The sequence below is a fragment of the Mycobacterium sp. DL440 genome, from assembly GCF_011745145.1.
In the GTDB taxonomy this organism is placed as follows: domain Bacteria; phylum Actinomycetota; class Actinomycetes; order Mycobacteriales; family Mycobacteriaceae; genus Mycobacterium.
In genome coordinates, this window is record NZ_CP050191.1 from 4,785,433 (window position 1) to 5,006,224 (window position 220,792).

A 220,792-nucleotide genomic window follows, 5' to 3' on the forward strand; every position below is an offset into this window, starting at 1 on the left:
GAGGCTGACCATCTCCTCTTCTGCGGCAGCTTAGGTGGTGAATAGGAGACAGGGCGGAGGCGGCGGCGGGGGCGGGGGCGGTACCGGCCTGGCCGCCTCCGGCGGCAGTGGCGGGATCGGCACCAGCGGTTCCGGTCGTTCAGGCGCCGAACGCTCAGGCGCGGCGGGCTCCGGCTTGCGCGGCTCGTCGAGGTCGAACCGTTCGGCGAATTCCCTGGACCCGATCGAGCTGTGCATCTGCCACGGCGGCGGGGCCAGCCTCCGGACCGGTGCAGCGGCCGGCGGCTCGGGCTCGGGCTCGGGTTCAGGCTCCGGAGCCGGAGCCGGAGCCGGCTTCGCAAAAGCATCGGTCACGTCGTCCGCGGGCGACGTGGCGGTATGGATCTGCCGGGCCGATCGTTGCGCCGCAATCTGTTCCAGCAACGCGGCAGCCCGGGCCTCCACCTCGTCCAATTCCCCAGGAGCCATGTCGTCGAGCGAGGTGGCCTCGCCGATCGGCCGATTCTCGTCCGGCATCTTTCCCCTAACTCACCTGGTCCGTCGCCGGGCAGCAGCCATCGCTACCGCCGCCACCATCAACGCAAGACACGCCGCGGTGACGGTGAAGACGATCCTGCGGGCCCGCACATTACCCGGGTCAGGTTGCGGTGGCCCGCTGATCGGTGAAGAGGCAGTGACATCGCGACCGTCGGCCGCAGGTGGGAGCTGGTAGGTCAGTGCCGCGACTGGGTCCACGACTCCATAACCCGTGGCCTGATTGGGTCCATTCCCGGGGGTACGGGCGGTGCGTTCGACGAGATCCTTGACCTCGCCGGCGGTCAGACCGGGATACCGCGACCGGATCAGCGCCACCACACCCGAGACGAACGGCGCCGCGAAGCTCGTGCCGTTCAGCGGAGCGAGCCCCTGCTGGCCGAGCTGGGCGTTGCTCAATCCGGGGCCGCCCGGGTCCAGCGAGGTGACCCGCTCACCGGGGGCGGCCACCGCCACCCACGGCCCGTGCAGACTGAAATCAGCCGGGGTGGCCGATGTGGTCACGGCTCCGACCGTCAGGACGTAGTCGGCGAACCAGGCCGGGCTGGCGATGGTGCTGACGCTGTTCCAGCCGTTGTGCAGCGGCTGGTTCGGATCGTTCATGTTGTTCTGCGCGTTGCACATGCTCTGGCTGTTGAAATTGCCGGCCGCAGCCACCACCACGACATTGCGTTCGTAGGCGAAGCGCACCGCGCGCCCGAGTTCGCGGTCGTCCAACCCGGCCGAAACGGGCGCGCAGGCCACCTCGGACAGGTTGATCACCGTGGCACCGAGATCCACCGCCCGGGTGATCGCGAGCGCCAGGGTGTGCGTGTTGCCATAGCCGATCGATGTGGCATTGGGATCGTCGTTCTGGCTGCTGCTCGTGCCGGCGACGCTGTAGGCGCCGCTGTTCTGGCGGATGGACAGGATCGAGGCCTCCGGGGCGACCCCGGCGAAACTGTCATTGTCGGCGGGCGTCGCGGCGATGATCCCGGCGACCAGGGTGCCGTGTGCATCGCAGTCGACCAGGCCGTCGCTGCTCGACACATAGTCGCCGCCGGGCTCGAGCGCGGGAAGCCGCGGATGACGGTTGACGCCCGTGTCGATCACCGCCACCTTCTGTCCGGCGCCGCGGGAAAAGCGCCAGGCCCTGCGGTATTCGAGCATCGCTTCGGCGCTGGTCTGTTTACTGAAGTCGGTGCCCGGCAGCACGCCGGTGGGGATACCGCAGATCGCCTTCAGTTCGGTGGGCTGTGCCGGTGCGACGGGCCCGCTCGGCGGCGGACCGGGTTCGACGACGGGCGGTGTCACGGCACCGGCCGTAGGTGCCCCGAAGCCGGCCAACACCACCGTCAGAACGACGGTCACGACCGCCGCGCACCGTCGGGTGCTCACTACCGGCCCAGCCGTTCGTACAGTCCGAGCGGCCACAGTGCCAGCGGTATCACCGCTGCCACCGCAAGATATTCGAGATACACCGCGGCCGAGCGCAGCCGTCGTCGGTCACGGACAGCGCCCCAGCCCGCACCGCCAACCGCCAGCGCGGCGAGCACGACGACCCCGGTGAGCTGCAACGGCCACACCCCGGTCTGGGCCTGCACGCAGATGATCAGCACGAGCCCCAGGGCGGGCACCGCAAGCGCAACACGCTCGGGCCAGGTGGCCGCCCGGTGCGCGTGCAATGCCAACACCGAGGCGCAGATCAGAGCGAAAGCGAATGCCGCCCAACCTGTCTCGACCCGCATCAGCGCGGTCGCGGCGATCAGCGCCACCGCAGCCGCACCGGTCAACAGGCCCGAGCGGGTCAGCACCGCCGAATGCACCCTGGCCCAGACCTGCTCGGCGCTGGGCATCGGGGTGCCGGGTTCAACCGCGGCGGCGGACGCAGCGAAGGGATCGTCCCCGCGCGATGTCTCGACCGACGCCACCGGGTACTGGTCGAGCCGTGCCGTCAGTCTCGGCACGGCCAGACACCCGAACAGCGCAACCACCGCGGCGACGGTGGCCACCACCACGACGGGCGCGCCCAACGCGCGGCCCGCAAACGCCACCGTCCCGAAGCCCAGCACGACCGCCGCCGTGACGTACGACCAGTGGCCCGCACCGATCACGCGGTAACAGATCGCGGTGAGCCCCAACAACACTGCGCATCCGCAGGCCAGGCCGATCGCCCCGCGCGGCGCGGCCAGTACCCAGCCCGCTGCCGTGCCGATGGCGATCACCGGCGGCCCCACCGCTGCGGCAATGTCGGCCCGGGCCAGCGTCCGGCGCACGAGTGCGCCGCCGGAGACCAACGCCGCCATCGTCAGTGCCGCCGCGCCCAGGACCACCGACCGGTGCGCCGACAACGCGGGCGCCAGCAGGAGCGCCACCCATACCGCCGAGCACAGCCACAACCCGGCGAAGGCCATCGTCCGCGCCGCGGTGGCACCCCAGGCCGCGTATGAGGCTCGGTTCAGCCGGGCGGCGGCGTCCACCACATCGTCGTACAGAGTGGGTGGGGACAACGCCTGGCGGGCCGAGAGATGCAGCAGCTCACCGTTTTCCACACCAGCAGCGCGCAGGGTCCGATCCGGCTCCAGCGCACCAGTCCCGCGGGCACGGCTGAGCACCCAGAACGTCCGTCGCTCGTCGCGGTCGGCCAGGTCGTCGTTGCGTTCGGCGTCGCGGGACTTGATCAACCGGGCCAACTCCGGCAGGAACGCCGCCACCGGGACATCGGCAGGTAGCGCGACATCGAGTTGGGTGCGGCCGCCCACCACGGACACCCGGATCGCCTCGGGCGCCGCGGACACCACGTGCACCTCGCGAAGCTCCTCGACCCCGGTCACAGGTCGGGCATCCGGGACAGTTGGACCACGCCGCTACGGGTGGTCCGGGAAACCAGCATGCCGCGGCCGGGAGGCATCGTGGAGGCCTTGTATCCGCCGAACAGTCCGCCCTCGTCTCTGCTGCCGCTCATCACCAAACCGTTGCAGGACAGGTCTTTCAGACGCCCGATGATCGGATCCATCATCGCCCGGCCGGCACCACCGCTGCGCCGGGCGACCACGACGCGCAGACCGATGTCACGGGCCTGCGGCAAATACTCCACCAGCGGCCCGAGCGGATGGCTCAGCGATCCGCCGGGGATCAGGTCGTAGTCGTCGATCATCACGAACAGATCCGGCCCTGACCACCAGGAGCGTTCCTTGAGCTGCTGCTGGGTGATGTCGTCGGGTGGCAGGCGCTCTTTGAGCGCACCGGCCAGTGCTGTCATCAGATCGTTGCAGGACTGCGGGGCCGTGGCATAGCCGCCGAGGTATTCGTCGGGGACGACGCCCAGCATCGAGCGGCGGAAGTCGACCAGGATGATCTTGGCCTCCACCGGGCCGGCGTTCTCCATCACGCCCGCCGCGATGTTGCGCAGCAGGCCGGTCTTCCCGCATTCGGTGTCGGCAAAGGCCACCAGGTGTGGCTGGGAATCGAAATCCAGCACGACGGGGGCCAGTTCTTCTTCGTTGATACCGATCGCAATTCGGGCCTTGCTCAGCTGCCCGGTATCGCGGGCCACCCGGACGACGTCGTCGCGGTTCACGTCATGCGGCAGCATCCGCACCTTCGGTGCCTCGCGATCCTGGTAGTGCGCGCGCACCACCTCGACGGCGCCGGACACCCCGGCGGGCAGATCCTCCACCCCCGAACTGGAGTCGAGTCGGGGCAACCCGATCAGGATGTGCAGCCGCTCGGAGTTGATACCGCGTCCGGGCCGCCCGATCGGCACCAGCTCAGCGGAGCGCCGCGCCACCTCGCTGTCGATCGGGTCGCCCAGACGGAGCTCGACGCGGGTGCCGAGCATGTCCTTGACCGCGGGCCGGATCTCCATCCAGCGTGACGCCGTGATGGCCAGGTGCACGCCGTACGACAGGCCCTGGATGGCCAGCGATTGGATCACCGGGTCGAGCGTCTCGAAGTCGCTCTTGATCGACGCCCAACCGTCGACGACCAGCACCACGTCGCCGAAGTTGTCCTGACTCACCTCGCCTTTGGCCTTGCGCTGACGGAAATCCCGCATGGATTCGATACCGAGTTCACGGAACAGTTGCTCGCGGGACCGCAGCACCCCGGCCACCTCGGCGACGGTGCGCCGAATCGCGTCGGCATCCATCCGGCCGGCCACCCCGCCGACGTGCGGCAGCTTGGCCAGGCTGGTCAGGGTGCCGCCGCCGAAGTCCAGGCAGTAGAACTGCAACTGCTCGGGAGTATGGGTGGCGGCGGCGGACAGGATGAGTGTGCGCAGTGCGGTGGACTTGCCTGACTGCGGCCCGCCGACCACGGCGACATTGCCCTGGGCCCCGGACAGGTCCACCATGAGCAGGTCGCGGCGCTGATCGTAGGGTCGGTCCACCACGCCCATCGGCATCCACAACCGGCCGTTGACGTTCGCCGGTGCCGACCAATCCGATTCCGGCAGCAGCTCGTTCACCGCGGGGCTGTCGTCGAGCGGCGGCAGCCACACCTCGTGGGCGGGCCTGCCGTGGCCGCGCAACCGGCTGACCACCATGTCGAGCAACGTGGTTTTCGTCGGCCCGGAACTGGCTCGCTCCGGCTCGGTCTCCGGCACTTCGTGCGGCATCGGCACCCTCGCGGGTAGCACGTCCTTCTTGACCGGCGTCGCGGTGAACAGCTTCGGTGCCAGCGCACCCAACTGGGTCACCCGCCCGGTGCGGGCCGATATCCGCGGCTTGACGTAGTCGCCCGAGACGTAGCACGCGTTGAACCGGATAGGTTCGGATGCATCGCATTTCAGGAAGGCCGAACCCGGCACGCTGGGTAGGTGATACGCGTCGGGGACGCCGAGCACGCTGCGCGATTCACCGGCCGAGAACGTCTTGAGACCGATCCGGTAGGACAGGTGCGAGTCCAGGCCGCGCAGCTTGCCCTCCTCCAGGCGCTGCGAGGCCAGCAACAGGTGCATGTGCAGGGACCGGCCCAGCCGGCCGATCATCACGAACAGTTCGGCGAAATCCGGCTTCTGGGACAGCAGCTCGGAGAACTCGTCGACGACGATGAACAGTGCGGGCAGTGGTTCGAGGTCGGCACCCGCCGCCCGAGCGCGCTCGTATTCGGTGACGTTCGGGAAGTTTCCGGCGGAGCGCAGCAGTTCCTGGCGGCGGTTCATCTCGCCGGCCAGGGCATCGCGCATGCGGTCCACCATGGTCAGTTCGTCTTCGAGGTTGGTGATGATGGCCGCGATGTGGGCGATCCCGTCCAGGCCGAGGAACGTCGCCCCGCCCTTGAAGTCGACCAGCACCAGGTTGAGCTGCTCGGGCGAGTGCGACGTGATCATCGAAAGCACCAGGGTGCGAAGAAATTCCGACTTTCCCGATCCGGTGGCGCCGATACACAGCCCATGCGGGCCCATCCCGCCCTCGGCGGCCTCTTTGATGTCGAGTTCGATGGGCTGACCGTTCGGGGTAATACCGATCGGCACCCGCAGCCGTTCGCGCGGGGACCGCTGCCGCCACACCTGTTCAGGCACGATCCCGGCGGCGTCGGGAATCTTCAGAAGCGACATCAGGCCGGGGTCGACCGCCCGCGAATCAGCTTCCAGGCTGACGATGTGCGCGGCGTTGGCCGGGCGGTAGCGCCCGATCCGCCGGGCAGTGGTCTCGGCTTCGGGGATCGTGATCGTGTCCGGGGTGGCGAACCGTTCGACGCCCACTGCGGTGCGCGCGGCCACGTCATCACCCTCGACAACCAGCTGCAAGCTGCGGCGGGCCGAGGCACCGGCGCGCAGTCCGTTGAGGTCGAGCAGCGTCACGCTGTCCAACCCGGCATCGGTGACCAACTGCTCGTCGCCGGTGACGAACCCGTCGTCGAGCACCACCACGAGTTGTTTGAGCCCCTGGGTGGGTTGCGCGTTACGGGTGAACCGGCCGCGTTCGGCCAGCTCCGCCGACAGCGCGGTCTCCATCAGCTCCAGCGTGGGGAACAGCAGCCGCATCGAACCCATGCCGTCGCGGGTCGACGCATGCTGCGCGTGCGGCAGCCATTTGACCCAGCTCCAGTTCTCACCGTCCGGGTTTGCCGTGACGATCGCCACCTGGACATGGTCGGGCCCGTGAAAGGCACACAGTTCCAACACCATCGAGCGCACCAACTGCTGCGCGAGCTTGCGCTCCCCTTCGAAGGTGATGGTGGGAAACGCCCGGAGCGACACCGCGGTCGGCAACGCGTGCACCACTGAATGGGTCTTGACGAACCGGCGCAGTGCCACCGTCGACACCGGTTCCAGGTCCTCTGGCGGGCCGGTCTCGGGTGCCATCAACCGCGTCGCGAGCCGGTGCGTCCCGATACCGACCCGGATGTGGCAGTAATCCGCATCGCTGGGCCGCCGCTCCCACATCCGCCGGGTGCCCACCACATCGGTCAGCGCACGCGGATCGGGATGACTCCACTCCAGCGCCGTACGTTGTTCGGCCCCGGTGGTATCGGCCTCCTCGCGAAGATTCGCCAGATAACTGAAGTAGTCCTTGCGTTCCTCGTTGAGCTCGGCTGCGGCTTTGCCATTTCCCTTCCCGCCGCCCATGAACATGCCGACCATCGACATGATCATCATCATCGGGAAGAGCAGGAACATCGGGCTTCTGGCCATGTCCCGGCCGCCGACCGTGATCATCAGCGCGATCATGCCGATGACGGCCACCAGCATCACGAACGGCATGAGGCGCATCATCAGGTTGCCCGGGATGGCCCGTGGAACCTCGGGCGGTGGGGCCAGGCTGACCTCGCCACCGGGCATCCTCGGCGGCGCCACCCGAAGTCGGCGGACGAATCCCTGCGTACTCAACCTGCCCTCCCCGGAAGCTACGGAGCCGGATGCTGGGTATTGTTCGTGTCGAGCAATCCCATTGCGCAGGAGGCCGACTGGATTGTGACCCTACTTGAGTCAGAGCTCGAACCCGAAGCAGAACCCGAACTCAGCCGGCTGACCCTGGTAGTCGGCGAGCTGAACATCGACGTCGGGCTGCCTGCACACGTCAGCATCGCCCAGTACATTCCCGACGTCATCGATATCGCGAATGAACAGATCTCCGCGAATGACGCGGTCATCGAGTTCGACGCCGCCGACGGGCAGTGGACGCTGGCCCCACTGGACGGTGCACCGATCGCCCCGCACCTGTCACTCGGCGAGGCAGGGATCCACGACGGCGACCTGTTGATGATCTGCGCGGCCAACCAGCCCGTCAGTCCACTGCTGTTCGACGACGTCGACGACACCCAGGACGTCGAGCAGGGGACCGTACGTCGCTGGTTCGCCGGCCACGCGTCCACGTTGGCCGGCTTCGGTGTCACCGCGGCCGCCGCCGTCACGCTGGCTTCGGTGGTGCCGCATTGGGCGGGCCGACCCGCGGTGCCGGCGGCGGTGCTGGCCCTCGGCGTGATGGGGATGCTGCTGGCCTGCCTGGTCGCGCACCGGTCGACGGTCACCGCGGCACCGGCCTGGACCACCGCGGTGTCGGTGCCGCTGGTGTTCGCGGGCGCGCTGTTCGTGGTGCCCGACGGTTCCGGCGCCACCTCCCTGCCGATGGCGTTCGCCCTCACCGCGTTCGGTGCCCTGCTGGTGCTCCTGATTTCAGGAACCGGATCCGCCGTGTACACCGCGATCATCGCGGCGTGCGTTTTCGGAGGCGTCAGTTCCGCCGCAATGTTGCTGTGGCAGCCACCCATCCGCACGGTGGGTGCTTTGCTCGCGACCGTGGCCGTTATCGTCGTCTACCTCGCCCCGCGGGTGACGATCGGCTTGTCGAAACTGCCGATCCCCCGCGTTCCGACGGCAGGCGAACCGCTCGACGACATCGAGACCCAGGGCGGCCCCACCGTCGAGGGCGTCAACGCGATCGGCAAGCAGATCATCCCCACCGAGGAGGATCTGATCAGCCGGGTGCGGCGGGCCAACCAGCACCTCACCGGAATTCTGGTCGCCGCGGCGCTGGCCGCCGTGCTGGGCTGCTATCTGGCGGTGGATGTTGGCAATGGATTCTACTGGCAGGGAACAGTTTTCGCCATCATGGTGGCGACAGTGTTGTGTCTGCGCGGCCGCGGCCACCATGACCTGGTGCAGTCGGCGACGCTCATCGGCAGCGGGCTCACGATCGCCGTGGCCGTGGTCCTCAAGACCGCGGTGAACGTCGAAGGGTGGCAGGTCCGCGCGGTCGTCGTGCTGCTCGCGCTGATGGTGCTGATCCTGGCGTGCGGGCTGGCCGCACCGTTGCGTGAGTTCTCCCCGGTGATGCGGCGTCAGGTCGAGATACTCGAATACATCGCTGTCGGATCACTTTTCCCACTGTGCTTCTGGATCATCCGGGTCTATGCATTCTTCCGCGAGATGCGGATCTAACGGGCAGACACCTTCGTGCTGTCCGGGTCGGCGGCCATGCCGTCGTGCGCGACAAGCGCCGCCTCCTGAGAGAGTTCCGGTCCTGGCGGTAACAGCGATACCACCGGCCACGGCGCCCACTGCGGGGCATTGGCGGGGCCGTCGGGAACCTTGACTCCGCCGACGCCGAGCGCCTCGGCCGTCGGCAAATCCTTGATGTGATAACGCACTCCGGTGTCGGAGACGTAAAACAGCTGTCCCGTCGAGCGGCTGTCCGGGTCGTTGCCGGTGGCCTGCACGTACTCCCCGGCCCCCGGGGTCAGATACACCGAGTCCACCGCGGGCCCGGTGCCGTCGGCACTGGCCAGCCGAACCGTCTGCGCTCCCTCCGCGGTGGGCAGCCGGTGCCCGACCAGCAGCCGCACCTCGGCCCGCGCGTCGGTGTTGGACCGCTGCCAGCCCATGCATGCCACCCGGTCGGGATTGGGCGACACGATCCGTGGGGACACCAGCGGGTAGTGGTCGATCGGCAATCGGTGCACGGTCGGCACCTCGGCCAGCGTCGCCGGGGCGATCTCGGCGGCCTGACCGGTGGCCACCTCGCCGGACGCGCCGTACCGGATGATGTCGGCCGTGGCCTGCGAAACCGGCTGCAGACCTTCGCGCAACACGACGTAGAGCTGTTCGCCGCGGGAGTCGACGGACTTGACGATGGCGCCGACGGGATGGTCGGGCCCGAGCGGGCCTGGCTCCCCCGAGCCCTGGATCTGCACCGGGGTGATCGGATCGACCAGGGGGAAGGTGTTGAGCAGCGACAACGACATCGGCCGGGTAGCGGCCCCTTGGAGGTGAAGCCCGTTGACCAGCACCGGATCTGACATGTCGATCGGGGATCGCACGCCGCGGTAGACCAGGTAAGTGGTGCCGCCGGTCTCGGTGAGGATCGCCTCGGCGGGATCTACCTGGCGGATTGCGTCATCGAGCACGGGATCGTTGGCCAGCACGGTGGTCTGCAGGCTGGGGGTGCCGGTGGTCTCCGTGACGGCCGGGCTCAGCAGGTTGTCGCAGACGGTCCACGACGACCTCGCCATGTCGTCGCCGTGGTTGATGCTCGTGGGCGCACCGACGATGCCGACCATCGGGCCGCGCGGTACGGCGTCGAGAAACTTGTCGTCGACCTGCTTGGGGCTGTCGTTCTTGCCGACGATCAGGCGGGCCGATGCCAGATTGAGCACGGGATGGATCTGGTCGCCGATCCGTACGTACGGTGCTCCGCTGGATTTGCTCAGCACGATCTGCGCATCGCCGAGACCGGGTGCGGGTTTGAAGAACGCCATCACGGCAGCCGCCCCGGTGATCAGGACAGCGATCACGGCCCCCACGATCAGTGCCCTGGTCTGGCCCCGCATCGGGTCGTGGATCATCCGTGAATCGCCCCGGATGAGTGCGTGCTCGAGCCGGCGGAGCAGGAAACGGTAGCCGTTCACCTGGGCGCGAGTGGTAACTTGCGCTGGCATGCGTAGGGTATAGCACGTCCGCACCACCTCGACATGACAACCGAGGGGCTATTTGAAATGCGATGCGTCCATTGGCTTTCGCAGCAAAGCTGACCGCCGCCGGCGATACCGGTCCGCAGCGGGTCGTCCCCCTGGTCGACCTGATCGCCCTGCAAATACTCGTCGTCGCCGGCATCGTCGTCGCGCTGGGGTTGCACCGGCCCGGTTGGCAGGGCGCGGTCGCGGGCCTGGTGATCGCATTGCTGCTCGTCGCCCCGGTAGCCAGGGGCATGACAGCGCCTCGGGCGCTCGCGGTACGCGGGAAGTTTCTGCGCAATCGACGACGGCGCACAGGTAAGCGCACCGGTAAGACTGAGCCCGGTTCCCTGCCTGCCGACCCGTTCGACGTACCGACGCCCGACGGTCTTCAGATCGGATTCCGTTGGAATGGCGCGACTTTGCTGTCGCTGCTCAAGATCGACGAAAACCCCAGGGCTCTGACGGTTTTGGAGCCGGGGGTCACCGTTTCCGGCGAGATGGTGCCGGTGCAGGCCCTGCTGGACTGCCTGCGCCAGTTCGACATCACGCTGGAGTCCATCGACATCATCAGCCAGGGCGCCCGCTCGGCCGGCCACACCGATGTCGCCGCGGTATATGACTCCGTGCTGGGGCCGCTGCCCGCGATCGCGCAGCGCACCGTATGGATTGCCGTGCGGTTCAACCCGTCACGATGCGCGGAGGCGGTCCGGCGCCGTGGTGGCGACCGCGACGGCATCCTGCGTGCCGCCACCACCGCGACCCGCCGCGTCGCCAATCGCCTGGCCGAAGCGGGTCTGCAGCCCCAGTTTCTGTCCGCGAGTGGCATCGCGGCGGCGACCAATCAACTCAGCGACGGGGTCAGTCTCGCCACCGTCGAGGAAACCTGGGAGGACTGCCGCGAAGGCCAGTTTCGCCTGTCCAGCTTCGCCGTACAACCGGACATGCTGACCACGGCCGGCCTCGGGTTGTTGTGGACCGTGCCCAGCTACTCCACCACGGTGTGTCTGTCGCTGCGCGAGGCCCCCGATCACGGCACCGAACAGGACCTGGTCCAGGTGCGCGGGCTGGTCCGCTTCGACAGTGACGTGCGCGTCCCCACCCAGCTGCGTGGTCTCACGCCACTACACGGCCAGCAGTTCTCGGCGCTGGCCGCCACCCTGCCGATTCCCGCTGTTCCCGGGGCGGGGCAGATCGAGCACTGGGCGTCGGGCCTTCGTGCCGACGCGCTGAGTGAGCTGGCGCTGCCTGCCTCGGGCTGCGGTCAGGTGATCGGCGCAGACCAGGAGGGCCGTGCGGTGGCGCTGCCGCTGTTCGGTCCGCAGATCAGCCGGGTGGAGATCGTGGGCACCCTGCACCTGGCCCAACAGGTGGTGCTGCGCTCGCTGGCGCTGGGCGCCCGGGTGCTGGTCCACAGCCGGCGTCCGGCCTTCTGGCGCGACATGGTCGAGGTGGTCGGGCGCCATGACCTGCTGTGGGTGACCGACTTCAACCGGCGCGCCATCCAGGCCGGTTCGGAGCGCAACTACACCGTCGAGGTGTTCGACGGTGTACCAGAGCAGTCGGTGCGGATCGGGGTCACCGCCATGGTCGTCGCCCCACCGAACACCCGGCCATCCGATCAGGCCGACGTTGTCCTCGATCTGATCTCGCTGGATCACGACACCGTCAAGGTCAGCACCCAGGCCGGCTCGGCGGTGGTCACGATGGTCGCCACCGACGACGAGATGCGTTATCTGAGAGCATCCTCGAACAGCATCGACTGATGTGAAGGAGTGATCGTGGTCAATCCGCTTCACCGCAACCTGTCCATCCTGGTGGTGGTGCTGGGTTTGGCCGGCTACGGCGTGAGCTTCGGACCGGCGACCGCCGGTGGCGGCAACGACTGGCACGTCCGGTTCGCCGTCCTGGCCGGCCTGACCGCCGCCATCGGACTGCTGCCCAAGCAGACTGGCCGCCCATGGCTCACCGCCGTCCTGGCCGCCGCGGGTTTCCTCGACGCGCTTTCCAGCGTCATGACCTCCTCCGGCTGGGTACTGACCACGATCGTGATACTCAACGGATTGCAGGTGGCGGCGGCCGCCGCAGTCCTGTGGCTGACACCGGAGCCCGCGGCTGCCACTGCCACCGGCGGGTACGAGGCCTATCTCGACTACTACAACCAGGCCGTGCAGCAGTACTACCAACAAAGCGCAGTGGCACAACCAGATTCGATGCAGCGCAGCGCCTACGGGCAGGCCTATGGCCAGGCTTACGGCCAGTCCCAGGCGCCGGCTGCCGGCGCGGGCACCGCGCGAGTGACACCGCAGGCACCCCAGTACGGCGATTACGCCGATCTGCTTTCACCGCAACAGGATTACGGTCGCACCGCGGCCGCGGCGCCGGCTCAGCCCACAGGGTACGTCGCCCCGCCGGGGCGCGCCGGGGCCGGACCGGCCCAGTCGCCCGTCCCGCATGTGCCGCAGCGCGCCGACGAATCAGCGCGGCCGGGTCAACCGATGTAGCAGCCACGCGAAGGGCACCGTGACCACCAACGTCACGATCCACAACACGGTCGCCGAACCGGTGTAGACGTTCCAGCCCAACACGAACTCCATGACCAGGTCCATGGCGACCACATGCAGCAGGAAGATCTCGTAGGAGATCTCACCGAGGGCGACCATCGGCCGGCTGCCCATCACTCGCGCGTAGAGTCCGTCGCCGTCCAGCGCGAGCGGCGCCACCACGAGTGCCGCGATCAGCGCGTAGAACATCGTCTTGGCCACGTCCTCGCCCAGACCGAGCGTGAGCGCCGTGGTGGTACCAGCGATCGGGGTCGAGACCACCAGGTAACAGGCCAACGCCAGTGGCAACGCCGCCATCGCGTAACAACGCACGCCCATCGTCGCCAGTACCGCCAGCATCATCCCCCCGACGAACCAGACCAGGTAGTGCGGCAGCCAGGCCCCGCCGCCGACCGGCAGCCAACCGGTGTTGTGCAGCAGCACCAGCCAGAGTGGGCTGATCGCGGCCAGGCCGGCCAACCCGACCAACAACAGCACCGGACGAAAATGTCTGCGGCACAACACCACCAGCAACAGATAGGCAATCAGCGGCAACACCGCGTAGAACGCAACCTCGACCGCCAGGCTCCACATCTGGCTCAATCCCTGGTGCAGGTAGGCAGTGAAGTAGTTGTCGCTGTAGATCTGGGTCAGCGTCAGATTGCGCAACAGGCCGGTCCAGGTGTGTCCCGGATTCGGTTGCACGGGCCGGAGTTCGTAGATGCCGTAGACGAGCAGGACGGTGACGACGTAGGCGGGCATGATGCGGCGGAACCGATTTCGCGCATAGCGCCGGGTACTCGGCGCATCGGCCGCTCCGGCGGCGGCCAGCACCCAGGGACGGAACAGCAACAACCCCGAGAGCACGAAGAAGATCGCCACGCCGATCTCGAGGCGTGCGCTCATCAGGCCCAGGTATCCCTGCGAGAGCAGGCCGGTGCCATACGCCGCGTGGGTTCCCATGACGGTCAGCGCAGCCACCGCACGCACCCCGGTGAGCGCGGCGATGCGATCCGCGTGCGAGACCTGCTCGAGCCCGCCCTGATCGTCCTCCACCCCTGACGTCATTTGGCCATTCTGCTGCGCGCACCGCCATTCGCGTTGTTGCATCGCGGTGTGGGTGAAGAGGTCAGGAACACCGAGTTCAGCCGTGCGCATCGGCAGGAGTACCGGCGCAAGGTGCAGCTGTGCCTGGACGTGTTCGAGACCATGCTGTCGCAGTCGAGTTTCGAGTTCGAGCGTCCGCTCACCGGCATGGAGATCGAATGCAACCTCGTCGACAACGAATACCAGCCCGCGATGACCAACCAGGAGGTGCTCGCCTCCATCGCCGATCCGGCCTACCAGACCGAATTGGGTGCCTACAACATCGAATTCAATGTCCCACCACGCCCGCTGCCCGGCCGGGCCGCGCTGGATCTGGAGGACGAGGTGCGGCTCAGCCTCAATGCCGCGGAGATCAAGGCCAACGAGGACGGTGCACACATCGTGATGGTGGGCATCCTGCCGACGCTGATGCCCGAGCACCTGTCGGGCCCGTGGATGAGCGAGTCGACGCGGTATCAGGCGCTCAACGACTCGATCTTCACCGCCCGCGGCGAGGACATGCCCATCGACATCTCCGGGCCGGAACGGCTCAGCCTGCAATCGGCGTCCATCGCACCGGAGTCCGCGTGCACCAGCATGCAGCTGCACCTGCAGGTGTCCCCCGCCGACTTCGCCCGCAACTGGAACGCCGCCCAGGTGCTGGCCGGGCCACAGCTCGCAGTGGGCGCCAACTCGCCGTATTTCTTCGGCCATCAACTGTGGGCCGAAACCCGCATCGAGCTGTTCACCCAGTCCACCGACACCCGTCCCGATGAGCTCAAGGTTCAGGGCGTGCGGCCCCGGGTCTGGTTCGGCGAGCGGTGGATCACCTCGATCTTCGACCTGTTCGAAGAGAACGTGCGGTACTTCCCGTCCCTGCTGCCCGAGTTGTCCGATGAGGACCCGGTGGCCGAACTCGCGGCGGGCCGGGCGCCGCAACTGGCCGAGCTGCGGCTGCACAACGGGACCATCTACCGGTGGAACCGTCCGGTCTATGACGTGGTCGACGGTGTCCCTCACTTGCGCGTCGAGAACCGCGTACTGCCCGCCGGCCCGAGCGTCGTGGACATGCTGGCCAACGCGGCGTTCTACTACGGCCTGCTGCGGACGCTGTCGGAGGAGGACCGGCCGTTGTGGACCAAGATGAGTTTCGCCGCCGCCCACCACAACTTCGTCGAGGGTGCCCAGCACGGTCTCGACGCCCGGCTGTACTGGCCCGGTCTGGGCGAGGTGACACCGGACGAGTTGGTGCTGCGCAGGCTGCTGCCGATGGCGCACGACGGGTTGCGCCGCTGGGGTGTGGCCGGGGAGGTGTGCGACCGCTATCTGGGGGTGATCGAAGGCCGGGCAAAGACTGGCCGGACCGGGTCGACCTGGCAGGTCGCGACCGTGCAGGACCTTCAGTCGCGGGGATTGACCAGGCCCGAGGCGCTGGCCGAGATGCTGCGGCGATATGTGCAGCTGATGCACAGCAACGAGCCCGTCCATACCTGGGATTGAGACGCGTACGTTGGAGGAATGACATCTGAGCAGGTCTTGGACTGGGATGGCGCGTACAAGGGAGAAGCAGGTTTCGAGGGTCAGCCGCCGTGGAATATCGGCGAGCCACAGCCCGAGCTTGCGGCGCTGCACCGGGACGGGAAGTTCGAGAGCAATGTCCTCGACGCAGGCTGCGGGCATGCCGAGTTGTCACTGGCACTCGCGTCCGACGGCTACACCGTCGTCGGGCTGGATCTGAGCCCGACAGCGATCGCCGCAGCCAACAATGCCGCGCAGGTGCGCGGGCTGTCGACCGCCAGCTTCGCCCAGGCCGACATCACCTCGTTCACGGGCTACGACGGCCGCTTCAATACTGTTGTGGATTCGACCCTGTTCCACTCCCTGCCGGTCGAGGGCCGTGACGGATACCTGCAGTCGATTCGCCGGGCCTCCGCGCCGGGTGCGCACTACTACGTGCTGGTATTCGCCAAGGGCGCGTTCCCCGCCGAGTTGGAGACCAAGCCCAACGAGGTGTCCGAAGACGAGTTGCGGGCGGCAGTGTCGAAGTATTGGGAGGTCGACGACATCCGGCCGGCCTTCATCCATGCCAATGCCATGGCAATGCCCGCCGATGTTCCGTTCGAGCTGCCGAAGCACGATCTCGACGACAAGGGCCGGATCAAGTTCCCCGCGTTCCTGCTGACTGCGCACAAGGCCTGAGGTCACCGTTCAGAGCGGTGAAGAAGATGCTCCTGCCGCCTCCAACCTCACGGCCGTAGGCGTCAAAATGAGCCGGACTGCCCGCACTATGAGTAGAGTCCCGACGCATTGCCCGATAGGCGCAGACCGCGGAGGACTTACTCATGAGTTTGTGGCGCAAGTTTGTTCTGTATGGGGCTGCTGTCGCAGCCTTAGCGTTGGTTGAACCCGCCGTCGCCTTTGCGGACGACTACATCGATTTCGGAACTAATCAGTCGGCATGCAAGAGTGCGGCCAAACAGGCAAATGCATCTGGCAACCGTGGTTCATATTGCTACGAAACTGGGCCTGGCCACTACACGCTGCACTTCGCGAACTAAGCGGATATACGGCAACCAACTGACCGTTGCTTGCGTTGTCGCACTGCGCAATTCAGCCTTGTTTGACGTCTCAGGCCTAACAGTCAGTCTGGGTTCCCCCACCCGTCTAGAACGGCGGGTCGTCCGGGTCGGGCGGCTGAGGTGGGGGCGGTTCCCAATCCGGGGGTAGCTCTTCGGGTTCGAAAGGGTCGTTGATCCACGTGCAGTAGGAGCTGGTGCTGGGTTCGTTACCCTTGAACAGTTTGAGGGTGGCCCGCATCCGGTTCCGGTTGCGGCGCCGGTCAAGTTCTTTACGCCGGGCTGATTGGGTGTAGCCGTAGGCCTCGTTGACCGGACGCAATCGCCGGTTCTTGGCCCGGGCCTGCTCGACACGCGCGGCCCGACTGAGCTTCGGCGGCCGCGCCGGGGCAGGCTGTGCACACGGGGTCGGGGCGAAGCTATTGAACAGGTCCGCTCCACCCGGGGTGGTGCAATAGGTCTTGCCGCTCGGCGATGTCCACACGACGGTGCCATCCGGGCACTGCTCATCTCGCCAACCGCCAAATGTCTTGAGCCGGTGGTGAAAACGGCACAGACATTTCAAGTTGGCCGGGACAGTCAGCCCGCCGTGGGTCGGATCGTTGTGGTCAAACGGCACCGTATGGTCGATGTCGCAGTCCTCGGCCGGATGCTCACATCCGGGGAAGCGACACGTCAGGTCGCGGCATCGGACCCACCGCTGCACCGACACGGTCGGCTGATAGCGCAGTGTGGAGGCAACATCCACCTCCGGTTCGATCACCAACCGCAACGTGGCTTCGGCGGCCAGTTCACGGACCTGCTCGGCATCGACGACCCCGTAGCCGCAGACGTAGCCTGGCGTCCTACCGCCTCCCGTCACCGTGTCGCGCTCGGCGATCACATTGACCACTACTGCAGCCGATTCATTTTGCGAGGGTGATGATTTGACCGGGCAATCGGCACGGCCACACTCACACGAAAGTCCGCGACACTCGGACAGAGCCTCCACCGCATCCGAGCGCAGCTGCTGCTTGGTGCGTGGATCGTGCCGACATACCTCGGCCGCCAATTCCGAGAGCCGCGTGTCGAAGGCCAGGCCTACTCGCGTGCTGACGACGCCATCGATCTTGGCGGTGCCATCACCGCGTGGGCTCACCTTGATCCAGCGACGGTTGGCTGCGTGCTCTCGTTGACGGATCGCCGCAGGATCGAGTTCACGCACCAACTTGTCGACCGTGGTGGTGATGCGGCCATCTGACCAGCACTGCCACCCAGCGATGCGCCCGGCCAGGTTCTCGTCAATCTGGACCACTATCGAGTCGGTCACGAACTCCGTGCGGCTGATTACCACTTCGACCGTGCGCCAGTCAGTTTTCCCTTCCGCCAAGAGCGCTGCCAACCGTGGCAGGCGATCCCGCAACGCCTCGGCCTGGGACACCACGCGGCTGGCGATGCCTGGAGACAGGTTCAACACCGCGCTGACTTCGGCGCTGGTGCGGGCGAATCCGGTGATGATCATGTAATTCGGGTCGACATCCTCGACATTGAGCTCGGCAGTCCGCTGCGCCAACAAGTCCGCCACCGCAGCCATCCGCGTCGCCATCAACCTCGCTGCAGCGCGGGCGGTGTCAGCGAGCTCGTCCACGAGCCGGGCCGGCGCCGCCGGATCGAACTCGTTGTCGAACATGCGTTCGAGTCTGCCACATGGGGGCGACATGCGCAGGAAAAACAACCTTAGGCAAATGGTCAGTAATTGTCGCCCGGGTCATCTACAGTCTGCCGCTAGAGCTACCAGGGGGTAAACATGGCGTTTTCCGACGGTCTTGCCGCAATCGCAAAGAAGATCCGCGATATGCGGGCATCGGTGCTGACCGAGGAAGCGACAAAGAACGCCTTCATCATGCCGTTCATTTCGAACGTGCTCGGCTACGACGTGTTCGACCCTTCTGAAGTCGTCCCCGAGTTCATTGCCGACGTCGGAGTCAAGAAGGGCGAGAAGGTTGACTACGCGATCTTCAAGGACGGGCAAGTCCAGATCCTCATCGAGTGCAAGAAGATCGGCGACCCGCTAGACCTGCGTTACGCGTCCCAACTGTTCCGCTACTTCGCGGTCACGTCAGCGCGTATCGCAATCCTGACCAACGGGCAGCAGTACCACGTCTACACCGACGGTGACATGCCAAATCGCATGGACGAGAAACCATTTCTGATCTTTGACCTACTTGACATCGATCGAACACTGGTTCCCGAAATTCAGAAGTTCTCAAAGGAATCATTCGACATCGAGTCCGTAGTCAATGCCGCCGAGGAACTCAAGTACATCGGGGGCATCCGCCGGATCATCGCCTCCGAGGTAAAGAATCCCTCCGAGGAGTGGGTGCGGTTCTTCGTGAACCGCATCTACGACGGCCGCACTACACAAAAGATTGTCGATCAGTTCAGGCCGCTTGTCGCAAAAGCGTTGAGTCAGTATGTAGGTGACCAGGTCAATAGCCGTCTGAAAACGGCGCTCGGCGACGATGCGCCAGACCCCAACCGTTCGACAGAGATCACACCGACGGATACTCCCGCGCAGCCTCCAATCGGGCAGGCGGCAATCTCTGACACGGCAGCGGTCACAGTCGACGGGGTGACTGATCCTGGGGTAATGACGACAGACGAAGAACTCGACGGGTTCAATATCGTCCGGGCGATCGCGGTGTCCGAAGTCGCGCCCGAACGCGTCTATTACCGAGACAGCAAGTCCTACTTCGCAATTCTTCTCGATGACAACAATCGCAAGCCGATCATTCGGCTGAACCTAAATGGGAAGAGCGTCAAGTTTGTGACGACATTCGAACAAGGTAAGGACGCTGGCGTACGGCGCGACATTACATCGGTAGTGGACATCTATAAGGTCGCTACCAACGAGATCCGGCAGACCATCCAGAGCTACGAAAACAACGGCGCCGTTGGCGACCTGGACACACGGCCAGTGGAGCAGCAGTCAGTGCCGTAGCCGGTTTCGAGCGACCGGTGTCAGGTCCCGTCGAACGCTGCAACCGGGCGGTTCAGCACCCGCCTCCGCCGCAACCTCCACCCCCGCCACAACCGGCACCGCAGCTCGATCCGCCGTCGCCGCCGCTGGTGCCGTCGAATCCGGAACTGGAACCGATCGCCCAGAGTCCCAGCGCGGCGGCGGTGCCACCAGCTGTGGTGCGCCGGAGATGTGAAGCATTGCGCCGGTAGGACGCCTGGGAATTGCCGGAACGCTTCCGTCGAGCTCTCCCAGACCAGCAGAGACACAATGGCGAACGTGAAAATCACCACCGCGGGAACCACCACGACAACGACCGTATTCATGGCGTCAGGCTACGGGTCGAACAAGCGGATATGCAGCGCGAATACAGTAAGAAATATGCGTCGCCGGCTCAACAATCCCTTAGACCGGGCAACGACTGCGGTGGCGGCGCTCGAGCTGCCGGATGCGGTGTTCAAGACCTGCCCGTGGCAGCCTCGGGAACTCATCGAGACCGGCTTGCGCCAGTGGTTGCGGCGTTGCGCACCGGCACTGCGGGATCGGCAGGTGATCGGCATGCCCTCGCGTGCGGTCGACGAGGCGTGGCACGGCCTGATCCTTTGCACGGCACGGTATTCGGCATTCTGCGACGCCGCGTACGGAAAGTTTCTGCATCACCATCCCGACGGTGCGGAGTCCCCGGGGACTACTGATTGCACAGAAGGGCAACTACGCAGGACCGTCATCGCGTGGTCACTGGTCTCCGGCCCCGGCCTCGGCCTCGGCCTCGGCGAGCGTTGTGTCCTATGGGATCTCGACAAACAGGTGGGCATCGATGAGCCGTGGGGGATCGCCGCGGAACGGGTGGCTAGCATCCAGGCCGCCGTCACGACCTGGCCTGGCTAAGGCGCGTCCCGCAGCACTGAGGCGAACTGCTCCAGATCCTCGACAGTCGTATCGACATGCGGCGAGATCCGCAGCACCGGCTTGGTCATCTCGAACGGTGCCCGCGCCAGTTCGCATGCGGTGGTGACGATTCCGCGCTCGGCGATGAGCCACGCCCGCACCGCGGTCGGGTCCGCACCGTCGGTAGGTTCGAGCGTGGTGATCGCGGTCGGCTCGTCAACGGCTTCCACCACCCGCCATCCGGGCACCCCGGCCAACACCTGCCGCGCGGTACGGCCCACCTCGACGAGCCGGCCTCGGACGAGTTCCGGTCCGGCAGCCAAATGTTCTCCCAGAGCAACCGAGTAGCCGATGCGGGTCGCGGCATTGTGCTCGCCGTGTTCGAAGCTCTGCAGCACCGTCACCGGCACATCCCACGACGCCGGCGGGAAACGTCGCTGCAGCCGCGCAACCAGTTCAGGTTGCACCGCAAGGAATCCGACTCCGCGCGGGCCTGCCAGCCATTTGCGTGACGACGAGTAGATTGCGTCCGCGCCGACGTTGCAGTCCAGGTGCCCGAATGCCTGCGCGGCGTCCACCACGATCGGAACGCCCGCCGCGCGGCACACCGCGACCAGCTCGGCCAGGGGCTGGGCCACCCCGCGGTGACTGGCCAGCGCCGTGAGGTGCACCAGTGCCGGTGCATCGGCCGCCAGTACGTGAGCGGCTTCGTCGACGATCACCCGGCCGTTCCCGTCGACCGGCAAGGCGCGCACCTGAAAACCGTTGGCGGCCATGATCGCCAGGTTCGGTCCGTATTCTCCGGGAGGACAGGCCACGGTGCGGTCCCCAGGCCAGCTGCCCAGCAGCAGATCCAGCGAGTGGTTGGAGCCCGACGTGTAGACCACGTCCCCCGCATCGAGTCCGGCCAACGCCGCGATCGCCGCTCGGCCCGCCGCGAGCACCGGCGCGGCCGCCTCGGCCGCGACGTAACCGCCGACCTCGGCCTCATGGCGGGCGTGGGCGGCGACGGCATCCATCACTGCGAGGCTCTGCCGCGAGCACGCACCGCTGTCGAGGTGCAGCCCGGCGACCTTGGGGCGGGCGTCGGCCCATTGCTGGGCGAGGCTCATTTCACCGCCAGAGACAGGCCGAAGTCACCGGCTTCATCGGTCCACCAATGGGTCTGCCGTAGACCGGCTTTCGCGAGCTCGCCGGCCACCCCGTCGGCCCGAAACTTGCAGGACACCTCGGTCAGCATCTCCTCACCGGCGCCGAAGGCGACGTCAAGATCCAAGTCCGCGATCCTCACCTGCTGTGGCTCATCCGCCCGCAGCCACATCTCGATGCGTTCCTCGTCGGCATTCCACTTCGCCACATGCTCGAAGGCGTCGAGGTCGAAATCGGCGTCGAGCTCGCGGTTCACCACCGACAACACATTGCGGTTGAACGCCGCGGTGACACCGGCGGCGTCGTCGTAAGCGCGGACCAAGCGGTCGGTGTCCTTGACCAGGTCGGTGCCCAACAGCACGCTGTCGCCGGGTTGCAGGGTATCGGCCAGCGAGGCCAGGAACTCCGTGCGCGGACCGGGCGTGAGATTGCCGATCGTCGAGCCGAGGAAGGCCACCAGGCGACGACCCACCGCCGGAATCTTGCCCAGGTGCTCCTCGAAATCACCACATACCGCGTCGATTTCGATGCCCGGATACTCCTGGCCGATCGCATCGCCCGCGGCACGCAGCACACCGGCGTCGACGTCGAACGGGATGAACCGGCGCAACTGCCCGCCGTCACGCATGGCGTCGAGCAGCATCCTGGTCTTCTCCGACGTGCCGCTGCCCAACTCGACGAGCGTGTCAGCCCCGGCGGCCGCGACGATTTCCGGGGAGCGGTCACGCAGGATCTGTGCCTCGGTCCGAGTCGGGTAGTACTCCGGTAACCGGGTGATCTGGTCGAACAGGTCACTGCCCACCGAATCGTAGAACCACTTGGGCGGCAGCATCTTCGGCGACTGGGCCAGCCCCTCGCGCACATCACGGCGCAGCGCGGTGGCCGCCGAGTCGGCGACCAGATAGTTGGACAGGCTGAGCGTCATACCGAACCTTTCAGTGGGGTGAGCTCGACATACGAGTCAGAGACGTGCACCAGATGGCGGTCCGGGATGTCGGACCAGCCGGGATCGTCGTCGTAGGGTTCGCTGGCGAGCACGACGCCATCCGGCAGTCGCAACATCGACAAGGTATCCCCCCAGGTCGTGGCGACAATACGAGACCCATTGGCGGCCAGGATGTTCAGTCGGGCATTGGGATCCCGCGCGCCGACTTCGGCAATCGTCTGCCCCAGCGCATCCAAGCCCCGGGCGAAGATCAACGCCGCCAGCACCGCACTGTCCACCGTGGATTCAGCCTCCCCGGTCACCGGCAGCACCGCACGGTCCACCACCCCGTTGTGCGACAGCAGCCACTGCCCGTCGGTGAACGGCGCCGAGGCCGAGGGTTCGATCGGCATGCCGATGGTCGCAGAGCGTACGACCGCGACCACGCACCTGCTGCTCAACGCCGGCGCGACCGACGCGAACGAGGCATCACCCCACAGTGGCTTGTCGCTACGCCACCGGCGGGGTACGCCGTCATCGAAAAATCCTGCACCCCAACCATCGGCGTTCATCAAACCGTGTTTCTGGCGACGCGGCGCATACGACTGCACCAGCAGGCCCTGCGGCGGATCCAACACCAGCGAGGCCACCGATCGCGGTGCGCCGAGCCACCCGATGTGCCGGCACATCAGCTGATTCCTCTTCGCGCAAGCGGCTCATCACCGACGTCCCAGGCCAGGCGCACGCCGGAGAAGATCTGGCGCCGGATCGGATGGTCCCAGTTACGGAAACTCGGCCGCAGGATGTCGGCGGAGACTGCCCACGAGCCGCCTCGCAGGATCCGGTAGTCACCGTCGAAGAAGGGCTCGGTGTAGCGGTCGTACACCATCGGGGTGAAGCCGGGCCACGGCCGCAGCGGGGACGTGGTCCATTCCCAGACGTCGCCCAGCATCTGCTCGACGCCATAGGCCGACGCACCGGCCGGGTAGGCACCCACCGGTGCGGGTCGACGCGCCTCGCCCCCGAGGTTGGCCAGCGCCGCGATGGGTTCGGAAGTGCCCCAAGGGTATCGGCGTCGGGCCAGGGCGGCGGGATCCCAAGCGCAGGCCTTCTCCCACTCGATCTCGGTGGGCAGCCGGGCCCCCGCCCAGGCCGCGTAAGCCTCGGCTTCGAAGAAGCTGACATGTTGGACCGGTTCATCGGCCGGGATGGTCTCGACGTGGCCGAACCTGGTGCGGGTGCCGTCCGACCCCCAGAACTGGGGCGCCGCCAGACCCGCCTCCTGGCGATGCGCCCAGCCGCGCGAAGACCACCATCGCGGCTGCTGATAGCCGCCGTCGTCGATGAACTCGCGCCATTCGGCATTGGTGACCGGCACCCGGCCGATATAGAAGCTGGGTATGGCCACTTCATTCGCCGGACGCTCGTTGTCCAGCGAATGCGGTTCGGTCAGTTCGTCGACGCCGAGCACGAACGGCCCGCCCGGGATCAGCACCGAGGACCCGGCCACACCGGGGCGACCGGTGGGCAATGCGGTGCCGGTGTCGAGCAGCGGCGGCCCCGACCGCAGGTTCAGTGCCTGCAACATCGTCTCGTCGTGTTGGTTCTCGTGGCTGATCACCAAACCGAAGTTGAACCCGAGGTCATCGGTGTCAAGGGCGTCGAGGGCATCGAGCGCGCGCGATCGCACCGTCGCGCAATAGGTTCGCGCGTCTGTGGGCGGTAGCAACGGCAGTTCGATGCGACTGGCCCGCGAGTGCACGAAGGCATCGTAGAGCCGGTCCACCTCGGGATCGAGCAGTCCCGGGCGGTCCGGGTTACCGCTGCGCAGCAGCCACAGCTCCTCCTGCTGGCCAATATGGGCGAGATCCCAGACCAGTGGGCTCATCAACGGGCTGTACTGGCGGTGCAGTTCAGCATCGTCGAAGTCGACCAGACGCAGGGTACGTTCCCGCGCCCTGGTGAGCTGTTGCGCCAGCATCTCGCGTGTGGTCAAAGCTCGCCCTTCACCAGTTGGCTCATCGCAGAAGCGATTCCATGGCTCACCACCTGGTCGGCGAAATCGTCGGCCGGACAGCGTCCCTCCTGGACCGAACGCGCCAACCGCCCCATCGATTCCGTCAGCTCCGCCGGCGCTCGCTCCGCCGCCGCCGACACGCACGCGACCGCCGAGTCCCGCAACCGTCGATCGATCAACCCGATCCGGGCCGCCCGATCCCATGCCGTGGCCACCGGGGCCGTCGCCTCTGTGGCGATCGCGGCGGCCTCGGGATCGTCGAGGAGCGTGGTCAGCATGAACACCACGGCGGGCCACAAGGCATCCGGCACGCTGTCGAGATAGCGGATCTCCAGCCAGCGCCGCGGCCGCACAGGCGGGAACAGCGTCGTCAGATGGTATTCGAGATCGGCCTCGGTGGGACGTCGGCCGCCGAGTACGGCGCGCCCGTCAGCCCAGTCGGCGAAGGGGACCCAGTTGGTCACGGGAACCGCGCGGCCCTCGTCGGGAGCGTTCACCAGCATCACCGGCGCCCGCAGCGCATAACGCGCCCAGTCGCTGGCCGGATCGTCGCCATCGGCACCGAGAATCGGCCCGCAGCGCGCGGAATCCAACTGACTCCACACCCGCTGCCGTGAGGACTTCCACCCGGTGAACTGGCCGCCGAGCATCGGCGAATTCGCGGTGATGGCGATCATCGTCGGACCGAGGGCGTGGGCCAGCCGAACCCGCTGGGCCCAGCCGTCACGTGGGCCGGCGTCGAGGTTGACCTGAATCGAGGCGGTGGATGTCATCATCGCCGCACCCGGCTCTGCCGACCCGCTCACCGCGAAGAACTGCTCCATCGCCTGATAGCGGGGGCCCGGATTCACCCGTCGGGTGGGCCGCACCGGATCGGTGCCGAGCAGCACCAGGCCCAGACCCCTCCGTCCGAACTCCGCACGCAGCACAGCCCGGTCAGCCAGCAGTGCGGCGATCGCAGCTGATGGTCCAGCGGTCGGCGGACCGGACAGCTCGACCGCGCCCCCGGGCTCGACGGTGATCCGGCTGCCGCCGGGCAATGCGGGCACCGAGGCGATCACCTCGGAGAGCTCATCCCAGCCCGGGCGCCGCAGCGGATCTTCGACGTCGAAGCAGTGCGCCTCGATCTCCAGGCCCACCTGCCCGACCGGACCGTCATCCAGGCAATGGGCTTCGATGAAATCGGCTGCCTCTTCGGCGCTGGTGAACTCGACGGGAGTCAGCCGAGGCGCATCAGTACTGACGGGTACTGCCATCGCAACCACCTCCCGGTCGTCACCGGTGTCAGACCGCCCGGTTGTGTTCCATCATCCAGATAGGACTGACATCTTCTACTGCCCGAGCGTGTTCTGCATGGCGCCGGCAAGCACGTTGACCGCAGGGCCGGCGTTGCCGGACTGGCACACCTTGGCTTGTAGCAGCACGTTTTCCCGTTTGCGGGTGGTGTTGAAACAGCGACGGTCGGTTCCGGCCTCCTGCTTCACCCAGTCTGCGTCGGTGGCGCTCGCCGGGCCGCCGGTGAACGTCCACACCTGGGTGACGAAGTTGTCCAGGTGCATCGCGGTGGTCTGGCCCGAGCAGCCGTTGGTGCGGTCCACTACCCGATGGAACGCGCGGTCGGCGGCCTCCGGGGTGGCGAACACCCCGATGGCCTGCTTGACGTAGTGACTCTGGTCGTCAGCCGCCGTCTGGGTCGCGGCGCCATTGAACGAGGCGAGATCCGGGTCGTTGTACACCTCGGGCAGGCCGATGTCCGCCCAGTTGTTACACACCGGATTCTCGACCGAGAAACCTTGGAAGGGGCTGGTGAACTCGGACGCCCACGTCATCGGGGCACCGATGATGTTGCCCACCGAACCTTTGGGCATAACGGCATACGAGACGACACCAGGATCCGAGGGGCGCGCACCAGCAGGTGCAGCCAATGCCAGCGCGAGACCGGCCAGCCCGAAACCGACAGTCAGGGCACGCATGGCCTCGATCATGCCAGTTAGTGAACCGTGCGCGTGCAATAGGTTCGGGCCGGCGACGGGTAGGGCCAGGCGTAGTGCCCGGTTTCGGCTGGGCAGGCCGAGCCGTCCCGCACGTCGAGACGCTGGGTCACCTGGACCATCACACCCGGGCCGCGCTCGGAGCGCACCGCGCAATCGGCCAACGCCACCATCCCGGCGGGCATGCCCAGTTCGTAGCAATGGTTGGCGACCAGGTTGGGAACCAGGCACAGCCGGGCAGTCGATGGATCCGCGAGGTCCGGAGGCAGGTGCTGATACTCGGCGCTCGGGCAGGCCCCGGTGCCGTCGGCGACGGCCCCGACGGTGTAGCTGGGGTCGACGTCGCAGGACACTTTGCCGGCCCGGGTCACCTCTGGGGCAGCCGGCGTGGCGGCCGGGACACTCACACAATCGCCGACCGCGAAAACCATGGCCGCGCCGCGCTCGGGGTCCGCGCCCGCACTGCATCCGGCCGCCACCGCCAGCACCGGCACTGCGAGCAGTGCGGCCACCAGCAGCCGATTGCGGGTCATGGTTAGCGAGAATCTCACGATTCCCAGTCATCTACCCAGTGCTTGGCCGAAAACCAAGGCGCCCCGGCCACCAAGGGGTAGTGGCCGGGGCGTCCGTTGGGCTGCAGAGTGGTCTTATGCGGTGACGGTGGCCTTCTGGCAATCGGCACAGATGCCCCAGAACACGACCTCGGCCTCGTCGACGGCGAAACCGGCCAGGTCAGAGGGTTCCAGGCAGGGGGTCTCCCCCACAGCGCAATCGACATCGGCGACCACACCGCACACCCGGCAGACCAGGTGATGGTGGTTGTCGCCGGCGCGGGTCTCGTAGCGCGCCGAGGAACCGGCCGGTTCGATCCGACGGACCAGGCCGGCGTTGACGCAGGCCCGCAGGACGTCGTAGACCGCCTGGGTCGACACCGAACCGAGGTTCTCGCGGGCCAGACCGGCCACATCGTCTGCAGTCGAATGCGGATGGTCGGCCAGCGCCTGGAGAACCGCGACCCGCGGTGCAGTGACGCGCAGCCCGGCGGCCCGCAACAGGGCCTTGGGGTCGTGTTCATGCACCGTGGTCACGGCTCCAGTATGCGCGCTCTTTGGAGTCAGTCCAAAAGAGGGGGCTGTGATTATGGTCGCGCGGGCGGTGCCGGTGTCGGCGGGGTCTCAGGGCGCTGGGAGCCGCTGCCCGGACCACCGGAGCCGCCGGGACCACCGGGACCGAATCCACCGGGGCCTCCCGGACCCCACGGCGGCATCATGCCGTGCCGCGGGCCCATCTGTCCCGGACCACCAGGTCCGCCATGGTGGAACGACATCATCCCGCCGCGGTCATGGCCGCCGCGGTGGTGATGGCCATCGCCGCCGCCGGAATGCGCACCGAGACAGAAGCCGGTGCCGAAGACCACGGCGACGATGAAAACGCTGCCGGCGGCAATGCCGACCCACGCGAGCACCTGCATCAGCCGGCTCGGCTTGTTCTCGGCGGGCGGGGGTGCCACGGGCTGTGCTGCCGGTGCAGCCACGGGCTCCGTCGCAGGATCATGGTCGGGGGGTGTTTCAGTCATGACACGAGCATGCGAGCGCTGCTGAGGTGCAGATCAAGAATTGGCTATGAATCAGCTGTGAAAGGCCCGGGAGCGGCCGGGTTTTCTATGTTTGGCGCGCAGTTCCTGCACCAGGGCTGCTCGCAGACGCTCAACCACAGCCCTGCGGTAGAAATCGGCGCAATAGGGCGACGTGTAATCGGCGCGTGGACAGGCCCGCAGAGACTACTGCTCCCAGGGCTTGAACGGGTTCACCGCGTACTGGATAACGCGGTACGGGGTGCCGCCGCGGGCCATGGTGTTCCACTGGCTGATGAAAACCCTGACCTGATCGAGCGTGGATCCCGGTGAGATGTATCCGCCGTAGGGCTGAGCCAACTGGTTGATCTCCGGTGGCGGCAACGAGTCGACCGGGTCCGGCCAGGCACTGGCGAACACCACCGTGGTCACGGGTGCGGCGCCCAGACCGGTGGGGTCATAGGCGACCCGCATCTCCATGTTTCCGTTGGTGGCGTTGAAGTACGACAGCACCGGCTTGCCGTCGATCTGCCGGATGCTCATCTCCCCCACCCGGTCGGAGAACAACGCGGTCGGAGGCTTGCCCCAACCACCGGTGCTCGACCAGCCCTGCCAGCCGGCCCGGTCGGTGAAGGTCTTCGGATTGGCCCGGTACAGGAACGGCGGGCTGCTGCGATCGAAATTGTTGGCCAGGATGTACACCCACCCGCTCGGTGAGTCCGGCGTCGGGACCGGGTCGTAGTAACCCGTGATCTGCGACTGGGCGCCACCCTGGTACTTGGCGTCGCGCACCGAACCCGGCACGGTCGGCCAATTCGGCTGGGCCGCATCGGCCTTCACCAGCCGCGAGCTGTAGGGCTTGAGGTTGTAGGTGGTGGTCACCATCATGTAGTTCTCGCGGTTGATGGAGATCACGCCGGCGGGCAACTGAGACGAACCGGGCGGCGCGGCGTCGGCCAACAGCGGTTTGTCGACTCCGGTGACACCCCGATAGCGCACGCCGGCCGCATTCTCGATCGAATCAGCATCGACATGCAGCGCTACCGGCGAGTGCCAGCCGCCGAAGCCGACGGCCTGTCCCGCGAAGCTGTCACCGCAGACCTGGAGCACCCGACTGGGGAACTCCATGAACTCACACAGGTCCGTCGCGCCGATGCCGTAATCACGGGTGGGGGTACCGGTTCCGGCGCTCGGTCCGATGCGCAGCACCTGGCCGGGGGCCAGTGGAGGTACCACCGGATCACCGAAACCGAAGCCCGGGTTCGCACCCGCTGCCGGTATCGCCGAAATGGCATTCCAGCAGAGAAAGATCGAGAGAACGCCTGCTGGAATGCGGTTTCGGCGCAAGGCGTTAGAGCTCGGCGGCCAGCAGCTCGGCGATTTGAATAGTGTTCAGCGCCGCACCTTTTCGCAGGTTGTCGCCGGATACGAACAAGGCAAGACCACGTCCGTCGGGCACACCCGGATCCTGCCGGATCCGGCCGACCAGGGACTCGTCGGCACCGGCGGCAGCCAGCGGGGTCGGCACGTCGACCAGCTTCACCCCCGCTGCGGCGGCCAACAGCTCCTTGGCGCGCTCAACTGAAAGCGGCTGGGCGAACTCGGCATTGATCGACAGCGAATGCCCGGTGAAAACCGGAACCCGCACGCACGTGCCGCTCACCAGAAGGTCAGGGATGCCGAGGATCTTGCGGCTCTCATTGCGCAGCTTCTGATCCTCGTCGGTCTCACCGGAGCCGTCGTCAACCAGTGAACCGGCCAGCGGGATCACGTTGAACGCAATGGGTGCAACGTATTTCACCGGAGCCGGGTACGTCAGCGCCGAGCCGTCGTGCACCAGCTGCTCGGCGCGAGAGATCACCGCACGGGTCTGCGAGGCGAGTTCGTCGACACCGGCCAGGCCACTGCCCGACACCGCCTGGTAGCTCGACACGACCAACCGGGTCAGCCCGGCCTCCTCGTGCAGCGGCTTGAGCACCGGCATCGCAGCCATGGTGGTGCAGTTCGGGTTGGCGATGATGCCCTTCGGGCGTAGGCCCGCGTCGCGCGCGAAGTTCACCTCGCTGACCACAAGGGGGACGTCCGGGTCCTTGCGCCAGGCCGAGGAGTTGTCGACGACGACGGCGCCGGCGGCGGCGAACCGCGGGGCCTGCACGCGCGACATCGTCGCACCGGCGGAGAACAGGGCGATGTCCAGACCGGAAGGGTCGGCGGTCTCGCTGTTCTCGACCTCGATCTCCTGGCCGCGGTACGTCAGCTTCTTGCCCTCGGAACGGGCCGAGGCGAAGAACCGCACCGAGCTGGCCGGGAAGTTTCGCTGCTCCAGCAGGGTGCGCATGACCTGGCCGACCTGGCCAGTGGCACCGACAACACCAATCGAAACCATGTCAGCGCCCCGTCCCGCCGTAGACCACGGCCTCGTCTTCGCCGCCCAGGTCGAAGGCGTCATGCAGGACGGAGACGGCGGTATCCAGATCCGTGTCCTTCACCAGCACCGAGATGCGGATCTCCGACGTGGAGATCAGGTCGATGTTGACGCCGACCTCGGCCAGCGCCTCGCAGAACTTCGCGGTGACGCCGGGATGGCTGCGCATGCCCGCGCCGACCAGCGACACCTTGCCGATGTGGTCGTCGTACAGCACCTGGCTGAACCCGATCTCGTCCTGCAAGGAGGTCAGCTTCTGCACTGCACCGGGCCCGTTGTCCATCGGGCAGGTGAAGGTGATGTCGGTCTTGCCGTCTTCGACCTTGGAGATGTTCTGCAGCACCATGTCGATGTTCACGTCGGCGTCGGCGACCGCGCGGAACACCCGGGCGGCATAGCCGGGTACGTCCGGGACACCGACGACGGTGACCTTGGCCTCCCCACGGTCGTGGGCTACTCCGGTCAGCAGGGCGTCTTCCATGGGGATGTCCTCGATCGATCCTTTGACGATGGTGCCGGGCTTGTCCGTGTACGACGAGCGCACGTGAATCGGAACGTTGTACCGGCGGGCGTATTCCACGCAGCGGAGCATGAGCACCTTGGCTCCGCACGCGGCCATCTCGAGCATCTCCTCGAAGGAGACGGTATCGAGGTGGCGGGCAGTGGGCACGATGCGCGGGTCGGCGGTGAAGATGCCGTCCACGTCGGTGTAGATCTCGCAGACGTCGGCCTTGAGCGCCGCGGCCAGCGCGACAGCAGTGGTGTCCGAGCCGCCGCGGCCCATGGTGGTGACGTCCTTGCTGTCCTGGCTGACGCCCTGGAACCCGGCGACCAGCACGATGACGCCCTCGTCCAGCGCATCGCGCAGACGGCCGGGGGTGACGTCGATGATCTTGGCGTTGCCGTGAGTGCCGGTGGTGACGATGCCGGCCTGCGATCCGGTGAACGATCGGGCCTGTGCACCGAGAGATTCGATGGCCATCGCGACCAGGGCGTTGGAGATGCGCTCACCGGCGGTCAGCAGCATGTCCATCTCGCGCGCCGGCGGGGCCGGAGAGACCTGACGGGCCAGGTCGAGCAGGTCGTCGGTGGTATCACCCATCGCCGAGACCACCACGACGACGTCGTTGCCGGCCTTCTTCGTCTCGACGATGCGCTCGGCCACGCGACGGATCCGATCGGCATCCGATACCGAGGATCCGCCGTACTTCTGTACGACGAGCGCCACTGTCTAACCCTTCGAGCTTCGGGAATGAGTCGAGACAAGGATAAGGGAGACGGGTAATCAATTTCCCCCGCCGGTAGCTTGGCTGACGTGCCTGACACGCCGAACAGCAGGCTGGCCAGCACCAGCGTGCCGATCCACCCCGATCTCGCGGCCCGCTGGAGCCCCCGGGCGTTCGACCCCGACGCCGCCATCACTGCTGACCAGCTCACCGCACTGCTGGAGGCCGCGCGCTGGGCCGCCAGCTGGGGCCATCGCCAGCCGGTGCGGTTCGTGGTCGGGGTCAGAGCGGACGAGACATTCGCCACACTGGCCGGCCTACTCAAACGCGGCAACAGCTACGCCCATGCGGCCTCGGCGCTGATCCTGGTGTGCGCTGATGAAGGCGAGGACGAGCGGACCGCACGGTATGCGGCCGTCGACGCCGGAGCCGCGATCGCGCAACTGACAGTCGAGGCAGTGTCGCGCGGCCTGATCGTCCATCCGATAGCCGGCTTCGACGTCGAGGGCGCCGGGGCCACGTTCGGGATTCCGGGCGGGGTTCGACCGTTGGCGGTCATCGCGGTGGGTGCGCTGGGTGATTACTCGGAAGCCGATCCGGCGATCGTCGAACGCGACAGCCGGGCCAGGGAACGGCTGCCGCTGGAGCAAATTGTGGTTGGTGGACGCTGGGGAATTCCGCTCGACTCACCCAAACCGGACTAGACGCCAGTTCCATTGGGTACCACCATCAGTGGTCAACGACGTGGGAACCCTGCAAACACCGGAGAGGACCACATGGCACGACAGGCCATCCGCAAGGCCGTCATCCCCGCGGCCGGCATCGGTTCGCGCCTGCTGCCGCTGACCAAGGCCATCCCGAAGGAGATGCTGCCGGTCGGCGACAAGCCGGTCATCGAACACACGGTGCGCGAGCTCGTCAATTCCGGCATCACCGACATCACGATCGTGGTTTCCGGCGGTAAAACATTGATAGAAGAGCACTTTCGCCCGAACACGATCCTCGTCGATCAGCTGCGGGCGGACGGCAAGGACGCGTACGCCGACGCGGTCGAAGAGGTTGGCGAGTTATCTGCCCGCGGTCATATCACCTACCTCCATCAGCATGGTCCTTACGGCAACGGCACCCCCGTTCTCAATGCCTCACGCTCATTCGGCGACGAGCCGGTGTTGGTGCTCTGGCCCGACGACGTCTTCGTCGCTCAGGTACCCCGCGCCCAGCAACTGATCCGAGCCTATGAGCAGGCGGGGTCGCCGGTGCTGGCGCTGATGCCGATGCCTCCCGAGCAGTCACGCCGGTACGGCGTACCGGTCATCAAGGAGGATCTGGGCGATGGGCTCCTGCGGATCTCAGGAATCGTCGAGAAGCCTCAGCCGCATGAGGCCCCATCGGACTATGCCGCGATCGGTGGCTATGTCATCACGCCCGGTGTCATCGACGAGCTTCGCGAGCAGACCAAACGCTGGCATGAGGGAACGCAGACGGGCGAGATCTACCTGACCGACGCGATCAACGCCTACGCCGAGGATCATGCCGCCTACGGCCAGGTGATCCAGGGGCATTGGTATGACACCGGCAATCCATCCGACTACCTGGTCGCACAGTTCGCTTTTGCCCTGACGCATCCCGAATACGGACCGGTGCTGCGGGATTTGGCCTCCGAGGTCGACGGGCCGCTGTTGCGTGCACTCGCACACGAGATCGACGGTCCGCCCCGGCCGGAACCGGCGTAGCCGCAGCCGAATGGGTTGCCGGGCTCACGCCCAGAGCACTTCGAGTGACGTGACCGACTGACCCAGGGCCCTGGCGCTCAAAGCCCGCAATGCGCGCCGTTCGACGACATCCAAGCTCGCCCCGACATGTTCGTGCAGCGCGGTGCGGCCCGCGTCGAGCTGATCGTCGAGTAGCAGGTCGACGATCTCCAGGTGTTCGGTGATGGTCGCGGCGACCCGCTCTTCGGTGACGAAGTCGTACATACGGATGAGCCGGATCCGGCGGTTGACGTTGTCGAGCGCTGACACCATGGCCGCATTGCCCGACGCAGTACACAACGAGATGTGGAACGACTCATCGAGCAGGACCATGTCGGCCTCTGCCGGTGGTGGGCAGGCCTGCAGTTCGGCCCACTCGGCGCGCAGTGCCGCCAGCCGGTCCTTGTCGTAGCGCAACTCGTCGGTTTCCAGAACGCGTGCAATGCCGCGCAGTTCGATCGTGATGCGCAGCTCGTAGAGGTCACGGACACCGGCGATGTCGAGGGCCACGGGGTAATACCCGTCGGAACGCCGCTCGAGCATGCCGTCGGCGTGCAGCCGAACCAGTGCCTCGCGCAGCGGCGTCCTGCTGACCCGCAGCGTCTCGCACAACTGGGACTCGACGAGCCGGGTGCGATCGTCGATCTCGCCGACCATCAACTTCTTCCCGAGGTCGATGTAGACCCGGTCGCGCAGCGATACCGGCTTCTCGACACGAGTTCCGGTCACTGCAGTTCCTTGAGCGCGGCGATCACATCGGCACTGGTGGCATGCACCCCGAATACCCCGCCCTGCATGGTGATCATGTTCAGTGCCGCAACGTGATTGGCGTAGTCGGTGGCCCCGGTGGCATCGGAGACGACCAGGCATTCGTATCCGCGGTCATTGGCGTCACGCATGGTGGTGTGCACGCACACGTCGGTGGTGATGCCCGTGAAGATGATGTGCGTGATTCCGCGGGTGCGTAGCAACAAGTCGAGATCGGTCGCATAGAAGCTGCCCTTGCCCGGCTTGTCGATGACGGGTTCGCCTGGCAAAGCAGCCATCTCGGGCACCAATTGCCAGCCCGGCTCGCCCCGGGTGAGGATCCGTCCGCACGGGCCGGCCGAGCCGATCTCGGCGCCGATCTGGGCCGAGCGCCAGCGCTTGTTTGCCGGCAGGTCCGACAGGTCGGGCCGGTGGCCCTCACGGGTGTGGACGACGAACAGTCCCGCCGCGCGGGCCGCGGCGAGCACCTCCTGCGCGGGGCCGAGCGGGGTACGCACCAGGGACAGGTCATATCCCATGGTGTCGACGTATCCGCCCTCGTCGCAGAAGTCGACCTGCCAGTCGATGTTGATCAACGCCGTTCGCCCGGTGGGGATGTCACCGTCATACGGCCAGAGGTAGGGGTTGGCCGCGATCGTCACGCTCATGCCGCTTCTCCGACCAGGACCGGCTGCGCAGCGCGCACCGGCAGGTACGCCAGGGCAGTGAAGGCCAGTCCGCCGATCAGCATCGCCACCACGGCGTCGGACAGTTGCGGGGCGTAGAAGTGCGTCAGCAGCGCTCCCCCGGCTCCGATTCCCCATGCCGCGAACGGTTTCCAGTAGAGCCCGGTCGCCGAGGACACGCGCCGACCGGCGAACACCAGCTGGTCGAGGATCAGCACGATGCCGATCGGGGGCACTAGGACCCCGAGGATGTTGAGCCAGGTCGCGAAGTACGACCAGATCCCTGCCACCGCGGCGACGGTTCCGACGACACCCAGCACGATCGTCAACTGGCGCATGGTCTTTCCGGTGATATTTCCGAACCCGACCGCGCCGTTGTAGAGGCAGTGCGCACACACGCTGCCGAGGTTGACGAAGACGAACACGATTGCCAGCGGCACCAGGACTCCCCCGGCGCCGACAAGAACATGCAGGAAGTCACCGCCTGCCGTACCGGGTGCGGCGGCGGCGCCGAGTGCGACCACGAGCGCACCGGCCAGCTGAGCGATGAGGTAGGCGACCGGGAATGCGGAGAACGCCGCCAACGCGCCTTCTCTGCCGTTGCGGGCCCACCGCGTGAAATCGGCGGTCATGGTCCCCGAGTCGGCGAAGCACGCGAAGACCATCGTCACGGCGACACCGAAACCGAACGCACTCGCGCCGGCTCCGCCGCCGTAGGACAGGGCCGAGCCGATGCCGTGATCGGCCGCCGCCAACACCACGGCGATTGCACCGAGCGGGATGAACAGGACCGAAGCCACCACCCCGATCCACGAGATCGCCCGGATCCCGACGAAGGTCAGTGCCACGAACAGCACGCCGGCCAGCAGCGTGATCCACGGTGCGCTCCACCCCATGGACAGGTTGAGCGTCGAGCCCACCATGCCGGTCTGGAAGGCGAACCAGCCGATCACCAGCGCGGACAAGAATACCGACACGATGCGAAAGCCCTTGGCTCCGAAGGTGTCCGCCGCGGTGAGCGCGAAGTTCTTGCCGGAGCGCCCGGCCAAGTAGCTCAGTGTGCCCACGTAACCCATCAGGATGAGGTCGCCGACGAGGATCGCCGCCATTCCGGCGAGGAAGCCGAGGTTGTAGACGACGATGCCGGCGAACACCGCCGACGTCATGATCATCGGGAACCCGACCCACACAGCCGACACCGCGAACAGTGATTTGCGGGCGGACACCGGGACGGGTTGGTTCTCGTACTCCTCACCAAGCGCCGAATGATGCTCGGCGTGCGCTGTATCCATGGCTGTATACGGTGCGGTATACGGATTTCCCGAGCGTTTCTGTCGATGAACGTTCCGTAACGGGGTCCTCACCGCCGTGCGGCGCCGAGGTTTACGTCACCGCAACACAACGAGCCAGTCCACGTAACAGAAACGTCGTCAACTCCCAGTGATCGGCCCGTCCGGGCCGCCACCCCCCCCAGGAGATGTTGATGGATACAGGAACCACGGCATTCATGCTGTGTTGCATCATCGGCCTCACGCTGATGATCCCGGGCCTTGCCCTGTTCTACGGCGGCATGGTCTCGGTCAAGAGCTCGACCAACATGATGATGATGACGTTCGGGGCGGTCGCCGTTGTCGGCCTGCTCTGGGTCTTGTTCGGCTTTTCGATGGTGTTCGGCACGTCGTACGACGGCTTCGTCGGCAGCTTCACCGAATTCGCCGGCATGAAGGACCTCATGGAGCCCATGACCACCGTGTCCGGGCTGCCGATCAGTTTGTTCTCCATCTTCCAGGCCCTCTTCGCGGCGATCACCGTGGCGCTGATCTCCGGCGCGGTCGCCGACCGGATGAAGTTCGGCGCCTGGATGATCTTCGCCGCCGTGTGGGCGGTGTTGGTGTACTTCCCTGTCGCCCACTGGGTATTCGCGTTCGACGGCACCGTCACCGAGAACTCGGTCGGCGGGTGGATCGCCAACAAGCTGCACGCCATCGACTTCGCCGGCGGCACCGCGGTGCACATCAATGCCGGTGCGGCCGCCCTGGCCGTGGCCATCGTGCTGGGCAAGTCGGCGATGTTCGGCCAGCTGCGCAAACCGCACAACGTTCCGCTGACCCTGCTGGGTGCGGGATTGCTGTGGGCCGGCTGGTACGCCTTCAACGGCGGATCCGCTCTGTCCGCAGGCAATTCCGCGGCGATAGTCATGGTGACCACGTTCGTCGCCACTTGCGCGGCGGTCCTGTCCTGGTTGGCGGTCGAGAAGTTCCGGACCGGTCATGTCACCGGTGTGGGCGCCGCCTCCGGCGCGATCACCGGTCTGGTGGCCATCACCCCGGCCTGCGGTGCGGTCACCCCGATCGGCGCGATCTTCGTCGGCGGCATCGCCGGGGCGATCTGCGTCTACGCCGTCGGCTTCAAGGAGAAGCTCGGCTATGACGACTCCCTCGACGTGGTCGGCGTCCACCTCGTCGGCGGTGTGGTGGGCACCTTGCTGATCGGCTTCTTCGCCAGCGAGGGAATGCCCAATGCCACCAACGGACTGTTCTACGGCGGCGGCCTCGACCAGTTGTGGCGGCAGGCAGTCGCGGCGGGAGCCGTGATGATCTATTCGTTCGTGGTCGCGTTCGCCATCGCCTACGTGATCAAGAAGACCATGGGTATCCGGATCTCTTCCGAGGAAGAGGAGAAGGGTATCGACACCGCGTTCCACCGGGATTCGGCCTACGAGCTCGAATTCGCCTGACAGTCAGTCTGATTCCCCGGCCCGGCTGCCGTGGGCCGCTCTCACGGCAGCCGGTGACCGGGGTTTCCTCGGCTTGCCGAAGTTTCCTACTGTGATACTTTGATTCATAACACGAGACGAAAGTGTTGGTGCTATGCCCTCCGATCTCGCCGCCCTCGCCGAACAATCCGGCACCAAATTCATCCTCGCGCTGTTCGTCGACCTGCGCGGAAAGCCTTGCGCCAAACTGGTTCCCGTCGAATCGGTCGAGCTCCTGGCCACCGACGGGGTGGGTTTCGCCGGCTACGCCGTCGGTGCCATGGGTCAGGAACCCAAAGACCCCGATCTGATCGCCATCCCCGATCCCGCCTCGTTCACCCCGATACCGTTCATCAAAGAGGGCCTGGCCCTCGTGCACTGCGACCCCCACGTCGAGGGCGCTCCGTGGCCGTATGCCCCGCGGGTGATCCTCAAGGGGCTGATCCAGCGCGCCGCAGACGCGGGGTTCGAACCCTGGGTCGGCGCCGAGGTCGAGTACTTCCTGCTGCGCCGCAACGCCGATGGCGCCTTGGCCACAGCCGATGCGGCGGACACGGCGGCCCAGCCCTGTTACGACGCGCGCGGCGTCACCCGGATGTATGAGCACCTCACCGCAATCTCCACCGCGATGAACACGCTGGGCTGGTCCAACTACGCCAACGACCACGAGGACGGCAACGGACAGTTCGAGCAGAACTTCGAGTTCTCCGATGCGCTGACCACCGCCGACCGGGTGATCACCCTGCGCTACCTGTTGTCGATGATCGCCGCCGAACGTGACATGGTGGCGACCTTCATGCCCAAACCGTTCGCCGATCGCACCGGCAGCGGTCTGCACCTGCACCTGTCGCTGACCAGCGGCGGGACGCCAGTCTTTCCCGCCGACGCCGACGAGCGGGGACTCGGCCTGTCTGAGTCCGCCTACGCGTTCATCGGCGGCATCCTCGACCACGCCTGCGCGCTGCAGTCCGTCGTCGCGCCAACCGTCAACTCCTACAAACGAACCGGAGCCACCTCGACCGCATCGGGCGCGTCGTGGGCGCCACGCAAGCCCAGCTACGGGGGCAACGACCGCACCCACTACATCCGGGTGCCCGACAGTCAACGTATCGAGTTGCGTGGCGGCGACGGCTCGGCCAATCCGTATCTCGCGATCGCCGCTGCGCTGGGCGCCGGGCTCGACGGCATCAAACGCAGCCTCGATCCCGGGGCGGTAGGCGCCCAAGGACCGGCCGCCCTGCCACCCACCCTGCTGCACGCGATCGAATCGCTGGAAACCGATCCGATCGTCACCGGCGTGCTCGATGTCGCCGGCGACGGCGTCGCCTCCTACTTCGCCGATGTCAAACGCGAGGAGTTCTTCGCCTACCACGGCACTGTCACGCCGTGGGAAATCGACCAATACCTGACTGCTTTCTAGAAAGGAGAAGAACATGTGCGGAATCGTGGGGCTACACCTGCGCACACCGGAGCTATATCCGCGCCTTGGCGAACTGCTCGCCGCCATGCTCGGCGAGATGTCCGACCGCGGCGCCGATTCGGCGGGAATCGCGGTCTACGGAGACCCGGAGTGGTCACCGTACGGGCAGGGCTGCGTCTCGGTGACGGATGTCTCGGAACCACCCGACCTGGGTCCGGATGTGGATGTGGTGCAGGTCGATTCGACCTATCTGCTGTCGGCCGACATGGATTCCGAGGAACTGCTGGGCCAGGTGCGGGCCGCCTACCCGGCCGCACTGATCTCCGGGTTCGGCGCCGATCTGGCGGTGCTCAAAGGGGTCGGTCACCCCCGTGCCCTTACCGAGGCCTGGGGCTTGTCCAAGGCGCAGGGCTGGCAGGGGGTCGGGCATACCCGGATGGCCACCGAGTCCGCGGTGACGCCGTCGGGCTGCCACCCGTACACCGTCGGCCCCGGACAGTGCCTGGTGCACAACGGATCTTTCGCCAACCACGCCACCATTCGCCGAGACCTGCGCCGGGCCGGTGTGGCGTTCGACAGCGAGAACGACACCGAGGTGGGCGCCCGGTTCGTGGCGGAACAACTGGCCGCGGGCCGCGATGTGGCGACTGCGCTCAAGGAACTCTGCGCCACCTTTGACGGCTTCTACACCCTGCTGGTCTCCGATCACGACTCGTTCGCGGTGGTACGTGACGCCATCGCCTGCAAGCCCGCGGTGATCGCCGAGACCGCCGACTGGGTGGCGATGGCCAGTGAGTATCGCGCGCTGGCCGGGCTGCCCGGAGTTGAGCAGGCACGCATTTGGGAACCGGAACCGGAGGTGGTCTACGCATGGAGACGATAGTCGGGTTCGATTTGCGCACAACGTCATTGCGTGAGGTCAACGCTGCGTTACATCAACCGGGGGCCGAAGGTGACTACGTCATCGCCCATCCCGACGGCGCACACAATGTGGCCGTCGGCCTCAACACCCCGGTGCGCGTGACCGTCGAAGGCCATGTCGGCTACTACGCCGCGGGAATGAACCAGATCGCTGAGATCACCATCAACGGCAACGCCGGGACCGGGGTCGCCGAGAACATGATGAGCGGCACGGTGCGCGTCACCGGTAATGCCTCGCAGTCCGCGGGCGCCACCGCGCACGGCGGGCTGTTGGTCATCGAGGGGGATGCGGCCGCACGCTGCGGCATCTCGATGAAGGGCGTGGACATCGTGGTGGGCGGCAGCATCGGCCACATGAGCGCGTTCATGGCTCAGGCCGGCCGGCTGGTGGTGCGCGGCGATGCAGGGGAAGCCCTGGGCGATTCGATCTACGAGGCTCGCATCTACGTGCGCGGCGAGGTGGCCTCGCTGGGTGCGGACTGTATCGCCAAGCCGCTGCGCGCCGAGCACCACGCCGAACTCGCGGAGTTGTTGGCAGCGGCGGGGTTTGACGACGACACGGCGGCCTACACCCGCTACGGCTCGGCCCGAAACCTTTACCACTTCCACGTCGACAATGCGAGTGAGTACTGATGCGCGAATCCGCCACCTTCGATCGATCCACGATCGCCGACATCCAACGGGCCGCCGAGACCGGGATCTACGACATCCGCGGCTGGGGAGCCAAACGCCCACTACCGCATTTTGATGACCTGCTGTTCCTGGGAGCGTCGATGTCGCGCTACCCCTTGGAGGGCTACCGAGAACGCTGCGGCACCGATGTGGTGCTCGGCGACCGGCACGCCAAACATCCGCTGCACCTGGATATTCCGGTCACCATCGCGGGCATGAGCTTCGGCGCGCTATCCGGGCCGGCCAAAGAAGCACTGGGCCGCGGGGCCAGCGAGGCAGGCACCTCGACCACCACCGGCGACGGCGGTATGACGCCCGAGGAGCGCGGGCAGAGCAAGCACCTGGTGTACCAGTACCTGCCCTCGCGTTACGGGATGAACCCCGACGACCTGCGCAAGGCCGACGCCATCGAGGTGGTCCTCGGCCAGGGCGCCAAGCCCGGCGGCGGCGGAATGCTGCTGGGACAGAAGATCTCCCCGCGGGTGGCGCAGATGCGCACGCTGCCCGAGGGCATCGACCAGCGCAGCGCGTGCCGGCACCCGGACTGGACCGGCCCCGACGATCTGACCATCAAGATCAACGAGCTGCGGGAGATCACCGATTGGGAGAAACCGATCTATGTGAAGGTCGGGGCCACCCGCACCTATTACGACGTGAAGCTGGCCGTACACGCCGGGGCCGATGTGGTGGTGGTCGACGGTATGCAGGGTGGGACCGCGGCCACCCAGGAGGTGTTCATCGAACACGTCGGCATTCCGACCCTGGCCGCGGTGCCGCAGGCCGTGCAGGCGCTGCAGGAACTGTGCGTGCATAGACAGGTCCAGTTGATCGTGTCCGGCGGCATTCGCACCGGGGCCGACGTGGCCAAGGCCCTGGCGCTGGGCGCCGATGCCGTGGCCATCGGGACCGCCGCGCTGATCGCCCTTGGCGACAACCACCCCCGGTATGCCGCTGAGTACGAGAAGCTGGGCAGCGCAGCCGGTTTCTATGACGATTTCCAGGACGGCCGCGACCCGGCCGGGATCACCACGCAGGACCCGGAGCTGGCCGACCGGTTCGATCCGGTCGAGGGCGGCCGACGGTTGGCCAACTACCTGCGGGTGCTGACGATGGAGGCCCAGACCATCGCCCGGGCCTGCGGCAAGGCCCACGTCTGCCACCTGGAGCCCGAGGACCTGGTGGCGGTAACCATCGAGGCGGCGGCCATGGCCCGGGTGCCACTGGCCGGCACGAACTGGATTCCGGGCCAGTGACCCCCACTGCGGACGTCGTCATCGTCGGCGGCGGACTGGAAGGCGCCGCGGCGGCCTGGGCCCTGAGCCAACGGGGCGTCACCGACGTGACTGTCCTGGAGCGCAATACCGTCGGCTCAGGGATGACCGGCAAGTCCAGCGGAATCGTGCGCTGCCACTACGGGGTCAGCTCGCTGGCTGCGATGGCCACTGTCGGCCTCGAGGTGTTCGAAAAAGCCGAGCAGTATTTCGGCACCGACATCGGCTTCCGGCAGACCGGCTACGTCGTCGGCGTCGGTGAAGCCAACGTCGACAACCTGCGCAAGAGCCTGGCCGCCCAACGCGAGGTCGGGGTGCAGACCGAGGAGATCGACGCCGCCGAGGTGGCCAAGCTGTGGCCGTGGGCCGATCTGGAACCGTTCGCCGCTTTCGGCTGGGAGCCTCGCGGCGGCTACGGCGACGCATACCAGACCGCGCAAGCGTTCGCGGTGTCGGCGAGGGCCGCCGGGGTGCGAATCCGCCAGGGCGCCAACGTGACCGGCCTGGTGCTCGACGAAAACCGGGTCACCGGCGTCCGATTGGCCGACGGCACACAGGTTTCGGCAGGCACCGTCGTCATCGCCACCGGCGCATGGACCCGGCCGTTCCTGACGCCCTACGGCGTCGACGTGCCGATCAAGGTGGTTCGCGAGCAGATCGTCACCATTTCACCCGGAGTGCCGATCGGAACCGTCCCGGTGTTCTCCGACCTGGTGTCACTGCAATACGTCCGCCCCGAACTCGGTGGGGAGATCCTGTTCGGCAACAGCGATCTGGCGCACTGTGAGCCTGCCGACCCGGACGATTACCTGAACCGGGCGAGTGACGGCTTCATCGACCTGACCGTCGACAAGGTGGGTACCCGATTTCCCGGCTTCGGCGACGCGGCGATCACCGGCAGCTACGCCGGCTGCTACGACGTCACCCCGGACTGGAACCCGGTCATCTCCACGACCGGTATCGACGGCCTGATCGTGGCAGCCGGATTCAGCGGACACGGCTTCAAGATCGCTCCGGCGGTCGGCAAGCTGGTCGCCGACCTTGTTACCGAGGGCCGCAGCTCCGACCCGCGGATACCCGAGACAGATTTCCGGTTGGCCCGGTTCGCAGAGGACAATTTGCTCAAGAGCCGGTACCCGTACGTCGGGGCCGGGGAGATGCGATAGACGGGGGCGAACAGGTGAGTGACGTCCCGCTGCTCCGCAACACGGGCACGGCTCGCGAACGCGATCCGAACGAACCGGTCGAGGAACTGGAATTCGAGGCGGCGATCGGGCGCAATGTGCGTCGATTGCGTCAGCAGCACGGGCTGACTGTCGCCGACATGGCCTCCCGGGTGGGCATCTCCAAGGCGATGCTCTCCAAGATCGAGAACGCCCAGACCTCGTGCAGCCTGTCCACCCTGGCCTTACTCGCCAAGGGGCTCGACGTCCCGGTGACCAGCCTGTTCCGCGGCGCGGACGTCGAACGTCCGGCAGCATTCGTCAAGGCGGGCACCGGCCCGGACATCGTGCGCAACGGCACCAAGCAGGGCCACGAATATCAACTGCTCAGCTCTTTGCGCGGTGAGCACAAACGCCTGGAATGCCTGCACGTCACGCTGACCGAGAAGAGCCAGACCTACCCGCTGTTCCAGCATCCCGGAACCGAGTTCCTCTACATGCTCGAAGGCGTCATGGACTACACCCACAGCCGCTCGGTATATCGACTGCAGCCAGGCGACTCGCTACAGATTGACGGGGAAGGCGCTCACGGACCGGTTGACCTGATCGAACTGCCGATCCGGTTCCTGTCGGTGATCGCCTTCCCCGATTCGCAGGTGTGAGCCGACACCCGGTACGTCGGGAGTTGGCAGGCAGCGGCGCAAATGTCACTGTTGTGGCTATGCGCCACCGTGCCCGTCGAGCGGCCCGCGACGCGTCTACCTGCCTCGCCGTGATCGTTCGGATGGTGTTGACCAGCGCGGTCGCCGTCGCGCCCAGCCTGGTCAGCCTGGTCCAGGAGAACCGGGTACGGCCGGTGGCCGCGGTCCTGCCGTTGCCCGACCTCGCCGGCCAGCCCTGGGCGGCGGCGCCGTCGGCGCGTCCAACTACCGCGGCGCCGGCTAACACGGGGCCACCGCCGCCCCCGGAGGTTCAGGCACCGGGCGCGGTGCACATCCCCGCGATCGCACTGGCGGCCTACCAGAACGCGGACGCCATGATGGCGCAGAGCCAACCCGACTGCGGTGTGACCTGGAACCTGCTCGCCGGGATCGGGTATGTCGAGTCCACGCATGCGTTCGGCGGCGCCGCCGACGAACGCGGTGACCCTGTCAGTCCCATCTATGGCCCCGCCCTCGACGGCTCACTGCCGGGCAACGAGATCATCGTCGCCGGCAGCTTCGGCGGCGGCACGACCTACGCTCGCGCGCAGGGGCCCATGCAGTTCCTGCCGACCACGTGGCTGCTGCACGGCGCCGACGGCGACCGCGACGGTCGGGCCGATCCGCACAACCTCTTCGATGCCACCCTGGCCGCGGCCCGCTACCTCTGCAGTGACGGTGCGGACCTGCGCGACCGGGCGCACCTGACCGCCGCGGTGCTGCGCTACAACCACTCCATGGCCTACGTCGCCAACGTGCTGGGCTGGGCGCGGGCCTACGCCACCGGTGTGGCTCCGGTGAACCTGCCGCCGCTCACCGCGCCGCGGCCGCCGAGCGTCGCTGTTCGCGCGGTCGACGGCCCCGCATCGGCCTCCGGGTCGGCTGAAACCGCCACCGCCACGCCGGACAAGACCGTGCGTCGAGACGACCACGGCGACACCGGTTCAGCGACACCCCGGCCGGGATCTTCGGTGACACGCACGGGCTCCACAAACACGAGCACGAGCGGGTCCCGGCACAGCACCGGCACAGCCACACCCAAGGTCAAGTTCGGCAATGGCCGTTCCGGCGGTGCGCGCTGACGCCGCCGGCCGGGCGACCTGATCGAACTGCCGATCCGGTTCCTCTCGGTGATCGCCTTCCCTGATTCACAGGTGTGGGGCTATCCCGGACACCTTCCGCTCATACTGCGTAAACCTCGGGTTGTTACTTCTGAACGCCGAGCGGGGCATCGAGGAGGCACATGACCGGCACCGAAGCCGATACGACCACCGTCAACCTGCGCCAGGCGCTGGCAATGGACACGCCGAAGGCCGTCGAATCGTGGCTCGAGGTCGAGGCTGAACCTGCCGAGCGTGAGCGCCAGATCGCCGGGTTGTCGGCCGCGTCCCGACGTCGGCTGGGCGAGTTGCTCGACGCCGACAACGGCGCCGAGCTCCTGACGATCATCGACGCGGACCTGGCCGCGAAGGTGCTCAGGGCGATGCCGGACCCGGGCGCCGCCGGTCTGCTCACCGCGCTGGACGCCCCCCGCGCCGCCGAGATCCTGCGGCGGCTCGACGACTCACGGCGGGATTCGCTGCTTTGCGCCATGGTCGTCGACCGGGCCCAGGTGCTACGCGGTGTGCTGTCGTGGCCCGAGGAGTCGGTGGCAGCTCATATGCAACCCGACGCCCTGAACGTGGCGTCGACAGCGACCGTGGCGGAAGCCGTGGACCAGATCCGAGAGCACGTCGCCAACCGGCCCCATGGTTCGGCCGGGGCATACGTCTACGTCGTCGACGCCGCGGACGTACTTCTCGGTGCGGTCCGGCTACGCGAACTCGTGCTGGCCCCCGCCGAACGGCCGGTTGCCGAATTGCTCGATGAAGTCGTCACTGTCGCACCGTTGACGGACGTCGAGGACGCGGCCATGACCCTGATCGATCACCGGCTTGACGAGTTGCCCGTCGTCGACTCCGAAGGCCGATTGCTGGGCGTCCTCACCGAGGACGACGCGGTAGAGATCGCCGAGGAGGAGGCGACCGAGGATGCCGAACGTCAGGGCGGTTCGGAACCACTGGAGGTGCCCTACCTCCGCGCCTCGCCATGGCTGCTATGGCGTAAACGCATCGTGTGGCTGCTCGTGCTCTTCGCCGCCGAGGCGTACACCGGAACGGTACTGCGGGCGTTCGAGGAGGAGATGGAAGCCGTTGTCGCCCTGGCGTTTTTCATTCCACTGCTGATCGGCACCGGCGGCAACACCGGCACCCAGATCACCACCACGCTGGTTCGCGCGATGGGCACCGGCCAGATCCGGTTCCGCGATGTGCCCGCGATCGTCACCAAGGAGATGTCGACGGGTGCGTTGATCGCTATCGCGATGGCTGCGGCGGCGATGATCCGGGCGTGGACGCTGGGCGTTGGCCCGGCGGTCACCCTGACCGTGTGCCTGACGGTCGCAGCCATCGTGATGTGGGCATCGCTGGTGTCATCGGTGCTGCCGCTGGCCTTGAAGAAGGTGAAGGTCGACCCGGCGGTGGTGTCGGCACCGATGATCGCGACCATCGTCGACGGCACCGGACTGATGATCTACTTCTGGATCGCGCACCTCACCCTGCCGCAGCTGGCGGGCTTGTAAGACACGATCGCTGCGATCGGCCACTGATCACTACTCGTAGATGCTGGTGATCCGCTGCGGGCCGTGGTGGTTGTGCCAACCGGGCTTCATGCCGGGGGCCGGGGTGGCGTAGGTGTCCGGGCTGTAGAGGTTGCCCGAACCCTGGGGGGTCTGCGCAGCGGCGGTGCCCGCCAGGCCGAGTGCGACGGCGCCGAAGACGCCTGCGGACAGGATGGGCAGCGCCAGAGCCTTGGTGAACTTATTCATGATCGTGAAACCTTCTGTCTCAGTTGATTTTTCGGTTTTCTTGGCGGATTGTTCGGCCACTGAGACAAGGATGCGATCTGGACGGCCCCAGGTCTGTCCGGCAATCAGGCGATCAACCGGGTGAAGTTGCGTTCCCCCGATCGGAGGAAGCGCACGTCAGCTGTGGGTTTTGGCCTGGGTTTGACGCGGAGTACAGTTGAGCGCGTGCAGCGGGTGCTCCTTCTCGGACGCCGCGACGGGGTCTGACCAGACCGGCTTCCCGTCGCGGGTTTTTGCGATGCGCCGGTCGAGTCCCCCACTCAAACTCCCGGAGCAAACATCATGACCACCCCCGACATCTCTGCAGATGCCTTCAGTTCGGTTCGCGCGATCAATACGCCGGCCGGTGCACCCAACCCCGGTCAGCCCGTCTGGAACACTCAGCGCGCCTCGTCCATGCCGGTCAGCCGCTATCGCAGCTTCGCCGACGAGGTCCCGGGCGGCAGCCCGGCCTTCGGCGCCGGCGTTCCGTTCGATCGCACCTGGCCGGACCGCGTCATCGACAAAGCCCCCATGTGGTGCGCGGTCGACCTGCGCGACGGTAACCAGGCCCTGATCGATCCCATGAGCCCGGCGCGTAAGCGCCGCATGTTCGACCTGCTGGTACGGATGGGTTACAAGGAGATCGAGGTCGGGTTTCCCTCGGCCAGCCAGACCGACTACGACTTCGTCCGCGAGATCATCGAGGACGGCGCGATCCCCGACGACGTGACGATCCAGGTGCTGACCCAGTGCCGGCCCGAGCTGATCGAGCGCACCTTCGAGGCCTGCGCGGGCGCCCCTCAGGCCATCGTGCACTTCTACAACTCGACGTCGATCCTGCAGCGCCGCGTCGTGTTCCGTGCCGACCGCGACGCCGTCAAGAAGATCGCCACCGACGGCGCCCGGATGTGTGTCGAGGAGGCCACGAAGTACCCGCAGACCCGCTGGCGCTTCGAGTACTCCCCCGAGTCCTACACCGGCACCGAGCTGGAGTACGCCGTCGAGGTGTGCAACGCCGTCGCCGACATCGTCAAGCCCACGCCCGAGTGGCCGCTGATCGTCAACCTGCCTGCCACCGTGGAGATGGCCACCCCGAACGTCTACGCCGACTCGATCGAGTGGATGAGCCGGCACCTCGCCCCGCGTGACTCGATCATCCTGAGCCTTCACCCGCACAATGATCGCGGAACCGGTGTTGCCGCAGCAGAATTGGGCTACCAGGCCGGCGCCGACCGGATCGAGGGCTGCCTGTTCGGCAACGGCGAGCGCACCGGCAATGTCTGCCTGGTGACGCTGGGGCTGAACATGTTCAGCCGCGGGGTCGATCCGCAGATCGACTTCTCCAACATCGACGAGATCCGTCGCACCGTCGAGTACTGCAATCAGCTGCCCGTGCACGAACGTCACCCTTACGGCGGCGACCTGGTCTACACCGCGTTCTCCGGCAGTCACCAGGACGCGATCAACAAGGGTCTGGACCAGATGAAGTTCGATGCGGACGACATGGACGCGGACGTTGACGAAATCCTGTGGCAGGTCCCCTACCTGCCGATCGATCCCAAGGACGTCGGCCGCACGTATGAGGCCGTGATCCGGGTGAACTCGCAGTCCGGCAAGGGCGGCGTGACCTACATCATGAAGGCCGACCATGGTCTGGTGCTGCCACGCCGGCTGCAGATCGAGTTCAGCCGCGCCGTGCAGCAGCTCGCAGAGGGCTCCGGAGGCGAGGGCGGCGAGGTTTCGCCCAAGGCGATCTGGGACGTGTTCTCCGAGGAGTACCTGGCTCCGATCACCCCGTTGGAGCGCATCCGCCAGAAGGTCTTGGCCTCCGAGGTCGACGGTGGCACCGACACCATCACCGCAATCGTGAAGATCGACGGTACCGAGCGCGAGATCATCGGCGCCGGCAACGGCCCGCTCGCGGCATTCGTCGACGCCCTGGGGGCGATCGGCTACGACATCAACGTGCTGGACTACTCCGAGCACGCCATGTCGTCGGGCGAAGAAGCCCAGGCCGCGGCCTACGTCGAGGCGTCGATCGGTGGCAAGACCGTCTGGGGTGTCGGCATCGCGACGTCAATCACCACCGCATCACTGCGGGCCGTGGTGTCCGCGGTGAACCGCGCGGCGCAGGGCTGACTCCCGCCAAAACCGTAGTTTCGGCGGTCGAGTCGCCGGGCGTGGGCCACCCGCACGTGGTTAGCTGACGTTCGCGTAGATCACTACGCGACCGACAACTGCAAGGAGCGGTTATGGACTGGGGTTCGACTTGGGATTTCCTATGGCATTTCCTGATCATCTTCGCCTGGATCGCCTATTTGCTGGTCCTGTTCCAGATCCTCACGGACCTGTTCTGGCGTGATCACAAGACCTCCGGCTGGGTCAAGGCCGTGTGGGTGGTCTTCCTGATCGTGTTCCCGTGGCTCACCGCGCTGGTGTATTTGATCGCCCGCGGTAAGGGCATGTCCGAACGCGCCCAGGCGGCGGCACTGGCGGCCAAGAAGGAGGCCGACTCCTACATCCGCGAGGCGGCAGGACGGTCCCCGGCTCAGGAGATCGCCGACGCCAAGGCTCTGCTGGATGCCGGCACGATCACCCAGGCAGAGTTCGACGGGCTGAAGGCGAAGGCGCTGGGCTGAAATCCGAGCGGAGTCAGAACAGCGTGTACTGATCGCTCTCTGCGGGGGTGTCGCAGAACTCCTCGATATCGGCGCCACCGACGATGTGGGTCAGCAGACCCATGAACGTCTCGTCGTCGACGAGCGGCACCCCCGACTCGGCGGCCTGGTAACCCTTGCCCTGATTGGGCGCGGTCTCGTTGCAGATCACGAGTGAGGTCTGCTGGTCCACCAGGTCGGTGTAGGACAGCCCGGCGTGCAGGATGCGCTCGACGAGCTCCTCGTGGGTGCGCACCACCTCCGCCGACAACGCCACCCGCATGCCCTGCACCAGCGGCCGCCCCGGCACGAAGACGCCGGGGTTGGCGTACTCGCACGGCAGCCGCGAGGCCAGCGCCTTCAACGGCCGCAATTCTTCGTGGGTGATGTGGCCGTTGGGCCAACGGCGTCGGCTCACCTCCCGCAGCGGCAGCCAGACCCTGCGGTCGCGGGCCCTGGCCAGCGTCGGCTTCAGGATCTGTGCCAGCACCAACGCGTCATCGAGCGCATCGTGCGGTCTCATCTGGCTCACGCCCCAGTGCGCCGCCAACGTCTCCAGCCGCAGATTCTCAGTGCCCAGCGACAGCCGACGGGCCAACTCGACGGTGCACATCACGCTGTCGATCGGCAGCTCGGCACCGACCAGTTCGGCCTCGGCGGTCAGGAAGCTGTAGTCGAAGCCCACGTTGTGGGCGACCATCGTGCGTCCGCGCAGGATGTCGCTCAGCTCGCCGACGACGTCACCGAAGGTCGGCTGGCCTTCCAGCATCTCGGCGGTCAGCCCGTGCACATGGGTGGGCCCGGGGTCCACCCCCGGGTTCAGCAGGGAGGCGACGCTGCGCTCGACATTGCCGTCGTCCCCGACCGCCAGTGCGGCGACGCTGACGATGCGAGCCTGCCCGGGCCGGAACCCGGTGGTCTCCACGTCGACGACCGCCCAGCCCGCTCCCGGCTCCTCCGCCGGCCTGCCCCACGCGCTGCTCATATTCGCCAGGATGGCACGCAGCCCCGACAGAGTCGGGCGGCGCGCTTGCGTGTCGTGCCCCTAAAATCGCCGGAATGCTGACCATCCGTGGGCGCGCCGCACTGGCCGCCGGAGCAACCGCACGCTGGGCGTCGCGGGTTACCGGCCGCGGTGCGGGCGCGATGATCGGCGGACTGGTCGCCATGACGCTGGACCATTCGATCCTGAGCCAGCTGGGCCAGTGCCGTCGCAGCGTGGTCGTGACCGGCACGAACGGCAAGTCGACCACCACCCGCATGACCGCGGCCGCCCTGGCGACGCTCGGCCCGGTGGCCAGCAACTCCGAGGGCGCCAACATGGACGCCGGCCTGGTGGCGGCGCTGGCCTCAGCGCGAGACGCCGAGCTGGCCGCGCTGGAAGTCGACGAGATGCACGTCCCGCATGTATCTGACGCCGTGGACCCGTCGGTGATCGTTCTGCTGAACCTGTCCCGCGACCAGCTCGACCGGGTCGGTGAGATCAACCACATCGAGCGCACCCTGCGGGGCGGGCTGGCGCGGCACCGCGACGCGGTGGTCGTGGCCAACTGCGACGACGTGCTGATGACCTCGGCCGCCTACGACAGCCCCAACGTGGTGTGGGTGGCCGCCGGCGGCAGTTGGTCAGGTGACTCGGTGAGCTGCCCACGGTCCGGCGAGATCATCGTCCGCGACGGACGGGACTGGCACTCGACGGGCAGCGACTTCAAGCGTCCCAGCCCGCAGTGGTGGTTCGACGACACACACATCTACGGGCCCGACGGTCTCGTGCTGCCGATGACGCTGGCCCTGCCCGGCGCCGTCAATCGCGGCAACGCCACGCAGGCCGTCGCCGCCGCGGTGGCACTCGGCGCGGACCCGACTGCCGCGGTAGCTGCGGTCTCCGGCGTCGATGAGGTCGCGGGCCGGTACCGCACCGTGCAGATCGGTTCACACACCACGCGGATCCTGCTGGCCAAGAACCCGGCCGGGTGGCAGGAGGCCCTGTCGATGGTGGACAAGCACGCAGCCGGCGTCGTCATCTCGGTCAACGGGCAGGTTCCCGACGGTGAGGATCTGTCGTGGTTGTGGGATGTTCGCTTCGAACACTTTGAGGACACGGTCGTCGTCGCCGCCGGTGAGCGCGGCACCGACCTGGCGGTACGGCTCGGGTACGCCGGCGTCGAACACTCACTGGTGCACGACACCGTCGCCGCGATCGGTTCCTGCCCACCCGGGCACGTCGAGGTGATCGCCAACTACACCGCGTTCCTGCAACTGAATCGGCGGATCTCGTGAGTGCTGTGCAGATCGGGCTCGTGCTGCCCGACGTGATGGGGACCTACGGGGACAGCGGCAATGCGGTGGTGCTGCAACAGCGGTTGCGGCTGCGCGGCATCGACGCCGAGATCGTGGAGATCACCCTGGCCGATCCGGTGCCCGACTCGCTGGATCTGTACACCCTCGGCGGCGCCGAGGACTATGCGCAGCGGCTGGCCACCAAGCACCTGATCCGGTATCCCGGTCTGCAACAGGCGGTTTCGCGGGGCGCGCCGGTGCTCGCGATCTGCGCGGCGATCCAGGTCCTCGGCCACTGGTACGAGACCTCGGCCGGTGAACGGGTGGAGGGTGTCGGGCTGCTCGACGTCACCACGTCACCACAGGAGGCCCGCACCATCGGTGAGGTGGCGTCCACTCCCCTGCTCGGCGGCCTCACTCAGCCGTTGACGGGCTTCGAAAACCACCGTGGCGGAACGGTTCTGGGCCCTGACGCCAGGCCGCTGGCCGCGGTCACCAAGGGTGCGGGCAACCGCCTGGGCGACGGCTACGACGGCGCCGTGCAGGGCAGCGTGATGGCCACTTACCTACATGGGCCATGTCTGGCGCGCAATCCGGAGCTGGCCGACCATCTGCTCTCGCAGGTAGTCGGTGAGCTCCCGCCGCTGAAACTGCCCGAGGTCGACCTGCTGCGCCGCGAACGCCTGGCCGCCCCGCGCCGGGTCTAGGCGTCCTCCAACTTTCGCCGAAACCGCATTCCAGCAGGCCGCTACTCATACTTCTTCTGCTGGAATGCCGTTTCGGCGGGATTAGAAGCGGGGCTAGACGAAAGCGTCGACCGCGGCGGCTATTCGTGATGCGGCGTCGGTGAGAATCGGCTCGCCATGGCCGAACCCCGCGCGCTGCGCGCCCGTGGCCGCAAGAATGTCCACCGCGCGCGACGCGGCCGCCCGGTCAGTGTTGAAGACACCGAGCATCGCCTGGCCGTTGAACTCGGCAATCGCATCGCCGGTGAGCACCGCATCGGCCGCCGGGAGATACAGCGCGATGCTGCCTGGGGTGTGGCCGGGCACGCCGATCACCCTTGCCCCGCCGGCGAAATCCAGAACGTCACCGTCGCCGACCACCCGATCCACCCGGCATGCCGGGCCGTGCGGTGATGCGTCGAAGTCCGGGCGAAGCGTCCGCTCCGAGTCGGTCAACACCGGCAGCGGTCCGGGTTCGCCGCCACGGACGAACTCGGCATCACCCTTGCCGGCGATGACCTCCACGTCGGACCAGTCCGCGATTTCGGCGGCCGCACCGCAGTGGTCTTCGTGAAAGTGGGTGAGCACTATGCGCTTGACGTGAATCCGTCGCAGGCCCAGTTCGGTGAGCGCATCGGCGATCAACTCGGCGCTGTCGGGCCAGCCAGTGTCGATCAGCGTCACGCCATCTGCGTCCAGCCACAGATAGCTGTTGAGCAGGTGCGCCCGTTCACCGGGGATACGCAAGCGATAGAGCGAGGGCGCCATCTCGAGTAGGTCGGGCATGACTCGACGCTACCGACGTCCGCCGAAACCGCATTCCAGCAGGCCGCTACGCGCACTTCTTCTGCTGGAATGCGGTTTCGCGCGGTGTTGCACGGAGAGTGCCGTCCCAGCCGCGGGCCTTCAACGCGCGAAATGCGCGCTGGACGACCTCCTGCTCCCGGTCCTCCTTGATCACCTGCATGACGTCCCAGCCAAGTTGGCGAAGCTTCGGCAACACCTTCAGATCCTTGACGTACTGGGCACGGTCGGTCTGATGCTGTTCGCCGTCGTACTCCGAAACGACCTTGAACTCTTCCCAGCCCATGTCGACAGTGCGGACCACCCGGCCCCACTCGTCGACGATGGCGATCTGAGTTGTCGGCCGCGGGAGCCCGGCGTCGATGTAGAGCAGACGCAACCAGGTCTCGGGGTGTGACGCAGCGCCACCGTCGACCAACGGGAGCACAGCCTTGAGCTTGGCCACCCCGCGTGCACCTCGGTAACGCTGGGCCAGCATGAGCACGTCGTCGGTGGAAAACGGGCATGCGTGCATGAGTGCATCCAACCGCTCCAGCGCCTCCTTGCGTGGCAGGAAACGGCCGAGGTCGAACGCCGTGCGCGCGGGTGTCGTCACCGGTATGCCTGCGACACAGCTGATCTCGTCATCGGCGATGCGCTCGTGCCGGACGATGATGCCGCGCGGCGAGCGGAGGTAGTTCCAGATGAGCTCGATCGCGACGTCGTCGTCCACCCACTCCGCCCCATGCAGCGCGGAGGCGGCGACCCCGGACACGATGCCGTCGCGCCGTGTCCACAGCCAGGCCGCGGTGGTGCGGTCTCGTAGCGACAACGACTGCCCCTTCGGGACATGGACGTTCCGAAAGATCGGTCGGTACCAGCGCTGCAGTTCATGCCGCGTGACGGCGCCGCTGGCAATCGCCTCGGTGCCGATGAATATCTCCCCCATAGGCAGATGCTTGCCCTCACGTACGACAAGTCCGCCGAAACGGCATTCCGGCAGGAGAAGTACGAGTAAGGCCCTGCTGGAATGCCGTTTCGGCGGAAAAGGTGGGGAGGTGATCAAGCCATCGCGCGGCGGCCGGCCAAGGCCCGGCCCAGAGTGAGCTCGTCGGCGAACTCCAGGTCACCGCCCATCGGGAGGCCCGAGGCGATGCGGGTGACGGTGAGGCCGGGGATATCGCGCAGCATCCGCACCAGGTAGGTGGCGGTGGCCTCACCCTCGGTGTTGGGGTCGGTGGCGATGATCACCTCGGCCACGTCGACGCCGTCGACGCGTTCACCGATCCGGTTGAGCAGTTCGCGGATGCGCAATTGATCGGGCCCGACGCCCGACAACGGGTCCAGCGCCCCACCCAGCACGTGATAACGGCCACGGAATTCGCGGGTGCGCTCGACGGCCTGCACATCCTTGGGCTCCTCGACAACGCACACCAGTGAGGCGTCGCGGCGCGGGTCTTTGCAGATGCGGCAACGTTCCTCATCGGAGACATTGCCGCACACCGCACAGAAGGTGACGCCGTCACGGACGCGGCCCAGCACCGCGGTCAGCCGGTCGATCTCGGGCGGCTCGACGCTCAGCAGGTGGAAAGCGATCCGCTGCGCGCTCTTGGGCCCGATGCCCGGCAGCTTGCCGAGCTCGTCGATCAGATCCTGGACCGGGCCTTCAAACACTCACAGCCCCGGAAGTCCGAGCCCGCCCAAACCGCCGGCCAGCGGGCCCAACCGGCTCTGGGCGAGAGTGTTCACCTGATTGGAGGCATCGGCGAGAGCACCGACGATGAGGTCCTGCAGAGTCTCGGGGTCGGACGGATCGATCACCTTGGGATCGATGGCCACCGCGACCACCTCACCGCTGCCCTTGACCGTGACCTGCACCAATCCGCCGCCGGCCTGACCGTGCACCTCGGAATTGGCCAGCGCTTCCTGCGCCTCCATGAGCTGCTGCTGTACCTGCTGGGCCTGCGCCAGCAGGGCCGACATGTCGGGCGTGCCTCCGGGTTGCATTGACTGGGTCCCCTTGCCGTGTTGATTGCGTCTTGGTCTCGACTTGGTTGCTCTCGCCTGTCGGCGGCGATTTGAGCTTTCAGCCTAGTCGGCGCGCGGGCTAGCGTGGCGCCCGTGCGAGTCCCAGCCTGCGTGCGTGTCGGCACCGCCATGATCAGCAGCGTGATCATCGCTGCGACCACGACCGCCATCGTCGACACACCTCACGCCACCGCCGCCCCCTCGAACGTCGCCGGCATGATCGTCTTCCTCGATCCCGGCCACAACGGCGCCAACGACGGGTCGATCAGCCGCCAGGTGCCGACCGGCCGCGGCGGCACCAAGGACTGCCAGGCCAGCGGCACCTCCACCGAGGACGGATTCCCCGAGCACACCTTTACCTGGGACACCACCCTGCGGGTTCGCGCCATCCTGACCCAGATGGGGGTGCGCACCGCGATGTCACGCGGCAATGACAACGCGCTGGGACCGTGCGTCGACGAACGCGCCTCGATGGCCAACGCGCTGCGCCCCAACGCCATCGTCTCGATCCACGCCGACGGCGGCCCGGCCAACGGTCGCGGCTTCCACGTGCTCTACTCGTCGCCGCCGCTGAACAATGTGCAGGCCGGACCGTCAGTGCAGTTCGCCAAGACCATGCGCGATCAGCTGTCGGCGTCGGGCATCCCGCCCGCCACCTACATCGGTTCGGGTGGCCTGGACGCCCGCTCGGACATCGCCGGGCTGAACCTTGCGCAGTTCCCGTCGATCCTGGTCGAGTGCGGCAACATGAAGAACCCGGTCGACTCCAGCCTGATGAAGACCCCGGACGGCCAGCAGAAGTACGCCGAGGCCATCGCCCGGGGCGTCGTGGCCTATCTGGGAACCCAGGCCGGAAGTCCGGCGCGTTAGCTCTCGACTTCCCTCTTCAGGTTCGCCAGCACCTCGTCCTGGATCTTGCGCAGGCCCAGCGGTGCGAACGTCTTCTCGAAGAAGCCCTTGACTCCGCCGGCACCGGTCCAGCTGGTCTTGAGGTTGACCGATGATCCGGCGCCCGCCGGGGCGACGGTCCAGTTGGTCACCAGGCTGGAATTCGCGTCCTTCTCGATCACCGTGTGCCCGGCCACGTCCACCGAGGCCTTGATGTCACGCACCCGCGACTCAGTGGCCTGCAGCTTCCAGCTGGCCACCGTGCCCGCGCCCTGACCACCCTCGAGCACCTGATAGTCGCGGTAGTGCGAGGAAAGGATCTTCGGGCGCACGGTCTGGTAGTCCGCGATCGCGGCGAACACAGCGGCCGGCTCGGCGTTGATCAGAACCGTGCTGACCGCACTGACCTGTCCCATGACTGAAACTCCTTTAACTCGTGTCTGCGGTCGCATCGTCGGCAACCTCCGACTAGCGTATATGTGTGTCCGTTGCTACGACTGACGCACAAGCTGCCCATACCCTGGGCGTGCAGCGCCTACTGGACAGTTACCGCGCCATACCGCCCAATTCGACGGTGAGGCTTGCCAAGCCCACGTCGAACCTGTTCCGTGCGCGCGATCGCAGCGATGTCAAAGGTTTGGACGTAACAGGTCTGACCAACGTGATCGCGGTCGACGCCGAAGCCCGTACCGCGGACGTGGCCGGCATGTGCACCTACGAGGACCTGGTGGCTGCGACGCTGCCGCACGGTCTGGCCCCATTGGTGGTGCCGCAACTCAAGACCATCACGCTGGGCGGTGCGGTCACCGGGCTCGGCATCGAGTCGACGTCGTTCCGCAACGGTCTGCCGCACGAATCGGTGCTGGAGATGGACATCCTCACCGGGGCGGGCGAGATCGTCACCGCAACACCGGACCAGCATTCCGAACTGTTTCGGACATTCCCCAATTCTTATGGCACGCTGGGCTATTCGACCAGGCTGCGGATCGAGCTCGAGCCCGTCACGCCGTTTGTCGCACTGCGCCACCTGCGCTTTCACTCACTGACCGAGCTTGTCTCGGCAATGGATCGGATCATCGAGACCGGCGGACTCGACGGCGAGCCGGTCGATTACCTCGACGGCGTCGTGTTCAGCGCCGACGAGAGCTATCTGTGCGTCGGCTTCAAGACGACGACACCGGGCCCGGTCAGCGACTACACCGGCCAGGACATCTACTACCGCTCGATCCAGCACGCGCAGGGTGAAAAGCACGACCGGCTGACCATCCACGACTACCTGTGGCGATGGGACACCGACTGGTTCTGGTGTTCACGGGCATTCGGCGCGCAGAACCCGACGATCCGGCGGTTCTGGCCGCGCAAGCTGCGCCGCAGCAGCTTCTACTGGAAGCTCGTCGGCTACGACCAGCGGTTCGACATCGCCGACCGGATCGAGAAACGTCACGGCCGTCCGCCCCGCGAGCGGGTGGTGCAGGACATCGAGGTGCCACTGGAGAACTGCACGGCATTCTTGAACTGGTTCCTGGAGAACGTCCCGATCGAACCGATCTGGCTGTGCCCGCTGCGGTTACGCGATGACGACCGCAAGGGCGCGGGCTGGCCCCTGTACCCACTGCGGCCGCACCACACGTACGTCAACGTCGGATTCTGGTCCTCGGTGCCGGTCGGCCCCGTCGAAGGCCACACCAACAAGCTGATCGAGACCAAGGTCAGCGAGCTCGAAGGGCACAAGTCGCTGTATTCGGATTCCTATTATCCGCGGGAGGATTTCGACGAGCTGTACGGCGGCGAGACCTACAAGACCGTCAAGAAGTCCTACGACCCCGATTCACGCTTGTTTGACCTGTATTCGAAAGCCGTCTTGCGCCGATGAATGGAGAACAGCGATGACCACCTTCAAAGAACACTCGACGCACGCAGGCGATCACAAGCTCAGCCTGGCCGAGATCCTGGAGATCTTCGCATCGGGCTCGCAGCCGCTGAAGTTCACCGCGTACGACGGAAGCACCTCCGGCCCCAGCGATGCCACCCTCGGACTGGACCTCAAGACCCCGCGCGGCACCACGTATCTGGCCACCGCTCCGGGGGATCTGGGTCTGGCCCGCGCATATGTGTCCGGCGACCTGGACATGTACGGGGTGCATCCGGGTGACCCGTACCCGCTGCTGTGTGCACTGGCCGAGAAAATGGCGTTCAAGCGCCCGCCCGCCCGCGTGCTGGCCAACATCGTCCGCTCCATCGGCATCGAACACCTCAAGCCCATCGCACCGCCGCCCCAGGAAGCGCTGCCGCGGTGGCGCCGTGCGGTAGAGGGATTGCGGCACAGCAAGACCCGTGATGCCGAGGCGATCCACCATCACTACGACGTGTCCAACACCTTCTACGAATGGGTGCTCGGGCCGTCGATGACCTACACCTGCGCGTGCTACCCGGATGCCGACGCCGGCCTGAAGGAGGCGCAGGACAACAAGTACCGGCTGGTGTTCGAGAAGCTGCGGCTACAGCCCGGCGACCGGCTGCTCGATGTCGGCTGCGGCTGGGGCGGCATGGTGCGTTACGCCGCGCGGCACGGGGTCAATGCGCTCGGGGTGACGCTGTCCACGGAGCAGGCCCGCTGGGCGCAGGAGGCCATCGCCAAAGAGGGTCTCGAGGACCTGGCCGAGGTACGCCACGGCGACTATCGCGACATCGCCGAGACCGGGTTCGACGCGGTGTCCTCGATCGGCCTGACCGAGCACATCGGTGTGCACAACTACCCGTCGTACTTCGGTTTCCTGAAGTCGAAGATGCGGCCCGGCGCGCTGCTGCTGAACCACTGCATCACCCGCCACGACAACCGATCGAACGCGGTAGCCGGAGGGTTCATCGACCGCTATGTGTTCCCGGACGGGGAGCTGACCGGCTCAGGGCGGATCATCACCGAGGTGCAGGATGTCGGCCTTGAGGTCATGCACGAGGAGAACCTGCGCAAGCACTACGCGATGACGCTGCGCGACTGGTGCGCCAACCTCGTCGAGCACTGGGATGAGGCCGTCGCCGAGGTCGGACTGCCCACCGCCAAGGTGTGGGGCCTGTACATGGCCGGTTCGCGGCTCGGCTTCGAGACGGATGTGGTTCAGCTGCACCAGGTTCTGGCCGTCAAGCTCGACGAGCGCGGGAACGACGGCGGTCTGCCGCTGCGGCCGTGGTGGACGCCTTAGCTCTCGATCTTCCGCGCGCCCAGTTCGTTCTGCAGCAGTTCGAGCGCGATCTCTTCGGGGTCACGACGCGGACCGGCCTCACTCTGTGAAGCCTCGGCGAGCATCGCTTCCTCCTCGTCCTCAGGGGACGAGGGCGGTTCCGGATCCGGCACCGGGTCGGGTTCGGGGATGACTCGACCCGGCCGGGTCGGCACCCGCGGCGGAGGCTTCGCAGCTTTTGGCGGCGGCGGCGGGGCCGCCTCCGCAGTGCCGACCTCACACCGGATCTGCCAGTCCACCCCGAGCGCATCCTTCAACGCATCGCGGATCACGTCGGCATTGCGCGACTCGGTGAGCCGCTTGGCCAGCGGCGGTGAGTCATGGGACAGCACAAGGGTTTTGTCCTCAACTGCCCGCACGATGGCACCCGACAGCATGACTTCGGTGGTACGGCTGCGCTCACGCACCTTCTCCCGCACCGTGGTCCACATCGAGCGCACCGCAGCTGCGTTGGGCTCGCCACCGGGAGCCACCGATGTTTGCGCCGGCCGGGGCTCAGGCTCAGGTTCCCGGGCGGGCTCGGGCTCGAAGCCCGGCTCCGGCGGCAGTGGTGGCTCGGGCTCGGGTTCCGGAGCAGGCTCGGGTTCCGGACCAGGGGGCGGCGGGGGAGCTGCCGAAACAGGTTCGGGTGCGGCCACCGGTTCTGGGGCGATCACCGGTTCTGGGGCGGCCACCGGTTGCGGCGCCGCCTCTGGTTCAGGAGCAGACGGAGGCGGCGCAGTCGTAGGCGTAGGCGCCTCAGCGGGGACGGCATCCGGGGCAGCTTGGCTGCGGCGGGTGAAGGTCTTGGCCGGCTCGACAGACCGAGCCGCTGATGACGACACCGCCTCGCCGGCCGGGATCGACATGTCCAGTCGGGTCTCGATGCGTTCGATGCGCTGCAGCAGCGCCGATTCGGTGTCATGCGCCGACGGCAGCAACAGCCGGGCACACACCACTTCCAGCAGTAGCCGCGGCGCGGTGGCGCCGCGCATCTCACCAAGGCCGGCGTGCACCACCTCGGCATAACGAGCCAATGTCGCCGCACCGGCATGGGCGGCCTGTTCCCGCATCCGCTCCAGCACGTCGGCCGGGGCGTCCACCACACCGCGGGTGGCGGCATCGGGCACGGCCTGCAGCACGATCAGATCGCGGAAACGCTCGAGCAGGTCGGTAGCGAACCGCCGCGGATCATGACCGGCATCGATGACGGCCTCTACGGCACCGAACAGCGCGGCCGCGTCCCCGGCGGCCAGCGCCTCGACCGCGTCGTCGATGAGCGCCATGTCGGTGGCGCCGAGCAGGGCCAGTGCCCGCTGGTAGGTGATGTGGTTGCCGTTGGCGCCCTGCTCGGAGCCCGCCAGCAGCTGATCGAGCACCGACAGGGTGTCGCGGGGTGAACCGCCGCCGGACCGGATGACCAGCGGGTACACCGCGTCGTCGACGTTGACGTTCTCCTCGGCACAGATGCGCTCCAGCAGCGGGCGCATGGTGCGCGGAGCCAGCAGCCGGAACGGGTAGTGATGGGTGCGCGACCGGATGGTCGGCAGCACCTTTTCCGGTTCGGTCGTGGCGAACACGAAGATCAGGTGCTCGGGTGGCTCTTCGACAATCTTGAGCAGCGCATTGAATCCGGCCGTGGTGACCATGTGCGCCTCGTCGATGATGAAGATGCGGTACCGCGACTGCGCCGGCGCGTAGAACGCGCGGTCACGCAATTCACGGGTGTCGTCCACACCGCCGTGGCTGGCCGCGTCGAGTTCCACGACGTCGACGTTGCCCGGGCCGTTGGGCGCCAGCGCGACGCACGAATCGCACACCCCACACGGCGTCGGCGTGGGCCCCTGTTCACAGTTGAGCGAGCGGGCCAGGATGCGGGCCGACGACGTCTTGCCGCAGCCGCGCGGTCCGGAGAACAGATAGGCGTGGTTGATCCGGTTGGCGGTCAGCGCGGTCGATAGCGGCTCGGTGACATGTTCCTGGCCAACGACTTCCGCGAAGCTTGCCGGCCGGTATTTGCGGTAGAGAGCCACGGGAGAAGGCTACCGACTGGGTCTGACGCCGCGCCGGTGCCCGTTGACTTTGACACCACGCACACCGTCACCCGCACAAATGCGGCGTCAGTGCTAAGTCAACGCAAAAGGTCAACGCAAAAGTGACTCGGTCGCTGCGAGCAGCGCGCAGGTGGCCAGGCCGTCGATCGCCTCACGGACATCGGACAGCGACGGGAACGTCGGGGCGATGCGGATGTTCGTGTCCTCGGGATCCTTGCGATACGGGAACGACGCACCCGCCTCGGTCACCGCGATCCCGGCGTCCTTGGCCAATGCCACGGTGCGCTTGGCAGTGCCGGGCCACACGTCGAGGCTGACGAAATAGCCACCCTTGGGGTCCGTCCACGACGCGATCTTCGACTCACCCAACCGGTCCTCCAGGATCTCGGCGACCAGGGCGAACTTGGGTGCGATCAGCTCGCGGTGGCGCTGCATCTGTAACTTCACGCCGTCGGCGTCGCCGAAGAAGATCCGGTGACGCAACTGGTTGATCTTGTCCGGCCCGATCGACTTCTTACCCGCGTGCTGCAGGTACCAGGCGATGTTGCCCAGCGAGCCGCCGAGGAAGCTCACCCCCGCCCCGGCGAAGGTGATCTTGGAGGTCGAGGCGAACACGAGCGGACGGTTCGGGTTGCCCGCCGCCTCGGCCAACCCCAGCACGTCGACCTGACGGACGAACTCGCCGGTGAGAGTGTGGACCGCGTAGGCGTTGTCCCACATCAGCCGGAAATCGTTTGCCGCCGTCCGCATCTGGACGAGCCGCCGGACGGCCTCCCACGAATAGGTGATCCCGGTCGGGTTGCCGTACACCGGGACACACCACATGCCCTTGATCGCCGGGTCGGCCGCGACCAACTCCTCGATCAGGTCGACGTCGGGACCGTCCTCGCGCATCGGCACCGCGATCATCTCGATCCCGAAGGACTCGGTGATCGCGAAATGGCGGTCGTAGCCCGGCGCGGGGCACAGAAATTTGACACCGGTACCGGCCAAATCCTCGACCCAGGGCCTTCCCGAATCCACGCCGCCGTGCAACAGCGAGAACACGATGACGTCGTGCATCATCTCCAGGCTCGCGTTGTTGCCTGCGATCAGGTTCTGCACCGGGATTCCGAGCAGCTCCCCGAAGATCTCCCGCAGCTCGGGCAGCCCGTGCAGGCCGCCGTAGTTGCGGGTATCGGTGCCCGTGCGGTCGCGGAAGGAATCTTTTTCCGGGCCGGGAAGGGACAGCAGTGCGTTGGACAGGTCCAACTGCTCGGGGGCCGGCTTACCGCGGGTCAGGTCCAAGCTCAGGTTCTTCGCCTGCAGCTCTGCGTAGTTACGCTGCTGGACTTCATGCTGCGCGAGCAGATCGTCGCGGCCAAGAGACTGGAACGACACCGCGCGCCTTTCACAGAAGCGGAACGAGCTGGACATAAGGGGACCCCGCGCACCCGCCAGAGCCCGTTGACCCTTGCTGCCTTCCGGCCCTGGGGGAGTTCACAGGATGGACGCCGCGCGGGGTCCAAGGCGAGTGTAATACCCGCGCTGTCCCCCGCGTTTACGGGACCGGTTCGAGCGTCGGCTACGATTGCCGACGGAGGATTCGCCTAGTGGCCTATGGCGCTCGCCTGGAACGCGGGTTGGGTTAACAGCCCTCAGGGGTTCAAATCCCCTATCCTCCGCGCTCGGGTCCGGGGTGCGACCTGCTGAATCAACCCTGATCAGCAGCTCGCACCCCGGCCCAATTTCAGTACCCGAGGAGGAGTATGGGCCGCACCGTCGCGGTGATCTGGCACGTGTCGTTTTCGATCGTGGCCGCCGGCCTCTACTTCTTTTTCGTGCTCCCCCGCTGGCACGAACTCATGGGCGAGACCTCGCCGACGCTCGGGCTGATCCTGCGCATCGTCACGGGCGCGCTGATCGGTCTGGCCGCCCTGCCGGTGGTGTTCACGCTGCAACGGACCAAGCGTCCCGAGCTGTCCACCCCCGAGTTGGCGCTGCGATTGCGGACCGCCTCGATCGCCCTGCACGTACTGGCAGCGGTGCTGATCGTCTGCACCGCCGTCTCCGAGATCTGGCTGTCGCTCGACAACTTCGGGCCGTGGCTGTTCGGGGTTTACGGCGCCGCCGCCGCGATTGCGCTGCTCGGCATCTTCGCCTTCTATCTGGCGTTCGTCGCCGAACTGCCACCCCCGCCGCCGAAGCCGGTCAAGACCCGGCAAAAGGCCGAGCGTCGCGGTCGCAAGAAGGCGGTCGCCGAGGCCGAAGAAGCTGCCGAGGTGGACGAGGCCGAGAAGTCGGACGAGCCCGAAGAGACCGAAGAGGTCGAAGAGACCGAAGAGGCCACTGACGTCGAGCCCGAGGCCGACGTGAAAGAGGCCGAGGACCAGGCCGAAGAGTCCGGCACCGAGGAACCTCAGTCCACGGCCGAGGAAGCCGAGGCGACCGAAGGCATCTCCCTGCGCAACCGGCGGCCGTCCAGCAAGAGCGGCACCAAGCGGCGGGGGCGGCGCACGCGCGGCGAAGTCGCCACCGAGGACTGACGCACGCCAATCGCGTCGACATCGGCTACTTATCCAGCCAAGATGGGTACATGAGCAAAGTGAGCTCACATCCGTTCAGAACGATCGTCGCGGTGGCAGTGGCCGCCGCGACGGCCGTTATCGCCCCGATTGCACCTGCCGGCGCCGCACCCGGCGATCCGGAGACCGTGGCCGCCCAAGTCGAACCATCGGTGGCCCGCATCGACACCGTTGTGGATTACCAGCAGGCCTACGGCATCGGCACCGGCATCGTGCTGTCGCCGAACGGTGAGGTGCTGACCAACTATCACGTCGTCCAGGGGGCCAACTCGATCGGCGCCACGGTCGGCGGCCAGCGATTCCCCGCCGACCTGGTCGGCTACGACCGGCAGAACGACATCGCGGTGCTGCAACTGCACGGTGCGAGCGGCCTCCCGCCGGCACCGATCGGCGATTCGGCCGCGCTGGCACCGGGCCACCCCGTCGTCGCACTCGGCAATGCCGGAGGCACCACCTCGCCTCTGACCCACGAGGTGGGCACCGTCAGCGCGTTCAACCGCACCGTCAACGCCGAAGATGAGCTGACCGGCACCAGCGACGAGATCAACGGCCTGTTCGAATTCGCCGCACCGGTGCGTGCCGGTGACTCCGGCGGTCCCGTGGTCAACGACGACGGGCAGGTCGTGGGTATGACGACCGCCGCGTCGGTGAACTTCCGGATGGGCCCCGGCGGCAAGGGGTTCGCGATCCCGATCAACGACGCGATGGCCATCGCCGGGCAGATCCGCTCCCGGACCCCGTCGGGCTCGGTGCACATCGGGCCGCCGACCCTGCTGGGCGTCGGCGTCCGTACCGCGCAGCGCCAGAGCGGCGGGGTGATCGTCCAGGACGTCATCGCCGGCGGCCCCGCCGACGCGGCCGGCCTGATCCCGGGCGACGTGCTCACCAACATCGACACCACCCCGCTGGATTCGGCGCGCACCCTGACGCTGGTCCTCGATCGGCACTACCCCGGCGACGTGATCGGCCTGACCTGGCTGGACCAGGGCGGCCAGCAGCACACCGGCAAGGCCACGCTGGCCGCCGGGCCGTAATCCCGTGGTCACACTGGACCGCCTGATCAACGTCCTGGGCGGCTACGGAGTGCGCTTGCACACCCCGGCAAGCGGACCCTGCCCGGCGCCACGCTCGACCGAGCTGCGCAGCGTGGTGATGCACGAACCCGGGCAGGTCATCGGTGATGTCCTGTTGGCGGTCGGCGCCGGGTCGGTGTCCGAGGCGGTGCAGTGGGCGAAGGCAGCGCGCGCCGTGGTGGTCCTGGTCCGCGGCCCGCACAACCTCGCCGATGACGATGAACTGACGGACGGCGACCGCATCGCGGTGATGACGGTCGAACCCGAAGTCTCCTGGAGCGAGCTGGCAGCCGTGGTCTACGGTGTCGTGCTGGAGGGCCGGGAGACCGAATCCGGGCGCGGCCCAACCGATTTGTTCGCACTGGCCGACAGCCTCGCCGATGCCGTGGGTGGTGCGGTCACCATCGAGGACCGGCGTAGCGCGGTGCTGGCGTACTCGCGGCTGCAGCAGCACGCCGATCCGGCCCGCGCCGAGACGATCCTGAGCCGTGCGGCACCCGAACGGCTGCGCACCCTGTTCGAGGCCCGCGGGGTGTTCCGGCATCTGGCCGAATCGGACGAGCCGATGTTCGTCGACGGCGATGACGAGCTCGGCCTGACCGGGCGGATGGCGGTGGCTGCCCGGGCCGGTCGCGAAGTGCTCGGTTCGATCTGGGTGGCATGTGCCGCTCCCCTGCCCGACGCGCGCCGGGCCGCGCTGGCCGACGGTGCCCGCATGGTTGCCCTGCATCTGCTGCGCTCCCGGGCCAGCGCCGATCTGGAACGCCAGGTGGAGTCGGAGCTCGTCATCCGTCTCCTCGAGGGCGCCGCCGATGCCACCACGGCGGCCAGCCGGCTCGGGTTGCCGCAGACGCCGCTGCGGGTGATCGCGTTGCGCGCCCGGACCGGGGACGAGCGGCACGCCGCGCTGCTGCTGGCGTTCGAGCGGGCGACCGCGGGCTTCGGCTGGTCACGTCCCGGGCGCAGCGCCCTGGCCGGCAACACCGTCTACACGGTGTTGCCCGGCGCCGAGGCCGAAGGCGCGAGCCGGTGGGTGGCGGGGCTGCGCGCCGCGTTGCCCGAGCCGGTGACCGTGCTGGCCGGCATCAGCGGCCCGGCTACCGCCGCTGAGCTGGCGTTGGCCCGCAGTGAGGCCGACGAGTGCCTGGCACTGCACGAAGTCCTGCACGAGGTCCGGCACGAGGATGCCCGAGGCCTCGGCGACAGAGTGCCGGTCTACGACGAGGCGTGGGACGAGATCCTGCTGCAGCGCCTGCGTATCGCCGCCCGCGCCGGCCGTGCGCCGCAGCGCGGCCCCGTCGCCGAGCTACGGGCTCATGATCAGGCCAACGGCACGCAGTACGCGGCCACGCTGCGGGCCTGGTTGGAGGCCCAGGGCGATCTGGCCGGGGCCGGGCGGACGCTCGGTGTGCACGAGAACACCGTGCGCTACCGGCTCCGCAAGATGGTCGAACTCACCCAGCTGGACCTGGCCGACGCGCACAAGCGACTGGCGATGATGATCGAGTTGGCGGCAACCGAAGAGTTGTCGTAACTCGACAATCGCTCCCCTTCTGTTTGTCGAGATAGCGCAAACACCGAGCGCGTGAGCGGCCTCACCATGGGAGCATGTATGGGGTCGAGCGCATTGACGGTGCACCGCGGTCAGCGGTTGTCGTGGGTGCAGGCATCGTCGGCCTGTCTACCGCATGGTTTCTCCAGGAGCACGGGGTCAAGGTCACCGTGGTCGACCGCACCGGGGTCGCCGCAGGTGCGTCGTGGGGCAATGCCGGCTGGGTTTCGCCGACGCTGACCATCCCGCTCAACGATCCGGCAGTGCTGCGTTACGGCCTACGGTCGCTTTTCAACCCGGCCGCTCCACTCCACATCCCGCTGACCTCGGGCCCCCGGTTGCTGGCGTTCCTGGCCCGGTTCGCCATGAACTGCCGGCACTCGACCTGGACCAGGGTCGCCAAAGCCAACGTGCCACTCAACGAGGAGTGCCTCGAGGCCTACGACGTGCTGACTTCCAACGGGGTGTCGGTACCCACCACCGATGGGCCGATCACCGCGCTGTTCGAAAACTCCCGTCAGGCCGAACATCTGATGACCGAACTGCGCCGGATGGCCGCCGTCGGACAGACCGTGACGGTCACCGGCCTGTCCGGTGAGATGCTGCGCGACCACGTCCCGCTGGCGTCCTCGGCGATCACCGCGGGCATCAGTGTGGAAGGCCAGCGCTTCGTGGACCCGGGCCGGTTCGTCCAGGCGCTCGGCGATGCCGTCATCGCCAGGGGCGCAGAGCTGGTCATCGGCGAGGTCACCGACGTGCGGGCCATGGGTGCCGGCGTGAACGTGGACCTGACGGACCGATCATTGAGCGCCGAGACCGCTGTGATCGCCACCGGGGCCTGGCTGTCGAAGCTGGCGAAACCCTGGGTCCGTACGCCCGTGCAGGCCGGTCGCGGTTACTCGTTCACCGTGCCGGTGGACCGCCCGATTCTCGGGCCCATCTACCTGCCCGACGCCCGTGTCGCCTGCACGCCGTATCAAGGCGGGCTGCGGGTGGCCGGAACCATGGAGTTCCGCTCCCCCGACGATCCGCTGCAACCGCCGCGGGTCGAAGCGATCATCGCCGCGGCCGCGCCGCTGCTCGATGGGGTGGACTGGGATGCCCACACCGACATGTGGGTGGGCCCGCGGCCGGTCAGCTCGGACGGGCGCCCACTGATAGGCGAAGTGGCAGAAGGCATCTACGTGGCCGGCGGTCACGGGATGTGGGGGCTGGCGCACGGCCCTGTCACCGGCCGACTGCTCGCCGAATACCTGACCACCGGAAAGCAACCCGAGGCGCTACGGGAATTCGATCCCCTGCGCTGACGATTCACAACCTTGCCCTGACGGGCGCACAAGCCGTCAGGGGCGGTGCACGACCCGCCCCTGACGGCAACTCCGCATCACCGGAAGGAACCAACAATGACTGTCAGCCAACGTATTTGGTTATCACCGCAGGCCTACGAGCGCCTACAGGTCGAGCTGTCGACGCTGCGTGACCTGATCGCCAGCGAAGCGGCATCCGACTCCGACGAGAACGAGGTGGCCATCCAGCGGGCCCGGCAGGCCCGCATCCAGCAGATCCACGACCTGCTGCTCAACGCCGTCGTCGGTGAGAACCCCCCGGACGACGGGGTGGCCGAGCCGGGCATGGTACTGACCGTGCGTTACGACCAGACCGGCGAGATCGAGACGTTCCTGTTGGGCGTCCGGGGTGCCGAATACGGCGACCTGGAGGTCTATTCGGTGAACTCACCGCTGGGCGAGGCAATTGTCGGCGCACGCCCCGGCGAGCACCGCAGCTACCCGGTGCCCAGCGGCGAGGCCGTGCCGGTCACCCTGATCAGCGCGGTGCCGTTCGGGATGCACCTGCCCACCGCGGGGTGATCACGCAAGTCCGGCGATCAGTTGAGCGGCCCGTCCGGCGGCGTCCGTTGCCCGGATCTCTGCACCGATGGCCGCCGCAGCGGCTGCCCACCTCGGTTCAACGAGCAAGGTGATGATCGAGCGTCGGATGGACTCGACCGACGCCGACCTGCGCAGCGTCAATCCGGCTCCCGCAGCGGCGATCGAACGCCCGATCAATGGTTGGTCGGATAGACCGCTGGCCGGCATGATCAGCGTCGGGATGCCGTGGGCCAGTGCCCGGAACGTCGTAGCATGTCCGCCGTGCCCGACGAGCAGCGAACATGTCGGCAGCAGTTCGCCGTGGTCGGCATATCCCCGGACATCCACATTCGGTGCACTGGGCAGCACGCCTGGTTCGATCACGCCGCCGGTCGTCACCACCGCATTCACCGGCAGCGTCGCCAACGCCTCGATAACCCGTGCCAAGGTACGGCGCTGACCCCGAAAACCGTTGGTGGACATGCTGACAAGCACGCGCGCAGGAACCTCCGGCCGGTCGGGTTCGCGCGCATCGACTACCGCACCAACCCACCGCACATTGTGCGGCTGCGGCCGCAGGGATTCCGGATCGAGACGCCGCACCGTGACGACGATATTGAGGTCCGCGGAGTTCCACAGTCTGCTCACCCGATATCCGTAGAACCACGCCGCTGCGCCGGCCCCGAGCCGGTGCGGGCCGTTCAGGTAGTCACGAAACGTGTGGCTGAACACCGCATGTGGAACGGCGGCGTCCTGCACAGCCCGTAACGCCGGAAGCAGCATGCAGTCGACAACGGCGACGTCCGGCCTGTCCCGTTCACACAGCTGCCGAACATCGGCACCGATGTTGGCGTCGTTGAACATCGGCACCCACCGGAGCGGGCTTTGCTCGCGACACGAGTCCCAGGGCCTCGCAGTCGGGTAGGCCCAAAACGCGAGCCCGACACTCTCGACTTCGCGCCGCAGGCACTCATGTCCGATGACGCGAACCCGATCGCCTCGGTCTGCGACGGCCCGGGCCACACCGAGCATCGGCGGCACATTGCCCCCGCCGTCCATTGTCACGAACAGAACGTTCATCGCGTCACGTCGCCCCTGAGCCGCAACTTACTCTGTTCGGATGGTAGGCGAACGCAAGGGCACGCCCGGCAGCTTGACCGCCGATGACTGGGTGCAGGCCGGGTACGCCCTGCTGGCCTCCGACGGCATGCGGGCCCTGAAGATCGAACGCCTCTGCGAGCAGATCGGCGCCACCCGGGGCAGCTTCTACTGGCATTTCACCGATATGAAGGGCTATCGGGCTGCCCTGGTCGCGTCGTGGAATGCGTTCCTGGAGCAGGACCGCCGCTCACTGGCCGAACTCGAGGACCTGCCGCCGCGCGAGCGGCTGTCGGGGATGATGAAAGATCTGCTGTCCCCGCGCCACTGGACGCTGGAACGCGCGATGCGGGAGTGGGCCAGATCCGACGACGTCGCCGCGGCCAACGTGCGCGCGGCAGACCATCGCGTTCTGGTCGCCGTCACCAAGGCCTACCTCGACTACGGGTTCAGCCCCGAGGACTCCGCGCTGCGCGGTCAGGCCACCTTCGCCACGGGCATCGGGGCACTACATCTGATGGACTCAGCCGACGCCCTGACCACAGCCGACCGCTACGAGCGTTTTCTGGACCTGATGTTGGGTACGTGAGCTACCCCGAGTGCGACGCAGACATCGTGCTCAGCCCGCTGCAACGACGTTTGCGTCACTTTCGATAGGTTCGCTACTTCGGGTTACCGTCCTCATCCCAGTTCTCGGCGACCTTCTTGCTGGGCTGCACCCGCGGCGGCTCGCCCGGCATCTTGGGGTAGCTCGGCGGGTACGGCAGGTCACCGAGACCGCGTTCCTCATCGGCCGCCACCAGATCCAGCAGCGGCTGCAGGGACTGCTTCTTCGAATCGATGCCGGCCCATGGATCCTCCCGTCCGGCAAGGAAATCCGGCACGGTGGCGATCGTGTAGTCGTCGGGGTTGGCGGTGCGCAGTTCGTCCCAGGACAACGGCGTCGACACCGTCGCGATCGGGGTCTTGCGGGCCGAATAGGGCGAGGCGAACGTGCGATCGCGGGCGTTCTGGTTGTAGTCGATGAACAGCCGCTCGCCGCGCTCTTCCTTCCACCACGAGGTGGTCACCGCTTCGGGTGCACGGCGTTCCACTTCGCGGGCCAGCGCGATCCCGGCCCGGCGGACCGCGATGAAATCCCAGTCGGTCCTGATCCGCAGGAAGATGTGCACACCGCGGCCGCCCGAGGTTTTGGGATAGCCGACCAGGCCGAGCTCGTCGAGCAGCGGCTTGAGCACGTCGCAGGCCACCGCGGCAGCCTCGGCGAAGCCGGTGCCCGGTTGCGGGTCCAGGTCGATCCGCAGCTCGTCGGGATGTTCGGTGTCGGGGCAGCGAACCTGCCAGGGATGCAACGTGATGGTGCCCATCTGCGCGGCCCACGCGATCGCCGCCGGATGAGTCACCTTCAGCGCGTCGGCGGTACGCCCGGACGGGAAGGTGACGACGCAGGTCTCCAGGTAGTCGGGATGCTTCTGCGGCACCCGCTTCTGGTAGATCTCCTCACCCTCGATGCCGTCGGGGAAGCGCTGCAGATGCGTGGGCCGGTCTTTCAACAGCGTGACCATACGGTCGGCGACGCTGAGGTAGTACTCCATCAGCTTGCCCTTGGTGCCGGCCGAGCCGAGCTTCGGGTAGTACACCTTGTCCGGGCTGGTGAACCGGACCTTGATCCCGTCGACGTCGAGTTCGGTTGCCGCTGTTGCCATATCAGCTCTCCCCCGCGAGGACGTCGTACAGGTCGTAGTTCAGCGGCACGTCGAGCTGGTCGAACGTGCAGCTCGACGGTTCTCGGTCCGGGCGCCAGCGCATGAACTTCACCGCATGCCGGAAGCGCCGACCGTGACCTGATGTCGCCGGCAGCCCGGCTCCGTGAACCGTGTTGCCCTCCATCTGGTCATACGCCACCTCACACACGAGCTCCGGGCGCACCGGGATCCAGCGCTTGTCGGCGGCAGAGTTCCAGCGGCTGGGGTCACCCTCACGGATTTCGTCGCCCTCCCGCAGCGGCTCCAGGTCGGCCAGCAGTTTGAGCCGGTCCTTGGCGCTGAACGAGGCTGCGCCACCGACCATCTGCAGCTCGCCGCCGGGCCGGTAGAGGCCGAGCAGGATCGAGCCAACACCCTCCCCGCTCTTGTGGATGCGGTAACCGATGGCCACGCAGTCAGCGTCGCGGTGATGCTTGACCTTGACCATCTCCCGCTTGCCCGGCAGGTACGGGCCGTCGAGCTTCTTGGCGATCACCCCGTCGAGGCCGGCCCCCTCGAAGGTCTGCAACCACTGGGCACCGAGTTCTGGATCGGTGGTGGTCCGCGTGACATGGCACCACTGCTTGGCCTCGACGGCCTCGATCAGTGCCTCCCGGCGCACCCGGAACGGCTCGGCGAGCAACGACTGGTCACCGGTGGCCAGCGCATCGAATCCGATGAAATGTGCCGGCGTCTGTTCGGCGAGCATCCGCACCCGCGACGCGGCGGGATGGATGCGCTGCGACAACGACTCCCAGTCCAGACGTACCCGGCCGTCTACCTCGCGGGGCACCACCACTTCACCATCGAGGACGCAGCGGTCGGCGAGTTCGTCACGCAGCGCGTCGATCAGTTCGGGGAAGTAACGCCCGAGTTCCTTTCCGCTGCGGGACTGCAGCACCACCTCATCGCCGTCCCGGAAGGCCAGCGCCCGGAAGCCGTCCCATTTCGGCTCGTAGGACCACACCCTTGCCTCGTCGGGCACTTTCACCTGGGCTTTGGCGAGCATCGGTTCGATCGGCGGCACTACGGGTAGGTCCACGGGCTCCATCCTGGTTCATGGGGGCGTCACGGATCTAGACCACCGCGCCGCCGCGAACTCATCGCGCCGACACCGGCACTGTGTCGCGCATACTGGGTAGCCACAAACTGCCCAGTCCACGCTCAGATCCGGATCCATGCTGCTACCTGTCATGCCGCCCGTCTCGCCGATGCTGGCCAAGCCTGCGACGGTGATCCCACCGGACGCGTCCTACGAGCCGAAATGGGACGGCTTCCGGGCGCTGGTGTTCCGCGACGGTGGCGAAGTCGAGTTGGGCAGCCGCAACGAACGACCGATGACCCGGTATTTCCCCGAAATCGTCGAGGCAGCCAAGGCCGAGCTCCCTCCGCGGTGCGTCATCGACGGCGAGATCGTCCTGCCGACCGAGAACGGTCTGGATTTCGAGGCGCTGCAACTACGCCTGCACCCCGCGGCATCCCGGGTGCGCCTGCTGGCTGAACAGACCCCGGCCTGCTTCATCGCCTTCGACCTGCTCGCGCTCGAGGACGACGACCTCGCGGGGCGCCCGTTCAGTGAACGTCGCGCCGCCCTGGTCGACGCACTGGGGGCCGGTCCCTCGTTTCATGTCACCCCGGCCACCACCGATCTGCCGACCGCGCGGCGCTGGTTCGACGAATTCGAGGGGGCCGGGCTCGACGGGCTCATCGCCAAACCGCTCACGCTGACCTATCAGCCCGACAAACGGGTGATGGTGAAGATCAAGCATCAGCGGACCGCCGACTGCGTGGTCGCCGGCTATCGGCTCCACAAGTCGGGCCCGGACGCAATCGGGTCGCTGCTGCTGGGGCTCTACACCGATGACGGCGAGCTGGCGTCCGTCGGCGTGATCGGCGCCTTTCCGATGGAACGACGCCGGGACCTGTTCACCGAATTGCAGCCGCTCGTCACCAGTTTCGACAACCACCCCTGGAATTGGGCGGCCCAGGTTGCCGCCGACCCGGACCTCGCCCGTCGATACGGCGGCGGCTCACGCTGGAACGCGGGCAAGGACCTGTCCTTCGTGCCGTTGCGCCCCGAGCGCGTTGTCGAAGTTCGCTACGACCACATGGAAGGTCGACGTTTCCGACACACCGCCCAGTTCAATCGATGGCGGCCCGACCGCGACCCCGGGTCCTGCACGTACGACCAGCTCGAGCAGCCAGTTACGTTCCGGCTCAATGATATTGTTCCGGGTCTGCTTCCCGGCTAGTAGTGGTCCGCCGGCTGCAACCAGGTGGCGAGATTGCGAACGTAATCCTTGAACACACCCAGACGGGATGGATCAGCCCCGATCTGCCAGCCGGGCCTATCGGTCACAAACGAAGGCGCCCCGTGTGGCAAATCCCAGTTGTAATCGGCGAAGTGGTGGAACGTCGACTCCGCCACGGCCCGCCCCATCAGTCCGCCCTCCGGCGTGCGCTCACCGTCGAGTGCCACCGCGAGATTGAACTGTCGGCCGGTCGCGGCGCTGCGCCCCTGAGCCACCGCCGTCGCGAACGGTACCCGGGCCGAGACCGCACCCTCGTGAGGGTGCGCCGGGAACCACTCGATGCGGCCGGTGGCGGTCCGGGAGGTACGCAGCAGCTGGTGCACCGGCTCCTCCATCAACACCGGCTGATAGTCACCGTTGGCGCCGGAATGATAGTTGGGCCACGAGATGCCCGGGTTGTCCTGGTCATCGCAGCGCGACACCGGGTCCAAGCTGGCGTCGTGGAACTCGTTGACCTGCCCCAACGAGCCCAGTCCCCGCAGGCAGCTGCCCAGGTCCTGATGATCACGGGCGGTGAGCACCCCGCCACCGAGGCCGCGGAACTTGCCGATCGCCGCGCACTCCTCGGGCGTCAGACCGTTGCCGACGTCGACGGCCATCAACCACAGCTGGTCGAACCCAAGCTCGTCGAGATGGCTGAGCACCGGATCCTGCGCACCGTGATCGGCCCGGTTGCGGGCCAGCACATCGTGGCCGTCGGCTCGCAGTTCAGCGGCCAGCATCGAGAATCGGCTGACATCCCAATCGTCGGGATTCTCGGTGATCGTGGTCTGCAACAGGATTGTCGCCATTCGGACCGGCCTTTCGCATCGGGCTATGCGATTCAGCGTGGTCGCCACGGCGCCATTCAGGACCCTTGAAAACCCGTGGTCTGGAGTCGCCGAGATGTTAGGTGTCGCGCGACACTAACTGCTCCACGAGACGGAGCGCAGCTGCCGGCGGGACCGCACACCGAGCTTGACGAAGACCTTGCGCAGGTGCCATTCGACGGTGTGGGTGCTGATGAACAACTGCGCACCGATCTCCTGATTGGTCAGGCCGTCGCGGGCCAGCTGCGCGATCTGCGCCTCCTGCGCGGTCAATTCGTCGCCCGAAGCCAGCGGTTGTTTGCGTACCTTCTCGCCGGTCGCCGTCAGCTCGCGGCGAGCCCGCTCGGCGAAGGTTTTTGCCCCCATCTTGGTGAACATGTCGTAGGCGACATTGAGGTGCTCCCGCGCTTTGGTGCGCTGCTTCTGGCGACGCAACCATTCCCCGTACCGCAGATGCGTCCGGGCCAACTGCACCTGAGCCCGGCTGCGGCCCAGCCGCTCGATCGACTCCTTGAACAACACGTCGGCCTCGCTATCGTCGGCCAACAGGGCCCGCGCACCGGCGAATACGCCCAGCCCCCAATCGGTTCCGCTGGCCCCTGCTCCGGCCTCCAGTCGGCGTACGGCGTCCTCGGCGACTTCCCGCTCGCCGACGCGCACGGCGGCCTCGGTCAGCTCAAGCAGGGTCCAACCGTAGAACCCGAGATCGTGGTACTCGCAGGCTTTCCGGGCCGCGGCCAGTGCTTCGTCATAACGGCCCAGACCGTTGCAGAGCACTGCGGCGGCATACCCGGTGACCCCCAGCAGCCGGCCCTCACCCTTGGCGGTGCCCTCGGCCACGCCTGCCTCGATGAGGTCACCCGCCTCGGTGACATCTCCACGCAAAGCTGCCAGCTCCACCTTGTGGTACTTCATCGGGTGGTGACCGATGGCCTTCGAAATCGTATCGGCCTCTTCCATAAGCCTTGCCGCCGCCACGAATTCGCCTTCCAGCACGTGCGCACCGGCCTTGTAGGTGATAGCCGGAGCCAGGATCGCGAGGGCTCCTGCGGTTCGGGCGTAGTCCACCATGGTGGTGGCCAACTGATCGTTCGACTCGAAATCCCACATCTCACCGGCCACCGATTCGTGCATGATCGGGAACGCCAATGCCAACCAGTGCAGTGCCCTCCCGTCGTGGCTCCGCGCCTGCTCAGCCCACAACTCCAGTGCGGTACGCAGGTAATCGACCGCGGTGGGCAGGCCTTCGGTAACCAACTTCGCCATGCCGATGAGCAGAAAATCGATGGCTCGCGTCGGCTCGGCGATCCCGGAAACCGCCGCTCGTGCGGCCTCTGCCGCGTTCACCAGGGCATCCGGCTGGCTGCGCGACGCATACATCGCGGCAGCCAACGCCTCGATGTAGGTCTCCCGGGCGAGCTCGTCGTCGAGGTTCTCCAACCGCTTCGCAGCGTCGAGCAACAACGCGGCGGCATGGCGGACCGGCGGCGCGCCTGGTAGACCGCCCCGGCTGCGGGTGAATTCCATCTGCGCACGCAGCCGGCCTACCTGGGCCCGCTGCAGCTCGGTCAACGGATTCAGTTCGGCCAGAGAGAGCAGTTCGTAGGCAGCTTCGGGGGCCGCCGCCTCACGTTTGGCCGCCGCGGCCGCGATCGCCCGGGAGCTGCGCAGGGCCGGATCGGCCGACAGGATCGCCGCCCGCTCGAGGAAGGTCGCCGCGGCGGCGATTCCGCCTCGGCTCTGGGCACGCCATGCCGAGGCTTCCAGTTCCGCGGCCACCTCGTCGTCGGGACCGGTCGCGGCGTTCGCCGCATGCCAGGCCCGGCGGTCCGGATCGAGCTCGGGGTCGGTGGCAACGGCCAAGGCGCGGTGCACTTCCCGGCGGTCGGTTGCGTCGGCCGACCGGTAGGCAGCCGACCGGACCAGAGGGTGGTGAAAGCGAATGCGTGACCCGAACTCGATCACCCCGGCGGCCTCGGCCGGTGCCAGCGCATCTATGCCGATCCCCAAATGCCCTGCGGCACGGGAGAACAGCATCGGATCGCCGAGCGGATCGGCCGCGGCGAGCAGCACCAGCCGCCGGGTGTCGTCAGGCAGCGACTGGATGCGGCGGACGAATCCTTCCTCCACATGACCTACCGACAAGTGCGCCGGGCTGAGCCAGAAACCACCGGCCAGCTCGGCAGCCGGCACGTTACGCGGAATCTCCAGCAGTGCCAGCGGGTTCCCGCGGGTTTCGGCGACGACACGGTCGCGGACCCGCGCGTCGAGCCGGCCCAGGAAGACCGAGTCCAGCAGATCCCTGGCATCGCTGTCCGACAGGCCCTCGACCCGTAGCTCGGGGAGACCGGGCAGCACATCGGTGGCACCGTCGTAGCCATCGCGCACCGCGAACACCAGCACCACCGGCTCGGCCAGCAGCCGCCGTGCAACAAAGCCCAGGGTCTGCACTGACACCTGATCGAGCCACTGCGCATCGTCGATCACACACAGCAGTGGCTTGTTGTCGGCCGCGGCGGCCAACAGACTGAGCACGGCCAGGCCGACCAGAAAACGATCCGGTACCGGGCCGATGCCACGACCGAATGCCACTGAAAGCGCGTCGCGCTGCGGTTCGGGAATCTTGTCAAGTTTGTCCAGCAGCGGTGTGCACAGGTGATGCAACCCGGCGAAGGCCAGTTCCATGTCGGACTCGACCCCGGCCACCTGAGTCACCCGGAACCCCGGCGCGTGTTCGACCACATAGTCCAGCAGCGCCGTCTTCCCGACGCCCGCCTCGCCACGAACCACCAGTACCGCGCTGCCGCCCGAACGGCCACCGGATACCAGTGTTCGAAGTGCCGCGCATTCGCTGGCGCGGCCGAGTAAAGACAGGCCTGCGCCCACAATCGCCATCACACCACCGCGTCCGAATTTTGCCGAAACCTTATCAAGCGAGAGCAGGTTCGGCCTCCTCGGTAACGCGGCCCGATCCGGCCGACTACTGATTCAGCCGAACCGTAGCGCCGGAGCGGGCAGCGATTCCACCCCGTGGTGAGCGAATTGCGCCCAGCGAGTGCGTATTTCGGTGGCGAGCTGGTTGTCGATTGTGCGCTGCGGGCCGAGCATCGGGGCGTCCGCCCAGGTCTGCGGTGAGCCGAACAGGAACGGCAACTCCATGCAATGGCAGGCGCCCAGCGGGGCGTTGACCGGTGTCCAGTCGAAACGATAGGTGCCCACCCGGCCACCCTGGGTTCGCCAGGCCTCGGCCAGGCGCTCCGCGGGGCCGGAGAACGCCTGTTTCGTGATGGCCGCCGAACCCGCCCGAACGGCGAGCCGGCCGAGAACAGGCACCCGGTTGAGCCTGGCCACCCGAGGATCCATCGCCACGAACGGTGCGGCGTCGTCCTTGGTGTAGCCGATGAGCAGCTCGATGCGGCTCGCGGCAGCGGCGATGGCGTCGGGTACGTCTGCGGGGGCCGGCAGCGGCGTCCGGCCGAGCCGCGGCGCGAACGCCAGGCCGCCCAGCAGACCGAAGCCCTGAACGGCGGCGACCGCGGCGCCTTCCGCGGCCAGCAGCTTTTCCACGCTCGTCTCGGCCGGGTCGGCACCGGCCAGGGAGGTGGCCATCGCCGAGCCCATGGCCTGTGCCATGTCGTCCCGTCCGTCGTCCAACTCCAGCGGGGCGCTCTGCAGGATCGCGCGGTGGAACAGGCCCTCGGCCTCGCCGGACAACATCAGCGACCAGACGGAATGCGCACCCGCCGACTGGCCGAATGCGGTGACGTTGGACGCGTCACCACCGAATGCGGCGATGTTGTCCTGCACCCAGCGCAGCGCCAGGATCTGATCGCGCAGGCCCAGGTTGTCCTCACCGGCGCCGGGTGGTGCCAGGTAACCGAAGATGCCGAGCCGGTAGCTCACATTGACCACCACCACGTGGCCGGCGCGGGCCAGCGAGCCGGCGTCGTACTTGGCCGACTCACCGCTGCCCGCGACATACGCACCGCCGTGGAACCAGACCATGACCGGGAGCCGCTGCGCATCGGCCGGGGCAGTGACGGTCAGCACCAGACAGTTCTCGTTGGTGGACAAACCCTTCAGCGCGTCACCGGTGACCCACGCCAAACGCGACGGCCGCTGCGGGCAGGCCGGGCCCGGCTGTGTCGCATCCCGGACACCCGACCAGGCTGCGGGCAACTCGGAAACCGCGAACCGTTTTGCGGTGCCGTAGCGCACGCCCCGCGCGTGCACCAGTCCGTCCTCATGTTCGACCTGGATCGTGCCTCCGGTGATGTGTCGCTCGCGCACGCGCCCAACGCTAGCGTTTACCGCTAGATTGCGGGCGTGAGCCTCACCCCCGCCGGGCGGTTCGCGCCGAGCCCGTCGGCCGACCTCCACATCGGCAACCTGCGCACCGCGGTGCTGGCCTGGTTGTTCGCCCGGTCCACCGGGCGGCGGTTCCTGCTGCGGGTCGAGGATCTCGACGACCGCACGTTCGCCGAGATCGGTACGCGTCAAGTGGCCGACCTGGCCGCGATCGGATTGGCCTGGGACGAGCCGGCGGAATGGCAGACCGGCCACCAGGACCGCTACGACGCGGTGATCGGCGATTTGGCCGAGCGCGGAGCTGTGTACGAATGCTATTGCAGCCGAAAGGATATCGCCCAGGCCCCGCAGGCCCCGCACGCCCCCGAAGGCGCGTACCCGGGAACCTGCCGTGATCTCACCGAGGCCGAGCGCGACCAGCGTCGCGCTGAAACCGGCCGTCCGCCCGCGCTGCGGCTGCGCACCGACACGTTCGTCGGCACCGTGACCGACCTCCTGCACGGCAGCTACACCGGGATCATCGACGACTTCGTGGTGCGGCGCGGCGACGGCGTGCCCGCCTACAACCTGGCTGTGGTGGTCGATGACGCCGCCTCCGGCGTCGACCAGGTCGTGCGGGGCGACGATTTGTTGAGCTCGTCTCCGCGCCAGGCGTATCTGGCCCGGCTGCTGGGCCACCCGGAACCCGCCTACGCCCACGTTCCGCTGGTGCTCAACGAAGACGGCGCCCGGCTGGCCAAACGTGACGGGGCGGTCACCCTCGCCGAGATCGGCGTCGAACGTGCGCTCGAGCAGATCAGCGCGTCGCTGGGGTGGCCGGCACTGGATCTTGACGGCATGCTCGCCCGGTTCGACCCCGCGGCATTACCGCGACATCCGTGGATATACCGGTCGAGCTGAGCAGAACCCTGCACAACATCTCGCGCCCCTGTTAGCGTCCGGCAGTGCGCTCCCGACGAATTCCACTGCTGGGGCTCCTGCTGATCGTCGCGGTACTGCTGGCCGCCTGCGGCGGGAAGGCCGGTAATACTGACGAACCGCTGAAGTCGGCCGGTGTGCTGCGGGTCGGCACCGAGGGCGTGTATTCCCCGTTCAGCTACCACGACCCCGCCACCGGTCAACTCGTCGGCTATGACGTCGACGTCGCCCGCGCGGTCGGCGACAAACTCGGCGTCAGAGTCGAATTCGTCGAAACACCGTGGGATTCGATCTTCGCCGCGCTCGAGGCCAACCGGTTCGACATGGTGGCCAACGAGGTCACGATCTCGCCCGAGCGGCAGGCCAAATACGATCTGTCCCAGCCGTACTCGGTCGGCGAGGGTGTGATCGTCACTCGGGCCGACGACAACTCCATCAAGACCGTCGCCGATCTGAAAGGCAAAGTCGCTGCGGAGAACGCCACCAGCAACTGGTCGGAGATCGCCCGCAAGGCCGGGGCCCGGGTGGAAGCGGTCGAGGGCTTCACCCAGGCCATCAAGCTTCTCAACCAGGGCCGGGTCGACGTCGTGGTCAACGACAGCATCGCCGTCTACGCCTATCTGGCCGAGACCAACGACAAGTCGGTCAAGATCGCCGGAAACGTCGGCGAAAAGAGCGAACAGGGCTTTGCGGCACGCAAGGACAGCGGCCTGCTGCCCGAACTCAACACCGCACTCGACGAGTTACGGGCCGACGGCACCCTGGCCACCATCTCGCAGAAGTACCTCAAGGCCAACGCCTCCGGTGCGCCTGCCGAAGGTGCCCCGGCTGTCCGGTCGACATGGCAACTCATCGCCGACAATCTGTGGCCCCTGGCCAAAGCCGCTCTGACCATGACCATTCCGTTGACGATCATCAGCTTCGTCATCGGTCTCGTCATCGCGCTGGCCGTGGCGCTGGCCCGGCTGTCGTCGAATGCGGTGCTGAGCAACATCGCCCGGTTCTACATCTCGATCATCCGCGGGACACCGCTGCTGGTGCAGTTGTTCATCGTGTTCTTCGCGCTGCCCGAGTTCGGGGTGAGGATCGACCCGTTCCCCGCTGCGGTGATCGCGTTCAGCCTCAACGTCGGCGGCTACGCGGCCGAGATCATCCGCTCGGCGATCCAGAGCATCCCGAAGGGACAATGGGAGGCCGCCGAGACGATCGGGCTGAACTACACCGGCACCCTGCGACGCATCGTCCTGCCGCAGGCCGCGCGGGTGGCCGTGCCTCCGTTGTCGAACACGTTGATCTCGCTGGTGAAAGACACGTCCCTGGCGTCGACCATCCTGGTGACCGAACTGCTGCGCCAAGCCCAGATCGTCGCGGCGCCGACGTTCGAGTTCTTCGCGCTCTACGGCACGGCCGCGATCTACTACTGGGTGATCTGTCTGGTGCTGTCGTTCGGCCAGAGTCGCCTGGAGCGCCGACTGGAAAGGCACGTTGCGCGATGACCACAGAACGCGAAGACCGGATCGTCGCCACCGAAGTGCACAAGGCCTTCGGCCACTTCCAGGTGCTCAAGGGTGTGTCGTTCACCGTGCCGCGGGGTACCGCCACGACGGTCATCGGCCCGTCGGGTTCCGGAAAGACCACGCTGCTGCGCACGCTGAACGCGCTCGACGTCGCCGACTCCGGGGTGATCCGGGTCGGCGACACCGAACTCGACTTCGCCAAACCGGTGCCCAAGGACCAGCTGCGTCGGTACCGGGCGCAGAGCGGCTTTGTGTTCCAGTCCCACAACCTGTTTCCGCACAGGACTGTGCTGCAGAACGTCACCGAGGGCCCGCTCGTGGTGCAGAAGCGCCCACGTGAGGAGGTGTTGAGCGAGGCGGCCGAGCTACTGGGCCAGGTCGGGCTGTCGAACCAACAGGACAAATATCCGTACCAGCTCTCGGGCGGCCAGCAGCAGCGCGTCGGAATCGCCCGGGCACTGGCACTGAAACCGAAAGTGGTGCTGTTCGACGAGCCGACCTCGGCACTGGACCCGGAACTGGTCGGCGAGGTACTCGCGGTGATCCGGGATCTGGCCGTCGAAGGCTGGACGCTGGTGATCGTCACACACGAAATCCAGTTCGCCCGACAGGTTTCCGATCAAGTGCTGTTCACTGACCGCGGGGTAATCCTGGAGCAGGGCCCACCCGCGGCGGTGATCGGCGACCCGAAAGAAGAGCGCACCCGCCAGTTCCTGCAGCGGATCCTCAACCCGCTGTAGGTGTCTGCTCGCCGGAGAAGGTGAGCGCCCAGGCGACCAGCGAGCGCAGATGGCTCAGCACTTCCTCGTCGGGATGCCCCTGAGGGTCCTCCAGATGCAATCGGGCAAGTTCTTCTATGGCGGACAACAGGATTCGTACGGTTGTCCCGTCTGGGTCGATGTCCACGCCTGCCGCGCGGGACAGCTGTTTGGCGCTGACCTTCCTGGCATAGCCGCGGCCCAGCTCGATGCGCTCCCGCACCTCGGCCGGCGCGCCGTCGGGCGGCCGCAGGGTGATGCGCCAGCTCGTCGGCGCCGCCTGCAGGTAGTCGAGAATGCCGCGGCCGAGCTGCTCGGGGCCGAGATCCGGTTGGTCCACCGTGCCCATACCGGCAAACGCGATCGCCGACTCCCGGTCCAGTAGTGCGGTGGTCAACCCAGTCAGATCGGTGAACTGCTGGTACACCACGGTGCGGGTAACCTGCGCCTGAGTGGCGACGCGCTCGATGGTGAGCCCGGAGAATCCGTCGGCGGCGACGATATCGCGGGCGATATCGAGTAATTGGGCCCGGCGGTCAGCGCCGGACATGCGGCGCCGGGTCATTTCCGGCCGAGCAACAGGTCCACGGCCCTGGCGGCGCTCTGTACCGCACTCTCCATGGTGGCTGACCAGTCGGTGGCGGTCCAGTCGCCGGCCAGCACCAGAGTGGGCACCGAGGTGCGTTGCGGTGGACGCAGTGCGTCGGTTCCCACCACCTGCGAGAAGGTCGCCTTGGGCATCTTGACCACCTGCGCCTGTACCACCTGCGCCTCACATGCCGCCGGGTAGTACCGGCGCAGCAGCGCCAGCTGCTCGTCGACGATCTCGTCGTTGCTCTTGTGGATCTGCTCGTAGGCGCCGCTGGTCGTCAGGCAATACAGCCAGGCCCGTTCGGTGGTGCGGCCGTGCATGATCTGGCGGTCGAAGACCTCGTCGATCACCCCGGTGCCGCCGATGAGACCCTCGAAGGCGGATTCGGTACCGAGCGCCCGGTCCAGATACAGATTGGTGCTGACGATCGGCGTGTAGCCGAGTTTGTCTGCCGCGGCATAGATTTCGGAATGTTCGGGGAGATCATCGAGCAGCCCGGCGATGTTCGAGTTGGGCACTGCACAGACCACGGCGTCGGCGGGGATCTGCGTGCCGTCGGACAAGGTAATGCCGGTAACCCTGCCGTTGTCGATCACAATCTTTCGGGCCACCGAGCGGTACCACACGTCGACACCGCGCTCCGCGAACACTTTCAACGCCCCGGCAATGTACAGCGTGTCGAGGTCCACTGTGGGGTAGCCGATGGTGACCGGGGTGCGGTGCAAGACGGCGAGCCGGAAGCCGGTGGCCATCACGTTGGCGAACACCTTCGCCGATTCACGTGCCACCGGTTCGGCTGCGATCCCCAGGGCGAGCCAGTCCCACAACGCTTCTCGAGCCGGGGCAGGCATGCCCACCCGCTCGAACCACTGCTCGGTGCTCAGATCGGCCAGGTCGGCCGGCTGATGCAACGCCTGCCAACCCAACCGCAGCGTGGCGCGGGCCGCCCGCAGCCGGTCGGCGAGGCCGGCGTCGGGATGGACCCCGAAAAGCGTGCGGATCGCGCCAAGGCCGGTCGTCTGCATGGTGATGCTGCGCCCGTCGGGCCAGCGCAGCGTCGAACTCTTGGGAAACTCGATGAACTGCCGGGTACCCACACTGGTGAGATAGCGCCACAGGTGCTCATATCCGCTGGCGACCACGTGCTGGCCGTTGTCAGGTGTGTCGTCGGCGATTTCGGCGCGCATCGCGTGGGTGCGCCCGCCGAGCTGACCCCGACGCTCCAACAGGGTGACATTCTTTCCGGCTTCGCTCAGCCACACCGCGGCGGCCAACCCCGCCAGCCCACCGCCGATCACCACGTAGCGCTCACCCATACTGCGGCCCCTCCGTCGAGTAACTTACAGATTGTAAGTTATCTGGTGGGGCACGCGCGCGCTATTGGACAGGCGAACGCCCCTTCGACGCACGCTCGGCCGCGGCCAGCATTTCGTCGCGGAACCGCGGGTGTGTGATCGCGGCCAGCGCCTCACCGCGCTCACGGACCGTCCGGCCCTCCAATTCGGCTGCGCCGTACTCGGTGACGATCACATCGACCTGATGCCGAGGCGTCGTGATCACGGCGCCGGGGCCGAACCACGGCACGATCCGCGACTGGATCACGCCGTCCTTCTCGAACGTCGAGGGCAGACAGATCAACGAGCGGTCCGATAGATCCAGTCCGGCGCCGGCCACGAAGTCCTCGGCGCCGCCGACCCCACTGAACTGGTTGCCGGCGATGGTGTCGGCGACGACCTGGCCGTGGAGGTCGACCCCGAGCGCGCCGTTGATCGTGACCATGTCGTTGTTCGCGCCGATCACCTCCGGCGAGTTGACGATCTCGACCGGCAGGAACGCGACGTCGGAGTTGCCGTCGAGCCACGCGTAGAGCTCGGCCGACCCGAAGGCGAAAGTCGTCACGCTCACCCCGTCGTACAGACCTTTCCCGACGTTGGTGACCTTGCCCGCACGGTGCAACTGCATGCACCCATCGGTGAACATCTCGCTGTGCATGCCGTACCCACCCCCGTCGCCCTCGGCGAGCAGCGTGGCGATCTGGCTGGGAATCGAGCCGATGCCGGTCTGCAGTGTCGCGCCCGAGGGGATGTACTCGACGGCGTGTCTCGCGATCGCTCTGTCGACATCGGTGGGCGAGGCTGCGGGCAGCGCGAGCGGTGCGTCGGTGGAGTGCACGAGGATGTCGATCTCGTCAACGTGCAGTGCGTGGCGGTAATCGTCGAGCCCGAACGTTCGCGGGTAGGCATCGGACGCCTCGACGACCAGCAATCGCTGCGGATCGGCACCGGTGCGGCGCAATTCGCCGACGGTCGCACCGGCATGCAGCGATAGCGAGCACCAACCGTCCGCGTCGGGCTGCGCGGCGACGGTCGTCATCACCCGCGGCGCCTGGCGCTCGAGCAACGGGGCGAACCGACGGAAATCCGCCGGCGCGAATTCCACCTCGGCGCCCATATCCCGCAGCATCCGCTCGAAAGGACCGAAGAAACCGGACAGGTAATGGACACCGGGCCGGGTGAACAGTTCGGTGCCGACCCCGAGCAGCGCGCCATAGACGCGCAGGTCCGTCCAATCCGTGCGCTCGCCGAGTGCCCGCAGAAACGCCGGCGGCTGACCGGGCCCCAGCGGGATCCCGAGCGTGTCGGCGGTCGCCAGGCGCGCAGCGGCCTGTTCGGCGGTGAGCTCTTCCGGCATGGCGTCACTCTCCCACACCGCATGGTCCGATTCCCGCCAGCATGCCGGCCTGGGCGCTCATAGCGTCATCAGCATGACGTCGCAGCCTCAAACGACCCGAATTACCGTGTGGTTCATGGCGATTGCCGCCGCCGCCGGCACTGCCGCGATCTATCCGCTCCAACCGGCGGTATCCGATGTCGCTGACAGTCTTGACATCTCGGTTGCCCACGTCGGTATCGCGCTGGCATGCGGTCCCGTCGGCTACCTGTTGGGGCTCGCGCTGCTGGTACCGCTCGTCGACCGGTTTCCGCCGAAATACGTCCTCGCCGCACAGTTCGGCGCCTTGGCTGCGGCCTTGGCGGCCAACGCCGCCGCCGGCACGATGTGGCTGCTGGCACTCACCATCACGCTGATCGGTGCCTGTTCTACGGTTGGTGCGCAGTTGAGTTCGATCACCGCGCGCTTCGTCCCCGACGGCCATCGGGCCACCGCGCTGGGCATTGTCACCGCGGGCATTTCAGCCGGAATCATCGGTGGCCGAATCGCCGGTGGCAGGCTGACCGACGTATCGGGATGGCGCGGCGCCCTGCTCGTGTTCGCACTCGCGTCCGCCATCGCCGCACTTGTCTCCGTACGAACCTTGCCTGCCACAGCCGGTTCGACCACGAGCAGCATCATGGCAACACTTCGCACCCTCCCCGGCCTGTACGTGCGGTTCCCGAAGCTGCGTATCGCCGCGGTACGCGGGTCGCTTTGGTTCTTCGCGTTCTGCGCGGTATGGGCCGGCCTCGCTGTTGCGCTGGCACAACCGCCGTATTCCTATTCGGCCGAACGGATCGGCCTGTACGCCCTTGCCGGCCTCCTTGGCATCGTCGCGACGCGCATCGCCGGCACGTGGACCGATCGCGTGGGCCCGCGTCGAGTGATGCTGGTCGGCCTGGTCGCCGCGGCCCTCGGCGCGATCACCCTCGCTGTGTGCCTGTCGAACACGGCGGCCACGCTCATCGGTCTGGCCGTGTTCGACGCCGGGCTCTTCGCCGCCCAAGTTGCCAATCAGAGCACGGTTTTGGCGATCGACGCCGCCGCACCCGCGCGCTTCAACAGCGCCTACATGGTGGTGTACTTCGTGGGCGGCAGCCTCGGTACCGCCTTCGGCGCGGCCGCCGTCGGATGGATGGGGTGGCCGGCGACCGCGGGAGTCAGCTCCGCGGCAATCGTTGTCGCGCTGCTGCTCAGCGCTGCAGATCGACCGTCACGCCAGAGTGGCTGCCGTCGCCGAATGCCACGCCAGCGTGACAAAGTGCGGGCGGGTCAGTTGACGGGCACCCCGTAATACCGACCCAGCACGTGCGACCGCAGCTCATCGAACTCACCGGCGACGATCGATGCCCGGATCTGATCGACCAGCCGGATCACGAACCGCTCGTTGTGGATCGTGCACAGCGTCGCGGACAACATCTCCTTGGCCTTGAACAGGTGCCGAATGTAGGCGCGCGAGTAGTTGGCGCAGGTGTAGCAATCACATTCGGCGTCGATCGGGGTGAAATCCCGTTTGTACCGGGCCCCCGTGATGTTGTACCGTCCCGTCGCCGAGTACACCGCCGCATTGCGCGCCACCCGCGACGGCGACACACAGTCGAAGGTGTCGGCCCCCGCGGCCACGGCGTCGAACAGGTCATCGGGTTCGCTGATCCCGAGCAGGTGCCGGGGCTTGTCCGCGGGGAGTTCACTGCTGACCCAGCCGACGATGGTCGCCAGGTTCTGCTTCTCCAGCGCGCCGCCGATGCCGTAGCCGTCGAAGCTCAGCCCCTCGGCGGGCCCGGCCTCCTGCCCGATCGAGGCCAGCCCACTCGCGGCCTGCCGGCGCAGATCCTCGTACTGAGCACCTTGCACCACTCCGAACAGCGCCTGCCGCGGCCGCTCCGGCGACAGCGCCTGCAGCCGGTGATGCTCGGCCAGACAACGCACCGCCCACTCATGGGTGCGCTGCACCGAGCTTTCCTGGTAGGCGCGGGTGTTGACGAGCGTGGTGAGCTCGTCAAACGCGAAGATGATGTCGGCGCCGAGCTTGTTCTGGATGCCGATCGACACCTCAGGGGTGAACCGGTGTTTCGAGCCGTCCAGATGCGAGCGGAACGTGACGCCGTCGTCGTCCACGACAGCCAGCCGTTCTTTGCCCTTGGCGATGATGTCGTCGGTCTGCAGCCGTTCGGTGTCCATGGCCAGGACCTTCTTGAAGCCGACACCCAGCGACATCACCTGGAAGCCGCCGCTGTCGGTGAAGGTCGGGCCAGGCCAGTTCATGAACGCCCCGAGGCCGCCGGCCTCGGCCACGACGTCCGGGCCCGGCTGCAGGTACAGGTGATAGGCGTTGGCCAGGACCGCTTGGGCGCCAAGCTGTTTCATGGTCTCGGGAAGCACTGATTTCACGGTGGCCGCAGTCCCGACCGCGATGAACGCCGGAGTGTGGATATCGCCGTGCGGAGTGTGAATGGTCCCGACCCGGCCGAATCGGCCGGGCAACTCGGCCTCCACGGTGAAATACGGCTGGTCCACACCAGGTATTCAACCGGATGCGCGTCCGATTTCCGTCATGGGGGCGGACGCAGCCATACTGCGGACGTGAATTTGGTCATGAGCCGCCCCATTGTCATTGCCACCGGATTTGCTGTGTTTCTGGCTGCAGTCGCCGGATGCTCGTCGCAGGAATCGGGTTCTTCAGGGAAGTCCGGCCAGGGCCGCGTCACCTTCGGTCCTAACGACGCCGGTCCGGTCACCAGCGTCAGCTGTGAGACCAAGGACGGACTGACCACGATCGGCATCAAGGGCAAGATGCCGGCCTCTGTGATGCTGACCGACGGGGAGGCACCGGTGGTGCAGTCGGTGAACATCGGCGATGTGAACGGCGAGGGAGCTTCGCTGACCTACCTCTCCGGCTTGTCCGGCGCACCGGTCGTGGCCGCGCGCGACGGCAAGGGCTACACCATCACCGGCAACGGCATGGGCATCGATCCCAACGAACCCAGCGCACCGGTGGACATGCCGTTCGACATCGCAGTCAGCTGCCCCTGAGGAAGGTCACGATCGCCCCGGCGAGTTCGTCGCCGGCATCTTCCTGCAAAAAATGACCGGCGTTCGCGATCACCGGATGCTCGATACCCTGTGCGCCGCGCATGTCCCGCTGAAAGATGGACGCCATGGCTCCGGTGATCGGGTCACCGTCGCTGAACGCCACCAGCATCGGGATTTCGCTGGCCGCCAACGTTTTCCAAGCTGACCGGTTGGCGGTGGCAGCCGGGTCGTCGGGCGTGGTGGGAACCAGACCGGGCATCGCGCGCGGACCCGCGCAAAAGGTGTCGTCGGGGAACGGGGCGTCGTAAGCCGCCCTGATCTCGTCGCTGACCGGGCGGCGGCACCCGGCCGCCACGAATCTGCCGACGTCGATCGTCGGCAGATTCTGGATGGCCGTGCGGAACTGCCACCAGATCTCCGGCATGGGAATGTCGCCGCTGGGCAGTCCCGTGTTGGCGACGACGATATTGGCGAACCGGTCGGGATTCTCGGCAGCCAGGCGCAGCCCGATCAGACCACCCCAGTCCTGACCGACGAGGGTCACCCTCCGCAAGTCCAGGACGTCGCAGGCCAGCGTCCGCATCCACTCGACGTGCCGGGCATACGTGTGATCCTCGACGCGCGTGGGTTTGTCCGACCTGCCGAAGCCGACCAGGTCGGGGCAGACGACGCGATGGCCCGCTGCGGCCAGGATCGGGATCATGCGGCGGTACAGAAACGACCAGGATGGTTCCCCGTGCAACAACAGCACCGGGTCGGCGTCCGGCGGACCGGCCTGCACCCAGGCCACCCGCAATCGGCCACCGTCGTTGTCATCGATCTCGGAATACTCTGGTAGATAAGCAAACTCAGGCAGATTACCGAACCGGTCGTCTGGAGTACGCAACGTCTGCATGATGCTGAACTTACGACCGCCCCGCGGCCGCTGCGAACAATTCGCCCAATCGCATGCCCACGACCTGCATCAACCCCAATACTTCTGCCTGACGGCCCGCCACTGACGACGGGCTGCACAACCGTGAGGAGAGCAGTGGTGAAGCGTGAGTTCCTGGTAGCCGTCGGCGGCGCCGCGATCGTCATCGCCGGCCTGTCCGGCTGTTCGTCGAGCGACAAGAAAGACAGCTCCAGCGACACGAAGGCGACGGCATCGGCGTCAGCCACGGCTTCGGTCGAGGCCGGCGATGCCAAGGCCACAACAGGTTCGGGCACCGCCCGGGTCAGCATCGACGGCAAGGACCACAAGGTCGAGGGCACGGTCGTGTGCGCCACGGTCGCAGGCAATGTCACCCTGACCGTCGGGCAGGGCGTGTCCGGAGTCAGCGCCACTCTCGGCGAGGGCGACCAGCCGTCGGTGACCGCGGTGGCACTGGGCAACATCGACGGTGTCAGCCTCACCTACGCCCCAGGCATGCCCGGCGGCAGCGCCGAAGCCACCAAGGATGGCAACAAGTACACGGTCAAGGGTGACGCAACAGGCATGGACGGAATGAACCCGGTGACCAAGCCTTTCGAGCTCGAGGTCTCCTGCCCGTAGCGATCGAGCCACTTTTGGCAAACATCTGGCATAGTGTGGGCCCGGACTGATCCCGGGCCCACGCTCTGTTCTCAGTCGTTTTCACGTCGGACGACCTGAGGAGCACCGTGGCCAGTCACCGGAAGCGCGCGCGTTCATCCGCTGCCGTGGTGGCCGGTGCCACCGCGAGCCTGACGGCAGTGCTCACCTTCGGACATGTCGCCGACGCGCTGGCGGCCACCTTGCCGGGCAACTATGCCGTCATCGGAGTGGGCGGGGCGAACAATCCGACCAGCGACCGGATCCAGAACAAGTTCCAGCGCAACTACGTGCCGTACAGCGGCGGGTACGCCGGACCGGCCGACGGTCGCTTCTACGGCGTCAACTATCCGGCCACGTTGCCGATCGATACGAGTGTGGCCGAGGGCCGCCAACCGTTGATCGACAAAGTCGCGGAGGCTCGAACGCAGGTCGGCTCGGACGGCACGGTCTACATCGTCAGTTACTCCGAGGGAACCATCGTCGCCGAGAAGTACAAGCGCGAACTCGACGGCCAGGGTGGCCACGACGCCGACACGCTGAAGTTCGTCTACATCGCGGCGCCCACGGTTCCCAACGGGGGCATTTACGCCCGCTTCCCGGATCTGGGACCGCTCGGGCTGCTCGGATTCACCAGCACCGGCTCGGCCGAACAGTCGCCGTACGACGAAACCTTCATCACCATCGAGTACGACCCCGTCGGCGACTTCCCGGCCTACGCCAACCCGCTCGCTGTGGCCAACGCCGCGGCCGGGTTCGTCTATCTGCACGGCGACCCGACACCCGACGCCACCGATCTCAACGATCCGGACGCGGTCATCGTGAAGACCGTCAACACGCCGGGTGGCGGAAATGACACCTACATCCTGGTCAAGACCGAGCATCTGCCTTTGCTGCAGCCCATCCGCGACGTGTCGACCGCCCTCAACACCACGGCATTCACCGAGCCGGTGCTCGGGGCGATCGAGCCGACGCTCAAGCTCGCCGTCGACATGGGCTACACCGATCGCGACTACTCCGATCCCGCGACACCGATCCGGTTCTCGTTGATCACGCCACCGAAGCGGATTGTCGAGACCCTGAATCAGCTGCCCGACGCCCTGCAACAGGGTGCGGACAACTTCAGTGGCGGATTGCCTTCGACGACTCCGCCTTCTATTTCACCTTCGACGACTCCGGCACCCACCGACCGCGTCGCGGCAAAGAAGATGGCCCCCAAGGCCATCAACAAGAACGACACCGATGACGAGGCCGAGACCCCGAAGAAGCCGGTCAAGCGCACCCCGCCGCACCGGCGCGATGACGTACACACCGCCGTCTCGGACGTCGCGAAGAACGTCAGGGACAGTTTCAAGCAGAAGCCCCAGTCGGAGCCCAAACACCGGGCCAAGCCGCAACGCGCGTCGGACGCGGACAAGGCCGCTTAGGCTCTGATGTCATGCTGGGGGCATGACTCGACGGCACCGCAGCGCCATCGTCTGGTTCCTGCTACTCGCGCTGTTCCTCCCGCTCGCGGGTTGCTCGTCGGCCCCGGACCCGGCTGACCGATTCGCCGCCTTCGCCGATGCCCTGCAACGCAAGGACGCCCACGGAGCGGCCGCACAGACCTCAGACCCCGCAGCCGCCGAGCCGGCAATCACCTCGATGTTCGACGGCATGGGCGATGCCGCCTCGGTCAAGGTCACCGCTGAACCCGATGATCAGGCCGGCGCGACCCTGAAGTATCAGTGGACCTGGGGCGAAGGTCACGATTTCGGCTACGACACCGCCGGCACCGCGGCCAAGGCCGGTGACGACTGGCTCATTACCTGGGCGCCGACGCTGTTGCACCGAGATCTGCGGGACGGCTTGCGATTTCAATACAGCACCGACAGCGACCTGCAGACCCCGGTGCTCGACCGGACCGGCCAGCCGTTGATGACGTGGCAGACCGTGGGCGTGATCTCGCTGGACCGCGCCCATCTCGATTCCGCCGCGCCGCTGGCCGCACTGCTGACCCCCTTCGACGCCAGCACCACCGCGGAATCCATCGGCGCGCAATTCACGTCGAACACCGACGATCGTGTGACGGTGATGAAACTGCGCGAGGACGACCTCGCGCAGGTACGCGACCAACTGGCCCAGATTCCAGGCGTCACCGTGGCCGAGCAGGGCGAGCTGCTGACCACTGACCGCCAACTGTCCTCACCGGCGATCGGCGGACTGGCCCAGTTGTGGCACGACCGGATCACCAAAGCCGCCGGATGGTCGGTCTATCTGGTGGACGACAACGGGGCGCCCGCTCAGAAGTTGGCCTCGACCCCACCCGCACCGACCGACCCGATGCACACCACCCTGGACCTGCGGCTGCAACTGCTCGCCCAGCAGGCCGTCGCCCAGGAGACCCGGCCTGCGGTGCTGGTCGCGATCTCCGGTACGACTGGGGGCATCTTGGCTGCCGCGCAGAACTCCGCTGCGGATCCCCAAGGTGCCATTGCCTTTTCGGGGCTGTATCCGCCGGGGTCGACGTTCAAGACCATCACCACCGCGGCCGCACTGGAAGCCAACCTGGCCACCCCGGAAACCCCGGTGGCCTGCCCGGGACGGTTGACCATCGAGAACCGCACCATTCCCAACGACGACGACTTCGACCTCGGGACAGTGCCCTTGGCGTCAGCGTTCTCCCATTCGTGCAACACCAGCATGGCGGCGCTGTCGGACAAACTGCCCGCCGATGCGCTGACCAAGATGGCCCGCGCGTTCGGCATCGGGGTCGACTTCGCCATTCCCGGGCTCACCACGGTGACCGGTCGGGTGCCCAACGCCGACACCGCCGCCCAGCGGGTGGAAAACGGCATCGGCCAGGGCACCGTAACCGTCAGCCCATTCGGTCTCGCGGTCGCCGAGGCCAGCCTGGCGCACGGCTCGACCATCCTGCCCAGCCTGGTCGACGGCGAGAAAGTGACCGCCGACAGCCCTTCCGAAACACTGCCGGCCGGCGTCACCGCGGCGCTGCGGGACATGATGCGCAAGACCGTGACCGAAGGCACGGCAAGCCAATTGAGCGACATCCCCGATCTCGGCGGCAAGACAGGTACAGCGGAATTCGGCGACAACACGCACTCGCATGGGTGGTTCGCCGGGATTGCCGGGGACATCGCGTTCGCGACTCTGGTGGTGGGCGGAGACTCGTCGACGCCCGCGGTGAAGATCTCGGGAGACTTCCTGCGGGCTACCCGCTAGCCCCGGCCGTGCTCGCCGACAAGTTGGCTGATCGTCTGCACCGCCTCCCCGATGACGGGCGAGCTGGCTCGCAGTTCGGATCCGGGAGCGCGAGCTTGAAAACCGTTCTCAGGGTGAGCAGGTACTGGCGTGCGAGCGGACCGGTGGTGTACGGCAGGTCAAAGCGGGCGCATATGGCCCGAACCTGTGGAGCGATCTGCGCGTAGCGGTTGCTCGGGAGATCTGGAAAGAGGTGGTGCTCAATCTGGTAGCAGAGGTTTCCACTGAGGAACGCCAACACCCGCCCGGCACGGAAGTTCGCGGTGCCAAGCATTTGTCGTAGATACCATTCGGATTTGGACTCATCGTCCAGTGCCGCGGGTGCGAATTTCTGCGTATCCTCGCCGAGGTGTCCGCAGCAGATCACCACGTAGGACCACACATTTCGGAGCAGGTTGGCGGCCACGTTTGCGGTGAGCGTGCGGCGCCATCGTCGAAGACTCAGCGCGGGAAAGATCAAATAGTCCTTGGCGAGCTGCCGCGCCACTTTGCGGACCAAGGCGCGGGTGAGGACGGTTTTCTCGGCGCGAGTCGCCGCGTGCTTCTTCTGCGACTCCCACCCCTGCAGGGCGATGCCCCATTCGAACATGATGGCCAGCAAGATGCTTCGTACCGGCTGCAATAGATTGCTGGGCTGCCACTGCTGGTCGCGGGTGACCCGCATGATGCCGTATCCGAGATCGTCGTCCACGCCGATGACGTTCGTGAATACGTGGTGACGGTAGTTGTGGGCGTACCGCCACTGTGAGGAGACGCCGGCCATGTCCCACTCCCAGGTGCTGGAGTGGATTTCCGGATCGTTCATCCAATCCCATTGACCGTGACAGATGTTGTGACCAAGTTCCATGTTCTCGATGCTTTTCGCGGTGGCCAGCGCTGCGGTTCCCAGCGCCCAGCCGGGCCTGCTTCTGCCGGCGGCGATCGCGAGTCGCGCGGTGACCTCCAGACCGCGCTGAAACATGATGGCGCGGTGGATGTACAGCCGGTCTGATTCACCAAGCGAATTCTCGATGTCACAACGGATCGCCTCGAGTTCGAGGCCGAGCGCCTTGAGATCGGCCTCGCAAAGGTGGGCGTATTCGGCTACGTCGGTGACTGCCATCGCGATCACGTCCGTTCGTGGTGGTGCTGGTTACGAGAACCCGGGTATAGGCGCGGGCGCGCCGCCGGGCAGGTCGAGGCGGCTGGCCAGTCCGCTGAGCAGAATGTCGAGTCCGCGGTCGAGTTCGGCCAGCCCGTCGTAGGCGGCCCAGGTTGGCGCGAGCTCACGCAGGTGCGGGAATTCGCCGATCGGCAAACGATGCAGCCCCAGCCGCAACACATGGTCGGTTTCCTCGGGGCGTTCGACGATTTCCTGCAGTTCGGTCAGCACGTGCCCGTACAGAAATCCGAACAACGCCCGGTAGACGTGTAGTGCGTCGCCACCGGCGACTCCAGCCCCTGTGAGCAGGGCGAGGACATCTTCGAGGTGTCGCAGGATTCCTGGTGACCGCATCCCGAGTGGTGTCGCCAGCGGCCGGGTGACCAACAACGGCACCACGTTGGGGTGTGCTCGCGCCAGATCGCGAAAGTCGTGGCCGAGCTTGCGCAATGCGATAGCCCACTCCGGCGCGGTGGTGTCCAGCGAAAGCTGTTCGAAGACCAACTCGACGACCCCGTCAAGAACCGCGGCCTTGTTCGGCACATGCCGATATAAAGCCATCGGGTCGCGTCCGACCGCCTCGCCGAGCCGCCGCATCGACAGCGCGTCGACCCCCTCACGGTCGATGATGGCCAGTGCACTGGCCAGCACTGCCGAGCGGGTGATCGGCCTACCGTCGCCGTCCGCCTCCGTGGAGTCGGTCGCCTCGGCGGCATGTCCAGAATCTGGCTGTCCCGTTGGCGGCTGGGTCATGAGGGTCGAGCACCACCTTCCAGTGCATCTTTGATGTATATCTTCACCGTAGACATACATCGTAGATGTCGCAACACTCCACAGGTGGAACAGGCAGCGTCGGGCACACCTCGACACCTTAGATCTATGGCGTAGATGTACGTCGTTGACATACTGGCCAAAGGGGCGTGTACTGGACTTCTAGCACCGGATTGAGGCGACGCCATGATCGTCATCGTTGGATTGGCCGTTCTGTTTGTCGCGGCGGCCGTGGGGTTCGCAGGAGTACTGGCCAATGCGGGACCCGCTCATTCGTTGACCGACGGTTTCTCGGTATTCGGCTATCACGTCACCGGGTCGACCGGCACGCTGTTCCTCTTCGGGATCATGGTCGGCGCGGCTGCGATGCTGGGCCTGAGTGTGCTGCTGGCAGGTGCTCGGCGCACCGCGGGACGCGGGCGAGACGCCCGGAATGCACTCGCCAGATCTCAACGCGAGGCGGCGTTTCTGAACCAGGAGCGCGAGCAGCGGCTCGAACACCAGCAGGACGGCGCATCCTCGGGCCCGACCGTGAGCACCGGCCCCGAGAGAGATTCCCTGTTCAGCCGTTGGTCGCGCGGTCGGCAACCGACGCCCACAGCCCGAATCGATACCTTCAGCCCGCGCTCGCGGGCCATGAACACCGAAAACCAAGGAGTCCGCAATGAGCATCGGTAAAAAGATCGCCCACAAGGCCGAAGCCTCCAAGGGCAGCCTGAAGAAGTTCTTCGGACGCGCCACCGGCAACACGCGCCTGCGCATGGAGGGACGCGCCGACCAGGCCACGGGCAACACCAAACAGGCAGGGGCCAAGTTGAAAGACGCGTTCAAACACTGACCAGGGCAACCCTGCCCAAACCATCTACACCGAAATCCATCTACACCGAAATCAGGTAAACACCATGATCGTCCTCGGAATCATCATGATCGTTCTGGGACTGCTGCTCCCCAGCCTCGTCCCCACATTCGCTTTCGCCCACGTTGTATTGGTCATCGGGGTCATCCTGCTGGTCGTCGGCCTGCTCATGATGCTGATGGGACGAACGGGTCACGCCATCGGCGGCCGCCGCCATTACTACTGACCCGCTCTCAGTCAAACGTCGACGACACGACTCGACGGCCATGATCGCACCCAGTATCCAAGGAGATTCCTCATGCGACTTTTAGGACTACTGGTGGTCATCTGGCTGGTCGTGGGCGCTGTCGCGGCCTACCAGCGAGGCTATTTCACCAACGCCAGCCAAAACTGTTCCAGCGCTGGGACGATCGCGCTGACCGTGATCGCCGGGCCACTCAACTATGCGGGTGTCAATCCCAAAGTGGAGAAATGCAATGTGCCCCAACCCAGTGCCTCACCTACGTCGCAAGGGGCATCGATAAGCCTCTGATGCCAGAAATTCCACGTTCGACAAATCCAAAGGAGCCGACATGGCTACTAGCAGTATCGTTTTGATCATCCTCGTCGTACTTGCGGCAGCTTTGCTGATCGCCGCACTCGCGTGGGTGGCACGCAACAAACGCAACCAACATCGCCACGTGGCAGCTGAAGAGATTCGTGAGGCCGCCAACGACGAAACGCGGGAAGTCCGGCAGCGCGAAGCACGGGCCGATGAAACTGCCGCCCGGGCCCGTGCTGCTCAGGCCGAGTCCGACGTCAAAGCAGCCCAAGCCGCCGGTCTGCAGCAGCAGGCCGCCACCCACCGCAGCGAGGCGGCGACCTCCCGTCACGAGCTCAACGAGCAGTGGGACCGCGCGGACACCATGGATCCCGCCTCGGAGACACCCGAAGCGCCCAGGACCGCCGATCGCAAGGAACACCAGGACCATTGAGATCTCCAACCAAATCCTGTAGCGGGCCCACACACGTAGGCTCACGACGCCCTTCAGCTCCGCGGAGCGGTGGCACACATATGCACCAGCCCTGACGCCACCGCAAACCGCGGACCGTGCACCCCGTCGATGTTGGCTCGCCCCACCACAACTCCCATGCTGCGCAGGGATTCGCCGACCGTGCGCAGCAGCTCGTCGTCGAGAGCGCCGCCACCGGCCAACACCAACGCGTTCGGGGGTTTCTCGAAGGAAGCCAGGCAACGAGCGATATTGGCTGCCACGGTCTCCTGTTTGATCGCCAGACGTAGGCTGCGCCATTCCTCGGCAGCCAGTTTGGTCGAGAACGGCACCAACCCGGCCGAGCCGCGGGTGCACAACCTGCCGATCGCATCAGCCGGGGCCGGAGCGTCGAGGAACAGCCGCCGCCCGTCCTCCTCGTGCGCCACGTGCGGTCCCTCGACCCGGATCGCCGGAGTGCGCTTGACCCGTTCGGCCAGTGCCCGGGGGATGTTGAGCATCCGTGCCACCGCCACCGTGATGGTCTCCCCCGCACCCGCGGCCGTCACCGTGCGATCGACACCGATCAGATCGATGGTGCCACCGCCGATATCGCACACCACCGAATCCGGCGGAAGGCCCGGCGTGGTGCGGGCACCCCGCGCGGCGGCCTCCGGCTCGGTCGTGATCGTGCGGGCTGGACGCCCGGTCAGCTCGGCAAGCGTCGTCGCGGCGTCCTCCACATGATCGGCGGCCAGCAGCGCCACAACGGTGCCCCGGGCGTCGGCTACGCCGCGGCGCAGCCACGTTCCGCTGTCGAGGGCGGCGAGGTCGGTGAAAAAGGCGTCGTCGACGGCGATCTCGTGATCGACAGTCGAGATGGAGCGCAACCGGATCCGCACCACGCTCCCCGGCGGTTCGCGGCGCAGGATGGCGTGGGCCTGCGCCGGGGAGTAGCGGGTCAGGCCACCGTTGATCCTGAACTCGATGTAGTCGTCGTCCACCGCCGGTGGTTCCGGCGGCTCGGTCCGCGCCGTCACGGCGATAGCCGGGGAGTCCGAGAGCTCCCTGGTGAATTCGGCGACATCGTGAATCTGGTCGTGACCGAGGTCCAATGCCGCACACAGCGCGATCGGATCTGCCAGAGCCCGGTAGGCGCGACCCTCGGCCACCACCTCCACCGCGACGAGAGCTCCGGTCGCCAATCCGTCGAGGATCACCTCGTCGACCACCGGGACGTCGAGCGGAATCCGGTTGCGGATCAACACCGCATCGTCCTGGGCGGCCAGCACCCCGGCGATGGTCCAACCCCGGGACACCGCGTCGGTAATCGCTTCTGCGGCGACCTCGAAATCGGTGTCGCCGTCCACCGAGACGATCACCGGGCCGGGTTGCGGTTCAGAAGCCAGTTCGCCCAGCGGCGTGTGCCGGCCCACCGCGTAACCCGTACCGGCCGGGGTACTGGCATCGGGCCGGCGCAGGCTGCGCACCGGTGAGCGCGGCGACGGCGCCGGGGCCAGCGGGGCGGTTTCGGTGTCGACCGGCCGGATCGCCGAGAGCACGAGCTCATCGGCACGAACCTTGGCGTCGACCTCGATTCGCTGCAGTAGCGCGGCCGCCCCGTCCAGCGAATCCCGGGATCCCTTGCGGCCCCGGGTCGGCGCTTGCCCGTGGCTCAGCGGTTGCACCGCGCCGTTATCCACGCGGGCCAGGACGATCTCGGTGGTGTGATTGCCGATGTCGATCCCGGCGATGACCCTCACCGCAACAGACCCCGCCGGGCATAGACCGCGGCGGCCTGCCGCACCAGTTCCGCGCAGCGCGCGGCACCGCGGGTTTCCAGCGATGCCTGCAACGCGTCGAGTTCGGCGGCGGTGGAGCGGTGCGGGCGCAGCGCCTCGTACAGGCCCATCACCTCTTCATCGTCGATGACCGCCAATTCCGCTGCACGCAGGAAGTTCTCGGCCAGCTGGGGGTTGCCGCTCTCCTCGGCGACGACGGCCTGGTGCGCCAGCGCCGCCGGGTCCATCCGCAGATCCGACAGATCCAGCTTGCCGTCGACGGCGGCCTGCACTGAAAAAGTCCGGGCGAACTTGTCCGTCATTTCCGCCTCACCTCCACCGTGACGGGCGCCTGGCCCGGCTCGCTGGCCTCCCGCTCCAACGCGACCAGCGCCACCGCGCGGGCGTGGTAGCGCGCCGAGATTGATTCGTCGGTACCGCCGGTGAGGATCGGCACCGGCGCCATGCCCTTGGCGTGACGGGCGGCATTGCGGCCCAGTTCCCGGTAATTCCTGGCGGTCAGCAGAGGTGCCACACTAAACAGCTCGAGGTTCGCCAGCGGCGCCAGGTCCCGACGGTGGATGAGCGCGGTCCCCTTGCCCTGCAACCCGATTCCAATGCCCGACCCGGACAGCTTGGCGGCGGTCAGACCGATCAGCCCGACATCGATGGTCGAGCGCACCCGCACGAACCGTGGCACACAGCCCTCTTCTTCGAGGCCGGCGCAGAGTTGACGGATCACCTCGCCGATCGGCAGGCCGCACAGGCTCAGCCACACACTGCGGCCCAGCGCGGGTGACAACCCGATGACCACCTCGCGCGGATCGTTGCCCTGCCGGGCAGGTTCGAGGTCGGTGACGCTGATGTGGCCGGCATGCTCGGCCTGGTCGGCGGTGAGCTCGGTGCCGCTGCGCTGCTGGCGGATGTTGTCGATCTCGGCCCGGCGCGCCTCGGTCAGGGTGTAACCCGTTCCGGGCCCGCTGTAATCGTTCGGATCGGTGATCTTGGACAGCACCCGGAACTGCTCGTCGAAGATCGCCGAGGTCTGCAACTGGTCGCCGCGCAGACGTTCGGATGTCAGCCGCATGATGGCCTCGGCCTCCTCGTCGTAGCCGGTGCGCTTCAGGGAGGCCACCACGTCGAACACCGTGAGCTGCTTGGCCTCGATGGCACTGGCCGCTTCCGCGACGGCCTTTGGATCCCCCGGCGGCAGATCGCGCGACCCGTTGGCGATCACCACCTCCTCGATGTGGCCGTCGTCGAAGTCCGCCAGCCCCAGGTCGCGGTACACCGCCTGCACGGCCGTCGCCGCCCTTCGGCGTACTGCGGCCAGGTGTTCGGCCGACACCGTGCGCAAACCGCCGTCCGCCCCCCAATCCCGTTGCAGCACAAGGAAATCATCCATGTCGTCGGAGTTGAAGTTGGACAGCGCGAACGCATTGTCGTAGCGCGGGATCGACCCGAACCCGGAGAAGATGAAATCAGCGCCGGCCAGCAACACGGGCAGAGTGTGCGCGCTGCGGCGAATATCGGATTCGGAGATCAGGTTGTCGTTGCCCGCACACGACTCCAGATCCCGCATCATCACCATAAGGTTCTCGGCGAGCAGCTCCTTCATGCCCTCGGGCACCGAGGCCACTACACCGACCCCGTCGATGCCGCCGTTCTGCACGCCCTGGGATCCCAGCGCCCGGGCCAGCGACACGCAGCGCGATTCCAGGTAGAGGATGGAGCACTTCTCGGCCGCACCCATCAGCACCTCGGCCCCGCCGCCGCTGGTGACCCGCATCTTGAGGCCGCGCGACGCGTAAGCGCTCGTCAGGATCGCCTTGGAGAACGGGGTGTCGTCGCCGTCGACGAACACCTGCTCGGTGCCGTAGATGGAAATGGTCTCGGCGTAGCTGGTCAATCCGCGCATACCGAGGCGTAGTTCCAGCGCCTCCTCGATCGCGCACTGCGCCATCGCGCCCGGTGTTCCCACCTGCGAACCGATCAGCAGCGCAACGGCATTCGAGGCCGCATCCCCGAGCACCGGCACCGTCGTCTCGACCTCGCGGAACCCGTAGGCCACCGCGCTGGCGGCGTCGGCGGCGATCAGCATCGGATCGTCCAGCTGGTTGGTGACGTGAGCCTGATTGCTCGGGGTGCGCCGGGCCCGCATCTTGGCCATCGCCATCTGTATCTCGACCGGCGTCAGTACCGCGATGACGTGCGCGAGTTTAGCCGGCGTCGTACCGCCGATGAGCCGGACCACCTCGGCCCGGGGCACGTTGGGATCCACCGTCTTGCGGGCCAGTTCGACATCGGAGCACGCCATGGCCTCGGCCGCGACGTCGAGATCCAGGCCGTAGTGGGCGATGAACTCGTCGATCACATCGAAGTCGGCGGCGACCTTGCCGTCCATCTCGACGACCCGACCGTCGCGCAACACCAGCGACGGTTCCGGATCGTGCGGGCTGCGCATCGCGACCAGCCCCAGATCCGGATTGGTCACGCTGAACCCGTCGAGGTTCACCGGCTTCCCGTCGAGAATCCGCATCCTGCCCAGGTAGGCACCGCCGTCGTCCGTCACGCCGACCATTTTGCGTGACGAACGCTATTTGGTCTACCCATTACTCCTTTTGGTGTCAGGCGCCGGACGCGACCTCCAGTGCCTTGAGCGAGTCCTCCAGATGGCTGAGCATCCGCTGCAGATGCGGCACACTGCGCCGGCAGCCGACCAGCCCGAAATCCAGGTTGTCGGCGTTGTTGGCCAAGGTGATGTTCATCGCCTGCCCGTCCAGCGCGATCGACAACGGGTAGTTGCCGTCCAGCCGAGCTCCCTTCCAGTACAACGGATGTCGTGGCCCGGGCACGTTGGAGATGACCAGATTGAATGGCGGCGAGGTGGCCCCGACGAAACCGGGCACAGCAGCCAGGCCGAGCGGCGCGATCATCATCGCCGACAGGGCCAGAGCCTGCACCCGCGGCAGGTCGGAGAACACCTTCTTGTTGCCCCGCATCGACTCAGCGACCGCGTTGAGCCGATCGGCCGGATCCTCCAGATCGGTACCCAGATTGCACAGCACGGAGCCGACCAGATTGCCTCCTGAGTCGGCCTCGTGCTCGGCGCGCAGGCTCACCGGCACCATCGCGATCAGCGGCCGATCCGGCAGCGCGTCCTGTTCCAACAGATAGGCGCGCAAGGCGCCGGCACACACCGCCAGCACCACATCGTTGATCGTGAATCCGGCCGCCCGCGAAATCCGCTTGAACCGCTCCAGCGGCCAGGACTGCGCCGCGACGCGGCGGGCGCCACCGATCTTCACGTTGAACATGGTCTTGGGAGCCGCGAACGGCAGCGTCAGTTGTTGTTCCAGCAGCGCCGAGCGGGCCAGCCGCAGAGTCGACGGCGCCAGCCCCGCGACCGCGCCGACCGCATCGGAGGCGGTTCGTAGCAGCGACGAACTCTGGTGCGCCCGCTTCTTGCGCGGCATCGCCCACGGCACCCGCACGTCGATGTCATCGGGATCTTCCGACAGCGTGCGCATCAACAACTTTAGTGCCGAGACCCCGTCGATCAGCGAATGGTGCATCTTTGTGTAGACCGCGAACCGACCGTCCGCCAGCCCCTCGATCAGGTGTGCCTCCCACAGCGGACGATGCCGGTCGAGCAGACTGCCGTGCAGCCGTGACGTCAGCTCCAGTAGATCCCGCACCCGACCCGGGGACGGCAGCGCCGAGCGGCGCACGTGATAGTCGAGGTCCACGTCGTTGTCGAAGGTCCAGCCGATGTTGGCGAAGCCACCCAGGACCGTGGCCGGGCGTTTGCGGAATACCGGTTCGATGTCGGTGTGGCTGAGCAACTCCTCGTGGAACTCACGCATGAATTCCAGGCCCACACCTGCCGGAGGCTCGTAGAGCGCGAGGCCGCCGACGTGGAACGGGTGCTCCCGTGTCTCGGCGATCAGAAACATCGAATCGGTTGGCGACATCAGCTCCATGGACACATTCAACGCGGATCCGCACGAGGCCGTGCGAAAACAGGTAGCCGACTACGCGTTCGCCCGCCCTGAACAAGCCGCACGATCTAACCACAGCCGACTCGTCGAATGGAGGTGTCAGGATGCTGATCCCAACGGCAGCGCGCAAAACCTTGGCAGTGATCCGAATCCTCAACGGCGCGATGGGATTGCTCGCCCCCGAAAAGCTGCTGGGCCGCCTCGGCGTCGACACGGCTCAGGATCGGTCCGGCGCCTATCCCTTCCGGATGTTCGGCATCCGCACCGTTCTCATCGGCCTTGATCTGTTGCTGCTCCGTGGAGCCGAACTGCGTCGGGCCGAAAAACTCGCGGTGCTCATCCACGCGGCCGACACCGTCTCTGCCACCGTCACCGCCGCCCGCGGTGACCTGCCCCGCAAACAGGGCCTGATGGCCGTCGTCATCTCCGCGATCAACACCACACTTGCCGTCACCGCATGGAAAGGAGGCCAGGATGCCGTCACTGCTCACGAGGTGGTTCCTCAAAGCCACTGAGGTCGTCGACCGCCGGATCGGGTGGGACAAACTCCCACCCTGGCTCGGACTCAGCGTCCTGTTGGGGGTTCGCGACGCACTGCGCGAACACAACCTCTACGACACGTACCGGGGCAACCCCCCGGCGGCGCCGAGCCACACCCCGGCCGAATACCTCACCGTCCGGACGGTCGACGGCTCCTACAACGACCTGTCCGCCCCTTCGATGGGTATGGCCAAGACCCGGTTCGGCCGCAACGTTCCGCTCGACAAGGGGCAGGCCGAGACGCCACCGCACCTGATGGACCCCAACCCGCGCACCATCAGCAACGAGTTGTTGCGCCGCGACACGTTCAAGCCGGCCGCCACGCTCAACATCCTGGCGGCGGCCTGGCTGCAGTTCGAGACCCGCGACTGGTTCAGCCACGACACCGACCCCAGCCGGATGATCGAGATCCCGGTGCCCGAGGGCGACGACTGGGACGAGACCACCATCCGGATTCCGTCCACGCCAGCCGACCCGAACCCAACACCCGGCGAGACGACCTTCCTCAACACGGAGACCCATTGGTGGGATGCGTCGCAGATCTATGGCAGCAACCAGCTGTTCCAGGACGCGATCCGTACGCAGAACACGGACGACGGCAAGGTACGCATCGACGCCGACGGTTTCATCGACCTGGATCCGTCGATGCTCGGCGCCTCCGGAGGTGCCGACGGCTGGTGGCTCGGCCTGGAGCTCATGGGCACGATCTTCCTGCGGGAACACAACGCCATCTGCGACCGGCTGAAGGCCGCCTACCCGACCTGGACCGGCGACCAGATCTTCAACAAGGCGCGCATGATCAACGCCGCACTGATCGCCAAGATCCACACCATCGAGTGGACCCCGGCGATCCTCGGCCACCCGACGCTGCAGATCGGTATGCGGGCCAACTGGTTCGGGCTCGCCGGCGAACGCGTCAAGCAGCTGTTCGGACGGATCAGCCCCAGCGAGGCGATCAGCGGCGTCGTCGGATCGGCCACCGATCACCACACCGCGCCGTACTCCATCACCGAGGACTTCGTCACCGTCTATCGCATGCACCCACTGGTGCCCGACGACTACGAGTTCCTCAACCTCGCCGGAAATGCCGAGCCGCAGCAGCTTTCGTTCGACAGCATCCACGGCGGCGCCAACTCGCGCGGCGTGCTCAAGAGCGTGGGGCTCTCGAACTGCATCTACTCGCTGGGCGTCGCACACCCCGGCGCGGTCACCCTGCACAACAGTCCCAACTTCATGCGCCGCTTCGACCGCACCGACGGCCACGTCATCGACATGATCTCGACCGACATCATCCGCTCCCGCGAGCGGGGAGTGCCGCGCTACAACGAGTTCCGCCGCCAGCTGCGGTTGAATCCGGCGACATCGTTCGATGAGATCAGCGGCGGGGACCGCGACACTGCCCTCAAGATGAACAAGATCTACGGCGGTGACATCGAGAAGGTCGACGCCATGGTCGGCATGTTAGGCGAGAAACTCCCGAAGGGTTTCGGGTTCAGCGACACGGCGTTCCGCATCTTCGTCCTGATGGCGACCCGACGGCTCAAGAGTGACCGGTTCTTCACGGTCGACTTCACGCCGCGGGTCTACACACCGGAGGGCATCGCCTGGATCGCCGACAACGACATGTGCTCGGTGCTCATCCGGCACTATCCCGAGCTCGAACCGGTGCTGCGCGAACAGCGCAACGCATTCGCACCGTGGCCGCGCCTGAGTCAGGAACGATGATGACGCGCCCCGAGCCGGAGCTGAGCCGAGGGGCAGCGCTCGACGAGTCGCTGTTGCTCGGCTACCCCAACAGCGCGTTGGACCTGCTGTTCCGGCAGTCGGAGGCCGGGCCCATCCCCGACGGGGACACCCGGGGCACGCTGCTGGCCTGGCCCGGGACCTGGCTGGCCAAGCCACTTGCCCTGCTGGTCCGCGTGATCATCTGGCAGGGCAAGGTGCTCGACCGTCGCGAGGGGGTGCTGCGCAACAAAGTCACCCCGTTTGGTCTGCGGCTTGTCAAGGCCCGGCTCTCGATCGCATCGAGCTGGGTAGACAGCGGTGACTGCGTGCTCATCGACTACTCAAAGACGTCGTTCCTGGCCCGCATGGTCCGCGACGAGATCCGCCAGGTCGGTCCCGGCTTCTACCTCGGGGTCGTATGGCTGTGGCGGAAACGCGTCGGGTGGTTCACCATTCGCTCGACCGGGTGATCGCGATGCCACACCAGGAAGCGTTCACGGTGCTCGCCGAGGTCAGCGCAGATCGGCTGGCCTCGCTACGGGACCTGCTCGGACGCATCCCCGACCACGTCGAGCGGTGGGACGTGCTGCCGTTCGAGCAGTTGAGTGGTCTGCACTTCGCCAGGCTCGTACTCTTCGACCCGGCCCAGGATCTCGACGGGCGCCCGGTGCCCGCCCAGCTGGGGTTGTTGACCGACGTCGACGCCCCACTGCGCGGACATCTCGACGAACTCACGACGATCGGCGGCGACGGGATCGACGCGGTGTTCTCCCACTGCGTCGGCTATCCGGACGTGCCTTCGGCACCTATGCGGCAGGCGTTTCTGCAGGAACACCAAGTGAAAGCCGCTGCGGCACATATCAACCGGAGAGGTCGCTCGGTCAGCCAGATCCGGCAGGAGGATCTGCTGCAGCGCGAGATCAACCGGTTCCTGGACTCCGGCGACTTGGGTTCGCTCGACACCGGGAAGATCAAGTGCGCGATCGTCGACTTCGTGCGCGACCGCGACGACCTGGCCTGGGCGCTGAAACAGGCGGAGGGGCCGTCCCTGTCGTGGCGGGCCAAAGAGGCTTTCCACCAGTACTTCTGGATCGCCACACTGGCGGTGATGACGGTGCTGTTCTTCCCGTTGGTGCTGCTGGGGCTCGGACTGTTCGTCCTTGCGCTGCGCCACCACGAGAAGCGCGATATCCCCGACACCCGTGGGGCCGCACCCGAGGTGGTTCGGGCCTATCGCGACGACGAGGACTACTGGGTGCACAACCAGATCGTGGCCATCGGATTCCTCAAACCCGGGCCGTTCCGCCGGCTGACCACGACCGCGATCCTGTTCCTCACCGACTACGCGACCCGCCACATCTACAACCGCGGAACCCTGTCGGGGCTCAACACAATTCATTTCGCCCGATGGGTGCGGATGAACGAGGGCCGCGGCCTGTTCTTCTCCAGCAACTACGACGGCAGCCTGGAGAGCTACATGAACGACTTCATCGACAAGGCGTTCTGGGGGCTCAACGCCATCTTCAGCAATGGCGACGGTTTCCCGCGCACACGATTCCTGTTCTTCGGCGGCATCACCGACGAGAAGGCGTACAAGAAGCTGCTGCCTACCCGTCAAGCCCCGAGCAATGTCTGGTACAGCGCCTACCCGCACCTGACCACCAAGAACATCGCCAACAACGAAGCCATCCGGCGGGGCCTCTCGACCAAGATGGACGAAGCCCAGACGCGGCGTTGGCTGCGCCGATTCGGTTCCGGCAACGATCTTCCCGAATCCAACTGGGCGGCCCGCAAACTGGACAGCATCCCCTGGGACCGGCTATGGCTCTCCAACTAGACGACATCCAGGGCGTGATCCTGCATGGCTACGGCGCACTGGACGACGCGGCGTTCCTACTGCTGACGATCGACGACGTCGCGGCGGCCAAGCGATGGCTGTCAGGCTTGGAGTTGCGCGACAGCACAATCCGGCCCGAAGGTACCGATACCTGCACCAACATCGCCTTCACGCCGTCAGGTCTGGCGCGGCTGGGGCTGCCACCCGAACACCTGGCAATGCTGGCAGGCGAGTTTCGTGAAGGTATGACCGGCACCGAGCATCGCCGCCGCATCCTCGGCGATCACGGTGACAGCTGCCCGTCGGGCTGGCGCTGGGACGGCGAGGACATTCACGCGCTGCTACTGCTCTACGGGCACGACTCCGCCGCCGTCGCCGAACTGGAGAACAGTCACGACCTGCCCGGCTCCGGACTGCACATCGTCCAGCGACTCGATTCGCTGACGCTGCCAGGACGCAAGGAGCACTTCGGTTTTCGTGACGGTATCTCGCAACCGCTGATCGACGGCTACGACGAGGGCGGTCCGGTGGGCAACACCGTGGCGGCGGGCGAGTTCGTGCTCGGCTATCCGAACGCCTACGGGCAGTACACCGACCGGCCGCTGGTGGACCCGACCGCCGACACTCGGGGACTGTTGCCCGCGGCGGCCGATGCACCGGCACTGCGCGACCTCGGCAAGGACGGCAGCTACCTCGTCTTCCGCCAACTCAAACAGGACGTGGCGGCGTTCTGGAACAGCCTGGCCGAGCGGTCCGGCGATGTGCTCGACCGCGTGCCGGCCTGTGTCGGGCTGGCGGCCAAGATGGTGGGCCGATGGCCCAGCGGTGCACCGCTGGTGAAAGCACCGACCATCGACGATCCTGCACTCGCCGACGACAACGACTTCATGTACTTCCGCTCCGAGGATCCCGACGGCCTGAAATGCCCGATTGGCTCACACCTGCGGCGGTCCAATCCGCGTGATGCGCTCGATCCCGTTCCCGGATCCGACCGGTCTATCGACGTGGGCAAGCGTCACCGAATCATCCGTCGCGGCAGGGCCTACGGGCCGCCGTTGGCGCCGTCGATGGACGCCGCCGACATGATCGGCGCAGCTGACGACGGCATCGAGCGCGGTCTGCATTTCATCTGTTTCAACACCCAACTCGGGCGGCAGTTCGAGTTCATCCAGCACACCTGGGTCAACAGCACCAAGTTCGACGGCGGGTACGCCGAGGACGATCCGATCACCGGCGCCCGCGGCAATGGAAACGGAACCGGGAACGGGACTTTCACGGTCCAGCAGGAACCGATTCGCCGACGCGTCACCGGGCTGCCCCGCTTCGTCCACACCGTCGGCGGCGCCTACTTCTTCATGCCCGGTGTGGCCGCCACGCGCTACCTCGCAGCGCTGCCATGAGCGCCTGGCGGGAGTGGGCTCCGCTGCCTCTGCGGCTGTTCCTCGGCGGCGGGCTCATCCTGCACGGAGGGATCAAACTGTTCGCGACCGGCGGGCACGCCAACATCGCCTACCTCGTGGGTCAGCTCGGGGTGTTCTTCCGGCTCGCGACGGTGGTCAACGCGCTCAACGTCGCCGGTCTCTTGGTGCTCGGGTGGGCCGCGCACCATCCCGGTGCTGCGGTTGTCGCCCGAGCCGCGGACCTAGCGGCTGCGCTGGTAGATGTCTGTGGCGATCGCGATGGCGGTCTCGTTGCACTGCTCATCGGTGAGCGGCAGATCGCCCATCATGGCCACGCTCCACGAGATGGTCAACAGCGCCTGCCGGGCGTGATAGACCGCAACCGGATCGTGGTCGGGCGCGGTCATGGCGTCGGCCACGGTGCGGAACTGGTAGCGCAGGTCAGCTCCTACCCCCAGCCGGTTGAACGCCGCATAGTTCTCGTGCATGAACCGCGTCATGGCCCGACCGGTGCCGTGGAGGACAGTGCCGTACCGTCGCAGCACCTCGCGTCCGGTGTCCTTGCCCGGCGGCTGACCGGCGGCCCAGCGCAGGATCTCGTCCACACCGGTGCGTAGGTCGTCGGCGAGACTCGCCACGATGTCTTCTTTTGCCGGGAAGTGGTAGTAGACAGCGGCTTTTGTGATCCCGAGGCGCTCGGCGATCTGCCTGATCGAGGTCTGGTCGTAGCCATGGACGGAGAACAGTTCGAGCGCCACGGCACGGATCTTGTCGCGGGTATCGGTCCGTCGCCCTGCCATCGACACCCCTTCCATTACTTGACGCACGGCAAGGGATGAGCTTAGCGTGGGTCACACCATTACTTACCGGCCGTCAAGTAATGAATACGCCACATCGGGGGGATCAATGAACAGATCACAGCTGACCACAACCCTGACCGGGCCGCCGCTCACCGCCGTCGGGGTCGCCGTCATCCGGGCCCGAGAAACCGCACGAGATGACCGGCTCTACGCCGATCCGTACGCCGCCCGCTTCGTCGCAGCAGCACAGGAGGCTTACCTCGACCCCACCGCACCCGAGGGCGCCGCCAACACCTGGGCAACGGTGATGCAGTTGGCCGAAGTGATGTACGAAACCCGCACGATCGGCGTCCGCATCGTCGACGACGCCCTCACCGAAGCCGCAGCGGCCGGGCGCCCGCAGATCGCGTTGATCGGTGCCGGGCTGGACACCCACGCGTTTCGGCTGACCTGGCCTGGACCCGTCAACCTTTTCGAGATCGACCTGCCCCAGCTGTTCGCATTCAAGGAACCACTCCTGCGCGACGCCGTCGCGACGTGCGAACGTCACGTCATCGAAGCCGACCTCGCCGCCGGCGACTGGCCGGACGCGCTGGTGGCCAACGGGTTTGATCCCGCGATCCCCACGCACTGGGTCGACCACGCACTGATGACACTGCCGACGGCTGCGGCTCGCGCCGGGGTCGAGTCGATCACGCGGCTGTCCGCGCCCGGCAGTCGGTACGGATATCCCACGATGGGCAGCCAGAGCTTCAGCACCACCCTGAAATCGGTGACCGGTGCCGCGGACCTGTATCGGAGCATGTCCAACGTCGACCGCGGGCTCGGTGACGACGCCCGGCAATGGATCGAAACCCTGGGATGGTCAACGTCTTTCACCAGCTTCGCCGAACTTGCCGCGAGCTATCCCCGCACCATCGGCGCAGAGACCGGCAGCGGAACCGTCACGGCCACGCGTTTGGAGGCCTAGGTGCGGTGCAAAAAGGCCCGCTACCTGCGATTGCAGGAAGCGGGCTTTTATGGCGGTGGCGGAGGGATTTGAACCCTCGGACGGGGGTTACCCGTCACACGCTTTCGAGGCGTGCTCCTTAGGCCGCTCGGACACGCCACCGTGTGGCAGCTTACCGGGCGAGCGCCGCAGGCCCTAATCGCGATCGGCGCGGGTGCCGCAACGCACACGCTCACCGCTGGGCGGCGAAGAACTCCTCGAGCAAGCCCGCGCACTCGTCGGCCAGGACCCCGCCGACGACCTCGGGTCGGTGATTGAGCCGGCGATCGCGGACCACATCCCACAGCGAGCCGACCGCCCCGGTCTTGGGTTCCCACGCCCCGAACACCACCCGCGCCACCCGGGCCAGCACCAGCGCACCCGCGCACATCGTGCACGGCTCGACCGTCACGGCCAGCGTCGCACCTTCCAGCCGCCACCCGTCCCCGAGCACCCGGGCGGCCTCGCGCATCGCGACGATCTCGGCATGCCCGGCGGGATCCCCGGTGGCCTCGCGGACATTGGCGGCCCGGGCCAGTTCGGTGCCGTCGGCGGCGAACACCACCGCGCCGATGGGCACGTCACGCGGACCAGCCGTCCGGGCAGCCTCCAGCGCGGCGCGGATCAGGGCTTCGTCAGAAGTCACCGACCGAGCCGGTCGAGCACCGCCGACAGCTCGTCGGCGAAGCCCATCTCGCGGGCGATGCGCCCGATCTGCTCGTCGGCGTACAGATCGGTCTCCGACAGGATCACGCCGAGCACGTCCTCGTGTAGTCCGATGTCGGACAGCACCGACAGGTCGCCCTCCTCGAACGGGTCCGCGTCCTCAAGGTCCTCTTCTTCGAGGTCAGCGTCCAGATTCTCCAGCGCCTCGGCGGCGATGTCGTAGTCCAGCGCCGCAGTGGCGTCCGACAGCAGCAACCGGGTTCCCGCCGGCGCGGGCCGCACGATCACGAAAAATTCGTCGTCCACATCGAGCAGCCCGAAGACCGCCCCGGCACTGCGCAGCTCACGAAGCTCGGTCTCGGCCGCGGTCAAACTCTTCAACGAGGACGACCGCATGGGGGCGCACCGCCACTTGCCGTCCTCCCGGACAACGGCCACCCCGAAACCATCGGGCAGGTCTGCCGCTGCACGCTGTGCCTCCATGCCCGCCTACGGTAGTCGCCGACCAGCAATTTTGACAGGGATCACCCTCGGCCCCGGCGCGGTCGGTATGCCAATCTTGAACCGTGACGAACACACCGGTGTGCGTGGTGGGCCTCGGCCTGATCGGTGGCTCGCTGATGCGTGCCGCCGCCGGGGCCGGCCGTGAGGTCTTCGGCTACAACCGGTCGCTGGAGGCCGTCGCGGCCGCCAAGTTCGACGGGTTCGATGCCACGGAGAACCTCGACGAGGCGCTGCGCCGAGCCGCCGACCGCAACGCGCTGATCGTGCTGGCGGTGCCGATGCCGGCTCTGCCGCAGATGCTCGACCACATCCGCAACACCGCACCGCTGTGCCCGTTGACCGACGTGACCAGTGTCAAGGGCGCGGTGCTCACCGAAGTGGCGCGAGTCGGTCTGTTGGAAAACTTCGTCGGCGGGCATCCGATGGCCGGGACCGCACACTCCGGCTGGTCGGCCGGGGACGCCGCCCTGTTCACCGGCGCCGCGTGGGTGGTCAGCGTGGACGACCACGTCGACGCCCGCATCTGGTCTCAGGTGGCTCAACTGGCACTGGACTGCCATGCCGTCGTGGTTCCGGCCCGCTCCGATGAGCACGACGCGGCTGCCGCCACGATCTCGCACCTGCCGCACCTGTTCGCCGAAACCCTGGCCGTGATCGCCGGCGAGGTGCCGCTGGCGTTCGCCCTGGCGGCCGGATCGTTCCGCGACGGCACCCGGGTGGCGGCCACCGCACCGGACCTGGTGCGGGCCATGTGTGAGGCCAACGCCGAGCAACTGCTGCCCGCACTCGAGCACGGCATCGAGCTGCTGACCCGTGCCAAGAACACACTGGCGGCCACCGGGTCGGTGGCCGAACTGGTCGACACCGGCCATGCCGCGCGGATGCGCTACGACAGCTTCGGCCGCCCCGAGATCATCACCACGGTGGTGGGCACCGACAACTGGCGGGCCGAGCTCGCGGCTGCCGGACGGGCCGGCGGGGTGATCAGATCCGCTCTGCCAGTCCTGGGTAATCAAGGATGAAGCCGTCGGAATCCACCGTGATGGTGGTGTCGGCGACGGGCGAGCGCAGCTTGACGGCAGCGCCGGGCCCGGTACTGCTGTAGCTGATGTTCGCGGTCTCCACCGACAGGTCCGGCAACCGCACGTAGACGACGGGCAGGGTCACCGACTCGGCGCGCTGATGCAGGCCGGTCCGGCGGATCGGCAGCGCGTTGAAGAACGGGCTGAACACGAGGTCGACATCGAGTGCGCCGCCGAAGTCCGAGCGTTTGGTCTGAGCGTGATCCTGCACCAGCCACATGTTCTCCTCATCGCGGGCGATGGAGAGCTGGCGTTCCCGTTCGGCCAGTGTGACGGTGAGCGACAGCCGCTTGGTGGCGCCGGTCTCGTCGGTGACCAGGTCATAGGAGGCCGAGAAGGCCGGGTGGGACTCGGTGCTGGCGGCCACGATCCGGCCGTAGGCCTTGATCCGGTTGCCCGACAGCTGAACCCGAGCAGACTCCATCCGGGGTTCGTCGTGCGCCCGCCACGTCAACACCGCTGGCCAGGCAAGGTCCTTCTGGTCACTCACCCGTCTACCGTATGCGACGAGACTCGGCCTTCGTAGCCGAGTCCAGAACTCCCCGCCGAGCGTGACTCGAGCGCCACCTCGTCACCGAGCAACGGCTGCGGAATCCGACGCCGACCTCCCAAGCGGCCACTCCCGGGCACCGATAACCACACCGCGAACGCCAGCGCGGCGTCGAGGATCAGGGCCAACGCCGTGACCATGAGCGCACCCACCAACGCGATGTGAAACTGGCGCACCTTGATGCCGTCGATCAGATACCGGCCCAGCCCACCGAGGCTCGCGTAGGCGGCCACCGTCGCCGTCGCCACGATCTGCAGCGTCGCGGTGCGCAGGCCGCCCACGATCAACGGCAGCGCGTTGGGCACCTCAACCCCGAACAGCACCCGCCGTTCGGTCATGCCCATCGACCGGGCCGCGTCCACCACGGCACGATCCACGTTCGCAATTCCGGCGTAGGTCCCGGCCAACAGTGGCGGGATGCCCAGCAGCATGAGGGCGACCGTCGGCGGCACCAGACCCAGCCCCCACAACAGCACCCCGAGCAGCAGCACGCCGAGCGTGGGCAGGGCACGCAACGCGTTGACCCCGGTGACGACGAGAAAGGTGCCTCGCCCGGTATGCCCGATCAGCAGTCCGATCGGGATCGCGATCACCGCGGAGGCCACCACCGCGATGATGGTGTACTGCAGGTGCTCGACGATGCGGGCGGTCAGGCCGGCGGGCCCGGCCCAGTTCGCGGCGGTGAAGATGAAGTCCAGTGCCTGCTGCAGGAAATTCATGCGGCCGCCTTGATGCGATGTGCCCGGGGCATGCGGGACACCCGCGGCGTGCGATTCCAGGGCGTGATGGCCCTGCCGGCCAACATGATCAGGGTGTCGATGACGACAGCGAGCACGAAGATTGCGATGATCCCAGCGATGATCTGGTCGCTCTTGTTGGACTGATAACCCTCGGTGAACCAGGTGCCCAGGCCACCGATACCGATCACCGAACCCACCGACACCATCGAGATGTTGGTGACCGCGACGACCCGCAGGCCGGCCACCAACACCGGGATGGCCAGCGGAAGTTCCACCTTGAGCATCCGCACCAGCGGCCGGTATCCGATCGCCGTCGCCGCGTCACGCACGTGCTCGGGCACCGCATCGAGCGCCTCGGGCACCGCCCGCACCAACAGGGCCGTGGTGTAAAGCGTCAGCGCCACAATGACATTGGCCTCGTCCAGGATGCGGGTCGGGATGACCAGCGGCAGCACCACGAACAGCGCCAGCGACGGGATGGTGAAGATGATGCTCGCGGTCAGGGTGGTCAGGCGCCGCAGCGAGGTGGTGCGCTGAACCGCGGCACCCAGCGGGACGGCGATCAGCAGCCCGAGCACGATCGGCACCAGCGACAACCGCAGGTGCACGACAGTCAGCACCCACAGGTCGTCGAGGTGGTTCAGCAGATACCGCATGAGCTACCCCAGCTCCGGGACGCGGCGCTGTTCCTTGAGTGCATCGAGCACGTCGTCGGCGCGAACACCCCCGAGCAGCCTGCCCGCCTCGTCGACCGCCACGCCGAGCCCGCTCGGCGAGGACAGCGCGGAATCGAGCGCCTGCCGCAGGTTGCCGTCGGGCGGAAAGAAGGACCCACCCCCGATGGTGCTGTCGTAGAGCGCATTGCCCTTGCGATGCACCTCGACACCTTCGGCGTTGATCCACGCGAACGGGGTGCCGGATTTGATGACCAGCCGCCACTCCCCCGGGCTCAGGTTCAGCCCGTCGATGTCGTCCTCGTCGGCGTATTCGATCTCGTGCAGGGGCAGGCCGCTGGCGTGAAGGAACTGCAGGCCGCGGTAACCGCGGTCCGCCCCGACAAATCCCGACACGAGCTCGTTGGCCGGATTCGACAAGACAAACGAGGGATCGGCATATTGCAGTAGCGCCCCGCCGCGGCCGAATACCGCGACCTTGTCCCCGAGTTTGACCGCCTCGTCGATGTCGTGCGTGACGAAGACGATGGTCTTGTGCAATTCGCTTTGCAATCGCAGGATTTCGGCCTGCAGGTCTTCACGTACCACCGGGTCGACCGCGCTGAACGGCTCATCCATCAACAGGATCGGCGGGTCGGCGGCCAACGCGCGGGCCACCCCGACACGCTGCTGTTGCCCGCCGGACAGTTGTGCCGGATAACGGTCGGCCAGTTTCGGGTCGAGCCCCACCCGTTCCATCACCCCGATGGCGGCCTTGCGGGCACTGCGCCGGGACTCGCCCCGCAGCACCGGCACCGTCGCGACGTTGTCGACCACCCGCAGATGCGGCATCAGCCCGGCACTCTGGATGACGTAGCCGATGCCCAGCCGCAGCTTGACCGGGTCGACCGTGCTGATGTCCTCCCCGTTGACCGTGAGGGTGCCCGAGGTGGGATCGATCATCCGGTTGATCATCCGCATCGAGGTGGTCTTGCCGCAGCCCGAGGGACCGACGAACACCGTCAGCGTGCCCTGTGGCACTTCCAGATTGAGATTGTCGACGGCGACCGTGCCGTCCGGATACTGCTTGGTGACGTTCTCGAAAGTGATCACTTGGGCCCTCTGCCCTTCCCGCAAGCGTTCATCACTTGGTCACCGGCTTGTCGAATCCGTTGTCCCTGATCCACTTTTCGGCCGCCTCGTCGGGGTCGACCCCGGCGTTGCCCTCCACCGCGGTGTTCAACTCGATCAGGGCTTCGGTGGTGAGCTTGGCCGACACCGCATCGAGCACGGTCTTGAGTTCGTTCGACATCTTCTGCGAGGCCACCAACGGAACGACATTGGCGGCCAGGAAGGCGTTCTTGGGGTCCTCCAGAGGCACCAGGTGGTGCTGCCCGATCGCCGGTGAGGTGCTGAAGATGTTCGCGGCCGTGACGGCACCGCTGTTGAGCGCCGCAACGGTGGCCGGCCCACCGCCGTCGCTGATCGCGACGAAGTTGACCGGTGCGATGTCCAGCCCGTAGCGGGACTTCAGGCCGACCAGCCCCGTCTGGCGGGTCTGAAACTCCGATGGTGCACCGACTTTCACCTCGGCCGAATGCGTGGCCAGATCCGCGATGGTCTTCAGGTTCCAGCGCTGGGCGGTCTCGGCGGTGACGGCGAGGGTGTCCTTGTCCTCAGCCGGTGAGGGATACAGAATCGACAAGTCCCCGGGGAGGGCCTTGAACAGCGCGATCAGTACCTCATCCGAGGTGGTGGCAGTGGTCTCCTTGTCGAAGTACTGCAGGAGGTTTCCGGTGTACTCGGGGATCAGATCGATCGAATGATCCTGCACTGCAGGAACATACGTCTCGCGGCTGCCGATACCGAACTGCCTTCTGATCTGAAAGTCATTGGCCTCCAGAGCCTGGGCATAGATCTCGGCGATGATCTTGGACTCCGGGAAGTCAGCCGAGCCGACGGTGATCGATTTCAGGTCACCCGAGATTTCTCCGCCGCCCAGAGGATTGGAGCTTCCGCAGGCCACCGCGAGCGGCACGATCAGGGCGAGCAGGGTCATCGCGATTGCCAGGGGTCTGCGCAGCACAGGCGCGTCCTTTCGGCGACGGCGGCCGGACTTTCAGCCTCTGAAGACCCTAACGGCACACCCGACATGCCGCCGCGCTTTAACCCACGGTGGTTTGCTTTGACGCCTCGACGGGCAAAGATGTCAGTATGACCAGCGATCCGTCTGCATCGCCCGATCTGCCTGAGCCCACAGGGGCCATACCGGACCCGGCGGCGCCCGACCCAGGCAAAGCCCCCGAGCCCGGCAAGGCCCCAGCCAAACCAGGCAAGGCAACCGAGCCCAAACTCACCCGCGCCGGAGCGCTCTGGTCAGCCCTCATCCTGGGCTTCCTGGTGCTGATCGTGCTGTTGATCTTCATCACCCAGAACACCGAGCCGGTCCCGATGACGTTCCTGGGCTGGCACTGGTCATTGCCGACGGGCGTGGCGATCCTGGGCGCCGCGGTGGCCGGTGGCCTGCTGACAGTCGCCGCCGGAACCGCGAGGATCTTCCAGTTGCGCCGTGCGGCCAAGAAGAACTTCAAGGCCGCCCAGCGCGACTGACAGCGTCAGCTGATGGCGCGCAGGCCCGACGCGATCGCCGGTGCCACCGCCTCGCCGACGCTGGAACCACCCGGCGCCTCAGAACCCTGCCGGGCGCGGAAGTCGATACCCGCGGCGATGATCGCTGCCTTGAAATAGGCCAGCGCCATGTAGAAGTCCCAGTGCGCCAGGTCCTGGCCGGACTGCACCGAATAGCGGTTGGCCAACTCGTCGGCCGACGGCATCTGCGGTGAACTCCACGCGGCTTCCATGCTCAGGATCAGATTGAACATCGGATCGCGGTAGACGCACATCAGCGCGGCGTCGCTCAGCGGGTCACCCAACGTCGAGAGTTCCCAGTCCAGCACCGCAAGGACCTTCGTCGGGTCCTGCACGTCCAGGATGGTGTTGTCGATGCGGTAGTCGCCGTGGACGATCGAGTTGCGGCTCTGCGCCGGAACAGAATCGGCCAGGGCCTGATGCAGACGCTTGACGTCGTCGTCGCGGGGATCGTCGGGCAGGCGGACCAGGTCCCACTGCGAACCCCACCGGCGCACCTGACGTTCCAGATAACCCGCGGGCTTGCCGAAATCGCCCAGACCGACCGCCTCGGGGTCCACCGCGTGCAGGTCGGCCAGCACCCGGATCAGCGCGTCGACGCTGTCGCTGATGGTTCCAGGGCCGCCGAGCGCTTCGAGCGCCTCAAGCTCCGCGGCGCTGCGGACCACCTGGCCCGCGACGTTCTCGACCATCTGGAACGGAGCACCCAACACGGAGTCGTCGTTGCTCATCGTCACCGCACGGGCCACCGGAACTGCGGTACCGGCCAGCCCGGCCACCACCTTGTACTCGCGGGCCATATCGTGCGCGGACGGGGTCAGACCGTGCAGCGGCGGGCGGCGGAGTACCCACGCCGACGCGTCGTCGCACACCCGGAAGGTCAGGTTGGAGCGGCCGCCGGCGATCAGTTCGGCGCGGAGATCACCGCTGCGGGCGATGCCCTCCGAACGCAGATGCCGGTCCAGGGCGGTCAGGTCGAGACCCTCCAGATTTGTCACCGTCACTGTTTACCACCGGACATTTCGCGGCAGCAGATCCCATACGTGTTCTGTGCCGTTGACCGAGGCGACGGCCAGCTTGCCCGAGCGCGATGACAGCAGCCGGGTGACCGAGGCGTAGTCGACGTGGAAGGACAGCAGCCGCTCGGTGGCCAGGATCTGGTGCAGCAGCACGTTGATCACGCCACCGTGACTGAACACCGCGACGGTGCCGTCATGGTCACCGGCCGCCACCAGGTCCTCGACCGCGGCGCCGATCCGTGCCATGAACGCGCCCTCGTCCACGCTGCTGGGCAGGTGACCGCTCACCAGCCGGGCCAGCTCCTCGGGGTTCTCCTTGGCGATCTCCTCGATCGGCACGTAGTGCGACATGTCGCGGTCGTACTCGGCGAGCCGGTCGTCGACCTCGACCTGCAGGCCCAGCTCGTTGGCGAGCGGTCCCGCTGTCTGGATCGCGCGCCGCTGTGGGCTGCTGACCAGCCGGCTGACGGGGAAGCGGGCCAGGGCGGCGGGCAGGCGTTCGGCCTGGGCGATGCCCTCTGCGGACAGATCGGGATCAGACCCTTGACCTGGCTCGCTGCGCAGCGGTAAAGCATGTCGGACCAGAAGCAGTTGCACCGTGCCACCATAGGGCCGCGGCGCAGGACGGCCGGAGAGGGCCATCACACATGGGATATGCCGACGAGTTGTTCGACCTCACCGACCGGGTGGTGCTGGTCACCGGCGGCAGCCGCGGACTGGGCCGTGAGATCGCGGTGGGAGCCGCGCGTTGCGGTGCCGACGTGGTGATCGCGAGCCGCAACCTGGATTCCTGCGTGGCCGCGGCCGAGGAGATCACCGCGGCCACCGGTCGCGCCGCCCTCCCCTATCAGGTGCACGTGGGCCGGTGGGATCAACTCGACGGTCTGGCCGAGGCCGCCTACGACCGCTTCGGCAAGGTCGATGTGCTGGTCAACAACGCCGGCATGTCACCGCTGTACGAATCGCTGGGCTCGGTCACCGAGAAACTCTTCGACTCGGTGTTCAACCTGAACCTCAAAGGGCCGTTCCGGCTTTCGGCCCTGCTCGGTGAGCGCATGGTGGCCGACGGCGGTGGCGCGATCATCAACGTCAGCTCATCCGGCTCGTTGCGGCCAGACCAGTACATGCTTCCCTACGCCGCGGCCAAGGCTGGGCTGAACGCCATGACCGAAGGCCTGGCCAAGGCGTTCGGCCCGACCGTGCGGGTCAACACCCTGATGGCCGGGCCGTTTCTCACCGATGTCAGCAAGGCCTGGGACATGGCCGGTGACCCGTTCGGCCACCTCGCCCTGCAGCGGGCCGGCAACCCTGCCGAGATCGTCGGCGCCGCACTGTTTCTGATGTCGGATGCGTCCAGCTTCACCACCGGATCCATCCTGCGGGCGGATGGCGGATTGCCTTAGGGCGTGACGATGTCGAAGTTCGGATCAGGCCGGTCCAGTGCCGCCAACAACGACGGCAGCGCATCGGTGTCGCCGGTGACCTCCACCCCCGGTGAACTGGTGTCACCCGCCGCGAAGGCCAACAGCCGCAGCTTGTTCGCAAGCTTCACCGTGGCGCGCGCACTGGCCTCGTCGGCACCGGCCTTGCGGTGGACCAGCACCCCGTTGCGCAACGTCAGGCGATAATTGTCCCCGGTGTCGGCGAACGTGACGTCGATGGCCAGATCGAGATCCCACGCCCGCGGACCATTCACATTGATCGCGAAGGTGTCGAAGATCTGCTCGGGCGTGAGCTGCCCCAACAGCGACGGCGACGCCGCAGTGGTCGGAGTACCGAAGTTGCCCTCCCGCAGTTCGGTGGCGCCGCTCAGGAAAAAATTGCGCCACGTGGCGTTCTCCGCGCCATAGGCCAACTGTTCAAGCACGTCGGCGTAGAGGTCGCGGGCTCGCCCATGGTTTTCATCGGTGAAGATCACATGATCGAGAAGTGTTGCCGCCCAGCGGTAATCACCTTCATCGAACGACTTTCCGGCCAGCTCGACCACCCGGTCGACGCCCCCCATCGCCTCGACGTAGCGGGGGCCGAGCGCCTCGGGCGGGTGCGGCCACAACCGGGCCGGGTTGCCGTCGAACCAGCCCATGTAGCGCTGGTAGACCGCCTTGACGTTGTGGCTCACCGAACCGTAGTAGCCGTGGGCATGCCAGGCTTTCTCCAGGGCCGGAGGCAGCTGGAAGGTCTCCGCGATCTCGACCCCGGTATAGCCCTGGTTGAGCTGACGCAACGTCTGGTCATGCAGGTAGGCGTACAGATCCCGTTGCAGCGAAAGGAATTCGACTATCCGCTCGCGACCCCAGGTGGGCCAGTGGTGCGAGGCGAACACCACATCGGCGCGGTCGGAGAAGGTGTCGATGGCCTCGGTGAGATAGCCCGCCCAACCATGTGGATCACGTACCAACGCACCGCGCAGGGTCAGCAGGTTGTGCAGATTGTGGGTGGCGTTCTCGGCCATGCACAGCGCCCGGAGTTTCGGGAAGTAGATGTGCATCTCGGCGGGCGCCTCGGTGCCCGGCGCCATCTGGAATTCGATCTCGACACCGTCGATGGTGTGGGTCTCCCCGGTTTCGCGAATGTCGAGGGTCGGCACGATCAGCGCCACCTCGCCCGTCGAGCCAACCTGCCCCAGCCCGCAGCCGACCTGGCCCTGCGGGCCACGGTCCAGCGCCGCGCCGTACATGTAACCGGCGCGGCGCGCCATCGCGGTGCCGGCATAGACGTTCTCCTGCACGGCGTGCTCGGTGAAATGTTCCGGCGCGATGACGGCGACCTTGCCCGCGTCGACGTCGGCCTGGGTCGTCACCCCCAGCACGCCGCCGAAATGGTCGGCGTGGCTGTGGGTATAAATGACTGCGCTGACGGCACGATCCCCCCGGTGCGCCCGGTACAGAGCCAGCGCGGCGGCCGCGGTCTCGGTGGATATCAGCGGATCGATGACGATGACGCCGGTATCGCCTTCGATGAAGCTGACATTCGACAGGTCCAGGCCGCGTACCTGATAGATACCCTCGACCACCTCATAGAGGCCCTGTTTGGCGCACAGTTGCGACTGGCGCCACAAGCTGGGATGCACCGATGCCGGCGCGTCGCCTTCGAGAAAGGCGTAGGCGTCGTTGTCCCACACCACTCTTCCGTCAGCGGCCTTGACCACACAGGGTTCCATGGCCCCGAGGAAACCCCGATCAGCATCCTGAAAATCTCGAGTGTCCCCGAACGGCAGCGTCGCCAGATGCGCACGGTGGGCGGCCTCGATGACGGCGGCGGGTGGCTTCTGTTCCATACCGTTGAGCGTGCCACCTCAGAGTGACGGCACGGTCACGCTTGCCGGAATGATCCGACTGATCTCATCGGCCCCGTGCCCGGCGGCCACCGCCGCATCCACGTAGCCACGAAACGCATCCAGCGCACCCGCATCAAAGCCCGCTGAGTGTGACGCCGAGATCAAGTGCCGCACCGAGGCGGCGACCGACGACACCGAGGCGCGTCACCCGCCGCGGTCAGCACCGCATCCGCGGCCGCCTGATCGACCACGTTGACCAGGATGAGGTTGCTGGCCGCAGCTGCCTCTGCGGGCGTATCAGCCCACAACGCACCGCGGGCACGCAACGCGTCAGCCTTGGCAGCCGTCCGATTCCCCACGGTGGTGGGGTAATTCGCATCCAGCAGTGCCCCGGCGAGTGCCTGTCCCATCGGCCCGAGGCCGAGGACGCTGACCGTAGTGGTCATGCCGCGGCCCCCTTCTTGATGCTCTCGATGACGCGCGCGAAGCCGTCGGTACCGTGGCCCGCGTCGATCTGCCGGTGGATCAGCCGTTGGACGACGTCGACGACTTCCGTGCCGATCCCCTGGTCCCGGCTGGCGGTGACGATGTCGCTGATATCGGAGAAGAGCAGGCTCTGCTGGCCAGGGACGGCGTAGTCCCCGCCGTCGATGACCGCGGCGTATTCGGCGATCGAGGGCATCAGTGCCGGCAGCCACGCGGCGGTGCGGGCGGCGAACTCCTTCGCGGGCACCCCGGCCGCCCCTACCATCGCAGCGCCGTGGAAGAAGCCGGCGAACATCACGTACATGGCCGACAGGAGCGCCAGGTCGTACAGCGATGCCATGCCGGCATCGTCGCCGAAGTACTCAGCACCACCCCAGATTTCGAACAACGTCCCATGGTCCTCGAACAACGTTGCCGAGCCGCTGTAGAGGATCGCCGACTGCGGCGTCGCGATCATCTCCGGCGTCGCCATGATGCCGCCGTCGAGATACTCGGCCCCGTGGCCCGCCGCCCACCGGGCCAGCTCCCGTGCCCCCTCCGGTGACGTCGTGGTCAGATTCACCAGCCGGCGCCCGGCCAGCAGCTGCGCCACCGGGTCGAGGACCTCGTGCACCGACGCCTGGTCGAACAGGCACACCACGACGAGATCCGCGTCGAGAGCCTCGGCCGCATCGGCCGCTGCGGTGGCGCCCTCGTCGACGAGCGCGGCGGCCCGGGCGGCGGTGCGGTTCCAGACGATGGTCGGGTGCCCCGCTCTGAGGGCTGTGCGGGCCAGCACCGAACCCATCTCGCCCAGACCGAGAAAACTGATCGAATGGCGTGTGGTTGTCATGCCACCATCGTTGGAGAGACACTGACTGCAGGACAAGTACCCACTAAAAAGTGGGATACTTACTCTTTTGAAACTATTGGCCCTGAACTGCAAGGATCCTGCCATGAGCCAGCTGGGCAAGTACACCTGCGGACTCGATGCGGCGTTCGCCGTGGTCGACGGAAAGTGGAAACCGCTCATCCTCTGGGAGCTTCAGGCCGGACCGAAGCGCTTCAACGCACTGCACCGCAGCCTGTCCGGGGTGTCCCAGAAGATGCTGACCCAGCACCTCAAGGAACTCCAGCGTCATGGCGTGGTGCACCGGGAGAGCTATCACGAGGTGCCGCCTCGGGTGGAGTACTCCATGACTCCCGCGGGTCAGGAGCTACTCGAATCCCTTGAACCGCTGGGTGATTGGGCCACCAAGCACATCGGACTGATATGCCAGGAGGAACCCGGCTAGCCGTCGAGGGTGTGCAGACTGACGTCGGACAACACTCCGGCGGCGATCCGGGCCGTCATGTAGGTGCAGTACGGCTGGCGGCGTCGGTCGGTCGGCGACCCCGGATTCAACAGGCGCAGACCGGTTTTCGCGGTCGTGTCCCACGGGATGTGGCTGTGTCCGAAGACCAGGACGTCGGTTCCGGGGTATTCCCTGGCCATCCGGGCCTCCCGCCCGGTGGCCGCACCGGTCTCGTGCACGACGGTGAATCGCAGACCGTCCAGTGTCACGTCGGCGCGCTCGGGCAGTCGCCTGCGCAGTTCAGCCCCGTCGTTGTTGCCCCAGCAGCCGATCAGGCGCGCCGCACGGGAGCTGAGCGCATCGAGCAGTGCGGGGTCGACCCAATCACCGGCGTGGACAACGGCATCCGCCTGGTCTATCTCGTCCCACACCTGAGCCGGGAGGTCCTTGGCGCGCTTGGGTACGTGGGTATCGGCGATCAGCAGCAGCCGCATCCAGCCGAGCCTAGTTGACCGATGCCGATGAGCCCGAGATCTCGTGCCGCTACACTCCGAGCATGGAACTACTACGCAACGTAGTTGTATATGCGCATCTGCTCGGTTTCGCAGTGATGGTCGGCGCCTGGATCGCCGAGGCCACGGCCCGACGCTTTCTGATCACCCCAGTGATGACCTACGGCATGACGCTGTCGCTCATCACCGGCCTGGCCCTGGCCGCACCGTGGCCTGCCGGCATCGTGCTGAACTACCCCAAGCTCGGCACCAAGCTCGTCATCCTGGTGGCGCTCGGCGCAGTGCTGGGCGTCGGCACCGCGCGGCAGCGTCGCGCGGGTGGCCAACCGGTCATGCCGCTGTTCATCGCCGCCGGCGTGTTGCCCCTGCTCGCGTCGGCGATCGCGGTGCTCTGGAACTGAGGCCCCGGCCCCGAATCTGAGCTGAACCTGAGACGTTCCCGTAAAGTTAACTGGCAAACAACCTTTGTCGGCAGATACGGGAACGATGGGTCACAGACACGCCATGGCAACCGCCAGGGTCATGCGCACGGCGGCATTCACCGGATGCGATTCACCGCACGGTGACGTCCGCGTCCGGGCGAGGACGCGTGCCGCGGAGTCCGCACGTCAAGCGCATCACGGCGTGTTTGAACGGCTGCGGCAACGTCGCTACATCGGCCAGCTGAAGGCCTCGACATCGATGGTCGCCGGCCGGTCACCGTGGATGAACGATCGCGTCACCGTGCTGCGCGGCTTCCTCGCCGATCTGCACGGCCTGCACCTCCCGCCGGAGCTGGCCCGGGTTCAGGTGGCCGGTCACATCGACCTCCTGGTCTCCGTGCTGCGACTGGACCGTCAGGCCGCGCGTCAGTTCGTCACCGACGACGTCTTACGCGAGATGGCCGTCGACATCGCCACCGCTGTCGCCTCCGAGTAGCTTTCCCCACGGCTTAGCCGCCGACGCCGAGATCGACACCAGGGTTGTTGCTTCGCAGGAATCACAGCCCTGGTGTCGATCTCGATGCACCAGGGCCCGCCCGAAACAATCCGCCAGAAACAAATCGAGGCGCAGTCCGCAGACCGCGCCTCGATTTCTATGCGTGCGCCCGAAGGGATTCGAACCCCTAACCTTCTGATCCGTAGTCAGATGCTCTATCCGTTGAGCTACGGGCGCCTAGCGTTATTCAGTTGTGCGGCTGACAAGTCAACCGTGGCGGAGGCGAGAGGATTTGAACCTCCGGTCCCCTTTAAGGGGGACAACTCATTAGCAGTGAGTCCCATTCGGCCGCTCTGGCACGCCTCCTTTGAACTTCTGTGAGGGTACCGGACTCCGTCCTGTCGCCCGAAACCGCCGAGGGCACACAGTACACAGCCTCCCCTATTCTGGCCAAGTGAGTATCCGTCTGCGCCCCGAAATGGCCGACCTCCCGGCGTACGCACCAGGCAAAACAGTTCCAGGCGCAATCAAGATCGCGAGCAACGAAACCGTGCATCCGCCGCTTCCCAGCGTGCGCGAGGCGATCCTCAAAGCCACCGAGAACATCAACCGCTATCCCGACAACGGATACCTTGACCTGCGCGAACACCTGGCCAAACACTTGCAGGGCGGAGCCTTCGCAGCCGAAAATATTTCCGTGGGCTGCGGTTCGGTGAGCTTGTGCCAGCAGTTGATACAAATCACATCCACGGTCGGCGACGAAGTCGTGTTCGGGTGGCGCAGTTTCGAGATCTATCCGCTGCAGATCCGCACCGCCGGCGCGACGGGCGTCCCGGTGCCGTTGCGTGACGAGACTCACGATCTCGACGCCATGCTCGCGGCCATCACCGACCGCACCCGGCTGATCTTCGTCTGCAACCCGAACAACCCGACCAGCACCGTGGTCGAACCCGAGGCGCTGGCCCGGTTCGTGGCGGCGGTGCCCGACGACATCCTGATCGTGCTCGACGAGGCCTACGTGGAGTACATCCGCGACGGGCTGCTGCCCGACAGCCTCGGCCTGGTCCGGTCGCACCGCAACGTGGTTGTTCTGCGCACCTTCTCGAAGGCCTACGGACTGGCCGGCCTGCGGGTCGGGTACGCCGTGGCCGATCCTGAGATCGTGACCGCGCTGGGCAAGGTCTACGTGCCGTTCAGTGCGACGAGCCTGTCCCAGGTCGCGGCCATCGCCTGCCTGGATGCCGCCGACGAACTCCTGGCCCGCACCGACGCCGTCGTCGCCGAGCGCATCCGCGTCAGCGCGGCCCTGCGTGACGCGGGATTCGAGCTCCCGCCCTCACAGGCCAACTTCGTCTGGTTGCCGTTGGCCGAACGCACGTTGGACTTCGTGGCCAGGGCCGCCGACAACCGCATCATCGTGCGCCCGTACGGTGAGGACGGCGTGCGGGTCACCATCGGGGCCCCACACGAGAACGACGCCTTTCTGGAGTTCGCCCGGGGCTGGATCGCGGGTGACGCCGGGACTCGGACAGGAGAGACCAAGTGAGCGACGCACGCGGCACGTTCGACGGATTCGTCAGCCGCGAGGGGCAGATCCCCGACGCCGAACTCGACGCGTTCTGGGCGCTGCTACGGCCCGCCGGTGTCGACTTCATGCTCGGCGAGTGGAAGGGCGGCGAGTTCCAGACCGGGCACAAGGCCAACGGATTCATGAACCGGCTCAACTGGTTCGGTAAGACATTCCGCTCGGCCGCCGAGGCCCAGCCGCTCGTCTGCCTGGATGCCGACGGCAACAAGTTCTCCAACACCGAAGCCATGAACGGCGAGGCCAGCCTGTGGCTGGAGGAGTTCCGCGGCGAGGTGACCGCGACCATGGTCTACGACGGCCGCCCCGTGCACGACCACTTCAAGGTGGTCGACGACAACACCGTCATGGGCATCATGAACGGCAAGGGCGCCGTCGACCTCACCTCGGGCATCGGCCGCTACCTGTACTTCTACCTGCAGCGCGTCTAGCCCACCGGCCGGCGGCCGGTGAACGCCAACAGTTGGTCCAGCGGTTCTGCGTCCGCGCCGATCTCGACCGGGTCGTCGAAACCCGCCCGCACCCGGCCGTCCGGGGTGATGATCTGGCGCGCCCACCCCAGGACACACTCCGGCTGCTGATCCGGCACATCGACCGACTGCCCGGTGGCCGCGGCGTAATCCCAGGCGTGCACCAGGAATTCGAGCGACAGGATCCGGGCCATCATCTGCGCCGGCGCCTCGCCCTGCCCGAACGGCACGGTGCCGTCGACCCCGCGTCGTCGCCATGCCGCCACCGCCGGCCGCGCCGCGCTGACTACCTGCTCCTCCACCGGAGTGTCGGGGTTGCGTTCGGGAATCTGCGCCCCGGCCGCCGAGCCGATCATGGTGATGGAGTTCAGGAGGTGGTCCGTCAGCCCCGACACGTCGAATTCGCGGCAAGGTGTCGGACGGGACAGATCGTCCGCGGTGATACCGCTCAGCACGCGTTGCAGCACGTCGAGGGTGGCCTCGGCACTATCGAGTTCATCCATACTCGGTAGTGTCCACGCCATGTCTGACACGTACGAGTCCGTTTCCGTCGAGATCTCCGATCACGTCGCCCAGGTGACGCTGCTGGGTCCCGGCAAGGGCAACGCGATGGGTCCGGCGTTCTGGGCCGAGATGCCCGACGTGTTCGGCACCCTCGACGCCGACCCCGAGGTGCGCGCGATCGTGCTGACCGGTTCGGGCAAGAACTTCAGCTACGGCCTCGACCTGCCCGCCATGGGCGCGACGATGCCGGGGCTGGACGCCGGCGCGAAGGCCCGTGCCGACTTCCACACCACACTGCGCAAGATGCAGGGCGCCATCACGGCCGTCGCCGACTGCCGCACCCCGACCATCGCCTCGATCCACGGCTGGTGCATCGGCGGCGGCGTCGACCTGATCAGTGCCGTGGACATCCGCTACGCCAGCACCGACGCCAAGTTCTCGGTACGTGAGACCAAGCTGGCCATCGTCGCCGACGTGGGCAGCCTGGCGCGCCTGCCACTGATCCTGTCCGATGGGCATCTGCGCGAGCTGGTTCTGACCGGTAAAGACGTGGACGCATCGCATGCCGCGCGCATCGGTCTGGTCAACAACGTGTACGACGACGCCGACGCCTCGTTGGCGGCCGCGCACGCCACCGCCAACGAGATCGCCGCCAACCCGCCGCTGACCGTCGCCGGGGTCAAGGATGTGCTGGATCAGCAGCGCACCGCCAGGGTGGCCGAGAGCCTCCGGTACGTGGCCGCCTGGAATTCGGCCTTCCTGCCGTCGAAGGATCTGGCCGAGGCGGTCACGGCGATGTTCCAGAAGCGCCCGCCCCAGTTCACCGGGGAATAGGCGTCCAGCCGAGCTCGGCCTTGGCCTTCGCGTTGGACAGCGGAAGCCAGGCCTTGCCGAACGCGGTGGCCGGATACGAGGCCAGTAGTCCGACCAGACGGTGCGAGATCGGCACCGGTCGGGGCCGGTGCAGCGTGCGGTTCAGTTCCCGGACGTAATCGCCGAACGACTGCGGACGGTCGTCGACGATGTTGTAGATCTGCCCACCGCGCCCCTTGTCGAGGGCGTCTGCGGTGGCCCGGGCGACGTCGTCGATGTGCACCCAGGACAGGATTCCGGGGCCGGTCAGCGCGGGTAGCGCCCACCACTTGGACAGGCTTCGGAACAGGTCGTCGTGGGTGACGCCGGGGCCGTAGAAAACGCCGTAGCGCAACACGATTCCCTCGGTGCCGCTGTGGTCACCGGAGCCCAGCACGGTGCGTTCCATGCCCCGCAGCGCCTCCAGGAATTCGGCCCCGTGCGGCGGTGGCGGACCCGGATAGGGATCGCTCTCGTCGATCCGGGGCGGCCCACCTGCGCCGTAACCGTAAGCGAAGATGACCGATTCCGCGACCACTCGACGCACACCGGCCCGCTGGGCCGCGGCCACCAGATTCGGCGCCCCGCGGCTCCAGAGCTCTGTCGCAGGGCCGAAGTCCTTGGGGCGCTTCGGCCCCCACTTCGGCAGCGTGGTCAGCAGGCTGACCACCGCTTCGGGCGCGAATTCAGCCATCACCGCATCGATCTGGCCGGCGTCGAGCACGTCGGCCACCACCGGCTTGGCACCCTCGGCGGAGATCTGGGCGGTCTTGCCCGACGAGCGAGTCACCCCGATCACCTCATGCCCCCTCGCGTTGAGCTCCCGCAGCAATGGGATTCCCGGGACACTGGTTGCACCCGCCACCAGGACACGCATCTATGGTTCTCCTACCTTCTCGTCGGACATGCTGATACGTAAGGCAATTGCCAACAGGACCGTGGTCAGCACCAGGCCCGCGGCTTCCAGCCAACCCACCCAGTTGCCCGCGGCGTGGTTGGTGTCGATCAGGTGGCTCAATGAATGCAGGGCCCAGTGCGCAGTGGCGAAGGCCAGCGTGGGCACCCGCCAGCGCGGCCACTTGAGCGCTGCGAGCAGCATCAACCCGAGCGGCAGTTCGAACGACGCGTTGTCGAGGATGTAGTGATCGTTGCGCACGCCGAATGCGCCGAGCGTGTCGAAGAACGCGCCCGGCGCGAACAGCATGAACAGACCGAGGATCACCGAGTAGACGCCGAATACGCCGAGGACGACCTCGGGGTAGCGCCGGGTCTGCGGCACCGGCGGCGCGGCATTGGCCATGTCATCACGCTAACGCCACAGTGGTCTCCGAGTAGGCTCCAATTCCATGGCAGATTCGGGTACCAGTTCCGGGCCGGAGCTGCTGGTCGAACTGGACCGGGCCAGCAAGGCACCGTTGCACCGTCAGCTCGCCGACGGACTGCGCGACGCCATCCGTTCCGGTCGGTTGGCCCCGGCGTCGCGGATGCCGTCCACCCGCGTGCTGTCGGCCGACCTCGGAGTGTCGAGACGGCTCGTGGTCGAGGCCTACGGGCAACTGACGGCAGAGGGATTCCTGCACAGCAGCCAGGGCGGCAGCACCCGGGTCGCGGCCGTCGACGCCGCCCCCTCCAGCTTCGGCCCCGACCGCGTCCGTCCCCGCTTCGACATCGACTTCGCCCCAGGCTCACCGGATCTCGCCAGCTTCCCGCGTCAGGCCTGGCTACGGGCCATGCGCCAGGGCCTGGCCGAGATCGAATCCAGCGCATTCGGCTACGTGGCACCCCACGGACTGCCGGCCGCCCGGACCGCGGTGGCCGACTACCTGCGCCGTACCCGGGGGGTGGTCGCCGACCCACGCCGCATCGTGTTGTGCTCGGGCGCAACACAAGCCGTCGCGCTGCTCGCCCGATGCCTGGACGGGCCGATCGCGGTGGAGGATCCGGGATTCTGGCTGCACCGAATGATCCTGCGACACAACGGCGCCGAACCGATCCCCATCCCGGTGGACGACAACGGCATCGACGTCGGTGCACTGGCCGCCACTGACGCCACCACGGTGCTGACCACCCCGGCCCATCAATCGCCGACGGGGGTGGTGCTCTCGGCCGCCCGTCGGACCGAACTACTGGAATGGGGCCAACCCGGACGGTTGATCATCGAGGACGACTACGACGCCGAGTACCGCTACGACCGGGCGCCAGTGGGTGCACTGCAAGGGGTCGCGCCCGATCGGGTGGTGTACCTCGGGTCGACCAGCAAGACCCTGGCCCCTGGACTGCGCATCGGCTGGATGGTCGTGCCCACCCACCTGATCGAGCGCGTTCGGACCGCGAAAAGCCTTGCCGATACCGGAAGTTCGGTGATGGATCAGATCGCTTTCAGCCAGTTCCTCACCTCCGGCGGCTACGACCGCCACCTGCGTCAGATGCGCCGCCGCTACCCGGCCCGGCGCGAAGCTCTGCTGGCCGCACTGTCGCGCCACCTGCCCCAGGCCGAGGTACTGGGGGCGGCCGCCGGCGTGCATCTGACCGTGCGGTTCCCGCCCGGCTTCCCCATCGACGACCTGACCCGCCGCGCCGCCGAGTTACGCATCCGGCTGGAGCCGCTGGCACCGTGTTACTCCGACCCTTCCAGCGCGCAGCCCGGGCTGATCCTGGGTTACGCCAACCTCACCGAGTCCCAGATCGCCACCGGCGTGGAGATGCTCGGTGAGGCTGCGCACTGAGTCACCCGTGCGCGGCGGTCTGATCCACGTTCCGGTCCGACTGCTTGATGCCCAATTTGCCGACCACGTAATCGGCTGCCTGATCGGTCAGCCCGTTGGCGGCGTACAAGTTGTGCGCATTGTTATCGCTACCGGTCGGCGAGCACACCGGGTCCTCCGGGATGCACAGGTCATCCGTCTTGGCGGTGTACCGGGAACCGACCGTGATCGGCGGTGCGCCGGTGTAGATCATCTGCAGGAAGCCGCTCGACGGCTTGCCGAACAGTGCCACCGCGGCGACATGGTCGGCCACCTCGGCGGGCAACGGGCCACTGATGCTCGGCGGCAACACGAACCCCTGCGGCACCGCATCCTCGGTGAGGTAAGCGGTCACTGCAGCACCCTGCGAGAAACCGCCCAGCACGATCTTGGTGTCGGGGCACGCAGCCACCGTGGCCCTGACCTTGTTGCTCGCGTCGGCGACGCCGTCCGCCGCAGTCGCAAAGTCAAGTGACGCTGGGTAATTCACCGCGTAGACATCGACGGACTTCCCGCCGGCCCTGGCCTGCAGCGCATTCACGAACGCGTCCCCGACGCCACCGACTCCCGGTGGCTCGAACGTGCCCCGCGCGAAGACAACCTGCACGTCCGCACACGATTCCGCAGAAGCCTGACCGGCAGCGGCGATGCACCCACCCGCCACGAACGCCGACGATGCCACCGCCGCCAACCAACGACCAATCCGGTTCATTTTCGACCCCACACTCGTTCCGACCCACCATAACTTTTCGTGCCAACTACTCCTCGATACCCAAGATCAAGGCCGGGCGAATCTCTCCGGGTGTGTGATGTGCGACACATTTAGCCGATGCGGCGGGGGTCTTCGATTTGCTACGAGGCGGCCCCGACGCGCTGGCGCTCGCGCTTTTCCTCGTAGAACCGGGCCCGTTCATCGACCGCGTCGAGGAACTGGGCGAGCTCCTCGCGGGCCTTCTCACCTTCTGGCCCGAAATCGGTTCGATCGAAGATCCGCCAGAAGCGCAGCACCGGCTGCACCACGTCGTCGTGATGGACACGCAGGTCGTAGATGCCCGCCTTGGCGATGGTGATCGCGTTCTGCGCGAAGTCGGCCATTCCGAGCCCGGGCATCGCGAAGTTCACCACCTCATCGCGGATGGCCATCATCGAGGCATCGGGCGCCAGGTCCAGCGCGGCCGCCATGAGATTGCGGTAGAACACCATGTGCAGGTTCTCGTCGGCGGCGATCCGACCGAGGAGTTGATCGGCGATCGGGCAGCCGGATGCCCGCCCGGTGTTGCGATGCGATACCCGGGTGGCCAGCTCCTGGAACGACACATAAGCCATCGCCGCCAACGGTGTCTTGTCGCCCGAGTCATATCCGGCGACCGTATGTGCCATGCGAAGACGTTCCAGGGCAACCGGATCCACACCGCGCGTGACAACGAGGTAGTCGCGCAGAGCGATGCTGTGGCGGCCCTCTTCGGCCGTCCACTGCCCGACCCAGGTGCCCCACGCGCCGTCGCGGGAGAACCGCGTGGCTATCTCGCGGTGATAAGACGGCAGGTTGTCTTCGGTCAGCAGGTTGACGGTCATGGCCACCTTGGCGACAGGGTCCAGCGGCGAATCCTCGGGCTGCCAGTCTTCTCCGCCCATGAAGGCGAAGTCGCGCCCCCTGCTCCACGGAACGTAGTCGTGTGGAAACCATTCCCGCGCCATCGACAGGTGACGGTCAAGGTTGCTCGCGACAACCGGTTCCAGTTCGTGGAGCACTCCGCTCTGGGTGTCCATTCCGGTCCTCCCAACGTGTGGCAGCGCGTCGACGTCAGCGCGCCGTTCCCAACCTACGGTACCGTAGGTTACGGAACCGTAGGTTACGTTTTCGTGAAACGAAAGGCCCCAGACAACCGGCCGAGCTCACGTGCCCTTCGGTGCCGCGGCCTCGAGCTCGCGGAGCAATTCGAGCGACAGGAAGGTCATGGCGCCCTTGTCCTCGAATTTGTGGGCCACGTTGCCGGCGATGCCGCCCTGCACTGCGAGCTCGCCGATGAGATCGAGCTTGAGCTGCGGGCTGCCCTCGGAGAAGTCGAGATCTGCGAGGTCGACCCACACGATGTTGGGCCGGGTGGTGGACTCGTAGACGTACCGCTTGTTGGTGAGATCGAGCACCACCTGCCAGATGGTCTGCGAGGCGTCGGGCTTGCCCGGGTCGGGGATGCGGAAGGGCTGCGCGGCGTTGCGGATCACCGAGAACATGCTTGCGATGGCCTCCACCTGGCTGGACGGCTTGGGCAGCCGGCCGGCGTAGTAGCTGGCGCGGGCGAACCGGTCGCTGGCCAGGGTGGAGCCGGGGATCGGTTGCTCGCCGCCAAGACCGGTGAACGACTTCACCAGCTCCAGCTGCTGATCGAAGGTCGGCGAATTCGTCATCACCGTGTAGTCCTTCGAGTGGTACACCCGGGCCTTGCCGTCGACGTACTCGATGATCGCCGAGTCCCCGGTCGCGTCGTCGAGTGCCAGGTGCAGTCCGGGGCGGACGCCGCCGGTCGGATCGTCCATCTGCACCACCTGCACATCGGTCTCCGCGATCCACGCCGTCGCCTCGGCGACAGTCGCGAAGTTGTCCAGGAAGTACTGCAGCCAGATACCTTGGCCGAGCTGGGTGCGTGAATCGTCCGGTTCACCGTAGGTGGATTCGGCCAGCCACAGGATGTGCCCGGCCAGACCTGCCTCGTTCATACCGTCGACGGAGGTGATGTCGAAGGCGGAAGCAACCACGCTGCCGTACTTCGAGGTCCAGGTGAGCCTGCCCGAAACCGCATCGTCCCGCTTGACGCCGCGCGGCTGCTTCCACAGGTTGGTCATCAAGTCCTTGTGGAAGTCCATGTTCCTGCCGACCAGAACCGCATCGCCCGCTTCGGGCCAGATGACTCGCGTGCACATTGGGGCGAGCCTAGTGCCGGCGCCCGTACACGTACGGCGAACCCACGGACCAGTTCTCGCACACGCACGTCGGTGAATCACTCGTGTCTGGCGACAGGTATGTAAATAAGTGTCGCCATCATCGGGTTATGGCGACACTTCCCCCGCTCAGCTACGAGACGCTGCACTGGACCCCGAGCCTGGACAGCCAGTCGTCAACGGTGTGCTTCTGCGCGAGGAGCTGGGAATCCCTACTGACCACCCCCGCCGCTATATCGGTCCCCTCGCCGAGGCGGGGATCGTTGTCGAGTTCACCGACCGAGCGCGTAACCGTGCCTGGCGCACACCTGAAATCCTGGATGCACTGGACGATTTCGCCGAACGGGCCGGACGACGGGGGTGAATCGTTCGGCCACCGGGTGTGGCAAGGTGTGGCAATCTTCCTGATCCGCGGTGTCGATACCCGAATCAACGCCACTCCTGATGGCGGTGGCGGAGGGATTTGAACCCCCGGTGGGGATTAACCCACTCTCGCTTTCAAGGCGAGTGCATTAGGCCGCTCTGCCACGCCACCGCCGACAAGAGTACGGGTTTCACACCCGACCGATGTGGGCGGGCGGCGCTCCGTTCTTCAGCGCGACGCTGATCCGGCGACAGTTCTCCCCCATTGCCGCGATCTGCGGACGCGAGAGCCTGCCGAGGAAGTGCGAGCGGACACCCTGGCCGTACGTCACCATCGCCTCGCGAACAGCGACCCTGCCTTCTTCGGTGATCGTGGCGACCACGCCGCGCCCATCGTCCGGACTGGCACACCGGGTTACCAGATTCTGAACTTCCAGCCGCCGGATCTGCCGGGTCACCCGGCTGGGCAGAGACATCAGCCGCTCGGCCAAGTCACCCATCCGCGCCGACCCGGTCGACGACTTGTCCAAGATATCGAGCAGGCGCACATCATTCAGCGTCAGATGATGCGCGTCCACCAACGACCGGTTCAAGGTCGCATACATTCGCAACGCCGAGTCGAGATAGTTTTGCCATGACCTCTGCTCGGCGATGTCCAGGCCCGGCATGTCACCCGCCGTGCGCCCCGCAATCATCCCCACCATGGCCGCAATCGTAAGCGACGTCAGTATTGCTGCGCTTGGGAAATAGAAGGCTTGTACCGTGGAAATAATGCATGCAATTGTCGCTTCCGTCGATGGCCATCTGACCTGGGAAAACGTCGCTGATATTGAAGCAGCAAAGGGAGAAATTCTGATCCGGGTTCATGCCGCGGGCGTCAACCGAGCCGATCTGCTGCAGGCGGCGGGCAAGTATCCGCCCCCGCCAGGCGCCAGTGAGGTCATCGGACTGGAGGTGTCAGGCACCGTCGCCGCACTCGGCGCGAATGTTACCGACTGGTCAGTTGGGCAACCGGTATGCGCATTGCTCGCCGGCGGCGGCTACGCCGAATACGTCGCGGTACCCGCCGCCCAGGTGCTGCCATTGCCTGATGGCGTTGCCCTGAGCGACGCCGCAGGACTGCCCGAGGTGGCCTCCACAGTGTGGTCGAACCTCGTGATGACTGCGGGTCTGAAGGCCGGTCAGCTCGTCCTGTTGCACGGCGGCGCCAGCGGCATCGGCACCCACGCCACCCAGGTGGCCCACGCGCTCGGCGCCCGGGTTGCGGTGACGGCGGGCTCCGCCGACAAGCTCGCCCTGTGCCGCGAACTCGGCGCCGATATCACCGTCAACTACCGCGACGAGGACTTCGTAGAACGGGTGCGGGCCGAGACCAGCGGCGTGGGCGCCAACGTGATCCTCGACATCATGGGAGCCGCCTACCTGGACCGCAATGTCGACGCCCTGGCCACCGGCGGACGCCTGGTGATCATCGGCATGCAGGGCGGCGTCAAGGCCGAACTGAACATCGCCAAGCTGCTCGGTAAACGGGCCGGAGTGATCGCCACCTCGCTGCGCCCGCGCCCCGTCGAAGGATCCGGCAGCAAGGGCGAGATCGTGCGGGCTGTGCTCGACAACGTCTGGCCGATGATCGCCGACGGGCGGGTACGGCCGATCATCGGCGCCGAACTGCCCATCCAGCAGGCCCAGCGCGCCCACGAACTGCTCGCGTCCGGCGAGGTATCGGGAAAGATCGTCCTGACGGTTTAGCCCACCGCGACGGGAGGAGCAATCAGCCCAGGGAGGCCAGAGCCCGCACGAGCTGATCGACCTCGGCGCCCGTCGAGTAGTGCGACAGCCCCACTGTCACCGCGCCACCGATGTCGTTCACCCCGATCACATCGAGCACTCGCGAGCTGGCATTCGACATCGCCAGGATGCCGTTGTCGGCCAACCGCTGCACGACCCGCTCGGCCGGGATGTCCCGCACTACGAAGCTGAGCACCGGAATCTGCGACTCCGGCCTGCCGATCACCATTACCAACGGCAACGAGCGCAGCGAGGCCACCAGGTACTCGAACAGGCGGTCCAGATACGCGCCGGCGGACTGCATCGACACGGCCAGCCGTTCGCGGCGCGAGCCGCTGGCCGAATCATCGAGGTTCGACAGGTACTCGATGCTGGCCACCACGCCACCCAGCAGGCCGTACTGGTGCATGCCCACTTCCAGGCGGGCCGGACCGGTCGCCTGGGGATTCAACGAGACCGAGGCCAGCGAGTCGATCACCGACGGGTCGCGGAACACCAGGGCACCGATCGGCGGGCCGCCCCACGGCACCGCATTGAGGGCGACGACGTCGGCGTCGATCTCGTTGATGTCGATCAGCCGGTACGGGGCCGCGGCCGAGTGGTCGACAACCACCAGTCCGCCGACCTCATGCGTGAGCTTGGTCACCTCGCTCAGATCGGTGACGGTCCCCAGCGTGGACGACGCCGAAGCGATCGCCACCAGGCGGGTCGGCTTGTCGATCAAGCCTTCCCACTGCCAGGACGGCAGCTCACCCGTCTCGATGTCGACCTCGGCCCACTTCACCTTGGCGCCATAGCGATTCGCAGCCCGCAACCAGGGCGCGATGTTCGCCTCGTCATCCAGGCGGGTGACCACCACCTCGTAGCCGAGCCCGACCCGACTCGAGGACGCCTCGGCCAGCGCGGTCAGCAGTTGAGCCCGGTCCGCGCCGAGCACCACGCCCCGCGGATCGGCGTTGACCAGGTCGGCGACAGCTTGGCGGGCAGCGGTGAGGACGGCCGCGCTACGGCGTGCCGATGGATGCGGTCCCACTGCCGTGGGCATCGAGCCTCGGAACGCGGTGGACACCGTCGTCGCGACGGAATCGGGCACCAGCATGCCGTTCTGGGCATCGAAGTGGACCCACCCATCGCCCAATGACGGGTGCAAGCCCCGCACCCGGGCGACGTCGTATGCCATGCCAGCCACCTTAGAGCGTCCGCAAATATCACAAACCGACACGATTTGGTGAGCGCCCGACCGCACGTTTGCACTTGAAGAGACCATGCTCGGACCGGGTCACCCTGGGCAGCCATACTAGTCCAGTGGGCTTCGGGTTCGGAGTGCTAATCGCACTGTTGTTGCTGGTGATCCCCGGGGCGCTGATAGCCAGAGCCGGCGGGCTGACCGTGTCGACGGCAGTCGCGGTGGGTCCGGCCTTGACCTACGGCACCGTCGCATTGACGATCGTCCCTCTCGGGGCCATCGGCGTGCCGTGGAACGCGTGGACCGCGTTGTTTGCTGTGGCCATCATTGCTGCCATTGCGGCCGGCTTGCGGAGGCTCCTTGCCCGCTTCCGTGACCGCGACGCCGAGGGGTCAGCCATGACGGGGCGGCCCGCAGTGGTGGTTGCGGTGGGAGTGCTGCTGGGCGCCGCACTGATTGCTGCCGCGGCCTTCGCCGGCCTGGTGCACTGGCAATCCGTCCCCAGCACCTGGGACTCGGTGTGGCACGCCAACACCATCCGGTGGATCCTCGACACCGGCCAGGCCTCGCCGACCCACATGGGCGAACTCCGCAACGTCGAGACCCACGAGGCGCTCTACTACCCGTCGGCCTTCCACGCCCTGGCCGCCGTCTACTGCCAGCTCACCGGCGCCGCCGCGACCACCGCTTACACCGTGAGTTCGGTGGCCGCTGCGGTGTGGCTGTTCCCGGTCAGTGCCGCGGTGCTGACGTGGAAGGTGCTCCGCCCGCACACCTGCGAGATGCGCACCGCTGTCGCTGCGGGCACGGCCGCGGCACTCGCCGCGTCGTTCACCGCGGTGCCCTACGTCGAATTCGATGTCGCGGCGATGCCCAACCTGGTGGCCTACGGACTCGCGGTACCGGTGTTCGTCCTGATCACCTCGACGCCGGCACATCGCGACCGCATCGGTCTGGCCGTGCTCGCCACGGTCGGGGTCTTCTCGGTGCACCTCACCGGCGGCGTGGTGACGGCGCTGTTGGTGGGCGTCTGGTGGCTGGCGGATGCGCTGTGGCGGCCGGTGCGCGGCCGGCTGTCCGACTTCCTGGCGCTGGCGGCCGTCGCGGTGCCGACCCTGCTGATCCTTCTCCCCCAGTTTCTCGGGGTCCTTCAGCAGGCCGACATCATCGTCGGGCACGCCTTCGTCAACCACCTCGGCAAGAAGTATTCGCTGTTCGCGGCGGTCGTCCAGCACACCCGCCACCTCAACGACTTCCCGATCCAGAACGCACTCATCGCCCTGGCGGCCATCGGCGGACTGGTCATGCTGGTGCGGAAGATCTGGTGGCCGCTGGCGGTGTGGCTGATCCTGATCGCGTCGATCGTGCATTCCGGTGCCCCGTTCGGCGGGCCGCTGGGCGTCATCACCGGCAAGTTCAGCGACCTGTTCTACAGCGATCCGCGTCGCCTGTCGGCGGTGGTCACGATGCTGTACGCACCGATGGCCGCCATCGGCCTGGGCGCACTGGTCCTGCTGGGCGCCGCTGTCCTGCGCCGGACCGGCGCCCGCCCGGCGTGGATCCGTGCGACGGCTGCCGTCGCACTGGTCGCCACCACCGTGGGGCTGGCCTGGCATTACTTCCCCCGGCACAAGTACCTGCTCGGACAGAAGTACGACTCGGTGATTATCGACGCCAAGGACCTGGAGGCCTTCGCCTACCTGGCTGAGCTTCCCGATGCCCGGACCACGCTGATCGGCGACGCCAACACCGACGGGACCGCCTGGATGTACGCGGTTTCGGGGCTGCACCCGCTGTGGACCCACTACGACTATCCGGTACAACAGGGCCCCGGGTACCACCGGTTCATCTTCTGGGCGTACGCCGACGACGCGGACACCGATCCCAGGGTTGCCGAGGCGGTTGAGGCGCTCGACATCCGCTACGTGATCACCAGTACACCGGTGGTTCGAGGGTTCGTCATGCCCGACGGACTAGTGTCGCTAGACAGCTCACGGTCGTGGGAGAAGATCTACGACAACGGTGAGGACCGCATCTACCGCTGGCACCGAGAGAACGCGGCGACCAAAAAGAACTGACACGAGACCGAACTGTTCCAAGGGAAGGCCATGACCATCAACCCCGACGATGACAACATCGAGATCCTGGCCAGCACGGCCGATGAGATTGATGCCGACGCTGACGGCAAGTCGCTGACAGACCTCGTCGAACAACCGGCGAAGGTCATGCGCATCGGCACGATGATCAAGCAGCTGCTCGAAGAGGTGCGCGCGGCTCCGCTCGACGACGCCAGCCGCAACCGGCTGCGCGACATCCACCGGACCAGCATCCGTGAACTCGAGGACGGTCTGGCCCCCGAACTGCGTGAAGAACTCGAGCGGCTGACCCTGCCCTTCACCGAGGACAGCGCGCCGTCGGACGCCGAACTCCGCATCGCGCAGGCACAGTTGGTGGGCTGGCTGGAAGGGTTGTTCCACGGAATCCAGACGGCGTTGTTCGCCCAGCAGATGGCCGCCCGCTCCCAGCTCGAGCAGATGCGCCAGGGCGCGCTTCCGCCAGGGCTGCAGGTCCCGGGCGGACAGCGCGGCGGCACTCACCCCGGCACCGGCCAGTACCTGTAGGTTGCCTGTTGTCTGATCCGTTTATCTCGACGCGCGAAGCATGGGTGGAGTTCCCCATCTTCGATGCCAAGACGCGCTCGCTGAAGAAGGCGTTCCTCGGTAAGGCCGGCGGTGCCATCGGACGCAACGAGTCCAACGTCGTCGTCATCGAAGCTCTGCGCGACATCACGATGTCGCTGAAAATGGGCGACCGGGTCGGGCTGGTCGGCCACAACGGCGCGGGTAAATCCACACTGCTGCGGCTGCTTTCGGGCATCTACGAGCCGACACGAGGCTCAGCCACGGTGAGTGGCCGGGTGGCTCCGGTGTTCGACCTCGGCGTCGGGATGGACCCCGAGATCTCGGGGTTCGAGAACATCCTCATCCGCGGCCTGTTCCTCGGGCAGTCCCGCAAGCAGATGCTGGCCAAGGTCGACGAAATCGCCGAGTTCACCGAGCTCGGCGAGTACCTGTCGATGCCGCTGCGCACTTACTCGACCGGTATGCGGGTGCGCCTGGCGATGGGCGTGGTCACCAGCATCGACCCCGAGATCCTGCTGCTCGACGAAGGCATCGGCGCGGTCGACGCGGACTTCCTCAAGAAGGCGCAAACCCGCCTGCAGAGCCTGGTGGAGCGGTCCGGAATCCTGGTGTTCGCAAGCCATTCCAACGAATTCCTGGCCAGGCTCTGCAAGACGGCGATGTGGATCGACCACGGCACCATCAAGATGACGGGCGGCATCGAGGAGGTCGTCGGCGCCTACGAGGGGCCGGATGCGGCCCGGCATGTGCGCGAGGTGTTGGAGGAAACGGCGCGTGGAGCCTGAGTCCGTCTGTGCCGTCATCGTCACGCACCGACGTCGTGAACTACTCACCCTATCGTTGGCCGCGGTGGTCAACCAGGACCGCAAACCCGATCACCTGATCGTGGTCGACAACGACGACGACGAGGCCGTGCGTGAACTGGTCCTGGGCCAGCCGGTACCGGCGACCTATCTCGGCTCCCGCCGAAACCTCGGCGGCGCAGGCGGTTTCGCGCTGGGCATGCTGCACGCCTTGGCTCAGGGAGCCGACTGGATCTGGCTGGCCGACGACGACGGCCGCCCCGCCGACAACACCGTCCTGTCCACCCTGCTGGCCTGCGCCGAGCAGTACAGCCTGGCCGAGGTCTCACCCATGGTGTGCAACCTCGATGATCCGGAGCGCCTGGCGTTCCCGCTGCGCCGCGGGCTGGCGTGGCGGCGCCTGGTCGGCGAGTTACGCACCGAGGGTGAGGGTGATCTGCTGCCCGGTATCGCCTCACTGTTCAACGGCGCATTGTTCCGGGCCGCCACGGTGGAGTCCGTCGGCGTCCCGGATCTGCGCCTGTTCGTCCGCGGCGACGAGGTCGAACTGCACCGGCGGTTGGTGCGCTCCGGCCTGCCGTTCGGAACTTGTTTGACCGCAAGCTATCTGCACCCGTGCGGGACCGATGAGTTCAAACCGATCCTCGGCGGCCGGATGCACACCCAGTACCCCGATGACGAGACGAAGCGGTACTTCACCTACCGCAACCGCGGCTACCTGCTGTCCCAGCCGGGTCTGCGCAAACTGCTGCCGCAGGAGTGGGTGCGGTTCGGCTGGTACTTCCTGGTGTCCCGCCGCGACCCGGCGGGTCTGCGCGAATGGATTCGCCTGCGGCGGCTGGGCAGGAGCGAAAGATTTTTTCGGGGCGAGCGAAGCGACGGGAGGAGCAGCAGATGACGTTCACTGACGCAGCGTCCGAGTCCAAGACCATGACCCGCGCAATCCGCGATCTTTCCGAAGGTTTCCGCAAGCGCGAACTGTGGCTGCACCTGGGCTGGCAGGACATCAAGCAGCGCTACCGGCGCAGTGTGCTCGGCCCGTTCTGGATCACCATCGCCACCGGTACCACCGCGGTGGCGATGGGCCTGCTGTACTCGAAACTGTTCAAGCTCCCCCTCGAAGAGCACCTGCCGTACGTGACGCTCGGGTTGATCATCTGGAACTTGATCAACGCCTCGATCCTCGAGGGCTCCGAGGTGTTCATCGCCAATGAGGGCCTCATCAAACAACTTCCGACCCCGTTGTCGGTACATGTCTACCGCTTGGTGTGGCGGCAGCTGATCCTGTTCGGCCACAACATCGTCATCTTCGTGGTGATCGCGATCGTCTATCCGAAGCCTTGGAAATGGGTCGATTTGGCAGTCATCCCGGCGCTGGGGCTGATCGTGCTGAACTGCGTATGGGTGTCGATCTGCTTCGGCATCCTTGCCACCCGCTACCGCGACATCGGTCCGCTGCTGGCCTCGGTGGTACAGCTGCTGTTCTTCATGACTCCGATCATCTGGAACGAGTCGACACTGCAGCAGCAGGGCGCCGGATCGTGGGCCAAGATCGTCGAATTGAATCCGCTGCTGCACTACCTCGACATCGTGCGGGCCCCGCTGTTGGGCGCCGATCAGGAAGCGCGGCACTGGATTGTGGTGCTGGTCCTGACAGCGATCGGTTGGGGCTTCGCGGCAATCGCGATGCGCCAGTACCGGGCACGCGTCCCGTACTGGGTGTAGTCACCAGGGCGCAGGCGCGCCGCCGAACACGAACCTGCGTCCGGAGATCTCCTTCGGCTGGATGCGGACGTAGCGGCGTTTCGTGGTGACAATCCACGACAACAACTGGCCACTCTCAGCCTCGGCGATCTCATCAGGTGCCTCAAGCAGTCGCGGTTCGCCCCGCACGATCACACTCCACCCGCCGGAGACATTGTGATCGTCGACTTCGAACAGCACCCGGTCGTTGAACAGCGCAGAGACCAACTTGGTCCCCTCCGCGGTCCGGAACAACACGGTGCGGTGCTGAACGACGAAGTTGACCGGGAAGATTTCGAGCCTGGTGCCCATCGTCGCGACCAACCGGCCCAGGGTGACGCTGGACAACAAGTGCCAGCACTCGTCCTCCCCGAGCACCGAAACCGGGCTCTGCGGCGTCATGAGGCCACCGTAGCGCCGAAATGGCAATCGGCGCGCCCGGCTCCTCGAGAGAAGCGGGACGCGCCGATCGGCAGGATGACTACTGGACGTTCATGAACGTGACGTTCATGTGCTCAGTTCATATTCCAGGGCTCGCCGTAGGTGGTGACGCTGTCACCGGTCGAGGCGATCAGGCGGGCGAACGGACGCAGCAGCACACCACCGGCCGCACCGGTCACCGTGCCGTGCGCATTGGACACCGCCACACCGCCGGCCGGGCCCTTGACATCCACCGAGAACGTCGCCACTTCCTGGATACCGGGGCCATTGCCCAGATCCGCACTGATCGACACACCCGGGAACAGGTTCGGGGTGATGACCGACTCCAGGCCGAACGGCGGGCCGGTGATGTCACCATCGTCGATCAGGATGTTGGGGGTGGTGTAGGAGAAGTTGATCCCCACACCCAGCGACCAGGGGAAGCCGATCTGGTAACCCAGCTCCAAGGTGCCCTCGAAATCGTCGGCCCCCGGGCCGGCGACGGTGTACTTGGCGCGACCGGAATGGAACCACTCACGGGTCAGCCGGTTGCGGTCCAGCGGAAACACACCATTGAGGAAGGTGTCCCACTGCTGAACGGTCAGAGTCCGATCCTGACCATCAACCAGGCTCAGTTCATTGTCCAGACCCGCATGAGAAGTGCCCGTGCCTATGAAGAGGCCGGCGAAGACCCCTGCCATTGCGGTCACCAATGCGACCAGCACCCGACTGAATGCCTTCATGTTCTCCCTAGCTGTGTCGGCGATCCGATTCGTTCTTCACCAACCAGGGTCCCCACCCCAGAGATACGTGGGCGATCCACTACCCGATTAGGGAGGTCACATCCGGTTCTCATGCCCTGCTCATGATTGGCAGGAGAAAACGTAACCGGGCAACACCCGGCCAGCAACGGCAACGGTTTCCGGCCACCGAGCAGACAAACCTTGGCACAAAGTTTGCTGAACCAGCACCGGCTTGCGTCACACCGTCGCTGTCCGTTACCTGTGGGCACGGGCCGTCGCGGTTGCACGCCGCCGGCACAAGGAAGCCGAGACAAGACCCCACTACAGCGTCGGAACTGCCGTTTCGCCATTTCCGTGGAAGGTCTGGCAGACAATCACGCTGAGCAGAAGGATTGCCGTCACGGTCGTCAATATCGCGGGCCGGCCAGCCGACCACTCCGGGTTTGCGCTTGCTGGGTAAACGGCCCGTTACGCGCCACCCAACGCCCGGATTAACTGAACCGCCGAAGATCCTTCGGCGGTTTCACAACCGTTATTCCAATTTGTGGCCGACATCACACTCACGACGCCCCGCGGAAGTGGGTTTTGGTGCCTCACCGTCGCGGGGCGGGCATCCGCACGGTGACGTTGATGCGGTTCCACGCGTTGATGGTCACCGCCATCGCGATCACCTGGCCGAGCTCGCGTTCGGTGAAGGCCTCGGCGGCGCGCGCATACACCGCGTCGGGAACATGGCCGTCGCCCAGTTCGGTGATGGCCTCGGCCAGGGCCAGCGCCGCCTGCTCACGTTCGGTGAACAGGTCACCGGCCTCCTGCCAGGCGGCGATGAGTGCGAGCCGCTGTTCGGTCTCGCCCTGCTTGCGGGCGTCGTGGGTGTGCATGTCGAGGCAGAACGCGCAGTGGTTGATCTGCGATGCCCGGATCTTGACGAGCTCGCCGATCGTGGGGTCGACGTCCTTGGCGGCGGCATTCGACAGCGTCATCATCGCGTCGTAGAGCTCGGGAGAAACCTTGTAGATCTTGAGGCGGTCAACGGTCGTGGCGGGTTCGAGTGTCTGTGTCATGCCACCAACGCTAGGCCAGAAAGTACCGCCTAGATGGTTCAATACTGAAGTGACTTCGCGGGCCAATTTTGGTAGCCGGGACCTTCACCTCGAGCTGCGCACGAGGATCGAGCCCGGCAGCCGCACCGCGCGCGAGCAGCTGATCACCGCACTTCGGGAGGGAATCCGAACGGGCCGGTTGAGCACCGATACGCGGCTGCCGCCGTCACGCACGCTGGCCTCCGATCTGGGGCTGGCCCGTAACACCGTCGCCGAGGCCTATGCGGAGTTGGTCGCCGAGGGCTGGCTGGCCTCCCGCCAGGGGGCAGGCACCTGGGTCGCGCGTGCCACAACTGCGCGGCCGGCGCCGCGACCGCGCCGCATTCCCGTCACGCCTCGGCACAACCTGATGCCGGGCTCGCCCGATGTATCCGAGTTTCCGCGGTCGGCCTGGTTGGCATCGGCCCGGCGGGCCATCACCGACGCACCTGTGTCAGCACTGCGAATGGGTGATCCACGCGGACCGCTGGTGCTGCGCGAGGCGCTCACCGAATACCTGGGCCGGGCGCGCGGAGTGCGCGCGACACCGGAATCCATCGTGATCTGCTCCGGGGTTCGCGACGGCGTCGACCTGGTGGGCCGGGTCCTGGGCAGCCGGCGACCCATCGCGGTGGAGGCTCACGGGCTGTTCATCTTCCGCGACGTGCTTGCGGCGCTGGGGGTACCGACGACGCCGATCGGCGTCGACGAGCACGGCGCGGTGATCAGCGACCTGGAGCGCCTCGACACCCCGGCCGTACTACTTACTCCCGCGCATCAGAGCCCGTTCGGCATGGCACTGCACCCGGTCCGACGCACAGCGGTCATCGACTGGGCGCAACGGACCGACGGATACGCGTTGGACGACGACTACGACGGCGAGTTCCGCTACGACCGCCAGCCCGTCGGCGCCCTGCAGTCCTTGAACCCAGAACGGGTCGTCTACCTGGGATCGGCCAGTAAGAGCATGGCGCAGGTGATGCGCGTCGGCTGGATGGTGCTGCCGGAGGCATTGATCGATCCGGTCATCGCGGCAGCCGGTGGGGCGCAGTATCACGTCGACGCCCTCACGGCGCTGACCTTGGCCGACTTCATCCGTGGCGGCGGCTACGACCGGCACATCCGCCGGATGCGCAACCGCTACCGACGGCGACGCGACGCCCTTGCCACCGCACTCGCCGGATTCAATCTGGGCATCGGCGGGCTGGCGGCTGGAGTGAATATGCTGCTCACCCTTCCCGACGGGGCCGAACCCGAGGTGCTGCGCCGGGCCGGTGAGGCCGGCATCGCGCTGCACGGGCTGTCGCTGATGCGTCACCCGCAGGCCGGACCCGATACCCCGGATCCCGACGGGATCATCATCGGTTTCGGGGCGCCCGCCGAACACGCCTTCGGGCCCGCGGTCGACGCGCTCTGCGGCGTGCTGTCAGCCGCGTTGCGTTAGGAATCCTCGCCCACGATCAGGTCTGACGGCCCGGTGGGCAGCCGCCAGCCGAAGATCAACGCGGCCAAGCGCAGCGTCGTCGCCACCACCGTGCCCACCGCCAGTCCGATCCACTGTGGGCCGAAATAGTCGATGACCGCATATGTCGTCGCACCGATCATTGCCGGGACGGCATACAGATCATCCGGCCGCATCAACATCGGGATCTCGCGGACCAGCACATCCCGGATGATGCCGCCGCCGATCGCGGTGGTCATGCCGATCAGCACCGCCGCGAACCAGCTGGCCCCATGGTCGACGGCGAACGCCGCGCCGGAGGTCGCGAAGAACCCCATACCGATCGCGTCCAGTGGCAGCACGATGTGGTTGAACCGAATCAGATACTTGGCGGTGAGGGTGGCCACAAAAGTCGCCGCCAGAGCAACGGTGATGTTCGGCCAGTGCTGAATGGAGACGGGCGGATGGACGCCGAGGAAGAGATCGCGGATCACCCCGCCGCTCACACCGGTCAACACGCCCAGCGCCGCGATACCGAACAGGTCGAAGCCCTTGCGGATCGCGACCATGACCCCCGACGACGCGAACACCGCGATCCCGAGGTCGTTGAGCACCGTCTGCAACACGACTGAACGTTAGGCCCTCGCTAAGCTGCCTGGGTGGCTGAGCCCGTAATGTCCCCGACCCTGGACCTCAAAACGCAAGCGTTCCGGTTCCTCGTCACCGGCGGACTGGCCGCGATTGTTGACTTCGGCCTGTACGTCACCTTCCTTCGACTGTTCGCCACAATCTGGCACGTCGACGAGGACATCCGGGTCAACGTCGCCAAGACCATCAGCTTCATCGCCGGCACCACCACCGCCTACCTGATCAACCGGCGCTGGACCTTCCAGGCGCCGCCCAGCAGGGCCCGGTTCATCGCGGTCTGCGTCCTCTACGCACTCACCTACGCGGTGCAGGTGGGTATCAACTTCGTGTTCTACATGCAGTTCGAGAACCAGCCCTGGCGGGTGCCGGTGGCCTTTGTCATCGCCCAGGGCACCGCGACCGTGATCAACTTCATCGTGCAACGTGCGGTGATCTTCAAACTGCACTGAGGTCCGGCACCGGTTACTGCCGGGTACTCTCCTTACCGATGTCGACTACCGATTTGCCGACCACTCCCAAGCGCCTGACAGGCTGGGGCCGGACCGCACCGACCGTGGCACAGGTGCTCTCTACCAGCGATCCCGAGGTCATCGTCAAGGCCGTCACGCGGGCCGCCGAGCAGAAGGGCCGGGGTGTGATCGCCCGCGGCCTGGGCCGCTCATACGGCGACAACGCGCAGAACGGCGGCGGGCTCGTCATCGACATGTCGGGGCTCAACCAGATCCACTCGATCGATGCCGGCACCAAGCTGGTCGACGTGGACGGCGGGGTGAACCTCGACCAACTGATGCGGGCTGCACTGCCCCACGGATTGTGGGTACCGGTGCTGCCTGGCACCCGCCAGGTGACCATCGGCGGCGCCATCGGCTGTGACATCCACGGCAAGAACCACCACAGCGCAGGCAGCTTCGGCAACCACGTGCGCTCGATCGATCTACTGACCGCCAATGGCGAGATCCGCAAACTCACTCCGGACGGTCCCGACGCCGAATTGTTCTGGGCCACGGTCGGCGGTAACGGCCTGACCGGCATCGTCCTGCGGGCCACGATCGAGATGACCCCCACGGAGACCGCGTATTTCATCGCCGACGGCGATGTCACGCACGGCCTCGACGAGACCATCGAGTTCCACAGCGACGGCACCGAGGACAACTACACGTATTCGTCCGCGTGGTTCGACGCGATCAGCGCCCCGCCCAAGCTGGGGCGCGCGGTGATCTCCCGCGGCTCGCTGGCGAAACTGGACCAACTGCCCGCCAAACTCCAGCGCGATCCGCTGAAATTCGATGCGCCGCAGTACTTCACTGCGCCGGACATCTTCCCCAACGGCCTGGGCAACAAGTACATCTTCGGCGCCCTCACCGAGGGGTGGTATCGGCTGGGCAAGACCTACCGGGGCAAGGCCCAGAACCTGACGCAGTTCTACCACCCCCTGGACATGGTCGGGGAATGGAACCGGGCCTACGGCTCGGCCGGTTTCGCCCAGTATCAGTTCGTGGTGCCCACCGAGGCTGTCGACGAGTTCAAGCGGATCATGGTCGACATCCAGCGCTCCGGGCACTACTCGTGGCTCAACGTGTTCAAGCTGTTCGGCCCGGGAAACCAGGCTCCGCTGAGCTTCCCGATTCCCGGGTGGAACGTCTGCGTCGACTTCCGGATCAAGCCCGGCCTGAGCGAGTTCCTCACCGAACTGGACCGCCGCGTAATGGAATTCGGCGGCCGGCTCTATACCGCCAAGGACTCGCGGACCACCGCGGCCACGTTCCACGCCATGTACCCGCGCATCGAAGAGTGGCTGGCCGTGCGCCGCAAGGTCGACCCCGATGGCCTGTTCGTGTCGGACATGGCACGTCGTCTGGAGCTCGTCTAGCGGTCCGCTCGGCACACCCACACGCCGACCGTTCGGCGCTCGTCTGAGCCCTCTCGAATTGGCGAGAATTTTATTCTTGACTAATTCCAGAAAAGGGATAAGACTTCGGTCCGTGGCGACAACCGCGGACTTCCAGCAGATGCTGCGAAACGCCGACATGCGCGTGACCCGCCCCCGAGTGGCGGTGCTACACGCGGTCCATGCGCACCCACACGCCGATACGGACACGATCATCCGTTCGGTGCGCAAAGACCTGCCCGAGGTCTCGCACCAGGCCGTCTATGACTCGTTGCATGCGCTGACCGCAGCAGCTCTGTTGCGGCGTATCCAACCATCCGGTTCGGTCGCCCGGTACGAATCACGGATCGGCGACAACCATCACCACGTCGTGTGCCGATCGTGTGGCGCAATCGCCGACGTGGACTGCGCGGCCGGGTCGGCCCCATGCCTGACCGCGTCACACGACCACGGTTTCGAGATCGATGAAGCCGAGGTCATCTATTGGGGCACGTGCCCCGAATGTTCCATTGCTCCAAGTAGATAACCCCTTAACCCGCCAGCCCCGGAAAGGATTTGTCATGGCCGACGCCGAAACTCACCCCCCGATTGGTGAAGCACAAACCGAACCCGCCGAAAGCGGCTGTCCCATGGTCATCAAGCCCCCCGTCGAGGGCGGCAGCAACCGCGACTGGTGGCCCAACGCGGTCAATCTGAAGATCCTTCAGAAGAACCCGCCTGCCATCGACCCGTCGGACGAGGGCTACGACTACCGCGAGGCCGTCAAGTCTCTCGATGTCGCGGCCTTCCAGCGCGATTTCGATGAGCTGCTGACCAATTCGCAGGACTGGTGGCCCGCCGACTTCGGGCACTACGGTCCGCTGTTCGTCCGCATGTCGTGGCACGCCGCGGGTACCTACCGGGTCGAGGACGGCCGCGGCGGTGGCGGGCGCGGTATGCAGCGCTTCGCCCCGCTGAACAGCTGGCCGGACAACGTCAGCCTGGACAAGGCCCGCCGCCTGCTGTGGCCGCTGAAGAAGAAGTACGGCAAGCAGATCTCGTGGTCCGACCTGATCGTCTACGCCGGCAACCGGGCGATGGAGCACATGGGCTTCAAGACCGCGGGCTTCGCCTTCGGCCGCCCGGACTTCTGGGAGCCCGAGGAGGACATCTACTGGGGCGCCGAGCACGAATGGCTGGGCACCCGGGAACGGTATGCAGGATCTGACGGTGACCGCACCAAGCTGGAGAACCCGCTCGGCGCATCCACCATGGGCCTGATCTACGTCAACCCCGAAGGCCCCGAGGGCAATCCGGATTACCTGGCGGCAGCCATCGACATCCGCGAGACGTTCGGCCGGATGGCGATGAACGACATCGAGACCGCGGCGTTGATCGTCGGCGGCCACACCTTCGGCAAGACCCACGGCGCCACCGAGATCGAGAACGGCGTGGAGCCCGAGGCAGCACCGCTGGAGCAGATGGGCCTGGGCTGGGCCAACCCCGGCGTCGGCAACGACACCGTCAGCAGCGGCATCGAGGTCACCTGGACCCACACCCCGACCAAGTGGGACAACTCGTTCCTGGAGATCCTCTACAGCAACGAGTGGGAGCTGTTCAAAAGCCCGCAGGGCGCCAATCAGTGGCGGCCGAAGGACGGCGGCTGGGCCAATTCGGTACCGATGGCCCAGGGCACCGGCAAGACGCACCCGTCGATGCTGACCACTGACCTCTCGCTGCGGTTCGACCCGATCTACGGTGAGATCACCCGCCGCTGGCTGGACCACCCGGAGGAGCTGGCCGAGGAGTACGCCAAGGCCTGGTTCAAGCTGATCCACCGCGACATGGGTCCGGTGACCCGCTACCTCGGACCGCTGGTGCCCAAGCAGACCTGGCTGTGGCAGGACATCATCCCCGCCGGCAAGGCACTGAGCGACGCCGATGTCGCCACGCTCAAGGCCGCCATCGCCGACTCGGGGCTGACGGTCCAGCAGTTGGTGGACACCGCGTGGAAGGCGGCGGCGTCGTTCCGCTCCAGCGACATGCGTGGCGGTGCAAACGGTGGCCGCATCCGGCTGCAGCCGCAGCTGGGCTGGGAGGTCAACGAGCCCGAGGAGCTGGCCCCGGTGATCGCCAAGCTCGAGGAGATCCAGGCCGCGTCGAACACCGGGGTGTCCTTCGCGGACCTGGTGGTCCTCGGCGGTGTCGTCGGTGTCGAAAAGGCGGCCAAGGACGCCGGTTTCGACGTCGCGGTGCCGTTCACCTCGGGCCGGGGCGACGCCTCGCAGGAGCAGACGGACGTCGAGTCGTCCGCCTACCTGGAGCCCAAGGGTGACGGTTTCCGGAACTTCGTGGCCAAGGGCGACAGCCTGCCGGCCGAGTACCGGCTGATCGACCGGGCCAACCTGCTGGGCCTGTCGGGCCCTGAGCTGGCCGTGCTGATCGGTGGCCTGCGCGTGCTGGGCGCCAACCACGGTGGCTCGGAGCTCGGTGTGTTGACGGACAAGAAGGGTCAGCTGACCAACGACTACTTCGTCAACCTGACCGACATGGGCATCAAGTGGGCGCCCGCGCCTGCCGATGACGGCACCTACGTCGGGACCGACCGCGCCAGCGGCTCCCCTAAGTACACCGCCAGCCGTGTCGACCTGCTGTTCGGCTCGAACTCGCAGCTGCGGGCGCTGGCCGAGGTGTACGCGGAGGACGATTCCAAGGAGAAGTTCGTCAAGGACTTTGCCGCAGCCTGGGCCAAGGTGATGGACAACGACCGGTTCGATCTGGCCTGATCGACTGACCGACAACTAACGCAACACCCCGCGGGCTTCGGCTCGCGGGGTGTTGTTGCGTTGTGGCCCTAGCCTTTTGCGCGCACGGCCCGATATGCCGCCTTGCCGAACGTTTCGGCCACCAACTCCGAGTCACCATCGTCGGCGAGCATCTTGCGGACGGCCGCTTCACAGATCGCCAGGAACACCTCGACCAGCATGGGCAGCGTGACATCGACATCGGCCACCTGCCACCGCTGCAGCAGCGGGCGCATGGCCGTGGCGAGCTGTCCTCGGATGCGCTCGCGACCGCCGACGATCGCGGCGGTCAGCACCGGGTCGGGATCGGCCGCGAAGATGATCCGCCACGAGGCAGGACGCTCACGCACAGTGCTGTGAAGTGCATGAAACCCGTCGACGAACAGTTGCTCGATGGAGCCGGTGCGCTGTGGCGGCAATAGTTCGAGCAGGCTCGCCAGCACCCCATCGGTTTCCCGATCCAGAAGCGCGGCAAGCACTTCCCCGCGACCGGGGTAGCAGGCGTAGACCACCGGTCGGGTGACGCCCAGACGCTGCGCGATGGTTCCCATCGTCACGTCAGCCAGGCCCCGATGCGCGGCGATGTCCAACGCAGTGTCCAGCACCTGGGGGCGGCGCCGATCCGGGCCGAGGTGCTCGGCGCGGCCCCGGTTGGCGAGTGCGGCTTCGTTCATGTCAACCGATCGTGCCAAGGATCGGTTGCGACTCGAGAATGCCCTCGTCGCTCGGCGCGCGGCCCTCCCCGAACACCCGGACCGCCTGCCGGTCGCGAAGCTCGAAGTGCGCCTGGCTCGGTGCGGCGTAGCCGTAGCGACGCTGCGCCTCGCGCGGCGTCGTGGTGACGGGGTCCTTCGGCGGCACGGACAGCAGGACCCGCGCGCCGATGGGCAGGGTCGCCGGAGAGAGCAGCTTCAGCAGGATCAACTCGAGCCGGGTACTCGTCGCGATCACCCTGAACCCGACCCGCAGCGGCAGCACGGCCAGCGCGTCGAGAACCCGGGATGTGCTGAGCCCGGCCATCTCCCGCATCCAGCGCGGCATCGTCGCCAATGTGCCGCGACGCAGGAACGCGGTGATGACCGTGGTGCCCGGACGCAGCAGCAGTGGCATCCTGGGCAACATCACCTCGGCACCCAGCAGGTGATGCATCGCCTGCCGGGCGATGTCCGAGCCGATCAGCTGGGGCCGCATCTGCTCGAAGTACTCCCGGATGCCCTCGCGGGTCAGGGGGACGTCGGAGGGATCGCAGGTCTGAAGTTCGGCGGCGATCGCGCATTCTCGCCAGTACTGCAACTCCTCTTCGGGCGACAGCGGCCCTGGGCCGTACTTCTCGTAGGCCACCAGGATGGAATGCCACGCGGTCAGGTGGATCCACAACTGTGAATCAGGATGGTTGGCGTCGTAGGTCTTCCCGGTGACCGGGTCGGTGCCGATGGCCTTGGAGTGAATCTTGACCAGAACATCGGCGGCCTTCGTGGTCGAGCGACTGTCGTCGAACGCCACCATCGCGAAGTAGCGCAGCGTCCGGTCGTACCGGGTGCGCGGCCGCGAATAGATCTCGTGGGTCTTGTCGACCGCCGCGACGAGCGCGGGGTCGAGTTCTTCGATGACGACGGCACGCTGGAATCCGATCGACAGCGAGGTGGGATAACTCCACACCTTCCACGTCACCGAACCGGGGCCGAAGAACCCGTAGTCCTCCCCCGGTTCCGTCTCGGGCAACGTCAGCCATTCACGGATCGTCATGATCTCCCCATTTCCTACACGATGTAGAAAAAAGCTACGTCGTGTAGGAAATGGGGTCAAGACCCTGCGCTCGGATTTTCGGCGGAAACCGCACGGTACCCTCGTCACGATGTCCCACGAGGCTTGGAGCTGCGCTAGATGGTGTTCGACGCCGTAGGTAACCCCCAGACGATTCTGCTGCTCGGCGGCACTTCAGAGATCGGGCTCGCGATCTGTGAGCGCTATTTGCGCGACGGCTCCGCCCGCATCGTGCTGGCCGCCCTGCCCGGCGATCCGGGCCGTGACGACGCGGTGGCCCAGCTGCGCAAGGCGGGTGCCAGTTCAGTAGAGGTCATCGACTTCGATGCGGTCGACACAGCAACCCACCCCGACGTCATCGACAAGGCGTTCGCCGCTGGTGACGTGGATGTCGCGATCGTCGCGTTCGGCCTGCTCGGCGATGCCGAAGAGCTGTGGCAGAACCAACGCAAAGCTGTACAGATCGCCGAAATCAATTACACCGCAGCGGTTTCGGTCGGTGTCCTGGTCGGCGAGAAAATGCGGGCGCAGGGCTACGGCCAGATCATCGCGATGAGCTCGGCCGCCGGCGAGCGGGTGCGCCGATCCAACTTCGTCTACGGCTCCACCAAGGCCGGCCTCGACGGGTTCTACCTCGGCCTCGGCGAGGCGCTGCGCGAATACGGACCGCGGGTGCTGGTGATCCGGCCCGGGCAGGTCCGCACCCGGATGAGCGCCCACGTCAAGGAAGCCCCGCTGACCGTCGACAAGGAATACGTCGCCAACCTTGCCGTCACCGCGTCGGCCAAGGGCAAAGAACTGGTGTGGGCGCCGGGCGCGTTCCGCTACGTGATGATGGTTCTGCGGCACGTCCCGCGGTCCATCTTCCGCAAGCTTCCCATCTAATGCCGGCCGGACCCCACACGCCGACGGGCGTGGCCGGTCCGGCCAGGGTGGCCGGACACATGGTGATCGCCCTGATGCTCGCCTCGGCGGTGGCCGGGGTGTCGATCGCGGCGATCGCCCAGGTCCAGTGGCCGGCCTACAACACGTCCAACCAACTGCATGCGCTCACCACGGTGGGCCAGGTCGGCGCGCTGGCCGGAATCTTCGCGGCGGGCCTGATCTGGCGGCGCGGGCGGCGCACCCTGGCCCGGCTGGCCGGCCTGATCTTCCTGTCGGCCTTCTCGGTGGTCACCCTGGCGATGCCACTGGGCGCCACCAAGCTCTACCTGTTCGGGGTTTCGGTCGACCAGCAGTTCCGCACCGAATACCTGACCCGGCTGGCCGATGCCCCAGGTCTGCACGACATGACCTACTTCGGGCTGCCGCCCTACTATCCGGCCGGTTGGTTCTGGATGGGCGGGCGTATCGCCGCGGCCACCGGCACCCCGGCCTGGGAGATGTTCAAGCCCTGGTCGATCGTCTCGATCACCATCGCCGTGGCACTCGCTTTCGTGTTGTGGGCAACCATGATTCGCTTCGAATACGCGCTGATCGTGACCACCGCGAGCACCGCCGCCGTGCTGGCCTACTCCTCCACCGAGCCCTACGCCGCGATCATCACCGTGCTGTTGCCGCCGGTGTTCGTACTGGCCTGGTCAGGGCTGCGAGGTAAGACCCGCAACGGGGGTTGGGCCGCCGTCATCGGCGTCGGGATCTTCCTCGGCTTCGCCGCCCTCTTCTACACCCTGCTGCTGGCCTACTGCGCGTTCACGCTGGCCTTGATGGCGTTGGTGCTGGCGATCGCCCGGCGCCGGATCGACCCCCTGCTGCGTCTACTGGTCATCGCCCTGATCTCCGGGGCGATCGCCCTGATCACCTGGGGCCCGTACCTGCTGGCCGCGCTGCGCGGAACACCCGCCGAGAAGGGCACCGCCCAGCACTATCTGCCCGACGCCGGCGCCCAGCTGACCTTCCCGATGCTGAGCTTCACGCTGCTCGGCGCGCTGTGCATGCTCGGCACACTGTGGCTGGTGGTCCGCGCCCGATCCTCGACGCGGGCCGGGGCGCTGGCCATCGCGGTGCTCGCCGTCTACGCCTGGTCGCTGCTGTCGATGCTGACCACGCTGGCCGGCACCACCCTGCTGTCCTTCCGGTTGCAGCCCGCACTGACCGTGCTGCTCACCACCGCGGGCGCGTTCGGGTTCATCGAGGCGACGCAGGCCATCGCACGGCGCTACCAGCCGGAGACCGCGCAGCGCGTCACCATCGCGGCCGCCGCCGTCGGCGTGATCGGCGCCGTCACCTTCAGCCAGGACATTCCCGACGTGCTCCGCCCCGACATCAACGTGGCCTACACCGACACCGACGGAACCGGGCAGCGGGCAGACCGCCGGGCGCCCGGGGCCGAGCGCTACTACCGCGAGATCGACGCCAAGATCGCCGAGGTCACCGGAGTGCCGCGCAACCAGACCGTGGTGCTGACCGCCGACTACAGCTTCCTGTCGTACTACCCCTACTACGGGTTCCAGGGCCTGACCTCGCACTACGCGAACCCGCTGGCCGAATTCGACAAGCGCGCCAAGGCCATCGAGGGCTGGGCCACGCTCAGCGAGGCCGACCAGTTCGTGAAGGCGCTCGACGAGATGCCATGGAAGGCGCCGACCGTGTTCCTGATGCGCCACGGCGCGAACGACACCTACACGCTGCGCCTGGCCTCCGACGTCTACCCCAACCAGCCCAACGTGCGCCGCTATCACGTGGCGCTCGACGCGGCACTGTTCAAAGATCCACGTTTCGAGGTGACCGACATCGGCCCGTTCGTTCTGGCGATCAGAAAGCCAACTCCCGATGGCCATTAGTTCCGGCGCTCCCACGCCGATAGCATCAGAGCCCGTGACGGGACCGCGGGGAACCGCCGGCAGCAACCACCGGACGGTGCGGCTCATCGCGATCGTCGCCGGTTTGCTCGGCGTATTGATGGCGGTCGCAACTCCGCTGCTTCCGGTCAAGCAGACCACTGCCCACCTGAACTGGCCGCAGAACGGCACGTGGCAGAGCATCAACGCTCCGCTGATCGGTTACGTCGCCACCGACCTGACCATCACCGTGCCCTGCCAGGCCGCCGCCGGGCTGGCCGGGCCCGAGAATCGGGGCAAGACGGTCCTGCTGTCGACCGTGCCCAAGCAGGCACCCAAGGCCATCGACCGCGGCCTGCTGATCGAGCGGGTCAACAACGACCTGCTGGTCATCGTGCGCAACACCCCGGTGATCAGCGCACCACTGGCTGCGGTACTCAGCCCGGCATGCCAATCCCTGACGTTCACTGCGCACGCCGACAAGGTGACCGGTGAATTCGTCGGGCTCACCCAGGCCGACGCCAGCGACACCGCCGACCACCCCACCGCACCGTTGCGCGGTGAGCGCGGCGGCTACGACTTCCGCCCGCAGATCGTCGGCGTCTTCACCGACCTGTCGGGGCCCGCACCCGAGGGCCTGAAGTTCTCGGCCACCATCGACTCGCGCTACAGCAGCGCCCCGACGCTGCTCAAGATGCTGGCGATGATCATCGGGGTGGCGATGACCATCCTCGCGCTGGGTGCCCTGCACCGTCTCGACACCGCCGACGGCGTCCGGCACCGGCGCTTCCTCCCGCCCCGCTGGTGGTCGATGACACCGTTGGACGGGCTGGTCACCGCGGTCCTGGTGTGGTGGCACTTCGTCGGGGCCAACACCTCCGACGACGGCTACATATTGACCATGGCCCGGGTGTCCGAACACGCCGGCTACATGGCCAACTACTACCGCTGGTTCGGCACCCCCGAAGCGCCATTCGGCTGGTATTACGACCTGCTCGCGCTGTGGGCCCACGTCTCCACCAACAGTGTCTGGATGCGGCTGCCAACGCTCGTGATGGCGCTCGCCTGCTGGTGGGTGATCAGCCGCGAGGTGCTGCCGCGACTCGGCCGTGCCGTCAAGACCAACCGTGCGGCCGCCTGGACCGCGGCAGGTATGTTCCTGGCGTTCTGGCTGCCGCTCAACAACGGCCTGCGCCCCGAACCGATCATCGCCCTCGGCATCCTACTGACCTGGTGTTCGGTGGAACGCGGGGTGGCCACCAACCGCATGCTGCCGGTGGCCGTCGCGATCATCATCGGCGCGCTCACCCTGTTTTCCGGGCCCACCGGTATCGCCGCCGTCGGCGCCCTGCTGGTCGCCGTGGGACCGCTGAAAACCATTGTGGCCCGGCATACCTCACGCTTCGGGCACCTCCCGCTGCTGGCCCCGATCCTGGCCGCCTGCACGGTGACGATCATCCTGATCTTCCGCGACCAGACCCTGGCCGGCGAGATCCAGGCCAGCACCTTCAAATCCGCCGTCGGCCCCAGCCTGGCCTGGTTCGACGAGCACATCCGCTACTCGCGGTTGTTCACCTCGAGCCCCGACGGCTCGGTGGCGCGACGCTTCGCGGTGCTGACCCTGCTGGTGGCGCTCGCGGTGGCAGTGGCGATGACCCTGCGCAAGGGTCGCATCCCGGGCACCGCCGCCGGTCCGAGCCGGCGCATCGTCGGCATCACGATCATCTCGTTCCTGGCGATGATGTTCACCCCGACCAAGTGGACCCATCACTTCGGCGTGTTCGCCGGGCTGGCCGGATCCCTCGGCGCGCTGGCAGCCGTCGCAGTGACGGCCGCGGCAATGAAATCCCGGCGCAACCGGTCGATGTTCGCCGCCCTCGTCCTGTTCGTGGTGGCGCTGTCGTTCGCGACGGTCAACGGCTGGTGGTACGTCGCCAACTTCGGGGTCCCCTGGTCGAACTCGTTCCCCGAGTGGAAGTTCGGGTTCACCACGATCCTGCTCGGGTTGTCGGTGCTGGCCCTGCTGGGCGCGGCCTGGTTCCACTTCAGCGGTCACGACAAGTCCCCGGACGTCCCGCAGCGCCGTTGGCAGCGGATCGTGCAATCACCGCTGGCCATCGCCGCGTGGGTGCTGGTGATGTTCGAGGTGGTCTCGCTGACCCTGGGGATGATCAACCAGTACCCGGCCTGGTCGGTCGGGCGCTCCAATCTGGAAGCCCTCGCCGGGAAGTCCTGCGGGCTGGCCAGCGACGTGATGGTCGAGGAGAACACGAACGCCGGCCTGCTGGCACCGATCAGCGAGCCGCCCGGACAGGCCCTCGGTGCGGTCACCGCGCAGGGATTCGGCCCCAACGGCATCCCCTCGGACGTCTCGGCCGACCCGGTGATGGAACAGCCCGGCGCAGGCAATTTCGCCGACACCGACTCGGGCACCGTGACCGGCAGCGAAGTGGGCACCGAAGGCGGCACCACCGCCGCCGCCGGGGTCAACGGATCCCGGGCTCGGCTGCCCTACGGCCTCGACCCCGCCACCACTCCGGTACTCGGCAGCTGGCGGGCCGGCACCCAGCAGCCCTCGGTCATGCGCTCGGCCTGGTACCGGCTGCCCGACCGCGACAAGGCCGGCCCCCTGCTGGTCGTCTCGGCCGCGGGCCGCTTCGATCCAGGCGAGGTTGTGGTGCAGTGGGCCACCGACGCACAGGCCGCCGAGAACAAGCCCGGCGGCGGTGTCGGGTTCGCCGACGTGGGCGCCGCCCCGGCCTGGCGCAACCTTCGCGCCCCGCTGGCGGCCATCCCGCGCGAGGCCACCCAGATCCGGTTGGTCGCCTCAGACGACGACCTGGCGCCCCAGCACTGGATCGCGGTGACCCCGCCGCGCATCCCGCAGCTGCGCAGCCTGCAGGACGTGGTCGGCTCGCAGGACCCGGTCCTGCTGGACTGGCTGGTGGGCCTGGCCTTCCCGTGCCAACGGCCGTTCGGCCATCAGTACGGCGTCACCGAGGTGCCCAAGTGGCGGATCCTGCCGGACCGCTTCGGCGCCGAGGCCAACTCGCCGGTGATGGACTACCTGGGCGGCGGCCCGCTGGGCATCGCCGAACTACTGCTGCGGCCGTCGAGCGTGCCGACGTACCTGAAGGACGACTGGTTCCGGGACTGGGGCTCGCTGCAACGGCTCACACCCTGGTACCCGGACGCCACGACGGCCCGCCTGGACCTGGGCACCGCCATCCGCAGCGGGCTCTGGAGCCCGGCGCCGCTGCGGCACAGTTAGAACTTCGCGTTAAGCGCCAGGTCGGTCGTCTGCGGTGTCGAGCACTACGCCGCGGACAGCAGTCACATACTGACCGCGATCCGCGGCACAAGCACCTACGAGGCCCCCTGGGACCTCTCAGTGAGCGCCGCTTGATGAGAAGTTCACACACACTCTCGCCAAAAGGGCGACGGTGGCCGGGGCTCACATGCGGGTCGCATAACATCGAGCCTCGTGCCTTCCGATGAGCCAACCGACCGTGTTGTGGGCATCGCACGCCTGATCGCCATCATCGCGGGCATCGCGGGTGTGGTGCTGTGCGCGCTGGTGCCGCTACTGCCCGTCAAACAGACCACCGCGACCATCCTGTGGCCGCAGGGCACCGACGCCGGAGGCAACGTCACTGCGGTGACGGCCCCGCTGGTGTCGGGCGCCCCACAGTCCCTCGATGTATCCATTCCCTGCTCGGCGATGGCGTCACTGCCTGCCGAGGGCGGCCTGGTGTTTTCCACCATCCCGTCCGGCGGCATCGACGCCAGCCGCAACGGCCTGTTTGTCCGGGCCAATGCCGAAACCGTGGTGGTGGCGTTCCGCGACTCGGTGGCCGCCGTCGCCCCCCGCGCGGCGATCGACGCGGGCGGCTGCAGTGCCCTGCACCTGTGGGCCAACCTCGGCGGAGTCGGCGCGGACTTCGTCGGCATCCCCGGCGCCACCGGCACCGCGGCCGTCGAGAAGAAGCCCCAGGTCGCCGGTCTGTTCACCGATCTGAAGATGGCGCCGCAGCCCGGGCTGAGCGCCCGCGTCGACATCGACACCCGGTTCATCACCTCCCCGACCCCGCTGAAACTGCTGGTGATGGCGCTCGGCGTGCTGTGCGTAGTGGCGTCGATCGTGGCGCTGGCCGTGCTTGACCGCCGCGGAGGCCATCGGGTCGGCCGTGGCTGGCGTCGCTTCGTGAAGGTTCCGCTCGCCACCTGGATCGCCGACATCGGCGTGATCGGCGGCCTGCTGGTGTGGCACGTCATCGGCGCCATCTCCTCCGACGACGGCTACAACCTGACCATCGCGCGGGTCTCCTCCGACGCCGGGTACACCACCAACTACTTCCGCTACTTCGGCACCACCGAGGCCCCGTTCGACTGGTACCAGTCGGTGCTGGGCCACTTCGCGGCGATCAGCACGGCCGGCGTGTGGATGCGCCTGCCCGCCACCCTGGCCGGCATCGGCACCTGGTTGCTGCTGAGCCGGTGGGTGCTCCCCCGGCTGGGACGGCGCGTCGCGCTCAACCGGGTCACCATGTGGACCGCGGGTGCGGTGTTCCTGGCCGCCTGGTTCCCGTTCAACAACGGCCTGCGTCCCGAACCGCTGATCGCCTTCGGGGTGCTCGCGGTGTGGGCACTCGTCGAGACCACCATCGCGACACACCGCCTATGGCCGACCTGCCTGGCGATCATCGTGGCGGCGTTCAGCGTGACCCTGGCCCCGCAGGGCCTCATCGCACTGGCCCCGCTGCTGGTGGGCGCACGCACCGTCGTCAGGATCATCAAGGCCCGGCAGATCGCCCGGCCCGCACTGGCCGCACTCGCCGGCTCGGCGGCACTGATCCTCGTCGTGGTGTTCCGCGACCAGACCCTGGCCAGCGTCGCCGAATCGGCCCGGATCAAGTACACCGTCGGGCCGACCATCTCGTGGTACCAGGAATTCCTGCGGTACTACTTCCTGACCGTCGAAGATTCCGTCGACAGCTCCTTGACCCGGCGATTCGCGGTCCTGACGATGATGCTGTGCCTGTTCGGGATGATCGCGGTCCTGCTGCGCAAGGGCCGGGTCCCCGGGCTGGCCGGCGGCCCGGTCTGGCGACTGATCGGCACCACCGCCGTCGGCCTGCTGCTGCTGCACTTCACCCCGACCAAGTGGGCGGTGCAGTTCGGTGCCTTCGCCGGGTTGGCAGCCGCGCTCGGGGCCGTGACGGCGTTCGCCTTCGCCCTGGTGGGCCTGCACAGCCGACGTAACCTCGCCCTCTACGTCACCGCGCTGCTGTTCGTGCTCGCCTGGGCCACCTCCGGCACCAACGGCTGGTTCTACGTCGGCAACTACGGCGTGCCCTGGTTCGACCGCCAACCGGTGATCGCCGGGTTCCCGGTGACCACCATCTTCCTGGCACTGGCCATCGTCACCGCCGTGCTGGCCGGCTGGCTGCACTTCCGGATCGACTACGCCGGGCACACCGAGGTGGCCGACACCCGGCGCAACCGGGCACTGGCGTCGACCCCGCTGCTCGTGGTCGCCACCATCATGGTGGTGCTCGAAGTCGGCTCGATGGCCAAGGGCTTCGTCCAGCGCTACCCCGGCTACACCACGGCGGCGGCCAACTTCTCAGCGCTGACCTCGGGGCTGTCGTCCGACAGCTGTGCCATGGCCGACGACGTACTCGTCGAGTCCGACATCAACGCGGGCACGCTGCAACCGGTGGAAGGCCAGACCTACGGCGAGTACGGGCCGCTGGGCGGCGAGAACCCGGTCGGGTTCACCCCCAACGGAATCAGCGACACTCTGGAACCGCCGAAACCCGTCGTCGCCAACCCCGGCACGGTGAACTCCGACGGCTCACCCAACAAGCCCAACGTCGGCATCGCCTACGCCGCAGGCACCGGCGGTGGCTACGGGCCCGTCGGCGTCAACGGCTCCCGGGTGTACCTGCCGTTCGGCCTGGACCCGGCCCGCACTCCGGTGATGGGCAGCTACAAAGAGAACACCGTCGCTGCCAAGGCCACCTCGGCCTGGTACCAGCTGCCGCCCCGCACCGCGGATCGGCCACTCGTGACCGTCGCCGCCGCCGGCGCCATCTGGTACTACGACGAGGAACACGAGTTCCACTACGGCCAGTCGCTGAAACTGCAGTGGGGCGTGCACCGTCCCGATGGCAGCTTCACCGCCCTGGGTGCCGTCCAGCCGATCGACGTGTTCGCCCAATACGCCTGGCGCAACCTGCGTTTCCCGCTCGCTTGGGCACCGCCGGAGGCCAACGTGGCCCGGATCGTCGCCGACGACCCCAACCTGTCCGAAGATCAGTGGTTCGGTTTCACCCCCCCGCGGGTGCCGACCCTGCAGACCGCAAGTGCGTTCCTCGGCGCGCAGACCCCGGTGCTGATGGACATCGCGACCGCCGCGAATTTCCCGTGCCAGCGCCCGTTCTCCGAACATCTCGGTGTCGCCGAGTTGCCGGAGTACCGCATCCTTCCCAACGTCAAGCAAGTGGTGGTGTCGTCGAACATGTGGCAGTCCGCCCAAAAGGGTGGTCCCTTCCTCTTCATCCAGGCGCTGCTGCGCACGTCGACCATTCCGACGTATCTGCGTGACGACTGGTACCGGGACTGGGGCTCGATCGAGAAATACGACCCGGTGGTGCCCGCCGGCCAGGCGCCCGTCGCCGCGATCGATCAGGGAACCCAACGAGTGTTCGGCTTCAGCCGGCCCGGCCCGATCCGGGCCCTGCCATGAGCACGACCGTGCGCGAACGTAGCGCCGACAAGGACGTTCAGCTGACCCGCTGGGTCGCGATGATCGCGGGACTCATCGGCTTCCTGTGCGCGGTGGCCACACCGCTGCTGCCGGTGGTGCAGACCACCGCGACGCTCAACTGGCCCCAACAGGGTCAGCTCAACGACGTCACCGCGCCGCTGATCACCCAGACGCCCGTCACCATGTCGGTGACGATCCCGTGTGAGGTGATCCGCTCGGTGCCGCCCGAGGGGGCGATGGTGCTCGGCACCGCCCCCAAGGAGGGCAGACAGGCCGCGCTCAACGCGTTGTTCGTCAACGTCAACGCCAAGCGAGTCGACATCACCGACCGCAACGTCGTGATCGCGAGCGTGACGCGGGACAAGGTCGCCGGAGCCGGCGGTGCGCCCGGATGTTCCAGCATCGAGATCACCTCGTCGGATGCGGGCACCTTCGCCACATTTGTCGGGCTCACCGGCAGCGACGGCAAGGAATTGCGCACCGGTTTCGCCGACCCGAACCTGCGGCCCCAGATCGTCGGTGTCTTCACCGAGTTGAGCGGAGCTGCGCCGCAAGGTCTTTCGTTGTCCGCCACGATCGACACCCGGTTCACCTCCAAACCCACCGCACTCAAGCTGGTGGCGATCCTGCTCGGGATCGCCGCCACCGTGGTTGCGCTGCTGGCGTTGTGGCGGCTGGACCGCCTCGACGGACGGCGCATGCACCACCTGATCCCGTCACGCTGGCGCACCTTCAGCGCCGTCGATGCGGTGGTGGTCGGCGGGTTCCTGACCTGGCATGTGATCGGCGCGAACTCGTCCGACGACGGCTACATCCTGCAGATGGCCCGGGTGGCCGACCACGCCGGGTACATGTCGAACTACTTCCGCTGGTTCGGCAGCCCCGAGGACCCGTTCGGCTGGTTCTACAACCTGCTGGCCCTGATGACCCATGTCAGCGACGCCAGTATCTGGATGCGACTGCCCGACCTGATCTGTGCGCTGGTCTGCTGGCTGCTGCTGTCGCGTGAGGTGCTGCCGCGACTCGGCCCCGCCGTGATCGCGTCCAAGCCCGCACTGTGGGCCGCCGGCCTGGTGCTGATGGCGGCCTGGATGCCGTTCAACAACGGCCTGCGCCCCGAGGGCCAGATCGCCACCGGCGCCCTGATCACCTACGTGCTGATCGAACGGGCCATCATCTCCGGGCGCCTCACACCGGCCGCCATGGCGATCATCTCGGCGGCATTCACCCTGGGCATCCAGCCGACCGGCCTGATCGCCGTCGCCGCGCTGCTGGCCGGTGGACGTCCGCTGCTGCGCATCCTCGTGCGCCGCCGCCGGGCGCTCGGTGTGTGGCCGCTGGTGCTGCCCCTGCTGGCCGCAGGCACGGTGATCCTGACCGTGGTGTTCGCCGACCAGACGCTGGCAACGGTGCTGGAAGCCACCCGGATTCGTACCGCCATCGGCCCGAGCCAGGAGTGGTACACCGAGAACCTGCGCTACTACTACCTGATCCTGCCGACCGTGGACGGCTCACTGTCGCGGCGGTTCGGCTTCATCATCACCGCGCTGAGCCTGTTCGCCTCACTGTTCATCATGTTGCGGCGCAAGCGGGTTCCCGGTGTGGCCCGCGGGCCGGTGTGGCGACTGATGGGCATCATCTTCGCCACCATGTTCTGCCTGATGTTCACCCCCACCAAGTGGGTGCACCACTTCGGGCTGTTCGCCGCCGTGGGTGCGGCGATGGCCGCGGTGGTCACGGTGCTGGCCGGGCCGGCGGTACTCCGCTCGGCGCGCAACCGGATGGCCTTCACTGCCGCGGTGCTGTTCGTGCTCGCCCTGTGCTTCGCCACCACCAACGGCTGGTGGTACGTATCCAGCTACGGCGTGCCGTTCAACAACGACAAGCCCAACATCGGCGGAATCACGGTGAGCGCCATCTTCTTCGCGTTGTTCGCCATCGCCGCGCTCTGGGCGTACTGGCTGCACCTGAGACCCTCGGCCGAAGGTCGGTTGGCGCGGGCACTGACGAGCGCGCCGGTGCCGCTCGCGGCCGGGTTCATGGTCGTGGTGTTCGTCGGTTCGATGCTCTACGGCGTGGTGCGCCAGGACGGCACCTACTCCAACGCGTCCTCGAACCTGCGGGCCTTCGCCGGAGGGTGCGGCCTGGCCGACGATGTGCTGGTCGAACCCGACACCAACGACGGCTTCCTGACCCCGGCACCCGGAGAGTACGGCCCGTTGGGACCGCTGGGCGGTACCGCACCGACCGGGTTCACCCCGAACGGGGTGCCGGACCACATTGTCGCCGAGGCGATTCGGATCACCGTCCCGATGCCGGGCATCGACGCCGACTGGAATGCGGCCACCCAACTGAAGACGCCGGGAATCAACGGGTCGACCGTGCCACTGCCCTACGGGCTCGATCCGGCCCGGGTACCGCTGGCCGGCAGCTACGTCGAGGGCCCTGCCCAGCAGGAGAGCAAGCTGGCCTCGGCCTGGTACCAACTACCCGCCCCCGACGCCGCCCACCCGCTGGTCGTCGTCACCGCGGCCGGAACCATCACCGGCAACAGCATTTTCAACGGCCGCACCGAGGGCCAGCCGGTCGAGTTGGAGTACGGACGGCCCGGGCCCGACGGTGCCGCAGTGCCGGCCGGACGCGTGACGCCCTACGACCTGGGGCCGATCCCGTCCTGGCGCAACCTGCGCTTCGACCGCAGCGAGATCCCGGCCGACGCCACGTTTGTCCGGGTGATCGCCGAGGACAAGTCGCTGAGCCTCGGCGACTGGATCGCAGTCACCCCGCCACGGGTGCCCGAGGTCAAGACTGTGCAGGAGTACATCGGCTCACAGCAGCCGGTGCTGATGGACTGGGCCGTGGGTCTGGCCTTCCCGTGCCAACAGCCGATGCTGCACGCCAACGGTGTCACCGAGGTGCCGAAGTTCCGGATCACCCCGGACTACAACGCCAAGATGAAGGACACCGACACCTGGGAGGACGGCATCAACGGCGGCCTGCTGGGTATCAGCGATCTGCTGCTGCGCCAGCATGTGATGGCCACCTACCTGAACAAGGACTGGGGCCGGGACTGGGGTTCGCTGCGCAAGTTCGACACCATCGTCGACGCGGTTCCTGCGGAGGTCGAACTCGGGACAGCAACACATTCCGGGCTCTACAAGCCGGGCCGTATCCGCATCAAGCCGTAACGCTGGTCGGGCGTCGAGTGGCCAGTTGTGACACGTGTGCTACGAAAACCGTGTCATAACTGGCCATTCGCGCGTCAGGAGCGCCGCTCGGCCGTGAACGACACCTCGGCCTGGTAGTCGCGTATCGGACCGTCGGTGAGCATGGTGTAGGCATGGTTCATCGCGGGTCTGCAGTCGTAAGCGCGGCATATCAGCCAATATCGATGCCCTGTGGACAACTTGTGGATGGTTTTCGATGGGTCCCACATCACCGCTTTTCAGACGGTACGTTTTCGAATTACACGCTTGTGAGTAAGGCTGTGCGCTGAGGCCTCACCGCAAACCTTCAGCGCGGCAGTGCGCCGAGGGCGACCGCGGCGGCATTGGCGCCGCACATGCCGTGCGCCCCGGGGCCCGGCGGGGTGGCCGCCGAACACAGGTACATCCCGGGAACACCGATTCGGTAGGGCTGCAGTGTAATCCGCGGGCCGAACATCAACTGCCGGATGTCCTTGGCGCCCGTACAGATGTCACCGCCGACGTAGTTGGCGTTGTACACCGACATCTCCGTCGTCGACCGCACCGCCATCCCGACGATCCGGTCGCGGAACCCGGGCGCGAACCGCTCAAACTGGCCGATGATCGCCTCCGTCGCGTCACCGGTATAGCCGTGCGGCACATGGGCATACGAGTACACCGGATTGATGTCGCCGACCGAACGGCACGGATCGGCCACATACTGCTGCCCGACGAGCACAAACGGCCGCTGCGGCATCCGGCCGGCGTGGATCTCCCGTTCCGTCGCCGCGACCTCGGCGAGCTCACCGCCCAGATGCACGGTTCCTGCCCGGCCGGCCTGTGGGTTGGCCCATGGCACCGGGCCTTCCACTGCGAAGTCCACCTTGAATGCGCCTGGGCCGTAACGGAAGCGACGGAAGCCGCGGGCCACCCGGCGCGGCAACCGGTCGCCCAGGATGTCGACGACGGCGGTCGGCGCGAGATCGAACATCGTCACGTCAGCCGGCGGCAGCTGCGCCGCAGAAGCAACGCGGACACCGGTTTCCACCGTGACACCCAACTCGGCGAGCACTGCAGCCAGCGCATCGGTGATGGCCTGCGAACCGCCCTGTGCCACCGGCCAGCCGTGCCGGTGCCCGGCCGTGATGATGCCGAGGCCGATGGCCGAGGTCAGCGGATAATGCAACGGCCGGAAGGTATGTGCCGCAACGCCCCCGAACAGTGCCCGAGCCCGTTCGGTACGGAACAGCCGGGCGAACGCCGCCGCGGGCAACACCGTGGGCGCACCGAACCGGGCCAACGCCACCGGATGCTTCGGCACCCGCAGCAGCGGCCCCATGATGTCCTGCGACAGGGTGTCGAACTTTGCCGACGGCCCGCCAAAGGCCCGCCGCCACCTGGCGCCGTCCGCGCCGAGGGCTGCGGAGGTGTCGTCGACACTGCGGTACAACAGGCCGGCATCACCATCGTCGAGTGGGTGCGCGCAATCGACCTCAGGCCATTTCCACTGCAGCCCATGGTGTTCCAGCCCGAGCCCACCCAGGAAGGGCGAACCGACCGCCATCGGATGGATCGCTGCACAGTGATCGTGAATGAGGCCCGCGGGGAAACCGTCCGCGAGGCTCTCGCTCGACGAACGCACCCCGCCGCCGATCTCCTCGGCGGCCTCCAGCACGGTGACGTCCAGCCCGGCCGACGCCAGCGTGACAGCCGCCGCGAGCCCGTTGGGCCCGGCACCGACCACCACCGCGGTATTCACGCGCGCTGGATCAGATCGGGGTCAGGCCGTGCTTGCGCAGCGTCTTGGGTGCGTTCTGCTTGTCCCGCAACAGGTGCAGGGACTTGCGCAGCAGCAGCCGGGTCTCGTGCGGTTGGATCACCCCGTCGATGTAACCGCGCTCGGCCGCGATCCACGGCGTGGCCAGGTTGAGGTTGTAGCCCTCGATGAAATCGGCGCGGATCTTCTGCACCTCGGGTGCGGTCGGATCCGGGAAGCGCTTCACCAACAGCTGTGCGGCTCCTTCTGCGCCGATCACCGCGATACGCGCGGTCGGCCAGGCGAAGTTCAGGTCTGCCGAGAGCTGCTTGGAGCCCATCACCGCATACCCGCCGCCGTAGGCCTTGCGGACGACGATGGTCACCTTCGGCACGTCCGCCTCGACGATGGCGTTGAAGAACCGGCCACCGCGCTTGATTATGCCGTTCTTCTCCTGCTCCACACCGGGCATGGCGCCGGGGGTGTCGACGACGAAAACCAAAGGCAGGTTGAAGGAGTCGCAGAACCGGATGAAGCTGGCCGCCTTGTCGGAGGCATCGGTATCCACCACACCGGACAGGAACATCGGCTGGTTGGCAATCACACCCACCGGACGGCCGTCCACCCGCGCGAACGCGGTGATCATCGCGGGGCCGCGCTGCTCGGCGATCTCGAAGACGTCACCGTCGTCGAAGATCCGCAGCAGGATCTCGTGCATGTCGTACGCCGTGTTGTCGGCATCCGGCACGATCGAATCCAGCTCCAGATCGTGCGGGGTGATCTCGGGCTCAAGGCCCGGGTTGACGATCGGAGCGTCGTCGAAGTGGTTGGCGGGCAGGAACGAAAGGTAGTCGCGCACGTACTGGAACGCAGCCGCCTCATCCTCGACCACCTTGTGGATGTTGCCGCGCTGGGCCTGCACGTCGGCACCGCCGAGCTCGTCGAACGTCACGTCCTCACCGGTGACGTCCTTGATCACGTCGGGGCCGGTGATGAACATGTAGCCCTGGTCGCGCACCGCCACCAGCAGATCGGTCTGGATCGGCGAATAGACCGCGCCGCCCGCGCATTTGCCCAGAATGATGGAGATCTCCGGGACCAGACCACGCAGCATCTCATGGCGGCGGCCGAGTTCGGCGTACCAGGCCAGCGAGGTCGCAGCGTCCTGGATGCGGGCGCCTGCCGAGTCGTTGATCCCGATGATCGGGCAACCCACCATGGCCACCCATTCCATCAGCTTGGCCACCTTGCGGCCGAACATCTCACCGACCGAACCCTGGAACACCGTCTGGTCGTGGCTGAACACGCCGACCGGGCGGCCGTTGATGGTGCCGTGCCCGGTGACCACGCCGTCGCCGTAGAGCGCGTTGGGGTCGCCCGGGGTCTTGGCCAGCGCGCCGATCTCCAGGAAGCTGCCCGGGTCCACCAGGGCGTGGATTCGGGCGCGGGCGCTCGGGATGCCCTTCTTGTCGCGCCTTGCGATCGCCTTCGCATCGCCGGGCTCCTTGGCCAGTTCCAGCTTTTCGCGGAGCTCTGCCAGGAGTTCAGCCGTGGTCTTGTTCGTCACTTGCTCTCGCTCTCGGCTTCGATACGGTTGATCGCCTCGCTCAGGTGAGCACCCACTTTGGCAATGTACGGCTCATCGATGGCCTGGATGTGCTCGCCTCCGATGGGCACCACCTCGAGATCCTTCACGTACTCCCCCCAGCCGCCGTCGGGCTTGCGGGTCGCGTACGCGGGCTCGAAGACGATGGCGTCATCGTGGTAGCGGTCAGCCAGGTACAGCGTGACGTGGCCGTCGTAGGGCTGGACCTCGATGGTGGCCAGCGCCCGCTGATCCAGGTACGACGTGCGCTGATGCTCGATGATCCCGCCCGGGATCTGCACACCGCTGTCCTTGATCGCGTCCAGAACGAACTTCACCTGGCCCTCGTCGTCGAGCTGCTCCAGCTCCTCGTACGGAATCGCCGGGATCTCGACATTGAACGTGCGCTGGGCGAACAGGGCGTAGCGATCCCAACGGGCCCGCATACCCTCCTTGCTCTGGTCGATCGGCTCTCCCGGAAGCGCGAGGTCGATCAGCCCGACGAACCGGACATCCGCGCCGGCCTGCTTCAGCCCGATCGCACACGCGTAGGCCAGCGCCCCGCCCAGCGACCAGCCGGCCAGGATGAACGGTCCCTTGTGCATCGCCAGCAGCTTGGGCACGTACTCGGCAGCGCGCTCCTCGATCGCACCCTCAACCCGTTCGATGCCGTACACCGGAGTGTCCGCGGGCAGGCGCTTCATCAGCGGCTCGTAGACCACGGTGGATCCGCCGGCCGGGTGGAACACGAACAGCGGAACCTGCGGACCATCGTCCTTCGCGGGACGGAGGGTTCGGACGAACCCGTCCACCACACCCTCTTCGAGCTGATCGCGCACGATCGTGGACAGCTCTTCGATGGTCTTGGCCGAACGCACCTGTTCGACGGTGACAGTGCCCTCGGCGCGCTCGGAGAGCCGCTCGGACAGCTTGGTCGCGGTCTCGACATCGACGAAGGGCAGCTCGTTGAAGATGCCGCTCGGCGACTTGCCGGTGACGATCGCCCAGGTCGCGAAGGTGACCCGCTCCGCGGCGTCACGCGGGGGCACGTCGGCGCCGAGCGCCTCGGTGACCGCCTCCTGGGTGAGCACCTTGGCAGCGGCGGCAGCCGCGGTGGCCTTGCTGGGTCCGGCCGGATCGGTCGGCGCCGGCGGGATCTCCAGGCCCTCGACGGCGGCGGCCTCGGCAACCGGGACCACCCCGGCGGCTTCCTCAGCCTGCTCCCCCAACGGGTGCCCGGACTCGGCCAGCTTGGCCTCAAGCTCGGCGACCGTGGAGGCACCGCCCAGGAGTTCGGCCTGTGCGGCCGCGATCTCGTCGGCCGTCTGGCCCTTCTGGGACTCCGCGATCTGATCCACCTCGTCGCGGTGCTCGATCGCGTACTTGATGAGCTCCTCGACGTTGTACAGATTGGCGTCGCGCACCGCGGTCAGCTGAATCGGCGGCAGGTCGAAGTCGTACTCGACCCGGTTCTTGATCCGAACGGCCATCAGGGAATCCAGGCCCAGCTCGATCAGCGGCACCTCCCACGGCAGATCCTCGGGCTCATAACCCATGGCACCGCCGACGATGGCGCCGAGTCGCTGCGCGATGGTCTCGCCCGAATCCGGTGACCACTTGGCAAATCCCGCACCCATGCCGGCGCCCTTGGTCAGGTTGTCGGACAGGATGGCAGCATCGTCCTCGACCTCGGGCTCAGCTGCCACTGCGGGGGTAGCCGAAACCTGCTCGGCGACCACACCGGCACCGACCGCGGTCGGCAGAGCGGCCGCGGCACCGCCACGGGTCACGATCGCGTCGTAGACCAAACAGAAGGAAGACTCGCCTCCGTTATCCAGCCGGGCATGCACCTGCACCGAGGCGCCGCCCGGGTGCCGGGTCAGCGTGGTGACCAGGCGCGAGCCCTCGGCCGGCACTGCACGCTGCTCCGAGGCCGTCAGCTTGGCATCCGGAAGCACCTGCGCAGCAGCCGCTTTCACCAGCGCGGCGAGGTCAGCGGTGCCCTTCGACACGAACTCCCAGACATGCTTGCCGTCGGGTGTCGCGACATGGTTGCCGGGCATCACTGCCGAACTGTCCGCGGTGAACTGTGCTTCCAGCCAGTGCTGCTTGCGCTTGAACCGGGTGGGCGGGATGTTGGCGAAGTCCAGGGCGCCGGCCAGACCGGTGGACTTGCGCGGGAACAGGGTCCGGAAGTCCAGGCTGTGCCCGTGCACGAACAGGTGGGCCATGGCCGTGACCATCGACTCGACCTCGTCCTGCTTGCGGGCCAGGGTCGCGACCAGCTGCGCGTCGTGCAGCCCGGCCGACGCCGTCGTCAACCCAACCTGCATGAGTGCCACCGGGTTCGGCGCCAACTCCAGGAAGGTGGTGTGGCCGTTGTCCACCGCATTGCGGATGCCGTGGGTGAAGTAGACGCTGTGGCGCAGCCCCTTCTTCCAGTAGTCCACATCGTGGATCGGCTCGGCGCCGGGCCGGATGAACTTGCCCTCGTGCACGGTCGAGAAGTAACCGATGGTCAGCGGATGCGCTTCGATACCTTGGATTTCGGCGGACAGTTCACCGAGCAGCGGATCCATCTGCTGGGTGTGGCTGGCGCCCTTGGTCTGGAGCTTGCGCGCGAACTTGCCCTCGGATTCGGCGCGCGCGATGATCGCGTCGATCTGCTCCGGCGGACCGCCGATGACGGTCTGGGTCGGGGCGGCGTAGACACACACCTCAAGGCCCGGGTAGTCCGCGAAGACGGTCTTGACCTCGTCGGCCGAGTACTCCACGAGCGCCATCAGCCGGATGTACTCGCCGAACAGCATCGCCTCGCCCTCACCCATCAGGTGTGCGCGCGAGCAGATGGTCCGGGTGGCGTCGGCCAGCGACAGGCCGCCCGCGAAGTAGGCGGCGGCCGCTTCACCGAGCGACTGTCCCACCACCGCACCGGGTTTCGCTCCGTGGGCCTTGAGGAACTCACCGAGCGCGATCTGGAGGGCGAAGATCACCGTCTGGACCACTTCGATGGGGTATTCGCAGGTGTCGTTGGTGTAGTCGATCGCGTCATCGAGAATCAGTTCGACGATCGAGTACCCGCGCTCATCCTGGATATGCGCGTCGACCTTGTTGATCCACTCGGCGAAGACCGGCTCGCGCAGGTACAGGCTCTTGCCCATCTTGCGGTGCTGTGCACCGAAACCGGCGAGCACCCACACCGGGCCGTTGGTCACCGGACCGTCGGCCGAGATCACCGTCGGATGCTGCTTACCTTCGGCGATCGCCCGCAGGCCCTTGATCGCCTCGTCGTGGTCGTGGGCCAGCACCACGGCGCGGGAACGGCCGTGGTTGCGGCGTGACAGCGAGCGTCCGATCGACTCCAGGGAGGCCTCGCGTCCCTCGGGGCTGTCGATCCAGTCCGCCAGCTCAGCCGCAGCGACCTTCTTGCGTGAGCTCAGGAACGCCGAGATGGCAAGCGGGACAACCTTCTTGGTCGGCTCGACAGCTTCCGAAGCGGCCAACTCCTCACGGGCCGCCTCCAGCAGCCGCAGCGCCTCATCGGTCAGGCCGGGCAGCTCGTAATTCGCTTCATGATCGGTCAAGCCGTACGCGGAGTGCTCGTCGGCCTCATCCTCTTGGTGGACGAACTCGCCGTACTCGTCCATCCGCACACCACCGACATAGGTAGCGTCGGCGTCGTCGTCAGCCGGCTTGTCCTCGACCGCTTCGGGTTCCGGCTGCGGCTCGACCAGATCCGATGGCAAGACCTCGCGCAGCACCAGGTGAGCATTGGCGCCACCGAAGCCGAAGCCCGAGACACCGGTGATGGCGTGCCCGCTGTAGCGCGGCCACTCCGAGACGGTGTCGTTGACCTTGAGGTGTTCCTTGTCGAAGTCGATGTACGGGTTGGGGCCCGCGTAGTTGATCGACGGGGGCAGCTTGTCGCGCTGCAGCGACAGGGTCATCTTCGCCAGGCTGGCCGCGCCGGCGGCCGACTCCAGGTGTCCCACATTAGATTTCACCGCGCCCAGCAGGGCGGGCTTGTCGGCATCGCGACCGCGGCCGACCACCCGGCCCAGTGCGTCGGCCTCGATCGGGTCACCCAGGATGGTGCCGGTGCCGTGCGCCTCGATGTAGTCGACGTCGCGCGGGTTGATTCCGGCGTTCTTGTAGGCCTTGCGCAGCACATCTTCCTGCGCGTCCGGGTTGGGCGCGAGCATGCCGTTGGAACGGCCGTCATGGTTGACCGCACTGCCGGCGATCACGGCGAGGATGGTGTCCCCGTCGCGGCGGGCATCGGAGACCCGCTTGAACACCAGCATGCCGCCGCCCTCGGAGCGGGCATATCCGTTGGCATCGGAGGAGAACGACTTGATCCGGCCGTCCGGGGCCAGCACTCCGCCGACCTCGTCGAAACCGATGGTGACGATCGGGGTGATCATGGCGTTGACCCCGCCGACGATGGCCACATCGGCTTCGCCGGAGCGCAGCGCCTGCACACCCTGGTGCGCGGCGACCAGCGAACTGGAGCAGGCGGTGTCGACCGATACCGACGGTCCACGGAAGTCGTAGAAGTAGGACACGCGGTTGGCGATGATCGAGGTGGCAGTACCGGTGATCGCGTACGGGTGCGCGGCGGTGGGGTCCATCAGGGCGAGGAACTGGTAGTCGTTGTTGGAACTACCCACGTACACAGCGACATTGGTACCGCGCAGGCTCGACGCCGGGATGCGGGCATGCTCCAGCGCCTGCCAGGTCAGTTCGAGCGCCATCCGCTGCTGCGGATCGATGTTGTCGGCCTCCATCTTCGACAGCGCGAAGAACTCGGAGTCGAACCCCTTGATATCCGAGAGATAGCCGCCGCGAATGCTGGCCTTGCCGACGCGCTCGGCGATCCGCGGCTCGGCGAGGAATTCCTCCCAGCGGCCCTCGGGCAGGTCCGTGATGGCGTCCTTACCGGCGAGCAGTGCCTCCCACATCTCGTCAGGGGAGTTCATGTCCCCTGGGAAGCGGGTTGCGACGCCGACGATCGCGATGTCCTCGACATCGGAGGCACGCGTCCAGTCCGCATCATCGGTGTTCTCGGGCTCGGGCTCACCCTCGATGATCACGGTGGCCAGCGACTCGATGGTCGGGTGCCGGAAGAGCACCGTGGCCGTCAGCGTGACACCGGTGAGGTCCTCGATGTCGCTGGCCATGGCCACCGCGTCCCGCGAGGACAGACCCAGCTCGATCAGCGGCGTGGTCTCGTCGATCGCGTCGGCCGACTGACTCGTGGCGGTCGCAACCGCCTTGCGCAGCCACTCGCGCATCTCCGCGACGGTCAGGTCGGGGCGCGACGCCGGTGCCCCGGCGGGCTGGGTGCCCTCTTCAGGATTCGAATTGCTTTGTGCTTCATCCATATTCAGGTCACCTTGCATCAGAACGGGCTGGTCGGCCTCGTGGCTTGGAGTTTCGGTTAGTCCGTCTCGTCGGGGAACGAGTTCGCGATCTTCCCGGTGCGCAGGCTGCCGTCCAGGTACGCGGAGCGGCAGGCCCGCCGGCCGATCTTGCCGCTGGAGGTACGGGGGACGGCGCCGGCCGCGGTCAGCAGCACGTCGCGCACGGTGACACCGTGGCGAACGGCGATCGCCGCGCGGATGTCATCGGTGATCGGGCCGACTTCGAGCTTGTGGGAGCCGGGTGCACGCTCGGCGACGATGACCAGCTGCTCGGAGCTGTCGTCGTCGTCACGGTGCAGACCCGCGTGCGCGTTCTCGAACACCTCGTCGGGCAGCTGGTTGGCCGGCACCGAGAAGGCCGCCACGTAGCCGGTACGCAGCGCCTTGCTGGCTTCCTGCGCCGAGTACTCCAGGTCCTGCGGGTAGTGGTTGCGGCCGTCGATGATGACCAGGTCCTTCACGCGGCCGGTGATGTAGAGGTCACCGTCGTAGAAGGCGCCGAAATCGCCGGTGCGGACCCAGGTGGCATCGTCTTCAGCGCCCTCGGCGTGTGACGGGCTGGTCCGCGATTTGAGGGTGTTCTGGAAAACCTCAATCGACTCTTCGGGCTTACCCCAGTATCCGGTGCCCATGTTCTGGCCGCTCATCCAGATCTCGCCGACCTGGCCGTCGGGCAGCTCGGTCGCGCTCTCGGCGTCCACGATGACGGCCCACTCGGAGACGCCGACCCGGCCGGCCGAGGCTTGGGCCACCGCCTTGACCGAATCGCCGTCCACCTCGACGATGCGACCGCTGTTGAGCTCGTCGCGGTCGACGTAGATGATCTTCGGCTCTTCGGCGGCTGGTGTGGTCGACACCATCAACGTTGCCTCGGCCAGACCGTAGGACGGTTTGATGGCCTTGGCCGGGAAGCCGAACGGGCTGAACGCCTCGTTGAACCGACGCACGGTGGCCGCCGAGATCGGCTCGCTGCCGTTGAGCACGGCCTTGACATTGGACAGGTCCAGCGCCTCACCATCCTTGGGGACACCCCGAGCTGCCGCATGGTCGAACGCGAAGTTCGGGGCCACCGAGATGACACCGCCGATGTCGCCTTCCTTGCGGGCCATCTCCCGGATCCAGCGCTCGGGCCGGCGCACGAAGGCGGCCGGAGTCATGAAGGTGAAGTAGTGGCCGATCATCGGGGCGATCAGCCCGGTGACCAGACCCATGTCGTGGAAGAACGGCAGCCAGGACAGGCCGCGGTCGCCCTCCTCACCTTCGAGCGCCTCGACGATCTGCACCACGTTGGTGGCCATGTTCAGGTGGGTGATCTGCACACCGGTCGGGATCCGGGTCGATCCGGAGGTGTACTGGAGGTAGGCGATGGTGCTCTCGTCGACGTCCTCGAAGTGGACCCAGGTGGCGGCGACGTCGTCGGGCACGGCGTCGACGGCGATGACCCGGGGGCGCTGGTTGGCCGGCCGGCTGCGGAAGAATTTGCGGACGCCCTCGGCGGCATCGGTGGTGGTCAGGATCGCCGACGGGTGGCAGTCGTCCAGCACCGCATGTAGGCGGCCGACGTGTCCGGGCTCGGACGGGTCGAACAGCGGCACCGCGACGCGGCCGGCGTAGAGCGCGCCGAAGAAGGCGACGAGGTAGTCGAGGTTCTGCGGGCACAGAATGGCGACGCGGTCACCGGGCTGGGTGACCTGCTGAAGCCGGGCGGCCACCGCCTTGTTGCGGGCGCTGAACTGGGCCCAGGTCAGGTCGCGGGCGACGCCGTCACGTTCGGTCGAGAAGTCCAGGAAACGGTATGCCAGCTTGTCAGCACGAACCCTGGCCCAACGCTCGACGTGCTCGACGATGCTGGCGCCGTCAGGGAACTTGATCTGACCGTCCTTGATGAACGGATTGATGAACGGCATTAAAAATCTCCTGTCAGAGCCGTACTCGTCGCGTTGTCGCACGTCACTGCCCGTGCGTCGCAGCCACTCGGCGGCCGATACGTACCCAAACCCGACGATCGTACCGGGCTCGCCGATCCATGCCACGAATCAGCTGACGGCTCTATCTAACCCACTACTCGCGCACGAAGCTCTTATTTTTCTCTTAATGTTAAGGGACCGTGACGGTCCCGGCCAAATCCGACGCGCGATTGATGCCTTTGACCCGTCCCGGTTACCCGTGCTTCGGATGCGGCGCGTTGTCCACCAGGTCTTTGGTCCAGCTCAGCGTCCACTGCGTGGCGGTTTGTCCGTTCTCCACCCAGAACTGCGGGGTGTTGTACAAGGCGTGCACCGGACCGGCCGCACTGCCGGTCAGCGTCTCCAGCGTCTTGGGCAGGTTGAAGATCGAGAACGCCTCCTCCGGCGCCGAGCAGATCAGATCTCCCTTGCCGCAGATCTGATTCGTCCGGTCGTTGAGCGCCCCGAAGCCGCCCTGCCGCGGACCTGTCATGGTCAGGCCCATCTCGGACAGCACCGGCAACTCGTGCAGCGTAATCTCGGCACCCTGGCCGGGCGGGTTGGGGCCGACGTCCTGCCCGACGCCGAACTGGCGGCGGCCGTCGGCGATCAACGTCACGCCCAGCACCAGATCCTCGTCCACCGGGCCGCGACCGTTGCCGATATCGCTGGCCAGGTCCCCGCCGATCACCGCGCCCTGCGAGAACCCGGCGATCACGTAACTGGTGAGTGGGCACCGGTCGTTCATGTCCGTCAACGCCTTGACCGCGGCGCGCTTTCCCTCCGCGCGGCTGTCGTTGTAGGACATCTGCTTGTCGGCGGAGAACGGGTTATGGAACTGCGCGGTGTAGGGCACCGTGTACACCTCGAGGCGGTCCGTCCCGAACTGCTCGGCCATCGGCCGGCTGACATTCGACATCAGCGACAGCGGGAACTGCGTCGGGTTGAACGGGTCGTCCTGCGGCGAGGACTCCCAGGTGCCGGGGATCGAGAGCAACATCACGTCGGGGCAGTCGGCGGACTGGTACTCCGGGCGCGGCTTACGCGTCCCCGACGGGCCCGGCACTCCGGCCGGAGGCTGGGCCGACGGCGGTGCCGACGGGGTTTCGGGACGACGCATCACGATCACCACGATCGTCACCACCAGCACCACCACGAGTGCCATCGCCGCGGCGGCGATCAGGGCCAGGATGCGGTGCCGCTTCCTGCGGCCGGCATTTTTTGCCATGGGTTACTCGGGCTCCTCGCGTGCGGTGCAGTGATCTGCTTCTCAGCAGAGATGTTCGGTGGCGATACGGATGTAATCGGTGGCGGCGGCGTCGATCTCGCCGGAGGTCGGGCTTTCCGAGGTATGGGCGGCCCGGACATCGCTGCGCACCAGCGGTAGGACGAAATCCCGCACGGCCTGGTCGTTCAGCTTGGCGGCGTGGGCCTGGCACACATACGACCCGATCGACAGCGCCAGCAGCTCACTGGAGGGACTGATGCCCGTGGCCTTGAGCTCATCGAGATAAGTGTGCTGCTGCGACGTGATGGCCAGCGCACCGGAGCGGCGTGGGAGGGGCTCCGCGGACACCGCCTGCGGCTGCGCACCGTTGACCTGTGACGTCGGCAGGGCCAGTGGCGCCATGATGTCGCTGCCCGCATCGCACGCCGTCAGCAACGACGCAGCGGACACCGCTACCACCAGGGTGGCTGACCGTACCGTGTGCTGCACGCTTCCACCGTACCGGCTGGTGAAAAGTGTCCCGGCGCAGCTGATTCTGGTCATTCCGGCGGACCGCCCGGACGGTTACTTGATGGTCGCGACCAGTTCGCCCGACATTTGCGCCAGCTGCGGGGCCCAGCTACCCCAGTCATGCTGGCCGCCGGCGGGCATGTCGAAGTGCCCATTGCTACCGCCGACGCTGCGGTAGTGCTGGTAGAAGGATCGGTTGCTGCCCTGGGCAAGATCGCATACACCGATCATCGCGGCCGGGTCGCTGCAAGTGAGCGCGCCGGGGCTGTACACCCACAACCGGGTGTTGGCGTCAGCCAGCAGCTGCACGTGCACGTCGGGGTCATGCCACTTCCAGCGGCCCAGCTGTGGGGCACCCCACATGCCGTAGCTGTCCACCCCGCCGAACTGCGCCATGCCTGCGGTGATCGCGCCGTTGAGGGTGGTGGCCGACGGGGTCAGGAAGCCCGACAGTGACCCGGCGAAGCGGAACCGGTCGGGATGGAACGCGGCCATCGTCAGCGCGCCGGTGCCGCCCTGTGAGGCTCCGACGATCCCGTGCCCGCCCGGGGCCAGACCCTTGTTGGCGGCCAGCCAGTCCGGCAGCTCGGCGGACAGGAACGTCTCCCACTGCTTGCTGCCGTCCTGTTCCCAGTTGGTGTAGAGGCTCCAGGCGCCACCGGCCGGGGCTGCCACCGAGATTCCGCGACCGGCCAGGGTGCTCATCGCGTGACCGGCGTTGACCCAGTTGCTGACGTCAGGGGCCGCGTTGAACGCGTCGAGCAGAAACACCGCATGCGGGCCACCGCCCTGGAACGCCACCGGGATGTCGCGGCCCATCGCCGCCGACGGGACCATCAGGTATTCGACACCATCGGCCCGGGCCGGCGCGCCCGTCGTCGCGGACACGGCCCACAGGGCGGCGCCGAGCACCGGGGCCAACAGGGCCAGCAGCATCGCCCGCATCAGACTCAACGCACGCCTCATCATCAACCTCTCCTGCTGCCTGCCGGACGTAACTGTGCCCTACACATCTGGGCCCACCGCACACGTAACCCGCGTTGTAGTGAACCACATCGACCTCACAGCCGGGGGGCCAAACGCCCGACCGCGGCAGGACCCGGAAACGACTGACGGCGGCGACCCCGTTGGGGATCGCCGCCGTCTTCCGTGTCTCACCTAGGAGGCGTTACCTGCCGTCCGCTCAGGCGGTCGGGGTGGCGCCCAGAACACGCTGCAGATCAGGCTTCATGGCCTGCAGCTGCTGGCCCCAGTAGGCCCAGTTGTGCGTACCGCTCTGCGGGAAGTTGAACACCGCGTTCTTGCCACCGGCTGCGATGTACTTCTCCTGGAAGGTGGAGTTCGTGCGGCACACGAAGCCCTCGAGGAACTTGGCGGGCATGTCGGCGCCGCCCAGCTCGCCCGGCTTGCCGTTACCGCAGTAGACCCAGAGGCGGGTGCCGTTGTTGGCCAGGGTCGCGACGTTCTCGGTCGGGTCGTTGGCCTTCCAGGCGTTGCCCGGATCACCCGTCTTACCCCACATGTCGTCGGCCTTGTAGCCGCCGGCATCACCCATCGAGACACCGATCAGCATCGGCCACCAGCCCTCGGACGGGTTCAACGTGCCCGACAGCGAGGCTGCGTAGATGAACTGCTCCGGGTGGCGAGCCGACAGCATAAGTGCCGACGAACCGGCCATCGACAGACCGACCACAGCGCTGCCGGTCGACTTCACGTCCTTGTTGGCCGCCAGCCACGCCGGGAGCTCCTGGGTCAGGAAGGTCTCCCACTTGTAGGTCTTGCAGCCGCCGTCCTTACTGCCACAGGCCGGCTTGTACCAGTCGCTGTAGAAGCTGGACTGGCCGCCGACCGGCATCACAACCGAGATACCCGAGTTCAGGAACCACTCGAACGTCGGCAGTTCGATGTCCCACCCGTTCTGGTCTTCGCGAGCGCGCATACCGTCGAGCAGATACAACGCGGGTGCACCCGCGCCACCGCTCTGGAACTCGACCTTGATGTCACGTCCCATCCCTGCCGACGGAACTTCGAGATACTCGACCGGCAGGCCGGGTCGAGACCAGGCTCCAGCGGTAGCCGAGCCGCCCACGACGCCAACCAGGCCAGGCAGCACGGCCGCTGCCGCAGCCGCGACCGTCAGCCGGCGCGACAAGCCGCGCATCTTCCCAACGAACTTCATACCGCTCCCTATCTGAATCTCTTCTTCGTATTCCGCACATCGATGTCAGGACCGACGTAAGCGGCTCACGTGCTCGTGTAGTCAACCACACGAATGCGTGATGCTTCTCCTCAGCAGTTGTCGTCCCTGATCGCTCCCTCAGCCGTTGATTGTCGCGATCAGGTCTGGTTTCAGGGCCTGCAACCGAGCCGCCCAGTACGGCCAGGCATCGTTGCCCGCCGGGGGGAAGTGAAAGCTCACGTTGCTGCCGCCCGCCTTGCCGTAGGCAGCCTGAAAGTCTTTGTTGCTCTTGATCGCCAGCGTTTCCAGGCTGCTGGCACTCATTACGCGGTTCGAGCCGTTTCCGGTCGTGGAGACCTGCTGGTCGGCAGCCAGGTACGACGGCAGCCCCGGTGTGAGGAACGTCTCCCATTTATAGGTGTAGGTCTGTGCCAACGCGGCCGTGGCCGTCGGCAGCCGCCGGCCCCAAGGGCCCATGCCGGAAACACCACAGGTCAGCATTGGTTTCTCGTACCGTCCGTTCAAGATCGATCACGCGGTCTCGTCTGGGTATCGGCGCCGCCCGGCCAGGCGTTACCGAATACACAGAATCCGGTCCTACGACCTCGCCCCCGCTACGGTCCGGTGGCGGGCATCCCCGTGTACGGCGGGTTCTTCGGCTCGGGGAGCGGCAGGCCGCATCGCTTCAACTCATAGAGCGGCACGCGGTCGATCCGGTACTTGGTGAACTCGTACGCGTGCGCCAGGTTGGACAGGAACCGCCGCGGGTTCATCTCTCCGCGCACCGAGTTCAGCATCGACTCGGTGGCCGGGCAATCCAGTGCCGCCTTCGCCTGCGAGATCCAGTCCTCGTCCAGGTAGGGCGGGATCCACTGTTTGGTCTTGAGGAACGGCCCTTCGGCGACGGCCCAGTCCGGGAACAGGTTCTTGTCGTGGCCGATGCGGCCGTCGGTCAGCCGTTGGGTGTGCATCGCCAGCGGGTTCGTCAGGCCGATCTGGTCGATGACCCGCACGTCGAGCCCGACGTTCATGCCCAGCATGCCCATGTTGGTGAAGAACACCGTGTGCGGGGTTTCCAGCGCCCGACGGGCTTCCGGGGTGAGGTCGGGCGGCGGCGGATAGGCGGGGACGACGTCCCACTGGTCGTAGTTGCCGGACGGCAACAGCAGCGCCCCGTCGGGGGTGTTGTTGATCGCGGTCAGCACCGCACGCATGCGCGGATAGTCCAGGTAGTCGGCGGCGGTCAGCGGGTGCGCATGGCCGGTGGCCTGCGAGTAGAACCGGCGCTCGTCGACGATGCCGGTGTAGGTGACGCGGGTGCCGTCGGCCCCCAGCCCCGACGAGTTGGCGGCCCAGATCGACCAGCCCACCACCGAGGCCCACAGCACGCTGGTGGCCGCGGCCAGCAGGTAACCCGTCTCGCGGGTGAACCTGGTGCCGTCGGGTAGCACGACCGGAATGACCGCGACGGGCATCAGCAGGCAGAACAGCGGGGTCAGCAACACCCGGCCGTGCATGAAGTCACCGCCCTGCCGCACCCAGTAGATACCCTGCAGCATCCCACTGGCGAACATGAAAAGCACTACCGCGGCGGGACTTTGGACGGTGCGGGCCAGCCAGCCGTAGCCGCGGGGCACCTGATGGCGCACCCACCACGGCCGGGTCCGCGTGGTCAGCAACACCGCACCGAGTGCGGCCAGCAGCAGCACCGGCACCCACAGCAGGTAGGGGTGGTTGAAATTGGCGAGGTAGGTCAGGCCCTGGGACCACTTGGACCCCGAGGCGTCCTTGGCCACCGCGGTGCCCGGCACCAACAGCCCGTAGTAACCCATCCGGAAGATCTGGTAGGCGACCGGCAGCAGTCCACCGGCCACGACGATCAGGACCCGGCGCCGCCAACCGCGCGCCGCGATCAGCATCATGACCAGTGCGCCGCCGCCGATCAACGCCAGCTCGGGGCGGATCAGCACGCTCAGGCCGGCAAGCGCGGCCAGCGCTCCCTCGAAGTACTTGCTGGACGCCGGATTCGGTGCAGCCTTGGGTGTCCCGCGCCGCGGTGCCGGAGCCGCACGCAGAGCCTGCGACCAGCACACCAACATCCACCACAGCAGCCCCAGATAGGCCAGGACCAAACCGTTTTCGAGCCCTGAGGTGGCGAAGTCGCGGGCCGGCGGAACGGCGATGTAGACCAGCGCGCCGGCGGGCAGCAGCAGAGCCCGCCGGCCCTGCAGGCTGGGGGCATACAACCGGCCGGTGCCGAGCATCGCCAGGACGACCCCGAGCACGCTCAGCGTCAACGCAAAGGCCAGCGCCACGTACTCCATCCGGACCGGACCGCCGAGCCACGCGCCCAGCGCGACCAGATAGGTCCACACGGTGGAGGTGTTGGCCTCGATCCGCTCACCCGCATTGAAGACGGGACCGTTGCCCGCCATCAGGTTTCGCACCGTCCGCAGCACGATCAGGCCGTCGTCGGCGATCCAGCGGCGCTGCCAGGCGCCCCAGCCGAACAGCCCGGCCACCACGACCACGCTCACCCACAGGCTGACCCGCACCGAGACGTCGTAGGGAAACACCGGCCACCGCGCCAACCGGGCACCCACGCCACCGGCCAGGCGGCGCAGCGTAATCCGGTCAGCTGAAGTAGATGGCTGCACCGATGGTTCCGATCCAGGCCAGGAACAGGATCTGCAGCACTCGGTCTTTCAGCGCAATCTCCTCAGGCTCACCGGCGATGCCACCGTCGATGTCAACCGCATAGCGCAGGATCGCGACGGTGAACGGAACCATCGTGATCGCGTACCACGATGCGTCCTGGCCGTCGAGACCCAAGGCGTCGTTGGCACTGTCGCGCCCGAACGCCCACAGGCCGTAGCAGAGCACCATCGCAGTGGCCGACAGTGTCCAGACGAACCGTAGATAGGTGCTGGTGTAGCTCTCCAGCGACTTGCGGATCTTGGCCCCGGTCCGCTCGGCCAACTGCAGTTCCGCATACCGCTTACCGGCCGCCATGAACAGCGAGCCGAAGGCCATCACCAGCAGGAACCATTGCGACAGTGGGATATCGGCAGCCACACCACCGGCGATGGCGCGGATCAGGAATCCCGAGGAAACGATGCAGATGTCGAGCACGGCCTGGTGTTTGAGGCCGAAGCAGTACGCGAGCTGGATGGCGATGTACACCGCCATCACCAGCGCCAGAGCCGGGGTCAGCAGCCACGAGATGCCCAGCGACGCCACGGCCAGAACGACGGCCAGCGTGTAGGCCATCCACTCCGGCACCACCCCGGCAGCGATCGGCCGGAACCGTTTCGTCGGATGGGCGCGGTCGGCCTCGACGTCACGGGCATCGTTGATCAGATAGATCGACGACGCGGCCAGACAGAACGCCACGAACGCGATCGACACCTTGTAGGCGAGGTCGCCGTAGTCGTACTGGATGCCGCTGCCGACCGCGGCCAACGGGGCGGCCAGGACGAGCAGGTTCTTGATCCACTGGCGCGGACGGACAGCCTTGATCAGCCCCGCGGCCAGATTCTTCGGCGGGCCTACCTCCGGCAGCACTTCCTCACTCATTTGGCCACGGTCTCCTTCGGCCCGACACCGGCAGTTTTTCCGACCACAGAACCCACGGCTGCTCCGACGGCTGCTCCGACGGCCACGCCGGTGAGCACATCGGTGGGATAGTGCACGCCCAACACCAGACGTGACAGTGCCATGGGCACCATCAGCACCGCACGCACCGGCAGACCGGTGGTCCGGGCCAGCAGCACCGCTGCTGCGGCGGTCGAGGTGGCATGTGCCGACGGGAAACTCAGCCGGCTCGGCGTCCCGACGTTCACAGCGATATCGGGGTGGTGTGGCCGCTCACGGCGCACCACCCGCTTGATCAGGACCGCGGCGGCGTGGGCCAGGAACGCCCCGGCACCCACCGCCAGCCATGACTTGCGCTTGGCCGGCTGGGCCAGCGCACCGGCGGCGGCGAGCCCGAGCCAACCCAGACTGTGCTCGCCGAAGTGCGACAGCGCACGCGCGCCGGTCAGGACACCCGGCCGGGTGGCCAGGGCAGACTGCACGGCAACCAACACGGCGTCCTCGCCGCGCGGGGCATCGGTCATGTCAGTTTTTCTCCGCCGACTCCGTCAGCAACACCGTCTCCCACTTCTGGGTGCTGGTCAGCACCGGCAGCGCCTCACGATAGACCTTGCGCAGCCGGTCGAACTGACGGACCACACGCAACTGCTGCCGCAGCGAGGCACGCAGCAATGCGAACATCTTGGCGCGGTCCCGCTGCCGGTACACCACACCACGCCCATCGGCGGTGGTGACGGTGACCCCGTCGGCCCGGCACAGGGAGAACCAGCGGGCGTCCTGGGTGGCCACGTTGATCTGTGGCCGGATGTGGGTTTGCGGATCGTGCTGACGCAGTTGGTGGACGACCCCGCGGGCCAGGTTCACGGCGATCGCCGGCTTGGAGACCGGAATGCCGATCTTCTTGCGCCTGAGATCCGAGGCCGGAGGTAGTTCGGTGGCACCGCCCACCACGACGGCGTCGGGGTAATCCTGGCGCATCTTGCGGATGTCGGGCAGAGCCGATTCCAGGATGGAGAAGATGTGCTCCGGGCCGGCCAGGAAGTCCTCCATGGCCTGGTTCTGGATGGCGACCGTCGAATATTCAAGGCACAGAAGGTGTTTGAAGGTGGCCTTGAGGTGGCTGGCCAGCAGCCCCCGCACGTCGCCGTCCCAGTGCAGGGCCGAGACCACCAGCCGGTTGCGCAGGTGGAAGTAGGCCTGCCAGTCGATGGCGTCGTCCTTGTCACTCCAGGCCATGTGCCAGATCGCCGCGCCGGGCAGGGTGACCGTGCGGTAGCCGTGCTCGGCGGCGCGCAGACCGTACTCGACGTCGTCCCACTTGATGAACAACGGCACCGGCTGGCCGAGTTCCTCGGCCACCTGCCGCGGGATCATGCACATCCACCAGCCGTTGAAGTCCACGTCGACCCGGCGGTGCAGCAGCTTGCTCCGGTCGGATTCGGTGTCGTCCAGCGGGTACTTGGCGAAGTCGTGGTCGTATTCGGTGTTGGGGGCTCCCGACCACATGAAGTTCGCCCGGTCGACCATCTCGCCCATGATGTGCAGGTGTGACGGCTCCTGCAGGTTGAGCATCTGCCCACCGACCAGGATGGGTTCCTTGGCGAACCGGTTCATGGCCAGGGCGCGCAGGATCGAATCGGGTTCGATGCGGATGTCGTCGTCCATGAACAGGATCTGTTCACAGTCGGTGTTCTTCAGCGCCTCGTACATCACCCGGCTGTAACCGCCGGAGCCACCGAGGTTGGGCTGGTTGTGGATCGTGAGCCGGTTGCCGAGGGCGGTCGCGGCGGCGTCGAAGCCGGGGTGATCCTTGGCCTTGCTGGTGCCCTGGTCGGACACGATGACCGCGCTGACCACCTCGTCCACCAACGGATCCGAGGTCAGGGCAGCGAGTGCGTTGACGCAGTCCGAGGGACGGTTGAAGGTCGGGATGCCGACGGCGATGTTGGCCCGGCCCGGCGCGGGGGACGGGGCGTACCAACCGGCACTGTGGACCCGCACCGCAGTGTTACTGGTGATGTCGAACCAGATCCAGCCGCCGTCCTCGAAGGGGGTGAGGTCGATCTCGAATTCCACGGCGGCTGGGCCGCCCATGGGCTCAGTGGCGGTTCCGACGGTTTCGCTGGAGACAGGGGCGCCACCGACGGTGATCCGGGCACCGGTGGCCTTGGACCGGTAGACGTCGACGCGGGCGGTGCCGGTCAACTCGACGCGCAGCACCACTGATTTCAGGGTGGACCAACGCCGCCAGTAGCTGGCCGGGAAGGCGTTGAAGTAGGTCGCGAACGAGATACCGGACTCGGTGCCGATCTCAAGGGTCGTCCGGGTCGGCGCATGGGCCCGGCGGGCATTGGTCGGGTCTTCGACGAGATAGAGCTTGCGGACGTCCAGTGGCTCACCCGGTCGCGGCAGGATCACGCGGGCCAGCAGACTGACCGCCCTGGATTCTCCGGCGTCCAGTGCGCCGGAAGGGATGTCACTCATGCGTTGCTGCTTTCCTTGTCGGTCTGCTCGGTCACCAGCGGCGCACCGTCAGTCAGGTGCGGTGCCAGGACGTTGTCGTACATGTTCAGTGCACTGGCGATTGCCATGTGCATGTCGAGGTACTGGTAGGTGCCCAGCCGACCACCGAAAAGTACCTTCTCCGAGGCGGTTTCAGACTTGGCGCGGGCCCTGTAGGTGGCCAGCAGGGCGCGGTCGGCCTCGGTGTTGATCGGGTAGTACGGCTCGTCGTTCTCTTCGGCGAATCGCGAGAACTCCCGCATGATCACCGTCTTGTCGGCCGGGTAGTCCCGCTCGGGATGGAAATGCCGGAACTCGTGGATCCGGGTGTAGTCCACGTCGGCGTCGTTGTAGTTCATGACGGGCGTGCCTTGAAAGTCCCCGGTATCGAGCACTTCAAGATCGAAATCCAGTGTGCGCCAACCCAAACGACCCTCCGCGTAATCGAAGTAGCGGTCCAGGGGGCCGGTGTACACGACGGGGGCGTCGGGGTTCGCCGCGCGGAGGTCGTCGCGGACGTCGAACCAGTCGGTGTCCAACCGCACCTCGACGCGGTCGTCGGCGGCCATGTTCTGCAGCCAGGCGGTGTACCCGTCGGCCGGCAGGCCCTCGTACTTGTCGTTGAAGTAGCGGTTGTCGAACGTGTACCGCACCGGCAGCCGGGTGATGTTGGCCGCGGGCAGTTCCTTCGGGTCGGTCTGCCACTGCTTGGCGGTGTAGTGCTTCATGAACGCCTCGTAGAGCGGGCGCCCGATCAAGGAGATGGCTTTCTCCTCGAAGTTGGCCGCCTCGTGCCCGGCGATCTCGGCCGCCTGCTCCTTGATCAGGGCGCGGGCCTCGTCCGGCGTGAAGTAGCGGCCGAAGAACTGCGAGACCAGGCCCAGCCCCATCGGGAACTGATACGCCTGGCCGTCGTGCATCGCGAAGACACGATGCTGATAGCCGGTGAACTCGGTGAACTGCCGCACGTAGTCCCACACCCGTTGATTGGAGGTGTGGAACAGGTGGGCCCCGTACTTGTGGACCTCGATGCCCGTCTGCGGTTCGGCCTCGGAGTAGGCGTTACCACCGATGTGCGGGCGTCGTTCTATAACAAGGACACGCTTGCCCAGTTGCGTCGCCACGCGCTCGGCGATCGTCAGGCCGAAGAAGCCGGAGCCGACGACGAATAAGTCGAAATGGCCGCTGGACTGGTCTGCAGTGACCCGGGGAGATAAGGACGTCATCGGCAGCCAGGGTATCCGACCGCGCCCCGGTGCCCCGAATTCGACAAGGGCCCAGGTCGCAATTCGCTCACGATTCAATATCGTCACTCTAGACACACCAGTCACAGCCTTACCATCGATCTCATTGGTATTCATGGGCGTCACATCAACTGGTCCGGAATACCGATGAAGCAAGAGGAGAGCACCCACCTGCAATCCGAAGTGCAGCTCCTTCGCTGCAAACATATTGAGGAGACTTCCGTGCCGAACCGCCGTCGACGCAAGCTCTCGACAGCCATGAGCGCAGTCGCCGCAGTGGCAGTCGCAAGTCCAGTCGCCCTAGTTGCCGTGTCGCAGCTGTCCCCCGCGCCACAGGAGCGCGAGTTCACCCAGGCCGCGCTGGTCACCGACCTTCCGGGTGAACTGATGTCCGCACTCTCGCAGGGCCTGTCCCAGTTCGGCGTCAACCTGCCGCCGATGCCCATGCTGGGCGGCTCGTCGCCGACGCCGTCGCTCGGCTCGCCGACCCTGACCTCTCCGGGTCTGGCGTCGCCGGGGTTGACCTCACCGGGGCTGACCGCGCCAGGCCTCACCGACCCGGGCCTCACCTCGCCCGGCCTCACCTCGCCAGGACTCACGTCGCCGGGGCTGACAACGCCGGGGCTCGCCTCGCCCGGCCTGACATCCCCTGACGCCGCACTGACCAGCCCCAATGGCGCGTCACCGAGTTTGACCTCGCCGACGGCCGGGCTTCCGGCCGCACCCGGCGGGCTGACCAACCCAGCGCTCACCCCGCCGACCGGCTCGCTCACCGACCCGGCACTGACGCCGGCAGGTGCCGCGCCGGGCGGGTTGACCACCACCCCCGCTGGACTGGGCGGTGGGGGTCTGACCTCGCCGACAGGCCTCGACCCGTCGTTGTCCGGCGGTCTGGGCGCCCCGGGTGAAGTGCCGATCTCGGCTCCGATCGGGCTCGATCCCAGCGCGGGCACCTACCCGCTCCTGGGTGCCGATCCGTCGCTGTCCGCGATGCCGGCCACCGGCGGCGGCGGTGGCGGTCTGTTCGGCGACCTGTCCAGCGCGGCTCAGCAGCTCGGCGCCGGCCAGGCCATCGACCTGCTCAAGGGCATGGTCATGCCGGCGATCACCTCGGCGATGAAGCCGCCGGTGCCCGCACCGGCGCCGGCTCCGGTACCGCCGCCCGCGTAAGCACAGGCCCGATTAGAAGAACGGCACCGCAGAAGCCACCGGCTCTGCGGTGCCGTTGTGTCAAAAAGACGACGCGCCGACCGTGTCGAATCATTAGTAACACTAGACCCATACGTAACATCAGTCCGTGCAGTCCCGCCGTTCCGTGCCGTCACTTCTCTTCACCGCCCTTGCGGCGACAGTCGTGATCGTGCCGTGGGCCATCTCGGGATCCGATTCCGGCGAACAACCCGACCCGGCGAACGCTGCACCGCAGCTCACACAGCAACCGCTCGACAATCTGGCGGTCGGTGAGAGCATCCGCGAGGTCCATCAGGACAACCCGTTCTCGATGGTCGCGCTCACCTCTCCGGACCTACGCGGCACTTCCGCCCGGGTCCGCGCCCGCAAGGACGACGGCACCTGGGGCCCCTGGTACCAGGCCGAGAACCTCGACGGGGTCGGCGCCGACACTCCCGGCCCGCGCGGCACCGAACCGGTGTTCGTCGGCCGCACCACCACCGTGCAGATCGCCGTCACCCGCGCACCCCGGCCGGCCGCCCCGCCACCGCCCGGGAAGGCAGGCCCGGCCAAACCGGGGCTCGGCTATGTGCCCGCCAACGTCGAAGCGCCCATCGGCCAGAACGTCACTGCCGTGCTGATCAGCCCGCCCCAGTCCCCCGTCGACGTCGGGCCGCTGCCGACCGCCGCCATCAACCCCGGCCAGCCGCCGACCATCATCGGCCGCGCACAGTGGGGCGCCGACGAGTCGATGCGATGCGGAAACACCGTGTACGACAAGGGCATCCGAGCCGGAATCGTGCACCACACGGCGGGCAGCAACGACTACGCCCCCGAGGATTCGGCAGGCATCATCCGGTCGATCTACGAGTACCACACCCGTGAACTGGGCTGGTGCGACATCGCCTACAACGCCATGGTCGACAAGTACGGCCAGGTGTTCGAGGGCCGTGCGGGCGGCATGGACAGGCCCGTCGAGGGTTCCCACACCGGCGGCTTCAACATCGACACCTGGGGTGTGGCGATGCTGGGCGACTTCGACGTCGTGCCACCCACCGAGATCCAGGTGCGAAACACCGGGCGCCTGCTGGGCTGGCGCCTCGGCCTCGATCACATCGACCCACACGGCACCGTCGTGCTGACCTCCGCCGGCGGATCGTTCACCCATTTCCCCCGCGGAGCCACCCCGACGCTGCCGACGATCTTCACCCACCGCGATGTCGGCATCACCGACTGCCCCGGTAACGCGGCCTACGCCCAGATGGGCCGCATCCGCGACATCGCCGCGCGCTTCAACCGGCCCCCCGGCCCCGAGGACCTGGCCGACCAGATGCGCGGCGGCGCGATCTACGCCCGCTGGCAGGCGACGGGCGGGCCGACCGGCATGCTCGGCAACCCGACCTCGCCCGAGACCACCGGTGAAGGGGCCGCACGCTACGCCACCTTCGAGCGCGGCGCCGTGTACTGGTCACCGGACAGCGGTGCAGAATCGGTCACCGGCGCCATCTACGAGGCATGGGGAGCACTCGGCTTCGAGCGCGGAGTCCTGGGCCTGCCGACCAGTTCAGAGATCCCCGAGCCCCAGTGGATCGTGCAGAACTTCCAGCACGGCACGCTGAACTTCGATCGCGAGAAGGGCACCGTCACCCGCGTCGTCGACGGTGTGCCGGTGGAACTGCCCCCGCCGGCACCAGATCAGCAGCCGGTGCAACTGGAGCGTTTCACCCCGATCACCTGATCGGTCAGGCCCACCAGCGTTCGAGCACCCGGGCCACACCGTCCTCGGCGTTGGTCACGGTGATCTCGTCGGCCGCGTCCACCGCCTCGGGGTGGGCATTGCCCATCGCCACTCCGCGCCCGGCCCAACTCAGCATCGGTACATCGTTGGGCATGTCGCCGAAAGTGACGGTGTCGGCCGCGGTGAGTCCCAGCGGGGCGGCCAACTCCGCGACACCGGTGGCCTTGCTGATGCCCAGCGGCACCACCTCGATCAGCCCGTTGTTGGTCGAATAGGTGATATCACCTTGTAACCCAATGTGTTTGAGAAGTTCAACAGCCATGTCGGCACTGCGTGCGCCCGCCTTGCGGATGAGCAGCTTGACCGCAGGGGCGCTGAGCAGATCCTCCAACGACACCTCGGTGTTGTCCGGGTTGAGCCAGGCGTGCTCGTATCCCGGGGAACTGACGAATTGCGGGGTCGCCGCATCGTGCGCCGAACGCCCCACCCGTTCCACGGCCAGCCCCGCGCCCGGAATCACCCGTGTGGCGATCTCGGCGAGCTCACCGAGCACGTCGGTCGAGAGCGTGTGTGCCGCCACGATGCGGTCGGTCGCCGGGTCGTAGATCACGGCGCCGTTGGCGCACACCGCCATCGGAGCCAGCCCGAGACCGTCGACCACCGGCGCGATCCAACGCGGCGGCCGTCCGGTGGCCAGGACGAACGTCGCCCCCGCCTCGACCGCGGCGTGGACTGCCGCCCGGGTGCGCGGCGTGACCTTCTCATCCTCGTCGAGCAGTGTTCCGTCCACGTCGGTGGCGATCAGCCCCGGCGCCCGCTCGATACTCATCAATTGTTTCCCGTCGCTTCACTCGCCCGCATGCGCGCGCGTTCGGCCAGTTCCGCCTCATCGAGCAACTTGGCTTCGGCAGGCGTCGGCGCACTTCCACCGAGCCGGTTCGGAACCCAGTACGCCCCGGCCGGTTCGGGGTAGTCGTGCTGAGCCTGGTCCAGGAGTGACGACATCGCGGCCCGCAGGGTGTCATCGATCTGGGCGACCGAACCTGTCGCCACGATCGGCTCGCCAACTCCCACGGCGATCGGAATTTTCTTGTGCCCCAGCGACTTCGGATGATCCTTGGTCCAGATGCGGTGGGCACCCCAGACGATCACCGGAATGATCGGGACACCGGCCTCCATCGCCATCCGCGCCGCGCCGGTCTTGAAATCCTTGAGCTCGAAGCTGCGACTGATCGTGGCCTCCGGGTACACCCCGACGAGCTCGCCGCGACGCAGCGAGTCCACCGCCGCGGCATAGGCGCCGGCTCCCGCCCTGCGGTCCACCGGGATCGTCCCGGTGTGCTTGATCAGGAAGTTCACCGCCTTCACCTGCGCCATCTCCGCCTTGATCATGAAGCGCATCCGGCGACCACGTTCGGTGGCGGCCAGCGCGGCAGGCAGGAAGTCGACGTAGCCGGTGTGGTTGATGGCGATGACGGCGCCACCCGTGGCGGGCAGATTGTCCAACCCGCGGAAGGTGATCCGGGTTCCGGTGGCCCTGACCACGAGCCCGGCGGCAATCTCCAGACTTCGGAAAACCGGCTCCATACGCGACTTACCCCGAGACCCCGGTGGGCCCAGTTGGTCCGCCAGGTCCGTCCAGCGCACGCTTGGCCGCCTTCGCGGCAGCCTCATCGGCATCCATCCGGTTGGCCTCGGCCAGCGTCGGCGCCGAGCCGCCCAGCCGGTGCGGCACCCAGAACTCACCGGGCGGATATGGCCCGTAGTCATCCTGCACCTGGGCCAGCAGATGTTGCATCCGGGAGTGCAGTAGCGCGGTGAGTTCGGCTGCGGGCAGCGTCGGCTGGATCGGCTCGCCCACCGCGATCGAGATCGGCACCTTGGGCCGGTACAGCGTCTTCGGGTGGCCCTTGGTCCAGATGCGCTGTGCACCCCACACGATGTGCGGCACGATCGGCACCCCGGCCTCGATCGCCATTCGCGCCGCGCCGGACTTGAAGTCCTTGATCTCGAAGCTGCGGCTGATCGTCGCCTCCGGGTATACCCCGACCAGTTCACCGGCTTTGAGGTTGCCGACCGCCGACTCGAACGAGGCGGCCCCACTGTCACGATCCACCTCGATGTGACGCAGGCTGCGCATGATCGGTCCGGTGATCTTGTTGTCGAAGACTTCCTTCTTTGCCATGAACCGCACCTTGCGGCCCCGCTTCTGCAGGTAGGCAGGCAAGCCGGCGAAGGTGAAGTCGAAGTAGCTGGTGTGGTTTATGGCCACCACCGCACCACCGGTGACCGGGATGTTCTCCACCCCGGTCACGTTGAACTTCAGCCCCTGCATACGCCAGGTCAGCCGAGCGAGTTGTATGACAGTCCCGTACACCGGTTCCACGTAGCCAGCCTAATCCCAGCCCGTATCGGCCCGTCACCCAACTCGGGCTAGGCTGGGCGGGCATCAAAGCACTCCATCGAAAGGCCGTTTGTGCAGGTCACCAGCGTCGGGCATGCCGGCTTCCTGATCGAGACCAAGGCTGGCAGCATTTTGTGCGACCCCTGGGTCAACCCCGCGTACTTCGCCTCCTGGTTCCCGTTCCCCGACAACAGCGGACTCGACTGGAACACCCTGGGCCAGGTCGACTACCTCTACGTCTCACACCTGCACAGGGACCACTTCGACCCGGAGAACCTGCGCCGCCACGTCAACAAGGACGCCGTGGTGCTGCTGCCCGACTTCCCGGTGCCCGACCTGCAACGCGAACTGGCCGCTCTGGGCTTTCACCGGTTTTTCGAGACCACCGATTCGGTCAAACACACCGTCAGCGGCCCCAAGGGCGACCTCGACCTGATGATCATCGCGCTGCGCGCACCCGCAGACGGTCCGATCGGCGATTCGGGACTCGTGGTCGACGACGGCGAGACCGTCGCCTTCAACATGAACGACGCCCGCCCCGTAGATCTCGAGGTCCTTGAAGCCGACTTCGGGCAGGTCGATGTGCACATGCTGCAGTACTCCGGGGCCATCTGGTACCCGATGGTCTACGACATGCCCGCCCGCGCCAAAGAGGCCTTCGGCATCCAGAAGCGGCAGCGCCAGATGGACCGGTGCCGCCAGTACATCGCACAGGTCGGGGCGACCTGGGTGATCCCCTCGGCCGGGCCGCCGTGCTTCCTGGATCCCGAACTGCGCGATCTCAACGACGACCACGAAGATCCGGCGAACATCTTCCCCGACCAGGTGGTGTTCCTCGACCAGATGCGTCGCCACGGCCACGAGGGCGGGCTGCTGATGGTCCCTGGTAGCACCGCCGATTTCACCGGGTCCCAACTCGCTTCACTGACCCACCCGGTCGATGACCCCGAGACGATCTTCACTACCGGCAAGGCCGCCTACATCGAGGATTTCGCGCAACGCATGGCCCCGGTGCTGGCTGCGGAGAAGGCCTCGTGGGCGCCGGCGGCGGGCGAACCCCTGCTGCCCGGGCTGCGGGCGCTGTTCGAGCCGATCATGAGCCAGACCGATCAGATCTGCGACGGCATCGGCTATCCGGTGGAGTTGCGGCTGTCCGGCCCCGACCACAGCGAGACCGTGGTCCTGGACTTCCCGAAACGTCTTGTCCGCGAACCCATCGCCGACGAGAAGTTCCGCTACGGCTTCGCGATCCCACCCGAGTTGGTGCGCACCGTGCTACGCGACAACGAACCGGACTGGGTCAACACCATTTTCCTGTCCACCCGGTTCAAAGCCTGGCGTGTGGGCGGCTACAACGAATACCTGTACACGTTCTTCAAATGCCTCACCGATGAGCGCATCGCCTACGCCGACGGCTGGTTCGCCGAAGCCCACGACGACACCTCATCGATCATCCTCGACGGCTTCCAGATCCAGCGCCGCTGCCCGCACCTGAAGGCCGACCTGTCGAAATTCGGTGTGGTAGAAGGCAACACCCTCACCTGCAACCTGCACGGCTGGCAGTGGAACCTGGAGAACGGCAAGTGCCTTACCACCAAGGGCCACGAGTTGCGGTGCAGCAAGTCATGACCGCCCCACGCCAGTACTACGACGACGGCCTGATCCAGCTGGATCGCGAGGCGATCACCTTGCGGCGCTACCACTTCCCGTCGGGAACCTCGAAGGTGATCCCGCTGCGGTCGATCACCGGATACGAGGCCACCCCGTTGGGGTTGTGGATGCAGCGTTTCCGATTGTGGGGCAGCACTGACCTGCGCCGCTGGCTCCCCCTGGACGTGCACCGTCCGCTGCGGTCGACGCTGATCACCCTCGACGTGCCGGGCACTTACCCGAAGCCGGCATTCACCCCGGCCCGCCCGGACGAGTTCGTCGCCCGCCTGGAGGAATTGCTCGGCTGCTAGCGCGCCGAGACCACCTGCCGTAGTTCGGAAGCCGCACTGGAGGCACTGTCGTACACGCGAACGATGGCCTCATCCCCCGGCTTGAGGAAGGTGGACTCGCCCAGCGGGGTGTAACGGGTGGCACCAATGCCGATCAACACGTTCTCGGGATGACCGCTGGCCACCATCAACGCGCCGACATCCTCCAACGGCGTATCGGCCGAACCCTTCTGGTTGGCCAGCCGTTCGACGATCCAGTCCAGGAGCACCTCGCCGTAGTACGAGTAGCCCACCAGGGGTGAATCCACCCCGTAGGCGTGCTGCTGGCCGCCCTCCTCGCTCAGGTAGCAGACCAGCCGCATGGTGGCGGTCGGACCGTCCGGAGTGAGGTCACTGATCTCGAAGAACTGCGGTGCAACGCCTTTGGAGGCCGGGCCCCAGTTCTTCTTGTAGCTGATCTTGGGTGCGCCCGGCCGGCGGATCGAGCAGTCGTTGAAGGCGCCGAGGGCGAACGGCTCGAGCCGCACCACGGTGTCGCCGTTCCACACCACGCGGCAGGCCACGCCGACCTCGGGCTCGATCTGAAGGTTGAGCGGGCCGTCAACCTCGCCGGCCTCCGGCAGCACGATGGCATCGCTGGACAGCGGGAACTCACCCAGGAAGTCGTCCCGGCCGGGGGCGTACCACGGGAAGATGCCTTTGGGCGCATACCCTTCGGTCACCACCTTGACGAAATCCCCAGCCTCTCCGGCCTGTTCGAGGTGCCCCGCGAAGTTACCGGCCACGCCGAAGCCGAACCAGTTGCGCAATTCGGCAAGGTCGATATCGATCATGGCTGCAACCCTACTGTGGCCGCGACAAGCCGGTAACAAGTCGCGCTTAAGTCGCCGGTACCAGGCTGTGCTCCGCGAGTGCCGATCCGCGCCGGATCGGCCGAACCCGAGGAGTGTCCCGTGCCGACAACCACCCCAACCGCCAGCGTCTCACCTCGTCGTGCGGGCGATCCCGCGCCGGACCTGCTGGGTATCACGTTGGCTCACCGCGCGATGCTGACCGACCTGCTGCGCCTGAGCGACCTGGCTGGGTCGGTGCGCGACCGGGATGTCATCTGCACACCCGGCCGTGCCCGGGCGATCTCCCGATACGTCGAGTTGCTGTGTGATTCCACCCACCATCACCACACCACCGAGGACGCGGTGCTGTGGCCGGTGATCCTGGCCAGTGTCGGCGACCATGTGGATCTGAGCGAGCTGACCGAGGACCACGCTGCACTGGACCCACGGTTGGAACAGCTGCGGGCCCGCGCCGCGGCGTTCCGGCTGTCGATGGGTGACCGCCAGATCGCCGGCCTCATGGCCATCGAGCTGGCCGAACTGGCAGCCCTGCTGACCGAGCACATCAATGACGAGGAGATGGAGGTGTTCCCGCTGATCACCGAACACGTCTCGGTGGCGGACTGGGCGACGGTGGAGAAAGCCGCCCGCAGAAGCGGATGGTTGTGGTTCGAGGGTCCGCGGTCGCTCGCCGTGATGACCGACGACGAGCGCACACAACTGGCCCAGCAGGTGGGCATCGAGCTACGGATGATCCTCGCCGTCGTGGGGTTGCGGTACCGGCGCCTGGAGCGGGCGGTCTTCGGCGTCGCCCGATAAGCCGGCGTCAGTCGATGAAGCGCTGCGCTTCGGCGGCCAGCCGGTCCCGCAGCGTCGAGGCGGCCTTCCGGTAGCCGCGCGCCTGATCGGGCCGGCCCAGCGCATCGGCGGCGGCGGCCAGCGCCTCGTCGACCGGGCCCACCATCAGCCCGTCGACCCCGAGTCCGGCGATACGCCCGGAATACGGGCCGAGGTCGGCCGCCCGGGCCTCGGCCTCGTCGGCATCCCCGAGCGCCACGGCCGCGTTGACGCGCAGCACGGTGAACGGCAGCCAGAAGTACGCCCGCTCGATCGGTTGGCGGTCCCGCCACAGCTCGCGAGCCTCACTCTCGCGGCCCCGCGCGATCAGCGCGAGCACCGCGGCGTCCAGCGCGGCAACCGACACCTCTCGGTAGAAGAACACCAACTCGTCGGCCAGGACGCCGAGGTCTCCGAGGCAGAACTCGCCCGTCACCCGGCCCACCATCGCCAGCTTGGCCCCGTTGGCGGCACCGTTCTCGACCATGCGCGCCGCCAGATCGGTGTAGGCGCTGACCGCCTCGTCCAATCGCGCGGCCAGCAGATACATCCGGGCCTGGAACAGTCCCAGCACCCCGAGAAGGTGGACGAGCTGTCCGGTACCGGCCCGGGCCACCGCAATGTCGACGTGCCGTTTCGCGGTTGCCAGATCGGACCGGTGACCGGCCGCCAGCGACAGCATCCAGTGCGCCACCGCTTGGTAGTCGGCCTGCTCGGTGGCCTCTGCGGTCTGCAGTAGTTCGGCGGCGGTCGCGTCGCGTTCGGCGTCGAGGTCCGGTCCGAGTGCGCAGTAGGCCCGGACATTGAGCGCCGTACAGAGCAACCGACCCGACGACGCCGGATCCTCGGCGTAGGCGCGTCGGGCCAACTCGAGCAGCTCCGTGCTGGCGGCCAGTGCGCCGTCGGGATCGGTGCCCTCCAACTCAACGTAGAGCGCCTTGAGCAGCCTGATCCGTTCGGCCGCAGTGACTTTCGTCGGCCCGCTGTCCAGCACCTGGCGCAGCAGGCCGATCATCTGCGCATCGGATTCGTCGTACTCCCGGTCCCGCCACACCAGCGGGGTGTCCCACGCGGTGAGCACGCGCACCATCAGATCGTCGCGCGACGTCCCGGTCAGCAACTGCAGCGCAGCCTTCAACTCGATGCGCGCGGCGACGGCGTCGCCGGACTGGGCCAGTGCGGAGATCAGACCGCACCGGGCGTCGATCTCGTGTTCCAGACTCTGGGCACTGGGCCGCAACCGGCGTGTGGCTGCCAACTCCAGCATCTGCACGGCGGTACGCCACTGTCTGGCGGCTTCGGCGTGAGCACCCACCGAGTCCGCCTCGCGGGCCGCTGCCGTCGCAAAATCCGTAGCGGCCAAAGCAGTTTCAGCTGTCGCCGACGCTACAGCGTGGTGGGCGAGGGCGGCCGGGTCGACCGATCGGCCGGGTGCCCGCAGCAGTTCCAACGCGGCACCGTGCAACCGCGACCGCCGCAGCTTCGAGGTGTCCTCGTAGAGGGTGTCGCGAACCAGCGAATGGGCGAACCTCAATCGGCCTGGCGCCGGCTCGTCGAGCAGACCGAGCAGGACGGCCGGCTCCAGCGCGTCGAGCAGGTCCTCGGGGTCGTTGCGCCCCAGTTCGGCGAGCAGGTCGACGTCGATGTCGCGCCCCAGCACGGCGGCTTGACGCAACGCGGTGACTGTCGGGCCAGGTAACCGGGCCACCCTGCGACGCAACACATCTCGAACTCCAACCGGCACGGATGCCCACACCGCGTCCGGCCCCTCGGCGACCATCAGCCGGGCCAGCTCGCGGACGAACAACGGGTTGCCGCCGGTCCGCTCACGCAGCAGCCGCAGCGCCTCGCCGCTGGCGGCGGTCAGTCCGTGGTCGGCCGCCAGCGCCGCCGTGGCCGCGGCGTCGAGACCGTCGAGTATCAGATGCGCGGCGGTGTGCACAGTCAGTGCCGCCCGGGCCACCTCGAGTTCGCCGCGGTCCTCCGACGGGCGATAGGTACCGATGACCAACACCGGCAGATCCTTGATCCGGTCGGCCACCAGCCGCAGGAGCTCCAACGTCAGGCCGTCGGTGCGGTGCAGGTCGTCGAGGACGACGGCCAGCGGTTGACGGCCGGCGACCGCGCTCAGTACGTCGGCCACCGCATGCCCCAACCAGAATGTGCCCGGCTCGACCGCGGCGACGTCGTGCAGCAGCGGAGCCAGCGCCTGCCTGCCGTCCTCCACCTGAGCTCCGGCGTCCAGCAACTCGCGCAGTATCTCGGTCCACGCCCACCCCGCCGGCGCGCCGTGAACCTCCGGACAACGACCGAGCACGGTGCGCCAGCCCGCAGCCCGCAAACGGGCTGTCGCCGCGGCCGCCAGGGTGGTCTTGCCGGAGCCCGCTTCCCCCCCGATCCACAGCACCGCGCTGCCGCCGGCGGCGACAGCGCGTGCGGCAGCGGCGATTTCGGCGAACTCCTCGGTCCGGCCGTGGGCCGCCGCCTCCACCCGGCCGCGCGCGGCCAATTCAGCACCGTCGGGCGACGCCACCTCCGGTATCACCGGCTGCACCTGTCGGGACGGCTCCAGATGGTCGGCCTGACGAAGGATGTCGCGCTCGAGGTCGCGCAGCGCCCGGCCCGGCTCCAAACCGAGCTCATCGACGAGATGGTCCCGGGTACGCCTCAATACCTCCAGCGCGTCGGTCTGGCGTCCGGCCTGATACAGCGCCGTCGCCAGCACGGCGGCGGCGCCTTCCCGGCCCGGACGCTCACCAACATGTCGTTCCAGCGCGACGATGGCGGTGCTGTACCGGCCCAGCTCCACCTGCGCAGCGGCCTGTGCTTCCACCGCGGCCAGCCGGAGCTCGGTCAGCCGGGCGACCTCCGGAGCCGCCCACAGCACGTCGCCTGCCCCGGCGAACGGATCTCCCGACCAGGCGGCCAACGCCTCGTCGAGCAGGCACACGCGTTGCTGCGGATCCGATTCCTCATACGCCGCAGTGACTTTCGCTTCAAACCGCCAGGAGTCGACGGCATCCACCGGCAGTCGCAGACAATATCCGGGCGCGGCGCTGACCAAGATGCGCGCCGGGGCCCGACGCTGCCGCTCCGGCTCCAGCGCCCGCCGCAGATGCGAGACGTAGACCTGCAGGGCCGACAACGCCTTGGGCGGCGGCTCGCCTTCCCACAGATCGTCGATGAGCCGGTCGACGGACACCGTGTGTCCGTGTGCGGCCACCAGACGAGCCAGCAGCGCCCGCTGCAGGCGCGCGCCCAGATCCACCGGATCGTCGCCGACCCAGGCTTGTACGGGCCCGAGCACGCTCACCCGCACCGGGGCGTCCGCAGTCATTTCCCTGTGCCGGGCCGCGGTGCGTTACTTACCGGGCTCCAGGACGGCGGTGCCGACGAACGGCACCAGCGCGTCGGGGACCCTCACGCTGCCATCGGGTTGCTGATGGTTCTCCAGGATGGCCACCAGCCAGCGGGTGGTGGCCAGCGTGCCGTTGAGCGTGGCCGCGATCTGCGGCTTGCCGTTCTCGTCGCGGTAGCGCGTGGCCAATCGCCTCGCCTGGAACGTCGTGCAGTTCGAGGTTGAGGTGAGTTCCCGGTAGGTCTGCTGGGTGGGCACCCACGCCTCGCAGTCGTACTTGCGCGCGGCCGAGGAGCCGAGATCGCCTGCGGCGACGTCGATCACCCGGTAGGGCACATCGATGGCCGCCAGCATCTGCCGCTGCCAGCCCAGCAGCTTCTGGTGCTCGGCGACAGCATCTTCAGGCTTGCAGTAGATGAAGCCCTCGACCTTGTCGAACTGGTGCACCCGGATGATGCCGCGGGTGTCCTTGCCGTAGCTGCCCGCCTCGCGCCGGAAGCACGACGACCAGCCGGCGTACCGCTTCGGGCCTGCGGACAGGTCCAGGATCTCGTCGGAGTGGTAGCCCGCCAGTGGCACCTCCGAGGTACCGACCAGGTACAGGTCGTCGGCCTCCAACCGGTAGATCTCGTCGGCGTGTGAGCCGAGGAATCCGGTGCCCGCCATGATTTCTGGGCGCACCAGCACCGGCGGGATCATCAGCGTGAACCCGTTCTGTACGGCCACCTGCGTGGCCAACTGCAGCAGGCCCAGCTGCAGCAGGGCGCCGGCACCGGTGAGAAAGTAGAACCGCGAACCCGACACCTTGGCGCCACGCTCCATGTCGATCAGCCCGAGCGCCTCGCCCAGCTCGAGGTGGTCCTTGGGGTTCTCGATCGCCCGCGGCTCACCGACGGTGTCGAGCAGCACGAAGTCGTCCTCGCCGCCGGCCGGCACACCGTCGATGATCACGTTGCCGATCGCCGCGTGGGCAGCGGTGAAGGCGGTCTCGGCCTCGGTCTGAGCCACCTCGGCGGCCTTGACCTGTTCGGCGAGGTCCTTGGCCTGCTGCAGCAGTGTCGGACGTTCCTCGGGTGTCGCCTTGCCCACGAGCTTGCTGGCGGCCTTCTGGTCGGCACGCAGGTTGTCGGCCGTCGAGATCGCGGCCCGCCGCGCCGTATCGGCCTGCAGCAGGGCGTCGACACGCGCCGGGTCCTCCCCGCGGGCCCGTTGCGACGCACGGACGGAGTCGGGGTTCTCGCGCAGCAGCTTGAGGTCGATCACGGGCGCAACCCTACTTTTTGAAGTGCGGCGACGTACATCTGAGGTGTTCGATCTAAGTGTGGCGAAGCGATGGCGACCGAATTCCCACAGCCACCGGGCACAACCCCGCAACATTACAACTGCATCACTTGCCACAGGGGCTGACACGCCTGTCACAATGGAGGGCAATGTTGGAAGCACCCGAGCACCCCGAGCACCCCGAGCACGGGGCCCTGCTCGCCGAACCTCTTCAGGACGAACAACCCGCGAGGGAACGGTGGTGGCAGAGTCTGGCGGCCGCGTCGACGCGACGTGCGCTGCTGTTGACCGCGCTTGGCGCACTGCTCATCGCCGGCCTGATCACCGCGTTGCCCCGGAGCGAGGGGGCGAGTTCCGCGCCGGGCGCGATCGCCCTCGGGCCCCGCGGCAATGACACCTTCAATCACGTCAAGCGTGGCGATTGCCTGAACTGGCCCGGGCGCAACCCCGACGCCGCACACATCGTGGACTGCAAGGACAACCATCGCTTCGAGGTCGCCCAGGCCGTCGACATGCGCACCTTCCCCGGCAGCGAGTACGGGCCGGGCGCGCCGCCGCCGTCGGTGGACCGGATCAAGCAGATCAGTCAGGAGCAGTGCACCCCGTCGGTCCGTGGCTACCTGGGTCCCAAGTACGACCCGAACGGCAAATACACCATCGGCCTGCTGTGGTCGGGTGAGAAGGCCTGGAAGCAGTCCGGCGAGCGCCGCATGCTGTGCGGGCTGCAACTCCTCGGCCCCGGCGACGGCCAGTTGGAGTCGGCAGGCAAGGTGGCCGATGTCGACCAATCGAAGGTCTGGGCCGCAGGCACCTGCCTCGGTATCGACGCCGCCACCAACCAGCCCACCGACGTCCCGGTCGATTGCGCGGCACCGCACGCCATGGAGGTCACCGGCGCGGTCAACCTCGCCGAGAAGTTCCCGGGCGGGCTGCCGCCGGAGGGCGATCAGGACAACTTCATCAAGGACGCCTGCACTGAGCAGACCGACGCCTACCTGGCCCCAGTCCAGCTGCGCACCACCACGCTGGCGCTGAGCTACAGCACGATCTCACTGCCCAGCTGGTCGGCCGGTAGCCACCAGGTGTCGTGCAGCATCGGCGCGACGTTGGGCAACGGCGGCTGGTCGACACTGGTCAACAGCGCCAAGGGTCCGCTGATGATCAACGGACAGCCCCCGGTGGCGCCGCCTGACATCCCGGAGGAGCGGCTCAACATGCCGCCCATCCCGATGCCCGATGTGGACGAGACATCGTCATCTTCGTCGTCCTCGTCGTCGGGTTCGTCCTCGTCGTCGGGATCCGGTTCGTCCGGATCGGGCTCCTCCGGTTCGTCGAGTTCCTCGGGCTCGGGTTCCTCGGGCTCGGGTTCGTCGGGTTCGTCGTCGAGCGGTCAGCACATGCCGCAGGCCTCGACCACCGCGGCGCCGGCTCCGACGCAGGCCAACACCTTCAACCCGCCGCCGCCTGAGCAGGCCCCGGCCACCGCACCTGAGCAGGGCCCGGCACCGGCTCCGGTTCCTGATGGCGCGGCCGCACCCGCCGGCCCGCCTCCGGGTGAGCCTGTCCCCGTACCGCCGGCTCCGTAGCCGTGCCGGTGCGGATGAGCTCGCAGCGGTTCGACGAGTTGGTGTCCGATGCGCTCGACCTGATCCCGCCGAGGTTGGCGGCCGCGATCGACAACGTCGTGGTCCTGGTGGAGGACCGTGATCCCGACGAGCCCGAGATCCTGGGCCTGTACCGGGGAGTCGCGCTGACCGAGCGGGATTCCTGGTACGCCGGCTCCTTGCCCGACACCATCACGATCTACCGCGAGGCCCTGCTGGAATTCTGTGACAGCGAGGCCGACGTGGTCGACGAGGTGGCGATCACGGTGATCCACGAGATCGCGCACCATTTCGGGATTGATGATGAGCGGCTGCACGAATTGGGTTGGGGATGAGCCGCTTGCGCGAAGACAGAAGGCCGGGCTAGGCGCGGCAACCGGGTTTTGTCGGTCTGCAGTGCTATCAACGGGCTATGACCATCCAGTGCCGGGAGTGCGCAGCCGGTCTGGAGCATTGCCACGGCACCGTGATCCACCACGTGCGGTACCGCGCGGAGTGCACCGACGACTCCTGCACCGCCCCGGAAGCAGCACATACCTTCAGCCTCGACTGCGAGGCGGTGGGCTGCCCGTGTGCGCACGAGGGTGCGCTCTCGATCCGGCTGACCGGTTAGTCAACCCATCGGGTCGGTTTCGGACTGCACCGCGTCCGTGACCGGTGTGGCGCCGGGCTCCGGGTAGAACGGCGGTGTCACCGACGCCCACTGCACGCAACTCCAGCGCCCGTCGGTGATCGGTGCCAGCACCAACGATTCGGTGTTGGCCAGGTGATGGTCGAGGGCGAAGCTGCCGTCGACGCCGGCCAGCACGGCGCCAACCAGCCGGATCGCCGCGCCATGGCTCACCAGCACGATGTCGCTGTCGAAGTCGTGGTCGTCGAGGTAGCGGAGCCGCAGCTCGGTGAGTACGGGCACATACCGGGCCAGTACCGCCTCGGCGCTTTCGCCGCCGGGCATCGGCACGTCCAGTTCGCCCCGGTGCCAGCGCTCGTAGATCCGGTTGAACTCGGCGACGGCGTCATCGTCGCTACGGTCCTCGAGTTCACCGACCTGGACTTCGTGGATCCCTTCGAATTCGAATGGGACAAGGCCGGTTTCGACACCGATGCCGGCGGCGGTCTGCGCCGCGCGCCGGGCCACCGAGTGCGCCAGGATCGACGGACGCTGGTGAAGCGTCCCGGCGAACCTCCGGGCCTGGTCGTGGCCGAGGTCGGTCAGCTCGGCACCCGGAGGCAGGGTGTCCAGACGCCGGGCGACGTTGCCGTGGGACTGTCCGTGCCGGACGAGGATCAGCCGGCCGCTCATGAGTCGTCCGTTCCCGCGCGCAAGCCCGCCAACCACCGTGAGGCCTCATCCAGGCGTGGCGGTGGTGCACCCGCTCGCGCTCCGGTCGGCCAGGAACCCAGATATCGCACATCGGTACAACGTCGATGCAGCGCTTTGAGTGCCTCGGCCACCGAATCGTTGTCGATGTGTCCGACGCAGTCCAGGAAAAACATGTAGGTGCCCAGCTCGGTTCGGGTGGGCCGGGATTCGATCCGGGTGAGGTCGATGTCGCGAATCGAGAATTCGGTCATCGCCGTGACCAGGGCGCCCGGGGTGTTGTCCAGCCGCAGGACCACCGAGGTGCGATCGGCGCCGGTGGCTTCCGGCGGCGCGCCGGGCGGACCGGCCAGGACGAAGCGGGTGCGGGCGTTGGCCTCGTCGACCACGTCGGCGGCCAGGACGTCCAGGCCGCAGCGCTCGGCGGCCAGTCGCGTGCTCACCCCGGCGTCGGCCCGGCCCTCGGCCACCTCGTGGGCGGCAGCGGCATTGGAAGTGGCCGGGACGATGTCCGCGTCGGGCAGGTTGGCGGCCAGCCACTGACGCACCTGCGCCAGCGCCACCGGGAAGGCGGCGACGGTCCGCACGGGCCCGGTGTGCCCGGGCCGGGTCACGATGGTGAAAGCGACGTCGAGAATCAGCTCGGCATAGATCTGCAGTGGCTTCCCGACCGCCAGGCTGTCCAGCGTCGGCAGCACCGACCCCTCGATCGAGTTCTCGATCGGCACGCACGCGTAATCGGCCCGTCCGTCACGCACCGCGGCCAACGCACCCGGGGTGCTGTCGGTCAGAACCGGGGTGAACCGAGCCGTGCCGTCGCCGGATGCCGACGACAGTCCGGGGACCAACTCATGGGCCACCATCTGCAGTAACGCCACTTCGGTAAAGGTTCCCTCGGGCCCGAGGTAGGCGATGCGCGGCACATCCCAACCCTATCGGGTCGGCGTTTGTGCGCCATCGGTTGACGACGGCGGGGCCGGTGTTTCACCGGAGGTCTTGCCCACCAGGGACCACCCAGTTAAGTTAGGCTTACCTCACCTAATCACCTCACCTAGTTTCGAAGGCGGCGAGATGGCCATTGCGACACCGACGACAGCCGAGCGGATCCGCAGCGCATGCGCACGGGGCGGCGGCGCCATGGTCGCGGTCGAGGGCATCGAACCCGTCGCCTCACCCGTTCATCACCTGCTCGACGACGGGTCGTTCGCGATCACCGTCCCTGAGGCCGGCCCGTTGGCCGGCATGGCGATGTCCGCCGGTTCGGCCGGGGTACAGGCGGTGCTGGAGATGACCGACTACGCCCCGCTCCCGCTACGCGAACCGGTGCGCTCCCTGGTGTGGATCCGGGGCCGCCTGCAGCACGTGCCGAGCGACGAGGTTCCGGCGCTGCTCGACCTGATCGCCGCCGAGAACCCGAATCCGGCTCTGCTGCAGGTGAATTCCAGCGCTCAGCCGAATGCCCACCAGGATGACGACAACCACACCCTGGTGCGCCTGGAGATCGAGTCCGTCGTGGTGGCCGACGCCACCGGCGCCGAGGCGGTCGGCCTCGGGGCGCTACTGCAGGCCCGCCCCGACCCGTTCTGCGCGATGGAATCCGGATGGCTGCAGCACATGGAGTCCTCGCACCGCGACGTGGTGGAACGCCTGGCCACCCGATTGCCCATGACGCTGCGCCAGGGGCGGGTGCGCCCGCTGGGCCTGGACCGCTACGGCGTGCAGCTGCGCGTGGAGAACGAACACGGCGACCACGACGTACGGTTGCCGTTCCCGAACCCGGTCGACGACGTCACCGGCCTGAGCCAGGCCATCCGCATACTGATGGGCTGCCCCTTCCTCAACGGCCTGCGCGCGCGCAAGATCTGACCCGCACGATCGGCTACGCCGACCGGGCGCCGCTACCGTAGCTTCGGTGACCGGGCCCCACGAGCAACTCGAGCCGCAGCGCCGCACGCTCAAGATCGAGATCGCCGTCGTGCTCGCGGTGACCTTCGGGCTCAGCGCCTACACCGCGGGCCTACGGCTCATCGAAGCGGTGCTGCTCGGCCTGTCGGGGCAGACCGTCGCGCTCAACCCGAAGCGCTCCCCGTTCGACCTGATCGACCTCGGCCTGCACCTGGCCGTCGTCCTGCAACTGCTGGCCTGGGGCGCACTGGCCCTGTACCTGTTGTGGCGCAGCGGTTTCGGACCGTCCGCGATCGGGCTGTCCCGTCCGCAGTGGCTCACCGACGGTTTGGGTGGGCTCGGCCTGGCCCTGCTCATCGGTCTGCCGGGGTTGGGGTTCTACGTGCTGGCCCGGGTGCTGGGCCTGAGTGCCGATGTGGAACCCGCCGAGCTGTACGACACCTGGTGGAGCATCCCGATGCTGCTCGGCGTGGCGTTCGCCAACGGCTGGGCCGAAGAGATCATCGTGGTGGGGTTCCTGCTGACCCGGCTGCGTCAACTCGACGTCAGTCCCGGGCGGGCCCTGGTGATCTCCAGCCTGCTGCGCGGCGCCTATCACCTCTACCAGGGCTACAGTGCGGGTCTCGGCAACATCGTGATGGGCCTGGTGTTCGGCTACGCGTGGCAGCGCACCGGGCGGCTGTGGCCGCTGATCATCGCCCACACCCTGATCGACGCGGTGGCGTTCGTCGGCTACGCGCTGGTGGCCGATCATCTGAGTTGGCTGCGATAACGCGCCCGGCACGTACATTTCTGCTGTGGACGACTTTCCGGTTTCAGGCGGACCGCCCGACCCGCGCTCGCGGCGCCCGGAACCGCGCCGCCGTGGCAACGAGCCGTCCCAGGTGATCCGGCGTGACCCGAACCACCGCCCGCCCTGGCCGCCGAATCCGCCCACGCCGCCGCGACAACCACCGAGGCAGCCCCCGCCCAGATCTGCGCCACCGCCACCGCCACCGCGTCCACCCCGGGGGTCGTCCGCGCCCCGGCCCGCCGCGGTCCGTCCGCCCGCGCCCGCGCCGGTGCGCAAGCCGCGCCGACGACGCCGCTGGGGGCGTCTGGTGTTGGCGGTGCTGGTCGTCGGCGTCCTCGCGCTGATCGGCGGCGGCGTGTGGATCGACTCGTCGCTGCACCGCATTCCGGCGCTGGCCGACTATCCCGAGCGGCCCGGGGCGGCGCACGGCACCACCTGGCTGCTGGTCGGATCGGACAGTCGCCAGAACCTCAGCCCCGAGCAGCAGGCCGAGCTGGCCACCGGCGGGGACATCGGCAACGGCCGCACCGACACCATCCTGTTGGTGCACGTTCCCGGGATCGGCTCGGGCACACCGGCCACCATGGTCTCGATTCCCCGGGATTCCTACCTGCCGATCCCGGGCTACGGCGAGGACAAGGTCAACGCCGCATTCTCACTGGGCGGGGCGCCGCTGCTGGCGCAGACCGTCGAGCAGGCGACCGGACTGCGCCTCGACCATTACGCCGAGATCGGTTTCGACGGTTTCGCCGCGCTCGTCGACGCGGTGGGCGGGGTGACGATGTGCCCCGCCGAGCCGATCAGCGACCCGCTGGCCGGAATCGACCTTCCGGCGGGGTGCCAGGAGTTCAACGGCCGCAATGCGCTCGGCTACGTCCGCAGCCGCGCCACGCCGCGCGCCGATCTGGACCGGATGACGCACCAGCGGGCGTTCATGTCCGCACTGCTGCACCGGGCCACCAGCCCGGAGGTGCTGATCAACCCCCTGCGGTGGCAGCCGATGGCCCGCGCGGCCACCAACTCGGTGGCCGTCGACCAGGACGCCCGCGTCTGGGATCTGGGCCGGCTGGCCTGGGCGATGCACGGCGACATGGTGACCACGTCGGTGCCGATCGGCGAGTTCACCGGAAGCGATTCGGGTGCGGTGGTGGTGTGGGACAGCGACGCCGCAGGCCGGTTGTTCACCGCGCTGGCCAACGACACAGCCGTTCCAGACGACGTCATCGAAAAGCCGCAACCTTGAGCTTAGGCAAAGCTAAATACGGCAATAGCGAATTCCGGATGGCAGATGTAATGCGCCCAACGCAACTAAGGTAAAGCTGGCCTCAATGAGGTCAACCTTCGATGACAATACCTTCTGACCTGCTATATCCTCGCCGTCATGACGACGAGCGGTGAACACGACACCAAATTCCATGCACTTGTTCAGGACCAGGTTCGCAGCGAGTTCACCGCGTCACAGCAATACATCGCAATTGCAGTTTATTTCGACGGTGCCGATCTACCGCAACTCGCCAGGCACTTCTATGCGCAGGCGGTCGAAGAGCGCAACCACGCCATGATGCTGGTCCAATACCTGCTCGATCGGGATATCGACGCCGAGATCCCGGGAGTCGACGCGGTGTGCAACCGCTTCGACGCTCCTCGTGATGCGCTCGCGCTGGCGCTGAGCCAGGAGCGCACCGTCACCGAACAGATCAGCCGGCTCGCCAGCGTCGCCCGCGAGGAGGGCGACTACCTCGGCGAGCAGTTCATGCAGTGGTTCCTCAAGGAGCAGATCGAAGAGGTCGCGTCGATGGCGACGCTGGTGCGCATCGCCGACCGCGCCGGTTCCAACCTGTTCCACATCGAGGACTTCGTCGCCCGGGAACTCGCCGGTGGCACCGGTGCCGACGCGGCAGCCCCGAAGGCCGCGGGCGGCAACCTTTAGCTTTCAGTCCCGGCCCGCACCGGTCAGGCCGTTCTGCAGCCAACTCTTGGTGCGGCCGGGGTGATTCGTCGCCACCCATCCCACACCGATGTCGCGGCAGAACTGAACGTCTTCGTAATGGTCGACGGTCCAGCAGTACAGTGCCCGGCCCTGGGCGGCGGCCCGGTCCACCAGCTCGGGATGCTCACGCAGGGTCGCAATGGACGGACCGACCGCGGTGGCCCCGACCGTCGTGGCGGCACCGCCGCCCAGATACCGCGACGTCTCACCGAGCAGCACCGTGGGCAGCATCGGAGCGGCCCGGCGAATTCGCCACACGGCAGCCGCCGAGAAGGACATCACCACCGCGCGGGACAGATCGGCCGAGGCCGGGGCGGCGATTCCGTACCGGTGCAGCAAGGCCAGCACCTTGTTCTCCACCAGCGCGCCGTAGCGCACCGGGTGTTTGGTCTCGATGAACAACTTGACCGGCCGCTTCCAGTCCAGCACCAGCGACACGAGGTCGTCGAGGGTCAGCAGCCCGGTATCGCCCAGGGCCCCCTCGACGTCTTCGTCGGTTTCGTCGACGTCGTCACCGTCGTCGGAGCGTCCACCGGCGTGCCACGACCCGTAATCCAGCCTGCGTAACTCGGCCAGCGTCATCTCACTGACCAGACCGGTGCCCGTGGAGGTGCGGTCCACTCGGCGATCGTGCACGCACACCAGGTGTCCGTCGCGGGTCAGCCGCACATCGCATTCCACACCGTCGGCACCTTCACGCAGCGCCAGGTCGTAAGCGGCAAGCGTATGTTCGGGCTTCTCGGCGGATGCTCCCCGGTGGGCGACCACGAACGGATGCCCAGGCCCCGGTGTCGCCTGCGCAGCGGCTCCGTCGTCGCCCGTTTCCATATCGCCTATGCTGCCGGGTTCTGCCCTTGGGTCTCAACCGGAACGGCGGATTCAGCGGAATCCTCACAATTCTGCGAAGTGTCGGCCGCCTCGGTGTCGACCGGGGACGGGTCAGGAGCCGGGTTCGGACCAGCGGACTCGGGCTCGATCACCACCCAGCGCCGCACGCTGCGCTCAGCCGTCGTACCGCTGCCCTCGAACCCGACGAACACCTTGGCGGTCAACAGGAATGCCGCCAGCGCCAACAGGTACCCGACAATCGCGGTCACGGTGTTGTTCGCGATGTTCTGCGGTGTGTCGTTGAAGAACGTCACGTACAGGGTGCTCACCATCGACGCGAACGCGACCACTGCGCTGAACACCCAAACGATCCACCACACCGCGATCTGGCGACGCAGGTGTGAGAGGCGTCCTTCGAGAACGGCCAGTTCCCACACGAACACCGGCGCCATCACGAGGTTCACACCGGGCAGTAGACAGCACAGCCACAGTGTCCTGGTGCTGCGCGGATCCACCTCGCCGTGCGCGGCATACCCGGCGGCCCGCCGCGTGATCAGCCAACGCACCAGCGACACCACCGCGACGACCACGACGCCCATCGCCACCACGCTGGCCAGCAGCCCGATAACCACGCCGCCGATCGCGATCAGCGGATGCAGCAGCACGCTGCGGTTGATGAGCAGCAGCACGTAACGAATCACGTGGGCGAAGGCGGCGATTCCCAGCACCACCATGGCCGCGACGAGCATGAGGCGCACATTGCCGGCATCGGTCTCGGCGTCGGTCTTCTGAGGCTGCTCCTCGAGCTCGAACTGTTGGTGCAGCCCCCAACTCGGAATCGCGCGGTAGTGCGGCGTCGGGCCGAGCGGACGCCGCTGCCGGCGCTGGTGTGGCGGAGGGCCTGGACGCACGGCGATCCAGCGATAGCCGGGGGCTAGATGCGGTGGAGTGTGCCCTGCCGCCGGCGACGACGGCGCCGCAGGCCGGGCAGCGGGTCCCCACTGAGACTGCGGCGACGACGGTGCCGAGGGGGCCAACAACGAGCCGCCGCACCGCGGACACCACGACCGCTGCCGGTCACGCACGTTCCAGCGCGTCCCGCACTGCGAACACACCTGGATCATGCGGCCAGCCTAGTCACGATCTCGGGACAGGTCCCCGACCTCAGACGGTTCCCGGGCCGCCGGCGTCGGTGATGACGGGGCGTCCGGCACCGGCCCAGGCCAACATTCCGCCCTCGACATTGACCGGGGTGTAACCGTTGCGGGCCAGATAGTTCGCCACCCGCAGGGAACGTCCACCCGCGTGGCAGATCACATACAGCTCGGCGTCGGGGTCGATCTCGGCGATTCGCGTCGGCACATCACCCATCGGGATGTGCTGGGCACCTTCAGCGTGACCGCGTTGCCATTCGTCATCCTCACGGACGTCGAGCAGCACCACAGCACCTTCGAACGTGGTGGGTACCGCAGCGATATCTGCCTTCCCGACTTCCACATCGTCCATGCCGTCAATGCTCGCATGCCGACACCGGCGAGCGCACCCGACCCTGATCGCTTGTCGCGGCGTTAGCAACGCAAAGCTATCCACAGTTTCCACAGGTTCATCCACAGCCCCGGCACCTGGAGAAAAGCCCCCGAAATGGGCGTTACTGTGCGGTAGCTGTCCATCACTGTGGATAAACCTGGGGTGTTCTCGGCAGCGATCAACAACCACCACAGGCGCGGAGCGAAATTAAGCACTCGGCTAAACCGCGGCCATCGGCACCGGCCGGGTCACTTGGGATCAGCCTGATTCCAGGCGCCGGGTAATCGACGCGGAGGCCGATTTTCTCCTGGCCATTACACGGGCTATGATCGGCGTCACACCAGCTGTTGTGACAGAACTCACTGGAGGACAAGCATCGATCGTGCAGGTCAGGAGTGTTTGATGGCGTCACATCCGATCGGTTCGGGTTCAGCGTTTCCGCAGCCCGAATGGCATTCATCCGGACATCTGCAGACCCGTAACCAGTCGATGGCCTTCCTTCGGGCCAGCGTGATCGCCCTGCTGCTGCTCGGCGTACTGGCCGTGATCGTCTTGTTCTGACCACCACCCGATCGGGTATACGTGTGGTCGGCGCGCGCGTCCTTGCGGTGCGCCTTGCGATGGAGCAATGTTGGCAGTGATCTTGAGCGTCGAACTTGAGCATCAGAAGCTGACGCCTGGCTCCATCGATCGATAATGAGGAAGGAATCTCGTGGCTGAATACACCTTGCCGGACCTGGATTACGACTACGGAGCTCTGGAGCCCCACATCTCCGGGCAGATCAACGAACTCCACCACAGCAAGCACCACGCGGCGTACGTCAAGGGCGTCAACGATGCCGTCGCGAAGCTCGACGAGGCGCGGGCCAACAGTGACCACGCTGCGATCTTCCTCAACGAGAAGAACCTGGCCTTCCACCTCGGCGGCCACGTGAACCACTCGATCTGGTGGAAGAACCTGTCCCCCAACGGTGGCGACAAGCCGACGGGCGACCTCGCCGCGGCGATCGATGATCAGTTCGGCTCGTTCGACAAGTTCCAGGCGCAGTTCACCGCCGCCGCCAACGGGCTGCAGGGTTCGGGTTGGGCGGTGCTCGGCTACGACAGCCTCGGCGACCGGCTGCTCACCTTCCAGCTCTACGACCAGCAGGCCAACGTGCCGCTGGGCATCATCCCGCTGCTGCAGGTCGACATGTGGGAGCACGCCTTCTACCTGCAGTACAAGAACGTCAAGGCCGACTACGTCAAGGCCTTCTGGAATGTCGTGAACTGGGAGGACGTGCAGAACCGCTACGCAGCGGCCACCTCCAAGACCAACGGCCTGATCTTCGGCTAGCTCCGGTCCCGGTCCGACTTCGAGGGCTTGATCGGTTTCTGATCTCTCATCAAGGGGCGTCGCGCACATTGCGTGACGCCCCGCCCTCGTTCTTGGCCGACTCGTTACCCGCCGGATCCCGTGTCGCCTTGCACCGCCCCCGTTGCTGCCGCATTCTGATGTGATCGACCCACAGACGTGTCGGAGCACCGACCAACCGGCGAGCCAGCACCGATGTCCCGGAGGCGATATGGATACGACGGGGTCCGGCCGGGCGATTGAGATCGCCCCCTTTCATTCCGGCGGTGCGCTCAAAGGGTTTGTGGTGCTGGGCCGATGGCCCGACTCCACCAAAGAGTGGGCGCAGCTCCTCATGGTCACCGTCAGGGTCGCCTCGCTGCCCGGATTACTGTCCACCACAACGATTTTCGGCGTCCGCGAGGAATTGCCCGAGATGCCCCGCCCCGGTACCGTCGGCATTGTCATCGCAGAGGGACCGGTAGTCGGCGAATCCGCGGTTCCGCCCGGTTATTTCGCCGACCATCAACCGCCGGCACTACTGATGTTGCATCCACCTTCGGAGACAATGCCGTCGCTTCCCGAGTGCACCGGCGCCGCTTCGGGCTGCGTGTTGCTACCCGGCCTTCCACATCTCGGACTGGAACACCGCGCGGCCTGGGTGGAAGCCGAATCCGACGGCACGGTCACGTCTATGGTCAGCAGGGTGGGTGTCGACCCGATCAGCCATCCCGACACCGCGATCCTGGCGATGCTGTTGGCGGCGTAAACGCGCCAGATGTGGGACATCTTCTCCAACAAAGAGAATCCAGCTATCGAAAAGGGATAGGAACCCTAGCGAGCTCGGCGGACAACGGCTAGGGTCCCTCTAGATCAGCGAAGGGCGGAAGCCCGCAATCGTCGCGTCGACATGCCGGCCATGAGCCCGGTCGACGGGCTGCGATGCGGTGGGCGACACCTTCGACCGTAGTTGGGGTAAGCCGCATAAGCGGCAGGTATCGGGCGGTGTGTCGAAAGGTCGCCATGTCCGCAGGCGCAGGCGTCAGCGTCATAGCAGGATCGGCGAGATCGGCGACCCAATACGAGCTTCAGGTAGCCGGGACGACCCGCCGCAACCGTCACTGTTGGCGCATTTGTACCGTCGATTGTCCGGCGACGGCGGAAACCACCGTCCGCTTCCGCCCGGCAACCGCCTTCCAGAATCGGGTCCAGAATCCGTCCAGGCCCGTCTGGCTATCGCGCGCGAGGGGGTTGACGGGCATTCCACCGCCCAACCTGTAACGTGTTCCACGTCGTCCGACAACGGCGTCGCGCGCAATCCGACGCGACCCCGGACCTAGACTCTAGCAAATATTCGTTTCCGCTAGTCACGGCACCGCTTCGGTTGCCGGCCAAGAATTTGATCATGATCGAGTACCCCTGTGCTCGCAGCTCATCGCGTCCAATGCAACGCAGCCGTCACCTTTTGCATTGTCAGACGGCACAATCCCGCCGTACCCCTACGGCGAAGACCCCGGTATCCGCACCAGAGGCAGCCGAAACGCAAAGCCCGTTTAACTTTTGTGGCGTTTGCACTTGGTTGTCGTCACAACACTCGCTACGATGGTCAGCAAATACGCCGCCTAATTCGTACCGCTCGTGAAGCATGTGGAGGTCAAATCGATGAGCAAGACGTTCGCCGCCCGCCTAAACCGCCTGTTCGATACGGTTTATCCGCCTGGGCGCGGACCCCATACGTCTGCCGAGGTGATCGCCGCACTCAAGTCCGAGGGCGTCACCATGTCGGCCCCGTACCTGTCGCAACTCCGTTCGGGCAACCGGACCAACCCGTCGGTGGCTACCATGGCCGCCCTTGCCAACTTCTTTCGGATCAAGCCGGCTTACTTCACCGACGACGAGTACTACGAGAAGCTCGACAAGGAGCTGACCTGGCTGGCCAGCATGCGTGACGAAGGGATCCGCCGGATCGCTGCCCGCACCGTCGGGCTGTCCAACGAAGCTCAGCAAGATCTGGTGCAGAAGGTAGATGAACTGCGCCGCCGGGAACATCTCGACGGCTGATCCGTCGGTTCGGCTGGCACTTTCGCGCAGCTGAAACCCACGTCAGTGGGGATCACTCGGTGGATCCCACTCGCGCGGGTTTCAGCTACGCGACGTCGTGCGGTCCAATTCCCGGTACTGCTCGGCAATCGCCAGAATCCATTCCCGGTCGGAATACGATTCGGGCTGGCTCAACCACGCCAGCCCCGGGAACGCCGAATCCTTGTCGCTCTCCCGGGTGTCGTAGATCCACTCGGCGATGGCCTCGGCCTGATCTCGCGGTGGCACCTGAGGTCGCTCGGTATCCCCCAATTGTGTTGTGCCGCTTGATTCTCCCGACCCGCTTGATCCACGCGGCCCGGCGGTTTCGTGCTGCCGCGCGTCGGCGGCGGTGGCCTCCAGGTAGAGCGCATCGGAGATCAGCGACATCCGTTCGGCTACGCGGAACACCAACGGTCCGCGCGGACGCACCCCGATGCCCACGTCGGGCTGACGCTGGGCCAATTCGCTCAGAAGCGGTTTGATGGTCCGTAATTCGTGGCGTGCGCCGAACCAGTCTTCGACACTCGGCAGCAGCGATCCGGCGGCGACAACGACCATCGCACACCCGAGGAGGGTGGCCGCAGCGCCGACACCGACGGGTTCGGTCCGCCCCGCCGCCCTGAGCAGGACGAAGCCACTGGAAGCCACGATCAGCACCATGCCGATGGTGAACAGGAACAGCGCCCGCCCGCGCCGGCTGCGGTTCGAGTAGCGCAGACCGGCCCAGACCACCAGGGTGAGCGCCAAAAACACGTAGAGCAGTGGCAGCAGCCACGAGGCTCCGTGCGATCCGAGGTCCCGCCTCAGATACTCGGCGGGGGACATCTCCGGTTGCCGACCGGCGCGGAAGAAGATCAGCAGGCTGATGATGACGACGGCGCCGGCGATGCCGTACTGGATCAGCGCGATACGACGGGTGAGCGTGGCCGAATGGCCCGAGGACGCGGTCGTGATCATGACGCAACTGCCTGCCGCACAGGCGATCAGCGCGACCTGGCTCAGGCCGGCCGCGATGTTGGGCCAGTGCACCACCGTGTCGATCAGCAGGGCGAGCGGCTCCCAGTTCAGCGCGGCTACGACGCCGAGGCTGCCCAACGACAGGATCATCGCGGAGCTCACCAGGGATTGTTTGTTGACCAGAGCCCAACCGATGCGCAGGCCAGTAGCCAGGCCGAGCAGGCCTGCGATCACCCAGACGATCAACCAAACGCCTCTCCGAGGCGAACCTGCACGATCGATGACCGGTCGGACGGCAACCGGCCGAGGCGGTAGAGCAGAAGCGCGGCAAAGTCCTCGGCCTCCTGCTCGATGTCCTCTCCGTTGGGGCCCATGCAGCCGGTCCGCTGGTTGAGCATGTAACTGATCAGATCCGAGGTGGCCACCTCGGCGGAGGCCGCGGCAGCGTCGACGATCGATATGCCTTCGTGGCCCAGGACCAGGTGCCCGAGTTCGTGAGCCAGGGTGCGGTCCCAGGCCGGCAGACCCTGCTGGATGAGGAACACATCGCGGTCGGTGTACTGCCGCCACTGCCCGCAGACACCGGTCGGAAGCTCGGCCGTGGTCAACTCGATCGGCCTGCCGCGGTCCTCGGCCACCGCGTCGACCAGGCGGGTCAATGTGACTTCACCCCGTCGCGGGGCGAGGTCGAGAACCTCGTTGACAGCGCGCGTGACGCTTCGACTGGCGGACATGTTCCCCCTTCCCACCCTTTCGTAGCACGCCCGGATAAATCCTCTTACCTGGATTCTTCCAAGTCGTACCTAACTCATGAACCGACTGGCATCGATTCGGACCGTCCGGCCGGCTTTGGCCTGCCGGTAACCCACGAGTCCGCCAAGGCCGGTCAGGGCCATCATCCCGGTCACCCCCGGCAGCGCCACCGCCGCGAGTTCGCTGGTGCTCGCGGTGCGAAGGTAGTCCGCGTACCCGGCCCGGAAAGCCACCGGCATCGCTGCGTCCAAGCCGACGGCGGCGGGAGGCCGCGACTCGGTGCGCATCTTGGTGTTGGGTTGCGCTTCAGGCCCCGACCGTGGCCCGGACTGCGGCCCGTGGTCATTGCCCGGAGCGCCCAACGGCAGCGCGAGCGGCGGCACGATGACCGGCAGGGCGATGACCGGAACGGCGATCGGCGGCAGCCCGGCCGCGGCGGCCAGGCCGGGCGGGGGTGGCACGGCCACGTCGGGAGCCTGTGCCTGCGCTGCCGGCATCAGCATGTCCGGGGGTCGCGGGTAGTTGAACGGCGCCGGGACACCGCCTCCCCCGCCACCACCGCCGGCGGCACCGCCGATGAGGGTCGTGGTGGTTTCGGTGGTCTCCGTCGTTCCAGAGGTCGTCTCCGAAGTCGACTTGGTGGTCTCGGTCGTCTCGGAGGTCTTTGTGGTCGATTCGGTCGTCTTGGTGGTCGACTCCGTGGTCGACGTCACGTCAGTCGTCGATGGCGTCGTGGGTGTCTCGGTCTCCGACGGCTGCGAGGTGGGTGGCGTCTCAGTCTCGGTATCCGTCTTGGTCGGGGTCGGCGATTTGGTGTCGGTGCCGGTTTGCGGAGGTGTCTGCGAGCCGGACGGTTGCGCGGTGTCCGTCGGTTCTCCGGTTCCCGAAGGTTTGCCGGTTGTCCTGGTGGGGCGGCCCGTGGTCCTGGTCGGCTTGCCGGTGGTCCGAGTGCCACTGTGGGACGTACGCGTGCCCATGGACCCGGTGCCGCCGTCATTTTCGCCCTGGTTGTCGCCGTCGTGGGAATGGCCTTGGCCGTGGTCCTTGCCGTCATGCCCGTCATGCCCGTCGTGGCCATTGCCGGCGTTGTTCGAGGTTCCCTGGCCGCCATCGGGCCGACCCCGATCAGGGTCGGCAAATGCCAATGCCCCTCCGACACCGGCGGTGATCAGGCCCGTTAGCACCAGACCGGTCGAGGCGGCGACGCGCAACCGCGAACGCACGTTCTCACCACCCTTTCGCGCACCGCCCAACAGCTTCGATTGATGAATCTGATTCTCGCACAACCGGGCAGTTCAAATTTGCTAGCTGAGTCGATTACCCGCGCCCATGGCGGGGAGTCGCGGCGGAGCAAATCCGCCGGACGATACTGTGGGTCTGCAGCAGTTCTGCGGTGACCACGAACACACGACGAATTGACCGGGAGGCAACCGGAATGGGCCTGTTCACGCGACGAAAAAGCCGCGCCACCCGCCGCGCCGAAGCCCGCGCCATCAAGGCCAAGGCCAAGCTGGAAGCCAGGCTCACCGCAAAGAACGACGCCCGTCGCATCAAGTCCGATCAAAAATCTGCGCAACGGGCCCTCAATGCTCAGGTCAAAGCGCAGCGGGACAGTGACCGCAATGCCCTCAAAGTGGCCGAAAACGAGTTGAAGGCGGCCCGCGAGGGACGTCTGCTCGCCCCCGCCCGGATTCGCCGCGTACTCACTGTCACACGTTTGCTGGCGCCGGTGCTCGTGCCGTTGATCTACCGGGCCGCCACGGCCGCCCGGGGCGCCTTGGACGAGCGTCGCGCCGATCGTCTCGGTGTCCCACTGGCCCAGCTCGGTCAGTTCTCCGGGCACGGCGCCGAGTTGTCCGCACGGATTTCCGGGGCCGAGCAGACCCTGCGACAGGTCGCCGAGAAGAAGCCGAAGGACGCCGAGACCAAACAGTTCGTCACGGCGATCAACGAGCGGCTCACCGATCTGGCGGCAGCGGTGACCGCCGCCGAGAACATGCCGACCGCACGTCGCCGCGGCGCCCATGCAGCGATCGCCGCCCAACTCGACGGCATCGATGCCGATCTGATGGCGCGGCTCGGGTTGGTCTAGCGCAGTTCCATGACCGTCGCCCGTACCGACTCCGCAGCCCCGCTGCGCGGTACGGCCGTCGGCTCACTCACGGCCGCGCTCGCCATCGCCGCTCATGGCATGGCCGGCGGTGCCCTGCCGGGCGGGGCCGTGGCCGCCCAACTCGTGGTCCTTGCAGTGACGTTGGGAACGCTGGCCGCGACCCTGGCCGGCGCAAACCGCGCCGCGGTGTTGTGGGGCCTGCTGGGTACCGGCCAGCTGCTGGCGCACGGTTTGTTGGCCACGGCCGGTCACGCACACGGCGCGCAGCCCGGCCTGGCGATGTTCGGCGCGCATGTGGCGGCGGTATCGCTCGGCGCGGGTCTGATCGCCTGCGGTGCCCGCTTGTCGGCAGCGGTTTCGCGGGTGGCCCGCGCGGTGGTGAGGACTGGCCGCCCCGCCCCCGGCGCTGCGGCCCGCGTCGCGATCCGCAGCGCCGATCAGCCGTTGCACTCAGCCCTTCTCCTTGCCGCTTCGGTGTCGCATCGGGGTCCGCCGGTCGGCGTCGCAGCCTGACCATCCGACCCGATCAACTCCAGAAAGACACCTCCGAATGCAACCCTTCACCGGGGCGTCCTCGCGCGCCCTCCTCACGACCGCGGCGATAGCCGTCACCGGTCTGCTCACCGCCGCACCGGCCTGGGCGCATGTCCACGTCGATGCCGACAATCCGACTCCGGGGACCACCTCGGTGCTCACCTTCCGGGTCCCCGGCGAGTCCGATACCGGCGCGCTGACAACACAGTTGACAGTCGACCTACCTGATGTGGCCTCGGCCCGCACCGAGGTGATGCCTGGCTGGACCGTCAAGCTGGACCGTGACACCTCGGCGGGTACGGTCCGGGCGGTGACGTGGACCGCGGCCCCCGGGGTGGGTATCTCACCCGAGCAGTTCGCCCTGTTCCAGGTGTCGGTCAAACTTCCCGACGCGGCGACGGCGAGCTTTCCCGCCACCCAGACCTACTCCGACGGCTCGGTGGTCCGCTGGGATCAGCCGCCCCTGCCCGACGGCAGCGAGCCCGAGCATCCGGCCCCGCAGTTGACGCTCACCGGCGCACCTCCTCCAGCGGGCCCCACCGAACACGGCACCGAGGTGCCTGCGGCGCCCAGCCGTGCGCCCTCGCAGGTCGCGCAGCCCGCGGGCACCGTCGACAACTCGGCCCGCTGGCTGGCCGGCGGAGCGTTGATCGTGGCGGCCGGCGCAGTGGTCGCAAGCCTGCTTAATCGGCGGCGGTCATGAGCCGGCCGCTGGCCGCTGCTCTGACGGGGCTGATCCTGGCCTGCTCGGCACTGCTCGGTGCCCCTTCGGCATCGGCGCATGCGGTCCGGATCGCCGCCGACCCGGCCGAACATTCCGCGTTGAGCAGCTCCCCGCCCAAGGTGAGCGCCACGTTCAACGAGGCACTGCAGCCCGCCTTCGCCAACATGACGGTCGTCGGGCCGGACAACAACCTGTGGTCCGAGGGCGATCCGTTGGTGGCCGGCGCGGTGCTCAGCGTCGGGGTCCGTCCGCTCGGCCCGGCCGGTACGTACACGGTCAACTACCGGGTGACCTCGGCCGACGGACACGTGGTGTCGGGTTCCTGGTCGTTCGACCTGACGGTCGCCGGGTCGGGTACGCCGGGGGCGGCCGCGTCGTCGCCTGCGCAGTCCGACGGTGGCATCGTGGTGTGGCCGTTCGTGTTGGTCGCCGCGGTGCTCATCGGTGGTGGAGCCTGGTGGGCGGTCCGGCGTCAGCGGTGACCGGCGCGTTGATCCGGGCGCTGGCTGACGGCGCCGCCATCGTGACCCTGGGCCTGGCAGCGGTCCCACTGCTCGAATCCGACCGCTACCGCGCCGAATTGAGCCGCAGGGCCGCGCGACCGCTGGGCTTGGTCGCGGCGATCTGGCTGCTGACCGAGATCGTGCGGCTGACCGTGGAGGCGGCGCAGACCGCGGGCGTCGGCTTCTGGCAGATCGGCGTCCGCACCCTGACTGACTTCGGCCTCCATACGACTGCGGGCCGTTCCGGGCTGGTCGGCATCGCGGCCGCGCTGATTGTCGCCGGGGCGGCAATCCTGGCCCCGCGGGGTGCCACCACGACGGTCGCGACGGTCGGTGTCGCCGCGGTCGGTATGGCGGCCAGGACGCTGGCCGGGCATCTCTCGGAGAGCCCGGTCGGCGGGATTGCCCTGGCGGTGCACGCGCTGGCCGCCGCAGTGTGGTGCGGGGTGCTGGCCGCGCTGGTGCTCACGGTGACGCACCGGGGTCAGTGGGCCAGGGTGTTGCCCCGTTTTTCACAGTTGTCGCTGTCGTGCGTGGGGGTGCTGCTGGTCGCCGGCGTGGCCGGGGCAGCGATCAAGTTGGACTCGCCCGCCGAATTGTGGGGCACCGCCTACGGCCGGATCTTGGCGGCGAAAGTGGTCGTGACCACGGCCCTGGTGGTGCTGGCCTGGCGAAACCGGTCACAGTGGCTGCCCGCGGCGCGGGCGCACCGCAGCAGCGCCGCGTTGTCGCAGAGCCGCTCGTCGATGGAATTGGGCATCATGGCTGTGGCGGTCAGCCTTGCCGCGGCTCTGGCCGTCACGGGTTGACCGCTGCGGCGCCTGGCATGATGGGAAACACTGCCGGCCCTACCCACCGCGCTCGCGCGGAACACCGGATACTGCAAAGGAGCAGCCAGATGGCAGAGCAGCAGGATCAACCCGCCGAGAAGCCCGCAACCGGGG

The 220,792-nt window shown here is 67.0% G+C and carries 203 protein-coding genes, 5 tRNA genes, 1 other RNA gene and 2 pseudogenes; 101 read left to right on the forward strand and 110 right to left on the reverse strand.

Features of this window, described 5'->3' with window-relative positions; all coding sequences use genetic code 11:
* Positions 1–30: 30 nt before the first annotated feature.
* Genes HBE63_RS23355 through eccCa form a run of 4 tightly spaced genes read right to left on the reverse strand, consistent with a single transcriptional unit; the run spans position 31 to position 7,348 of the window.
* Positions 31–516 (reverse strand): hypothetical protein, encoded by a 486-nt coding sequence (locus HBE63_RS23355; protein WP_208301193.1) that lies wholly within the window; start codon positions 514–516, stop codon positions 31–33.
* 12 nt (positions 517–528) lie between these two features.
* Complete coding sequence (mycP, locus tag HBE63_RS23360) at positions 529–1,911, reverse strand: type VII secretion-associated serine protease mycosin (RefSeq protein ID WP_166906863.1); 1,383 nt, start codon at positions 1,909–1,911, stop codon at positions 529–531.
* Positions 1,911–3,347, reverse strand: a complete 1,437-nt coding sequence (eccD, locus tag HBE63_RS23365) for a type VII secretion integral membrane protein EccD (protein ID WP_166906864.1) — start codon at positions 3,345–3,347, stop codon at positions 1,911–1,913. Before eccD (HBE63_RS23365) ends, mycP begins: the two co-directional genes overlap by 1 nt.
* Entirely contained in the window at positions 3,344–7,348 is a 4,005-nt protein-coding gene (gene eccCa / locus HBE63_RS23370) for a type VII secretion protein EccCa (RefSeq protein ID WP_166906865.1), read from the reverse strand. The genes eccD (HBE63_RS23365) and eccCa overlap by 4 nt, the downstream gene beginning before the upstream one ends.
* Before the next feature lie 45 nt (positions 7,349–7,393).
* Between eccCa and eccD (HBE63_RS23375) the strand changes: the two genes are divergently transcribed.
* On the forward strand, positions 7,394–8,899 hold the full coding sequence (gene eccD / locus HBE63_RS23375) for a type VII secretion integral membrane protein EccD (protein WP_243858245.1): 1,506 nt from the start codon (positions 7,394–7,396) through the stop codon (positions 8,897–8,899).
* Here eccD (HBE63_RS23375) and eccB read toward each other — a convergent pair.
* A complete protein-coding gene (gene eccB / locus HBE63_RS23380; RefSeq protein WP_166906867.1) occupies positions 8,896–10,395 on the reverse strand; it encodes a type VII secretion protein EccB in 1,500 nt (499 codons plus the stop codon). The genes eccD (HBE63_RS23375) and eccB overlap by 4 nt on opposite strands.
* A gap of 62 nt (positions 10,396–10,457) precedes the next feature.
* Between eccB and eccE the strand changes: the two genes are divergently transcribed.
* Together eccE and HBE63_RS23390 are read left to right on the forward strand one after the other, a co-directional pair.
* The gene (eccE, locus tag HBE63_RS23385) at positions 10,458–12,176 is read left to right on the forward strand and encodes a type VII secretion protein EccE (RefSeq protein WP_166906868.1); all 1,719 of its coding nucleotides are present in this window, start codon (positions 10,458–10,460) and stop codon (positions 12,174–12,176) included.
* 15 nt (positions 12,177–12,191) lie between these two features.
* Positions 12,192–12,914 carry a DUF5336 domain-containing protein gene (locus tag HBE63_RS23390; RefSeq protein WP_243858247.1) on the forward strand — a complete coding sequence of 241 codons (723 nt, stop codon included), beginning with the start codon at positions 12,192–12,194 and terminating at the stop codon, positions 12,912–12,914.
* Here HBE63_RS23390 and HBE63_RS23395 read toward each other — a convergent pair.
* Positions 12,888–14,021 carry an acyltransferase gene (locus HBE63_RS23395; protein WP_166906870.1) on the reverse strand — a complete coding sequence of 378 codons (1,134 nt, stop codon included), beginning with the start codon at positions 14,019–14,021 and terminating at the stop codon, positions 12,888–12,890. The genes HBE63_RS23390 and HBE63_RS23395 overlap by 27 nt on opposite strands.
* 48 nt (positions 14,022–14,069) lie before the next feature.
* On the opposite strand from HBE63_RS23395, the gene HBE63_RS23400 reads away from it, so the two are divergent.
* Both HBE63_RS23400 and HBE63_RS23405 read left to right on the forward strand, forming a co-directional pair.
* The gene (locus tag HBE63_RS23400; protein WP_166906871.1) at positions 14,070–15,539 is read left to right on the forward strand and encodes a glutamate--cysteine ligase; all 1,470 of its coding nucleotides are present in this window, start codon (positions 14,070–14,072) and stop codon (positions 15,537–15,539) included.
* Positions 15,540–15,557: 18 nt separating this feature from the next.
* Entirely contained in the window at positions 15,558–16,238 is a 681-nt protein-coding gene (locus HBE63_RS23405; RefSeq protein WP_166906872.1) for a class I SAM-dependent methyltransferase, read from the forward strand.
* 465 nt (positions 16,239–16,703) lie between these two features.
* On the opposite strand, the gene HBE63_RS23410 is transcribed toward HBE63_RS23405, so the two are convergent.
* Complete coding sequence (locus HBE63_RS23410) at positions 16,704–18,284, reverse strand: HNH endonuclease signature motif containing protein (RefSeq protein WP_166906873.1); 1,581 nt, start codon at positions 18,282–18,284, stop codon at positions 16,704–16,706.
* 117 nt (positions 18,285–18,401) lie between these two features.
* Here HBE63_RS23410 and HBE63_RS23415 point away from each other — a divergent pair, with 117 nt between their 5' ends.
* Positions 18,402–19,595, forward strand: coding sequence for a type I restriction endonuclease (locus HBE63_RS23415; protein ID WP_166906874.1), 1,194 nt, complete (start codon positions 18,402–18,404; stop codon positions 19,593–19,595).
* A gap of 399 nt (positions 19,596–19,994) precedes the next feature.
* Positions 19,995–20,501 (forward strand): hypothetical protein, encoded by a 507-nt coding sequence (locus HBE63_RS23420; RefSeq protein WP_166906875.1) that lies wholly within the window; start codon positions 19,995–19,997, stop codon positions 20,499–20,501.
* Here HBE63_RS23420 and egtE read toward each other — a convergent pair.
* From egtE to HBE63_RS23480, 12 genes are all read right to left on the reverse strand, one after another.
* Entirely contained in the window at positions 20,498–21,613 is a 1,116-nt protein-coding gene (egtE, locus tag HBE63_RS23425) for an ergothioneine biosynthesis PLP-dependent enzyme EgtE (protein ID WP_166906876.1), read from the reverse strand. The genes HBE63_RS23420 and egtE overlap by 4 nt on opposite strands.
* Positions 21,610–22,575: an L-histidine N(alpha)-methyltransferase gene (gene egtD / locus HBE63_RS23430; protein ID WP_166906877.1), complete on the reverse strand. Its 966-nt coding sequence runs from the start codon at positions 22,573–22,575 to the stop codon at positions 21,610–21,612. Before egtD ends, egtE begins: the two co-directional genes overlap by 4 nt.
* Positions 22,572–23,264, reverse strand: a complete 693-nt coding sequence (gene egtC, locus HBE63_RS23435; protein ID WP_166906878.1) for an ergothioneine biosynthesis protein EgtC — start codon at positions 23,262–23,264, stop codon at positions 22,572–22,574. The genes egtD and egtC overlap by 4 nt, the downstream gene beginning before the upstream one ends.
* A complete protein-coding gene (gene egtB, locus HBE63_RS23440; protein ID WP_166906879.1) occupies positions 23,264–24,571 on the reverse strand; it encodes an ergothioneine biosynthesis protein EgtB in 1,308 nt (435 codons plus the stop codon). The genes egtC and egtB overlap by 1 nt, the downstream gene beginning before the upstream one ends.
* Complete coding sequence (gene egtA, locus HBE63_RS23445) at positions 24,568–25,848, reverse strand: ergothioneine biosynthesis glutamate--cysteine ligase EgtA (protein WP_166906880.1); 1,281 nt, start codon at positions 25,846–25,848, stop codon at positions 24,568–24,570. The genes egtB and egtA overlap by 4 nt, the downstream gene beginning before the upstream one ends.
* A gap of 75 nt (positions 25,849–25,923) precedes the next feature.
* Entirely contained in the window at positions 25,924–26,565 is a 642-nt protein-coding gene (locus HBE63_RS23450) for a sensor domain-containing protein (RefSeq protein ID WP_166906881.1), read from the reverse strand.
* A 17-nt stretch (positions 26,566–26,582) separates the two neighbouring features.
* Positions 26,583–27,116 carry a hypothetical protein gene (locus HBE63_RS23455; protein WP_166906882.1) on the reverse strand — a complete coding sequence of 178 codons (534 nt, stop codon included), beginning with the start codon at positions 27,114–27,116 and terminating at the stop codon, positions 26,583–26,585.
* 114 nt (positions 27,117–27,230) lie between these two features.
* Entirely contained in the window at positions 27,231–27,671 is a 441-nt protein-coding gene (locus tag HBE63_RS23460; protein WP_166906883.1) for a Fur family transcriptional regulator, read from the reverse strand.
* A gap of 50 nt (positions 27,672–27,721) precedes the next feature.
* Entirely contained in the window at positions 27,722–28,159 is a 438-nt protein-coding gene (locus HBE63_RS23465) for a hypothetical protein (protein WP_166906884.1), read from the reverse strand.
* Between the two features lie 204 nt (positions 28,160–28,363).
* On the reverse strand, positions 28,364–29,446 hold the full coding sequence (locus tag HBE63_RS23470) for a DUF4185 domain-containing protein (RefSeq protein ID WP_243858772.1): 1,083 nt from the start codon (positions 29,444–29,446) through the stop codon (positions 28,364–28,366).
* 61 nt (positions 29,447–29,507) lie between these two features.
* Complete coding sequence (locus HBE63_RS23475; protein ID WP_166906885.1) at positions 29,508–30,542, reverse strand: aspartate-semialdehyde dehydrogenase; 1,035 nt, start codon at positions 30,540–30,542, stop codon at positions 29,508–29,510.
* Between the two features lies 1 nt (position 30,543).
* Positions 30,544–31,809, reverse strand: coding sequence for an aspartate kinase (locus HBE63_RS23480; protein ID WP_166906886.1), 1,266 nt, complete (start codon positions 31,807–31,809; stop codon positions 30,544–30,546).
* Between the two features lie 87 nt (positions 31,810–31,896).
* On the opposite strand from HBE63_RS23480, the gene HBE63_RS23485 reads away from it, so the two are divergent.
* Both HBE63_RS23485 and HBE63_RS23490 read left to right on the forward strand, forming a co-directional pair.
* Positions 31,897–32,511: a nitroreductase family protein gene (locus tag HBE63_RS23485; RefSeq protein ID WP_166906887.1), complete on the forward strand. Its 615-nt coding sequence runs from the start codon at positions 31,897–31,899 to the stop codon at positions 32,509–32,511.
* 72 nt (positions 32,512–32,583) lie between these two features.
* Positions 32,584–33,540: a UTP--glucose-1-phosphate uridylyltransferase gene (locus HBE63_RS23490; RefSeq protein ID WP_166906888.1), complete on the forward strand. Its 957-nt coding sequence runs from the start codon at positions 32,584–32,586 to the stop codon at positions 33,538–33,540.
* Between the two features lie 24 nt (positions 33,541–33,564).
* Here HBE63_RS23490 and HBE63_RS23495 read toward each other — a convergent pair whose 3' ends face one another.
* From HBE63_RS23495 to HBE63_RS23505, 3 genes are read right to left on the reverse strand one after another with little or no spacing between them, the layout of a single operon-like run.
* The gene (locus tag HBE63_RS23495) at positions 33,565–34,287 is read right to left on the reverse strand and encodes a GntR family transcriptional regulator (RefSeq protein ID WP_166906889.1); all 723 of its coding nucleotides are present in this window, start codon (positions 34,285–34,287) and stop codon (positions 33,565–33,567) included.
* Positions 34,284–34,973: a cysteine hydrolase family protein gene (locus HBE63_RS23500; protein ID WP_166906890.1), complete on the reverse strand. Its 690-nt coding sequence runs from the start codon at positions 34,971–34,973 to the stop codon at positions 34,284–34,286. Before HBE63_RS23500 ends, HBE63_RS23495 begins: the two co-directional genes overlap by 4 nt.
* Positions 34,970–36,283 (reverse strand): cytosine permease, encoded by a 1,314-nt coding sequence (locus HBE63_RS23505; RefSeq protein WP_166906891.1) that lies wholly within the window; start codon positions 36,281–36,283, stop codon positions 34,970–34,972. The genes HBE63_RS23500 and HBE63_RS23505 overlap by 4 nt, the downstream gene beginning before the upstream one ends.
* 191 nt (positions 36,284–36,474) lie before the next feature.
* Here HBE63_RS23505 and HBE63_RS23510 point away from each other — a divergent pair, with 191 nt between their 5' ends.
* The 10 genes and pseudogenes from HBE63_RS23510 (at position 36,475) to mgtE (ending at position 46,514) form a co-directional block, all read left to right on the forward strand.
* Positions 36,475–37,728: an ammonium transporter gene (locus HBE63_RS23510; protein ID WP_166906892.1), complete on the forward strand. Its 1,254-nt coding sequence runs from the start codon at positions 36,475–36,477 to the stop codon at positions 37,726–37,728.
* 133 nt (positions 37,729–37,861) lie between these two features.
* Complete coding sequence (gene glnT / locus HBE63_RS23515) at positions 37,862–39,166, forward strand: type III glutamate--ammonia ligase (protein WP_166906893.1); 1,305 nt, start codon at positions 37,862–37,864, stop codon at positions 39,164–39,166.
* Positions 39,167–39,179: 13 nt separating this feature from the next.
* The gene (locus tag HBE63_RS23520) at positions 39,180–40,049 is read left to right on the forward strand and encodes a glutamine amidotransferase (RefSeq protein ID WP_166906894.1); all 870 of its coding nucleotides are present in this window, start codon (positions 39,180–39,182) and stop codon (positions 40,047–40,049) included.
* Positions 40,037–40,720, forward strand: a complete 684-nt coding sequence (locus tag HBE63_RS23525) for a protein glxC (protein ID WP_166906895.1) — start codon at positions 40,037–40,039, stop codon at positions 40,718–40,720. The genes HBE63_RS23520 and HBE63_RS23525 overlap by 13 nt, the downstream gene beginning before the upstream one ends.
* On the forward strand, positions 40,720–42,012 hold the full coding sequence (locus HBE63_RS23530; RefSeq protein ID WP_166906896.1) for an FMN-binding glutamate synthase family protein: 1,293 nt from the start codon (positions 40,720–40,722) through the stop codon (positions 42,010–42,012). The genes HBE63_RS23525 and HBE63_RS23530 overlap by 1 nt, the downstream gene beginning before the upstream one ends.
* Positions 42,009–43,196: an FAD-binding oxidoreductase gene (locus HBE63_RS23535; protein WP_166906897.1), complete on the forward strand. Its 1,188-nt coding sequence runs from the start codon at positions 42,009–42,011 to the stop codon at positions 43,194–43,196. Before HBE63_RS23530 ends, HBE63_RS23535 begins: the two co-directional genes overlap by 4 nt.
* A gap of 14 nt (positions 43,197–43,210) precedes the next feature.
* Positions 43,211–43,855 carry an XRE family transcriptional regulator gene (locus HBE63_RS23540; RefSeq protein WP_166906898.1) on the forward strand — a complete coding sequence of 215 codons (645 nt, stop codon included), beginning with the start codon at positions 43,211–43,213 and terminating at the stop codon, positions 43,853–43,855.
* Positions 43,856–43,914: 59 nt separating this feature from the next.
* Positions 43,915–44,976 (forward strand): lytic murein transglycosylase, encoded by a 1,062-nt coding sequence (locus tag HBE63_RS23545; protein ID WP_208301195.1) that lies wholly within the window; start codon positions 43,915–43,917, stop codon positions 44,974–44,976.
* A gap of 9 nt (positions 44,977–44,985) precedes the next feature.
* Positions 44,986–45,051: pseudogene (locus HBE63_RS31975) on the forward strand (XRE family transcriptional regulator); the annotation flags it as partial.
* An 86-nt stretch (positions 45,052–45,137) separates the two neighbouring features.
* Positions 45,138–46,514 carry a magnesium transporter gene (gene mgtE / locus HBE63_RS23555; protein WP_166906899.1) on the forward strand — a complete coding sequence of 459 codons (1,377 nt, stop codon included), beginning with the start codon at positions 45,138–45,140 and terminating at the stop codon, positions 46,512–46,514.
* 30 nt (positions 46,515–46,544) lie between these two features.
* Here the strand turns inward: mgtE and HBE63_RS23560 are convergent, their stop codons facing one another.
* On the reverse strand, positions 46,545–46,760 hold the full coding sequence (locus HBE63_RS23560) for a hypothetical protein (protein WP_166906900.1): 216 nt from the start codon (positions 46,758–46,760) through the stop codon (positions 46,545–46,547).
* Positions 46,761–47,081: 321 nt separating this feature from the next.
* Here HBE63_RS23560 and leuA point away from each other — a divergent pair, with 321 nt between their 5' ends.
* Both leuA and HBE63_RS23570 read left to right on the forward strand, forming a co-directional pair.
* The gene (gene leuA / locus HBE63_RS23565; protein ID WP_166906901.1) at positions 47,082–48,920 is read left to right on the forward strand and encodes a 2-isopropylmalate synthase; all 1,839 of its coding nucleotides are present in this window, start codon (positions 47,082–47,084) and stop codon (positions 48,918–48,920) included.
* Between the two features lie 113 nt (positions 48,921–49,033).
* Positions 49,034–49,420 carry an SHOCT domain-containing protein gene (locus tag HBE63_RS23570; RefSeq protein WP_166906902.1) on the forward strand — a complete coding sequence of 129 codons (387 nt, stop codon included), beginning with the start codon at positions 49,034–49,036 and terminating at the stop codon, positions 49,418–49,420.
* Positions 49,421–49,433: 13 nt separating this feature from the next.
* Here the strand turns inward: HBE63_RS23570 and HBE63_RS23575 are convergent, their stop codons facing one another.
* A complete protein-coding gene (locus HBE63_RS23575) occupies positions 49,434–50,423 on the reverse strand; it encodes a DEDDh family exonuclease (RefSeq protein WP_166906903.1) in 990 nt (329 codons plus the stop codon).
* 74 nt (positions 50,424–50,497) lie between these two features.
* On the opposite strand from HBE63_RS23575, the gene HBE63_RS23580 reads away from it, so the two are divergent.
* Positions 50,498–51,718: a Mur ligase family protein gene (locus HBE63_RS23580; RefSeq protein WP_166906904.1), complete on the forward strand. Its 1,221-nt coding sequence runs from the start codon at positions 50,498–50,500 to the stop codon at positions 51,716–51,718.
* Between the two features lie 35 nt (positions 51,719–51,753).
* Positions 51,754–52,425 carry a type 1 glutamine amidotransferase gene (locus HBE63_RS23585; RefSeq protein ID WP_243858773.1) on the forward strand — a complete coding sequence of 224 codons (672 nt, stop codon included), beginning with the start codon at positions 51,754–51,756 and terminating at the stop codon, positions 52,423–52,425.
* 93 nt (positions 52,426–52,518) lie between these two features.
* Here the strand turns inward: HBE63_RS23585 and HBE63_RS23590 are convergent, their stop codons facing one another.
* From HBE63_RS23590 to HBE63_RS23605, 4 genes are all read right to left on the reverse strand, one after another.
* A complete protein-coding gene (locus HBE63_RS23590) occupies positions 52,519–53,229 on the reverse strand; it encodes an MBL fold metallo-hydrolase (protein WP_166906905.1) in 711 nt (236 codons plus the stop codon).
* Between the two features lie 46 nt (positions 53,230–53,275).
* Entirely contained in the window at positions 53,276–54,175 is a 900-nt protein-coding gene (locus HBE63_RS23595) for a hypothetical protein (RefSeq protein ID WP_166906906.1), read from the reverse strand.
* A gap of 113 nt (positions 54,176–54,288) precedes the next feature.
* A complete protein-coding gene (gene recR / locus HBE63_RS23600) occupies positions 54,289–54,900 on the reverse strand; it encodes a recombination mediator RecR (protein WP_166906907.1) in 612 nt (203 codons plus the stop codon).
* Positions 54,901–55,233, reverse strand: a complete 333-nt coding sequence (locus tag HBE63_RS23605) for a YbaB/EbfC family nucleoid-associated protein (protein WP_166906908.1) — start codon at positions 55,231–55,233, stop codon at positions 54,901–54,903.
* 150 nt (positions 55,234–55,383) lie between these two features.
* Between HBE63_RS23605 and HBE63_RS23610 the strand changes: the two genes are divergently transcribed.
* Positions 55,384–56,124, forward strand: a complete 741-nt coding sequence (locus tag HBE63_RS23610) for an Rv3717 family N-acetylmuramoyl-L-alanine amidase (RefSeq protein ID WP_208301495.1) — start codon at positions 55,384–55,386, stop codon at positions 56,122–56,124.
* Here HBE63_RS23610 and HBE63_RS23615 read toward each other — a convergent pair.
* Complete coding sequence (locus HBE63_RS23615; RefSeq protein ID WP_166906910.1) at positions 56,121–56,558, reverse strand: SRPBCC family protein; 438 nt, start codon at positions 56,556–56,558, stop codon at positions 56,121–56,123. The genes HBE63_RS23610 and HBE63_RS23615 overlap by 4 nt on opposite strands.
* Before the next feature lie 65 nt (positions 56,559–56,623).
* On the opposite strand from HBE63_RS23615, the gene HBE63_RS23620 reads away from it, so the two are divergent.
* Together HBE63_RS23620 and HBE63_RS23625 are read left to right on the forward strand one after the other, a co-directional pair.
* A complete protein-coding gene (locus HBE63_RS23620) occupies positions 56,624–58,015 on the forward strand; it encodes an FAD-binding oxidoreductase (RefSeq protein ID WP_166906911.1) in 1,392 nt (463 codons plus the stop codon).
* 13 nt (positions 58,016–58,028) lie between these two features.
* Positions 58,029–59,342, forward strand: coding sequence for a class I SAM-dependent methyltransferase (locus tag HBE63_RS23625; protein ID WP_166906912.1), 1,314 nt, complete (start codon positions 58,029–58,031; stop codon positions 59,340–59,342).
* Here the strand turns inward: HBE63_RS23625 and HBE63_RS23630 are convergent.
* The 3 genes from HBE63_RS23630 to ffs all read right to left on the reverse strand — a co-directional run bounded on the left by HBE63_RS23630 (position 59,339) and on the right by ffs (position 62,923).
* The gene (locus HBE63_RS23630; RefSeq protein ID WP_166906913.1) at positions 59,339–61,393 is read right to left on the reverse strand and encodes a DNA polymerase III subunits gamma/tau; all 2,055 of its coding nucleotides are present in this window, start codon (positions 61,391–61,393) and stop codon (positions 59,339–59,341) included. The two genes, HBE63_RS23625 and HBE63_RS23630, sit on opposite strands and share 4 nt — an antisense overlap.
* Positions 61,394–61,504: 111 nt before the next feature.
* Positions 61,505–62,794, reverse strand: a complete 1,290-nt coding sequence (locus HBE63_RS23635) for an aminotransferase class I/II-fold pyridoxal phosphate-dependent enzyme (RefSeq protein WP_166906914.1) — start codon at positions 62,792–62,794, stop codon at positions 61,505–61,507.
* Between the two features lie 34 nt (positions 62,795–62,828).
* Positions 62,829–62,923, reverse strand: an RNA gene (gene ffs, locus HBE63_RS23640) — signal recognition particle sRNA small type.
* 69 nt (positions 62,924–62,992) lie between these two features.
* Between ffs and HBE63_RS23645 the strand changes: the two genes are divergently transcribed.
* The 6 genes from HBE63_RS23645 to HBE63_RS23670 all read left to right on the forward strand — a co-directional run bounded on the left by HBE63_RS23645 (position 62,993) and on the right by HBE63_RS23670 (position 68,471).
* A tRNA-Ser gene (locus tag HBE63_RS23645) sits at positions 62,993–63,078 on the forward strand.
* A gap of 84 nt (positions 63,079–63,162) precedes the next feature.
* The gene (locus tag HBE63_RS23650) at positions 63,163–63,939 is read left to right on the forward strand and encodes a hypothetical protein (RefSeq protein ID WP_166906915.1); all 777 of its coding nucleotides are present in this window, start codon (positions 63,163–63,165) and stop codon (positions 63,937–63,939) included.
* 50 nt (positions 63,940–63,989) lie between these two features.
* Positions 63,990–65,012: a S1C family serine protease gene (locus tag HBE63_RS23655; protein ID WP_166906916.1), complete on the forward strand. Its 1,023-nt coding sequence runs from the start codon at positions 63,990–63,992 to the stop codon at positions 65,010–65,012.
* Positions 65,013–65,016: 4 nt separating this feature from the next.
* Positions 65,017–66,585: a CdaR family transcriptional regulator gene (locus tag HBE63_RS23660; RefSeq protein ID WP_166906917.1), complete on the forward strand. Its 1,569-nt coding sequence runs from the start codon at positions 65,017–65,019 to the stop codon at positions 66,583–66,585.
* Between the two features lie 74 nt (positions 66,586–66,659).
* The gene (locus HBE63_RS23665; protein WP_166906918.1) at positions 66,660–67,910 is read left to right on the forward strand and encodes an FAD-binding oxidoreductase; all 1,251 of its coding nucleotides are present in this window, start codon (positions 66,660–66,662) and stop codon (positions 67,908–67,910) included.
* A gap of 96 nt (positions 67,911–68,006) precedes the next feature.
* Positions 68,007–68,471, forward strand: coding sequence for a GreA/GreB family elongation factor (locus HBE63_RS23670; protein WP_166906919.1), 465 nt, complete (start codon positions 68,007–68,009; stop codon positions 68,469–68,471).
* Here HBE63_RS23670 and HBE63_RS23675 read toward each other — a convergent pair whose 3' ends face one another.
* A complete protein-coding gene (locus tag HBE63_RS23675) occupies positions 68,472–69,551 on the reverse strand; it encodes a glycosyltransferase (RefSeq protein ID WP_166906920.1) in 1,080 nt (359 codons plus the stop codon).
* A gap of 40 nt (positions 69,552–69,591) precedes the next feature.
* Here HBE63_RS23675 and HBE63_RS23680 point away from each other — a divergent pair, with 40 nt between their 5' ends.
* Positions 69,592–70,158: a TetR/AcrR family transcriptional regulator gene (locus tag HBE63_RS23680; protein ID WP_166906921.1), complete on the forward strand. Its 567-nt coding sequence runs from the start codon at positions 69,592–69,594 to the stop codon at positions 70,156–70,158.
* A 73-nt stretch (positions 70,159–70,231) separates the two neighbouring features.
* On the opposite strand, the gene ligD is transcribed toward HBE63_RS23680, so the two are convergent.
* Positions 70,232–71,275: a non-homologous end-joining DNA ligase gene (gene ligD, locus HBE63_RS23685; protein ID WP_166906922.1), complete on the reverse strand. Its 1,044-nt coding sequence runs from the start codon at positions 71,273–71,275 to the stop codon at positions 70,232–70,234.
* 1 nt (position 71,276) lies between these two features.
* Positions 71,277–72,365: an ATP-dependent DNA ligase gene (locus tag HBE63_RS23690; RefSeq protein ID WP_166906923.1), complete on the reverse strand. Its 1,089-nt coding sequence runs from the start codon at positions 72,363–72,365 to the stop codon at positions 71,277–71,279.
* A gap of 127 nt (positions 72,366–72,492) precedes the next feature.
* Between HBE63_RS23690 and HBE63_RS23695 the strand changes: the two genes are divergently transcribed.
* Complete coding sequence (locus HBE63_RS23695; protein WP_166906924.1) at positions 72,493–73,566, forward strand: ATP-dependent DNA ligase; 1,074 nt, start codon at positions 72,493–72,495, stop codon at positions 73,564–73,566.
* Here the strand turns inward: HBE63_RS23695 and HBE63_RS23700 are convergent.
* The 3 genes from HBE63_RS23700 to HBE63_RS23710 form a co-directional block, all read right to left on the reverse strand.
* Positions 73,563–74,417, reverse strand: a complete 855-nt coding sequence (locus HBE63_RS23700) for a hypothetical protein (protein ID WP_166906925.1) — start codon at positions 74,415–74,417, stop codon at positions 73,563–73,565. The two genes, HBE63_RS23695 and HBE63_RS23700, sit on opposite strands and share 4 nt — an antisense overlap.
* A 114-nt stretch (positions 74,418–74,531) precedes the next feature.
* The gene (locus HBE63_RS23705; protein WP_166906926.1) at positions 74,532–77,330 is read right to left on the reverse strand and encodes a LuxR family transcriptional regulator; all 2,799 of its coding nucleotides are present in this window, start codon (positions 77,328–77,330) and stop codon (positions 74,532–74,534) included.
* A gap of 93 nt (positions 77,331–77,423) precedes the next feature.
* Complete coding sequence (locus HBE63_RS23710; protein ID WP_166906927.1) at positions 77,424–78,725, reverse strand: carboxylesterase family protein; 1,302 nt, start codon at positions 78,723–78,725, stop codon at positions 77,424–77,426.
* A 36-nt stretch (positions 78,726–78,761) separates the two neighbouring features.
* Between HBE63_RS23710 and gluQRS the strand changes: the two genes are divergently transcribed.
* From gluQRS to HBE63_RS23725, 3 genes are read left to right on the forward strand one after another with little or no spacing between them, the layout of a single operon-like run.
* Positions 78,762–79,643: a tRNA glutamyl-Q(34) synthetase GluQRS gene (gene gluQRS / locus HBE63_RS23715; protein ID WP_166906928.1), complete on the forward strand. Its 882-nt coding sequence runs from the start codon at positions 78,762–78,764 to the stop codon at positions 79,641–79,643.
* A 44-nt stretch (positions 79,644–79,687) separates the two neighbouring features.
* Positions 79,688–81,157, forward strand: a complete 1,470-nt coding sequence (locus tag HBE63_RS23720; RefSeq protein WP_166906929.1) for an ABC transporter permease subunit — start codon at positions 79,688–79,690, stop codon at positions 81,155–81,157.
* Complete coding sequence (locus tag HBE63_RS23725; RefSeq protein ID WP_166906930.1) at positions 81,154–81,918, forward strand: amino acid ABC transporter ATP-binding protein; 765 nt, start codon at positions 81,154–81,156, stop codon at positions 81,916–81,918. Before HBE63_RS23720 ends, HBE63_RS23725 begins: the two co-directional genes overlap by 4 nt.
* On the opposite strand, the gene HBE63_RS23730 is transcribed toward HBE63_RS23725, so the two are convergent.
* The 3 genes from HBE63_RS23730 to HBE63_RS23740 form a co-directional block, all read right to left on the reverse strand.
* Positions 81,905–82,486 (reverse strand): TetR/AcrR family transcriptional regulator, encoded by a 582-nt coding sequence (locus tag HBE63_RS23730; RefSeq protein ID WP_371814805.1) that lies wholly within the window; start codon positions 82,484–82,486, stop codon positions 81,905–81,907. The genes HBE63_RS23725 and HBE63_RS23730 overlap by 14 nt on opposite strands.
* 11 nt (positions 82,487–82,497) lie before the next feature.
* Positions 82,498–83,844 (reverse strand): hydroxysqualene dehydroxylase HpnE, encoded by a 1,347-nt coding sequence (hpnE, locus tag HBE63_RS23735; protein WP_166906932.1) that lies wholly within the window; start codon positions 83,842–83,844, stop codon positions 82,498–82,500.
* A gap of 61 nt (positions 83,845–83,905) precedes the next feature.
* Positions 83,906–85,219 (reverse strand): acetyl-CoA hydrolase/transferase family protein, encoded by a 1,314-nt coding sequence (locus tag HBE63_RS23740; protein WP_166906933.1) that lies wholly within the window; start codon positions 85,217–85,219, stop codon positions 83,906–83,908.
* A gap of 115 nt (positions 85,220–85,334) precedes the next feature.
* Here HBE63_RS23740 and HBE63_RS23745 point away from each other — a divergent pair, with 115 nt between their 5' ends.
* Positions 85,335–86,534 carry an MFS transporter gene (locus HBE63_RS23745; protein ID WP_166906934.1) on the forward strand — a complete coding sequence of 400 codons (1,200 nt, stop codon included), beginning with the start codon at positions 85,335–85,337 and terminating at the stop codon, positions 86,532–86,534.
* On the opposite strand, the gene tgt is transcribed toward HBE63_RS23745, so the two are convergent.
* Positions 86,513–87,757 carry a tRNA guanosine(34) transglycosylase Tgt gene (gene tgt / locus HBE63_RS23750; RefSeq protein WP_166906935.1) on the reverse strand — a complete coding sequence of 415 codons (1,245 nt, stop codon included), beginning with the start codon at positions 87,755–87,757 and terminating at the stop codon, positions 86,513–86,515. The genes HBE63_RS23745 and tgt overlap by 22 nt on opposite strands.
* 78 nt (positions 87,758–87,835) lie before the next feature.
* On the opposite strand from tgt, the gene HBE63_RS23755 reads away from it, so the two are divergent.
* Positions 87,836–88,273 carry a lipoprotein LpqH gene (locus HBE63_RS23755; protein WP_243858250.1) on the forward strand — a complete coding sequence of 146 codons (438 nt, stop codon included), beginning with the start codon at positions 87,836–87,838 and terminating at the stop codon, positions 88,271–88,273.
* Here the strand turns inward: HBE63_RS23755 and HBE63_RS23760 are convergent.
* Positions 88,260–89,168, reverse strand: coding sequence for a haloalkane dehalogenase (locus HBE63_RS23760; RefSeq protein WP_166906937.1), 909 nt, complete (start codon positions 89,166–89,168; stop codon positions 88,260–88,262). The genes HBE63_RS23755 and HBE63_RS23760 overlap by 14 nt on opposite strands.
* A 138-nt stretch (positions 89,169–89,306) precedes the next feature.
* On the opposite strand from HBE63_RS23760, the gene HBE63_RS23765 reads away from it, so the two are divergent.
* The 3 genes from HBE63_RS23765 to HBE63_RS23775 all read left to right on the forward strand — a co-directional run bounded on the left by HBE63_RS23765 (position 89,307) and on the right by HBE63_RS23775 (position 93,047).
* Positions 89,307–89,807, forward strand: coding sequence for a lipoprotein LpqH (locus HBE63_RS23765; protein WP_166906938.1), 501 nt, complete (start codon positions 89,307–89,309; stop codon positions 89,805–89,807).
* Positions 89,808–89,914: 107 nt separating this feature from the next.
* Entirely contained in the window at positions 89,915–91,252 is a 1,338-nt protein-coding gene (locus HBE63_RS23770; protein WP_166906939.1) for a PE-PPE domain-containing protein, read from the forward strand.
* A gap of 22 nt (positions 91,253–91,274) precedes the next feature.
* Positions 91,275–93,047: a penicillin-binding transpeptidase domain-containing protein gene (locus HBE63_RS23775; RefSeq protein WP_166906940.1), complete on the forward strand. Its 1,773-nt coding sequence runs from the start codon at positions 91,275–91,277 to the stop codon at positions 93,045–93,047.
* Here the strand turns inward: HBE63_RS23775 and HBE63_RS23780 are convergent.
* Together HBE63_RS23780 and HBE63_RS23785 are read right to left on the reverse strand one after the other, a co-directional pair.
* Positions 93,037–94,188, reverse strand: coding sequence for an acyl-CoA desaturase (locus tag HBE63_RS23780; protein ID WP_166906941.1), 1,152 nt, complete (start codon positions 94,186–94,188; stop codon positions 93,037–93,039). The genes HBE63_RS23775 and HBE63_RS23780 overlap by 11 nt on opposite strands.
* A 30-nt stretch (positions 94,189–94,218) precedes the next feature.
* Complete coding sequence (locus tag HBE63_RS23785; protein ID WP_166906942.1) at positions 94,219–94,980, reverse strand: TetR/AcrR family transcriptional regulator; 762 nt, start codon at positions 94,978–94,980, stop codon at positions 94,219–94,221.
* 204 nt (positions 94,981–95,184) lie between these two features.
* Here HBE63_RS23785 and HBE63_RS23790 point away from each other — a divergent pair, with 204 nt between their 5' ends.
* The 5 genes from HBE63_RS23790 (at position 95,185) to HBE63_RS23810 (ending at position 96,828) form a co-directional block, all read left to right on the forward strand.
* Complete coding sequence (locus HBE63_RS23790; protein WP_166906943.1) at positions 95,185–95,676, forward strand: hypothetical protein; 492 nt, start codon at positions 95,185–95,187, stop codon at positions 95,674–95,676.
* Positions 95,663–95,836 carry a CsbD family protein gene (locus HBE63_RS23795; protein ID WP_166906944.1) on the forward strand — a complete coding sequence of 58 codons (174 nt, stop codon included), beginning with the start codon at positions 95,663–95,665 and terminating at the stop codon, positions 95,834–95,836. Before HBE63_RS23790 ends, HBE63_RS23795 begins: the two co-directional genes overlap by 14 nt.
* 64 nt (positions 95,837–95,900) lie before the next feature.
* Positions 95,901–96,080 (forward strand): DUF6131 family protein, encoded by a 180-nt coding sequence (locus HBE63_RS23800; protein WP_166906945.1) that lies wholly within the window; start codon positions 95,901–95,903, stop codon positions 96,078–96,080.
* Between the two features lie 72 nt (positions 96,081–96,152).
* Positions 96,153–96,386 carry a hypothetical protein gene (locus HBE63_RS23805; RefSeq protein ID WP_166906946.1) on the forward strand — a complete coding sequence of 78 codons (234 nt, stop codon included), beginning with the start codon at positions 96,153–96,155 and terminating at the stop codon, positions 96,384–96,386.
* A gap of 40 nt (positions 96,387–96,426) precedes the next feature.
* Entirely contained in the window at positions 96,427–96,828 is a 402-nt protein-coding gene (locus HBE63_RS23810; protein ID WP_166906947.1) for a hypothetical protein, read from the forward strand.
* Between the two features lie 53 nt (positions 96,829–96,881).
* Here HBE63_RS23810 and HBE63_RS23815 read toward each other — a convergent pair whose 3' ends face one another.
* The 4 genes from HBE63_RS23815 to HBE63_RS23830 all read right to left on the reverse strand — a co-directional run bounded on the left by HBE63_RS23815 (position 96,882) and on the right by HBE63_RS23830 (position 102,589).
* Positions 96,882–98,588, reverse strand: a complete 1,707-nt coding sequence (locus HBE63_RS23815; RefSeq protein WP_166906948.1) for a diol dehydratase reactivase ATPase-like domain-containing protein — start codon at positions 98,586–98,588, stop codon at positions 96,882–96,884.
* A complete protein-coding gene (locus tag HBE63_RS23820) occupies positions 98,585–98,929 on the reverse strand; it encodes a diol dehydratase small subunit (RefSeq protein ID WP_166906949.1) in 345 nt (114 codons plus the stop codon). The genes HBE63_RS23815 and HBE63_RS23820 overlap by 4 nt, the downstream gene beginning before the upstream one ends.
* The gene (locus HBE63_RS23825) at positions 98,926–101,145 is read right to left on the reverse strand and encodes a propanediol/glycerol family dehydratase large subunit (protein WP_166910123.1); all 2,220 of its coding nucleotides are present in this window, start codon (positions 101,143–101,145) and stop codon (positions 98,926–98,928) included. The genes HBE63_RS23820 and HBE63_RS23825 overlap by 4 nt, the downstream gene beginning before the upstream one ends.
* An 88-nt stretch (positions 101,146–101,233) precedes the next feature.
* Positions 101,234–102,589 carry a wax ester/triacylglycerol synthase family O-acyltransferase gene (locus HBE63_RS23830; RefSeq protein ID WP_166906950.1) on the reverse strand — a complete coding sequence of 452 codons (1,356 nt, stop codon included), beginning with the start codon at positions 102,587–102,589 and terminating at the stop codon, positions 101,234–101,236.
* Between the two features lie 122 nt (positions 102,590–102,711).
* Here HBE63_RS23830 and HBE63_RS23835 point away from each other — a divergent pair, with 122 nt between their 5' ends.
* Genes HBE63_RS23835 through HBE63_RS23855 form a run of 5 tightly spaced genes read left to right on the forward strand, consistent with a single transcriptional unit; the run spans position 102,712 to position 108,109 of the window.
* A complete protein-coding gene (locus HBE63_RS23835; RefSeq protein WP_166906951.1) occupies positions 102,712–103,122 on the forward strand; it encodes a hypothetical protein in 411 nt (136 codons plus the stop codon).
* Positions 103,082–104,872 carry a peroxidase family protein gene (locus tag HBE63_RS23840; protein ID WP_166906952.1) on the forward strand — a complete coding sequence of 597 codons (1,791 nt, stop codon included), beginning with the start codon at positions 103,082–103,084 and terminating at the stop codon, positions 104,870–104,872. Before HBE63_RS23835 ends, HBE63_RS23840 begins: the two co-directional genes overlap by 41 nt.
* Positions 104,872–105,342 (forward strand): hypothetical protein, encoded by a 471-nt coding sequence (locus HBE63_RS23845; RefSeq protein WP_208301196.1) that lies wholly within the window; start codon positions 104,872–104,874, stop codon positions 105,340–105,342. Before HBE63_RS23840 ends, HBE63_RS23845 begins: the two co-directional genes overlap by 1 nt.
* A gap of 5 nt (positions 105,343–105,347) precedes the next feature.
* Positions 105,348–106,709: a hypothetical protein gene (locus HBE63_RS23850; protein WP_166906953.1), complete on the forward strand. Its 1,362-nt coding sequence runs from the start codon at positions 105,348–105,350 to the stop codon at positions 106,707–106,709.
* Positions 106,694–108,109 (forward strand): Dyp-type peroxidase, encoded by a 1,416-nt coding sequence (locus tag HBE63_RS23855; RefSeq protein WP_166906954.1) that lies wholly within the window; start codon positions 106,694–106,696, stop codon positions 108,107–108,109. The genes HBE63_RS23850 and HBE63_RS23855 overlap by 16 nt, the downstream gene beginning before the upstream one ends.
* Before the next feature lie 242 nt (positions 108,110–108,351).
* On the opposite strand, the gene HBE63_RS23860 is transcribed toward HBE63_RS23855, so the two are convergent.
* On the reverse strand, positions 108,352–108,909 hold the full coding sequence (locus HBE63_RS23860; protein ID WP_166906955.1) for a TetR/AcrR family transcriptional regulator: 558 nt from the start codon (positions 108,907–108,909) through the stop codon (positions 108,352–108,354).
* Positions 108,910–109,015: 106 nt separating this feature from the next.
* Between HBE63_RS23860 and HBE63_RS23865 the strand changes: the two genes are divergently transcribed.
* On the forward strand, positions 109,016–109,879 hold the full coding sequence (locus HBE63_RS23865; RefSeq protein ID WP_166906956.1) for an SAM-dependent methyltransferase: 864 nt from the start codon (positions 109,016–109,018) through the stop codon (positions 109,877–109,879).
* A 50-nt stretch (positions 109,880–109,929) separates the two neighbouring features.
* Here the strand turns inward: HBE63_RS23865 and HBE63_RS23870 are convergent.
* From HBE63_RS23870 to HBE63_RS23880, 3 genes are all read right to left on the reverse strand, one after another.
* Positions 109,930–110,020 (reverse strand) — tRNA-Ser (locus HBE63_RS23870).
* 70 nt (positions 110,021–110,090) lie between these two features.
* Positions 110,091–110,543: a nucleoside deaminase gene (locus HBE63_RS23875; protein WP_166906957.1), complete on the reverse strand. Its 453-nt coding sequence runs from the start codon at positions 110,541–110,543 to the stop codon at positions 110,091–110,093.
* The gene (locus HBE63_RS23880; protein ID WP_166906958.1) at positions 110,540–111,046 is read right to left on the reverse strand and encodes a tRNA adenosine deaminase-associated protein; all 507 of its coding nucleotides are present in this window, start codon (positions 111,044–111,046) and stop codon (positions 110,540–110,542) included. Before HBE63_RS23880 ends, HBE63_RS23875 begins: the two co-directional genes overlap by 4 nt.
* Positions 111,047–111,144: 98 nt before the next feature.
* Here HBE63_RS23880 and HBE63_RS23885 point away from each other — a divergent pair, with 98 nt between their 5' ends.
* Positions 111,145–112,089: a prephenate dehydrogenase gene (locus HBE63_RS23885; protein ID WP_166910127.1), complete on the forward strand. Its 945-nt coding sequence runs from the start codon at positions 111,145–111,147 to the stop codon at positions 112,087–112,089.
* On the opposite strand, the gene HBE63_RS23890 is transcribed toward HBE63_RS23885, so the two are convergent.
* The 5 genes from HBE63_RS23890 to HBE63_RS23910 are packed head-to-tail and all read right to left on the reverse strand — an operon-like array spanning position 112,052 to position 116,151.
* Positions 112,052–112,639: a putative glycolipid-binding domain-containing protein gene (locus tag HBE63_RS23890; RefSeq protein WP_166906959.1), complete on the reverse strand. Its 588-nt coding sequence runs from the start codon at positions 112,637–112,639 to the stop codon at positions 112,052–112,054. The genes HBE63_RS23885 and HBE63_RS23890 overlap by 38 nt on opposite strands.
* Positions 112,636–113,418: an ABC transporter permease gene (locus tag HBE63_RS23895; protein ID WP_166906960.1), complete on the reverse strand. Its 783-nt coding sequence runs from the start codon at positions 113,416–113,418 to the stop codon at positions 112,636–112,638. The genes HBE63_RS23890 and HBE63_RS23895 overlap by 4 nt, the downstream gene beginning before the upstream one ends.
* Positions 113,415–114,095 carry an ABC transporter permease gene (locus tag HBE63_RS23900; protein ID WP_166906961.1) on the reverse strand — a complete coding sequence of 227 codons (681 nt, stop codon included), beginning with the start codon at positions 114,093–114,095 and terminating at the stop codon, positions 113,415–113,417. The genes HBE63_RS23895 and HBE63_RS23900 overlap by 4 nt, the downstream gene beginning before the upstream one ends.
* 3 nt (positions 114,096–114,098) lie before the next feature.
* Positions 114,099–115,205, reverse strand: coding sequence for an ABC transporter ATP-binding protein (locus tag HBE63_RS23905; RefSeq protein WP_166906962.1), 1,107 nt, complete (start codon positions 115,203–115,205; stop codon positions 114,099–114,101).
* Between the two features lie 31 nt (positions 115,206–115,236).
* Positions 115,237–116,151, reverse strand: coding sequence for an ABC transporter substrate-binding protein (locus HBE63_RS23910; protein WP_166910129.1), 915 nt, complete (start codon positions 116,149–116,151; stop codon positions 115,237–115,239).
* Between the two features lie 155 nt (positions 116,152–116,306).
* Here HBE63_RS23910 and HBE63_RS23915 point away from each other — a divergent pair, with 155 nt between their 5' ends.
* Entirely contained in the window at positions 116,307–116,702 is a 396-nt protein-coding gene (locus HBE63_RS23915) for a lipopolysaccharide assembly LapA domain-containing protein (RefSeq protein ID WP_166906963.1), read from the forward strand.
* 5 nt (positions 116,703–116,707) lie between these two features.
* On the opposite strand, the gene HBE63_RS23920 is transcribed toward HBE63_RS23915, so the two are convergent.
* Both HBE63_RS23920 and HBE63_RS23925 read right to left on the reverse strand, forming a co-directional pair.
* On the reverse strand, positions 116,708–117,739 hold the full coding sequence (locus HBE63_RS23920; RefSeq protein WP_208301197.1) for a phosphotransferase family protein: 1,032 nt from the start codon (positions 117,737–117,739) through the stop codon (positions 116,708–116,710).
* A 9-nt stretch (positions 117,740–117,748) separates the two neighbouring features.
* The gene (locus HBE63_RS23925; protein WP_166906965.1) at positions 117,749–118,357 is read right to left on the reverse strand and encodes a histidine phosphatase family protein; all 609 of its coding nucleotides are present in this window, start codon (positions 118,355–118,357) and stop codon (positions 117,749–117,751) included.
* A gap of 50 nt (positions 118,358–118,407) precedes the next feature.
* On the opposite strand from HBE63_RS23925, the gene HBE63_RS23930 reads away from it, so the two are divergent.
* A complete protein-coding gene (locus tag HBE63_RS23930; RefSeq protein ID WP_166906966.1) occupies positions 118,408–119,163 on the forward strand; it encodes an SDR family NAD(P)-dependent oxidoreductase in 756 nt (251 codons plus the stop codon).
* On the opposite strand, the gene HBE63_RS23935 is transcribed toward HBE63_RS23930, so the two are convergent.
* From HBE63_RS23935 to HBE63_RS23945, 4 genes are read right to left on the reverse strand one after another with little or no spacing between them, the layout of a single operon-like run.
* Positions 119,160–121,037, reverse strand: coding sequence for an alkyl/aryl-sulfatase (locus HBE63_RS23935; RefSeq protein WP_166906967.1), 1,878 nt, complete (start codon positions 121,035–121,037; stop codon positions 119,160–119,162). The two genes, HBE63_RS23930 and HBE63_RS23935, sit on opposite strands and share 4 nt — an antisense overlap.
* An 18-nt stretch (positions 121,038–121,055) precedes the next feature.
* Positions 121,056–121,202 (reverse strand): hypothetical protein, encoded by a 147-nt coding sequence (locus HBE63_RS31565; protein WP_243858252.1) that lies wholly within the window; start codon positions 121,200–121,202, stop codon positions 121,056–121,058.
* Complete coding sequence (locus HBE63_RS23940; RefSeq protein WP_243858254.1) at positions 121,199–121,483, reverse strand: NAD(P)-binding domain-containing protein; 285 nt, start codon at positions 121,481–121,483, stop codon at positions 121,199–121,201. The genes HBE63_RS31565 and HBE63_RS23940 overlap by 4 nt, the downstream gene beginning before the upstream one ends.
* Positions 121,480–122,355, reverse strand: a complete 876-nt coding sequence (locus HBE63_RS23945) for an NAD(P)-dependent oxidoreductase (RefSeq protein ID WP_166906968.1) — start codon at positions 122,353–122,355, stop codon at positions 121,480–121,482. The genes HBE63_RS23940 and HBE63_RS23945 overlap by 4 nt, the downstream gene beginning before the upstream one ends.
* 103 nt (positions 122,356–122,458) lie before the next feature.
* On the opposite strand from HBE63_RS23945, the gene HBE63_RS23950 reads away from it, so the two are divergent.
* Complete coding sequence (locus HBE63_RS23950; RefSeq protein WP_166906969.1) at positions 122,459–122,797, forward strand: helix-turn-helix domain-containing protein; 339 nt, start codon at positions 122,459–122,461, stop codon at positions 122,795–122,797.
* Here the strand turns inward: HBE63_RS23950 and HBE63_RS23955 are convergent.
* A complete protein-coding gene (locus HBE63_RS23955) occupies positions 122,794–123,291 on the reverse strand; it encodes a metallophosphoesterase (RefSeq protein WP_166906970.1) in 498 nt (165 codons plus the stop codon). The genes HBE63_RS23950 and HBE63_RS23955 overlap by 4 nt on opposite strands.
* Positions 123,292–123,353: 62 nt before the next feature.
* On the opposite strand from HBE63_RS23955, the gene HBE63_RS23960 reads away from it, so the two are divergent.
* Positions 123,354–123,710, forward strand: coding sequence for a Fe-S protein (locus HBE63_RS23960; RefSeq protein ID WP_166906971.1), 357 nt, complete (start codon positions 123,354–123,356; stop codon positions 123,708–123,710).
* 103 nt (positions 123,711–123,813) lie between these two features.
* Positions 123,814–124,227 (forward strand): hypothetical protein, encoded by a 414-nt coding sequence (locus HBE63_RS23965; protein WP_243858255.1) that lies wholly within the window; start codon positions 123,814–123,816, stop codon positions 124,225–124,227.
* 164 nt (positions 124,228–124,391) lie between these two features.
* Here HBE63_RS23965 and HBE63_RS23970 read toward each other — a convergent pair.
* Positions 124,392–124,464 (reverse strand) — tRNA-Arg (locus tag HBE63_RS23970).
* A gap of 37 nt (positions 124,465–124,501) precedes the next feature.
* Positions 124,502–124,593: transfer RNA gene (locus HBE63_RS23975), tRNA-Ser, on the reverse strand.
* 88 nt (positions 124,594–124,681) lie between these two features.
* Here HBE63_RS23975 and hisC point away from each other — a divergent pair.
* Both hisC and HBE63_RS23985 read left to right on the forward strand, forming a co-directional pair.
* Entirely contained in the window at positions 124,682–125,773 is a 1,092-nt protein-coding gene (hisC, locus tag HBE63_RS23980; protein WP_166906973.1) for a histidinol-phosphate transaminase, read from the forward strand.
* The gene (locus tag HBE63_RS23985; RefSeq protein ID WP_166906974.1) at positions 125,770–126,243 is read left to right on the forward strand and encodes a DUF4334 domain-containing protein; all 474 of its coding nucleotides are present in this window, start codon (positions 125,770–125,772) and stop codon (positions 126,241–126,243) included. Before hisC ends, HBE63_RS23985 begins: the two co-directional genes overlap by 4 nt.
* On the opposite strand, the gene HBE63_RS23990 is transcribed toward HBE63_RS23985, so the two are convergent.
* A complete protein-coding gene (locus HBE63_RS23990; RefSeq protein WP_166906975.1) occupies positions 126,240–126,785 on the reverse strand; it encodes a TIGR03086 family metal-binding protein in 546 nt (181 codons plus the stop codon). The genes HBE63_RS23985 and HBE63_RS23990 overlap by 4 nt on opposite strands.
* A gap of 19 nt (positions 126,786–126,804) precedes the next feature.
* Here HBE63_RS23990 and HBE63_RS23995 point away from each other — a divergent pair, with 19 nt between their 5' ends.
* Entirely contained in the window at positions 126,805–127,620 is an 816-nt protein-coding gene (locus HBE63_RS23995; RefSeq protein WP_166906976.1) for a crotonase/enoyl-CoA hydratase family protein, read from the forward strand.
* Here the strand turns inward: HBE63_RS23995 and HBE63_RS24000 are convergent.
* Both HBE63_RS24000 and HBE63_RS24005 read right to left on the reverse strand, forming a co-directional pair.
* Positions 127,607–128,515 (reverse strand): NAD(P)-dependent oxidoreductase, encoded by a 909-nt coding sequence (locus tag HBE63_RS24000; RefSeq protein WP_166906977.1) that lies wholly within the window; start codon positions 128,513–128,515, stop codon positions 127,607–127,609. The two genes, HBE63_RS23995 and HBE63_RS24000, sit on opposite strands and share 14 nt — an antisense overlap.
* Positions 128,516–128,938, reverse strand: a complete 423-nt coding sequence (locus tag HBE63_RS24005; RefSeq protein WP_166906978.1) for a hypothetical protein — start codon at positions 128,936–128,938, stop codon at positions 128,516–128,518. It lies immediately after the preceding gene.
* Positions 128,939–128,984: 46 nt separating this feature from the next.
* Here HBE63_RS24005 and HBE63_RS24010 point away from each other — a divergent pair, with 46 nt between their 5' ends.
* On the forward strand, positions 128,985–130,364 hold the full coding sequence (locus HBE63_RS24010; RefSeq protein WP_166906979.1) for a PLP-dependent aminotransferase family protein: 1,380 nt from the start codon (positions 128,985–128,987) through the stop codon (positions 130,362–130,364).
* A gap of 1 nt (position 130,365) precedes the next feature.
* Here the strand turns inward: HBE63_RS24010 and HBE63_RS24015 are convergent, their stop codons facing one another.
* The 3 genes from HBE63_RS24015 to HBE63_RS24025 all read right to left on the reverse strand — a co-directional run bounded on the left by HBE63_RS24015 (position 130,366) and on the right by HBE63_RS24025 (position 133,304).
* Positions 130,366–131,094: a cutinase family protein gene (locus HBE63_RS24015; RefSeq protein ID WP_243858257.1), complete on the reverse strand. Its 729-nt coding sequence runs from the start codon at positions 131,092–131,094 to the stop codon at positions 130,366–130,368.
* Positions 131,095–131,234: 140 nt separating this feature from the next.
* A complete protein-coding gene (locus HBE63_RS24020; RefSeq protein WP_166906980.1) occupies positions 131,235–132,152 on the reverse strand; it encodes an acyl-ACP desaturase in 918 nt (305 codons plus the stop codon).
* A 126-nt stretch (positions 132,153–132,278) separates the two neighbouring features.
* Positions 132,279–133,304: a linear amide C-N hydrolase gene (locus HBE63_RS24025; RefSeq protein ID WP_166906981.1), complete on the reverse strand. Its 1,026-nt coding sequence runs from the start codon at positions 133,302–133,304 to the stop codon at positions 132,279–132,281.
* 128 nt (positions 133,305–133,432) lie between these two features.
* On the opposite strand from HBE63_RS24025, the gene HBE63_RS24030 reads away from it, so the two are divergent.
* Positions 133,433–133,789 (forward strand): hypothetical protein, encoded by a 357-nt coding sequence (locus HBE63_RS24030; protein WP_166906982.1) that lies wholly within the window; start codon positions 133,433–133,435, stop codon positions 133,787–133,789.
* On the opposite strand, the gene HBE63_RS24035 is transcribed toward HBE63_RS24030, so the two are convergent.
* Positions 133,768–133,857: transfer RNA gene (locus tag HBE63_RS24035), tRNA-Ser, on the reverse strand. The two genes, HBE63_RS24030 and HBE63_RS24035, sit on opposite strands and share 22 nt — an antisense overlap.
* A gap of 19 nt (positions 133,858–133,876) precedes the next feature.
* Positions 133,877–134,389 (reverse strand): MarR family winged helix-turn-helix transcriptional regulator, encoded by a 513-nt coding sequence (locus tag HBE63_RS24040; protein ID WP_166906983.1) that lies wholly within the window; start codon positions 134,387–134,389, stop codon positions 133,877–133,879.
* A gap of 67 nt (positions 134,390–134,456) precedes the next feature.
* On the opposite strand from HBE63_RS24040, the gene HBE63_RS24045 reads away from it, so the two are divergent.
* Complete coding sequence (locus HBE63_RS24045; RefSeq protein WP_166906984.1) at positions 134,457–135,434, forward strand: NAD(P)H-quinone oxidoreductase; 978 nt, start codon at positions 134,457–134,459, stop codon at positions 135,432–135,434.
* A gap of 22 nt (positions 135,435–135,456) precedes the next feature.
* On the opposite strand, the gene HBE63_RS24050 is transcribed toward HBE63_RS24045, so the two are convergent.
* A complete protein-coding gene (locus HBE63_RS24050) occupies positions 135,457–136,653 on the reverse strand; it encodes a cysteine desulfurase-like protein (RefSeq protein WP_166906985.1) in 1,197 nt (398 codons plus the stop codon).
* Positions 136,654–136,778: 125 nt separating this feature from the next.
* On the opposite strand from HBE63_RS24050, the gene HBE63_RS24055 reads away from it, so the two are divergent.
* From HBE63_RS24055 to HBE63_RS24075, 5 genes are read left to right on the forward strand one after another with little or no spacing between them, the layout of a single operon-like run.
* On the forward strand, positions 136,779–138,737 hold the full coding sequence (locus HBE63_RS24055) for a DUF6541 family protein (RefSeq protein ID WP_166906986.1): 1,959 nt from the start codon (positions 136,779–136,781) through the stop codon (positions 138,735–138,737).
* A gap of 30 nt (positions 138,738–138,767) precedes the next feature.
* Positions 138,768–139,280, forward strand: a complete 513-nt coding sequence (locus tag HBE63_RS24060) for a bacterial proteasome activator family protein (protein ID WP_166906987.1) — start codon at positions 138,768–138,770, stop codon at positions 139,278–139,280.
* A gap of 8 nt (positions 139,281–139,288) precedes the next feature.
* Entirely contained in the window at positions 139,289–140,086 is a 798-nt protein-coding gene (locus HBE63_RS24065) for an ABC transporter ATP-binding protein (protein ID WP_166906988.1), read from the forward strand.
* Positions 140,076–141,002 (forward strand): glycosyltransferase, encoded by a 927-nt coding sequence (locus HBE63_RS24070; RefSeq protein WP_243858259.1) that lies wholly within the window; start codon positions 140,076–140,078, stop codon positions 141,000–141,002. Before HBE63_RS24065 ends, HBE63_RS24070 begins: the two co-directional genes overlap by 11 nt.
* Positions 140,999–141,829: an ABC transporter permease gene (locus HBE63_RS24075; RefSeq protein ID WP_166906990.1), complete on the forward strand. Its 831-nt coding sequence runs from the start codon at positions 140,999–141,001 to the stop codon at positions 141,827–141,829. Before HBE63_RS24070 ends, HBE63_RS24075 begins: the two co-directional genes overlap by 4 nt.
* Here HBE63_RS24075 and HBE63_RS24080 read toward each other — a convergent pair whose 3' ends face one another.
* The 3 genes from HBE63_RS24080 to HBE63_RS24090 form a co-directional block, all read right to left on the reverse strand.
* Entirely contained in the window at positions 141,830–142,249 is a 420-nt protein-coding gene (locus HBE63_RS24080; protein WP_166906991.1) for a pyridoxamine 5'-phosphate oxidase family protein, read from the reverse strand.
* Positions 142,250–142,362: 113 nt separating this feature from the next.
* Entirely contained in the window at positions 142,363–143,010 is a 648-nt protein-coding gene (locus tag HBE63_RS24085) for an MspA family porin (protein ID WP_166906992.1), read from the reverse strand.
* Between the two features lie 593 nt (positions 143,011–143,603).
* Positions 143,604–144,074, reverse strand: a complete 471-nt coding sequence (locus HBE63_RS24090) for a carboxymuconolactone decarboxylase family protein (RefSeq protein WP_166906993.1) — start codon at positions 144,072–144,074, stop codon at positions 143,604–143,606.
* Positions 144,075–144,123: 49 nt separating this feature from the next.
* Between HBE63_RS24090 and HBE63_RS24095 the strand changes: the two genes are divergently transcribed.
* Entirely contained in the window at positions 144,124–145,536 is a 1,413-nt protein-coding gene (locus tag HBE63_RS24095) for a PLP-dependent aminotransferase family protein (RefSeq protein ID WP_243858261.1), read from the forward strand.
* On the opposite strand, the gene HBE63_RS24100 is transcribed toward HBE63_RS24095, so the two are convergent.
* Positions 145,533–146,159, reverse strand: coding sequence for a trimeric intracellular cation channel family protein (locus tag HBE63_RS24100; protein ID WP_166906995.1), 627 nt, complete (start codon positions 146,157–146,159; stop codon positions 145,533–145,535). The genes HBE63_RS24095 and HBE63_RS24100 overlap by 4 nt on opposite strands.
* A 48-nt stretch (positions 146,160–146,207) precedes the next feature.
* Here HBE63_RS24100 and HBE63_RS24105 point away from each other — a divergent pair, with 48 nt between their 5' ends.
* The 4 genes from HBE63_RS24105 to katG all read left to right on the forward strand — a co-directional run bounded on the left by HBE63_RS24105 (position 146,208) and on the right by katG (position 150,834).
* A complete protein-coding gene (locus HBE63_RS24105) occupies positions 146,208–146,630 on the forward strand; it encodes a GtrA family protein (RefSeq protein ID WP_166910133.1) in 423 nt (140 codons plus the stop codon).
* A gap of 38 nt (positions 146,631–146,668) precedes the next feature.
* On the forward strand, positions 146,669–148,051 hold the full coding sequence (locus tag HBE63_RS24110; RefSeq protein ID WP_166906996.1) for an FAD-binding oxidoreductase: 1,383 nt from the start codon (positions 146,669–146,671) through the stop codon (positions 148,049–148,051).
* A 139-nt stretch (positions 148,052–148,190) separates the two neighbouring features.
* On the forward strand, positions 148,191–148,595 hold the full coding sequence (locus HBE63_RS24115; protein WP_166910135.1) for a Fur family transcriptional regulator: 405 nt from the start codon (positions 148,191–148,193) through the stop codon (positions 148,593–148,595).
* 34 nt (positions 148,596–148,629) lie between these two features.
* Entirely contained in the window at positions 148,630–150,834 is a 2,205-nt protein-coding gene (gene katG, locus HBE63_RS24120; protein WP_166906997.1) for a catalase/peroxidase HPI, read from the forward strand.
* A gap of 68 nt (positions 150,835–150,902) precedes the next feature.
* On the opposite strand, the gene HBE63_RS24125 is transcribed toward katG, so the two are convergent.
* Together HBE63_RS24125 and HBE63_RS24130 are read right to left on the reverse strand one after the other, a co-directional pair.
* Positions 150,903–151,526 carry a TetR/AcrR family transcriptional regulator gene (locus HBE63_RS24125; protein WP_166906998.1) on the reverse strand — a complete coding sequence of 208 codons (624 nt, stop codon included), beginning with the start codon at positions 151,524–151,526 and terminating at the stop codon, positions 150,903–150,905.
* 1 nt (position 151,527) lies between these two features.
* A complete protein-coding gene (locus HBE63_RS24130) occupies positions 151,528–152,598 on the reverse strand; it encodes an oxygenase MpaB family protein (RefSeq protein WP_166906999.1) in 1,071 nt (356 codons plus the stop codon).
* 138 nt (positions 152,599–152,736) lie between these two features.
* On the opposite strand from HBE63_RS24130, the gene HBE63_RS24135 reads away from it, so the two are divergent.
* The 5 genes from HBE63_RS24135 to HBE63_RS24155 all read left to right on the forward strand — a co-directional run bounded on the left by HBE63_RS24135 (position 152,737) and on the right by HBE63_RS24155 (position 165,356).
* Positions 152,737–153,501: a decaprenylphospho-beta-D-erythro-pentofuranosid-2-ulose 2-reductase gene (locus HBE63_RS24135; RefSeq protein ID WP_166907000.1), complete on the forward strand. Its 765-nt coding sequence runs from the start codon at positions 152,737–152,739 to the stop codon at positions 153,499–153,501.
* Positions 153,501–155,399, forward strand: a complete 1,899-nt coding sequence (locus HBE63_RS24140) for a galactan 5-O-arabinofuranosyltransferase (protein ID WP_166907001.1) — start codon at positions 153,501–153,503, stop codon at positions 155,397–155,399. Before HBE63_RS24135 ends, HBE63_RS24140 begins: the two co-directional genes overlap by 1 nt.
* Positions 155,389–158,667 (forward strand): arabinosyltransferase domain-containing protein, encoded by a 3,279-nt coding sequence (locus HBE63_RS24145; RefSeq protein WP_371814807.1) that lies wholly within the window; start codon positions 155,389–155,391, stop codon positions 158,665–158,667. Before HBE63_RS24140 ends, HBE63_RS24145 begins: the two co-directional genes overlap by 11 nt.
* Positions 158,668–158,880: 213 nt before the next feature.
* Positions 158,881–162,147, forward strand: a complete 3,267-nt coding sequence (locus tag HBE63_RS24150) for an arabinosyltransferase domain-containing protein (protein ID WP_243858263.1) — start codon at positions 158,881–158,883, stop codon at positions 162,145–162,147.
* Complete coding sequence (locus tag HBE63_RS24155) at positions 162,144–165,356, forward strand: arabinosyltransferase domain-containing protein (protein ID WP_166907003.1); 3,213 nt, start codon at positions 162,144–162,146, stop codon at positions 165,354–165,356. Before HBE63_RS24150 ends, HBE63_RS24155 begins: the two co-directional genes overlap by 4 nt.
* 325 nt (positions 165,357–165,681) lie before the next feature.
* On the opposite strand, the gene HBE63_RS24160 is transcribed toward HBE63_RS24155, so the two are convergent.
* The 14 genes and pseudogenes from HBE63_RS24160 to glf form a co-directional block, all read right to left on the reverse strand.
* Entirely contained in the window at positions 165,682–167,112 is a 1,431-nt protein-coding gene (locus tag HBE63_RS24160; protein WP_166907004.1) for an NAD(P)/FAD-dependent oxidoreductase, read from the reverse strand.
* A gap of 10 nt (positions 167,113–167,122) precedes the next feature.
* Positions 167,123–168,676: an acyl-CoA carboxylase subunit beta gene (locus HBE63_RS24165; protein WP_166907005.1), complete on the reverse strand. Its 1,554-nt coding sequence runs from the start codon at positions 168,674–168,676 to the stop codon at positions 167,123–167,125.
* The gene (pks13, locus tag HBE63_RS24170; protein WP_166907006.1) at positions 168,673–174,078 is read right to left on the reverse strand and encodes a polyketide synthase Pks13; all 5,406 of its coding nucleotides are present in this window, start codon (positions 174,076–174,078) and stop codon (positions 168,673–168,675) included. The genes HBE63_RS24165 and pks13 overlap by 4 nt, the downstream gene beginning before the upstream one ends.
* Before the next feature lie 56 nt (positions 174,079–174,134).
* Entirely contained in the window at positions 174,135–176,024 is a 1,890-nt protein-coding gene (gene fadD32 / locus HBE63_RS24175) for a long-chain-fatty-acid--AMP ligase FadD32 (RefSeq protein WP_166907007.1), read from the reverse strand.
* 253 nt (positions 176,025–176,277) lie between these two features.
* Positions 176,278–177,291, reverse strand: a complete 1,014-nt coding sequence (locus tag HBE63_RS24180; RefSeq protein WP_166907008.1) for a cutinase family protein — start codon at positions 177,289–177,291, stop codon at positions 176,278–176,280.
* A gap of 42 nt (positions 177,292–177,333) precedes the next feature.
* Positions 177,334–177,780: a hypothetical protein gene (locus tag HBE63_RS24185; RefSeq protein ID WP_166907009.1), complete on the reverse strand. Its 447-nt coding sequence runs from the start codon at positions 177,778–177,780 to the stop codon at positions 177,334–177,336.
* A 75-nt stretch (positions 177,781–177,855) separates the two neighbouring features.
* Positions 177,856–178,767: an alpha/beta hydrolase-fold protein gene (locus tag HBE63_RS24190; protein WP_166910139.1), complete on the reverse strand. Its 912-nt coding sequence runs from the start codon at positions 178,765–178,767 to the stop codon at positions 177,856–177,858.
* Positions 178,768–178,984: 217 nt separating this feature from the next.
* Positions 178,985–179,980, reverse strand: coding sequence for an esterase family protein (locus tag HBE63_RS24195; protein WP_166907010.1), 996 nt, complete (start codon positions 179,978–179,980; stop codon positions 178,985–178,987).
* A 138-nt stretch (positions 179,981–180,118) separates the two neighbouring features.
* Positions 180,119–180,409, reverse strand: a pseudogene (locus HBE63_RS24200) (hypothetical protein); the annotation flags it as partial.
* 185 nt (positions 180,410–180,594) lie between these two features.
* Positions 180,595–182,637 (reverse strand): flagellar motor control protein ZomB, encoded by a 2,043-nt coding sequence (zomB, locus tag HBE63_RS24205; RefSeq protein WP_305848710.1) that lies wholly within the window; start codon positions 182,635–182,637, stop codon positions 180,595–180,597.
* A complete protein-coding gene (locus HBE63_RS24210) occupies positions 182,615–183,556 on the reverse strand; it encodes a decaprenyl-phosphate phosphoribosyltransferase (protein WP_166907011.1) in 942 nt (313 codons plus the stop codon). The genes zomB and HBE63_RS24210 overlap by 23 nt, the downstream gene beginning before the upstream one ends.
* On the reverse strand, positions 183,553–184,098 hold the full coding sequence (locus tag HBE63_RS24215) for a phosphatase PAP2 family protein (RefSeq protein WP_166907012.1): 546 nt from the start codon (positions 184,096–184,098) through the stop codon (positions 183,553–183,555). The genes HBE63_RS24210 and HBE63_RS24215 overlap by 4 nt, the downstream gene beginning before the upstream one ends.
* A 1-nt stretch (position 184,099) precedes the next feature.
* Positions 184,100–186,058 carry a glycosyltransferase gene (locus HBE63_RS24220; RefSeq protein WP_166907013.1) on the reverse strand — a complete coding sequence of 653 codons (1,959 nt, stop codon included), beginning with the start codon at positions 186,056–186,058 and terminating at the stop codon, positions 184,100–184,102.
* Complete coding sequence (gene glf / locus HBE63_RS24225) at positions 186,055–187,302, reverse strand: UDP-galactopyranose mutase (protein ID WP_166907014.1); 1,248 nt, start codon at positions 187,300–187,302, stop codon at positions 186,055–186,057. The genes HBE63_RS24220 and glf overlap by 4 nt, the downstream gene beginning before the upstream one ends.
* Before the next feature lie 240 nt (positions 187,303–187,542).
* On the opposite strand from glf, the gene HBE63_RS24230 reads away from it, so the two are divergent.
* Positions 187,543–188,490 carry a hypothetical protein gene (locus HBE63_RS24230; protein WP_166907015.1) on the forward strand — a complete coding sequence of 316 codons (948 nt, stop codon included), beginning with the start codon at positions 187,543–187,545 and terminating at the stop codon, positions 188,488–188,490.
* 127 nt (positions 188,491–188,617) lie between these two features.
* Positions 188,618–190,228, forward strand: a complete 1,611-nt coding sequence (locus tag HBE63_RS24235) for an N-acetylmuramoyl-L-alanine amidase (RefSeq protein WP_166907016.1) — start codon at positions 188,618–188,620, stop codon at positions 190,226–190,228.
* Between the two features lie 4 nt (positions 190,229–190,232).
* Here HBE63_RS24235 and HBE63_RS24240 read toward each other — a convergent pair whose 3' ends face one another.
* The 3 genes from HBE63_RS24240 to HBE63_RS24250 are packed head-to-tail and all read right to left on the reverse strand — an operon-like array spanning position 190,233 to position 192,614.
* Positions 190,233–191,057, reverse strand: a complete 825-nt coding sequence (locus HBE63_RS24240; RefSeq protein ID WP_166907017.1) for an HAD family hydrolase — start codon at positions 191,055–191,057, stop codon at positions 190,233–190,235.
* The gene (locus HBE63_RS24245) at positions 191,057–191,815 is read right to left on the reverse strand and encodes a 1-acyl-sn-glycerol-3-phosphate acyltransferase (RefSeq protein WP_166907018.1); all 759 of its coding nucleotides are present in this window, start codon (positions 191,813–191,815) and stop codon (positions 191,057–191,059) included. Before HBE63_RS24245 ends, HBE63_RS24240 begins: the two co-directional genes overlap by 1 nt.
* 7 nt (positions 191,816–191,822) lie before the next feature.
* Positions 191,823–192,614, reverse strand: coding sequence for a 1-acyl-sn-glycerol-3-phosphate acyltransferase (locus tag HBE63_RS24250; protein WP_166907019.1), 792 nt, complete (start codon positions 192,612–192,614; stop codon positions 191,823–191,825).
* A 90-nt stretch (positions 192,615–192,704) separates the two neighbouring features.
* On the opposite strand from HBE63_RS24250, the gene HBE63_RS24255 reads away from it, so the two are divergent.
* Both HBE63_RS24255 and HBE63_RS24260 read left to right on the forward strand, forming a co-directional pair.
* The gene (locus tag HBE63_RS24255) at positions 192,705–194,261 is read left to right on the forward strand and encodes a Rieske 2Fe-2S domain-containing protein (RefSeq protein ID WP_166907020.1); all 1,557 of its coding nucleotides are present in this window, start codon (positions 192,705–192,707) and stop codon (positions 194,259–194,261) included.
* Positions 194,258–194,593, forward strand: coding sequence for a hypothetical protein (locus HBE63_RS24260; protein ID WP_166907021.1), 336 nt, complete (start codon positions 194,258–194,260; stop codon positions 194,591–194,593). Before HBE63_RS24255 ends, HBE63_RS24260 begins: the two co-directional genes overlap by 4 nt.
* Here HBE63_RS24260 and HBE63_RS24265 read toward each other — a convergent pair.
* Complete coding sequence (locus tag HBE63_RS24265) at positions 194,590–195,405, reverse strand: DUF5718 family protein (protein WP_166907022.1); 816 nt, start codon at positions 195,403–195,405, stop codon at positions 194,590–194,592. The genes HBE63_RS24260 and HBE63_RS24265 overlap by 4 nt on opposite strands.
* A 120-nt stretch (positions 195,406–195,525) precedes the next feature.
* Here HBE63_RS24265 and HBE63_RS24270 point away from each other — a divergent pair, with 120 nt between their 5' ends.
* On the forward strand, positions 195,526–196,224 hold the full coding sequence (locus tag HBE63_RS24270; RefSeq protein ID WP_166907023.1) for a hemerythrin domain-containing protein: 699 nt from the start codon (positions 195,526–195,528) through the stop codon (positions 196,222–196,224).
* A 7-nt stretch (positions 196,225–196,231) separates the two neighbouring features.
* On the opposite strand, the gene HBE63_RS24275 is transcribed toward HBE63_RS24270, so the two are convergent.
* Complete coding sequence (locus HBE63_RS24275) at positions 196,232–199,579, reverse strand: BTAD domain-containing putative transcriptional regulator (protein ID WP_166907024.1); 3,348 nt, start codon at positions 199,577–199,579, stop codon at positions 196,232–196,234.
* Positions 199,580–199,603: 24 nt separating this feature from the next.
* Positions 199,604–200,863: a serine--tRNA ligase gene (gene serS / locus HBE63_RS24280; protein WP_166907025.1), complete on the reverse strand. Its 1,260-nt coding sequence runs from the start codon at positions 200,861–200,863 to the stop codon at positions 199,604–199,606.
* Positions 200,864–201,030: 167 nt separating this feature from the next.
* Between serS and HBE63_RS24285 the strand changes: the two genes are divergently transcribed.
* From HBE63_RS24285 to HBE63_RS24295, 3 genes are all read left to right on the forward strand, one after another.
* Complete coding sequence (locus tag HBE63_RS24285; protein ID WP_166907026.1) at positions 201,031–202,467, forward strand: septum formation family protein; 1,437 nt, start codon at positions 201,031–201,033, stop codon at positions 202,465–202,467.
* Between the two features lie 2 nt (positions 202,468–202,469).
* The gene (locus tag HBE63_RS24290) at positions 202,470–202,820 is read left to right on the forward strand and encodes a metallopeptidase family protein (protein WP_166907027.1); all 351 of its coding nucleotides are present in this window, start codon (positions 202,470–202,472) and stop codon (positions 202,818–202,820) included.
* A gap of 77 nt (positions 202,821–202,897) precedes the next feature.
* A complete protein-coding gene (locus tag HBE63_RS24295) occupies positions 202,898–203,098 on the forward strand; it encodes a hypothetical protein (RefSeq protein WP_166907028.1) in 201 nt (66 codons plus the stop codon).
* Here HBE63_RS24295 and HBE63_RS24300 read toward each other — a convergent pair whose 3' ends face one another.
* Both HBE63_RS24300 and pheA read right to left on the reverse strand, forming a co-directional pair.
* Positions 203,099–203,788 (reverse strand): histidine phosphatase family protein, encoded by a 690-nt coding sequence (locus HBE63_RS24300; protein ID WP_166907029.1) that lies wholly within the window; start codon positions 203,786–203,788, stop codon positions 203,099–203,101.
* A complete protein-coding gene (gene pheA, locus HBE63_RS24305; protein ID WP_166907030.1) occupies positions 203,785–204,729 on the reverse strand; it encodes a prephenate dehydratase in 945 nt (314 codons plus the stop codon). The genes HBE63_RS24300 and pheA overlap by 4 nt, the downstream gene beginning before the upstream one ends.
* Positions 204,730–204,877: 148 nt before the next feature.
* On the opposite strand from pheA, the gene HBE63_RS24310 reads away from it, so the two are divergent.
* The 4 genes from HBE63_RS24310 to HBE63_RS24325 all read left to right on the forward strand — a co-directional run bounded on the left by HBE63_RS24310 (position 204,878) and on the right by HBE63_RS24325 (position 208,434).
* On the forward strand, positions 204,878–205,672 hold the full coding sequence (locus tag HBE63_RS24310) for a DUF2470 domain-containing protein (protein ID WP_166907031.1): 795 nt from the start codon (positions 204,878–204,880) through the stop codon (positions 205,670–205,672).
* A 46-nt stretch (positions 205,673–205,718) separates the two neighbouring features.
* Complete coding sequence (locus HBE63_RS24315; protein WP_166907032.1) at positions 205,719–206,483, forward strand: CPBP family intramembrane glutamic endopeptidase; 765 nt, start codon at positions 205,719–205,721, stop codon at positions 206,481–206,483.
* Between the two features lie 25 nt (positions 206,484–206,508).
* A complete protein-coding gene (locus HBE63_RS24320) occupies positions 206,509–207,747 on the forward strand; it encodes an LCP family protein (RefSeq protein WP_243858264.1) in 1,239 nt (412 codons plus the stop codon).
* A gap of 138 nt (positions 207,748–207,885) precedes the next feature.
* Positions 207,886–208,434 carry a ferritin gene (locus HBE63_RS24325; RefSeq protein WP_166907033.1) on the forward strand — a complete coding sequence of 183 codons (549 nt, stop codon included), beginning with the start codon at positions 207,886–207,888 and terminating at the stop codon, positions 208,432–208,434.
* A 3-nt stretch (positions 208,435–208,437) separates the two neighbouring features.
* Here HBE63_RS24325 and HBE63_RS24330 read toward each other — a convergent pair whose 3' ends face one another.
* The 3 genes from HBE63_RS24330 to HBE63_RS24340 are packed head-to-tail and all read right to left on the reverse strand — an operon-like array spanning position 208,438 to position 210,828.
* Complete coding sequence (locus HBE63_RS24330) at positions 208,438–209,322, reverse strand: glycerophosphodiester phosphodiesterase (protein WP_166907034.1); 885 nt, start codon at positions 209,320–209,322, stop codon at positions 208,438–208,440.
* A gap of 5 nt (positions 209,323–209,327) precedes the next feature.
* A complete protein-coding gene (locus HBE63_RS24335; protein ID WP_166907035.1) occupies positions 209,328–210,446 on the reverse strand; it encodes a DUF4328 domain-containing protein in 1,119 nt (372 codons plus the stop codon).
* Between the two features lie 40 nt (positions 210,447–210,486).
* Complete coding sequence (locus HBE63_RS24340; protein WP_166907036.1) at positions 210,487–210,828, reverse strand: rhodanese-like domain-containing protein; 342 nt, start codon at positions 210,826–210,828, stop codon at positions 210,487–210,489.
* Positions 210,829–211,251: 423 nt separating this feature from the next.
* Between HBE63_RS24340 and HBE63_RS24345 the strand changes: the two genes are divergently transcribed.
* The 4 genes from HBE63_RS24345 to HBE63_RS24360 all read left to right on the forward strand — a co-directional run bounded on the left by HBE63_RS24345 (position 211,252) and on the right by HBE63_RS24360 (position 214,243).
* A complete protein-coding gene (locus HBE63_RS24345) occupies positions 211,252–211,410 on the forward strand; it encodes a hypothetical protein (RefSeq protein ID WP_166907037.1) in 159 nt (52 codons plus the stop codon).
* A gap of 151 nt (positions 211,411–211,561) precedes the next feature.
* On the forward strand, positions 211,562–212,185 hold the full coding sequence (locus HBE63_RS24350) for a superoxide dismutase (protein WP_166907038.1): 624 nt from the start codon (positions 211,562–211,564) through the stop codon (positions 212,183–212,185).
* Between the two features lie 229 nt (positions 212,186–212,414).
* Positions 212,415–212,951, forward strand: a complete 537-nt coding sequence (locus HBE63_RS24355; RefSeq protein ID WP_166907039.1) for a peptidase — start codon at positions 212,415–212,417, stop codon at positions 212,949–212,951.
* A gap of 893 nt (positions 212,952–213,844) precedes the next feature.
* Positions 213,845–214,243, forward strand: coding sequence for a transcriptional regulator (locus HBE63_RS24360; protein ID WP_166907040.1), 399 nt, complete (start codon positions 213,845–213,847; stop codon positions 214,241–214,243).
* Positions 214,244–214,324: 81 nt separating this feature from the next.
* Here HBE63_RS24360 and HBE63_RS24365 read toward each other — a convergent pair whose 3' ends face one another.
* The 3 genes from HBE63_RS24365 to HBE63_RS31570 form a co-directional block, all read right to left on the reverse strand.
* Positions 214,325–215,467 (reverse strand): hypothetical protein, encoded by a 1,143-nt coding sequence (locus HBE63_RS24365; RefSeq protein WP_166907041.1) that lies wholly within the window; start codon positions 215,465–215,467, stop codon positions 214,325–214,327.
* Complete coding sequence (locus HBE63_RS24370) at positions 215,464–215,955, reverse strand: ImmA/IrrE family metallo-endopeptidase (protein WP_166907042.1); 492 nt, start codon at positions 215,953–215,955, stop codon at positions 215,464–215,466. Before HBE63_RS24370 ends, HBE63_RS24365 begins: the two co-directional genes overlap by 4 nt.
* Positions 215,956–216,024: 69 nt before the next feature.
* Complete coding sequence (locus HBE63_RS31570) at positions 216,025–217,197, reverse strand: hypothetical protein (protein WP_243858265.1); 1,173 nt, start codon at positions 217,195–217,197, stop codon at positions 216,025–216,027.
* 212 nt (positions 217,198–217,409) lie between these two features.
* Between HBE63_RS31570 and HBE63_RS24380 the strand changes: the two genes are divergently transcribed.
* From HBE63_RS24380 to HBE63_RS24400, 5 genes are read left to right on the forward strand one after another with little or no spacing between them, the layout of a single operon-like run.
* Complete coding sequence (locus HBE63_RS24380) at positions 217,410–218,066, forward strand: DUF6474 family protein (RefSeq protein WP_166910147.1); 657 nt, start codon at positions 217,410–217,412, stop codon at positions 218,064–218,066.
* A 9-nt stretch (positions 218,067–218,075) separates the two neighbouring features.
* A complete protein-coding gene (locus HBE63_RS24385) occupies positions 218,076–218,600 on the forward strand; it encodes a hypothetical protein (protein WP_166907043.1) in 525 nt (174 codons plus the stop codon).
* A gap of 37 nt (positions 218,601–218,637) precedes the next feature.
* Entirely contained in the window at positions 218,638–219,324 is a 687-nt protein-coding gene (locus tag HBE63_RS24390) for a YcnI family protein (protein WP_166907044.1), read from the forward strand.
* Positions 219,321–219,827: a copper resistance CopC family protein gene (locus HBE63_RS24395; protein ID WP_166907045.1), complete on the forward strand. Its 507-nt coding sequence runs from the start codon at positions 219,321–219,323 to the stop codon at positions 219,825–219,827. Before HBE63_RS24390 ends, HBE63_RS24395 begins: the two co-directional genes overlap by 4 nt.
* Positions 219,755–220,657: a CopD family protein gene (locus tag HBE63_RS24400; RefSeq protein ID WP_166907046.1), complete on the forward strand. Its 903-nt coding sequence runs from the start codon at positions 219,755–219,757 to the stop codon at positions 220,655–220,657. Before HBE63_RS24395 ends, HBE63_RS24400 begins: the two co-directional genes overlap by 73 nt.
* Positions 220,658–220,792 lie beyond the last annotated feature (135 nt).

Excerpts from the sequence above, each read along its gene's own strand:
- HBE63_RS24260 (WP_166907021.1), top strand. The coding sequence starts at position 194,258 with ATGACCGCCCCACGCCAGTACTACGACGACGGCCTGATCCAGCTGGAT.
- HBE63_RS24010 (WP_166906979.1), top strand. The coding sequence starts at position 128,985 with ATGGCAGATTCGGGTACCAGTTCCGGGCCGGAGCTGCTGGTCGAACTG.
- HBE63_RS23395 (WP_166906870.1), bottom strand. The coding sequence starts at position 14,021 with ATGACGTCAGGGGTGGAGGACGATCAGGGCGGGCTCGAGCAGGTCTCG.
- HBE63_RS24090 (WP_166906993.1), bottom strand. The coding sequence starts at position 144,074 with ATGACACAGACACTCGAACCCGCCACGACCGTTGACCGCCTCAAGATC.
- HBE63_RS24060 (WP_166906987.1), top strand. The coding sequence starts at position 138,768 with ATGACCATCAACCCCGACGATGACAACATCGAGATCCTGGCCAGCACG.
- HBE63_RS23545 (WP_208301195.1), top strand. The coding sequence starts at position 43,915 with ATGCGCCACCGTGCCCGTCGAGCGGCCCGCGACGCGTCTACCTGCCTC.
- HBE63_RS23860 (WP_166906955.1), bottom strand. The coding sequence starts at position 108,909 with ATGGCAGGGCGACGGACCGATACCCGCGACAAGATCCGTGCCGTGGCG.
- HBE63_RS23625 (WP_166906912.1), top strand. The coding sequence starts at position 58,029 with ATGACCACCTTCAAAGAACACTCGACGCACGCAGGCGATCACAAGCTC.
- HBE63_RS23670 (WP_166906919.1), top strand. The coding sequence starts at position 68,007 with ATGACTGTCAGCCAACGTATTTGGTTATCACCGCAGGCCTACGAGCGC.
- HBE63_RS23855 (WP_166906954.1), top strand. The coding sequence starts at position 106,694 with ATGGCTCTCCAACTAGACGACATCCAGGGCGTGATCCTGCATGGCTAC.
- pks13 (WP_166907006.1), bottom strand. The coding sequence starts at position 174,078 with ATGGATGAAGCACAAAGCAATTCGAATCCTGAAGAGGGCACCCAGCCC.
- mgtE (WP_166906899.1), top strand. The coding sequence starts at position 45,138 with ATGACCGGCACCGAAGCCGATACGACCACCGTCAACCTGCGCCAGGCG.
- HBE63_RS23530 (WP_166906896.1), top strand. The coding sequence starts at position 40,720 with ATGCGCGAATCCGCCACCTTCGATCGATCCACGATCGCCGACATCCAA.
- HBE63_RS23580 (WP_166906904.1), top strand. The coding sequence starts at position 50,498 with ATGCTGACCATCCGTGGGCGCGCCGCACTGGCCGCCGGAGCAACCGCA.
- HBE63_RS24190 (WP_166910139.1), bottom strand. The coding sequence starts at position 178,767 with ATGAGGCGTGCGTTGAGTCTGATGCGGGCGATGCTGCTGGCCCTGTTG.
- HBE63_RS23650 (WP_166906915.1), top strand. The coding sequence starts at position 63,163 with ATGGGCCGCACCGTCGCGGTGATCTGGCACGTGTCGTTTTCGATCGTG.
- HBE63_RS24240 (WP_166907017.1), bottom strand. The coding sequence starts at position 191,057 with ATGAGTATCGAGCGGGCGCCGGGGCTGATCGCCACCGACGTGGACGGA.
- HBE63_RS24085 (WP_166906992.1), bottom strand. The coding sequence starts at position 143,010 with ATGAAGGCATTCAGTCGGGTGCTGGTCGCATTGGTGACCGCAATGGCA.
- katG (WP_166906997.1), top strand. The coding sequence starts at position 148,630 with ATGGCCGACGCCGAAACTCACCCCCCGATTGGTGAAGCACAAACCGAA.
- HBE63_RS23900 (WP_166906961.1), bottom strand. The coding sequence starts at position 114,095 with ATGCGGTATCTGCTGAACCACCTCGACGACCTGTGGGTGCTGACTGTC.
- HBE63_RS23965 (WP_243858255.1), top strand. The coding sequence starts at position 123,814 with ATGGCAACCGCCAGGGTCATGCGCACGGCGGCATTCACCGGATGCGAT.
- HBE63_RS24285 (WP_166907026.1), top strand. The coding sequence starts at position 201,031 with ATGTTGGAAGCACCCGAGCACCCCGAGCACCCCGAGCACGGGGCCCTG.
- HBE63_RS23690 (WP_166906923.1), bottom strand. The coding sequence starts at position 72,365 with ATGGAGCCCGTGGACCTACCCGTAGTGCCGCCGATCGAACCGATGCTC.
- HBE63_RS24115 (WP_166910135.1), top strand. The coding sequence starts at position 148,191 with ATGCTGCGAAACGCCGACATGCGCGTGACCCGCCCCCGAGTGGCGGTG.
- HBE63_RS24005 (WP_166906978.1), bottom strand. The coding sequence starts at position 128,938 with ATGGCCAATGCCGCGCCGCCGGTGCCGCAGACCCGGCGCTACCCCGAG.
- HBE63_RS23610 (WP_208301495.1), top strand. The coding sequence starts at position 55,384 with ATGATCAGCAGCGTGATCATCGCTGCGACCACGACCGCCATCGTCGAC.
- HBE63_RS24370 (WP_166907042.1), bottom strand. The coding sequence starts at position 215,955 with ATGTCCGCCAGTCGAAGCGTCACGCGCGCTGTCAACGAGGTTCTCGAC.
- HBE63_RS23355 (WP_208301193.1), bottom strand. The coding sequence starts at position 516 with ATGCCGGACGAGAATCGGCCGATCGGCGAGGCCACCTCGCTCGACGAC.
- HBE63_RS23990 (WP_166906975.1), bottom strand. The coding sequence starts at position 126,785 with ATGGATGAACTCGATAGTGCCGAGGCCACCCTCGACGTGCTGCAACGC.
- ligD (WP_166906922.1), bottom strand. The coding sequence starts at position 71,275 with ATGGCAACAGCGGCAACCGAACTCGACGTCGACGGGATCAAGGTCCGG.
- HBE63_RS24390 (WP_166907044.1), top strand. The coding sequence starts at position 218,638 with ATGCAACCCTTCACCGGGGCGTCCTCGCGCGCCCTCCTCACGACCGCG.
- HBE63_RS24030 (WP_166906982.1), top strand. The coding sequence starts at position 133,433 with ATGGCGACACTTCCCCCGCTCAGCTACGAGACGCTGCACTGGACCCCG.
- HBE63_RS24395 (WP_166907045.1), top strand. The coding sequence starts at position 219,321 with ATGAGCCGGCCGCTGGCCGCTGCTCTGACGGGGCTGATCCTGGCCTGC.
- HBE63_RS23455 (WP_166906882.1), bottom strand. The coding sequence starts at position 27,116 with ATGACCCGCAATCGGCTGCTGGTGGCCGCACTGCTCGCAGTGCCGGTG.
- HBE63_RS24075 (WP_166906990.1), top strand. The coding sequence starts at position 140,999 with ATGACGTTCACTGACGCAGCGTCCGAGTCCAAGACCATGACCCGCGCA.
- HBE63_RS24360 (WP_166907040.1), top strand. The coding sequence starts at position 213,845 with ATGAGCAAGACGTTCGCCGCCCGCCTAAACCGCCTGTTCGATACGGTT.
- HBE63_RS24275 (WP_166907024.1), bottom strand. The coding sequence starts at position 199,579 with ATGACTGCGGACGCCCCGGTGCGGGTGAGCGTGCTCGGGCCCGTACAA.
- HBE63_RS23795 (WP_166906944.1), top strand. The coding sequence starts at position 95,663 with ATGAGCATCGGTAAAAAGATCGCCCACAAGGCCGAAGCCTCCAAGGGC.
- HBE63_RS23655 (WP_166906916.1), top strand. The coding sequence starts at position 63,990 with ATGAGCAAAGTGAGCTCACATCCGTTCAGAACGATCGTCGCGGTGGCA.
- HBE63_RS23835 (WP_166906951.1), top strand. The coding sequence starts at position 102,712 with ATGCTGATCCCAACGGCAGCGCGCAAAACCTTGGCAGTGATCCGAATC.
- HBE63_RS24355 (WP_166907039.1), top strand. The coding sequence starts at position 212,415 with ATGGATACGACGGGGTCCGGCCGGGCGATTGAGATCGCCCCCTTTCAT.
- HBE63_RS24140 (WP_166907001.1), top strand. The coding sequence starts at position 153,501 with ATGCCGGCCGGACCCCACACGCCGACGGGCGTGGCCGGTCCGGCCAGG.
- HBE63_RS23880 (WP_166906958.1), bottom strand. The coding sequence starts at position 111,046 with ATGGAGGCACAGCGTGCAGCGGCAGACCTGCCCGATGGTTTCGGGGTG.
- HBE63_RS24210 (WP_166907011.1), bottom strand. The coding sequence starts at position 183,556 with ATGAGTGAGGAAGTGCTGCCGGAGGTAGGCCCGCCGAAGAATCTGGCC.
- HBE63_RS24040 (WP_166906983.1), bottom strand. The coding sequence starts at position 134,389 with ATGGTGGGGATGATTGCGGGGCGCACGGCGGGTGACATGCCGGGCCTG.
- HBE63_RS23585 (WP_243858773.1), top strand. The coding sequence starts at position 51,754 with ATGGGGACCTACGGGGACAGCGGCAATGCGGTGGTGCTGCAACAGCGG.
- HBE63_RS23595 (WP_166906906.1), bottom strand. The coding sequence starts at position 54,175 with ATGGGGGAGATATTCATCGGCACCGAGGCGATTGCCAGCGGCGCCGTC.
- eccE (WP_166906868.1), top strand. The coding sequence starts at position 10,458 with ATGCGTCCATTGGCTTTCGCAGCAAAGCTGACCGCCGCCGGCGATACC.
- egtC (WP_166906878.1), bottom strand. The coding sequence starts at position 23,264 with ATGTGCCGGCACATCGGGTGGCTCGGCGCACCGCGATCGGTGGCCTCG.
- HBE63_RS23505 (WP_166906891.1), bottom strand. The coding sequence starts at position 36,283 with ATGGATACAGCGCACGCCGAGCATCATTCGGCGCTTGGTGAGGAGTAC.
- HBE63_RS23410 (WP_166906873.1), bottom strand. The coding sequence starts at position 18,284 with ATGTTCGACAACGAGTTCGATCCGGCGGCGCCGGCCCGGCTCGTGGAC.
- HBE63_RS24050 (WP_166906985.1), bottom strand. The coding sequence starts at position 136,653 with ATGGCATACGACGTCGCCCGGGTGCGGGGCTTGCACCCGTCATTGGGC.
- HBE63_RS24380 (WP_166910147.1), top strand. The coding sequence starts at position 217,410 with ATGGGCCTGTTCACGCGACGAAAAAGCCGCGCCACCCGCCGCGCCGAA.
- HBE63_RS24295 (WP_166907028.1), top strand. The coding sequence starts at position 202,898 with ATGACCATCCAGTGCCGGGAGTGCGCAGCCGGTCTGGAGCATTGCCAC.
- HBE63_RS24345 (WP_166907037.1), top strand. The coding sequence starts at position 211,252 with ATGGCGTCACATCCGATCGGTTCGGGTTCAGCGTTTCCGCAGCCCGAA.
- HBE63_RS23725 (WP_166906930.1), top strand. The coding sequence starts at position 81,154 with ATGACCACAGAACGCGAAGACCGGATCGTCGCCACCGAAGTGCACAAG.
- egtD (WP_166906877.1), bottom strand. The coding sequence starts at position 22,575 with ATGACGCTCAGCCTGTCCAACTATCTGGTCGCCGACTCGGCGGCCACC.
- hpnE (WP_166906932.1), bottom strand. The coding sequence starts at position 83,844 with ATGGGTGAGCGCTACGTGGTGATCGGCGGTGGGCTGGCGGGGTTGGCC.
- HBE63_RS23840 (WP_166906952.1), top strand. The coding sequence starts at position 103,082 with ATGCCGTCACTGCTCACGAGGTGGTTCCTCAAAGCCACTGAGGTCGTC.
- HBE63_RS23950 (WP_166906969.1), top strand. The coding sequence starts at position 122,459 with ATGAGCCAGCTGGGCAAGTACACCTGCGGACTCGATGCGGCGTTCGCC.
- HBE63_RS23830 (WP_166906950.1), bottom strand. The coding sequence starts at position 102,589 with ATGGAGCTGATGTCGCCAACCGATTCGATGTTTCTGATCGCCGAGACA.
- egtE (WP_166906876.1), bottom strand. The coding sequence starts at position 21,613 with ATGAGCCTCGCCCAGCAATGGGCCGACGCCCGCCCCAAGGTCGCCGGG.
- HBE63_RS24245 (WP_166907018.1), bottom strand. The coding sequence starts at position 191,815 with ATGGAGCCGGTTTTCCGAAGTCTGGAGATTGCCGCCGGGCTCGTGGTC.
- HBE63_RS23490 (WP_166906888.1), top strand. The coding sequence starts at position 32,584 with ATGGCACGACAGGCCATCCGCAAGGCCGTCATCCCCGCGGCCGGCATC.
- HBE63_RS24145 (WP_371814807.1), top strand. The coding sequence starts at position 155,389 with ATGGCCATTAGTTCCGGCGCTCCCACGCCGATAGCATCAGAGCCCGTG.
- HBE63_RS23945 (WP_166906968.1), bottom strand. The coding sequence starts at position 122,355 with ATGACAACCACACGCCATTCGATCAGTTTTCTCGGTCTGGGCGAGATG.
- HBE63_RS23590 (WP_166906905.1), bottom strand. The coding sequence starts at position 53,229 with ATGCCCGACCTACTCGAGATGGCGCCCTCGCTCTATCGCTTGCGTATC.
- HBE63_RS23740 (WP_166906933.1), bottom strand. The coding sequence starts at position 85,219 with ATGCCGGAAGAGCTCACCGCCGAACAGGCCGCTGCGCGCCTGGCGACC.
- HBE63_RS23560 (WP_166906900.1), bottom strand. The coding sequence starts at position 46,760 with ATGAATAAGTTCACCAAGGCTCTGGCGCTGCCCATCCTGTCCGCAGGC.
- HBE63_RS24195 (WP_166907010.1), bottom strand. The coding sequence starts at position 179,980 with ATGAAGTTCGTTGGGAAGATGCGCGGCTTGTCGCGCCGGCTGACGGTC.
- eccB (WP_166906867.1), bottom strand. The coding sequence starts at position 10,395 with ATGCCAGCGCAAGTTACCACTCGCGCCCAGGTGAACGGCTACCGTTTC.
- HBE63_RS24220 (WP_166907013.1), bottom strand. The coding sequence starts at position 186,058 with ATGAGTGACATCCCTTCCGGCGCACTGGACGCCGGAGAATCCAGGGCG.
- HBE63_RS23790 (WP_166906943.1), top strand. The coding sequence starts at position 95,185 with ATGATCGTCATCGTTGGATTGGCCGTTCTGTTTGTCGCGGCGGCCGTG.
- HBE63_RS23845 (WP_208301196.1), top strand. The coding sequence starts at position 104,872 with ATGACGCGCCCCGAGCCGGAGCTGAGCCGAGGGGCAGCGCTCGACGAG.
- HBE63_RS23700 (WP_166906925.1), bottom strand. The coding sequence starts at position 74,417 with ATGGCGACAATCCTGTTGCAGACCACGATCACCGAGAATCCCGACGAT.
- HBE63_RS23475 (WP_166906885.1), bottom strand. The coding sequence starts at position 30,542 with ATGGTTTCGATTGGTGTTGTCGGTGCCACTGGCCAGGTCGGCCAGGTC.
- HBE63_RS23415 (WP_166906874.1), top strand. The coding sequence starts at position 18,402 with ATGGCGTTTTCCGACGGTCTTGCCGCAATCGCAAAGAAGATCCGCGAT.
- HBE63_RS24215 (WP_166907012.1), bottom strand. The coding sequence starts at position 184,098 with ATGACCGATGCCCCGCGCGGCGAGGACGCCGTGTTGGTTGCCGTGCAG.
- HBE63_RS24020 (WP_166906980.1), bottom strand. The coding sequence starts at position 132,152 with ATGGACACCCAGAGCGGAGTGCTCCACGAACTGGAACCGGTTGTCGCG.
- HBE63_RS23775 (WP_166906940.1), top strand. The coding sequence starts at position 91,275 with ATGACTCGACGGCACCGCAGCGCCATCGTCTGGTTCCTGCTACTCGCG.
- HBE63_RS24125 (WP_166906998.1), bottom strand. The coding sequence starts at position 151,526 with ATGAACGAAGCCGCACTCGCCAACCGGGGCCGCGCCGAGCACCTCGGC.
- HBE63_RS23820 (WP_166906949.1), bottom strand. The coding sequence starts at position 98,929 with ATGACGGACAAGTTCGCCCGGACTTTTTCAGTGCAGGCCGCCGTCGAC.
- HBE63_RS24080 (WP_166906991.1), bottom strand. The coding sequence starts at position 142,249 with ATGACGCCGCAGAGCCCGGTTTCGGTGCTCGGGGAGGACGAGTGCTGG.
- HBE63_RS23420 (WP_166906875.1), top strand. The coding sequence starts at position 19,995 with ATGCGTCGCCGGCTCAACAATCCCTTAGACCGGGCAACGACTGCGGTG.
- HBE63_RS23850 (WP_166906953.1), top strand. The coding sequence starts at position 105,348 with ATGCCACACCAGGAAGCGTTCACGGTGCTCGCCGAGGTCAGCGCAGAT.
- HBE63_RS23465 (WP_166906884.1), bottom strand. The coding sequence starts at position 28,159 with ATGACTGAAACACCCCCCGACCATGATCCTGCGACGGAGCCCGTGGCT.
- HBE63_RS24130 (WP_166906999.1), bottom strand. The coding sequence starts at position 152,598 with ATGACGATCCGTGAATGGCTGACGTTGCCCGAGACGGAACCGGGGGAG.
- HBE63_RS24155 (WP_166907003.1), top strand. The coding sequence starts at position 162,144 with ATGAGCACGACCGTGCGCGAACGTAGCGCCGACAAGGACGTTCAGCTG.
- HBE63_RS24310 (WP_166907031.1), top strand. The coding sequence starts at position 204,878 with ATGGCCATTGCGACACCGACGACAGCCGAGCGGATCCGCAGCGCATGC.
- HBE63_RS24340 (WP_166907036.1), bottom strand. The coding sequence starts at position 210,828 with ATGGACGATGTGGAAGTCGGGAAGGCAGATATCGCTGCGGTACCCACC.
- HBE63_RS23675 (WP_166906920.1), bottom strand. The coding sequence starts at position 69,551 with ATGAACGTTCTGTTCGTGACAATGGACGGCGGGGGCAATGTGCCGCCG.
- leuA (WP_166906901.1), top strand. The coding sequence starts at position 47,082 with ATGACCACCCCCGACATCTCTGCAGATGCCTTCAGTTCGGTTCGCGCG.
- HBE63_RS23940 (WP_243858254.1), bottom strand. The coding sequence starts at position 121,483 with ATGACCACTACGGTCAGCGTCCTCGGCCTCGGGCCGATGGGACAGGCA.
- HBE63_RS23825 (WP_166910123.1), bottom strand. The coding sequence starts at position 101,145 with ATGCGGATTCTCGACGGGAAGCCGGTGAACCTCGACGGGTTCAGCGTG.
- HBE63_RS24105 (WP_166910133.1), top strand. The coding sequence starts at position 146,208 with ATGTCCCCGACCCTGGACCTCAAAACGCAAGCGTTCCGGTTCCTCGTC.
- HBE63_RS23695 (WP_166906924.1), top strand. The coding sequence starts at position 72,493 with ATGCTGCTACCTGTCATGCCGCCCGTCTCGCCGATGCTGGCCAAGCCT.
- HBE63_RS24335 (WP_166907035.1), bottom strand. The coding sequence starts at position 210,446 with ATGATCCAGGTGTGTTCGCAGTGCGGGACGCGCTGGAACGTGCGTGAC.
- HBE63_RS23785 (WP_166906942.1), bottom strand. The coding sequence starts at position 94,980 with ATGACCCAGCCGCCAACGGGACAGCCAGATTCTGGACATGCCGCCGAG.
- HBE63_RS24330 (WP_166907034.1), bottom strand. The coding sequence starts at position 209,322 with ATGGAAACGGGCGACGACGGAGCCGCTGCGCAGGCGACACCGGGGCCT.
- HBE63_RS24045 (WP_166906984.1), top strand. The coding sequence starts at position 134,457 with ATGCATGCAATTGTCGCTTCCGTCGATGGCCATCTGACCTGGGAAAAC.
- HBE63_RS23510 (WP_166906892.1), top strand. The coding sequence starts at position 36,475 with ATGGATACAGGAACCACGGCATTCATGCTGTGTTGCATCATCGGCCTC.
- HBE63_RS24180 (WP_166907008.1), bottom strand. The coding sequence starts at position 177,291 with ATGGCAAAAAATGCCGGCCGCAGGAAGCGGCACCGCATCCTGGCCCTG.
- glnT (WP_166906893.1), top strand. The coding sequence starts at position 37,862 with ATGCCCTCCGATCTCGCCGCCCTCGCCGAACAATCCGGCACCAAATTC.
- HBE63_RS23930 (WP_166906966.1), top strand. The coding sequence starts at position 118,408 with ATGGGATATGCCGACGAGTTGTTCGACCTCACCGACCGGGTGGTGCTG.
- HBE63_RS24110 (WP_166906996.1), top strand. The coding sequence starts at position 146,669 with ATGTCGACTACCGATTTGCCGACCACTCCCAAGCGCCTGACAGGCTGG.
- egtA (WP_166906880.1), bottom strand. The coding sequence starts at position 25,848 with ATGGCAGTACCCGTCAGTACTGATGCGCCTCGGCTGACTCCCGTCGAG.
- HBE63_RS23995 (WP_166906976.1), top strand. The coding sequence starts at position 126,805 with ATGTCTGACACGTACGAGTCCGTTTCCGTCGAGATCTCCGATCACGTC.
- HBE63_RS23500 (WP_166906890.1), bottom strand. The coding sequence starts at position 34,973 with ATGAGCGTGACGATCGCGGCCAACCCCTACCTCTGGCCGTATGACGGT.
- HBE63_RS23810 (WP_166906947.1), top strand. The coding sequence starts at position 96,427 with ATGGCTACTAGCAGTATCGTTTTGATCATCCTCGTCGTACTTGCGGCA.
- HBE63_RS23910 (WP_166910129.1), bottom strand. The coding sequence starts at position 116,151 with ATGACCCTGCTCGCCCTGATCGTGCCGCTCGCGGTGGCCTGCGGAAGC.
- HBE63_RS23405 (WP_166906872.1), top strand. The coding sequence starts at position 15,558 with ATGACATCTGAGCAGGTCTTGGACTGGGATGGCGCGTACAAGGGAGAA.
- HBE63_RS23520 (WP_166906894.1), top strand. The coding sequence starts at position 39,180 with ATGTGCGGAATCGTGGGGCTACACCTGCGCACACCGGAGCTATATCCG.
- HBE63_RS23525 (WP_166906895.1), top strand. The coding sequence starts at position 40,037 with ATGGAGACGATAGTCGGGTTCGATTTGCGCACAACGTCATTGCGTGAG.
- HBE63_RS23780 (WP_166906941.1), bottom strand. The coding sequence starts at position 94,188 with ATGGCAGTCACCGACGTAGCCGAATACGCCCACCTTTGCGAGGCCGAT.
- HBE63_RS24015 (WP_243858257.1), bottom strand. The coding sequence starts at position 131,094 with ATGAACCGGATTGGTCGTTGGTTGGCGGCGGTGGCATCGTCGGCGTTC.
- HBE63_RS23955 (WP_166906970.1), bottom strand. The coding sequence starts at position 123,291 with ATGCGGCTGCTGCTGATCGCCGATACCCACGTACCCAAGCGCGCCAAG.
- HBE63_RS23960 (WP_166906971.1), top strand. The coding sequence starts at position 123,354 with ATGGAACTACTACGCAACGTAGTTGTATATGCGCATCTGCTCGGTTTC.
- HBE63_RS24000 (WP_166906977.1), bottom strand. The coding sequence starts at position 128,515 with ATGCGTGTCCTGGTGGCGGGTGCAACCAGTGTCCCGGGAATCCCATTG.
- HBE63_RS24135 (WP_166907000.1), top strand. The coding sequence starts at position 152,737 with ATGGTGTTCGACGCCGTAGGTAACCCCCAGACGATTCTGCTGCTCGGC.
- HBE63_RS23730 (WP_371814805.1), bottom strand. The coding sequence starts at position 82,486 with ATGTCCGGCGCTGACCGCCGGGCCCAATTACTCGATATCGCCCGCGAT.
- HBE63_RS23805 (WP_166906946.1), top strand. The coding sequence starts at position 96,153 with ATGCGACTTTTAGGACTACTGGTGGTCATCTGGCTGGTCGTGGGCGCT.
- HBE63_RS23865 (WP_166906956.1), top strand. The coding sequence starts at position 109,016 with ATGAACAGATCACAGCTGACCACAACCCTGACCGGGCCGCCGCTCACC.
- HBE63_RS24385 (WP_166907043.1), top strand. The coding sequence starts at position 218,076 with ATGACCGTCGCCCGTACCGACTCCGCAGCCCCGCTGCGCGGTACGGCC.
- HBE63_RS23800 (WP_166906945.1), top strand. The coding sequence starts at position 95,901 with ATGATCGTCCTCGGAATCATCATGATCGTTCTGGGACTGCTGCTCCCC.
- HBE63_RS24025 (WP_166906981.1), bottom strand. The coding sequence starts at position 133,304 with ATGTGCACGCGAGTCATCTGGCCCGAAGCGGGCGATGCGGTTCTGGTC.
- HBE63_RS24300 (WP_166907029.1), bottom strand. The coding sequence starts at position 203,788 with ATGAGCGGCCGGCTGATCCTCGTCCGGCACGGACAGTCCCACGGCAAC.
- fadD32 (WP_166907007.1), bottom strand. The coding sequence starts at position 176,024 with ATGCCGTTCATCAATCCGTTCATCAAGGACGGTCAGATCAAGTTCCCT.
- HBE63_RS23450 (WP_166906881.1), bottom strand. The coding sequence starts at position 26,565 with ATGCGTGCCCTGACTGTCGGTTTCGGGCTGGCCGGTCTCGCGCTGGCA.
- HBE63_RS23895 (WP_166906960.1), bottom strand. The coding sequence starts at position 113,418 with ATGAATTTCCTGCAGCAGGCACTGGACTTCATCTTCACCGCCGCGAAC.
- HBE63_RS23665 (WP_166906918.1), top strand. The coding sequence starts at position 66,660 with ATGTATGGGGTCGAGCGCATTGACGGTGCACCGCGGTCAGCGGTTGTC.
- HBE63_RS23935 (WP_166906967.1), bottom strand. The coding sequence starts at position 121,037 with ATGGAACAGAAGCCACCCGCCGCCGTCATCGAGGCCGCCCACCGTGCG.
- HBE63_RS23745 (WP_166906934.1), top strand. The coding sequence starts at position 85,335 with ATGGCGATTGCCGCCGCCGCCGGCACTGCCGCGATCTATCCGCTCCAA.
- HBE63_RS23705 (WP_166906926.1), bottom strand. The coding sequence starts at position 77,330 with ATGGCGATTGTGGGCGCAGGCCTGTCTTTACTCGGCCGCGCCAGCGAA.
- HBE63_RS24325 (WP_166907033.1), top strand. The coding sequence starts at position 207,886 with ATGACGACGAGCGGTGAACACGACACCAAATTCCATGCACTTGTTCAG.
- HBE63_RS23605 (WP_166906908.1), bottom strand. The coding sequence starts at position 55,233 with ATGCAACCCGGAGGCACGCCCGACATGTCGGCCCTGCTGGCGCAGGCC.
- HBE63_RS23615 (WP_166906910.1), bottom strand. The coding sequence starts at position 56,558 with ATGGGACAGGTCAGTGCGGTCAGCACGGTTCTGATCAACGCCGAGCCG.
- HBE63_RS23570 (WP_166906902.1), top strand. The coding sequence starts at position 49,034 with ATGGACTGGGGTTCGACTTGGGATTTCCTATGGCATTTCCTGATCATC.
- HBE63_RS23755 (WP_243858250.1), top strand. The coding sequence starts at position 87,836 with ATGAGCCGCCCCATTGTCATTGCCACCGGATTTGCTGTGTTTCTGGCT.
- HBE63_RS23760 (WP_166906937.1), bottom strand. The coding sequence starts at position 89,168 with ATGCAGACGTTGCGTACTCCAGACGACCGGTTCGGTAATCTGCCTGAG.
- glf (WP_166907014.1), bottom strand. The coding sequence starts at position 187,302 with ATGACGTCCTTATCTCCCCGGGTCACTGCAGACCAGTCCAGCGGCCAT.
- HBE63_RS23680 (WP_166906921.1), top strand. The coding sequence starts at position 69,592 with ATGGTAGGCGAACGCAAGGGCACGCCCGGCAGCTTGACCGCCGATGAC.
- HBE63_RS23575 (WP_166906903.1), bottom strand. The coding sequence starts at position 50,423 with ATGAGCAGCGCGTGGGGCAGGCCGGCGGAGGAGCCGGGAGCGGGCTGG.
- HBE63_RS24265 (WP_166907022.1), bottom strand. The coding sequence starts at position 195,405 with ATGATCGATATCGACCTTGCCGAATTGCGCAACTGGTTCGGCTTCGGC.
- HBE63_RS23915 (WP_166906963.1), top strand. The coding sequence starts at position 116,307 with ATGACCAGCGATCCGTCTGCATCGCCCGATCTGCCTGAGCCCACAGGG.